The organism is Larkinella bovis, from assembly GCF_042655385.1.
Classification (GTDB): Bacteria; Bacteroidota; Bacteroidia; order Cytophagales; family Spirosomataceae; genus Larkinella; species Larkinella bovis.
Map to the genome: position 1 here is coordinate 57,672 of NZ_JBHSMA010000005.1, position 230,686 is coordinate 288,357.

169 protein-coding genes (2 of these 169 only partly in view) are annotated in these 230,686 nt (G+C 53.3%); 84 read left to right on the forward strand and 85 right to left on the reverse strand.

All coding sequences use genetic code 11. The features are described 5' to 3' along the window. From ACFPMF_RS16820 to ACFPMF_RS16830, 3 genes are all read left to right on the forward strand, one after another. On the forward strand, positions 1-844 hold the end of the coding sequence (locus ACFPMF_RS16820) for an ABC transporter permease (protein WP_379847332.1). Its footprint begins 1,565 nt before the window's first position; 844 of the gene's 2,409 nt are visible here — the last part of the coding sequence; its start codon lies beyond the left edge, outside the window; its stop codon occupies positions 842-844. Between the two features lie 98 nt (positions 845-942). Then, complete coding sequence (locus ACFPMF_RS16825) at positions 943-3,306, forward strand: ABC transporter permease (protein WP_379847335.1); 2,364 nt, start codon at positions 943-945, stop codon at positions 3,304-3,306. An 87-nt stretch (positions 3,307-3,393) separates the two neighbouring features. Then, a complete protein-coding gene (locus tag ACFPMF_RS16830) occupies positions 3,394-4,506 on the forward strand; it encodes a mannonate dehydratase (protein ID WP_379847338.1) in 1,113 nt (370 codons plus the stop codon). 80 nt (positions 4,507-4,586) lie between these two features. On the opposite strand, the gene ACFPMF_RS16835 is transcribed toward ACFPMF_RS16830, so the two are convergent. Together ACFPMF_RS16835 and ACFPMF_RS16840 are read right to left on the reverse strand one after the other, a co-directional pair. Then, complete coding sequence (locus ACFPMF_RS16835; protein ID WP_379847341.1) at positions 4,587-5,066, reverse strand: hypothetical protein; 480 nt, start codon at positions 5,064-5,066, stop codon at positions 4,587-4,589. A 10-nt stretch (positions 5,067-5,076) separates the two neighbouring features. Beyond that, positions 5,077-6,312, reverse strand: coding sequence for an alpha/beta hydrolase family protein (locus tag ACFPMF_RS16840; protein WP_379847343.1), 1,236 nt, complete (start codon positions 6,310-6,312; stop codon positions 5,077-5,079). A gap of 218 nt (positions 6,313-6,530) precedes the next feature. Between ACFPMF_RS16840 and ACFPMF_RS16845 the strand changes: the two genes are divergently transcribed. Together ACFPMF_RS16845 and ACFPMF_RS16850 are read left to right on the forward strand one after the other, a co-directional pair. Beyond that, positions 6,531-6,881, forward strand: coding sequence for a PadR family transcriptional regulator (locus ACFPMF_RS16845; protein ID WP_379847346.1), 351 nt, complete (start codon positions 6,531-6,533; stop codon positions 6,879-6,881). A 63-nt stretch (positions 6,882-6,944) separates the two neighbouring features. Continuing rightward, a complete protein-coding gene (locus ACFPMF_RS16850; RefSeq protein ID WP_379847349.1) occupies positions 6,945-9,548 on the forward strand; it encodes a permease prefix domain 2-containing transporter in 2,604 nt (867 codons plus the stop codon). Between the two features lie 81 nt (positions 9,549-9,629). On the opposite strand, the gene ACFPMF_RS16855 is transcribed toward ACFPMF_RS16850, so the two are convergent. The 4 genes from ACFPMF_RS16855 to ACFPMF_RS16870 all read right to left on the reverse strand — a co-directional run bounded on the left by ACFPMF_RS16855 (position 9,630) and on the right by ACFPMF_RS16870 (position 14,191). Beyond that, entirely contained in the window at positions 9,630-11,528 is a 1,899-nt protein-coding gene (locus ACFPMF_RS16855; RefSeq protein ID WP_379847351.1) for an AAA domain-containing protein, read from the reverse strand. 108 nt (positions 11,529-11,636) lie between these two features. After that, entirely contained in the window at positions 11,637-12,161 is a 525-nt protein-coding gene (locus ACFPMF_RS16860; protein WP_379847353.1) for a dihydrofolate reductase family protein, read from the reverse strand. Between the two features lie 254 nt (positions 12,162-12,415). After that, positions 12,416-13,213, reverse strand: a complete 798-nt coding sequence (locus tag ACFPMF_RS16865) for a helix-turn-helix domain-containing protein (protein ID WP_379847356.1) — start codon at positions 13,211-13,213, stop codon at positions 12,416-12,418. Positions 13,214-13,567: 354 nt separating this feature from the next. After that, positions 13,568-14,191 (reverse strand): RNA polymerase sigma-70 factor, encoded by a 624-nt coding sequence (locus tag ACFPMF_RS16870; protein WP_379847358.1) that lies wholly within the window; start codon positions 14,189-14,191, stop codon positions 13,568-13,570. Positions 14,192-14,374: 183 nt separating this feature from the next. Between ACFPMF_RS16870 and ACFPMF_RS16875 the strand changes: the two genes are divergently transcribed. The 10 genes from ACFPMF_RS16875 (at position 14,375) to ACFPMF_RS16920 (ending at position 34,047) form a co-directional block, all read left to right on the forward strand. Continuing rightward, positions 14,375-15,394 carry a FecR family protein gene (locus ACFPMF_RS16875; RefSeq protein WP_379847360.1) on the forward strand — a complete coding sequence of 340 codons (1,020 nt, stop codon included), beginning with the start codon at positions 14,375-14,377 and terminating at the stop codon, positions 15,392-15,394. Between the two features lie 34 nt (positions 15,395-15,428). After that, a complete protein-coding gene (locus tag ACFPMF_RS16880) occupies positions 15,429-19,073 on the forward strand; it encodes a SusC/RagA family TonB-linked outer membrane protein (RefSeq protein ID WP_379847362.1) in 3,645 nt (1,214 codons plus the stop codon). An 11-nt stretch (positions 19,074-19,084) separates the two neighbouring features. Continuing rightward, the gene (locus ACFPMF_RS16885; protein WP_379847364.1) at positions 19,085-20,503 is read left to right on the forward strand and encodes a SusD/RagB family nutrient-binding outer membrane lipoprotein; all 1,419 of its coding nucleotides are present in this window, start codon (positions 19,085-19,087) and stop codon (positions 20,501-20,503) included. A 31-nt stretch (positions 20,504-20,534) separates the two neighbouring features. Beyond that, positions 20,535-21,737: a M14 family zinc carboxypeptidase gene (locus ACFPMF_RS16890; RefSeq protein WP_379847367.1), complete on the forward strand. Its 1,203-nt coding sequence runs from the start codon at positions 20,535-20,537 to the stop codon at positions 21,735-21,737. A 301-nt stretch (positions 21,738-22,038) separates the two neighbouring features. After that, complete coding sequence (locus ACFPMF_RS16895) at positions 22,039-24,423, forward strand: ABC transporter permease (protein ID WP_379847370.1); 2,385 nt, start codon at positions 22,039-22,041, stop codon at positions 24,421-24,423. An 82-nt stretch (positions 24,424-24,505) separates the two neighbouring features. Further along, positions 24,506-26,899, forward strand: coding sequence for an ABC transporter permease (locus ACFPMF_RS16900; protein WP_379847372.1), 2,394 nt, complete (start codon positions 24,506-24,508; stop codon positions 26,897-26,899). Between the two features lie 85 nt (positions 26,900-26,984). Then, positions 26,985-29,411, forward strand: coding sequence for an ABC transporter permease (locus tag ACFPMF_RS16905; protein ID WP_379847374.1), 2,427 nt, complete (start codon positions 26,985-26,987; stop codon positions 29,409-29,411). A gap of 190 nt (positions 29,412-29,601) precedes the next feature. Next, positions 29,602-30,642, forward strand: coding sequence for a DUF4097 family beta strand repeat-containing protein (locus ACFPMF_RS16910; RefSeq protein ID WP_379847377.1), 1,041 nt, complete (start codon positions 29,602-29,604; stop codon positions 30,640-30,642). 225 nt (positions 30,643-30,867) lie between these two features. Continuing rightward, on the forward strand, positions 30,868-33,252 hold the full coding sequence (locus ACFPMF_RS16915) for an ABC transporter permease (protein WP_379847379.1): 2,385 nt from the start codon (positions 30,868-30,870) through the stop codon (positions 33,250-33,252). Positions 33,253-33,351: 99 nt separating this feature from the next. Beyond that, positions 33,352-34,047, forward strand: coding sequence for an ABC transporter ATP-binding protein (locus ACFPMF_RS16920; protein ID WP_379847382.1), 696 nt, complete (start codon positions 33,352-33,354; stop codon positions 34,045-34,047). On the opposite strand, the gene ACFPMF_RS16925 is transcribed toward ACFPMF_RS16920, so the two are convergent. Continuing rightward, complete coding sequence (locus ACFPMF_RS16925; protein WP_379847385.1) at positions 34,044-34,865, reverse strand: aminotransferase class IV; 822 nt, start codon at positions 34,863-34,865, stop codon at positions 34,044-34,046. The genes ACFPMF_RS16920 and ACFPMF_RS16925 overlap by 4 nt on opposite strands. Positions 34,866-34,932: 67 nt before the next feature. Here ACFPMF_RS16925 and ACFPMF_RS16930 point away from each other — a divergent pair, with 67 nt between their 5' ends. The 3 genes from ACFPMF_RS16930 to ACFPMF_RS16940 all read left to right on the forward strand — a co-directional run bounded on the left by ACFPMF_RS16930 (position 34,933) and on the right by ACFPMF_RS16940 (position 39,196). Next, complete coding sequence (locus tag ACFPMF_RS16930) at positions 34,933-36,447, forward strand: TolC family protein (protein ID WP_379847387.1); 1,515 nt, start codon at positions 34,933-34,935, stop codon at positions 36,445-36,447. Between the two features lie 143 nt (positions 36,448-36,590). Next, positions 36,591-38,012: an efflux RND transporter periplasmic adaptor subunit gene (locus ACFPMF_RS16935; RefSeq protein WP_379847390.1), complete on the forward strand. Its 1,422-nt coding sequence runs from the start codon at positions 36,591-36,593 to the stop codon at positions 38,010-38,012. Positions 38,013-38,197: 185 nt separating this feature from the next. Then, the gene (locus ACFPMF_RS16940; protein WP_379847393.1) at positions 38,198-39,196 is read left to right on the forward strand and encodes an NAD(P)H-dependent glycerol-3-phosphate dehydrogenase; all 999 of its coding nucleotides are present in this window, start codon (positions 38,198-38,200) and stop codon (positions 39,194-39,196) included. A 12-nt stretch (positions 39,197-39,208) separates the two neighbouring features. Here ACFPMF_RS16940 and ACFPMF_RS16945 read toward each other — a convergent pair whose 3' ends face one another. Further along, positions 39,209-39,598 (reverse strand): HIT family protein, encoded by a 390-nt coding sequence (locus ACFPMF_RS16945; RefSeq protein ID WP_379847396.1) that lies wholly within the window; start codon positions 39,596-39,598, stop codon positions 39,209-39,211. 91 nt (positions 39,599-39,689) lie between these two features. Beyond that, positions 39,690-40,163 (reverse strand): transcription elongation factor GreA, encoded by a 474-nt coding sequence (gene greA / locus ACFPMF_RS16950; RefSeq protein WP_379847398.1) that lies wholly within the window; start codon positions 40,161-40,163, stop codon positions 39,690-39,692. Between the two features lie 297 nt (positions 40,164-40,460). Here greA and fmt point away from each other — a divergent pair, with 297 nt between their 5' ends. Continuing rightward, positions 40,461-41,387 carry a methionyl-tRNA formyltransferase gene (gene fmt, locus ACFPMF_RS16955; RefSeq protein ID WP_379847401.1) on the forward strand — a complete coding sequence of 309 codons (927 nt, stop codon included), beginning with the start codon at positions 40,461-40,463 and terminating at the stop codon, positions 41,385-41,387. Positions 41,388-41,391: 4 nt separating this feature from the next. Further along, a complete protein-coding gene (locus ACFPMF_RS16960; RefSeq protein ID WP_379847404.1) occupies positions 41,392-41,901 on the forward strand; it encodes a dihydrofolate reductase in 510 nt (169 codons plus the stop codon). Positions 41,902-41,932: 31 nt separating this feature from the next. Here ACFPMF_RS16960 and ACFPMF_RS16965 read toward each other — a convergent pair whose 3' ends face one another. The 5 genes from ACFPMF_RS16965 to ACFPMF_RS16985 form a co-directional block, all read right to left on the reverse strand. Further along, positions 41,933-44,014 carry a BatA domain-containing protein gene (locus ACFPMF_RS16965; protein WP_379847406.1) on the reverse strand — a complete coding sequence of 694 codons (2,082 nt, stop codon included), beginning with the start codon at positions 44,012-44,014 and terminating at the stop codon, positions 41,933-41,935. A 148-nt stretch (positions 44,015-44,162) separates the two neighbouring features. Beyond that, entirely contained in the window at positions 44,163-44,867 is a 705-nt protein-coding gene (locus tag ACFPMF_RS16970; protein WP_379847409.1) for a metallophosphoesterase, read from the reverse strand. Positions 44,868-44,937: 70 nt separating this feature from the next. Further along, positions 44,938-48,348 (reverse strand): translation initiation factor IF-2, encoded by a 3,411-nt coding sequence (gene infB / locus ACFPMF_RS16975; protein WP_379847412.1) that lies wholly within the window; start codon positions 48,346-48,348, stop codon positions 44,938-44,940. A 101-nt stretch (positions 48,349-48,449) separates the two neighbouring features. Continuing rightward, positions 48,450-49,694 (reverse strand): transcription termination factor NusA, encoded by a 1,245-nt coding sequence (gene nusA / locus ACFPMF_RS16980; RefSeq protein ID WP_379847414.1) that lies wholly within the window; start codon positions 49,692-49,694, stop codon positions 48,450-48,452. A 100-nt stretch (positions 49,695-49,794) separates the two neighbouring features. After that, on the reverse strand, positions 49,795-50,274 hold the full coding sequence (locus tag ACFPMF_RS16985) for a ribosome maturation factor RimP (RefSeq protein WP_379847417.1): 480 nt from the start codon (positions 50,272-50,274) through the stop codon (positions 49,795-49,797). Positions 50,275-50,516: 242 nt separating this feature from the next. Between ACFPMF_RS16985 and ACFPMF_RS16990 the strand changes: the two genes are divergently transcribed. Beyond that, positions 50,517-51,686 carry an endonuclease/exonuclease/phosphatase family protein gene (locus ACFPMF_RS16990; RefSeq protein ID WP_379847420.1) on the forward strand — a complete coding sequence of 390 codons (1,170 nt, stop codon included), beginning with the start codon at positions 50,517-50,519 and terminating at the stop codon, positions 51,684-51,686. A gap of 31 nt (positions 51,687-51,717) precedes the next feature. Here ACFPMF_RS16990 and ACFPMF_RS16995 read toward each other — a convergent pair whose 3' ends face one another. Further along, positions 51,718-52,128 (reverse strand): molybdenum cofactor biosynthesis protein MoaE, encoded by a 411-nt coding sequence (locus tag ACFPMF_RS16995; protein WP_379847423.1) that lies wholly within the window; start codon positions 52,126-52,128, stop codon positions 51,718-51,720. Between the two features lie 95 nt (positions 52,129-52,223). Continuing rightward, a complete protein-coding gene (locus ACFPMF_RS17000) occupies positions 52,224-52,472 on the reverse strand; it encodes a MoaD/ThiS family protein (protein WP_379847425.1) in 249 nt (82 codons plus the stop codon). A gap of 308 nt (positions 52,473-52,780) precedes the next feature. Between ACFPMF_RS17000 and ACFPMF_RS17005 the strand changes: the two genes are divergently transcribed. Both ACFPMF_RS17005 and ACFPMF_RS17010 read left to right on the forward strand, forming a co-directional pair. Beyond that, complete coding sequence (locus ACFPMF_RS17005; protein WP_379847427.1) at positions 52,781-53,959, forward strand: aldose epimerase family protein; 1,179 nt, start codon at positions 52,781-52,783, stop codon at positions 53,957-53,959. Between the two features lie 108 nt (positions 53,960-54,067). Next, the gene (locus ACFPMF_RS17010) at positions 54,068-55,198 is read left to right on the forward strand and encodes an endo-1,4-beta-xylanase (RefSeq protein WP_379847430.1); all 1,131 of its coding nucleotides are present in this window, start codon (positions 54,068-54,070) and stop codon (positions 55,196-55,198) included. A gap of 92 nt (positions 55,199-55,290) precedes the next feature. Here ACFPMF_RS17010 and ACFPMF_RS17015 read toward each other — a convergent pair whose 3' ends face one another. From ACFPMF_RS17015 to ACFPMF_RS17025, 3 genes are all read right to left on the reverse strand, one after another. Then, a complete protein-coding gene (locus ACFPMF_RS17015; RefSeq protein ID WP_379847433.1) occupies positions 55,291-55,620 on the reverse strand; it encodes a hypothetical protein in 330 nt (109 codons plus the stop codon). 124 nt (positions 55,621-55,744) lie between these two features. Next, entirely contained in the window at positions 55,745-56,953 is a 1,209-nt protein-coding gene (locus ACFPMF_RS17020) for an alpha/beta hydrolase family protein (protein ID WP_379847435.1), read from the reverse strand. Positions 56,954-57,057: 104 nt separating this feature from the next. Beyond that, the gene (locus tag ACFPMF_RS17025; protein ID WP_379847438.1) at positions 57,058-59,535 is read right to left on the reverse strand and encodes a S9 family peptidase; all 2,478 of its coding nucleotides are present in this window, start codon (positions 59,533-59,535) and stop codon (positions 57,058-57,060) included. 129 nt (positions 59,536-59,664) lie between these two features. On the opposite strand from ACFPMF_RS17025, the gene ACFPMF_RS17030 reads away from it, so the two are divergent. From ACFPMF_RS17030 to ACFPMF_RS17060, 7 genes are all read left to right on the forward strand, one after another. Next, positions 59,665-59,952, forward strand: a complete 288-nt coding sequence (locus ACFPMF_RS17030) for a YciI family protein (protein WP_379847440.1) — start codon at positions 59,665-59,667, stop codon at positions 59,950-59,952. 85 nt (positions 59,953-60,037) lie between these two features. Next, positions 60,038-60,718, forward strand: a complete 681-nt coding sequence (gene hxpB, locus ACFPMF_RS17035; RefSeq protein WP_379847442.1) for a hexitol phosphatase HxpB — start codon at positions 60,038-60,040, stop codon at positions 60,716-60,718. A 12-nt stretch (positions 60,719-60,730) separates the two neighbouring features. Further along, positions 60,731-61,540: a PhzF family phenazine biosynthesis protein gene (locus ACFPMF_RS17040; RefSeq protein ID WP_379847445.1), complete on the forward strand. Its 810-nt coding sequence runs from the start codon at positions 60,731-60,733 to the stop codon at positions 61,538-61,540. A gap of 403 nt (positions 61,541-61,943) precedes the next feature. After that, the gene (locus ACFPMF_RS17045; protein ID WP_379847447.1) at positions 61,944-62,411 is read left to right on the forward strand and encodes a GNAT family N-acetyltransferase; all 468 of its coding nucleotides are present in this window, start codon (positions 61,944-61,946) and stop codon (positions 62,409-62,411) included. A 46-nt stretch (positions 62,412-62,457) separates the two neighbouring features. Continuing rightward, complete coding sequence (gene hemW, locus ACFPMF_RS17050) at positions 62,458-63,603, forward strand: radical SAM family heme chaperone HemW (protein ID WP_379847450.1); 1,146 nt, start codon at positions 62,458-62,460, stop codon at positions 63,601-63,603. Positions 63,604-64,204: 601 nt separating this feature from the next. Then, positions 64,205-65,005 (forward strand): monofunctional biosynthetic peptidoglycan transglycosylase, encoded by an 801-nt coding sequence (mtgA, locus tag ACFPMF_RS17055; protein ID WP_379847452.1) that lies wholly within the window; start codon positions 64,205-64,207, stop codon positions 65,003-65,005. A 210-nt stretch (positions 65,006-65,215) separates the two neighbouring features. Next, positions 65,216-65,695: a response regulator gene (locus tag ACFPMF_RS17060; protein ID WP_379847455.1), complete on the forward strand. Its 480-nt coding sequence runs from the start codon at positions 65,216-65,218 to the stop codon at positions 65,693-65,695. A 1-nt stretch (position 65,696) separates the two neighbouring features. Here the strand turns inward: ACFPMF_RS17060 and ACFPMF_RS17065 are convergent, their stop codons facing one another. The 5 genes from ACFPMF_RS17065 to ACFPMF_RS17085 all read right to left on the reverse strand — a co-directional run bounded on the left by ACFPMF_RS17065 (position 65,697) and on the right by ACFPMF_RS17085 (position 70,910). After that, a complete protein-coding gene (locus ACFPMF_RS17065) occupies positions 65,697-66,023 on the reverse strand; it encodes an MGMT family protein (protein WP_379847457.1) in 327 nt (108 codons plus the stop codon). Between the two features lie 14 nt (positions 66,024-66,037). Beyond that, the gene (locus ACFPMF_RS17070; RefSeq protein WP_379847460.1) at positions 66,038-66,601 is read right to left on the reverse strand and encodes a DUF3109 family protein; all 564 of its coding nucleotides are present in this window, start codon (positions 66,599-66,601) and stop codon (positions 66,038-66,040) included. Positions 66,602-66,617: 16 nt separating this feature from the next. After that, the gene (locus ACFPMF_RS17075) at positions 66,618-68,846 is read right to left on the reverse strand and encodes a LysM peptidoglycan-binding domain-containing protein (RefSeq protein WP_379847463.1); all 2,229 of its coding nucleotides are present in this window, start codon (positions 68,844-68,846) and stop codon (positions 66,618-66,620) included. A gap of 6 nt (positions 68,847-68,852) precedes the next feature. Further along, on the reverse strand, positions 68,853-69,518 hold the full coding sequence (locus ACFPMF_RS17080; RefSeq protein WP_379847466.1) for an O-methyltransferase: 666 nt from the start codon (positions 69,516-69,518) through the stop codon (positions 68,853-68,855). A gap of 144 nt (positions 69,519-69,662) precedes the next feature. Beyond that, complete coding sequence (locus ACFPMF_RS17085) at positions 69,663-70,910, reverse strand: M16 family metallopeptidase (protein WP_379847469.1); 1,248 nt, start codon at positions 70,908-70,910, stop codon at positions 69,663-69,665. A gap of 133 nt (positions 70,911-71,043) precedes the next feature. Between ACFPMF_RS17085 and ACFPMF_RS17090 the strand changes: the two genes are divergently transcribed. From ACFPMF_RS17090 to ACFPMF_RS17100, 3 genes are read left to right on the forward strand one after another with little or no spacing between them, the layout of a single operon-like run. Continuing rightward, positions 71,044-71,658 carry a hypothetical protein gene (locus ACFPMF_RS17090; protein ID WP_379847471.1) on the forward strand — a complete coding sequence of 205 codons (615 nt, stop codon included), beginning with the start codon at positions 71,044-71,046 and terminating at the stop codon, positions 71,656-71,658. Positions 71,659-71,695: 37 nt separating this feature from the next. Then, on the forward strand, positions 71,696-72,724 hold the full coding sequence (locus ACFPMF_RS17095) for a glycosyltransferase family 9 protein (RefSeq protein WP_379847473.1): 1,029 nt from the start codon (positions 71,696-71,698) through the stop codon (positions 72,722-72,724). Positions 72,725-72,757: 33 nt separating this feature from the next. Next, positions 72,758-73,627 (forward strand): mechanosensitive ion channel family protein, encoded by an 870-nt coding sequence (locus ACFPMF_RS17100; protein ID WP_379847475.1) that lies wholly within the window; start codon positions 72,758-72,760, stop codon positions 73,625-73,627. Positions 73,628-73,630: 3 nt separating this feature from the next. Here ACFPMF_RS17100 and ACFPMF_RS17105 read toward each other — a convergent pair whose 3' ends face one another. The 3 genes from ACFPMF_RS17105 to ACFPMF_RS17115 form a co-directional block, all read right to left on the reverse strand. Beyond that, positions 73,631-74,464 (reverse strand): hypothetical protein, encoded by an 834-nt coding sequence (locus ACFPMF_RS17105; protein WP_379847478.1) that lies wholly within the window; start codon positions 74,462-74,464, stop codon positions 73,631-73,633. A 101-nt stretch (positions 74,465-74,565) separates the two neighbouring features. Beyond that, the gene (locus ACFPMF_RS17110) at positions 74,566-75,969 is read right to left on the reverse strand and encodes a tetratricopeptide repeat protein (protein WP_379847480.1); all 1,404 of its coding nucleotides are present in this window, start codon (positions 75,967-75,969) and stop codon (positions 74,566-74,568) included. Positions 75,970-76,148: 179 nt separating this feature from the next. Further along, positions 76,149-77,177, reverse strand: a complete 1,029-nt coding sequence (locus ACFPMF_RS17115; RefSeq protein ID WP_379847482.1) for an SDR family NAD(P)-dependent oxidoreductase — start codon at positions 77,175-77,177, stop codon at positions 76,149-76,151. 232 nt (positions 77,178-77,409) lie between these two features. On the opposite strand from ACFPMF_RS17115, the gene metG reads away from it, so the two are divergent. Beyond that, entirely contained in the window at positions 77,410-79,506 is a 2,097-nt protein-coding gene (gene metG / locus ACFPMF_RS17120; protein WP_379847484.1) for a methionine--tRNA ligase, read from the forward strand. A 555-nt stretch (positions 79,507-80,061) separates the two neighbouring features. Here the strand turns inward: metG and pth are convergent. Beyond that, positions 80,062-80,622 (reverse strand): aminoacyl-tRNA hydrolase, encoded by a 561-nt coding sequence (gene pth / locus ACFPMF_RS17125; protein ID WP_379847486.1) that lies wholly within the window; start codon positions 80,620-80,622, stop codon positions 80,062-80,064. A gap of 116 nt (positions 80,623-80,738) precedes the next feature. On the opposite strand from pth, the gene pyrR reads away from it, so the two are divergent. Both pyrR and ACFPMF_RS17135 read left to right on the forward strand, forming a co-directional pair. Then, positions 80,739-81,278, forward strand: coding sequence for a bifunctional pyr operon transcriptional regulator/uracil phosphoribosyltransferase PyrR (pyrR, locus tag ACFPMF_RS17130; protein WP_379847488.1), 540 nt, complete (start codon positions 80,739-80,741; stop codon positions 81,276-81,278). A gap of 186 nt (positions 81,279-81,464) precedes the next feature. Then, positions 81,465-82,175: a head GIN domain-containing protein gene (locus ACFPMF_RS17135; RefSeq protein WP_379847490.1), complete on the forward strand. Its 711-nt coding sequence runs from the start codon at positions 81,465-81,467 to the stop codon at positions 82,173-82,175. Between the two features lie 42 nt (positions 82,176-82,217). Here the strand turns inward: ACFPMF_RS17135 and ACFPMF_RS17140 are convergent, their stop codons facing one another. Continuing rightward, a complete protein-coding gene (locus ACFPMF_RS17140) occupies positions 82,218-83,084 on the reverse strand; it encodes a helix-turn-helix domain-containing protein (RefSeq protein WP_379847492.1) in 867 nt (288 codons plus the stop codon). Between the two features lie 89 nt (positions 83,085-83,173). Between ACFPMF_RS17140 and ACFPMF_RS17145 the strand changes: the two genes are divergently transcribed. Beyond that, on the forward strand, positions 83,174-83,605 hold the full coding sequence (locus ACFPMF_RS17145; RefSeq protein WP_379847494.1) for a DoxX family protein: 432 nt from the start codon (positions 83,174-83,176) through the stop codon (positions 83,603-83,605). Positions 83,606-83,697: 92 nt separating this feature from the next. On the opposite strand, the gene ACFPMF_RS17150 is transcribed toward ACFPMF_RS17145, so the two are convergent. The 7 genes from ACFPMF_RS17150 to ACFPMF_RS17180 all read right to left on the reverse strand — a co-directional run bounded on the left by ACFPMF_RS17150 (position 83,698) and on the right by ACFPMF_RS17180 (position 95,032). Beyond that, on the reverse strand, positions 83,698-86,817 hold the full coding sequence (locus tag ACFPMF_RS17150; protein ID WP_379847496.1) for an efflux RND transporter permease subunit: 3,120 nt from the start codon (positions 86,815-86,817) through the stop codon (positions 83,698-83,700). A gap of 10 nt (positions 86,818-86,827) precedes the next feature. After that, on the reverse strand, positions 86,828-87,883 hold the full coding sequence (locus ACFPMF_RS17155) for an efflux RND transporter periplasmic adaptor subunit (protein WP_379847498.1): 1,056 nt from the start codon (positions 87,881-87,883) through the stop codon (positions 86,828-86,830). A gap of 17 nt (positions 87,884-87,900) precedes the next feature. Further along, the gene (locus ACFPMF_RS17160) at positions 87,901-89,232 is read right to left on the reverse strand and encodes a TolC family protein (RefSeq protein WP_379847500.1); all 1,332 of its coding nucleotides are present in this window, start codon (positions 89,230-89,232) and stop codon (positions 87,901-87,903) included. Positions 89,233-89,311: 79 nt separating this feature from the next. Then, the gene (locus ACFPMF_RS17165) at positions 89,312-89,788 is read right to left on the reverse strand and encodes a MarR family winged helix-turn-helix transcriptional regulator (RefSeq protein WP_379847502.1); all 477 of its coding nucleotides are present in this window, start codon (positions 89,786-89,788) and stop codon (positions 89,312-89,314) included. Between the two features lie 241 nt (positions 89,789-90,029). Beyond that, positions 90,030-91,427, reverse strand: coding sequence for an FGGY-family carbohydrate kinase (locus tag ACFPMF_RS17170; protein WP_379847504.1), 1,398 nt, complete (start codon positions 91,425-91,427; stop codon positions 90,030-90,032). 91 nt (positions 91,428-91,518) lie between these two features. Next, complete coding sequence (locus tag ACFPMF_RS17175) at positions 91,519-92,793, reverse strand: sugar isomerase (protein ID WP_379847506.1); 1,275 nt, start codon at positions 92,791-92,793, stop codon at positions 91,519-91,521. Between the two features lie 103 nt (positions 92,794-92,896). Further along, positions 92,897-95,032: a bifunctional aldolase/short-chain dehydrogenase gene (locus ACFPMF_RS17180; RefSeq protein WP_379847508.1), complete on the reverse strand. Its 2,136-nt coding sequence runs from the start codon at positions 95,030-95,032 to the stop codon at positions 92,897-92,899. 257 nt (positions 95,033-95,289) lie between these two features. Here ACFPMF_RS17180 and fdhD point away from each other — a divergent pair, with 257 nt between their 5' ends. From fdhD to ACFPMF_RS17195, 3 genes are all read left to right on the forward strand, one after another. Next, complete coding sequence (gene fdhD, locus ACFPMF_RS17185) at positions 95,290-96,129, forward strand: formate dehydrogenase accessory sulfurtransferase FdhD (protein WP_379847510.1); 840 nt, start codon at positions 95,290-95,292, stop codon at positions 96,127-96,129. Between the two features lie 192 nt (positions 96,130-96,321). Further along, on the forward strand, positions 96,322-98,604 hold the full coding sequence (locus ACFPMF_RS17190; protein WP_379847512.1) for an FdhF/YdeP family oxidoreductase: 2,283 nt from the start codon (positions 96,322-96,324) through the stop codon (positions 98,602-98,604). A gap of 54 nt (positions 98,605-98,658) precedes the next feature. After that, positions 98,659-99,345, forward strand: coding sequence for an SDR family NAD(P)-dependent oxidoreductase (locus ACFPMF_RS17195; protein ID WP_379847514.1), 687 nt, complete (start codon positions 98,659-98,661; stop codon positions 99,343-99,345). 16 nt (positions 99,346-99,361) lie between these two features. Here ACFPMF_RS17195 and ACFPMF_RS17200 read toward each other — a convergent pair whose 3' ends face one another. Then, on the reverse strand, positions 99,362-100,570 hold the full coding sequence (locus tag ACFPMF_RS17200) for an acyltransferase family protein (protein WP_379847516.1): 1,209 nt from the start codon (positions 100,568-100,570) through the stop codon (positions 99,362-99,364). A 459-nt stretch (positions 100,571-101,029) separates the two neighbouring features. Here ACFPMF_RS17200 and ACFPMF_RS17205 point away from each other — a divergent pair, with 459 nt between their 5' ends. Both ACFPMF_RS17205 and ACFPMF_RS17210 read left to right on the forward strand, forming a co-directional pair. Continuing rightward, complete coding sequence (locus ACFPMF_RS17205) at positions 101,030-103,657, forward strand: glycoside hydrolase family 95 protein (protein WP_379847518.1); 2,628 nt, start codon at positions 101,030-101,032, stop codon at positions 103,655-103,657. Between the two features lie 119 nt (positions 103,658-103,776). After that, on the forward strand, positions 103,777-104,211 hold the full coding sequence (locus ACFPMF_RS17210; protein WP_379847520.1) for a nuclear transport factor 2 family protein: 435 nt from the start codon (positions 103,777-103,779) through the stop codon (positions 104,209-104,211). A gap of 111 nt (positions 104,212-104,322) precedes the next feature. Here the strand turns inward: ACFPMF_RS17210 and ACFPMF_RS17215 are convergent, their stop codons facing one another. The 4 genes from ACFPMF_RS17215 to ACFPMF_RS17230 all read right to left on the reverse strand — a co-directional run bounded on the left by ACFPMF_RS17215 (position 104,323) and on the right by ACFPMF_RS17230 (position 109,469). Then, positions 104,323-104,802 (reverse strand): YdeI/OmpD-associated family protein, encoded by a 480-nt coding sequence (locus tag ACFPMF_RS17215; protein WP_379847522.1) that lies wholly within the window; start codon positions 104,800-104,802, stop codon positions 104,323-104,325. 78 nt (positions 104,803-104,880) lie between these two features. Beyond that, entirely contained in the window at positions 104,881-105,627 is a 747-nt protein-coding gene (locus ACFPMF_RS17220) for an SDR family oxidoreductase (protein WP_379847524.1), read from the reverse strand. A gap of 65 nt (positions 105,628-105,692) precedes the next feature. Then, positions 105,693-106,304: a TetR/AcrR family transcriptional regulator gene (locus ACFPMF_RS17225; protein WP_379847526.1), complete on the reverse strand. Its 612-nt coding sequence runs from the start codon at positions 106,302-106,304 to the stop codon at positions 105,693-105,695. 267 nt (positions 106,305-106,571) lie between these two features. Continuing rightward, entirely contained in the window at positions 106,572-109,469 is a 2,898-nt protein-coding gene (locus ACFPMF_RS17230) for a M16 family metallopeptidase (RefSeq protein WP_379847528.1), read from the reverse strand. Between the two features lie 543 nt (positions 109,470-110,012). Between ACFPMF_RS17230 and rhaT the strand changes: the two genes are divergently transcribed. From rhaT to ACFPMF_RS17285, 11 genes are all read left to right on the forward strand, one after another. Then, positions 110,013-111,050 carry an L-rhamnose/proton symporter RhaT gene (rhaT, locus tag ACFPMF_RS17235; protein ID WP_379847530.1) on the forward strand — a complete coding sequence of 346 codons (1,038 nt, stop codon included), beginning with the start codon at positions 110,013-110,015 and terminating at the stop codon, positions 111,048-111,050. Between the two features lie 622 nt (positions 111,051-111,672). Then, positions 111,673-112,218 (forward strand): RNA polymerase sigma-70 factor, encoded by a 546-nt coding sequence (locus ACFPMF_RS17240; RefSeq protein WP_379847532.1) that lies wholly within the window; start codon positions 111,673-111,675, stop codon positions 112,216-112,218. A 34-nt stretch (positions 112,219-112,252) separates the two neighbouring features. Then, entirely contained in the window at positions 112,253-113,332 is a 1,080-nt protein-coding gene (locus tag ACFPMF_RS17245) for a FecR family protein (RefSeq protein ID WP_379847534.1), read from the forward strand. A gap of 140 nt (positions 113,333-113,472) precedes the next feature. Further along, positions 113,473-116,772: a TonB-dependent receptor gene (locus ACFPMF_RS17250; RefSeq protein ID WP_379847537.1), complete on the forward strand. Its 3,300-nt coding sequence runs from the start codon at positions 113,473-113,475 to the stop codon at positions 116,770-116,772. A gap of 27 nt (positions 116,773-116,799) precedes the next feature. Further along, complete coding sequence (locus ACFPMF_RS17255) at positions 116,800-118,671, forward strand: RagB/SusD family nutrient uptake outer membrane protein (RefSeq protein WP_379847539.1); 1,872 nt, start codon at positions 116,800-116,802, stop codon at positions 118,669-118,671. Between the two features lie 90 nt (positions 118,672-118,761). After that, positions 118,762-120,132 carry a 3-keto-disaccharide hydrolase gene (locus ACFPMF_RS17260; RefSeq protein ID WP_379847957.1) on the forward strand — a complete coding sequence of 457 codons (1,371 nt, stop codon included), beginning with the start codon at positions 118,762-118,764 and terminating at the stop codon, positions 120,130-120,132. Positions 120,133-120,207: 75 nt separating this feature from the next. Beyond that, the gene (locus ACFPMF_RS17265) at positions 120,208-122,592 is read left to right on the forward strand and encodes a GH92 family glycosyl hydrolase (RefSeq protein WP_379847541.1); all 2,385 of its coding nucleotides are present in this window, start codon (positions 120,208-120,210) and stop codon (positions 122,590-122,592) included. Between the two features lie 29 nt (positions 122,593-122,621). Beyond that, positions 122,622-124,103 carry an alkaline phosphatase D family protein gene (locus ACFPMF_RS17270; RefSeq protein ID WP_379847543.1) on the forward strand — a complete coding sequence of 494 codons (1,482 nt, stop codon included), beginning with the start codon at positions 122,622-122,624 and terminating at the stop codon, positions 124,101-124,103. A gap of 11 nt (positions 124,104-124,114) precedes the next feature. Next, the gene (locus ACFPMF_RS17275) at positions 124,115-126,115 is read left to right on the forward strand and encodes an NPCBM/NEW2 domain-containing protein (protein ID WP_379847545.1); all 2,001 of its coding nucleotides are present in this window, start codon (positions 124,115-124,117) and stop codon (positions 126,113-126,115) included. 49 nt (positions 126,116-126,164) lie between these two features. Beyond that, positions 126,165-128,171 carry an NPCBM/NEW2 domain-containing protein gene (locus ACFPMF_RS17280; protein WP_379847547.1) on the forward strand — a complete coding sequence of 669 codons (2,007 nt, stop codon included), beginning with the start codon at positions 126,165-126,167 and terminating at the stop codon, positions 128,169-128,171. Positions 128,172-128,296: 125 nt separating this feature from the next. Then, positions 128,297-129,826, forward strand: a complete 1,530-nt coding sequence (locus ACFPMF_RS17285; RefSeq protein ID WP_379847549.1) for a sulfatase family protein — start codon at positions 128,297-128,299, stop codon at positions 129,824-129,826. A gap of 9 nt (positions 129,827-129,835) precedes the next feature. Here the strand turns inward: ACFPMF_RS17285 and ACFPMF_RS17290 are convergent, their stop codons facing one another. Next, entirely contained in the window at positions 129,836-131,341 is a 1,506-nt protein-coding gene (locus tag ACFPMF_RS17290; RefSeq protein WP_379847551.1) for a glycerophosphodiester phosphodiesterase family protein, read from the reverse strand. Positions 131,342-131,569: 228 nt separating this feature from the next. Between ACFPMF_RS17290 and ACFPMF_RS17295 the strand changes: the two genes are divergently transcribed. Beyond that, positions 131,570-132,934, forward strand: a complete 1,365-nt coding sequence (locus tag ACFPMF_RS17295; protein ID WP_379847552.1) for a sensor histidine kinase — start codon at positions 131,570-131,572, stop codon at positions 132,932-132,934. A 97-nt stretch (positions 132,935-133,031) separates the two neighbouring features. Here the strand turns inward: ACFPMF_RS17295 and ACFPMF_RS17300 are convergent, their stop codons facing one another. The 20 genes from ACFPMF_RS17300 to ACFPMF_RS17395 form a co-directional block, all read right to left on the reverse strand. Then, a complete protein-coding gene (locus tag ACFPMF_RS17300; RefSeq protein ID WP_379847553.1) occupies positions 133,032-133,868 on the reverse strand; it encodes a hypothetical protein in 837 nt (278 codons plus the stop codon). A gap of 88 nt (positions 133,869-133,956) precedes the next feature. Further along, complete coding sequence (locus ACFPMF_RS17305; RefSeq protein ID WP_379847959.1) at positions 133,957-136,131, reverse strand: c-type cytochrome domain-containing protein; 2,175 nt, start codon at positions 136,129-136,131, stop codon at positions 133,957-133,959. A gap of 38 nt (positions 136,132-136,169) precedes the next feature. Next, positions 136,170-137,624, reverse strand: coding sequence for a DUF1501 domain-containing protein (locus tag ACFPMF_RS17310; RefSeq protein ID WP_379847554.1), 1,455 nt, complete (start codon positions 137,622-137,624; stop codon positions 136,170-136,172). 114 nt (positions 137,625-137,738) lie between these two features. After that, entirely contained in the window at positions 137,739-140,063 is a 2,325-nt protein-coding gene (locus ACFPMF_RS17315) for a PSD1 and planctomycete cytochrome C domain-containing protein (RefSeq protein WP_379847555.1), read from the reverse strand. Between the two features lie 128 nt (positions 140,064-140,191). Further along, positions 140,192-141,127: a sugar ABC transporter substrate-binding protein gene (locus ACFPMF_RS17320; protein WP_379847556.1), complete on the reverse strand. Its 936-nt coding sequence runs from the start codon at positions 141,125-141,127 to the stop codon at positions 140,192-140,194. 19 nt (positions 141,128-141,146) lie between these two features. Then, on the reverse strand, positions 141,147-142,133 hold the full coding sequence (locus ACFPMF_RS17325; protein ID WP_379847557.1) for an ABC transporter permease: 987 nt from the start codon (positions 142,131-142,133) through the stop codon (positions 141,147-141,149). 19 nt (positions 142,134-142,152) lie between these two features. Then, complete coding sequence (locus ACFPMF_RS17330) at positions 142,153-143,646, reverse strand: sugar ABC transporter ATP-binding protein (protein WP_379847558.1); 1,494 nt, start codon at positions 143,644-143,646, stop codon at positions 142,153-142,155. Between the two features lie 79 nt (positions 143,647-143,725). Further along, the gene (locus ACFPMF_RS17335) at positions 143,726-144,889 is read right to left on the reverse strand and encodes a Gfo/Idh/MocA family protein (protein ID WP_379847559.1); all 1,164 of its coding nucleotides are present in this window, start codon (positions 144,887-144,889) and stop codon (positions 143,726-143,728) included. 156 nt (positions 144,890-145,045) lie between these two features. Beyond that, the gene (locus ACFPMF_RS17340; RefSeq protein ID WP_379847560.1) at positions 145,046-146,077 is read right to left on the reverse strand and encodes a sugar phosphate isomerase/epimerase family protein; all 1,032 of its coding nucleotides are present in this window, start codon (positions 146,075-146,077) and stop codon (positions 145,046-145,048) included. A 148-nt stretch (positions 146,078-146,225) separates the two neighbouring features. Continuing rightward, positions 146,226-147,449, reverse strand: coding sequence for a hypothetical protein (locus tag ACFPMF_RS17345; protein WP_379847561.1), 1,224 nt, complete (start codon positions 147,447-147,449; stop codon positions 146,226-146,228). A gap of 28 nt (positions 147,450-147,477) precedes the next feature. Beyond that, entirely contained in the window at positions 147,478-148,530 is a 1,053-nt protein-coding gene (locus tag ACFPMF_RS17350) for an aldose 1-epimerase family protein (protein WP_379847562.1), read from the reverse strand. 115 nt (positions 148,531-148,645) lie between these two features. Then, positions 148,646-149,437 (reverse strand): 3-keto-disaccharide hydrolase, encoded by a 792-nt coding sequence (locus ACFPMF_RS17355; protein WP_379847563.1) that lies wholly within the window; start codon positions 149,435-149,437, stop codon positions 148,646-148,648. A 90-nt stretch (positions 149,438-149,527) separates the two neighbouring features. Beyond that, positions 149,528-152,215, reverse strand: coding sequence for a c-type cytochrome (locus ACFPMF_RS17360; RefSeq protein WP_379847564.1), 2,688 nt, complete (start codon positions 152,213-152,215; stop codon positions 149,528-149,530). A gap of 332 nt (positions 152,216-152,547) precedes the next feature. Continuing rightward, a complete protein-coding gene (locus ACFPMF_RS17365) occupies positions 152,548-154,056 on the reverse strand; it encodes a RagB/SusD family nutrient uptake outer membrane protein (RefSeq protein ID WP_379847565.1) in 1,509 nt (502 codons plus the stop codon). Between the two features lie 47 nt (positions 154,057-154,103). Continuing rightward, positions 154,104-157,313 carry a SusC/RagA family TonB-linked outer membrane protein gene (locus tag ACFPMF_RS17370; RefSeq protein WP_379847566.1) on the reverse strand — a complete coding sequence of 1,070 codons (3,210 nt, stop codon included), beginning with the start codon at positions 157,311-157,313 and terminating at the stop codon, positions 154,104-154,106. Positions 157,314-157,695: 382 nt separating this feature from the next. Then, a complete protein-coding gene (locus ACFPMF_RS17375; protein WP_379847567.1) occupies positions 157,696-159,129 on the reverse strand; it encodes a DUF1501 domain-containing protein in 1,434 nt (477 codons plus the stop codon). Positions 159,130-159,182: 53 nt separating this feature from the next. Next, entirely contained in the window at positions 159,183-161,543 is a 2,361-nt protein-coding gene (locus tag ACFPMF_RS17380) for a DUF1549 domain-containing protein (RefSeq protein ID WP_379847568.1), read from the reverse strand. A 125-nt stretch (positions 161,544-161,668) separates the two neighbouring features. Continuing rightward, entirely contained in the window at positions 161,669-163,168 is a 1,500-nt protein-coding gene (locus ACFPMF_RS17385) for a RagB/SusD family nutrient uptake outer membrane protein (RefSeq protein ID WP_379847569.1), read from the reverse strand. Between the two features lie 11 nt (positions 163,169-163,179). Further along, positions 163,180-166,233, reverse strand: a complete 3,054-nt coding sequence (locus tag ACFPMF_RS17390) for a SusC/RagA family TonB-linked outer membrane protein (RefSeq protein ID WP_379847961.1) — start codon at positions 166,231-166,233, stop codon at positions 163,180-163,182. A gap of 262 nt (positions 166,234-166,495) precedes the next feature. After that, positions 166,496-166,735, reverse strand: coding sequence for a hypothetical protein (locus tag ACFPMF_RS17395; RefSeq protein WP_379847571.1), 240 nt, complete (start codon positions 166,733-166,735; stop codon positions 166,496-166,498). 387 nt (positions 166,736-167,122) lie between these two features. On the opposite strand from ACFPMF_RS17395, the gene ACFPMF_RS17400 reads away from it, so the two are divergent. After that, positions 167,123-167,680, forward strand: a complete 558-nt coding sequence (locus tag ACFPMF_RS17400) for a sigma-70 family RNA polymerase sigma factor (RefSeq protein ID WP_379847573.1) — start codon at positions 167,123-167,125, stop codon at positions 167,678-167,680. A gap of 21 nt (positions 167,681-167,701) precedes the next feature. Here the strand turns inward: ACFPMF_RS17400 and ACFPMF_RS17405 are convergent, their stop codons facing one another. The 4 genes from ACFPMF_RS17405 to ACFPMF_RS17420 form a co-directional block, all read right to left on the reverse strand. Then, on the reverse strand, positions 167,702-168,271 hold the full coding sequence (locus ACFPMF_RS17405) for a DUF417 family protein (protein WP_379847575.1): 570 nt from the start codon (positions 168,269-168,271) through the stop codon (positions 167,702-167,704). A 93-nt stretch (positions 168,272-168,364) separates the two neighbouring features. Beyond that, positions 168,365-169,222 carry a helix-turn-helix domain-containing protein gene (locus tag ACFPMF_RS17410; RefSeq protein ID WP_379847577.1) on the reverse strand — a complete coding sequence of 286 codons (858 nt, stop codon included), beginning with the start codon at positions 169,220-169,222 and terminating at the stop codon, positions 168,365-168,367. A 368-nt stretch (positions 169,223-169,590) separates the two neighbouring features. After that, positions 169,591-172,209, reverse strand: coding sequence for an ELWxxDGT repeat protein (locus tag ACFPMF_RS17415; protein WP_379847579.1), 2,619 nt, complete (start codon positions 172,207-172,209; stop codon positions 169,591-169,593). A gap of 150 nt (positions 172,210-172,359) precedes the next feature. After that, the gene (locus ACFPMF_RS17420) at positions 172,360-173,376 is read right to left on the reverse strand and encodes a zinc-binding alcohol dehydrogenase family protein (protein ID WP_379847581.1); all 1,017 of its coding nucleotides are present in this window, start codon (positions 173,374-173,376) and stop codon (positions 172,360-172,362) included. 413 nt (positions 173,377-173,789) lie between these two features. Here ACFPMF_RS17420 and ACFPMF_RS17425 point away from each other — a divergent pair, with 413 nt between their 5' ends. The 4 genes from ACFPMF_RS17425 (at position 173,790) to ACFPMF_RS17440 (ending at position 177,135) form a co-directional block, all read left to right on the forward strand. Next, the gene (locus ACFPMF_RS17425) at positions 173,790-175,073 is read left to right on the forward strand and encodes a M20/M25/M40 family metallo-hydrolase (protein WP_379847583.1); all 1,284 of its coding nucleotides are present in this window, start codon (positions 173,790-173,792) and stop codon (positions 175,071-175,073) included. A gap of 42 nt (positions 175,074-175,115) precedes the next feature. After that, on the forward strand, positions 175,116-175,571 hold the full coding sequence (locus ACFPMF_RS17430) for an NAD(P)-binding domain-containing protein (RefSeq protein WP_379847585.1): 456 nt from the start codon (positions 175,116-175,118) through the stop codon (positions 175,569-175,571). A 41-nt stretch (positions 175,572-175,612) separates the two neighbouring features. Continuing rightward, entirely contained in the window at positions 175,613-176,287 is a 675-nt protein-coding gene (locus ACFPMF_RS17435) for an FAD-dependent oxidoreductase (RefSeq protein WP_379847963.1), read from the forward strand. Positions 176,288-176,385: 98 nt separating this feature from the next. Next, complete coding sequence (locus ACFPMF_RS17440; RefSeq protein WP_379847587.1) at positions 176,386-177,135, forward strand: porin family protein; 750 nt, start codon at positions 176,386-176,388, stop codon at positions 177,133-177,135. 86 nt (positions 177,136-177,221) lie between these two features. On the opposite strand, the gene ACFPMF_RS17445 is transcribed toward ACFPMF_RS17440, so the two are convergent. Further along, positions 177,222-178,295 carry a ScyD/ScyE family protein gene (locus tag ACFPMF_RS17445; RefSeq protein WP_379847589.1) on the reverse strand — a complete coding sequence of 358 codons (1,074 nt, stop codon included), beginning with the start codon at positions 178,293-178,295 and terminating at the stop codon, positions 177,222-177,224. Positions 178,296-178,886: 591 nt separating this feature from the next. On the opposite strand from ACFPMF_RS17445, the gene ACFPMF_RS17450 reads away from it, so the two are divergent. The 5 genes from ACFPMF_RS17450 to ACFPMF_RS17470 all read left to right on the forward strand — a co-directional run bounded on the left by ACFPMF_RS17450 (position 178,887) and on the right by ACFPMF_RS17470 (position 183,586). Next, positions 178,887-179,639 (forward strand): sensor histidine kinase, encoded by a 753-nt coding sequence (locus tag ACFPMF_RS17450; protein ID WP_379847591.1) that lies wholly within the window; start codon positions 178,887-178,889, stop codon positions 179,637-179,639. A gap of 93 nt (positions 179,640-179,732) precedes the next feature. Then, entirely contained in the window at positions 179,733-180,380 is a 648-nt protein-coding gene (locus ACFPMF_RS17455; protein ID WP_379847593.1) for a response regulator, read from the forward strand. 127 nt (positions 180,381-180,507) lie between these two features. Beyond that, complete coding sequence (metF, locus tag ACFPMF_RS17460) at positions 180,508-181,467, forward strand: methylenetetrahydrofolate reductase [NAD(P)H] (RefSeq protein ID WP_379847595.1); 960 nt, start codon at positions 180,508-180,510, stop codon at positions 181,465-181,467. Between the two features lie 69 nt (positions 181,468-181,536). Next, positions 181,537-183,042 carry a glycoside hydrolase family 32 protein gene (locus tag ACFPMF_RS17465; protein ID WP_379847597.1) on the forward strand — a complete coding sequence of 502 codons (1,506 nt, stop codon included), beginning with the start codon at positions 181,537-181,539 and terminating at the stop codon, positions 183,040-183,042. 112 nt (positions 183,043-183,154) lie between these two features. Further along, positions 183,155-183,586 (forward strand): nuclear transport factor 2 family protein, encoded by a 432-nt coding sequence (locus ACFPMF_RS17470; protein WP_379847599.1) that lies wholly within the window; start codon positions 183,155-183,157, stop codon positions 183,584-183,586. Positions 183,587-183,795: 209 nt separating this feature from the next. Here the strand turns inward: ACFPMF_RS17470 and ACFPMF_RS17475 are convergent, their stop codons facing one another. Then, positions 183,796-184,122, reverse strand: coding sequence for a HesB/IscA family protein (locus tag ACFPMF_RS17475; protein WP_379847601.1), 327 nt, complete (start codon positions 184,120-184,122; stop codon positions 183,796-183,798). Between the two features lie 183 nt (positions 184,123-184,305). Here ACFPMF_RS17475 and mce point away from each other — a divergent pair, with 183 nt between their 5' ends. Then, on the forward strand, positions 184,306-184,710 hold the full coding sequence (gene mce, locus ACFPMF_RS17480) for a methylmalonyl-CoA epimerase (protein ID WP_379847965.1): 405 nt from the start codon (positions 184,306-184,308) through the stop codon (positions 184,708-184,710). Between the two features lie 128 nt (positions 184,711-184,838). After that, positions 184,839-186,215 (forward strand): cystathionine beta-synthase, encoded by a 1,377-nt coding sequence (locus tag ACFPMF_RS17485; protein WP_379847603.1) that lies wholly within the window; start codon positions 184,839-184,841, stop codon positions 186,213-186,215. Between the two features lie 84 nt (positions 186,216-186,299). On the opposite strand, the gene rsgA is transcribed toward ACFPMF_RS17485, so the two are convergent. The 3 genes from rsgA to ACFPMF_RS17500 are packed head-to-tail and all read right to left on the reverse strand — an operon-like array spanning position 186,300 to position 188,945. Further along, on the reverse strand, positions 186,300-187,226 hold the full coding sequence (gene rsgA / locus ACFPMF_RS17490) for a ribosome small subunit-dependent GTPase A (protein ID WP_379847606.1): 927 nt from the start codon (positions 187,224-187,226) through the stop codon (positions 186,300-186,302). Between the two features lie 53 nt (positions 187,227-187,279). Next, complete coding sequence (locus ACFPMF_RS17495; RefSeq protein ID WP_379847608.1) at positions 187,280-187,666, reverse strand: GxxExxY protein; 387 nt, start codon at positions 187,664-187,666, stop codon at positions 187,280-187,282. Between the two features lie 31 nt (positions 187,667-187,697). Continuing rightward, positions 187,698-188,945: a 3-deoxy-D-manno-octulosonic acid transferase gene (locus ACFPMF_RS17500; RefSeq protein WP_379847610.1), complete on the reverse strand. Its 1,248-nt coding sequence runs from the start codon at positions 188,943-188,945 to the stop codon at positions 187,698-187,700. A 67-nt stretch (positions 188,946-189,012) separates the two neighbouring features. On the opposite strand from ACFPMF_RS17500, the gene ACFPMF_RS17505 reads away from it, so the two are divergent. The 3 genes from ACFPMF_RS17505 to ACFPMF_RS17515 all read left to right on the forward strand — a co-directional run bounded on the left by ACFPMF_RS17505 (position 189,013) and on the right by ACFPMF_RS17515 (position 190,740). Beyond that, the gene (locus ACFPMF_RS17505; RefSeq protein ID WP_379847612.1) at positions 189,013-189,312 is read left to right on the forward strand and encodes a phosphoribosylpyrophosphate synthetase; all 300 of its coding nucleotides are present in this window, start codon (positions 189,013-189,015) and stop codon (positions 189,310-189,312) included. A gap of 65 nt (positions 189,313-189,377) precedes the next feature. Beyond that, a complete protein-coding gene (ytxJ, locus tag ACFPMF_RS17510) occupies positions 189,378-189,716 on the forward strand; it encodes a bacillithiol system redox-active protein YtxJ (protein WP_379847615.1) in 339 nt (112 codons plus the stop codon). A gap of 259 nt (positions 189,717-189,975) precedes the next feature. After that, complete coding sequence (locus tag ACFPMF_RS17515; RefSeq protein ID WP_379847618.1) at positions 189,976-190,740, forward strand: GntR family transcriptional regulator; 765 nt, start codon at positions 189,976-189,978, stop codon at positions 190,738-190,740. Here the strand turns inward: ACFPMF_RS17515 and ACFPMF_RS17520 are convergent. The 11 genes from ACFPMF_RS17520 to ACFPMF_RS17570 all read right to left on the reverse strand — a co-directional run bounded on the left by ACFPMF_RS17520 (position 190,730) and on the right by ACFPMF_RS17570 (position 210,000). Next, positions 190,730-191,443, reverse strand: a complete 714-nt coding sequence (locus ACFPMF_RS17520) for an SGNH/GDSL hydrolase family protein (protein ID WP_379847621.1) — start codon at positions 191,441-191,443, stop codon at positions 190,730-190,732. The two genes, ACFPMF_RS17515 and ACFPMF_RS17520, sit on opposite strands and share 11 nt — an antisense overlap. Further along, the gene (locus ACFPMF_RS17525; RefSeq protein WP_379847624.1) at positions 191,440-194,262 is read right to left on the reverse strand and encodes a glycosyl hydrolase; all 2,823 of its coding nucleotides are present in this window, start codon (positions 194,260-194,262) and stop codon (positions 191,440-191,442) included. The genes ACFPMF_RS17520 and ACFPMF_RS17525 overlap by 4 nt, the downstream gene beginning before the upstream one ends. A gap of 1 nt (position 194,263) precedes the next feature. After that, positions 194,264-197,101 carry a glycosyl hydrolase gene (locus ACFPMF_RS17530; RefSeq protein WP_379847626.1) on the reverse strand — a complete coding sequence of 946 codons (2,838 nt, stop codon included), beginning with the start codon at positions 197,099-197,101 and terminating at the stop codon, positions 194,264-194,266. Between the two features lie 180 nt (positions 197,102-197,281). Then, entirely contained in the window at positions 197,282-199,792 is a 2,511-nt protein-coding gene (locus tag ACFPMF_RS17535) for a hypothetical protein (RefSeq protein ID WP_379847628.1), read from the reverse strand. 106 nt (positions 199,793-199,898) lie between these two features. Beyond that, positions 199,899-201,338 carry a RagB/SusD family nutrient uptake outer membrane protein gene (locus ACFPMF_RS17540; protein WP_379847630.1) on the reverse strand — a complete coding sequence of 480 codons (1,440 nt, stop codon included), beginning with the start codon at positions 201,336-201,338 and terminating at the stop codon, positions 199,899-199,901. Between the two features lie 15 nt (positions 201,339-201,353). Then, positions 201,354-204,548, reverse strand: coding sequence for a SusC/RagA family TonB-linked outer membrane protein (locus ACFPMF_RS17545; RefSeq protein WP_379847633.1), 3,195 nt, complete (start codon positions 204,546-204,548; stop codon positions 201,354-201,356). Between the two features lie 39 nt (positions 204,549-204,587). After that, positions 204,588-206,081 (reverse strand): arabinose isomerase, encoded by a 1,494-nt coding sequence (locus ACFPMF_RS17550; RefSeq protein ID WP_379847636.1) that lies wholly within the window; start codon positions 206,079-206,081, stop codon positions 204,588-204,590. A gap of 200 nt (positions 206,082-206,281) precedes the next feature. Then, positions 206,282-207,547, reverse strand: coding sequence for an MFS transporter (locus ACFPMF_RS17555; RefSeq protein ID WP_379847639.1), 1,266 nt, complete (start codon positions 207,545-207,547; stop codon positions 206,282-206,284). 108 nt (positions 207,548-207,655) lie between these two features. Next, positions 207,656-208,006 carry a dihydroneopterin aldolase gene (folB, locus tag ACFPMF_RS17560; RefSeq protein ID WP_379847642.1) on the reverse strand — a complete coding sequence of 117 codons (351 nt, stop codon included), beginning with the start codon at positions 208,004-208,006 and terminating at the stop codon, positions 207,656-207,658. A gap of 96 nt (positions 208,007-208,102) precedes the next feature. Next, positions 208,103-208,975, reverse strand: coding sequence for a DivIVA domain-containing protein (locus ACFPMF_RS17565; protein WP_379847645.1), 873 nt, complete (start codon positions 208,973-208,975; stop codon positions 208,103-208,105). A 122-nt stretch (positions 208,976-209,097) separates the two neighbouring features. Next, the gene (locus tag ACFPMF_RS17570) at positions 209,098-210,000 is read right to left on the reverse strand and encodes a WD40 repeat domain-containing protein (protein ID WP_379847647.1); all 903 of its coding nucleotides are present in this window, start codon (positions 209,998-210,000) and stop codon (positions 209,098-209,100) included. A 126-nt stretch (positions 210,001-210,126) separates the two neighbouring features. Between ACFPMF_RS17570 and ACFPMF_RS17575 the strand changes: the two genes are divergently transcribed. Further along, entirely contained in the window at positions 210,127-210,756 is a 630-nt protein-coding gene (locus tag ACFPMF_RS17575) for a 4'-phosphopantetheinyl transferase family protein (RefSeq protein WP_379847649.1), read from the forward strand. A 5-nt stretch (positions 210,757-210,761) separates the two neighbouring features. Here the strand turns inward: ACFPMF_RS17575 and ACFPMF_RS17580 are convergent, their stop codons facing one another. Next, entirely contained in the window at positions 210,762-211,634 is an 873-nt protein-coding gene (locus ACFPMF_RS17580) for a transglutaminase-like domain-containing protein (RefSeq protein ID WP_379847967.1), read from the reverse strand. Between the two features lie 296 nt (positions 211,635-211,930). Here ACFPMF_RS17580 and galE point away from each other — a divergent pair, with 296 nt between their 5' ends. The 13 genes from galE to ACFPMF_RS17645 all read left to right on the forward strand — a co-directional run bounded on the left by galE (position 211,931) and on the right by ACFPMF_RS17645 (position 227,435). Continuing rightward, positions 211,931-212,965 carry a UDP-glucose 4-epimerase GalE gene (galE, locus tag ACFPMF_RS17585; protein ID WP_379847651.1) on the forward strand — a complete coding sequence of 345 codons (1,035 nt, stop codon included), beginning with the start codon at positions 211,931-211,933 and terminating at the stop codon, positions 212,963-212,965. Positions 212,966-212,970: 5 nt separating this feature from the next. Then, complete coding sequence (gene rfbB, locus ACFPMF_RS17590) at positions 212,971-214,029, forward strand: dTDP-glucose 4,6-dehydratase (RefSeq protein ID WP_379847654.1); 1,059 nt, start codon at positions 212,971-212,973, stop codon at positions 214,027-214,029. 107 nt (positions 214,030-214,136) lie between these two features. Beyond that, a complete protein-coding gene (gene rfbA, locus ACFPMF_RS17595; protein WP_379847657.1) occupies positions 214,137-214,997 on the forward strand; it encodes a glucose-1-phosphate thymidylyltransferase RfbA in 861 nt (286 codons plus the stop codon). A 412-nt stretch (positions 214,998-215,409) separates the two neighbouring features. Then, a complete protein-coding gene (locus ACFPMF_RS17600) occupies positions 215,410-215,844 on the forward strand; it encodes a hypothetical protein (RefSeq protein ID WP_379847660.1) in 435 nt (144 codons plus the stop codon). A gap of 22 nt (positions 215,845-215,866) precedes the next feature. Continuing rightward, positions 215,867-216,547: a hypothetical protein gene (locus ACFPMF_RS17605; RefSeq protein ID WP_379847662.1), complete on the forward strand. Its 681-nt coding sequence runs from the start codon at positions 215,867-215,869 to the stop codon at positions 216,545-216,547. Positions 216,548-216,721: 174 nt separating this feature from the next. After that, entirely contained in the window at positions 216,722-217,108 is a 387-nt protein-coding gene (locus tag ACFPMF_RS17610; RefSeq protein WP_379847665.1) for a hypothetical protein, read from the forward strand. A 66-nt stretch (positions 217,109-217,174) separates the two neighbouring features. Beyond that, positions 217,175-217,810 carry a hypothetical protein gene (locus ACFPMF_RS17615; protein ID WP_379847667.1) on the forward strand — a complete coding sequence of 212 codons (636 nt, stop codon included), beginning with the start codon at positions 217,175-217,177 and terminating at the stop codon, positions 217,808-217,810. Between the two features lie 111 nt (positions 217,811-217,921). After that, positions 217,922-218,731 carry a sensor histidine kinase gene (locus tag ACFPMF_RS17620; protein WP_379847669.1) on the forward strand — a complete coding sequence of 270 codons (810 nt, stop codon included), beginning with the start codon at positions 217,922-217,924 and terminating at the stop codon, positions 218,729-218,731. A gap of 210 nt (positions 218,732-218,941) precedes the next feature. Continuing rightward, positions 218,942-219,613 (forward strand): response regulator transcription factor, encoded by a 672-nt coding sequence (locus tag ACFPMF_RS17625; protein WP_379847671.1) that lies wholly within the window; start codon positions 218,942-218,944, stop codon positions 219,611-219,613. A 234-nt stretch (positions 219,614-219,847) separates the two neighbouring features. Further along, entirely contained in the window at positions 219,848-222,610 is a 2,763-nt protein-coding gene (locus ACFPMF_RS17630; protein ID WP_379847674.1) for a 2-oxoglutarate dehydrogenase E1 component, read from the forward strand. Between the two features lie 55 nt (positions 222,611-222,665). Next, positions 222,666-224,282, forward strand: coding sequence for a 2-oxoglutarate dehydrogenase complex dihydrolipoyllysine-residue succinyltransferase (gene odhB / locus ACFPMF_RS17635; RefSeq protein WP_379847677.1), 1,617 nt, complete (start codon positions 222,666-222,668; stop codon positions 224,280-224,282). Positions 224,283-224,459: 177 nt separating this feature from the next. Next, complete coding sequence (lpdA, locus tag ACFPMF_RS17640; RefSeq protein WP_379847680.1) at positions 224,460-225,875, forward strand: dihydrolipoyl dehydrogenase; 1,416 nt, start codon at positions 224,460-224,462, stop codon at positions 225,873-225,875. A gap of 198 nt (positions 225,876-226,073) precedes the next feature. Further along, positions 226,074-227,435, forward strand: a complete 1,362-nt coding sequence (locus tag ACFPMF_RS17645) for a M20/M25/M40 family metallo-hydrolase (RefSeq protein WP_379847683.1) — start codon at positions 226,074-226,076, stop codon at positions 227,433-227,435. An 85-nt stretch (positions 227,436-227,520) separates the two neighbouring features. On the opposite strand, the gene ACFPMF_RS17650 is transcribed toward ACFPMF_RS17645, so the two are convergent. Both ACFPMF_RS17650 and ACFPMF_RS17655 read right to left on the reverse strand, forming a co-directional pair. Beyond that, positions 227,521-229,686 (reverse strand): alpha-amylase family protein, encoded by a 2,166-nt coding sequence (locus ACFPMF_RS17650; protein ID WP_379847686.1) that lies wholly within the window; start codon positions 229,684-229,686, stop codon positions 227,521-227,523. 165 nt (positions 229,687-229,851) lie between these two features. Next, the gene (locus ACFPMF_RS17655) at positions 229,852-230,178 is read right to left on the reverse strand and encodes a nucleotide pyrophosphohydrolase (RefSeq protein WP_379847690.1); all 327 of its coding nucleotides are present in this window, start codon (positions 230,176-230,178) and stop codon (positions 229,852-229,854) included. A gap of 217 nt (positions 230,179-230,395) precedes the next feature. Between ACFPMF_RS17655 and ACFPMF_RS17660 the strand changes: the two genes are divergently transcribed. Continuing rightward, on the forward strand, positions 230,396-230,686 hold the start of the coding sequence (locus tag ACFPMF_RS17660) for an RNA polymerase sigma factor (protein WP_379847693.1). Its footprint extends 339 nt past the window's final position; 291 of the gene's 630 nt are visible here — the first part of the coding sequence; its start codon is at positions 230,396-230,398; its stop codon lies beyond the right edge, outside the window.

Here is a 230,686-nt window from a genome sequence, read left to right on the forward strand (position 1 = left end):
AACGTCGCAGGTCATTGTGGACCCGGATTACCTGACCTTGTACAAGATTCCGGTTCTTTATGGGCGGAATTTTTTGAAAGACCGGGAAACCGATAACGGCAAGGCTTACATCATCAATGAAACGCTGGCCAAAGAACTGTTGAAAGAGCAGCCAAAAGCCACGATGCAATCGCTGATCGGGCGGAATTTTGGCTTTGGCGGGCTGGATTCGCTGGGGCGGATTGTCGGGATTGCGAAGGATTTCAATTTCAATTCACTGCACCACAAAATCGAAACGCTCTGCATTTTCAATCAGAAGGATTGGGGCTACAGCGAGATGTCGGTTCGGATCAACGGCAGGAACACCCGGGCGGCTGTGGCCTACATGCAATCAGTCTGGAACAAACTGGCTCCCGATCAGCCATTTGAGTACACCTTCCTGGACGAACACTTCGCGGAACTCTACCGCGCCGATGGTCAGGTGAGCGAAATTGTTGGCATTCTGGCGTCGCTGGCGATTCTGATTTCGTGTCTGGGGTTGTTTGGTCTGGCGTCGTTCTCGGCCGAACGGCGGGTGAAGGAGATTGGTATTCGGAAAGTACTGGGTGCTTCGGTAACGGGCATCATTGCCCTGCTTTCGCGGGATTTCCTGAAGCTGGTGCTGATCGCGATTCTGATTGCCTCGCCGGTGGCCTGGTACGCGATTAACCGGTGGTTGCAGGATTTCGCCTACCGGATTTCCATCGACTGGTGGGTATTTGCGCTGGCGGGTGCGCTGGCTATTCTCATTGCGCTCCTGACGGTTTCGTTCCAGTCCATCAAAGCCGCTTTAATGAACCCGGTTTCCTCCCTGCGGTCGGAATAAAGAATTAAGAGTTAAGAGTGATGAGTTCATGCGTCAGCCAACCGCCGGGCGGCCCCGTCATCACTCTTAACTCATCACTCTTAACTAACTAACAAACAATGCTAACGAACTACTTTAAAATTGCCTGGCGCAACCTGCTGCGCAACAAAATGTTCTCGCTGATCAACATTCTGGGGTTGGCGCTGGGCATGGCCTGTAGCCTGCTTATTCTGTTCTGGGTGCAGGACGAGCTGGCCATGGACAAATTTCACGCGAAGGATGACCGGATTTTTCGGGTGATGGAAAACCAGGCCTGGGCGGGGCAGGATGTGGGCACCACGCCATCGACGCCCGGTATTCTGGCCGAAAACCTGAAGAAAGATTTCCCGGACGTGGAAAAAGCCGCCATGATGACCTGGGAAAATAGCCTCCTGTTGACGGTCGGCAATACCTTTGGCAAAGAAAAAGGGCGGTTTGCGAGTGGTGATTTTCTGAGTATTTTCTCGTTTCCGCTGGTGCAGGGCGACCCGAAAACGGCCCTGACGCGGCCCGAAAGCATTGTCATTTCCGAAAAGCTGGCCCGCAAATATTTTCCGCAGCAGGATGCACTCGGGAAGACGATTCGCGTGGACAATAAGACCGATCTGATGATAACGGGCGTGCTGGCAGAACTGCCGGAAAACAACTCCCTGACATTCGATTACCTGATCGCCTGGGAGCAGTTTGTCAAAAACAACGCCTGGGTGAAGGAGTGGAGCAATAATGGGCCGCGCGCTTTTGTATTGCTCAGCCCCAAAACGGATCCGGAGAAGTTTTCGGCTAAGATCAAGGATTATATCAAGCAGAAAACCAACCAGCAGACGACCAATATTGAATTGTTTCTTCAGAAAAACAGCGAGGCTTATCTGCATTCCAACTTCAAAAACGGTACGCTCGACGGCGGTCGGATTGAATACGTGCGGATGTTTGTCATTGTGGCGGTTTTCATTCTGATTATTGCCTGCATCAACTTCATGAACCTGGCCACGGCGCGCTCGGTCAAACGGGCCAAGGAGGTGGGCGTTCGGAAAGTGGTGGGCGCTGTGCGGCAGTCGCTGATGGCGCAATTTTTGGGCGAATCGCTGCTGATATCGTCTCTGGCGTTATGCGTGGCGGTGTTGGTGGTCATGCTCATGCTGCCCATTTTCAATGAACTAACCGAGAAGAAGCTGGCGTTTCGGTTTACGGATGGCTCGTTATGGGCCTTACTGCTGGGCCTGACGCTGATTACGGGGGTAGTTTCGGGCAGCTATCCGGCCCTGTTTCTGTCGTCGCTCAAACCCGTTGTGGTGTTGAAAGGGGTTCTGAAGTTTAAACCGAGTGCAACGGTTTTTCGGAAAGGGCTGGTGGTGTTTCAGTTTTCGCTGTCTATACTGCTGATCGTTGGCATGATCATCATCTACCGGCAGATTCAGTATATCCAGACTAAAAACCTGGGATTCGACAAGGAGAATCTGGTCTACATGCCGCTGGAAGGGGAATTGAAAAAGAACTACCAGACCTTCCGCAATGAGTTGAAGACGCAGCCGGGGATCAAAGAAATTTCGGCTTCGTGGTCCGATCCGCTGGAAGTGGGCAGTTCCACCATCGGTGTTACCTGGCGCGGCAAGGATACCACGCAACGGATTCTGTTCAACCAGACCGCCGTGCATTACGGTTACCTCAAGGCTATGAACATCCGGCTGAAGGAAGGCCGGGATTTTTCGCCCGCTTACACTACGGACACCACCAATTACATCATCAACGAAGCCGCGGCCCGGAAAATCGGTTACAAAAACCCGGTGGGGCAGGAGTTGACGTTCTGGGGCCGCAAGGGAATCATTGTGGGTGTGGTGAAAGATTATCACATCAATTCATTACACGTTGCCATTGATCCGCTGATTCTGCACATGCAGCGGGAGGAGTTTGACGGCGTGGTGCTGGCCCGGACGGAGCCGGGGCAGACGCAGACTGCTCTGGAGAGTCTGGAAAAAACGTTCCGGAAATTCAATCCACGGTATCCGTTTGAGTACAAGTTTACGGATCAGGAGTTCGGCAATAATTACAAGAGCGAAAAGATCATCAGCCAACTGGCCAACTACTTCGCCTTTCTGGCCATTTTCATTTCCTGTTTGGGCTTGTTTGGATTAGCGACTTTTACGGCCGAACAGCGGACCAAGGAGATTGGTATCCGCAAAGTGCTGGGTGCCAGCGTGACCAACATTGTGCTGATGCTCTCGAAAGATTTTCTGTTGCTGGTGTTGCTGTCGTCGCTGGTGGCATTGCCGGTGGCCTGGTGGGCCATGAGCAGCTGGCTGGAAAAATACGCCAACCGCATCGAGATTGAGTGGTGGATGTTTGCCGTGGCCGTCGTCGCTGCCCTCTTCATCGCGCTTTTTACCATCAGTTTTCAGAGTGTCAAAGCGGCTTTGATGAATCCGGTGAAGAGTTTGAAAACCGAGTAAAACCGTCCTGGACGGGGAGTACGCGGACGAAAGGATTAAGTAAGATTTTTCCCGTTCATCCTTTCATCCGTGTAATCCCGGTTTACGATGAGAGACTCCCGCAGAACGTTCCTCCAGAAAAGCTCCGCCCTGGCCGCCCTGACGGTGGGCGGGGGCAATGTTCCGTCGCTGGCTGATCAAAACCGCCAAACGAACGAACTCGTGCGGGATGCGGGTATGCAACTGTGCGAAGCCTATTTCTGGGGACTGGAAGAGCAGAAAATTGCCCTGACGAAGCAGATGGCCGTTTTTGGGGCCTTGGGCGGGATCAACCCGGCGATGGCGGGCCTGAAGGATGTCAGACCCTGGGAGCTGAAAGCCGTGAAGGCCGTCAAAGAAGCCTGGGACAAGGTCGGATTGAAACTGAGCGTGATTGAAGGACCGCCGTCGCTGGGCGAAAAAACCAAGCTTGGGCTGGAAGGACGCGATGAGGAAATAGCGAATTTTATTACCCTCATGAAAAACCTGGCGACGGTCGAGATCGATACGATTTGCTACAACTGGATGCCGGTGATTGGCTGGTACCGCACGCAGAACGATAAACCCGGGCGGGGTGGGGCGCTGGTGACGGCCTTCGACTACGAAGCCATAAAAAATCTGCCGCCGACCCAGTACGGCGAAGTATCGAAAGAAACCCTGTGGAAAACCCTGGAATACTTCCTGAAAGCCGTGGTGCCGGAAGCGGAGAAAATCGGGATGAAACTGGCGATGCACCCCGACGATCCGCAGGTAGACAGCATCCGCGGCATTGCCCGCATCATGAATACCGTCGATTCCTTCAAGCGCCTGCTGGAAATCTACCCGAGTCCGAGCAACGGCATTACGATGTGTCAGGGCAATTTCGCGCTGATGGGCACCGACATTCCCAAGCTCATTGCGTATTTCGGCAAGCGGAAGAAAATCCACTTTGTCCATTTCCGCAACGTACGGGGCAGTAAGTTTGCGTTCGAAGAAACCTTCCACGATGAGGGCATCATCGACATGTACGCGAGCATGAAGGCGTATTACGACATCGGTTTCAAAGGCCCCATCCGTCCCGACCACGTCCCGACAATGTACGGCGACAGCAACCAGCACCCCGGCTACAGCACCATCGGCACCCTCTACGCCCTGGGTTACATGCGCGGGTTGATGGAAGCAGTGAAAGGAGTTAAGAAGTAAGAGTGAAGAGTGATGACGGGGCCGCCCGGCGGTTGGCTGACGCATGCTATTCCCGCGGAGCTAACCGCCGGGCGGCCCCGTCATAACTCATAACTCATAATTCTAACCGCAATGGCGGTGGCAACGCTGGCGATGAGCAGGCTGAAATGGGTGGCCGACAAACCGGGTAGTTCGTAGGCCAGGAAAAACTCATCGGCGAGGATGAAGGCGGCCCACAAACCGATAAGCATCGTCAGAGCGTTGTAGGTAACGGTCAGGTGATTCGGGGTTTTCCGGATCGTGGCGGCAAACGCTTGCCAGAGCCAGAGGCTACCGACGGTTTGCCAGATGAGCACGCCCGCGTACAGCAAACCGGCCAGCCAGCCCGGTGAATGATAAATGCTGACCACTTTCTGAATCAGGCCGAAATTGCCCGAAACGAAAACCGCATCCGGCGGCAAAATCCCCAGCGCCTTCAGGGCGTCGGCGGTGTTACTGAGCAGCACCAGCGAGAGGTACATTGCCCAGAAAAACAGTAAAACCAGCGGAATGCGCCAGCCCGTCAATCGTTCAGTCTTCATGGTTATGCGTTCATTTGAATACGAAAGAACTGGAAACCGCGACGTTCCGGTGGTCTTTCAGGGCGAAAAAACCGTATTGGAAGCCTTCTTTGGGCAGCGGACTGGTGATGGTCTGAGTTTTCGGATCAATGGTGGCTTTCTGCTTCGACCAGACCCGGTGTTCGTTTGGCGACGTGGTATCGTTGGAGTAATAAAACTCGGCGGTTAGCACCGAAACCGGTGATTGATACGAAAACCGGAGCGTGGAATCCTGCACGGAAACCGGCGACACCTGCACCAGCGGAACGCCCTCATTCAGAACACTTTCGAAGAAATACCGGATTTCGTGCGGCACCCAGCCCGCTTCGTGGCCGTGCGCCATGTCGGGAATCAGGCAGATGGTTCGTTGGCTGGCGGGTACCAGGCTGTAGGTTTTATGGTAGGGCACTACGTTGTAAAACCGGTCGGTATTGCCGTTGACGAACAAAAACCGGGGCTGGGCGTAGGGCAGATACGTCGAAGGATCGAAGAACTTCATCCACTTCCGGGCGCTTCCCGCCGACAGCTTGCTGATCATTTCTTTGAAGACATCGGATTCGTCGTAATACCCGCAACCGTAGACCGGTGCGGCCGCTTTAAACCGGTTATCCAGACTGGCAACCAGGCAGGTTAGGTAGCCACCCCAACTGATGCCCGTTACGGCGGTTTTGGTAACATCAACTTCGGGCCGACTCAGCAACAGCGAATGCGCCAGAATCCCACTGGAAACCGCGTGGTAGGTCCACATATCGTTCAGCGCGGCTTTTTCGAGGTGATAGAACTTTTCGTCTGCTCCCTGATCGGGTCCGGCCTGCGCCAGCCGTTGGCCATCGGGACCTTTTCCGCCAAAATCCATCGCAATGGCCGCGTAGCCGTCGGCGGCCCATTTTTCGACCCACTCTCTGAAGGCTTTACCGCCCCCGCCGTGGAGCAGCACCACGCCCGGAAACTGCCGTTTGCCCGTGGCCTTTCCCCGAATCAGATCCGGATTGGAGTAATACGCGAACACCTGGGTGGGTTTCCCTTGGTAATCGACGCTTCGGTAGAGCAGGGAGTGTACGGTTCCGGTTTGGCTGAGCCATTCGACCGCCGGGGCCTTGCTTAAGGCTTTTAAATCCCAGAGTAACGAATCGACTTTAATGGCTTGGGTTTGAATGACCGGGACGGTTTTCTTTTGGGCAAATGCTACCGTCGAACCGAGCAGGAAAACGAGGAACAGGAATTTCATTTTAGGGAAAGAAGAACGGTTTAGGAATCAGCAACGAAAGTAAGCAATTACGGGCGGTAATGGTAGTTGGCGATCAAAAACCGCCTTGTTCATAAGTGGACAATTATTGTCCGAAATCGTACAACGATTTTTCGCCAATCCGCTCAAAACCGTATTCCGGGCCGGTTTTGCAAGTTGGCAAGGCATTTGATCAGCAAAAATAGAACTAATTGATAGCGATGAAACGCAGCTATTTGGGTGAGTTTGAGGAAATTGTTCTATTGACCGTGGCCGTGATGGAAGGTGGAGCGTACGGGGTGGCAATCACGCACGAAATTACGGAACAAACCGGGCGGACCGTGCGGCTGAATCAGGTTCACGCGGCTCTCGAACGACTGGAAGACAAAGGCATGGTGAAATCGGAAATGGGCGAACCGACGGCCGAACGCGGTGGTCGCCGGAAACGACTCTTCACCGTCACGGCCTACGGACGCCGGACGTTGCAGGAAATTCATGAGGTGCGCGTCAGCTTCTGGAGCCGTCTGCTCAGAAGAGGAAGGAAGAGTTATGAGTTAAAAGTTATGAGTTAAGAGTTAAAACGCATCGGAATGCATTAGAACCCTGGCCTATTTGTAACTCATAACTCTTTACTCATGACCCCGCCCCGCTTTGCCGACCGACTGCTCCGGTTTTTCTGCTCCGCCGATCGGCTGGAAGAAGTGCAGGGCGATTTGCACGAGGAATTTCAGTACCAGTTTCGGCGGATGGGGGCGCGCCGGGCGAAGTGGCGGTATTGGTGGGATGTGCTGGGGTTTGTGCTCTCATTCGCGATCAGACGAAAACAAGATGATTATTCGACAACAAGTCTAACGAACCCGTTTATGTTCCGGAATCACCTGAAAATCGCCTGGCGGAATTTGTTGAAAGACCGCCAGTTTACGCTGCTGAATCTGATCGGTTTATCGACCGGTTTAGCCTGTACGCTGTTGATTTACCTCTGGGTAAATGACGAATTGCAGATTGACAAGTACAACGAAAAAGACGACCAGCTTTTTCAGGTGATGGCCAATCATTTCCACGACGACGACATTAAAACGATCAACCACACGCCCGGTTTGCTGGCGGATGCGCTGGTGGCTGAAATGCCCGAAGTGGAGCACGCGGTGACGGTGGTTCCGGCTTCGTGGTTTTCAAGTAAAGGCGTGATTACGGCGGGCGAAAACCAATTGAAAGCGGGTGGGCAGTTTGTCGGAAAGGATTACTTCAATGTCTTTACCTGTCCGTTTTTGCAGGGCGATAAAAACAGCATTTTCGCGGATAACCATACAGTTGCCCTGTCCGAAGAAATGGCAGTAAAGTTGTTTGGATCAACGAAGGACGTACTCGGTAAAGCCGTCAAATGGAACTATGGCGAATTCAGCGGGACCTACCGCGTGGGCGGTATTTTCGCCAATAGCCCGGCTAATTCGACCGAGCAGTTTGACCTGCTATTCAGTTTTAACGTCTTTTTTGTCAGACGGCCGGGTATGGAAAACTGGGGCAACAGCGACCCGAGTACGTTTCTAATTTTGCGAAAGGGCACCGACTTAGCCCGGTTTAATGCCCAAATCCGGGATTTTTTACAGACAAAAAACAAAACAAAAACGCAGTTATTCGCCCTTAAGTACTCGGATAAATACCTCCACGGACAGTTCGAAAACGGCGTGCAAACCGGCGGTCGGATCGCTTATGTGCGGCTTTTTTCGACCATCGCGTTGTTCATTCTGGTCATTGCCTGCATCAATTTCATGAATTTATCGACGGCAAAGGCGTCGGGCCGGATCAAGGAAGTGGGTGTCAAAAAAGTAATGGGTGCCTTTCGGAGTTCGCTCATCGTTCAATACCTCGGAGAATCCATTCTGATGGCTTTTCTGTCGCTGGTGCTGGCGGTTTTCTGGCTGGTTTTGCTGCTTCCGCAATTCAACGCCATCACGGGCAAACACATCCGTTTGGGCTTTGATGCCACGCTGATCCTGTCCATTCTGGGAATAACGCTGCTGACCGGTTTAATCGCCGGTAGTTATCCGGCCTTGTACCTTTCCGGTTTCAACCCGACGGCGGTGTTGAAAGGCAAGCTTAAAACGTCGGTTGGCGAATTGCTGGTTCGCAAAGGACTGGTGGTGTTTCAATTCACGGTTTCGATCCTTTTTATTGTCTCCGTACTGGTGGTTTACCGGCAAATCGATTACATCCAGACCAAAAACCTGGGGTACAACCGCGATAACATTATTCATTTCGAAATTCCGCTCGACATGGATTCCGTCAAGCTGAAATCTGCCGAGGCTTTTCTGGGGGAAATCAAAGCGATTCCGGGCGTGCTTAACGCGTCGAGCTATTACCATGATCTGATCGGTGGTCACGGCGCCATTTCCGGTTTTGAATGGCCAGGCAAACCGGCGGGCAAAGACATTGAATTTTCGAACCTAGAAGTGGGCTACAATTTCATCGAAACCGTCGGGATGGAGCTGAAAGAAGGGCGGCATTTTACGAATGGTCCGGGTTCGAACAAAGAGATTATTTTCAACGAAGCCGCCATCAAAAGCATGGGACTGAAAGCCCCGATTGGTAAAACCGTTAAGTTCTGGAATCAGGAACGGCAAATCATCGGTGTGGTGAAGAATTTCAATTTCGAATCGCTGTATGAAGACGTAAAACCTTGTTTTTTTCAGGTTTATCCGGTCATGCCCAACATCATGGTGAAGATTCAGGGCGGGACTGAAAAAACGACGATTGCCCAAATTCAGAAAACGTTTGAATCCTACAACCAGGGGCTGGTTTTCGACTATCAGTTTCTGGACGAAAACTACAATGCGCTGTATGCTGCCGAACGACGGATTGGCATTTTGTCGCGGTATTTTGCCGGACTCACCATCCTGATTTCGTGTCTCGGCTTGTTTGGTCTGGCGGCATTTACGGCCCAACGGCGGCAAAAGGAAATTGGCATTCGGAAGGTAGTGGGCGCCACGGTGGGCAACGTTGCCGTCATGCTGTCGATGGACTTCCTGAAATTGCTGCTGATCGCGCTGTTGATCGCTTTCCCGGTTATCGGTTGGGCGTTGAGTCGCTGGCTTCAGGCGTTTGCTTTTCACGTTGATCTGGGCGTGGGCGTATTCATCATCGCCGGTGTTTCCATCACGCTCATCACCCTGTTGACCGTGGGTTATCAGGCCATCAAAGCGGCTTTGGCGAATCCGGTTCGCTCGCTGCGCTCGGAATAATGAATTAAGAATTAAGAGTGATGAGTTAAGAGTTATGTGTTAAATGCGTCAGCCAACTCTTAATTCTTAACTCATAACTCCTTATAGCCACTCCCAGGCGCTTTGGTAGGCGTCGTGTTGTTCGGCGTAGGTGATAAAATCGGCGTAGAAAGGCAGACTCGCCAGGGTGGAACTGTCGCCCACCACGACCAGTTTCTTGCGGGCGCGGGTCATGGCGACGTTCATCCGGCGAATGTCGGCCAGAAAACCGATCTCGCCTTCGGCGTTGCTGCGGGTCATGGAGATGTAAACGATGTCGCGCTCCTGCCCCTGAAAACCGTCGACGGTATTGACCGAAATTTTCGGAAGATACGGCAGCAACTCCGGCGTGTGGATAAGCTGGTCGTTCAGAACGGCCAACTGTTGTTTATACGGTGAAATGATCGCAATCGTCGGGAAGTTTTGTGGGCGATAAAACGGGCCTAACTCCGTCACCAGATGCGTAAGATGCCGGATCAACAGGGCGGCTTCTTCGGGGTTGGTGGAACTCGTGCCGTCGAGTTTTTCCTCAAAACCGCAACCCGCCGTATCGATAAACCGCAGCGACGAATCGCCCGAAAACAGCGCGTGGGTGGCTACCGACGGGTGGGCTTTCAGAAGGTTGTCGTAGAAGACCCTCGACGAATACCCCATGATGTGCTCGTGCATGCGGTATTGCTCCTCCAGCACACTCACGGCCTCCGGGTGCAGCGTTACGCACTTTTCCAGTAACGTGGTGTTCAGTCCCTTGCGGGCGGCTTCGTTCGATTTGATGGTGGGCGGTAGCTGGCAGTGATCCCCGGCCAGAATCACCTTCTGCGCTTTCAGAATCGGAATCCAGCAGGCCGGTTCCAGCGCCTGCCCGGCTTCGTCGATGACCACGGTCTGGAAGCTGAGGTTTCGGATCATGTACTGATTTGAACCCACCAGCGTGGCCGTGATGACCTGCGCTTTGGCAACCAGATCGTCGATGATGTACTGCTCCGAATTACCGACTTCTTTCAGAATCCGGTGGGCCTCGTCGAACAGGGCTTTTCGCTGATCCCGCTCGGCTTTGCCAAAATTGCGCTTGTACTTATGCGCCATGCTCCTGAACTCATTCGCCTGTTTTTTTAGTTTTTTGATTTCTTTCATCAGGCTGTGCTCGGCCATTTTATGGTCCAGCGTGAGGCCCGTCAGGCGCTCCGAGATCCGGGCCGGATTGCCCACCCGGAGCACGTTCAGACCTTGTTCGGAAAGTTTCTCACTGAGCAAATCAACGGCCGTATTGCTGGGAGCTACCACCAGTATTTTCTGGTTTTGATCCTTCCACAAGGCTTTGATGGCCTGCACCAGCGTGGTCGTTTTGCCGGTTCCGGGAGGCCCGTGGACGATGGCCAGTTCATTGGCCGCCCGGATTTTGTCAACCGCCCGTTGCTGGCTGGCATTCAGTTGCGGGATTGGCAGGGCAGGCATATCCGTTTGAAATGTCGGAGCGGTTTGGCCGGTCAGGATGCGGACCAGGCGGTTTTTCGGGTCCTGGCTCAGGGTATTGGCGAGCTTGAGGGCGTCCTGCATCTCGTCGTAGCTCTTGTCGTCAAACAACAACTCCACGCCCAGCTTGCCGTCGCGCGACCAGTCGGGCAATTCGTCGGTCAGCAGGGTGATTTTTAGCCGGTTTCCACTCTGGTGGGATATGGTGCCTTCGACGCGGTCGTTTTTCGGGTCGTGGTTACTAAAGAACAGCGCGGGCATGCCCGCCCGGAGTTGATGCGCAATGTCCTGGTGTGTCGTCCGTTCTACTTCGACCGTCAGGTAATCGCCCCGCCCCAGTTCGGACCCCCGGATGGCGATGGGATACCAGGTCAGTCCGTTGGCCCGGCGCTCGGCTACGGAGGTGGTTTCGGTGAGTTTTCGGTATTGATTGCGGTCTTCTTCCCGTTCAATTTTCAATAATTCGAGAAGCTGTTTGAAATAATCCATTCACAAAGTTATGAGTTATGAGTTAAGAGTGATGACGGGGCCGCCCGGCGGTTGACTCCACAGGAACAGAATGCGTCAGCCAACTCTTAACTCTTAACTCATAATTCATCACGCGCTAACCCGGTATGTCAGTGATACCAGGCCGGTTTCGTAGGGTTTCGATTCCAGCAAGGTCAGGTTGACCCGGTTTTTGAGGTTCGGGGCCAGCGGTTTTCCGGCCCCCAGCAGGATGGGGTGGACGGCTAAAAACAACTCATCGATCAGGCCTTCGTTGAAGAAGGAGGTCGTCAGGTTGGCACCACCGAAGAGCCAGAGGTCTTTACCGGGTTGGTTCTTGAGCGCATTGACCTGCGTTCTGATGTCGCCCCGGATGAGTTCCTCACCCTCTCCAACCTGGGTGAGCGTGTTCGAGAAGATGTACTTTTTATACCCTGAATACGGGTTGTTGCTGGCCGGTTCGTTCGGATTGTTCAGTAAGTCGTAGCTTTTCCGCCCGATCAGCAGACCATCGATTCGCTCCAGAAAAGCCGTCAGGCCATAATCCTGATCCGTAAAACACCAGTCGTACTCGCCGTTGGGGCCTTCAATGTAGCCGTCCAGGCTAATGGCCAATCCTAAAATTACCTTGCGCATGGGAAGAGAGTGATTAGATGGTTGGGATGTACTGGATGTGCTGGATGCTTGCTGGATAGGTTAGATGCTGGATGTTGAATGCTGGATAGGTTAGATATTAGGATACTGAATAAATGGTATAACTGGCTAGTATCCAGTATGTCCGGCATCCAGCATCTAACCTATCCAGCATCCAGCACATCCAGCCTCCAAGCCTCCCAGTATTTCTGCAAAATTGCGAAAGGGGCAGCTGGGGTGATTGTAAAAATCGGACATCAGCAGAGAATGTGGTCGGTTGTGCGTAACTGGCCTGGGGTTAAACCGGTGAAATCCCGGCAGGAATGGATAAAATGGGCCTGATCGTAATAACCACTTTCGTACGCGATTTCAGTCAGGCTCCGGGAAGGGTGTTTTTTTAATTTTTTAAGCGCATTCAGGAAAGCGGTAATCCGGGCAAATTCTTTGGGCGAAAGACCGATGCGCGGGTTAAATCGCCGAATCAACTGCCGGTTGCTGAGGCCGGTTTTTGCCGCCAACATTTCCAGGGAAAGCTGTCCGCCGGCCTGCCGAATCTGGTTGATGCAGAAATCGACGCCCGAATCCGGCGGGCCCGCTTGCCGAAGCCGCGCAAGCAGATACTGCTGAAGAAGCTGCACCCGGTGCGGCATGTCTTTCGCGGTTTCGGTGCGCTCCTGTAGCTCATCGGCCACCGGGCCCCATAGGTCGCGCAGGTCGACGAGCTGGTTGGCCAGCTCGTGCATCGGTACCGGAAAGAACAAGTAGGCCTGACCGGGCGCGAAACAAATGGACACAAAACTCACTTTCCCCGGCGTCCGGACATCCATAAAATGGTTCAGGCGGGTGGTGATGAAACTCCGCCCGCAGGAGGCTATGACACCATCTGTATAGGCGACTTGCTGCGGTGGGCTGAAGTTGATAAAAAGCTCCACGCAGGTATCGGGCAAAACCCGGATGGGAGCCGCCGGAGCCGCCACGATGTCGTCTTCCAGCGCGCAAATGGCTTTTACAAAGGGTCTTAGCCGGGGTTCTATGTCGTATAACTGGTAGGGCATGGGGCAAAGATACACATTTGTTGCGGGGCAAATCGGGATCGGTTGACAGTCAATGCGCCGTGTCCGGTTTACGGACACGGACTGTCCAGAAGCGGACACAGCATTGGGCTTCTCGTTTCGGAAAACCGCGTTTCTGCTCCAGTCTGACCCCTTGGCCAGCATTGGCACTGCCTTTCTTCGGCCTTTTTGGGAGAATTTGAAGCGGTTGTCCTGTTAGCTGTCGCCGTGTTCGACGAAGTCGCGTACGGCGTCACGATCACGCAGGGGATCGGGCAGAAAACCGGCCGGTCGGTTTCTGCCTGGTGCATACGACCGCCAACACCCGTCAACCGAATCCTGAACGTATGCAGAAGGTCAGTAGTCTTTCAGAACCTGCCGCAGGGCGCGAAGGGCCTTGGTCATGTGGGCTTCCACGGTTTTGGGAGAAAGCAGTAATTCCTGCGCAATTTCGTGGTATTTCCGGCCTTCAAAGCGGTTTAGGATAAAAACCCGCTGCACGGCGGGCGAGAGCGACTGAATGACCTGCTCGATCTTGCGATACAACTCATCGTATTCGATACTTTCTTCCGGGGTGGGTAAGATGGAGGGCAACCCTTCTTCAACCTGACTGGACAACTCGGTCTCCCGGTTAAATTCCCGCTGGAGATACTTTAAGGATTCAAACCGTACGGCGGAAAACAGGTAGGCCCGGAACGAACTGCGAATTTGGCGATGAATTTCTTTGTGCAGGAACGTCGAAAAGAGTTCCCCAACCAGATCCTGGGCTAGTTCCTTCGAATAAACAAACCGAACGGCATGGCTGCACAGGACATTGTAGTATTTCCGAAACAGCAACTCAACTCCTTTCTGCGGGTCTGATTCAAAGGCCTGGCGGATAAACCATTCTTTATCATCCGATACCGAAAATACGCCTTCTTCCTTCGCGTGTGGCTGAGGATCGAAGGGGTCGGGCTGAGAGGAAGGTTGTTTTTCAAACAAAACGCCGGGCTGATTGAAAGTTTAGGAATAGGAGGCTCGTACTCGTAAGATCCAGTTTGGAACGAATACCCTAATAAAAAGGCAAATTTTTATCGAAAAAAATTTAATGGGCAGATTCGTAGAATTACCGTTAGGGTAATTCGGCGGTTTTGGATCATACAGAGAGCAACCAGTATGATTCCAATGAGTGTCAATAAGAACCTTTTGTGGCGGTATTTCTCGGGGAACGTAACCCTTCCGGAACGACAGCGAGTGACGGAATGGCTACGCGAGAATTCAAATCTGGAACGTTATTACCAGGCTCTGGAAGAATGGGAGCAGGAAAACCTTCAGTTTGAGACCGATACCGATGCTGCGATTCAACGGTATCTCCATTCTTCTGATAAAAATAACCGCCCACCCGTTCCCGCTCCTCAACGTATAGACCGGCCGTTGGGCCGGTTTTTCAGGAATTCGTACCGCTGGATGGCGGCTGCGGTGGTTGTGCTGCTGTCGATGGCTGCGTATGTATGGCAGGATTTTCTGCTGTACCAAACCCATACAACCGGCTACGGTCAGGTACGCTCCCTGATCCTGGAAGATGGCAGCCGGGTTACCCTCAATGCCAATTCCCGGTTGTCGATCCCCCGCTGGCCGTCGGCCGACCGGGAGGTCTTTTTAAAAGGCGAAGCCGAATTTTCGGTCATTCACACCCACGACCATCGCCGGTTTCTGGTGAAAACCGATGACCAGTTGCAGGTGGAAGTGCTGGGTACCGAGTTTGTCGTTTATTCCCGAAACCGGGGTTCTAAGGTGGCATTGACCAAAGGCAAGGTTCGTTTACGCTCCCTGAAAGATACGCACGCCAAACCCCTGACCATTCTGCCCGGTGATGTCGTTACCGTCAGCGAAAAAGGAACGTTCCAGGTACAAAGCAGGCAGGAACTGGCACCGTATACCGCCTGGAAAAATCACCTCTTTGTTTTCGAAGCCACACCCTTGCAGGACATTACCGCCCAGATCAAAGATATTTTCGGGGTGTCTATCCTGCTTAGTGACGACGAACTGGCGCATCGGACCCTCACCGGTGCGTTTGAAGCCGAAACCGCCGACGAATTAGTGCAGGCGCTCACCAAAGTCATGAACCTGCGACAGGTTCAGCAGGATACGGTTATTCTGCTACAGCCTGCCCCGACCCCTAATCCTGTTCAACTAACCCAATAACTCATTATTCCCCTTAATCTCAACTTTTACCACCATGAATAAATTATGCTACTGGAAATGGAGTATTTTTTTACTCCCGTGGCTACCCGTTCCCACGGATAGTTTTGCCCAGACGCTGGCTTTTCACCAGTCAGCCCAGCAGTCAGCGGTAAAACGGCCGGCTACGCTCAAGCTCCGTGATGCCATCCTGCTCCTGCGTGATCGGTACCGGGTTAACGTTTTATTTGAAGAAAAGCTACTGGATGGCTTCAGTGTCAGCGAAGACGCGATTAACAAAACAAAAAGTATTGACGACAATCTGAATGCGTTGCTGCACGCTCATGGTCTGCAGTTTCAGCGTATCAAGAAAAATACGTACCTGATTTATTCGACTAAAACGTCGGCGATTGGTCTGGAGCGCAAACCTGCTGGGAGTGTCAGCAGCATCTCGCATCCCAACGCAGTGCTGCCCGTTGCGCCGGTTTCCCTGAACCGGGCCGTGGAGCTGCTCCCGAACGAGAAGGGACAGGTCCAGGTCAGCGGGCGGGTCACCGACGAAAACGGTCAGGGGCTGCCGGGCGTTAACGTCATCGAAAAAGGCACCCAGAACGGAACCTCTACCTCGGCCACCGGCGCGTATACCCTGTCGGTTTCGGGCCCGGAAAGTGTCCTGTTGTTTTCGTTTATCGGCTATGTAACCGGTGAAGCGGCAGTAGGGGATAAAAGTGTTGTCAATATTTCGCTGAAACCGGATGAGCAGACCCTGAAAGAAGTGGTGGTGACGGCGATTGGCCTGGAACGCAGTCGCAAGTCGCTGGGTTATTCGGTGCAGAAGGTCGACAGTGAGGAGCTGGTCAACTCCCGCGAAACCAGCGTGGCTTCGGCCCTGAGTGGCAAGGCCGCCGGGGTGCAGGTGACGACTTCATCGGGCGCTGTCGGCAGTGCCGCCCAGATTCGTATCCGGGGCAGTGCTTCGCTGACCGGCAACAACAGCCCGCTGTTTGTGGTCGATGGTGTCCCCATCGACAACGGGCAAAACCGGACGCTGAGTGGGGGCGATGGCAATGCGGGGGTGGTGCATTCCAATCGTTCCATTGACGTTAATCCCGACGATATCGAAACCATGACCGTTCTGAAAGGGCCGGCAGCAACGGCTTTGTACGGGATTCGGGCCGCAGCCGGAGCCATCATCATCACGACGAAACGGGGATCGCGGTCGGCCGTCAAACAGTCCAGAATATCGCTTTCCTCTTCGTATATCGTCAACGAAATCAACCGGTTACCCAAATGGCAGGATAAATACGCCCAGGGAGCCGAAGTGAACGGCGTACCCCAGTACCGCGACCCCAGCACGGGCGTCATTACTTCTTTTGGGCCGGAACACAGTTCGTTAACGTACTCCAGTCAGCCCAGCCGCTTTTCCAATCAGGGCCTCATCGTTCCCCGTACCGACCCATCGTCCAACGGCATACCGGTTCAGGCATTCGATAATTTTGGCAACTTTTTTGTCAAAGGAAGTACGTTCGACAATCACCTCAGTTTTTCGGGTGGGGGCGAAAATTCAAACTATTACTTCTCGCTGGGCAAACTGAAGCAGAAAGGGATCATCCCCACGGAGGAATTTGACCGGCTGACGTTTAAAATGAGCGGAGATCTTTCGCTGACCAAGAAACTGAACGTTTCCGGCTCGGTGACCTATAGCAAAACCGGCGGAACACGCGCCCAGCAGGGCTCCAATTCGTCGGGGGTCATTATGGGCTTAATGCGGGCACCGTTTACGTTTGATAATACCAACGGGTACAGCGACCCGCTGAATGAACCGCTTGCTTATTCGTTACCAGACGGTTCGCAACGGAATAGCGGGGGCAACATCGGTGGGTATGATAACCCCTTCTGGTCGGTTAAGAAAAACCAGTACAAAGACGAAGTGGACCGGGTGATCGGTTTCATGCAGTCGGACTACGAAGTGTTACCCTGGCTGAAGCTGATGGGTCGTCTGGGACTGGATATGTACAACGACAACCGGCTCGAAGCGTTTAGCAAAAACTCCCGGGGGTTGGTCGCGGGCCGGGTTAGCCAGGAAAATTACCTCCAGCGGGCGATCAATTCCGACCTGATTCTAACGGCCAATCGCCGGTTGACCGAAGACCTGGACCTGACGGTTTTGCTGGGCCACAACTATTTCAACCGCACCGAGCGACGGCAAACCACGACCGGTTCCGGCCTGAATATCCCGGATTTCTTTAACCCATCCGGAGCCTCTACGCTGACCGGGGGCACCAATCTGGCCCGCCGGAAGCTGAACGCGGCCTATGGTGATGTGCGGTTAACATACCGGAACTACCTGTTTCTCAACTTTACGGGACGGAACGAGTGGTCGTCAACCCTGCCGAAGGAAAACAGTTCCTTCTTCTATCCGTCCATCAGCGCCAGCTTTGCCTTTACGGATGCTTTTAACATTAAAAGCAACTGGCTGACGGCGGGAAAGCTACGAGCCTCGTACGCCCAGGTAGGGAACGATTCACCGATCTACTCGCTGTACAACACCTACAGCCCGGCTTCGATCAATGCCACCCTGATTACCTCCGGCGGTATTCTGTTTCCGTTCCAGAACCAGCTGGGGCTAACCGTTGGCAACAGTTCCGGCAACCCGCAGCTACGACCGGAAATCCGGGTTTCCAGCGAATTTGGGGGTGAATTCCGGTTTTTGAAAAACCGCCTTGGTGTAGACTTGACCTACTACAACTCAATCAGTAAAGACCTGATCGTTTCCGTACCACTTCCCAACTCGTCCGGATTTACGAGCACCATCCGTAATGTGGGCGAAATTTCCAACAAAGGCTGGGAGGTTGTCGTGGATGCCACTCCGGTAGAGACTGGTAAGTTTACCTGGAATCTGGCACTGAACTGGAGCCGGAATGTTAGTCTGGTGAAGGAAATTGCCGACGGAATCGAAAGCATCGGCGTTACCTCGGTGGGGCCGCTGGGCCAGATCCGGCTGGTGAAAGGACAACCGTTTGCCGTCATCTACGGAAATGATTTTGTGCGGGATGCGCAGGGACGGGTGGTCATCGACGATGCCCGGTACATGGCCGATGGCAAAACGCTCAACGCCAACTACGGTTTTCCGTCCCGCGATCCGAATCCGAAACCCATCGGTAACACGAATCCGAAATGGATTGCCGGTTTGCGGAATACCTTCCAGTACGGTAATTTCAGTTTGACCACGCTGCTGGATGCCCGGTACAAATTTGACATCTACAACGGGACCCTCGGTTCGATGAACCAGTCCGGAACATCGAAAGAATCCGAAGACCGGTACCTCCCGACGGTTTTCGAGGGCGTCAAGAAAAGCGACGGTGGGGTCAACAATATCGAAGTGGTCAAAGGCCAGTATTGGTATACCGGCGTAGGGGGCGGTTTTGGCAGCGGGGTCAATACCCAGTTTGTGGAAGATGGTAGCTGGCTGCGGATGCGCGAACTGAACCTGAGTTACCGGCTACCCGGTAATTGGCTCAAAAAGATCGGCGTGAGCAACGCGAGCTTTACCCTGACAGGCAGGAATATATTCCTGCTGACCAACTACAGCGGTGTTGATCCGGAAACCAACCTGAATGGGGACAACAACTCGGCCGGATACGATTATTTCACCATGCCCAACACCCGTAGTTATGGCGCAGCCCTAACCCTAACCCTGTAGACGATATATTTATGAAACGCTATAAAACCATACTGATCAAAGGGTTGCTCTTGGGGAGTCTTTTCTCCTGCGACTACGGCGACCTAAATCTGAACCCCAATTTGCCGTCAACGGCACCGCTGTCGAGCCTATTGTCCGGCTCCCAGGGGGTGATAGCTTTTTCAAGTGGAGCCGACCTGGCCCAGATCACCAATACCTTTACCCAGCACCTTTCCGGCATTGTGTTACAGGCTGCTGCCTGGGACCGGTATAATGTGGACGCCGAAGCCGGAGGTCCGTTTAATACCTTCTATGCCGGTCCCATGCAGGACCTGAGTACGCTGATCCGGCAGGCGCAGGACACAAAGGCAAATGGCTACGAAGGCATTGGCAAAATTCTGATGGCGTATAGCCTGGGAACGATGACGAGTCTGTACGGGGATATCCCGTATAGCGATGCTTTAAAGGGGGCTGTCAATCCGTATCCGAAGTTCGATAGCCAGGAGAGCATTTATCAGCAGATTCAAACCCTGCTCGACGAGGGGATTACGTTGTTGAAATCGGCTGACGCGACCAATAGCCCGGGCAATGACGACCTGATCTACAAAGGCAACCTGCCCAAATGGATCGCGGCTGCCTATACCTTTAAAGCCCGTTATGCGCTGCACCTGAGCAAAGCGAACCCTGAAGCGGCATCCAAAGCACTGGCTGCCCTGTACGACGGCACCACCTATCGCGGAATCGCGCGGACTGCTGACGACTGTGACTTCAACTTCGGAACCGGGGTCACCGAATCAAACCCCTGGTCGCAACTCGTGCAACAGCGCAACGATTTCCGGTTAGGGAAACAATTTGTGGATTTGTTGAAAGTGACACCCGCCGACCCGCGTTTACCGCTTTTTGCCAAACCGAATGCCGCCAGCTCCTATTCAGGCAGTCCCGCAGGACAGGGCCAGGCCACCGATTCGCAGATTGGCTCTTATTTTACAACCGCCACGACACCGGTTTCTCTGATCACCTACGCCGAAGCAAAATTCATTGAAGCCGAAGCCCGGTTACGGGTAAACGGAACGGATGTGCAGGCCGAAACCGCCTTGAAGGCGGCCATTTCAGCCTCGGTTGAGAAGGTCACCAAAGGGGCGGTTCCAGCCGCCGACCTGACCGCTTTTGTGGCCAATCGCGGCACGTTCACGGGCGATGCGGCCAACCGGCTCCGTCAGGTGATTACCCAGAAATACATTGCGTTATTCACCCAGCCGGAAGTCTGGACCGACTGGCGCCGAACCGGTTATCCGGCCTTGCAACCCGCCTTTGGTGGCACCAACGGCCTGAATCCTGGCGGTGAGATTCCCCGGCGATTGCCTGTGCCGCTGGGCGAACGACTGAATAACCCGAGTGCCCCGAAAGATAACCCGAGTGTTCAGACACCCCGGTTCTATTGGGACAAGTAACCCATTTTCCTAAACCCTTGACCAAAATCTCATGAAGCAATCGTTTGTGTTCGTTATTGGATTCATCAGTACGCTGTTGATGGTTTCCTGCGGGGGCGAGAAGAAAGCACCGGACCTTAAAATTACTGCTGATTTCCCCGGTGGTAACATTACCGTCGATTCCATTCGGGGGAATACGGTTTACCTCCAGCCCGACCTGCGCGATACCGACCATCCCTGGTTTTACTGGTATTATGCCGTAAAAAGTAACCAGAGCGATAGTGTACGGTTTGTATTTGATACCAAAGACTGCCTGACCATCAAAGGCCCCGCCGTAAGCCGGGATGGCGGTAAAACCTGGGCGTGGCTGTTTGACGGAACGGTTTCCGTCAATGAGTTTACCGCCTACCTGAAAGCCGATGAGGAAATTCGGTTTAGCATGGGAATGCCGTATACGCAGGCGAATTTCGACGCCTTTATCGAGCCGTACCGGACGCACGCTTCCGTCCGGCTGGATACGCTCTGTGTGACGCCCAAAGGCCGCGCAACGGAACGAATCATTATCCGTCCGACGACGGCCGCGAAGCAGAAAGTTCTCCTGACGGCCCGGCACCACGCCTGCGAGATGATGGCCAATTACGTCATAGAAGGAATGCTTTCTGCCATTCTCTCCGACGATCCGGTCATGAGCAAGCTCCGCGAATCAACGGAGTTCTGGGTGATTCCTTTTATCGATAAAGACGGGGTAGAAGACGGGGATCAGGGCAAATACCGCGCCCCCCGCGACCATAACCGCGATTATGATGGCAAGAGCCTGTATTGCAGTACCGCTGCGCTTCGGGAGCAGGTGCCCAGCTGGAGTAATAACCAACTGAAAGTTATGATGGATTTGCACTGTCCCTGGATAAAAGGTCCGCTGAATGAAGTGATTTATCTGGTTGGTTCGTCAAAACCGGCGATCGAGAAACAACAGCGGGTTTTTATGGATCAAATTGCGGCTCACAATGAAGGGCCGTTGAAATTTGATAGGGCTCAGGGACTGGTTGCGTACGGAACGGCGTGGAACACGGCAAAAAATACAACCCAGGGCATGTCATCCACGCAGTGGGCGGCCACCGTGCCGGGAATCAAACTCGCCAGTTCATTTGAGATTCCGTATTCCGTTCACAACAAAGAGCCCATGACGGCCGAAAACTCCCGGCTTTTTGGCCGGGATATGGCCTTTGCATTAGCCGGTTACCTGAATCAGCTTTAGGGGCCGCGCGGAGGGGGACATTGTGCGCGACGCTTGTCCGGCTCTCCTTCCAGGGTTCCGTTGGGACAAAAAAGGGACTGATGCCTTCGAAACGGTAAACGATGAATTAAAAGGCGGCCGCCCGTTCATCGTTTACCGGTCCGAAGGCATCAGTTCTCGTGTACACCGGCGGACAATGGAAATGTACGAATTCGGACAGAAGACATTTTTTTGTTATATAATTATCTGTAAATCAATGATTTTCTGGCGCGGCATGAAAGTTGAGCGGGTGTTTTCAGCCTAACCTCTACTGACAGATCCGATGCTGCGTAATTACCTGACCATTGCCTGGCGAAATATCCGGAAGGATAAATTCTACAGCCTGATTAATATTCTGGGCCTGACCATCGGCGTGACCTGTGGCCTGTTGCTGCTGCTCTACGTGACCGATGAACTGAGTTACGACCGTCATCATCAAAAAGCCGATCAGATTTACCGCATTGTCTCGTACATCACCGAGCCGGACAAGATCAACAATTGGGCAAGCACGCAGCCCCCCCTGGCGAAATCGCTGAAACAGGATTATCCCTTCGTGGAAAACTACGTGCGGTTTTTTCCCAATGGCCGGGTAGCCTTTCGGAAGGGGGAGAAGCGGTTTTACGAAGAAGATGTCTACGCGGCCGACTCCACGGTGTTCGACGTATTTACCCATACATTCATCGAGGGCGACCCCAAAACCGCGCTCGCCCGGCCCGGCAGCGTGGTGCTGACTGAGAAAACCGCCCGGAAATTTTTCGGGGAGAGCAGTGCGCTGGGCCAGACGCTGCGAACCAACGACACGACGTCCTATCAGGTGACGGGCGTGATTGAGGACGTGCCCCGGAACTCCCATTTTACGTTCAACGCGCTGTTGTCGCTGAGCCCAAATGAGCGGCAGGCCAACGGCTGGGGCGGTTTTTACATCCTTAGTTACCTGGTTCTGCCGAAAAACTTCGATACGAACATTCTGGAAAGCAAGTTTCCGCAGCTGTACGACAAAAACATGGCGTCGATCTTCAAACGGATGGGGATCAAGATCACGTATCGATTGCAGCCATTGACGAGTATTCACCTGTATTCAAAAATGGACGGGGAAGTGGGGGGCGACATCAGTTATGTATACATTTTCAGTGCGGTGGCTTTCTTTATGTTGCTGTTAGCCAGCATTAATTACATGAACCTCGCCACCGCCCGCTCGGCCAAACGATCCAAGGAAGTGGGCCTGCGGAAAGTGATGGGGTCGCTCCGGAACGCATTGATGGCCCAGTTCCTGACGGAGTCGGTGCTGATGACGGTACTGGCGCTGACGGCCAGTTTTGTGCTGGTGGCCCTGGCCTTGCCGTTTTTCAATACCGTGTCGGGCAAAGAGATTCAGTTTCGGGAATTGCTACAACCCCAGTTTTTACTGATTGCGCTGGTCATTGTGTTGTTTACCGGTTTCATCAGCGGCAGTTATCCCGCCTTTTACCTGTCTTCCTTCGAGCCCGCAACGGTGTTGAAAGGATCGTTCAACGCCAAAGGCGGCAGTTTTTTCCGGAAAACGCTGGTGGTTGTTCAGTTCGCCATTTCGCTGATTATGCTGATCTGTACCTGGATCGTCTATGACCAGTTGAATTACATGCGGGACAAGGATATGGGGTATAACCGGGAGCAGGTGCTAACGATTGATTACCAGGATCGCCAGCCCCGCGATCGCTATGACCTGCTGCGCCACACGCTGTTGTCGAATCCGAACATCCGGCGTGTGGCCACGGCCTCGTCGCCTACCAGCAACATTGGCGGGCGGATTATTTTTGGGGTTGAATCCAATGCAGGTCTGAAAGAAATGGGCTTCAAACCGATGGGCATTGACCACGATTACCTCCAAACGATGGGCATGAAGGTGGTGGCCGGGCGCGATTTTTCGGATAAAATTCCCGCCGATACAAGCAATGGCGTGCTGGTGAACCAGGCCGCCGTTAAACGCATGGGCTGGAAGGAACCGATCGGCAAAAAAGTGCTGCTGGGTGGCTTGCCGCAGGCCGGTCAACCGGCTCCGCCGGAGGCCAGGGTGGTGGGCGTGGTGAAGGACTTCCACCAGCAGTCGCTCTACAGCCCCATCGAACCGATGATCATGCTGTATCGCCCGAACAACGGGGTTATTCACATTAAAATTGACGCGAAAAACGCCGACAAAACCGTTGCGTTTATCGGCCAGAAATGGCGCGAAACGTATCCCGACCGCTTGTTTGAATACCGGTTTCTGGACCAGGATTTTGAATCGGCCTACCGCGCCGACGAACTTCGGGGCCGAATTTTTACGGCGTTCTCGGGACTGACCATCCTGATTGCCTGTCTGGGGCTGTTCGGGCTGGCCACGTTCACGACCGAGCAGCGCGTAAAAGAAATCGGCGTTCGGAAAGTAATGGGGGCTTCGGTGTCGAGCGTGGTCCTGCTGCTTTCGAAAGACTTTACAAAACTGGTGCTATTTTCGTTTCCGATTGCCATTCCGGTAGCCTGGTACGCAATGTATCGCTGGTTGCAGCATTTTCCGTATAAAACCGGCATCGACGTCGGCGTGTTCGTTGCGGCCTGTGTTCTCACGTTGCTGATTTGCTGGATGACCGTCGTGTATCAATCGATTAAAGCCGCCATTGCCAATCCGGTTACTTCGCTACGCTCAGAGTGAGAAGTGAAGAGTTATGAGTTAGCTACCGCAGCGCAACTCTTCACTCATAAAGCACAACTCTTCATTCATAATTAATTCAGTTATGTTCAAAAACTACCTTAAAATTGTCCTGCGGAATCTGGCTAAACACCGGTTTTATTCCGTCATTAAAATTGCCGGGCTTGCCGTGGGGCTGGCGGCTGGCATCCTGATTGCCCTGTTTGTGTACGAAGATTTTTCGTACGACGGTTTTAATGCGAAGAAAGACCGGATTGTGCGTATCCTGACCATCGACCAGGCTGAGGGCGTCAAGAGCAAGCTGGTAGGCGTGAGCTATCCCGGTTTGGCACCGGCCATTACGCGCGATCTGCCCGAAGTGGTCAACAGTGTCCGGATTTCGAACCAGGGGCGGGTGCCACTGAAGGTGGGCGAGACGCTCATCAGCTCCGAAGGGACCTTCCGCACCGAAAGTTCTTTCTTCGAGATTTTCGATTACAAGGTACTCAGTGGACCGTCGAAGGGCATTCTGGATGAACCGCAAACCGTCGTTCTGACGACAACGCTGGCAAAAAAACTGTTTGGGAATACGGATCCCCTGGGAAAAACCATTCAGTCGGGCACGCAGAATTTCAAGGTAAAGGCCGTTATGGCCGACCCGCCGACCAATTCGCACCTGCAGTTCGACATGCTGCGGTCGATGGTGCCCGCGCAGGGCGATTCGAGTTACGCCCAGTTTCTGAATTCCTTCAACGGCATCAGCGTTTACAGCTACCTGCTGCTGGACCGCCCCCGCGACCTGAATACGATCATTCCGAAACTGAAACAGGTGGCGGATAAAAACCAGGGCTACGCGTTTTTTGTCCCGACCCTGCAGTATCTGGAAGACGTTCACCTCCATTCGGGAGAGATTCTGTTCGAACACAATACAAACAAAACCGACGCGGCCAACCTGTACGTGCTGGCAACCATTGCCCTGCTGGTGGTGTTGCTGGCTGCGGTCAACTTCATGAATCTGGTGACGGCACACGCCACCGGGCGGGCCAAGGAAGTCGGTTTGCGGAAGGTTGTCGGCGCCGTTCGGTCACAACTCATCGGGCAGCATTTGCTGGAATCGGTGGTAGTGACCGTCCTTTCGGCAGTGCTGGCACTCGCGCTGGCGGCCGGGGCCTTGCCCATTCTGAACACGATTTATCAACGAAATGCCCGATTGGGAGCCCTGTTCAATCCTTCGGTGATGCTCGGAATAACCGGTTTTGTGCTGATCCTTGGCGTCCTGGCAGGTAGCTATCCGGCGTTTGTGCTGTCGAAGTTCCGACCGGTGACGGTGCTGAAGGGCGCTTTCAAGAATACCGACAGCGGGATCCGGTTGCGGCAGTCACTGGTGATTATTCAGTTCACAATTTCCATTGCGCTGATGGTGGGAACGGGGGTGGTTTTCCGGCAGATGAACTTTATTCAGAACAAAGACCTGGGCTTCAGTCGCGAACAGGTCGTTACGATTCCGTTTAAGGGACAGGCTGCGATTGGCCGCGCCCGGACATTCCAGGCCGAGTTGAAGCAAAATCCGCATATTTTGGGTACCGGTACCACCACAAATCGAATGGGGCAGCAACTGGGTCGTACCAACTTTGTACCGGAAGGAAAACCGACCACCACCAATTATATCGCGAGTGTGATGGCGGTCGATGAATCGTTTGTGCCGACGATGGGGATGAAAATCCGGAAAGGCCGCAACTTCTCCCTCGATTTGCCGGCCGACTCGGCCTCGTCCATGCTGATCAACGAAGAAATGGCGCGGCTGCTCAACTGGAACGATCCGATCGGAAAAATCATCCGGCTGCCGACTGGCCCTAATCCAACGGATGCGACGGCCTATACGGTAGTGGGTTTGATCAAAGACTTTAATTTTGCCACCATCCGGCACAAGGTCGAACCCTTGCTTATGCTTTACAACAAAAACAACAATCAACTGGCCGTCAAAATCAATACCGCCAATGCGCCCGAAACGCTGGCGTTCATCGAAAAAACCTGGAAACGCATCAATCCCGAAACGCCCTACGAATACAGTTTTCTGGATGAGGATTTTGGGAAACTCTACCGGAGTGAACAGGCCTTCGCGACCATGTTCAGTCATTTTACGGTGTTGGCGTTATTCATTGCGGTGTTGGGTCTGTTCGGGTTGGCGGCTTTTACGGCCGAGCAACGCCGGAAAGAAATCGGCATTCGCCGGGTGCTGGGGGCCGAAACCGGGTCGTTGCTGTATCTGCTGTCCCGCGAATTCATCCGGCTGGTGCTGGTTGCCTTCGTCATTGCGTCTCCGTTAGCCTGGTATTTGATGAACCGCTGGCTGGACGGGTTTGCCTACCGTACCGACCAGAGTGCCATTCTCTTTGTGATAGCGGGTGTAGCCGCCGTGCTGGTCACCCTGATTACAGTCAATCTTCAGGTCTTTAAAACCGTCACCACCAATCCCGTGAAATCACTTCGCTCGGAGTGAGGAATGATAAATAAAGAGTGAAAAGTTAATGGGCCAGCCAACCGCCGGGCGGCCCCGTCTTACTGCTCAACTCATAACGCTCAAAATGCTAACCAACTACCTCAAAATCGCCATTCGTACCCTCCGCAAGCAGCGGGGATTCACCTTCATCAACGTCTTTGGACTGGCCTTGGGCCTGGCCTGTTGTCTGCTGATTACGCTGTATGTCGTGGATGAACTGAGCTACGACCGGTTTCACGAAAAAGCCGACCGGATTTACCGGATCAACGCCGACATCAAGTTTGGCGGAAACGACATGCGGATGGCCGTATCGCCCGACCCGATGGGACCGACCCTGTTGAAGGACTACCCGCAGGTCGAGAATTTCGTGCGGTTACACCACCGGGGTGACTGGCTGGTCAAACGCGCGGGGCAGCCGAATAATCTGCGGGAAAAAGACATCATTTTTGCGGATTCGACACTTTTTGATGTGTTTACGTTACCGCTGGTGGCGGGTGATGCGAAACGGGCCCTGACGGAGCCCAATACCGTCGTAATCAGCGAATCGGCCGCCAAACGGCATTTCGGTAATCAGAATCCGGTAGGGCAAACGCTGGTGTTTGATAATCAATTGACCTGCCGGGTAACGGGTGTCATGCGGAACATGCCCACCAATTCCCACTTCCGGACCGATTTTTTCCTCTGTATGCGGAGTGATAATTACGACTGGGGACGGTGGCTGAGTAACAATCATTATACGTACATCCTGCTAAAGGAAGGAGTTGATCCGCAGACGTTCAGCCGTAATTTCGAAACCGTGATTCAGAAATACGTTGGGCCACAGGCGGTGCAGTTCATCGGAACCACCGTCGATCAGTTCCGCAAAGCGGGCAACCGGATGAACTATTGGATGATTCCATTGACGGATATCCATTTACACTCCAGGCAGAACATTGAAATCGCCCCGAACAGTGATATGCAGTATGTGTATGTTTTCTCGGCGGTGGCGGTTTTCATCCTGCTGATTGCCTGCATTAACTTCATGAACCTCTCGACGGCTCGTTCGGCCAATCGGGCGAAGGAGGTGGGCGTGCGGAAAGTGCTGGGATCGGTGCAGCGGCAGTTAATTGGGCAGTTTATGACCGAATCGGTGCTGATGGCCGTGCTGGCGATGGGATTAGCGCTGATTATCGTGACCCTGGTGGTGCCATTCTTCAATGAAATTTCGGCCAAACAACTGACCATCGATAGCGTATTTTCTCCGCAATTTCTGCCGGTTTTGGTGGGGTTGCCTCTGGTGGTTGGTTTGCTGGCGGGCAGTTATCCGGCCTTTTTCCTGTCGTCGTTCCGGCCTATCAGCGTGCTGAAAGGACGCCTTAACCTGGGGCTGAAAAGCGCCGGTTTGCGCAGCGGGCTGGTGGTCTTTCAGTTTATGATGTCGGTCATTCTGATTGTGGGCACGATGGTGGTCTATCGGCAGATCAACTTTATTCAGACCACCAAGCTGGGTTTCAACCGCGATCAGGTGCTGACAATCAACGATGCGTATGCCCTGGAAAACCAGGCGGAAGCTTTTCGGGATGAGGTGCTGAAACTGCCCGGCGTTGCGTCGGGTTCGGTGTCCGGTTATCTGCCGGTACCTTCGAACCGGAGCGATAGTCCCCTGTTTCCGGAGGGCCAGATCGAGCAGAACAAGGCGGTTTCAACTCAGCAGTGGGAAGTCGATTACGACTACATTCCCACGCTCGGAATGGAGGTGAAACAGGGCCGGAATTTTTCGCGGGAGTTCGGGGCCGATTCCACGGCGGTTATTCTGAACGAAACCGCCGTCAAGATTTTCGGTTTTAAAGACCCGATCGGAAAACGGCTGTCGCGGATGATGGACAACGAGGGCAAAGTCATGAAATCCTACACGGTAATCGGGGTGGTAAAAAATTTCCATTTCGAATCGTTGCGGCAGAATATTGGTTCGGTAGCCCTGTTTATGGAGCCGAACCGGGGGGCTATTTCATTCCGGCTTAACGGCCAGGATATTCCGGCGGTGGTCCGCCAGATCGAGGCCAAGTGGCGGCAACTGGCGCCAGGAATGCCCTTTACGTATTCCTTTCTGGAAGACAGTTTCGATGCGATGTACCGCGCCGAGCAGCGCGTGGGCCAGATTGTGCTGACGTTCTCGGTGCTGGCCATTCTGATTGCCTGCCTGGGCCTGTTCGGGCTGGCGGCTTTCATGGCCGAGCAGCGTACCAAGGAAATTGGCGTTCGCAAGGTGCTGGGTGCCAGTACGGTCAGCATTATCGGGCTGTTGTCAAAAGACTTTCTGAAACTGGTGCTGATTGCCATTCTCATCGCTACGCCGATTGCGTGGTACGGCATGAACCAGTGGCTGGAAGATTTTGCCTATAAAATTGATGTCCCCTGGTGGGTGTTTGCCGTAGCGGGCCTTGTCGCCGTCTTGATTGCGTTTGTAACGGTTTCATTCCAATCCATCAAAGCCGCTCTGACAAATCCCGTCAAGAGTTTGCGAGCGGAGTAAACCGGCAGACGGATATCCGCCGTCCGTTCTCGGACAAATTAGGAAAATTGTCTTTGGAGTAATGGATTGATTATTAGTGTTTTAACTTATGTGGTATATTATTTGAGAACCGTATAAAGGAAGCGGTGCAACGGACGGTCCGTCGCGTGCATCCTTGTCACAAACCCCTTAAACATCTCAAACAAATACCATGAAACGCTCATCTTTCCTCTTAACAACCCTTTTCGCCCTGCCCTTCGCCATCCAGAGCCTGGCTCAGGATAAAGACGAAGCTCCTTACGATACTAAAAACTTTTCCGGTAATCTCAGCAACGTTCGGGTAGAAACGTCGGGGGGGAGCATTACCGTCGACGGTAATCAGTCGAGTGGGGTCAAGGTTGAAATGTACGTACGGCCCAACAACTGGCCGAGCAATAAAGTATCAAAGGAAGAAATTGAAGAACGCCTGAAAGAGTACGATATCAAAATGGCGGTCGAAGGGAATACCGTCGTTGCCACCGCTAAACGGAAAGGCCGGAACAACTGGGACTGGAAGCGTTCGTTGAGCATCGCTTTTAAAGTCTACACGCCTAAAAACTTTGCGACCGATCTGCACACCAGCGGGGGCAGCATTCGGATTAGTAATCTGGTGGGGACCCAGAATTTTGCGACCAGCGGGGGGAGTCTGCACCTGAGCAGCATAGAGGGATTGATTAAAGGCCGGACCTCGGGCGGCAGCATTCACCTGGATCGTTGCCGGAAAGACATTGATCTGGCAACCAGCGGGGGCTCCATCCACGCCGAAGATTCCGACGGCAACCTGAATTTACGGACCTCGGGCGGCAGCGTTAACCTCACTAACCTGAGTGGCCGGGTCAATGCCCATACCAGTGGTGGCAGTGTGAAGGGCGAAGGCGTAAAAGGCGAGTTGGTGGCCGGTACCTCGGGCGGTTCCGTCCGGCTGTACAATATTTCGGGGAGTGTTGAAGCCAGCACCAGCGGTGGCGGTATGGATGTCGAAATTACGAAGCTGGGCGAATACGTCCGGCTGTCGGGTGGCCCGGGCAGCGTCAATGTTAGAATGCCGCTGGATCAGGGCATCGACCTGGATCTTTCCGGAAACCGGGTTGACATTCCCCTGAGCAAGTTCGACGGAACGGTTGAGAAAGACCGGGTCCGCGGTCGGCTGAACGGGGGCGGAGTCCCCGTCCGGATTTCGGCCGGCAGTGGCAGCGTACGCGTAAACAGGTAAGAGTTATGAGTGAAGAGTGATGAGTTGGCTGACGCGTGCTTGTGTGCGTCAGCCAACTCATCACTCTTCACTCATAACTCTCTTTCTTGTCCGTTTGTGAACAAAAGAGTGTCCGGTGACGGACACTCTTTTGTTTTTTATAGGGCTATTTTGTTCATTACCAGCATTTTGTTTTTCTGGCATAAGCCTTGAGTCCTGGTAAGCAATTCGTTCATCCGACACTTTATGTTTCGTAATTACGTCGTCATCGCTTTTCGAAATCTCTGGAAACACCGGCTGTTTTCGTTCATTAACATCTTCGGTCTGGCGTCAGGGATGATGGTGTGCCTGCTGGCGTTGATCGACATCAAGGGCGCGTTTGATTACGGCAATTTTCACCCGCATTCGGATCGGACGTACCGGATTTTGACTGATGTTACCAGCAGTGACAACCAGATGGCGGCTTTTGCCTCCACGCCCCTCCCGCTGGCCAACGTCCTGAAACGGGAGTACGGTTTTGTGGAAAAAACCGCCCGGGTTATTCGTGATTACGCCGAATTTACCGTCGATCAAAAAAAACTGGGAGATTATTACTGCGCCGTCGATCCGGATTTTTTTACCGTTCTGGGGTATAAACTGGCCGCCGGGCAACCGGCAACGGAACCCAATACGGCGGTTTTGACCCCCCAGACGGCTGAAAGATTCTTCGGGCTGGCGAATCCGATTGGCAAGGTCATTCACACGAAAGAATACGGTTCCATCGCCATAACCGGTGTATTTCAGACTCTTCCAACCCGTTCGCACCTTCATTTCGGGTTGGTACTTTCAATGCCGACACTTTCGACAGAAAACCGGAAACGGCAACAAACCGACTGGAAACAGTATACGAGCGGTTATACGTATGTTTTGCTGAAAGAAGGGGCGCCGGCTGACCAATTTGAAAAAATATTGCCTACCATTGCCGCACGGGCTACAAAAGACATTCGCTTTGGGTCCGAAAAAGGGTATACGTTCCGGGCGCAGTCTCTGACCTCGCTCTCGCCTTCCCATGAAAGTCTGATGATGGGGACCTGGGAGCAAACCTGGGGTAAACTGGCGACCGAGATGGCGGTCGGATTGGTAACCTTATTGCTGGCGGTTTTCAATTATGTCAATCTGACCCTGGCCCGGTCGCTGAGCCGCGCCCGCGAAGTCGGTATCCGGAAAGTGTCGGGGGCTGTCCGCTGGCAACTGATGGCTCAGTTTATGGCCGAGTCAGTGATGTTGTCGGTGTTCGCGTTGGGTGTTGCTTACCTGCTCCTGATGCTGATCGAACCGATGCCATTTGTGCAGCAATGGCTGATTGGGGGCGTGGAACTGAGTACCAGCCTCTGGGTGGTTTTTGTCGGATTCAGTATGGCGACCGGTTTGCTGGCGGGATTTGTTCCGGCGCGCGTATTGTCCGGTTTTCGCCCGGCGCAGGTGTTGCGGAGCCAGACCGGTTTGAAGGTGTTTAAAGGAATTACTCTTCGGAAATCCTTGATTGTGGCCCAGTTTGCCATTGCCCTGATCGCCATGATTGCGCTGTTGTCGATGGCGCGGCAACAAAATTACATGGCGACGGCGGACTACGGTTTTCGGAGCGAAGGCATTTTAAATATTCCCCTGAACACGGTTCCTTACCAGCGGCTGGCGAATGAACTCAACCGCATACCGGGGGTGGACCGCGTATCGGCAACCTCGGAACTGTTTGGCAGTCACGGCGGAGAATACAGAAAGGTTCGCCGGCAAAAAACCGGGGGCGATTCGACGGCGGTTTTTATTACGGCCATTGATCAGCATTTTGTCGCCAATATGGACCTTACGTTGCTGGCGGGCCAGAATTTGCCGGAGATGACGACCGATACCAGCGGAGAAGGTTCGCCGGGCCGGTTTGTTCTGGTCAATGAAGAAGCGGTCAATGCCTTCCGGATGGGGAATCCACGGGAGGTTGTGGGGCAGACGTTCTGGTTGAACGACAGCACGGAGGTTCAGATCGCCGGTGTCGTAAAAAATTTCCGGTTTACCACCTTCAACTGGGCCATCAAGCCGCTGGTCCTGAGTTATCAGCCGAAGCAGTTCCGGTATGTCAATGTCCGGATTGCCGATGGTGCTCCGGAAGCGACGCTGGCTAACGTACAAAGCGTCTGGAAACGCCTGAATCCGCACCAGCCGTTTGCGGGCGAATGGTACGGGGATTTTCTCTACAAACGGCACAGTCATGAAGACGATGTTAATTTCATGGGACTGCTGACGGCGCTGGCCTTCTCCATCGCCTGTCTGGGTCTGCTCGGAATGGTTACCTACACGACCGAAACCCGCGTCAAGGAGGTCGGCATTCGGAAGGTGATGGGCGCGCAGGTTCGGCAAATCATCTGGCTGTTATCCTGGGATTTTGTTAAATTACTGCTCATTGCGGGCGGGATCGCCCTGCCGCTGGGGTATCTGGCCGGGATGGCTTTTCTGATTAATTTTGCTTACCACGTGTCGATCGGTTTTGAAACGCTGGGCGGTTGCATCGGCCTGTTGCTGGCCCTCGGCGGGCTGACCATCGGTTTTCGCACCTACCGGGCCGCGCTTTCCAATCCGGCGGATAGTTTACGAAGCGAGTAGGGAACGAAGGATGAGTTATGAATGATGAATGAAAGTGCCAGCCCCGCCATCCTTCATCATTCCCAAAATAGAGTTTACGAGTTTCAACTATACCAAATTATGATTTCACTACGGAACGTCTCCAAGTACTACCCCGCCGGTTTCGGCAAGACTTATGTGCTGCGGAACATCACACTCGATATCAACGAGGGAGAGTTTGTCTCCATCATGGGCCCGTCGGGGTCGGGGAAATCCACCCTGCTGCACATCCTGGGGATGCTGGAAGAACCATCGGAAGGGGAGTACCTCTTTTTTGACCAGCCGGTACAGAAACTGTCGGAGAAACGTCGCACCGAATTACACCGGAATTACATCGGTTTTGTGTTCCAGGCCTATCACCTGATCGACGAACTGACGGTGTACGAAAACATCGAAACACCCCTGCTTTACAAGGGGTTATCGTCGTCGGAGCGGAAAAGCCGGGTGGCCGAATTGCTCGACCGGTTTAACATGGTGGCAAAAAAAGACCTGTTCCCGACGCAGCTTTCGGGCGGTCAGCAGCAACTGGTGGGCATTGCCCGCGCCGTGGCTTCGCAGCCCAAGGTGATCTTTGCCGATGAACCCACCGGTAACCTGCACTCCGACCAGGCAAAGGAAATCATGGACCTATTCAAGAAACTGAATAAGGAAGACGGCGTCACCATCGTGCAGGTGACGCACTCGGAAGTCAATGCAGAATACGGCAACCGGATTCTGCGGCTGAAAGACGGCTGGCTCGAATCGTTCCCGGTTTCGGTGGAAGGGCAGGAGCGCTAAAGCGCCCCCCAGAGCGGTTCAAGGCGGGCGGGCGAGGGCGTATTGAATTCGTAGGGACCAACCTGTCGGATCCATTGGATGCCGCTGATGTTAGTGCAGAAAACCGCATCGGCACCGGCTAAGGCATCCGGCCGGAAAAGGCCTTCCTGAACCGTCAACCCGGATTGGGGCGCCAGGCGGAAAAGCTGACGGCGTAAAACGCCGTCGATACAGCCGCTGGCCAGTGCCGGCGTGAAGAGGTGATCCCCCTGAAGCCAGAACAGGTTCGATGCGATGCATTCGGCCAGGTGGCCGTGTGTATCCAGCAGAATCATATCGTCGGCCTGCTGCTGTTGTTTGGCAAGACCGGCCAGCACGTACGGAAGCGCGTTCAGCGTTTTGTAGGCCGAAACCGGCGAGGGCGAAAGCCGGAGGTCTTCGAAAAAACCGGCTTTTGCTTTTTCCGTAAGGGCAAAACCGGGTCCCGACCGGGCGGTGATCAGGTAATCGGCCTGAAAACCGGTCGGGGTGTACAGGCCACCGGGCTGACGCCAGACCTGGAGTTTGATGCGCGAGGTCTGGTTCTCCAGCTGGTTGGCTTGCAGGAGATCAATGATCTGGGTGTGCAGCGAATCCGGGTCGAAGGGGAGGGGAGACTGAAGGGAAAGAGCCGCCATGCCACGGTTGAGCCGGTCGTAGTGATCCGGCCAGAACCGGACTTGACGCCGTTCGTAGCGGAGGGTCTCAAACAATCCGTCACCGTATTGGAAGGCCCGGTCATTTGGCGAGAGGCAAATGGCTTCTTCCGGCAATACATCCCCATTTAAAACCACGTTCATTTGTATTTTCACCGTTTATCTAAAATAATTCATCAGTACGCAAGATACTTTGTAACATTGAACAACCATGAAGCGATTGACTATTTACAACGGCCCGGTGATCCGGTTTAAAATTACGATCCTGGCATCGCTACTGGGACTTGTCGTAAACTCAGCGAACGCCCAGACCACCGTGCAAGCCAGTCAGGCGGCTCCGGTATCCAACCGGTTTTCGCTGCGGCAGTGCATCGATATTGCGTTACAGAACAACCTGCAAATCAAGCAGAGCCAATTGAACGTGCAGGGCAGCGAATTACAGTTGCGACAATCGAAATTGAACCTTCTGCCGACCCTCAACGGGTTTGCCAACCAGTCGTTTAGCTCCGGCCGGAACATCAACCCGGTAACCAACACCTTTGTTGAAACGTCGGTGAATTCCAATAACTACCAGCTTTCGGGGCAGGTAACGGTTTTCAATGGGTTTGCGCTCCAGAAGGCGATCAAGCAAAATGACCTGTTGCTGCAATCGAATCAGCAGAATTTGCAGGCCACGCAAAATAACGTTGCCCTGCTGGTCGTGCAGAATTATCTGAACGTGCTGACGTATGGAGAGCAGCTCGACATTGCCCGCCGTCAGGTGGAAACCACGCAGGGGCAACTGGACCGGACGACCAAGCTGGTCAACGCCGGAACACTGGCCGAAGCCCAGTTGTACGATCTCCGGGCGCAGGTGGCCAATGATGAACTGACGGTGGTCAATGCGCAGAATAACCTGGATCTGGCCAAACTGGCGTTGTTGCAGGCGATGAACCTGCCCGCCGGAAACAGTGGAGCGCCAACCCCCGGGAGTATTGAAATTGAAAAATACCAGCTGGACGATCCGACCCTGGAACCGTATACGGCGACCGCTCAACAGGTATACGAATCGGCTCTCCAGTTTATGCCGGATGTGAAAGCGGCTGAACTTCGGGTACGGAGCGATGCCGCGGGTGTGGAAGTGGCCAAAGCCGGTTTGTATCCAACGCTGACCCTGAGTGGAAGTCTGAGTACCTTGTATTCCAATGTAGGTCTTCAGAAACAGTTTGAAAACGGTACCACACTTGTTCCGATGACCGTTATTATCGGTGGTACCCAGCAAACGATCTCCATTGTTCAGCCTGCTTACCGGAATGAGAAATTTACGTACGGTGAACAACTGAAAAACAACCTGAACCGGGGCGCTTCGCTGAACCTGACGATTCCGATCTTCGGACGGTTTGCAGCCCGAAACCGGATCACAAATGCGACTATTCTGCAAAAGTCCTCCGAAATTACGGCGGACAATACGAGGCTGACGCTGCGTCAGAATATCGAAACGGCGTATACCAGCATGCTGGCGGCTTCCAATCGCTACCGGTCTACCCAGATTCAGGTCGAGTCGCTGGAGAAAGCGTTCCAGGCAGCCGAGAGCCGGTTTAACGCCGGGGCGCTCAATTCGGTCGATTATAACATTGCGAAAAATAACCTGGATCGTTCGCGGGCTAATTTGGTGCAGGCCAAATACGATTACGTTTTTCGGACCAAGATTCTTGATTTTTACCAGAATAAACCATTATCTTTTTAGTGAATAATGAACCGCACGGGCGGCACCGAATGAAAATGAATACGTTGCAGGACTATCCCTAGAAAATCAGGAGCCTGTTTGTTCATTCCGGTAAACCGGTACATTCATTATTCATTATTCATCCGTGTTCATTGTTCATCTTTATGAAACGTAAATCAAACCGTATCTGGTGGATACTGGGAGGGGTCGTTATTCTTTTAGTGGGTGGCCTGGTTGCGGCCAAACAAGCGGGCCTGATTGGCAAGGCGAAACCAACGGAAGTTGATTTCACCGCCGTCAAAAAAGTGGATATCATCGAGCGGGTCAGCGCTTCGGGGCGTGTGCAACCGGAAGTGGAAGTAAAAATCAGCCCGGACGTGTCGGGGGAAATTATTGCGCTCTACATAGCCGAAGGTGACTCGGTCAAACAGGGGCAATTGCTGCTGAAAATCCGGCCCGACAACTACGAATCGTTGCTGGCCCGGGCCCGGGCTACGGTCAACTCCAGCCGGGCTCAGTATGAACAAACCAAAGCATTGGCCGCCCAGGCCCAGGCTCGTCTGATTCGGGCCAAGGCTACGTACGAGCGGAACAAGAAGCTGCTGGCCGACAAAGTCATTTCTACATCTGATTTTGAACAGATCGAAGCCGATTATAACGTGGCCAAACAGGAGATCGAATCCATGCAGGCCAATATCAAAGCCGCCGAGTTTAACGTCGCGGGGGCGGAAGCCGGTTTGAAGGATGCTACGGAGAACCTGCGCAAAACCACGATTTATGCCCCGGTCAACGGTACGGTTTCCAAATTAAATGTCGAATTGGGCGAACGCGTCGTTGGAACCTCGCAGATGGCCGGGACGGAAATGCTCCGGATTGCCAACCTCAATAACATGGAAGTGCGGGTGAACGTCAACGAAAACGACATTGTGCGGGTGAGCCTGGGCGATACGGCAGACATCGACGTCGATTCGTATTCGACAACCGGTCGTAAATTCAAAGGCATTGTAACCGAAATTGCCAACACGGCCAACGGGCTGGCCGCATCCGGTGCTACGAGCGGAGCCTCCTCGAGCCTTTCGACGGATGCCGTTACCGAGTTTGAAGTGCGGATTAAGGTGTTGAACAGCTCGTATAAAGATTTGATGGCCCAACGTGCGAAGCGCAGTTATCCGCTCAAACCGGGAATGACGGCCTCTGTGGAAATTATTACGGATCGTCGCCCGGGGGTTCTGGCGGTCCCCATTGCCGCCGTGACGACGCGCGGGGCGGCCCAGGAAGCGATGAACCGGACTCCGAACGATAATGACAACACTAATAACGGCGAAAAACCGGCCAATCAGAATCCGGCCAAAAAGGAAGAAGTGAAAGAGATTGTGTTTGTTCGCCAGAACGACAAAGTGGTTCAGCGTGCGGTAAAAACCGGGATCAGCGATTTTGATAATATCGAGATAAAATCAGGTCTGAAAGCCGGTGAAGAAGTGGTTTCCGGTCCTTTTATTGCGGTTTCGAAGCGCCTGAAAGACGGCGATCCGGTGGTGAAGCGGGATCCGAATAAGGAGAAAAAACCGGAAAAAACGGATGAGTAACGAATGAAACAATAAGGTTGAGAAAGCGAAAACGCCTGCCCGGTTGAGAGGAGCAGGCGTTTTTTGTAATTTGCACCCTTGAAGTTTCCAGAAAGAAGAAGAAAGCCAGGAAACAAAAGATGTGATCAACAAGTTGCAGAAGCCGCTGGCCTGTATTCCCACTTCTATCGTCCCGGATAAAACCTATGATTCAACCCGCTCGGATTACCGTCGTGGGCGGTGGCAGTTGGGCCACGGCCATCATCAAAATTCTGTCGGAAGGCAATAACCATATTCGCTGGTGGCTCCGCAGCCAGCAGGATGCTGAGTATATTAAAAAGTTTCACCACAACCCCAGCTACCTCAGCGACGTGCAGATCAGTCCGCGAAAGGTGCGGGTTTGTACCAAAATCAAAGAAGCCCTGAGCGTCAGTGACCACGTCATTCTGGCCGTTCCAGCGGCTTTTATCGGGGATGCGCTAGAAGGGGTTAAACCGGAGCAACTGGCCGGGAAAAGCGTTATTTCAGCGATCAAGGGGATGATTCCCGGGAAAAATCAGCTCATCACGGACTGGGCCGAACAGGCATTTTCGGTGCCGGCGGAGCGGATTGCGGTGATCGCCGGACCGTGTCATGCCGAGGAAGTGGCCCTTGAAAAACAATCGTACCTGACGATCGCTTCACAGAACCTGGCGTTTGCCGCCGAAGTGGCCGGCTTGTTGAACGGACGGTTTGTGCAGACGTCGGCGCTTGGCGATATTTACGGCGTGGAATACTGCGCCGTGATGAAAAACATTATTGCACTGGCCTGCGGCATCACCCACGGTCTGGGATACGGCGATAATTTTCAGGCTGTTCTGGTATCCAATGCCATGCAGGAAATCCGGCGGTTTGTCGATACGCTTTTTCCGATGCAGCGCGACCTGAGTGCGTCGGCTTATCTGGGCGATTTGCTGGTAACGGCCTACTCACCCTTCAGCCGGAACCGGACGTTCGGGCATCTGATCGGACGGGGGTATAGCGTGCAATCGGCGCAGATGGAAATGAACATGATTGCGGAAGGGTATTATGCCGTCAAAAGCATCCACGAAATCAACCAGCAGTATGGCGTTCCGATGCCGATCGTCGAAATGGTCTACACGGTTTTGTACGAAAAAACGTCACCGGTTTGGGCGACGAATAAATTGAAAACCGTATTAAAATAGTCCCGTGGTTCGCTAGAGAAAGCTCCGGATTTTAGCCGCGATTTCGGTGAATTCCTCCGGGCTGATTTTCAGCTTGTTGTTGAAATTCATGTCTGCCATGCTGTTCAACGGAATCAGGTGAACGTGCGCGTGTGGCACTTCCAGCCCCACGACGGCCACACCAATCCGCTGGCAGGGAATGGCTTTTTCAATAGCGGGTGCAATCTGTTTGGCGAACCTCATTAACCCCGCATAGAGGTCGTCGTCGAGATCAAACAGGTAATCGATTTCCTGCTTCGGGATCACGAGTGTATGCCCTTTGGCGGTTGGGAACACATCCAGAAACGCCAGAAACTCGTCGGTTTCGGCAATTTTATACGCCGGGATTTCACCGCTGACAATACGGGAAAAGATAGAGGGCATACGCAAAGGATTAAGAAGAAATGGTTAACAATGAATAATGAACGATGACTGACGGATGCAATCCTGTTCATTATTCATTGTTCGTTCATAACTAGCGTCCGATTTCGAGTACTTCGAACTCAAGGGTACCGGCTGGTACCTTAATTTCGGTGGTATCACCCACTTTTTTGCCGAGGAGGCCTTTTCCGATGGGTGAACCAACGGATATTTTGCCCAGTTTGAGGTCCGCTTCTTCTTCCGAAACCAGCGTATACGTCACCGTTGCGCCGTTTTTCCGGTTTTTGATCTTGACCGTCGATAAAACCGATACCTGGGAGGTATCAATGGACGACTCGTCGAGCAACCGGGCGTTCGAAATGATTTCCTCCATCTTCGAAATCTTCATTTCCAGCAACCCCTGCGCATCTTTTGCTGCATCGTATTCAGCATTTTCGCTCAGGTCACCTTTGTCGCGGGCTTCAGCAATTTGGCGGGCAATATCAGTCCGTCCTTTGGTTTTGAGGTCGTTTAGTTCGGCTTTGAGCCTCGCAAGTCCTTCTTCAGTGTAATACGAAATTTTACCCATGTTACATCTACTCTATAATTTCTTTGCCTTTGGTTTCGGTGTTCCCAAGACCCTACTATTTCCATTTGTAGCACATTACCCGGTGGGAACTGGCTACAAAAAAGAAAAGAACGGTTCGCTGACCGTTCTCCGTACAAAATCTTGTTTCTTTGTAGGAAGCGTCAGGAGCCTTTCTGCGGAATCGGTTGTATAGCTGTTCGACTACTCATAGTGGAACTTAGGAAGACAAAAGTAACAATTCCGTGGCATTCTCCCAATGCCTGTAACAGCAATTCGATCAAATAACAATTTACGGTTTTGAGAAGTGATTCTTTTCGCATCGTGTTTATGGGAACACCCGATTTTGCGGTGCCCAGCCTGCATAAACTACTGAATAACGGATACCAGGTTGTGGCGGTTGTGACGGCTCCCGACCGCCCTTCCGGACGTGGTCAGCAGCTGACGGAGTCGCCGGTAAAACGGGCCGCCGTAGCGGCCGGAATTCCGGTTTTACAGCCGGAAAAACTACGTGACCCGGTTTTTCTGGCGCAGCTCCAAAATTATCAGGCTGATTTACAGGTCGTGGTGGCTTTCCGGATGCTGCCCGAAGTGGTGTGGGCCATGCCCCGGGTTGGCACGTTCAACCTGCATTCGTCGTTGTTGCCGCAATACCGCGGAGCCGCTCCGATCAACTGGGCGGTGATCAACGGCGAAAAAGAAACCGGCGTGACCACGTTTTTTATCGAGAAAGAAATCGATACCGGCCAGCTGATTTTTCAGGAAACGGAGCCCATCCATCGCGACGATACCGCCGGAACGCTCCACGATCGTTTGATGGAGAAGGGCGCCGACCTGGTGCTGAAAACCGTCCGGGCGATTGAAACCGGGTCCTATCCGCGTACGACTCAACCGCAGGTGGCGGAACTGAAAATGGCCCCCAAAATTCACCGCGAAACCTGCGAAATCAACTGGTTTCAGCCGGCGGAAACGGTGCGTAATTTTGTGCGGGGGATGTCGCCCTACCCGACGGCCTGGACGAAAATCAACGGCAAGGTGTATAAACTCTACGCGGTTTCTTTGGCCGACCAGTCGCCCTTTGCGGCTGAGCCCGGCGAAGCGTATTCCGATGGCAGGAAAACCCTGCTCATCAAGGCCGCCGATGGCTGGTTGGCCGTGAACGAATTGCAGGCCGAAGGCAAGCGCAAAATGACGGTTGAAGAATACTTTCGCGGGAATAAAATCTGATTCGATGCTGATTAGTTTAATTGCTGCCGTGGCCGAAAACGGCGTTATTGGGCGGGATAATGATCTGGTCTGGCGACTGCCTGATGATTTCAAATACTTTAAACAGACCACCTCGCATCACCCGGTTTTGATGGGTCGCAAAACTTTCGAGTCGTTAGGAAAACCGTTGAAGGACCGGCTGAATGTGGTCATTACCCGGAACCCGGATTACCAGCCTGAAGGCGTTGTCGTGGTCGATTCGCTGCAAAAAGCCCTGGCCGAAGCCCGGAAAACCGGGATCAGCGAAGCATTTGTCATTGGCGGGGCCGAGGTGTATAAGGAGGCCCTTCCGCTGGCCGACCGGCTGTATGTAACGGAAGTGAAAGCATCGGTTGAGGGCGACGCTCATTTTCCCGAATTCGACCGGGTGGAATGGCAGGAACGCAGCCGCCGACACCATGCAGCCGACGAGCGGCATGCTTTCGCGTTTGACTTTGTCGTTTGGGAACGAAAAAAGCAGGAGTCAGCCCGGTAGGCTGAGCTTAAAAACCCGCTACAAACGTCGGTTATCCTTTCATAAACCGGATGACGGCGATTTCCGCGAGCAGGAAAACCAGAGCGGCAATGACAAAGTATTTCCAGAGGTTGGTGCCGAGGTTTTGTTGCCGCAGTTCTTCCACAAAATCGTCGTCCTGAATGCTGTCGAAAATCTGTACGTTGGGCTGGCTGGCAAAAATCCGGCGGAGTTCGTCGGGTTTGTAAAACTCCATTTGCGACTCCCGGTTGCCGTGGTTAAACGCCAGTAACTTTTCAGTTTTGTCGTTCAACTGCAATTCGTAGTAGCCCGACGCCAGCTGTTGCCCGTCGTTCAACTGGTTGCTTTTCGGGAGTTCGAGCAACAACTGGTTCCCGTTGATGCGTTGTACCGGAATGATTTCCAATTTATCGCGTTTCAGCTTGTAAACCGCATTGGGCGATGGATTATTGACCAGCACTTCGATGGTGTTATCGTCGAACGAATACGCTGTTCGCTCGGGCCGGACGCTCAGGGCTGCGATTTTGTACATGATCGGTACAAAAAGAGCGTGCTGGGCAAGATTTCCGAATTCCGTGTTCAACGGACTGGCAAAAATATAGACCTGGCCCTGCTGCCCATTCGACCCGCTCATGCGGGACTGGGTCAGAAAGGGAGTTCCATTGCGCAGCGTCAGCAGCCGTTCACCGACCACCCGCCATTGCCAGACGGGCACGGCATTCGGGACATTTTCGATGCCCTGCTGGTTGGATTGTTCAAAAATATCCCGGAAAAACGGATTTTGCCGAACGGGTGGCGCCAGGGGTTGCGAGGGGGGGAGCGGAGGGGCCTGCGTCTGTAAACCGCCCACGCCCAAACCGCCCAGAAACGACGACCAGACTGCCGCGTCCGGGGTGTTGGGGGGAATAATGACCAGACTGCCGCCCTGCCGGACAAACCGGTCGAGTTCGCTGCGGAGGGTGCCGCCAACTTGCTGGAGCCCTTCCAGAACCACCAGATCGGCCGCTTTCAGCTGACCAACATCCACGTTTTGTGCATTGAAGCTCCGCCGAACAAACAGACTGTCGTTGCCAAACACGTTTTCGATGTAGTTGGCCTCCGTTTTCTGGTCGTACAGATGCAGAACCCGGATGGAAGGTGATGCCTGAATCACGAAATAATATTCGTTATCGAACGTAATGGGGTAATCTTCAAAGGCGATGCGACCACGCCGAAAGCCTTTCTGGGTTACGTTGAAGTTCAGCGTGGCAGTGGCGGTTCCTTTTCCGGGCAATGTCACGGATGCCGTTGAAACCTGCGTCTGATCGATAAACAGTTTGATGGGCAGGTTCCGAACCGACTCGTCGCCACTGTTGCGGACCCGGACGTTAAGCGTATTATTCTGCAATTCCCGAATGAAGGGCGTGCTTAACCAGACGGAATCCACAAAAACGTTCTTGGTCGGCTGCGTCTCGAGCGGTACCAGGAAAAGCCGGTTGGTTGTGTCGATTTTCAGTCGGGAGAGGTCGCCAACGGTGCTTTTCTGAAAATCCGAAAACCAGAACAGCTGGTTCGGGCCACTTGGGTTGTTCGTAGCCAGCAGGTTGAGTTGCCGGCGATAGACGTCGGAAAGCGTCCGGGAAGTATGCGCAAACCGGATCGTGGTAACCCGGTCGCGGAGGGCGTCGGCGGTTCCTACGGTTTGTTCCTGGCTGCTGAAGTCATTGGTGACCAATTGCAGGGAGGTTGCGTTCCGGAACAGCCCCAGCAATTGATCGAGCTTGCTCGTCGCAATGTCCAGATACCGTTTCTCGTTCAGTTCATTCTGCATGCTGTACGAATTGTCGAGATACAGGCTCGTCAGGCCGGATCGTGACAAGCCCAGTCGGCTTTTGCTGGGAATGAACGGTTGAGCGAACGCCAGCACCAGGCAGATGACAAAGAGTGACCGAAACAGTAAGATCAGATAATGCTTGAGCCGTCGAAAAGACTTCGTTTCGGTCTGCACGGTTTTCAGCAGGGCGACGTTGGTAAAAAAGACCCGGCGCGTCCGGCGAAAATTAAATAAATGGATGGCAACGGGGACCGAAACCGCCAGTAGCCCTAGCAGGAAAGAAGGATATAGGAAACTCATTCAGACGGTTTGCTGGAACGATTATTTTCTCTTATAACGGCTAAACAAAACAATGTTGTTCGGATTGAACGAATTTAGCAAGAATAGTATACGGAAACACGGCCCGCCCTGATTTACGCGGATAAATCAGCAGAACACTATTGTAAGGTCAATTCGTAAACAGGGTAAAAAACGCTTCCCGGGTCTGCAACACGTCGGTATAGGTAATGGAACCGGTTTCGTTACCGATGGTCTGAAAATCCGGCACGGGCGTATGCCCAACCACCTGGTGCAAACCGGGAACGTAATCGGTCGAGGTTTCCCGTTTATCGGCCCAGACCGGTCCGCCCGCTTCGTCAAAACCGCCCCGCAGGTAGCTCACGTCGAAGAGGGTCGTCCGCATCTTCCGGTCTTCGTGCATTCGGTTCATCAGGGCCGCCAACTGATCCAGTTCCTGCAAATTTAGTTCCAGTTTCGATCGGAGATCGGCTTTTGGCAAGTGGGCCAGCCAGCGGTTCGACACACCCGCGTGCGTGAACAGATGGGAATTTTCCTGGTGAGCAATCTGAAACAAAGACTGGTTTTGGGTGAATAATTCCGTCAAAACCGGTTGCATACTGGGGCGGAAACCGGAGCAGCGGTGGTGCGGAAAATGCAGATACTGCGCGTCGTGGTTGCCGATCAGCAACACCACTTTATCCAAATACTGCTGTTTGAAACGAATGATTTGTTGCAGGTTCTCCAAGATAACCTCATCGCTGAGATCGTAACTATCGGTATAATCCCCCAAGAAAATCACCTTGTCGAACCGATCGATATTTACCTGAAGCCAACTATCGCGTCCGTGGAGGTCCGGAATGGTAACAATTTTCATACGTTACAATATATTGAAAAAGCCTTTACCGCAACCGCGATAAAGGCTTTTTTGGCAAATGATGGGTGACTTAGAGCGTCCGCTTCACTTCTTTCAGTTCGAAGCTTTCGATGGTATCGCCCACCTGAATATCGTTGAAGTTTTTGATACTCAAACCGCATTCGTAGCCATTGCGTACCTCGTTGACATCGTCCTTGAAGCGTTTCAGGGCGCTGATCTCGCCGGTATGCACCACGATGAAGTCGCGAACGACGCGGACCTTGTTGTTCCGGCGGATAATCCCTTCCGTTACCATACAACCTGCCACCGTTCCTATGCGGCTGATTTTGAATACTTCGCGAACGTCGATGTTCCCCACGATAACCTCTTCGGTGGTCGGAGCCAGCAGCCCTTCCATGGCATCGCGTACTTCGTTGATGGCGTCGTAGATGATGGAGTACAACCGGATTTCGATTTGCTCCTGCTCGGCCAGACGGCGGGCGCTGGCTGAAGGCCGTACCTGGAAGCCGACAATGATCGCATCCGACGCCGACGCCAGCAGAATATCCGATTCGGAAATCTGACCCACGGCTTTGTGGATAATGTTGACCTGTACTTCTTCCGTCGACAGTTGCAGCAACGAGTCGGAAAGGGCTTCCACCGAACCGTCTACGTCCCCTTTCACGATGACGTTCAGTTCCTTGAAGTTACCGATAGCCTTCCGGCGACCAATTTCTTCCAGCGTAATGTGTTTGCGGGTCCGCAGGTTCTGCTCACGCAGCAATTGCTCACGTTTGTTGGCAATCTCGCGGGCTTCACGCTCCGTTTCCATGACATTGAACTTATCCCCCGATTGCGGAGCACCGGGCAGACCCAGAATCTGAACCGGTGTTGACGGCCCTGCTTCTTTCAGGCGCTGGCCTGTGTCACTGGTCATGGCCCGAATGCGGCCAAAGTGAGCCCCTACCAGCACGATATCGCCCTGATGGAGCGTACCGGTTTGTACCAGCATGGTGGTAACATACCCCCGGCCTTTATCAAGCTCGGCTTCAATCACCGTACCACTGGCCCGTTTGTTCGGGTTCGCTTTCAGTTCGAGCAATTCGGCTTCGAGCAATACTTTTTCGAGCAGTTCTGGAATACCCTGACCAGATTTCGATGAGATTTCCTGCGTCTGGTATTTTCCACCCCATTCTTCAACAAGCATGTTCATCTGCGACAGTTCTTCCCGGATTTTTTCCGTATTCGCACCTGGTTTATCAATCTTGCTGAAGGCAAAGACAATCGGACTACCGGCAACCTGCGCGTGATTGATGGCTTCGCGGGTTTGCGGCATGACGCTATCGTCGGCCGCAATCACGATAATAACCACGTCGGTTACTTTCGCACCCCGTGCCCGCATGGCCGTAAAGGCTTCGTGACCCGGTGTATCCAGGAACGTAATCATCCGGTCATCGGTGGTTTTTACGCTGTAAGCACCAATGTGCTGCGTAATTCCCCCGGCTTCACCGGCCGCAACGCGGGTTCGGCGAATGTAGTCGAGCAGGGAGGTTTTACCGTGATCGACGTGACCCATGATGGTAACAATCGGGGCGCGGGTAATCAGATCTTCTTCCGCATCCGGTTCTTCGACCAGACCCGATTCGATTTCTTCCTCGGCTGAGACAAACTGGACTTCGTAACCAAATTCATCGGCAATAACCGTAATGGCTTCGGCATCCAGTCGTTGGTTGATGGAGACAAACATCCCCAGACTCATACAGGTTGCAATAACTTCGTTGACCGAAACATCCATCAGCGAAGCCAGATCGTTAGCCGAGACAAACTCGGTCACTTTCAGTGTTTTTGCTTCCTCGTTTTCCAGATCAAGCCGTTCGCGCTCGCGTTCGGCCCGTTCCTGACGACGATCCCGTCGCCGGTCGGCACCCCGGTTGGGTTTGTTACCCGTCATCCGGGCCTGCGTGGCCTTGATCGAATCTTTTACTTCGCGTTCGGTGGGTTCTTCGCGACGATCGCGGGTATTCCGTCCTCCGGCTTTTGCTTTATTCTGAGCACCTGCCGTCCCTGTTGTTCCGGCCGGTTTATTCCCTTGTCCCTGCTGGTTCCGGTTTGCCGGATTGGCCGTGTTGCCATCCCGGGTCCGGGCGGGCTGACCCGGTTGGGCGGGCGCAGCCCCTGAGGCTGTGGTTCCCCCCACGGGGTCCCGACGAAGGCGTTTCCGCTTCCGTTTTTTATCCCGGTCATCGGTGGAAGCCACCGGACCATTCTGGCGTTTGTTGCGGTCAGACGGCAGTTCGATGGTTCCTAAAACCGTCAGACCACGCAATTGCTCACCGCGTGCCCGGATGGTTTCGATCGGCTCATCGGGTTCAATCGCTTCCTCCTGAACCGGTGGTGGGGGTGGTGTCGGCGTCGGACGCGGCTCGATAGGATGCGGAGCTTGCGGACCCCGGGCATCCTGTGGACGATTCCGGTTCTGCTCCGGGCGGTTTCCCGGCCCCTGCTGCCCTGCCGGGCGGTCAAATCGATTAGGCTGATCGCCCGGACGGTCGGGCCGCCGATCACGGTCACGCGAACCTTCGTTCCGGTTGAAAGGCTGCCCCGGACGGTTGTCGGGCCGGGAGCCATCCGGTCGGGGGGCGTTGCCCCGTTGGCCTTCATTCCGATCCCGGTTTTGCTGATTTCCCCGATTATCGCGGTGATCATTCGACCGTTGCGAAGGCTGCGGAGTAGGCTTGCGTTCCAGATCGATTTTACCCAAAACCGTCAATCCCGGCAAACGCGGGCTGGCAATGTCTGCGTTTACGGGTTCTTTATTTTCCGGTGGTGCCACCTGCGGACGTGGTTCGGCCTTGGGTGGTTCAACGGGTCGCTCGGGCTCAGCCGGTGGGGACACCACCGGAGCCGGTTGCGGTTTATTTTCTACAAGCGGAGCCGCAGCTTCCGGTTTGGGTGCCGGAGCCACTGGTTCACGCGGTTCGACGGGCGCGGTTTGCTGCCGTACTTCGACCGGCGCGGGCTGTGGCTGAGCGACCGGTGCCGGAGCCGGTTCGGGCGTCGGGGCGACTGGAGCTACTTTTTCGGCGACAACGGGTTGCGGTTGCGGCTGGACAACGGGCTCCGGTTTCGGCGCTACCGGTACGTCCGGGGTCGGCGCAGGCTTTGGGGCAACCGGTTGGGGTTGAGCAACGGGTTGCGGAGGTGCCGGTTGCGAGGGCCGGACAGGTTCATTGCGGAAATATTGCGGCAAATCATCGTCATCCCGACGTTTGGGTTCGGGCATGACCGGTTCGGGAGCGGGTCTGCGGGCCACTCCACCATTCAATAATTCTGTGTTTCCGAATTCTTTTGCCAAGATTTCCACTTGTTCATTGGAAATCTTGCCATTAGGGTTACTATCAACCTTAATCCCTTTGGCAGAAAGACGACTCACCACAGTAGACGAACCTACTCCGAGTATTTTTGCCACTTGGCTAAGGCGCATGGATTTATCTTCTGCCATACAAATGGTTTAGAATGAAAAAAGCTTTTTAATGACAGCCTATATATGGAGAACGATGAATAGAGCGACTTAATTCACCATTCTCCATTTATCGTCTTCATTTATTCAAATTCCTGCCGTAAAATCGCCAGGATTTCTTCAATGGTATCTTCTTCCAGATCGGTCATCCGGACCAGCTCATCTTTGGTACGAGCCAGCACGCTCTTGGCGGTGTCCAGACCGACCCGGCGCAGTTCGTCGATCATCCAGGTGTCGATTTCGTCACTGAATTCTGACAAATCAACGTCTTCATCGTCTTCCTGGCCTTCGACATCGCGGAACACATCGATTTCCATGCCCACCAGACGACCGGCCAGTTTGATATTCTGACCGCCCTTTCCGATGGCCAGTGAAACCTGGTCCGGTTTCAGGAAAACCGATACGCGTTTAGCGTCGCGGTCGACCTGCATGGAGCTGATTTTCGCCGGACTCAGTGCCCGACTGATCAGCAGTTCGAAGTTATCGGTATAGTTGATAACGTCGATGTTTTCATTCCCCAACTCCCGAACGATGCTGTGAATCCGGGAGCCTTTCATCCCGACGCAGGCCCCCACGGGGTCGATCCGGTCGTCGTAGGATTCTACGGCAACTTTGGCGCGTTCGCCCGGTTCGCGGACAATCCGGCGGATGGAAATCAGGCCGTCGTAAATCTCCGGAATTTCGTTCTCGAACAACCGCTCCAGAAAAACCGGCGATGTGCGCGACAGTACGATTTTGGGCGTACCGTTGATCATTTCGACGCGGTGAACGACGGCTTTCGTGGTTTCGCCTTTCCGGTACCGGTCTTTCGGAATCTGCTCGCCTTTCGGAAGGCTGATCTCGTTGCCTTCATTGTCGAGCAAAATTACTTCATTTTTGAGTAATTGGTAAACTTCTGCATTAATCAGATCGCCTACCTGGTTTTTATATTTATCGTACAGGATCTCTTTTTCCAGATCCTTCACTTTCTGAATGAGCGTCTGACGGGCGGTTTGCACGACCCGGCGGCCAAAATCCTCAAGCTTCACTTCTTCGGCCACTTCCTCGCCCACTTCGAAGTCAGCCTGAATTTTACGGGCTTCGGCCAACGGAATTTTATCGTAATCCCAGATATCCTCCGAGTTGTCGTCCACAATCTCACGAGTGCGCCACATTTCAAGGTCACCGCTTTCGGCGTTGATGATCACATCAAAGTTTTCGTCGGTGCCGTATTTCTTGCGAATCATCGTCCGGAAGACGTCTTCCAGAATTTTGATCATGGTCGGTCGGTCGATGTTTTTCGACCGTGCAAAGTCTGCAAACGACTCAATGAGTACTCCGCTATCCATATTTCTGTTTTCGGTTTGTCAGTTTACCGTTTCAGCGAGCGGTTTCCAGTCAGGCTCAACAGAAACTACGAACTGAAAACGCAAAGGTGAAACCGGTACTTTATTTGAATGAAACCTGTATTGTGCTTTTTTTTATATCCGTAAACGGGATGGCCGTTGGGTCAAGGGGCGGATCGTTCTTTTTCGGTTTTTTGATCGGTATTTCCGTGATCACAATCTGCTCGTCACCCACACTTTCCAGCTTGCCTTTGCGGATCTGACCATCGTTCAGTAAGACTTCAATCTGCCGGCCTACGTTCTTGAAATACTGCCGTTTCAAAACCAGCGGTTCGTCAATGCCTGGTGAAGATACTTCTAACGTAAATGCTTGCCCATCAAATACTTCCAGTTCCTCCAGCTGGTTGCCCAGCTTGCGGCTGATCACCGCACACTCGTCAATGGTAATTCCGGTATCGCTGTCCAGCAAGACGGTTATTTTAGCACGCGTACGGGAAGGGGATACCTGAATATCAACGACAAAATACTGACCTTCGTTCAGATACGGCTGTAACAGCTCGTTGACTTTTGCCTTTACATCCATAAATTAACAAAAAAGGGAGTTGAAAACTCCCTTGCCATGCATAAATGCTGATAAGTGCAGCAAAGATAAGCATTTTATTAATTATTCAACCAAATAATAAACGGCCCGTAACAATATTTTACGACTGATTGAACGGTCCGTTTTCCGAACAAACGTTCGTACCTTTGTATTCCTGCGCCCTACATCTGTCGTTACTCAAGAAAAGGCGGTCTGCGAGATCCGGACCCATCTGATCCGTTCGTATGAAATTTTCGTTTAGGCTTGGCGTACTGGTATCATCGTTTTTTTTGTCGCTGTTCTGGTCGCTAAACTTACTGTTGTTTCTGTATACGCTTCTGGTTTATTACCTGCTTTACGAAGCCCCGACCGGTCACTGGATGGCCAGTGTCCTGATGATTTCGTTGCCGGTGGCGTGGGGATTCAACCTGATTTATATTGTTTTCTGGCTGCTGGTGAAACCCTGGCGGGCGCTCATGCCGGTTGTAACGATGCTGATCGGCATTCCGTTCTGGCGTCGCACCTTTACGTATAGCCGTCCGGAACTAAATAGCGAAAAACGTCCGACGCTGCAGGTGATGAGTTATAACGTGATGGGGTTTAATAAATACGATCTCGTGGATACCCAGCGCCCCGACGATGCCAATCACATGATTGAATGGGTGCTGAACGAGCCATCGGACGTGAAGTGTTTCCAGGAATTTTACAACGAAAACCGGTCCGTGGTGTTTAGAACCATCCGCCGGCTCGAACGGGCCGGCTATCCGTATTACGCCGTTCTGCGTTCGCCGGAGCGGGATGGACCGGGCACCTTCTTCGGGGTAGCCTTGTTTTCGCGGTATCCGATTGTGAAACGCGGAGACGAAGTTTTCGACAATTTTAACGGGCTGGTTTGGGCGGACGTCAAAGTCGGTACGGATACGTTGCGGGTGGTCAGCGTACACCTGCAGTCGATGGGCATCCGGGTGGGCGGTATGCTGAAAGAGCAAGAAAGCAAGCAAGTGAAAGAACAAACCCAGGGCATTTTGCGGCAACTTCGACAGGGTTTCACGCTGCGCCGGAATCAGATTGCCCGCGTGGAAGAATTTTACCGCAACAGTCCGTATCCGATCATTATTTGCGGGGATTTTAACGACACCCCCTACAGTTATACGTACGGAAAACTACGCCGGGTGCTGCGGAATGCGTTCGAAGATGCCGGACGCGGTTTTGGGTTCAGTTACAACAAAGAACCCGGTTTTCTCCGCATCGACAACCAGTTTTACAACGCCCGGTTTCTGCAACCCCTCAATTTTGTGACGTACCAGGACGTCAAGTTCTCCGACCATTACCCGATCATGGCGCAGTACGCCATCAAACCGCGCGAAATCAGCAAAGACCGGAGGCCCCGAACGCACATTGAATTTGATTTCTAAATCACTAGCCCCGGCAGCGGTTCATTACTACCTACGGATGCGCATCGACCCAGACCTGGCCGTCCTCGAAAATCTCTTTCTTCCAGATCGGAACCTGTTGTTTGAGGGTGTCAATAATGTAGCGACAGGCGTCGAAGGCGTCGGCGCGGTGGGGGGTGGCTACGGCAATCAAAACCGCAATATCGCCAAGGGACAGATTGCCTTTACGGTGAATGAGAGCATACTTTCGAACATCCCACCGCTGGCAGGCCTGGTCGGCAATTTCCTGCATTTTGGCTAACGCCATCCGGTCGTAAGCTTCGTATTCCAGGCGCTCCACGGGGCGGTTTTGCGTGTTGTCGCGTACCGTTCCGAAGAAAAACGTAATCGCTCCGGCGGCCTCCGTCGAAACGTGCCGGTAAGCCGCATTCATATCAATGGGATCTGTCGTAATCGAAACCATAGAGAAGTTAAAAATTAAGAGTTAAAAATTAAAAGTAAAGATCCCCGAGCCATTCAATGGGTCTTATATTATTCACTTTTAATTTTTAACTGATCTTAGCCTCCGCTGACGGGCGGAATGAGGGCAATTTCGTCGTTGGGATGCAGGGGCTGGCTGGCTTCGGCGTATTCGCCGTTGACCGCAACCAGCAGCGAACGCAACCCGTTCAGAGCGGGATATTGCGTTTTCAGCTGGGTCAATAGTTCATTCACCTGGCCAGACGGCGGCAAATCAAGCGTAAGGGCCGATGCGCCGACAATCTCGCGGGTAATGCCAAAAAGCTGAACGGAAACTCGGTTGCTCATGCTCAAAGATACGGATTTAATGATTAAAATAGTCTGGATAGTCTGGATGCTGGATAGTCTGGATGCTGGATACAGGATGTGGATATTGAATAGTAGATAATGGAAGCTGTAGATCTGGCTATCCTGTTCCAGCCATCCAGTATCCAAACTATCCAACATCCAGCATCCAGTATCCAGACTATCCAGCATCTAATCATCTAGAATTGTAGTTTTTGCAAAATAAGTTTGATATTTGACGCCCGGCTTGGGTACCGGATTTTCCGGTTGGAAGTCGGTTTGATAAACCTGGTACCTTCTCATTCTTCATTATGAAAAAAATCATTCTCTCCGCCGTCCTGCTGGGCCTGCTGGTCGGCTGCAATAACACCAACAACAAAGCAGATTCCTCAACCATGTCGGATAGTACAGCAACAGCAGCCGCGGATTCAGCCAGCGGACTGCCCGAACGGTCGCGTTTTCAGAAAGACGTCGACGGTAAGAAAAATGATCTTTATGTTTTGACCAACGCCAACGGAATGACGGTCGCCGTTACGAATTATGGCGGGCGAATTGTCAGCATTCTGGTGCCCGACAAAACCGGAAAACTGGTGGATGTGAACCTGGGCCACGGCAGCATCGATGACTACCTGGCGAATGAGTCCTTCTTCGGAACGCTGGTGGGGCGCTACGGCAACCGGATTGGCAAAGGACAGTTCACCCTTGAGGGCAAAACGTACAAACTGGCGACCAACAACGGCCCCAACTCGCTGCATGGCGGCAAAAAGGGCTTTAACGCCAAAATGTGGGACGCTACTCCGGTTGGGAATAATGTGCTGAAACTGCACTATGTTTCGCCGGATGGTGAAGAAAATTATCCGGGTACGCTGAACGTTGACGTGACCTACACCCTGACCGACGATAACGGCATCCGGATTGAGTACCAGGCGACTACCGATAAGGCAACCGTTGTCAACCTGACCAACCACGCCTATTTCAACCTGAACGGCGAAGGCTCGGGCTCGGTGGCCGATCACCTGATTCAGATCAAGGCCGACCGGTACACGCCGGTCGATGCGACGCTGATTCCGACGGGCGAACTGGCTCCGGTGGACGGGACGCCGTTTGACCTGCGCAACCCGGTGGCCATCGGTGAGCGGCAGGATGCCGACCATCCGCAAATCAAGAACGGGGGTGGTTTTGACCATAATTTTGTCCTGAACGGCGGCCAAACTGCTGAACCGCGCGTCGTGGCAACGGTGACTTCGCCCCAAACCGGTATTTCGATGGATGTGCTCACCACTGAACCCGGCGTGCAGTTTTACGGCGGGAACTTCCTGAACGGCCAGCGCATCGGCAAAGCGGGTAAACCGTACGAAAAGCGTAACGCGTTCTGTCTGGAAACCCAGCATTACCCCGATTCGCCCAACCAGCCGAAGTTCCCGACCACGGTGCTGAAACCGGGTGAAACCTACAAAACGACGACGGAATACCGGTTTTCGGTGAAATGATTACTTGTTGTTACACAGGGCTTATCACAGATGCCTCTGATAAACTCTGTGTAACAACCCCTAAGTCGCCTTTGCGAAATTTCTGTATTTATTTTCTTCTACTTGATTATGAACAAAACCCAATCCGTACGAATGATTGCGTTGGCGGTTTTGCTGGGTGCATTCTCCTTCATGGCTAGTGCCCAGCAGTGGACCCCCAAAAAGGCAAACGACTGGTATAAAACCCAACCCTGGCTGGTAGGCAGTAATTTTCTACCCGCCAGCGCCATCAACCAGTTGGAAATGTGGCAGGCCGAGAGCTTCGATCCGAAACGCATCGACACCGAATTGGGCTATGCCGAGAGCCTGGGCATGAATACGATGCGGGTTTTTCTGCACGACATGGTGTGGCGGCAGGACGCGAAGGGATTCAAAAAACGCATCGATCAGTTTCTGGCCCTTTGTGCCAAACACAAAATCCGGCCCATGCTGGTGCTGTTTGACTCGTGCTGGGACCCGCAGCCGAAGCTGGGCAAACAACACGCGCCGGTTTTAGGACGGCATAATTCGGGTTGGGTCCAGGGCCCCGGCGCTGCGATTCTGAGCGATAAAACCAAGTGGGAGAGTCTGCGGAGTTATGTCAAGGATATTGTGGGAACCTACCGCAATGACAAACGGATTCTGGCCTGGGACATCGTCAACGAGCCCGATAACGAAAATGCCAATAGCTACGGCAAAAACGGCAAGATAAAAACCGAATTGCCGAACAAGGCCCAGCTCGGTGTCGAACTGGTCAAAGCCGGTTTTGGGTGGGCGCGCGAAGCCAAACCGACGCAGCCGATTACGGCGGGCCCCTGGAAAGGCGATTGGTCGTCGCTGGAAAAAATGGATGACATGAACCGGTTTCTGGTGCAGAACTCCGATGTGATTACGTTTCATAACTACGGCCCGCCCGAAGAATTCAAGAAACGCGTTGCCGAACTGAAGAAATTCGGTCGGCCGGTGATCTGTACAGAATACATGGCGCGTCCGGCCGGCAGCACGTTCCAGGGGTCGTTGCCGATCGCCAAAGCCGAAAAAGTGGGAATGATCAACTGGGGATTTGTGTCCGGTAAGTCGAACACCATTTATCCCTGGGATTCGTGGCAGAAACAGTATACCGCCGAACCGCCCGTCTGGTTCCACGATATTTTCCGGGAAAACGGCCAGCCCTATATTCCGGCCGAAACCGCCTTCATCAAAAAAATGACGGGCAAATAGACGAAAAACAGAAGGGAGGAAAGGACAAAAGGGGCATCGTGCCTTACAACACGGCTTCCTTTATCCTCTCCTCCCTTTTTCCTTGCTTCGGTTTAATTATCCTGCATCTTCTCACCGGCTTTTTCTATTTTTTTGCCGGTTTTACGTTTGGCTTCGCGGGCCTTCTGCTTCGTTTCTTTCGTGGTTTCCCGGATTTCATCACCGGCATTGTCAGCGGCTTTATCTATTTTCCGGCCCGCTTTTCTGGCTTTTTGTTTCGCTTCCTGCGTGGTTTCGCGGGTTTCATCAGCAACGTTATCGGCGGTTTTGTTAACGGCCTGACCGGCATGATGGGCACTTTCTTTCACTTCCTCTTTCACCGTCTGCGCCTTGACTGTCAAACTGAATACAGCCAGGAGCGCACCTATCCACAATTTTTTCATGACCTTGGTTGGTATAGTTTGATCTCCGTATTACAACCAGTGAAAACGGGTAAATGTTGGATAAAAAAGAAAAAGATCCTCTTCAGTGGGGATCTTTTTCGGAAATGGATCGCTAAACCGCCGGTTATTGCAGGCTGGCGAAGAACGTAAACGTACGCGTCAGATACTCCAGCACGGCCGTGCTGTGGTCTTTCCCTTCGAGTTTATTCAGGGTTACGTTTGTGGCCCCCCGTTTTTGCATGGCGTCGTAGGCATCCTGCGTGTTGAAATAAAATACCAGGTTGTCAGCCGTGCCAGCAAACAGGTACGTCGGCGTTTTGGGCTTCCAGTCGTAGACATCATTGTCTTTCACCGCGTTCAGAAAACCGGTTTCCGTGCCGTCGTTCACGGCTTTCTTAAAACTGTCGGTGAATATATCGCTGATACTCACGTTGATATTAACGTTTCGGCCGTTCTGGGTAACCTGCGTGGCATACGGTTCTTTCAGGTAGTAATTCATCGGTTTGTTCAGCTTGTACAGCTCATTGTAGGTGAGCAGCGTCCACAAATACAGCCGGTTGTAGCTCGCAATGCCGTGCGTTTTTTCGTTGATGATGTATTTCATGAACGCCGATTTGTGGTAGGCGCCCGATCCCATGCTGGACGCAACCAGGTTGAATTCGGTAGGGAATTCTTCTTCGATTTTCTTTTGCAGAGCCATCGTAGCAAAACCGCCTTCCGAATAACCGGTCAGCAGCAGCCGTTCATCCCACTTGATCGAATTCTTTTTGACGAATTCCCTGGCCGCCCGAATCATGTCGAGCGAAGCCGTAGCCAGCCCTTCGCGGTGCTCGTAGGTGTGCGGAATCGCTTTCGATTCGCCGTAGCCGATGTAATCCGGACATACCAGAATATAACCGATTGAGGCAAAAAACGCGCCCCCAAACGCGGCATCGCTGTTCGGACCAAAATAAGAGGGTGCGTCCGCGTCGCTCGAAATGGTGCCGTGCTGCTGGCTGATCATCGGCACGGCTTTTCCTTGTGTCGTCGGCACAAGGACAGCACCGGAGGCTTTCGTAGCCGTGCCATCGGGTAGTTTGGTGTTGTAGACCAGTTTATACACCTTGACGTCATATTGCAGGAACGCCGTCACCAGCGTCTGAAACTGAGCCGGAAACTGCTGCGCAATCTGAGCCGCCAGCTGGTTTTTGGTTAGCGACTGAATTTCGGAACTACTAACTAAATAAACATCTTCCTCGGGGTCCGGATCGGTGCCGCCGGTTTTGCAACCGGATAGAAAAACCGTGACGGAGAACAGGAGCGAAAGCAAAAACTCCTTGCGGGTAATGGTCATGCGAATGCTGCGGGAAAGAACGTGGAAACCGGATAAAAACAGGCGTTTTTTAGAGAAAACGCCTGTTTTTTTAACAACGTTGCCAGGGGCTTAGTTCGTGTCGGCTAGAGCCGTTCTTCAAATAATTTCAAGATGCGTTTGTATTCATCCATCCAACTGGTGGGTTCAACAAAGGCGTGATCTTCAACCGGATACGAAGCAACTTCCCAGTTTTCTTTGCGCAGTTCGATCAACCGCTGCGTCAGCCGCACCACATCCTGGTAGTGCACATTCACATCGACCATACCATGACAGATCAGCAGGTGCCCTTTCAGGCCGTTGGCGAAGTAAATCGGCGAACTGCGCTGGTAGGCCAGCGTATCGGCATACGGTTCGTTGAGGATATTGGCCGTGTAACCGTGGTTGTAAGCGGCCCAGTCGGTAACGGGGCGCAGGGCCGCACCAGCCGCGAAGACATCGGGCGTGGTGAACATGGCCATGAGCGTGATAAAACCGCCGTACGAACCGCCGTACAAACCGATCCGCTTTGCATCGATGCCCTGCGTTTTGACCAGCCACTGGGCCGCATCGATGTTGTCGGTTAAATCCTTGCCACCCATGTGCCGGTAGATCCCCGTCCGCCAGTCCCGACCGTAGCCGGCGCTGGCCCGGTAGTCGATGTCCAGTACCGTATAGCCTTTGTCGGCCAGCAGGTTATGAAACATATATTCCCGGAAATACTGGCTCCACCATTTGTGGGCATTTTGCAGATAGCCCGCGCCGTGGACGAACAAAACCGCCTTGCCGTTGGGGTTGGCCGGTTTATAAAGACGCCCGTAAATGGTTTGTCCGTCGCGGGCCGGAATGGTGACCAGAGCCGGATCCCGCCAGGGATACGCCTGAAATTCGGGGGTTAATGAGTGGGTCAGTTGAACCGGGGGCGGGGCTGTTTTTCCGCGCCTCTTATGCGTTGTTACCTGGTCATTCGGGGCCGCCCGGAGGTTGAGTAAAAACAATTCCCACGGTTTGTTGCTGTAGGAATACCGAATCGCCAGTTTCGTTTCGTCGGGCGAAAGCGTCACGTCGTTGGCCCCGGTCATCGTCGTGAGTTTGATGCGCTCCCCGCCGGTGACGGCCATCCGGTAAAAATGCTGTTCGCCGGGATGAACTTCGTTGGTGGTCAGATAAAAGAATTTTTTATCGTTCGATAATTGCACCTGCTGCACTTCAAATTTACCCTTTGTCAACTGGGTTTTAGCACCGGTTTCCACATTGACCGTGTACAGGTGGGAATACCCGTCGGCTTCGGAAAGGAAATAAAACGTCCGCTGGTCCGCCAGAAAACCGGACGAATTCGCCGAAGCGCCCAAACTGCTCACCCAGGCTTCGTCGCGCTGGCGATCCAGGAGTTTCAACTGGCGCGTGACCGGGTCGAGACGCATGATCCAGCGGTCTTTGTTGTCGAACGCGCGAATAATAACCACCGCGTACTGGCCGTTTTCCGACCAGATCGGGCCGTTGAGGGTTACGTTCCGCTCTGTCGGTTTTTTCGGTTTGGGGGCCGAATCGGCAACCGGTTCGGCGACCGATGGCCCGCGCCGGTTGCTGCTGTCGGGAACCGGTACCGGCGTCGTGATCGTCCGGGCGTAATCGGGCAGATCCATGATGCCCGGAATCGATTTGGTCGAAACCGCCTGAATGGTATCCCGTTGAATATCATAGACGTAAAACTCCGAACTGGAGAAAGGGGCGCCCACTTTCGTTCGGGCGGTGAGGTCTTCGGTAAAACCGGATTCGGTCACGTAGCTGGGCACAATGGCGGTTTTGGCCCCCTGCGCAGCCTTGACCAGCGAAAACGTGACAAACCGCCCATCCGGACTCAAATGCGGATTCTGAACCGTCCGGCCGTCGGTATAAAACTGCTTCGGCCGTTTCGGCTGACCGGTTTTGCTGATTTTTTCGCCTTCGTCTTTCTTCGCTTTCCGTTCCCGCAACACCTCGAACAACGCCAGCTGGTCGCGTTTCAGCCAGGTTTCCTGCTCGCTGGGTTTCGAAGGTGCTTTTTTCGTACCCGTGTCGAGGTTGGTAACCTGCGTCAGTTCGCCGGTTCCCAGGTGAAGGGTGAACAGGTTATTCGACCGGGTGAAAACCACCTTCTGCTCGTCGCCACTGAAAACCGGGTTGCTTTCGCGTTCCACCGTATTGGTGAGCTGGCGCGGGGCCGATACGCCATTTTTACCCGGTTTGCAATCGAGCAGAAACAGGTCGCCCTCTTTTTCGTACAGTTTCAGCGTGTGTGTACGGTTATAGATGCCGCCCGTTGCCGGGGGGAGTGTGTATCGTTCCGTTGGGCCGACTTTCAGGGGTTTTTGATCACCGGATACGGTGATTTTGTAGAGCGAATCGCCTTTGGCTTTGGTTGGATTCCAGTTGAAGTAGATCGTTTTCGAATCCTCCGACCAGAAAATACCCGATGGCGCCGTCCCGATCCAGACTTTGGGGTCCTGCATTATTTTTTCAACCGTGAGCTGGGTGGGGGGAGGGGTTTGGGCAGATACATTGATGATCAGCAGGCAACCCAGGCCGGTAATTAATTGTTTCATTGATGAAAGTGGGACTTTAACGCTTTTAGGCTATGAAATTAGCGAGAAAATGGGAAAAGGATTAGATTTGGTCAAAAACAAGTACAGCTGCGCGGCTTTGCAACAGCCCGGTCGTATTTTTGAGGCATTATGAAGTATGTTCTGCACGCGTATGATTACACCGACGATCAGGCAATGGACCGCCGTCTGGCAGTTCGCCCGGCCCATTTCGACGGTGCCCGCCAACTGAAAGCCGCCAACCATTTTATTCTCGGTGGCGCCCTGCTCGATCCCGACGGCAAAATGATTGGCTCGATGATGCTTCTGGATTTTGATTCGGAAGAGCAGTTGAACACTTGGCTACAGAACGAAGTATATGTAACGGGAAAGGTCTGGGAACGGATTGACATCAAACCGTTCCGGCAGGCCGAGATTTGAAAAAGGCTTACGGTTTTCGGGCATCGGCGGATTCGTATTGAGCGCGTCAGCACCGTAAACCGTAAACCGGATACTAAAAAAACGAATGATTCAGGCAGCAATATTTGATATGGACGGCCTGCTGGTCGATTCCGAACCGTACTGGCGGGAAGTAGAGATTGAAGTGTTTCGGACGGTGGGGCTGGAAATGGACGATGAAATGTGCAAACGGACGACCGGTTTGCCCACCGACGCCGTGGTGCGGTACTGGTATGAACGGCATCCGTGGCACAACCGGAGCCTGGAAGAAGTAGACGCCGAAATCATTCAGGGAGCCTACGACCGGATTGGCCGGCACGCGGGGCCGATGCCGGGCGTTCCGGCTATTCTGGAGTTATTCCGGCAACAGAACATTCCAATGGCTATCGCATCGGCCTCGCCCATGCACCTGATCGAAGCGGTCATCGACCGGCTGGACATTCGGTCGTATTTCTCCATCTGGCATTCGGCGACGCTGGAAAAACGCAACAAACCGCATCCGGATGTTTATCTGGGAACCGCCCGCAAATTGGGCGTCGATCCGCGCCACTGCCTCGCCTTTGAAGACTCCGGCAACGGATTAAAGTCGGCCCACGCGGCCGAAATGCTGGCGGTAGCGGTTCCGGCGGATTACGAATTCAACGACCCGAAGTTTGACATTGCCACGCTCAAAATACCGTCGCTGGCCGCGTTTCAACGGGAGCAGTTGGCGGAGCTACAAAACCAGTTATCGTTTGCGATCCGCTGAACTAAACTCGCTATGCCTATCCGACTTTATCAACTTGACGCTTTTACCGACCAGCTTTTTGGCGGAAATCCAGCCGCGGTCTGTCCGTTGACGGACTGGTTGCCCGACGAAACCATGCAGGCGATTGCGGCAGAAAATAACCTGGCCGAGACGGCGTTTTACGTGCCGGTCGATCAGGAAAACGGCCTGTATCACATCCGCTGGTTTACGCCCACCGTGGAGGTCGATTTATGCGGTCATGCCACGCTGGCAACGGCTTATGTGGTGTTTTTCCTGGAAAAAACCGGGGAAGGCGAATCGATTTCGTTCGATTCCCGAAGCGGTTTGTTGCGGGTTCGGCGCGAAGCCGACTGGCTAACGCTGGATTTTCCGGTCGATCATACCCACCTGGCGATTCAACCCCCGGCCCTCGAAACGAGCCTGGGTGGGGTAAAACCGGTGGAAGTGCTGAAAGGAAAAACCGACTATCTGATTGTTTTCGAGGAAGAACAGCACGTACGGGAGCTGAAGCCGGATTTCCGGGAACTGGCGACGATTCCGGCGCGGGGCATTATTGTAACCGCTCCCGGCAGTCCCGGGGAGGGTGCCGTTGATTTTGTCTCCCGGTTTTTTGGGCCGCAGTCGGGTATTGACGAAGACCCGGTGACGGGTTCGGCGCATACCACCCTGATTCCTTACTGGGCGGAAAAACTGGGCAAAACGGAACTGACCGCGCGGCAGGTTTCCAAACGGGGCGGTTTTCTGCGCTGCAAATTAGTGGACGATCGGGTAGAAATTGGCGGTCAGGTGAAGCTGTACCTGGTTGGGGAACTTGAATTTTAACGGCCCCGCGAATGGAAGGTCGTGAACCCGGTTTCTTGAACCGGATTGCTTTTTCATAACCATTTTCAGGCACTTGGAGGAAAATCAGTCTATCAGGAGCTAAACAATATTTGTACTTATTCTAAATAAGCAATACCTTTATGGTGCCATGTTGAAAGCGCCATGAACGAAGTACTTGAAAAAACCACTGAATTCTCCTTTTTTGCCGATTCTCCGAAGGATTTTGGGACCAACCCGTTTTTCGGGGAGATGGAATGCGTCTTCAAAAAGTGCTGCAAGAAGTGGAAAAAGAAAGGGAAGCATTGCAAAAAATGCCCCGATAAATAAGCCTTCTCTTTAAAAGCCGGTTTATTTTTTGACCATTCGATAAGTTGCCGAACGGGATTTCTGCCAATTTTGCGGAATGCAAATCCGTTACGAATGTTTTGTTGGTCTTCCGCCGGAGTCGCTGCTTCAGGGTCTGATTCAAGTACACCAGCGGGTTTTTTCCGGCCAGACGTCCGAAGAACTGCGCCAGGAGTTTGAGGAAGTCAGCAACCGGAACCTGTTCACGATTCTTGCCCTCGACGACCAGACAGTGGTGGGTTACAAGATGGGCTACCCGCGCAAACCGGGCCATTTCTACAGCTGGCTGGGGGCCGTCAGCCCGGATTACCGGCGGCAGGGCATTGCGGGCGAGCTGATGCGCCAGCAGCATAACTGGTGCCGAGCCAACGGGTTTCATACCGTCCGGACCCACACCCGCAACCAGTGGCGCGACATGTTAATTCTGAATCTGCGGCACGGTTTTGATATCATTGGCACCATCGCCAACTCCAATCGCCCTACAACACTGATTCTGGAAAAGCAACTGGATTCGGAACAGCCGTAAACCGCTGGCCGGGAACCGGAACGGGATCAGATTTGTAATCTTGCCGATGCACTTGTACATCCATATTCCGTTTTGTAAACAGGCCTGTCATTACTGCGATTTTCATTTCAGTACCAGCCTGCAACAAAAAACCGCTCTGGTCAACGCCCTGTGCCGGGAAATTGAACGTCAAAACGATTACCTGCCCACCCGTCACCTGGAAACCGTTTATTTCGGGGGCGGTACCCCTTCGTTGCTCAGCGAAGGCGAACTGGATCAGATTTTTGAAACGATTCACCGGCAGTATACCCTGGCGCCGGGTGCCGAAATTACGCTCGAGGCCAATCCGGACGATTTGGTTGGCTCTCCTGCCGACCGGCTGCACCCGCTGCGGTTTTTGCGGAAATATGTCAATCGCTTAAGCATTGGTATTCAGTCGTTTCACGAGCCCAATCTGCGGCTGATGAACCGGGCGCATTCGGCAACGGAAGCCGAACAGTGTGTGCGGCTGGCGCAGGAGGCTGGGTTCGAAAACCTGACGATTGACCTGATTTACGGGGTGCCGGCCGAAACGCACGCCATCTGGCAGGCGGATCTGACGAAAGCCGTGGCGCTTCAGGTACCGCATATTTCGGCGTATTGCCTGACCATCGAACCCGGTACGGTTTTTGGAAACTGGCAGAAAAAAGGCCGTTTGCAGGCCGCCGATGATGATTTTGCCGCCGAACAATTTACGAGCCTGGTGCAGACGCTCCGGGCGAACGGCTACGCGCAGTACGAAATCTCCAATTTTGCCCGACCGGGTTGGGAAGCCCGTCACAACAGCAGTTACTGGAAACAACGGCCCTACCTGGGCATCGGGCCGAGCGCCCATTCGTTCGACGGCAAAAACCGCCAGTATAACATCGCCCACAATACCCACTACATCCGCGCCATCGAAAACGGGGAACTACCCGCCACCGTGGAGGAACTGTCGCGGGCCGACCGGGTGAATGACTATTTGCTGACGGGCCTGCGCACCCACTGGGGCTGCGATTTGCGGGAGCTGACGGCGCTGGCCGGAACCGATTTTGAAGTCCTTCGCCACGCCGAACTGCAACAATTGTATCAGCTGGGTTGGCTTTCGAACAAAAACCGGGTATTGCTGCTCACCGAAGCGGGCAAACTTTTCGCCGACCGCGTGGCCGCTGACCTTTTTATACTGGAGAATTAACCATCTATCGTTAAGACGAGTAAAAATCGTTCTATTTTACTTTGTAAATAAAAGTACTTTTATTTATTTGGTATACTTTTTAAATGTCCAATCGCGATGACCATGGAAACGAAAACATTTAGCGTTGTTACGGCCCTATCGATGGGATTAACCCTGACGGTAGCGGTCCTCAGCATAATTGGTATTGCAATCACGGGTCTTTATCCGGGGATTTTTGTGTTATCGGTTGTGGCTCTCATTCCAGTTTTTTCGAAGGTTTATGCTAAAAAAATGGTTAGCCGGTCCACGGGTTTTCAGCGAAACTATTACGCAACGTTCACAATTATCAATTTGCTGTTAATCCTGGTTGTGTTATGGATGACCTTTGTCATTGTGCATGACCGTGTTCTGCAGGACTGTTGTTAATTTTTTCCGGGCGGCACTCTGTCTCGGGACAGTGCTGCCTCAACTGCCTGGACCGGCCCAAGGCCTGGGGTGAATACGGATGATCCGCCGAGTCTAGGGTCAGACTGTCTGCTAAACGTTAAGAAGAAAGAGTTGAGTGAGCTATAGAATAATTCTTATACTCGTAACTCATCACTCTTAACTATTTTTGCGTTTAATGAATACTCCTCGTCCGGTTAATCGTTTGCGCTCGTCTACTTCTCCGTCGATTCCTCCCCGTTCGGGTCGATCCCCGCACGTAGGTCCATCCATCCGCCAGCGTCCGTGGCTGGAATGGGTGGTGCGGCTGGTTACCAAACTGGTTTTGCTGTCGTTTCTGATTTCGTTAGGGTGGGTGATTCTGCTGAAATACCTGCCGGTTTCGGTGACGCCCCTGATGATTTCACGGAAGCTGGAAGCCATTGGGGAGAATCAGAATAGCCAGCTTTATAAGGACTGGACGCCCTACGAAGACATTTCAAAAGAAGCCGCACTGGCGGTGGTGGCATCGGAAGATCAGGCTTTCCCCAAACACTGGGGCTTTGATTTTGACGAAATTCAGGACGCCCTCAAGGAAAACCAACGCCGGAAACGCCCGCGTGGTGCCAGCACGATTTCCCAGCAGGTAGCCAAAAACGTTTTTCTCTGGAACGGACGGAGTTACCTGCGCAAAGGGCTGGAGGTGTACTTTACGTTTCTCATCGAACTGATCTGGGGCAAAGAACGCATTCTGGAAGTGTATCTGAACGTGGCTGAAACCGGGCCGCTAACGTTTGGAGTCGAAGCGGCATCCCGGCGGTATTACGGCCATTCGTCCCGAACCCTCACGCGCACCGAAGCCGCCCGGATTGCGGCCGTATTACCCAATCCGCGTTTATTTTCCATCAAAAAACCGTCGGCCTATACCCAGAAGCGTACCCGCCAGATCAGCCAGCAGATGCGTTACCTGGGCGGGCAGCGTTATCTGGAAAATTTGTAGTTTCGTGGAAATAATAGTAGTTTTAATTTCGAATACTGTCGAAGTAAGCCACTGATAATCTGTACTCTTACTTACGTTTACGTAAGTGGATTATAGGACATACTCGGGTGATTTTATTCCTTTTATTCGGCGAAATACGAACTTATTTTAACCGGCTAAACCATTTTCCTGTAAGGGTGTAGTCCGTAACTTGAACTGATTATCACAGCAATGGCACGGTCGGCCAGATACCTGAATTCACCCTCTTTACAGCGCAAACTCTCCGTCTTTATTGTGGATGACGACGAGGATGACCGCCAGTTTATTCTCCGGGCTTTCCAGAATATTGGCGCCAAATACCAGGTTGTTCAGTTTGAAGACGGGGATCAACTCATGAAAAGCCTGCTCGAAAATGACGATGCCGGTGAAAAAGTGGCGCAGTGCGCGCTGATTATTCTGGATGTTAATATGCACCGCATGAGCGGAACGGAAGTGCTGGAAGCGATCAAAACCAACCCCGCTTTGAAACACATTCCAACCGTCATGTTATCGACTTCCATTGAAGAGGATCTGGTGCAGAAAGCGTATAGCCTGGGTGCCAATGGGTATCTGCAGAAACCCAATTTGATGGACGATTATAACCATCTGGTGATCAGCATGCAGGCCTGTTTTCTGGAAGTTCCCAGTGTGCGCTGGGCGAACTTGCTGTAACTTATTCCAACTCGGTCGTCGGGTCCCACAGGACCTGCGTAAACTGCTGGACGCGATCGTCTTTGACCGCCACTCCTTCGGTCGCCAACAGCTCCTGCATGGCCGTCGGACTTCCGAAAAAATGTTTGCCGGACAACACACCCAGGCGGTTGACAACACGGTGGGCCGGAACATCGCGACCGTGGGCGGCATTCATGGCCCAGCCTACCATGCGGGCACCCGCGCGCAAACCCAGGTAACGGGCAATGGCCCCGTAGGTGGTCACCCGCCCCGGCGGAATCAGCCGGACCACTTCGTAAACATCTTCAAAATAATCACGCTGCTCCATCGAAGGGGACGGATTTACCGGTTTTCGATCTCCTCCACCAGTTCTCCGTACCACTTCTCGCCGTACATCCGGATAAGGGGTTCTTTCAGAAACTTATAGACTTCGACGCCCAACTGCTCGCCAAAACTACAGGCCGGATTGCAAATGGGCCAGCGGTCGTAATTCAGGGCGTGGAAATTCTCGTACTTGGTGATGCGGATGGGATACAGATGGCACGAAATCGGTTTTTTGAAATTCACTTTCCCATCGTTGTAGGCGGCTTCGATGCCGCACTTGAGAATGCCGCGTTTGTCGTAAGTCGCAAACACACACTCGCGTCCGTCGATGGTAGTCGTAACAAAACCGTCGTCGCCGTCGGATTCGTACAAACCGTGTTTTTCAATGGCTTTGACCCCTTCGGGCATCAGATACGGTTTGATGAGCGGATAAATTTCCTCCAATATCGGCAATTCATCGGCTTCCAGCGGAGCGCCCAGGTCGCCTTCCACGCAGCAAGCCCCCTTGCATTTGTCCAGATTACAAACGAAAAACTTCTCGGCTACATCATCGCTGATGCAGGTGTTATCAATTAAGATCATTGTATTTGAATCGGCCTTATTTTTTAATGATTTTCAACCGCTGACCTACAGTAACATTACCACCCGAAAGGTGGTTCCAGTCCTGAATCTGATCGACCGTGACGCCGTACTGCCGCGAGATGCGGAACATGGTTTCGCCTTTCTGCACGGTATGGTACACAATTTCTTCCGAAACCAGGGGATCCGTAGTGGACGATGAACGGGTGGTCGAGACGGTGGTGGTTTTTGGCGCATCCCCGTCGGCTTTCACCAGCAATGTCTGGCCTACCGCCAGTTTGTCGCTCTGATTCAGGTTGTTCCACGCCAGCAGGTCGTTTACGCTGACGTTGTAAAGCCGGGAAATGCTGTAATAGGTTTGCCCGGCTTCCACCCGGTGTGTCAGCGATTTGGCGGAACGGGTGGAGGGAGTCGAACGGTTTACGCTGGATGACGGTTCGGTCGCAGCCTCCGTCGTCGGACGTTTGGCGCTGGCCATCACCGGTGCCGGTTCGGCCGGTTTGCGCTCGGCTGGACGGTTGATGGGCGTGGAGGTGGTCGTCGACCGAACGGGCGCTGACTCCGGGTTTGAATACCCCGTGCCGGAGTTTTCCGGCCGCACAATCACCACCCGCTGCGTAGTACCCGCATTCTGCATGGTCATGTTCGGGGTGCTGCTAGCCGGAGTCGTCACCGGCGATTTGGGGGCTGCCGTCTCAACGGGACTGGGTTCCGGTGCGCTGCTGGGCGTAGTGGCCGGGGCCGGGTTTTCCTTCGGTTCGACTAATTTGGGCGTATATAACTTACGTTCAGAAGCATTGCGCGGAATCGGGTTCGCCGGACGATCGGCGGCCGACGACTGGCTCAGGCGGTTGTCGCCGGGGCTGGTTGCAGGTTCCGATGCCAGGGGTTGGGATTCGGGAGCCGGTGCGGTTGGCATTTTAATAATTTCCACCGGTTTGTTGCCGGGTCGGCGTTCGCGCAACCACATCACTCGACCTACCTGCAGCCGGTCTGAACGGTCGATGCGGTTGTAACGCAGGAGCTTTTTCAGCCGGATTCCGTACATCTGTGAAATGCTTTGCGAGGTTTCACCGGCCTGAACCGTGTGGTAAGGAACCGTGGCCTTCCGCATTTTTTTGGCCAGGTAATACACTTCGTTCTCCGTGACCGGATCGCGGTCGCTCATGTCATTGTAGCGCAGGAAACTAGACACGCTGATACGGGCTTTCCGGGCCAGCGTCGAGGCATTGTCACCCGCCAGGGCCTGGATACCGGGCAAACCGTTGATTTCGTATAAGACCACATCCGGTTTGCCTTTTGAATAATTCACTTTGCGCAGAATGGGGAAACCGGTATCGGTTTTGACATATTTCGCGGCTTTGGTCGCCACCGGCTGGTTCCGATTGATGGCTTGCAACTGGCGCCGAATGGCCGCCACCTGATCGTTCGTCGCCGGTATGGCCAGCACGTACTCCTTGTCGTTCGGGACGTTATCCCCCAGCACCCAGCGGTTGTATTTCCGGATTTCGGTTTCGTCAATGTTCAGTTCGCGCGAAATCTGGGCGATGCTTTTGCCGCTGGCGTACGGGTATTCGACGAGGGCCACGGCATTCGCGCTGCGGTAGGTGGGCAAAACGCTGTCGAGCGCAATCTTGTGGGCGAAAAACCGCAGGATGTAGCGGTCGGTTTTGTTGTCGAGCGTGATTTCCTTGGCGTAGGACCATTCGGGCGGAACCAGTTTGCTAATGCCGGTGGTGCCGAGGTAGTAGGAGAACAGGGAGGAAACCCAGTTGTTATAAACCGTATTGTTGCGTTTGAAATAGCGGGCGGCTCCGCGCGTGGAGGCAACGATGCTTTTGCGTTCGTCCACTTCGTTATCGACGCGCATGCCGTGGTCGGTGGCGGTTTCTTTCTTAAACTGCCAGTAACCGACCGCCGTCGAGGACGAAACCGCATCGGGTGTCAGGGAGCTTTCCTGAACGGCCAGGTATTTCAGATCGACCGGAACCTGTTCGTCCTGCAAAACGGCTTCGATCAGTGGAAAATAGAGCGCCACGCGGTCGAGCTTCGCATCCCAGTATTTTTTATTCGATTGAACCAGCGCCGTGATGTCCTGCTGGATAATGCGCCGGGCGCTTTCGTCGAAGCGAACGTTCAGGTCGGCAAACCGGATGGACCGGGGCACATCGGGAGTAGCCCCGGAAGGAGCGGCAACAAGGAGAAAAGGGAGAAGGAAAAGAAGGAGAGAAAAGGTTCTCTTTTTCATACGCTGTTATCGTTTGTAAATCATCATTAAGCCATCCCGGACGGGCAGTAAAATCTGCTCGACGCGCGGATCATCACTTACTTTGCGGTTAAAATCAAGCACAGCCTGCGTGTCTTTGTCGGCTCGTCGTTCGGCTGCGGTCCGGCCTTCGCCAACTGGCTTCACAACTTTTCCGCTCCATAGCACATTATCAGCTAAAATGATGCCACCGGTTCTGACTTTATCAAAAACCAGGTCATAATACGTTGCATAATTTTCCTTGTCGGCGTCGATAAACACCAGGTCGAATGGCCCCTCGAGCGTCGGGATAATGTCGGACGCAAGCCCCAGCCGCAGGTCGATCAAATGACCCACGGGCGACTGGTCCCAGTAGGACCGCACGAAGGCTTCCAGCTCGTCGTCGCGTTCGATCGTAATCAAGGTTCCGTCGTCAGTCAGTCCTTCGGCCAGGCAGAGCGCCGAGTAGCCGGTAAACGTCCCGATTTCGAGAATCCGGCGGGGCCGAAGCATCCGGGCAATCATCGACAGCAGCCGTCCCTGCAGGTGTCCCGACACCATCCGGGGGTACAACATCCGGGCGTAGGTGTTCCGATTGAGCTGGCGCAATAAGTCACTTTCGGGAGAGGTATGTGCTTCCGAGTACGCAGAAATAGCTGGGGGCAAAAAATCCATGCCGGTTTACGGGGGTGCTTTAGGCAAATAAAAGGAAATCCGGTGGTTTTGTAAAAATACAATTATTCTGTTAACGGGAACATCGCACTCCTATTTTGTTCGGACCCGCTGGATCAGAATTTATACCCGAAAAATGAGCGAACGTTACGCGTCTTCGTCGGGCTCCGGAATAAAGATTAAATGGCTCAACTGACTTTCGTCGAACATTTCGTTGGCCAGATTCTGCAACAGAACCGCGTCGACCTGCCGGATTTCAGCAAAGATTTCCTCCAGTGAATCCAGCTTGCCGGTGTCCAGAATGCTTTTCGCCATTGTCAGCATCAGGCTCTGGTTGCTTTCTTCCGACATCGCCAGCTGGCCCATCAGTTGCTCCTTGGTGTTGTGCAACTGGAGTTTGGTGAGCGGTTTTTCGCGCAGGATTTTCATCTCCCGGCCGATCTGCGCCACGCTGCGGTCGAGGTGTTTCTGGTCCGTTCCGAAATAAATACCCAGAAAACCGGTATCCAGAAACGGGGTGTAACTGGCTTCGATGGAATACACCAGTCCGTATTTTTCGCGCAGGTTCATGTTCAGCCGGGAGTTCATGCCGGGGCCGCCGAGCAGGTTGACCAGCATGAAAAACGGCAACCGGCGGGCATCGGGCAGGGCATAGGCCGGGCGGCCAATAGCGCACTGTGCCTGCGTAATCGGTCGTTCCACCGTAACCCGCTGCGGTTCGTAATCGCCGGGTGCCAGGCGTTTCCGTTCGGAGGTCCGGTGCGGAATGTCGCTGAAGTATTTCGTGGCAATCTTTTTGACCTTGCTGAACGGCCAGTTGCTGACCGAGGCAAAAACCACCCGTTCGGTATCCAGGTTCTCGCTGATAAACTGCTGCAACTGTTCACGCGTGAAGGAACGAACGGTTTCGGGCCGGCCGAGGATGTTGCCGCCCAGCGGGTGATTCTTGAACACCACCTGATCGAAATCATCCTGCAGGGCGTCTTCGGGCGAGTCGTAATACATCGCCATTTCTTCCAGAATCACACTGCGTTCTTTCTCGATCTGCTTTTCCGGAAAAACCGAGTGAAAGGCAATATCGGCCAGGAGTTCGGTCGCTTTTTCAAAATGCAGGCCCAGCACCGACGCGTGGAAACAGACTTTTTCCTTGGTCGTATACGCGTTCAGTTCGCCCCCGACGGTTTCGAGCCGGTTGATGATGTGAAAGGATTTGCGTTTTTTGGTGCCTTTGAAGGCCATGTGCTCCCAGAAGTGGGCCAGGCCTTCCTGCTGCGGTAATTCGTCGCGGCTGCCGATGTCGAGCATGATGCCGCAGTGGGCAATTTGGGTATGCGGTACTTGTTTATGAACAATCCGGATTCCGTTCGGTAAGGTATATAGTTCGTAATCTTCCATTCTTTTTCCAACCCTGTTGGGAAACCCAGAGTCTACTGCCATTCCTGCCGGCTGTGCTTTTACAGCGAGCCCCTTGTGGGTATAGAATTAAGAACTAAATTTAAGCAAAGATAATTTCATCACAATAAAAACGATGAAGACAATCTCTACTCTGTTCACCGGTTTTTTCCTCTTGAGTTACGAATTGATGGCGCAGCGAATGGCTCCGCAGATCGGTCTCAACCTCGTCCCGCTGCTCGCCCGGACGCTTGAACTGAACGCGACCGTGTTGCGCAATGCCGAACGGGAACTGTTTGTGCACGCGGGCTATACATTTCCTCAATCTCATGCCCAATACTGGGAGAGTGGATCCCGTTATTGGGAGGGAGAATCCAGGGGCGCCTATTTGCGGGTGGGTGCCAAAGCGTACTTTAACCCAAACGGACGATTCCGGTTTTTTATCAGCCCCCATCTGACGGCGGGCTATCTCGAACAGGCAGGGAAATCAGCCACCGTGATTTGTTCGATCATCTACTGTTACGCGATGGAAAGCGAAGGAAAAAAGGGGGGATATTCCCTGAGCGCCGGTATTACCGGCGGTTTTCGTGTGAACCTTCTGCCGCAAGTGACCTTGGATATCGGTATACAGGCCAACCGGTTTTTGGGGGATAACCCGGACTTGCAAAATCCGGCGATCTACATTCCGGGTTATGGCCGAAGGCCGGTTCAGGGTGTTGCGTTGGTTCAATATACACTAAAAGGGCGGTAAATTTGTTTCCCTGCCCGTCGTTCCCGAAACTTGCCCAATGAATCAACCGCAACGGTTTCTGATTAGTCAAACGGCTTTCATTGGCGACGTCATTCTGGCTACTTCGCTGGTGGAAAAGCTGCGTTTCCATTTCCCGGACGCTACCATTGATTTTCTGCTGCGGAAAGGCAACGAAGGGTTGCTGAAAAACCACCCGCATATCAACGAAGTTCTGATCTGGGACAAAAAAAATGGCAAATACCGCGATCTGCTCCGCTTGCTCCGCCTGATTCGTCCGCGTCGGTACGACAAGATGATCAACCTGCAACGGTTTGGGGCCACGGGACTGCTGACGGCTTTCTCGGGCGCGTCGGAAACCATCGGGTTCCGTAAAAATCCGTTTTCCCGGTTTTTTACGCACAGCGTCGAACACCATATTGCGCCGGACATTCACGAAATCAACCGTAACACCGAACTGGTCAGCGGATTTACCAGCCGGACGGCGTTTAAACCGCGTCTGTATCCGTCGCTCGCCGATTATGAGCAGGTTAAACCGTACCAGACAGGCCCGTATATTTGCGTGGCGCCCACCTCGGTCTGGTTTACGAAACAATACCCGGAAGAGAAGTGGGTCGATTTTCTGCGGCAGGTGCCCACCCACCTGACCGTCTACCTGCTGGGCGCACCCTCGGACTCGGTGGCTGTGGAACGCATCCGGCAACAGCTCGACAGCGTGCGGGTGGTGAGTCTGGCCGGGAAACTGCCGTTTCTGGCGTCGGCGGCTCTGATGCAGGGCGCTCAGATGAATTTCGTCAACGACTCGGCGCCCTTGCACCTGGCGTCGGCGGTGGATGCACCAACGACAGCCATTTTCTGCTCGACCATCCCGCAGTTTGGGTTTGGCCCTCTGGCCGACGATTCACAGATTGTCGAAATCGAAGAGATCCTCGACTGCCGCCCCTGCGGACTACACGGGCGCAAAACGTGTCCGCTGGGTCATTTTCAGTGCGCATACGGGATTCGGACGGAGCAATTGACCACCCGGCTCGAAGGCCGGCAGGCTGATGACGCCAAGCCGATGGCGTAGCGGTTTTACGGGTAATGACTTTTTTTTGAACGTATGCTGAATCTGGGAGAAGTTGTCCGACTGATTTTTGAACGGCTGGAAGGATGGGGGAAAACCGCCCTGGTGCTGGTGCCGAATCTGGTGGTGGCGCTGGTCGTAGTGCTGCTGTTTAATTTCGTTGCCCGGTATGTCCGGCGGCTGGTCGTCCGGGGTTTCGACCGTTTCAGTGACAACATTTCCCTCGTCAACCTGACCGGAACCGTCGCTCAACTGGTGGTAATGGCCCTTGGCCTGTTCATTGCGCTGGATATTCTGGGGCTGGAAAAAACCGTGGCTTCCCTGCTGGCGGGGGCCGGGGTGCTGGCACTGGCCATCGGTTTTGCGTTTCAGGATCTGACGGCCAACTTCATTTCGGGAACCATTATTGCGCTCCAGCGGCCGATCGAAGTGGGTGATGTAGTCGACACGAACGGTTTTGAAGGACGGGTGGTCAGCGTCAAACTGCGTTCCATTGTGCTCGACAATGGCGGAGGGCAAACCATCGAAATTCCGAGTAAGGACGTTTTTCAGAAACCGATTATCAACTTCTCACGCTCCGGTAGCCGGCGCATCGAAATGGTAGCGGGGGTTTCGCATCTTGATGAGCTGGAAAAAGCCCAGCGCGTCGCGATCAGCGCCGTCAAAGCCCTGCCCTTTATTCGGAAAGACAAACCGGTGGAGATGCACTACAAGGGTCTTACGCTCGAAATGGTTCAGTTTCTGGTTTGGTTCTGGATCGATCCGGCCAAAACCGATGCTGCCAAAGCCCTGAGCGAAGCTATTAAAGCCGTTAAAAAAGCATTTGCGGAAAATGACGTGCTCATGATGTTCCCCGCCCACACTTACGAGCTAAAAAAGCGCGCCCAGGGACCGCCGGAGGCATAAAGATTATAGGGTTTCGTACTCGTACTGCTCCAGAACCGTTGAACTGGCGGCCAGTACCCGTCGCGTCGGCAGGTTGTTGTCGTACACGTACCGGTATTCGTCGACCGACGGTTTGGTCTGATTACCGGCTTCAACCTGGTAAGTGGAGGCCCGGACGCAATTGTTTTTCGACCAGCTCATCTGGTCGAAAACCGGGCAATCGGCCAGCCGGTACGGATTGGGTTTCGTATCGTACTCATACACAATCCGGCGCGTTTGGGTCGAGGCTGCCAGGCTGCGTTGCAACGGAACGGTCGTCATGGTTTCTTCAATCACGTTGCCCCGGGTGTCGTAGCGATATTGGTAGGTGGTCAGCGTGACCGGTGAACTACTGGTTTTTTCGCCCCGAACCGCGTAGGTATACCGCTGACGGCCCACAATCTGGCCGGCGGTATTATAAATCAGTGAATCCGTAAAAAAGAGCGCTTTTTCGGGATTGCCGGTGAGGTCGCCTTTGCGAAGAATATAGCGCTCCCGGGCATTCAGCCGGCCTTCGCGGCTGTAGGTATAGTGTTCTGAATAACCATAATTCCAGGGGGATTCGGGTTGCTGGTATTGCATGGAATACGTTACCAGCTTGCCCGTCGTGCCAAAATTGTGCTGAATCAGACTCAGCGCTTTCTGGTTTCGGGTTACTTCTTCCTTACTCAGTTTACCTTTTGCATCGTAAAAAAACTGCCGAACGCTGCCGTCCGAATAGACAATTCGCTTGAGCCGATTCTGGGCAACGGAAGAAAATGACGTAGCCAGGCCGATCAATAAGCTGAAAAAGAAAACAGAAGGGAGCATTTTTAGCATAGCGTTGAGGATGGGTTGTTTCGACGTGTCGATTGCAAAAACTATGCCCGTAAAAAAAGCCACTCTAAAAAGAGCGGCTTTTTTCGACGAATTTCGTCAAATTAGTTTTTTCGATACTGTTCGATAATCTTATAAAGCGCCTTTTGCTTCTCCAGTTCCGGAAAAAAGTCAAACAACTGAATGTGCAGCTCGTAATTGAGCGTCAGAGCGGCTTCCAGACTGACGAGGGCTTCGCGGTACGATCCGGCGTGAATGAGGTAGATCACCGCCCGGTAATACAGATCGGCTTCCTGCGGCAGTTCTTCGATGCCCATCTCGATGATCTCGTGCGCCCGGGCAAAATCGCCCTGATCGAACAGCACCAGCGACCATTGCAGGTACACATCCAGGTTGGTCGGATCGGCTTCGACGGCCTTCTCAAAGGCTTCGATGCTCGAAATACCGTTGCCTAGTTTGTATTCGGTTTCGGCCAGTGCCAGCCAGTATTCGGCGTTTTTTTCGTTCAGTTTCAGGGCTTTCCGCAGAAACGGAATGGATTCGTGCCACTTGCCCAATTCGCTCAGACAAACACCGATGCCGTAATAGCCTTCATCCCACAGGTTGTCGAGATGAACGGCGTCGCGGTAGCGGGTGATGGCTTCGCCAAAGCGGTTTTGTTTCTCCAGACTGGCACCCAGGTAACAATACGTTTCCGGGGTTGCGTCCTCGTACTTCAGCGTGTTCCGGTACGCTTCCTCGGCCTTGCTATACTTGCCGAGGTTCATGTACGTGTTGCCCAGGTTAAAATACGCCGACGCAAAATCTTCTTTAATAATCGTCGCGTAATCGTAGGCTTGGGCGGCCTCCTTGTAGCGGTTGAGCTTGCTGTAGGCGATTCCGATGTTGTACCAGGCATTGTGCGAATACGGGTCGCGATCGATCAGCTGCTGGTAATAGTCCAGGCTGTTTTCCAGTTCACCCATCAAATCCAGGCAAAACGCCAGTTCGTAGAGCGAATTTTCGTTGTTGATGTTGTAGTGAATCGATTTTTTATACTGCTCGATGGCCTCTTCGTATTTGCCCCAACTCTGGTAGGTCTGCCCGATCTGAAAGTGGATGTCGTCCTTTTCGTCGGCGGTTTCCAGCAAATCACTCAGAATTTCAATGGATTGTTCGTAGTTACCGGCCAGGTTGCTGATGGTGCCCTGCATGTATTGAACATCCGGGTCACTCGGATTGTACAGGGCAGCCCGGTCGAGTAAATTCAGGGCCTGATCAAACTTGCCGTTGGTGGCCAGCAGTTGGGCCTTATCCAGCATCAATTCCAGTGAGTAGGGGAAATTTCCAAGACCGGCTTCACAGGCTTTCATGGCTTTTTCCAGATCGCCTTCTTCCATGTAATGTTCAACTATCTGTTCGTAAACATCCAGGTCGAAGAATTGACTTTCTGTGCCTTCTAACATACTCTCAAACCGCTGTAGAGAGGCCTTTATTTCGCTTTCTCTTTCCTCAAACTCTTGCTCCATATTCACATCGTACAGGGGTTACGTATATACTATACACCACTCTTGAGCGTGGAATTGTAGTAGAAATATACAACTAATAATCTATTTCGCAAGTATTCCGGCAAAAAATGTACCGACCGGTTTTTACCCCATTTTGGGGGACTTGGCGATCAGGATATTACCCGGTTTACCCGGGTTGTCTATCCGTGGGTACGTTTGAAAAACACACAAATCCGCTGAATCGTTTCGTCGATATTCCGGTATTGGAAGGATAGGGTATTTTCGATCTTCCGGCCATCGTACCGGTACGATCCCGAGGCCGAGCGGGCGGTTTCGCGGGTGATCAGCGGAGCCTTGCCCGTGAGCCAGGAGCGGACGGCTTCGAGCGGCCAGAGCAGGCGGGTGAGGGTAGGAGGAACGCGAAACCGGGTGCGTCGCCTGCCGAACGCATCCGCCATTTTGTCCAGAAATTCCTTGTACGGCATACTGGCGGCTGTCAGAATAAACCGCTGGGCCGTTATCTCGCTTTGCATGAGCTGAAAAACCGCGTCGGCCACGTCGCGCACGTCGACCAGGTTGACAATACCGGCCGGGTAGAACGGTTTTTCGTCGTAAGCGTATTTGAACAACTGCGTACTGCTGCGCGTCCAGTCGCCCTCGCCCAGCACCAGCGACGGATTGACCAGCACGGTATCGAGCCCTTCGGCAACGCCCCGCCAGACTTCGAGTTCGGCCCGGTATTTGGTTTGCCCGTAAAAGGAATTCTGGGGCGACTCTTCCCAGCGCTGCTCTTCGTCGATGACGGTCGGGCCGGTTTCGCTCTTGCCTGTCGGCCGACCCACGGCCGCCACCGAACTCACGTAGCCCAGTTTCCGAACTCCCTTTGCCAGACAAACATTAACCACGTTGGCCGTTCCTTCCACATTGACTTTCTCCATGCGGCTGCGGTCTTTGGGCAGGTACGAAACAATGGCAGCCACATGAACCACGTCCACTGTCCCGCCGGTCTGGAGCGTCTGAATGGCGTCCTCCAGCGCCGGAATATCCAGAATGTCGCCTTCGAACCAGATGATCTGGTCGTTGAGGTCGTTGAGCAGACTCAGGTCGCTGCCGGTTCGCCGGAGCGCGGCCACGTTCCGGCCTGCTTCAAGATACCGCCGGACGATATGGCTGCCGATCAGGCCGTTGGCGCCGGTGATGAGGGTTATGTCAGGTAGTGATAAAGTCATTCAGAATAGTTCAACCCAGTTCAGGAAATTATTCGTGCTTTCCATGGTGTTATCCGTGACCGGCGCGGTTGGGAGCACTTGCTCAGCATCCGGTTTGTAAACATAACAACGTTTGCCGCCGATTTGCTAATTTCGCGCCAAAATAAGGTTTGGAAGGTACGATCTGGGGCGAAGGGGAACCTGGAATTGTTTTAACCCTATACCGTATACCGAAAACCGTAAACCAACTGACATGTCACTAGAAAATCCGCAACGCTATACCGTCACGGCGGCCCTGATTTACGCCAATGGTCCGATTCATATCGGGCACATCGCCGGTTGTTACCTGCCCGCCGATATTTACGTGCGGTATCTGCGCGCAACGGGCAAAGACGTGGCCTTCATCAGCGGCACCGACGAACACGGTGTTCCGATTACCATCCGTGCGCAGAAAGAGGGCATTACGCCCCAGGAAGTGGTCGATAAATATTACGGACAGATCAAGCGGTCGTTCGAAGCGTTCGGGATTTCGTTCGATATTTATTCGCGAACCTCCAAACCGATTCACCACGAAACGTCGCGGGAGTTTTTTCTGAATCTGTACGAGAGCGGTAACTTCACGGAAGAAATTACCGAGCAGTATTACGACCAAACCGCGAAGCAGTTCCTGGCCGACCGCTACATTATTGGGGTTTGTCCGGTTTGCGGCAACGAAAATGCCTACGGCGACCAGTGCGAACGCTGCGGCTCGACGCTCAGCCCGACGGAACTGAAAGAACCGCTGCGCTCAATGCTGTCGGGATCAAAGCCGGTTTTGAAAGCGACCAAAAACTGGTACCTGCCGCTCGACCGGATGCAGCCGCGCATTGAAGAATACATTAACAGCCACCCGGAATGGAAAACCAACGTACTGGGCCAGTGCCAGTCGTGGCTGAAGGAAGGACTGCGCCCCCGCGCCATGACCCGCGACCTCGACTGGGGCATTAAAGTGCCGCTGCCCGATACGGAAGGCAAGGTACTGTACGTCTGGTTCGACGCGCCGATTGGATATATCTCCATGACGAAGGAATGGGCCGAACAGCAGGGCCGCGACTGGGAGTTGTACTGGCGCGACAAGGACACGAAGCTGGTGCATTTCATCGGGAAAGATAATATCGTGTTTCATTGCATCATTTTCCCGGCGATGCTGATGCACGAAGGGAGTGGTTCGGGATCCCGCTATATTCTGGCCGATAACGTGCCCGCCAACGAGTTCATGAACCTGGAGGGCGACAAAATTTCGACCTCACGGAACTGGGCGGTCTGGCTGCATGAATACCTGGACGAATTGCCGGGCAAACAGGATGTGCTGCGCTACGTGCTGGCGGCCAATGCGCCCGAAACCAAGGACAGCGAGTTTACGTGGAAAGATTTTCAGACCCGCAACAATAGCGAGTTGGTGGGCGTATTTGGCAATTTTGTTAACCGGGCGGTCGTGCTAACGCAGAAGTTCTGCGAAGGGAAAGTGCCCGTGAAGGACGGGTTGACCGAAACGGATCAGGCGGTTCTGGACGAACTGGCGCAGTTTCCGGACCGCATCGGGCAGGCGATCGAGCAATACCGTTTCCGGGAAGCGCTGGGCTATTTGCTGGATTTGGCGCGGCTGGGGAACAAGTACCTGGCCGAGACCGAACCCTGGAAAGTGGCCAAAACCGATCCCCTGCGTGTCAATACCATTCTGAACATTGCCTTGCAGATTGCTGCCAATCTGAGCATTGTTTGTGAACCGTTCCTGCCCTTTACGGCGGAAAAACTGCGCACGTTGCTGAATACGGCGACGATTACGCCGGAAGATGCAACGGGATCGGCGTTTCACTGGATCAATGCCGGAAAACCGGATTTGCTGCCGGAAGGCCACACGCTGGGCGAAGCGGTTTTGCTGTTCGAAAAAATTGAAGACAACGTGATCAACCAACAAATCCATAAACTGCACGAAGCCAAACGCATGAACGAACTGGCCGTAAAAACCGTACCGGAGGCCAAACCGGTGATTCAGTACGACGATTTTGCCAAAATGGACCTTCGGATCGGTACAATCGTGGAAGCCGAGCGGGTGCCGAAAAGCGATAAATTGCTGAAACTGAAGGTGGATGACGGAACGGGGCAGCGCCAGATTCTGAGCGGAATTGCCAAACACTTTGAGCCGGAAAAACTCATCGGCGTTCAGGTGACGTTCCTGGCCAACCTGGCTCCGCGGAAAATGATGGGCCTTGAATCGCAGGGCATGATTCTGATGGCCGAAGACCGCGACGGTAGCCTGTCGCTGATCAGCCCCGACAAAACCGTCTGGAATGGCGGAACGGTTTCGTAGTTGCCGGAACCGGGATGACGCGGAGTAAAGGATTGCCCAGGATGGCTGTCGCAACGTAGGTTGCCCTATCCTGGGCAATCCTTTCCGTTTCATCCCGGTTCAGAAGGCTTTAAAAAGATAAAGCCTCCCGATCACTGCGAGAGGCTTTATACTGACTATTCCTAAACCCTTAACCTTTTCTTTTCTAAGAACTTATCTTCAATTTTTTCATAGTGTCCGACCTTTTCCGGTGTTAACTGTACTTAAGACGGAGTACCAATTCAGAAGTAACAACTCTCAAATCAGAATTTTATAAACTAACTGATAATTTCCTGATTTTGTTCAATTGTCCTGCCGTTGAAGAACAATGCAAATATCGCAACAAATTTTTAGAGTACAAATTTTATTTTTAAATATTTTTTAGGTACCTGCTTGGTATAGTATTGATTTGTAATAGGTTATACGTCCATCTGTAGGGCTTTTGGACAGGATTTTAAAACAAAATACTACAAATTTCACAATTTTGCCAAAGGAAATTTTTATTTCAAAAATTGAAAAAATCATCAAATAGTTATATTATTGGTTGAAAAAATTCATCGTGTGCTGTAAGCCCGAAGTACAAAAACTAATAACGGCATCGCCGGCGCGGTCGAGATGCTGCGGTAATTGCGCCATTTCGTCCTCCGGAAACTTCCCCAGAACAAAATCAATCTGCCGTCCTTTCTGAAAGGTATTGCCAATTCCGAACCGCAAACGCGCGTATTCCTGCGTTCCCAGTACTTCATCAATATTTCGCAATCCGTTATGTCCACCGGCCGAACCTTTGGGTTTCAGCCGCAATTTGCCAAATGGCAAATCCTTGTCATCCGTAATAACCAATAGATTCTCGGTTGGGATATTGAATTGCTTTAAATACAAGCTAACGGCCCTGCCGCTCAGGTTCATATACGTCGTTGGTTTGATCAAATGGATGATTTTTCCCTTATGACGCCATTCGGCGGTGTAGGCCAGCCGGTTGAGCGAAAAATCAAAACCGTATTGGGCCGCCAGCCGATCGACTACCATAAAACCGGCGTTATGCCGCGTCAGCATGTATTCCGGACCGATATTACCAAGACCGACAATCAGAAATTTCATAAAAACCGCGTTGAAGAATCAATGGATGAGTTGCACCTGCAAAGTTCGCAGAAACAAATCAACAAAAAACACCTGTCGAAAACCGAAAACTGAAAACCGACTACTATCTTTCGTTCATGAATCAGAAACGCCTTATTCTCGCCAGCCCGTTGCTGGAGATTGTGATCAGCCGATTGTGTCAGGAGCTGATTGAGAATCATCAGGATTTTGCCAATACCGTCGTGCTCGGCATGCAGCCACGCGGAATTTATTTTGCCAAACGGATTGTGGCGGAACTGAACCAGACCCTGCAAAAAGAGATTCCACTGGGTTTTTTGGATGCAACGTTTTACCGGGATGATTTCCGTCGGCGCGAGCTGCCGCTGCGGCCCAACAATACGTTTGTTCCGTTTCTGATTGAGGATAAGAAGGTTATTTTAATTGACGACGTGATCTCAACCGGCCGTATGGTTCGGGCGGCTCTGGATGCGATGACGGCATTTGGCCGCCCGCAGTCGGTAGAGCTGCTGGTGCTGATCGACCGGCGGTATAACCGGGATCTGCCCATTAAACCGGATTATACCGGCAAACGGGTCAATACACTCGAATCGCAGAAAGTACTGGTCGAATGGACCGAGCAGGGGGCCGAAACCGACCGAATCTGGCTAATGGAATAGAATCGGTTCTTTTTAACCTGGGGCCTTGCCTTGGCCGGAAAACCGGTGCCGGTTACATTTTTCCAGGTATTTCCGGATTGCCGGTTCATGGGTAAATTTTTTTTCGAGTTCGCGTAGGGGTACGGTTTTCGAAGCGGGTCATAGCGGCATAAAACAACAAATACCGTTCAAACCGCTATAACAGCCATGAAACTTACTTCCCTGCTATCCGCTTTTTTGATGCTCGCGTTGGTGTCATTGATTTCCTGTGACTTCGAACGCATTGGTCCCTACGAAGAAGACGACCGCACCTACGGCCTGACCAATTTCGACCGGCTCGATATGGGCAGCGCTTTTACCATTACCGTTGAACGAGGCAGCCAGTACAGCATCAAAGCCCGGGGTAACCGCCGGGATCTCGATGATCTGGATATTTACACCAGCAACGGCACGCTGCACGCCAAATACCGCAACGGGTCCCGCAACCGCCGGTACGACATGACCATTACGATCACGATGCCCACGCTGCGTTCCGTCGATTTTTCCGGCGCTTCGCGTTCGGACGTGACCGGTTTTCAGGGATTGCGTGAACTGGATATCATCTTATCGGGCGCTTCCCGGGCCCGCTTTGATGGGGGCACCGACCGGACCAACATTGACCTGTCCGGTGCCTCGGACCTCGACCTGAAAGGAGCCAGCGGTCTGCTGTTTGGCGAATTGTCGGGTGCCAGTAAACTGGAAGCGTTTGATTATCCGGTTGACGAAGCCGAACTGGATTTGTCGGGGGCCAGCACGGCCCGCGTCCGGGTTGCTAAACGGCTGGATGTGAACGCCAGCGGGGCCAGCAGCGTTCGGTATCGTGGCACACCCGAACTGAAATCCCGTCTGTCGGGTTCCAGTACGGTTCGTCAGGATTAAATCACCTGGAAGATTTATAGGGCGTACAAAAGCGCCGGATGGCTAGGCTGTCCGGCGCTTTTGCGTGGATGGCTGTTTATTTTTCCGGTAAGAGCTGGGCGTGATCTTTCGGTGTTTGCTGAAGAATTTGGTCAGGTGGGCCGTATCGGTAAACCCCAATTCATCGGCAATTTCCTTGATGCTGAAGGAACTGTGCTGCAGTCGGTTTTCAATCAGCTTCAGGCGGTAATCGGCCACGTAGTCCCGCAAGGAAATACCGGTTTTCTCTTTGAAAAATTCCCCCACGTACGTTGGCGACAGGTTGAAGTGGTCGCCCAGAACGTTAATCTGAATGCGGTCCGGTTCGTAGATGTGCTCGTGGATGTAGTTGAGCAGGCCCGTGATTTTGTCGGGATGCTTCCCGGTATCCGGGCGTTGGGCAATCAGGTGATTTTTGATCAGCGATAAAACGGAATGAAGCAGGAAGAAAATCAGTTCGCTGCCTGGGTCCCGGTTTTTCTGCCATTCCTGCCCAATTAGTCGCATCAGCGTATCCATGGTTTGCCGGTCAAAACAGGGTTCCGTAAGGGCCGGATTCTTCTGGATGGCGTGGGTCAGAAACCCGTCGATGTACCGGTTCCAGGCGGTTTGGACCTGCGCATCGCCCGCGCCTTTGAGGTAAACGTGGATAAATTTGACGATGGTGAATTCCGTTTCGTCTTCGATGTCAAAAAAATGCACATCCGACGGGCGGAGCAGGAATAGGTTGCCCGCTTCGTAGGCTTGCGTGCGCCCGTTCAGCCGATGCTGCCCCCGGCCCCGGTGGATAAAGGTGAGTTCGTAGTGGTTGTGGTTATGTTCAGGCAAGGGCCAGTGGCTGGCGCTGAACATCTCAATCTGAAACAGCTGATGTTGAATGCATTTGATCACCCTCCAAAGGTACAAGCATTCCCGCTGGATTTACAAGCGTTGGGAGTTGGTAGCCCGCTACTTTTGTGACGAACATAAACAACGTGATAATGAACGCTTATTCGTACGCATTTCTGACGGCCCGACTGACGGTTGCGGCCAGTTTTATCGGGCACGGTGTCGTGCGTCTGCCGAAATTGACGGCCTTTAGCGATTGGATGGTGGGCTTGTTTGAGAAAACCATCCTGCCGGATTTTCTGGTTCGTCCCTACAGTATGGCCGTTCCGGTCATTGAACTGGTTTTGGGCGTGACGCTGCTCGTCGGGTTGTTTACCCGAGCCAGTTTGATTGGCGCCACCTTTCTTTTACTGTCGCTAATTTTTGGGTCCAATCTCGTCGAAGAGTGGAACTGGATTACGTCACAGATGATTTATTGCCTGTTTTTTGTATTCATGTTTATGAATATGGAGCATAATCAATGGGCGCTGGATCATATTTTCCGGAAATCAGGTCGTCCGAAACGAGTGGCCGAACTGGTCTGAAGTAGGCCTTGGTAGAAACGTAAAAAGTAGAAAACCGCCCTATTGGAGCGGTTTTCTACTTTTTAGAAGAAGCAGGGAACATTCCTCAGCGCTTACGCGACTTCCAGTTCCTGCGGTTTTTTCGGTTTTACTTTTTTGCCACCGAAGCGGGCCATCAGCCGGTCAACCACCAGATACATCGACGGCACGACCAGCAGCGTGAGCAGCATCGAAGACGTCAGACCGCCGATGATGACCCAGGCCATCCCATTCTTGGTTTCGGCACCGGCACCACTCGCCAGGGCGATCGGCAGCATACCCAGAATCATCGCCAGCGTCGTCATCAGAATCGGGCGCAGACGTTCTTTACCGGCTTCGATCAGCGCATGAATCACATCGTGCCCTTCGGCTTTGAGCTGGTTGGCAAAGTCAACGATCAGGATGGCGTTTTTCGCCACCAGACCGAGCAGCATGATCATCCCGACAATCGAGAATACCGTCAGGCTTTCCATCGTCAGCGCCAGCGCCAGCAGGGCTCCAATCAGCGCCACCGGAATCGAGAACAGAACGACGAACGGATATACCACACTTTCGTACAGCGCCACCATAATGAAATACACCAGCAGGATAGCGATCAGCAGCGCCAGCCCCAGACTTCCGAAGGCTTCGCCCTGTTGCTGCAATTGACCCAGGTACTGGATGGAAACTCCTTCCGGCAATTTAACCTGCTCCATTTTGGCCTGGATGTCGGCTCCTACCGTACCCACCGGACGCCCCACAACCTGCGCGTTGATCGTGACTGACGAAAGGCGGTCAATCCGTTCCAGGACGCTTTCCCCAATCTGCTCCTGCACCTGGGCAAACTGCGAGAGTTCGAAGCTTTTCCCCTGGTTGTTCACAAAGGTCAGGCGGCTGATATCCCCGGCATTCGTGCGGTCGAACTTGTCGAGACTGATCAGGATATCGTACTCATTCCCGTTCTGTTTGAATTTCGACTGATCGTTGCCACGGAAGGCATTTTGCAGCGCCATGCCTACTTCGGAAGCATTGATCCCCAGTTGCGCCATTTTCTCGCGGTCGAGGTTGACGGTTACTTCCGGCTTCGGATCTTTTACCGAATACTTCACGTCCTGCGTACCCGGTATCGATTTCGTTACCTCCATCACCGTGGCAGCCGCTTCCCGGATATCTTTCAGATTGGTTCCTTTTACCGCAATCTGGATCGGGGCCTGCGCATTACCGACTATACCGACCGGGCTAACCGTTACTTTCGTCCCCGGAATCTGACTCACTTCTTTTTTCAGCAACTGCCCAAACTCTTCGGTCGAAATGGTACGATGTTTTTTATCGACCAGCTTGACGTTGATGTCCGCAATATTGCTGTTCGAGGAGGTCGCTAATCCATTACTCGTGTAACCGACATTAGTAAACACATTGGTTACTTCCGGGTGTTTCATAATGATCTCTTCCGCACGCTGGGCGACGGCATTCGTCTGGTAAATCGAAGCCGTTGGCGCCAGTTCGATCGTAACGGCCGTCTCACCCATGTCGCTTTGGGGCATGAACGCGCCCCCGATAAACCCGGCAGGAACCAGGGCAATCGAACCGACCAGCAGGGCAATTGTGCCCAGGAAAACATACCGTTTATGACCCAGCACCCACGCCAGAATACGGCCGTAGGCTTCGGTCAGGCGGGTAATCATGTTTTCAAAGCCCAGGTTCAGACGGCCCCAGAGCGAATTGCGGCTCAGGATTTCAACCTTGCCGAACCGGGATGCCAGCAACGGCGTCAGTGTAAACGACACCAACAAACTCATCAGGGTGGAGAACACGACCACCAGGGCAAATTCCCGGAGAATGTTTCCGATCAGACCGCCGGTCATCGCCAGCGGCACGAACACCACCACGTCGACCAGCGTAATGGCCAGGGCCGTAAAGCCGATCTCACTCCGGCCATCCAGGGCCGCCGTCCGCTTGTCTTTCCCCATTTCGAGGTGACGGTTGATGTTTTCCAGGACCACAATCGAGTCATCGACCAGAATACCTACCACCAGCGAAAGAGCCATCAGCGTCATCAGGTTTAGCGAGAAGCCCATCAGATACATCAGCGCAAACGTCGGAATCATGGACGACGGCAGCGCCACCAGCACGAACATGGCCGACCGGAAGCTGTGCAGGAACAGCAGCATCACCACCGATACGATCACAATGGCCAACCCCATATCGAAAACTACCGCATCGGCCGAAGCCAGGGTGTAAATCGACTGATCGGCGGCAATGTTGAACTTCAGGTTGATGTTACTGTATTGCTTTTCAAGTTGCTTGATCCGCTCCTGCGTCAACTGACTCACCGATACCGCATTGGCGTCCGACTGCTTCTGAATCTGCAAACCGATCGACGGCTGGGCGTTGATATGGTTGATGGCGGTCGGTTTGGTGGTGGCGTCGACCACTTCGGCCACATCTTTCAGCAATACCTGGCTGCCGTTGGGCTTGCGGGCAACGATCAGGTTACGCAATCGGTTGGTGGTTTCAACGGAGGCATCGAAGCGAATCGAGAGCTGGGATTCGCGGGTTTCGAGCTGACCGGCCGGGTAGCTGGTGTTGGCCGCTGCAATGGCCTGCGACACCTGTCCGATGGATAGGCCGTAGGCGCGTAGTTTATCCTGATTGACATTGATCTGGATTTCGCGCTCATTTCCACCGATAACGTTTACCTGACCAACCCCGGTTACGTTCGACAACTGCGGTTTGATGTTGTCATCGATCAGATCGTACAGGGCCGTGGGCGACAGGTTGGCCGTGACCCCCATCCGCAAGACCGGTATTTCGTCGGTCGAGAATTTGTTGATAATCGGGCGATCAGCTTCGTCGGGCAGCAGGTTCAACACCTGTTCTACCTTCCGCTGGGCGTCTTGCTGGGCCAGCGTGGTGCTGACACCGTTTTTCAACTGAACAATCACAATGGAAGCCCCTTCCTGCGAGGTAGAGGTCATGCGGTCCAGTCCTTCGAGCGACGACAGAGCGTCTTCAATCCGCTTCGTTACGTTGGTTTCAACCTCATCGGCCGAAGCACCCCGGTAGGTTGTCGCTACGCTGATGACGTTGGCTTCGAATTTTGGCAATAAGTTGTATGACAACTGCTTGTAGCTCAGGGCACCGAACAGAATCAGCACGGTGAAGACCGTGAGGACCAGCAGAGGGCGTTTGACGGCTATTTCAGATACAGACATAATTTCTTACTTATTTTGTGATTTGTACGGGTTTGCCGTCGCTCAGGTTCAATTGACCCGTAGCCACCACCTGGTCGCCAGCCGACAAGCCTTCCAACACTTCAATGTTATCGCCGAATTCCCGGCCCACTTTAATCTGGCGTTGTTTGGCCACATTGCCTTCTACAACATACACATACGGATTCTTGATGCTTTCCACCAGAGCAATCCGCGGAATTTGCAGGGCTTTCTGGTTGGATTTCTGCGAGAAATCGACATTCACGAACGTACCGGCTTTCAGACCGCCTGCGCTAGCCAGCGTGATTTCGACTGGATAGTTATGTTCTTCGGTTCCCTGCGGAGCAATATAGGTGATTTGCCCGCTGAATGTTTTTCCCGGAAAAACATCGGCGGTGATACGGACCGTCTGGCCTTTGCGCAGTTGATAAACGTCACTTTCGTTGACCAGTACGTTCACTTTCAGGCGGTTTACATCCAGGACCGTACCCAATACCGTACCCGGAGAAATGTACTCGCCCGGTTCGATGTCTTTCTTCACAATCTGGCCGCTGATCGGGGCTTTTACGTTTGCTTCCTGGATCTGTTTCTTGATCTGCTCGGCCTGGTTGATGGCGCTCTCGTAGTTGTATTTGGTTTCGTTCACCTGAATTTCCGTCGTGGCATTACCGGCCAGCAGCGTGCTATACCGGGTTACGTCTTTCTTCAGCTTGTCAATGTTCAGTTCCGTGGCCTCCAGCGACAGTTCTTTCAGCTTGTTATCCAGCTGAACCAGAACCGCCCCCTGACGAACCTGCGAGCCCAGCTCAAAATTGACCTGCGTTACGCGACCGGCCGTGGTGGCCGTAATATTGGCTTCCTTGAACGGAATCAGGTTGCCGGTTTTAACAAGCTGCTGATTAACCTCGCCTTCTTCAACCTGCGTAACCGTTACCGGAATGGACGTATTGGTGTTGGTCGGCAACTGGTTCTTTTCGTCAATCTTCTTTTTGTTGGAAGCCAACCGGAAGCCGATGAGCGACGTAACGGCTAAAATGGCTACTACAACGATAATGGTTGTCTTTTTCATGGGAGTCGGTTGTATTCTCAGAGTTGATTATAAAAACTTAACAACGAGCCCTGCGATTTCTCAAGATCAAGCTGGGCCTGGTAAAAATTGATGAGCGAATTGATATAGTTCGATTGGGCCTGTTGGTAGGAGGTGTCGGCGTTAATCAGGTCCGTCAGGGTCTTGGTTCCCTGTTTGTATTGCAGGGTCGTGACGTTGTAAACCTCCTGAGCCAGTTTCACATTCCGGTCGTCGTTCTGCACGTTGGTCTGAGCCCGCTGAATCTGCGACTGCGCGTTGTTAAACTGAAGGCGGTAGGAGGCCGTATTCAGTCGTTGCTGTTCTTCCTGCGTCAGTACGGTCAGCTTCGCCTGCTGAATTTTGGCGTCGCGCTGAAAACCGTCAAAAATCGGAACGTTCAAGCGTAACCCAATGCTTCCGAAGCCCATGAAGTTGCTGAACGATTTCGTAAAATCATTCGCGAGCACCAGCGAACCGTAGTTGGCTGCGAAGTTCAGCGTCGGCAGGTAGCCTGCTTTGGTGCGTTGCAGTTGCAGGCGTTGCAGGGCCAGACTAGTTTCACTCTGTTGGTATGAAACCAGATTTTTGGCGTCGAACTGCGTTTGTTCCAGCGTCGGAACCTGCTTGATAATCACCGAATCCGAAAGGACAAGAGCCTGTTCCTGCGGTAATCCCATCTGGTATTTCAAGCGGTTGAGCGACAGGTTCAGATCGTTTTCGGCCAGTGACAACTGCGAACGCGTGTTGTTGAGGTTCACTTCCGTCCGGGTGTAATCAACGGGCTGGATCACCCCGTTGTCCCGTTGCAGTTTCAGCACATTCAGAACCTGCTGCGTTCGTTCGATATTATCTTTCAGCAAGGCGATTTGCTGCTGGGCGATAAACACCTGATAATAGTTGCTCGTGATGTTATAAATAATGTCTTCACGGGTTTGGCGGGTATTCAGCTCGGCCAATTGCTGATTCGGTTTGGCGGCTTTCAGACCCAGCAGGAGCGATTTGTCGTAAATCGGTTGAGAAAGCTGCGCATTGACGTTCGTCTGGTATTTCGAACCCAGCGCAACCCGGATAGGCTCGGTGCTGCCGCCCAAACCGGCGGGTAACAACGTCGATTGAAGTTTCAGGTTGTCGGTGAAGTTTCCCGTTCCGGATACCTGTGGCAGGTATGAACTAAGTGCCTCCCGGGCCTGCTGATTGGCGGTTTCTGACTGATACTGCGCAAGACGCACGGTTCCAAAATGCTGTAGACCATAATCAATGCAGCTTTTCAGCGTCCAGTTCGTCTGCGCCCACCCGGGCAGCGAAGCCGCAAGTGAAAACGATACAACAAGAGCAACTAACTTTTTCATAATTGTAATAAACGTAGAAAAACTTTTATTGTGGATATATCAATAGTAGATATATCAACTATTTTGGTAAAATAAAAAATCAACATTCTATGAGACCCGCTACCTTATGCAATAGTTTAAGTAGGGTAGCAACTTCTTCTGGTTCAAGCTGATTTATTACTTCGTCGTCCAATTGTTTCGCTGTTTCCATTACCTTGTTGATGATCATTTTACCCGCCGGGGTCATTTGAATTAAATTCTTCCGCCGGTCAATGCTGTCGGGCGTTACACGGAGGTAGCCATCGCGTTCCAGAGTACGAATGGAGCGTTGAATGCCCGATTTGTCCTTTTGTAAGAGGTTAGCAATATCCTGTTGAGAGAGCGAGCCGTCGGGCGAATAGCTAACGACAAAAAGTACCGGAAGCTGCTCTAATTGGAGAGAGATTCCGGATTTGGCTAAATCACGATTGGTCTTCTTGGCAAATAAGTGTGAAACGTGGGTGATGTTAAACACCACGAACCGACTCATCTGGCCAAAAATCTTTTCTCTTATGACACTTTCTTCTTTCGCAATCATGGTCACAAACTTATAGTAAGTTGATATATCAACCAAGTACTTGTGAAAAAAGTTTTGTGTTTTTTGAGGATATGGCCAATAATCGGGATGAACGGTTCATCCCCACGGATTTCTAGTCCGTGGGGATGATATAGTTTAGGGAGGGAGGGCAGGCACCCGGGCAGGATTCGCGCCTGTGGCGTTATAAAGGACTTTTCTACATCGCGCCGAAAAACCGGCTGCTCTGGCCGATACGGATGCGTCAGACGATCTGTCGGCCGGCGGTTGCGTAATGCTTTAGCTCGATGGTATCACCCGGCAGCGGTTTGGTGTTCCAGTGGTGGTGAATTGCCAGGGCCGAGCCCAGGGCGGTCGCCTGCGCCATCGAAGCGGCAAACACTTCGGTTTGGGGAAAAGCGGCCGCCAGCAGGTTCATGTAAATCGGGTTTTTGCTAAAACCGCCATCGACAAAAATCCGCTTCACCGGCGAGTTGTCCAGCACCAGATTGGTCGAAATCAACTGCTGGGCCACAATGTCCAGCATCAGTTGGTGGTAGGCTTCTTCGTAGTTGCGGAAAACCGCTAAATCCCGGTGCCGGAAGAGGGATTCCTGCAGGGGAGGGGCCTTCACCCCTTCAAACCGGTTGTCGCTATTGGGCCGCGATTCGCGCAGATACTGAATGGTATCCGGGTCATAGGCAACCTGCTTGTAGTAGTTGTCGGGCGTCTGGAAATGGGCCGCCAGCCGTTTGGTTTGCTGCTCGTGCTCATACCCGGCAAACAGGCGCGATGCCTTGATCGGCTGCCCCTGGTAGTGCATGTAGCACAAACAATCATACTGCAACTCTTCCGCCGTCAGCGGAATGGTGTTGAACGGGTTCAGGCTAATCGACCAAGTGCCGGTTGAAATCAGCACGAATGGTTCCTGAAACGACGCCAGATAGGGAATCAAGGCGGCCGAGCTATCGTGCAGCCCGACACCGACTTTGAGCGGGTGATCCAGCCAGATAGCGCTCAACACGCTGTCGGATGTAAAAATAGGCCCAAACAGTTTGTCGAGGTTTTCGGCAACGACCCACTGATGGTACTGATTTTTGCTGAAGTCCCACAACATGGTATGGCAACCGATGCTGGTCACGTCGGTCAGTACCTGGCCGGTAAACAAATAACTCAGGTATTGGGGCAAATGCAGTGAATACCAGATTTTGCGGAATAACTTCGGTTTGTCGTACTTGATCCGGTACAGCATCAGGCCGGAGTTCAGGCTGTCGAGGGCCGGAGAAGCCGTTTCCATAGCCAGCGTCGTTTCGTCGCCGTAGGTGTCGTAAAACTTCTTCCGAATGGCCGCCGGATACGGTTTCAGATAATTATAGAGGTAGCCAATCGGGCGGCTTTCTTCGCTCAGGTGAACAAAACTGGCCCCATACGTCGAGAAGTTCAGGGCTTTGATCTCAAATTCGGGGAGCTCTAAAACCTCCCGTAACAACGTTTGCACCCAGTTTGTCAGCCGGGAAAGATCTTCGCAGGGATCGCCATCATCATCCACCGTATCGGTAAACGGTTCGGATCGTTCCCAAACAATCTCATACCGTTCGTTGAAAAGAAACAGCTTCTTGTTCGTCTTCCCGATGTCAAAAATGGCAATTACTGGCGTTTTCATTGAATAAATGAGTGAATGAGTGAATGAGCGAAAGAGCGAAAGGTTAACGCGGCAGCCACTCTTTCACTCTTTCATTCTTTCGCTCTTTAATTTAAAGTCCTGTTGCAATGGTTTTTAGGCCCCGTTCGCTGATGAGTTGCTGGCGAACATCCAGCTGGCGGAATAAGCTAAGCGGTTGTAGCGCCCCCCCGGCCCGACGACGGGCTTCGGCCACCAGCGGACGCACATCCGTGCGGAAAGCTTCCTGCAAAATCTCCTGTGCCCGCACCACGTCGTTGGCTTCGCGTGCCTCTTCCAACGCCTGACGATCGACCAGTAGGGCCTGCGCGTAGGCCAGTTGAATGGCTTCGACGGATTGCAGCAAATCTTCCAGCGGGTCTTTAACGTTGTGGCTCGCGTCAATCATCCAGCCCAAATCCGTCGCGTGGTTCATCCCTTTGCGGTCCATGCCATCAATTAACTCGTTGAAAATCAGGAAAAGCTGGTAAGGGCGAATGCTGCCAACCGTCAGGTCGTCGTCGCCGTACTTCGAATCGTTGAAGTGAAAACCGCCCAGTTTGCCTTCCATCAGCAGCAACGAAACGATCTGCTCGATGTTGGCATTGGGCAAATGATGGCCCAGATCGACCAGTGTATAGGCTTTGGGGCCAAGCTTATTGGCGAACAACAGGGAAGAACCCCAGTCGCCGACGGTCATGGAATAAAAATTGGGTTCAAAGGCTTTATATTCGACAAAAACCTTCCAGTCGTCGGGCAAAGCCGCGTAGATTTCCTGTAAACTGTCCAGCGTGCGTTCAAACGCTTTCCGGAAGTTCAGCTGGCCCGGGAAACACGAACCGTCGGACAACCAGACCGTCAGCGACTTGGAGCCCAGGGCGACGCCGTGTTTGATGACATCAATATTGTGTTCAATCGCCTGTTGCCGAACCGCCCGATCTACGTGTTGCAGCGAGCCGAATTTGTAGCTCAGGGGCTGGTCGGGTTGATCCTGGAACGTATTGGAGTTCATGGCGTCGAACTGCAAACCGTAGCTGGCCGCCAGGCTTTTGATCGCTTCGCCGTCTTTCGGGATATCCCATGGAATATGGAGCGAAATGGCTCCGCTCGACTTGTTCAGAGCATGCAGCAGGCCAACATCTTCGATTTTTTCCTCCAGTGAACGGGGTTCGCCACCGCCCGGAAACCGGCCAAACCGGGTGCCGCCCGTACCCAGCGCCCAACTCGGAATGGCAATCTGGAAAGCAATCAGTTTCTGGATCACCTCCTCGGCGTTGGCGACCTCCCCGGTCCAGTACGACAGCTTCCGTTGGTGTGTTTCCTGGAGCTTGTTATTATGATCAGCAATCTGATAGGCTTCGAGTTGCATGAAAGGTTAGGGGTTTAAGAGCGTTGTTCCACAGAGTTGATCGGAGTTTTCTCTGATAAACCCTGATAATCTCTGATCAACTCTGTGGAACAACGTAATCAATTTATCGCACAAACGCCATCGCTACTCCGCCGTCCACATTCAGGACGTTCCCGGTGGATTTGCCCAGCAAACCGCCCACAAACGCGAAACACGCATTGGCAATATCGTCTGGCAAAATGATTTCATTCAGTAAGGTCCGTTTCGCGTAGTAAGCGGGCAGTTCTTCCACCGTTACGCCGTAGGCTTTGGCACGGCCCTCCGCCCAGGCACCCGCCCAGATTTTGCTATCGGAAATCACCGCATCCGGATTGACAACGTTGACACGAATGTGGTCTTTGCCGAGTTCGGCCGCGTTCAGGCGGCTCAGGTGCAATTGAGCGGCTTTGGCCGAACCGTAACCCGCATTGTTGGGGCCGGAAACCAGACCGTTTTTGCTGGCAATGTTGATCACATCACCGCCCAGCTTTTGCTTCCGCATGATTTCAACGCCTTTCTGGGTCACCAGGAACTGACCTTTCACCAGTACGTCGTACAACAGATCCCAGTCTTTTTCGGTATGCTCTTCAATCGGTTTCGAGATCGACAGCCCGGCGCAGTTGACCACAATATCAACCCCGCCGAAGGCCAGCGCAGCCGCGTCAAACGCCTTGCTGATGGTGTCGGCGCTGGTTACATCCAGCGTAGCCGCCGTATGGGTGTCCCGACCGTAGCTCTGACGGAATTCGTCATCGGCACCTTTCAGGCGCTCGGGATCGTTATCATTGATAACGACAACGGCTCCTTCGGCCACAAATTTCTTGGCAATGGCTTTTCCGATACCGCCCGCACTGCCGGTAACCAGAGCAATTTTGCCCGATAACGGTTTGGGTTTCGGCATCCGTTGCAGTTTCGCTTCTTCCAGCAGCCAGTATTCGATATCAAATGCTTCCTGACGCGGCAGCGAGGTGTATTCTGAAATGGCTTCGGCGCCCTTCATCACGTTGATGGCGTTCGTATAGAACTCAGCCGCCACCCGCGCGGTTTGCTTGTCTTTGGCAAACGAGAACATTCCCACCCCCGGCCACAGGATAATCACCGGGTTTTTGTCACGAATGGCCGGACTGTTCGGGTGTTTGCAGGTTTCGTAATAGTCAGCATACATCGCCCGGTAGGCTTCGAACGCCGGTGTCAGTTTTTCCTGAATGGCTGCGGTATTCGTTACGTCCTCGTCGGGTGTCAGGTCGAGCACCAGCGGGCTGATCTTGGTCCGCAGGAAGTGGTCGGGGCAGGAAGTGCCCAGCGGAGCCAGCCGTTCCAGGTCATTCGAATTAATAAACTCCAGTACGCGCTCATCGTCCGTAAAGTGACCGATCATCGACGTCCGGTTTGAGCAGAAACCGCGCAGTACCGGCGCCAGGGTGGCCGCTTGTTGCAGACGCGCTTCCTTGTCAATGCTTTGCAAGTTGGCACCGCCAAAAACCGGACGGTTTTTACCGTAGTTTTCTTCCAGGTATTCCGCACACCGTTCGATGACTTCCAGCGTATTAATGTAGCTTTCGTAAGCCGTGTCGCCCCAGGTAAACAAACCATGTGACCCCAGCATGATGCCCCGGATACCCGGATTCTGCTCCAGACACTCGGCCAGTTTCAGGCCCAGGTCAAAACCCGGCCGCTGCCAGTCGACCCAGCCGATGGTGCCGTCGAACAACTCCTGCGTGATTTTTTTGCCGTCTTTGGCTGCCGCAATGGCAATGGCCGCATCCGGGTGCAGGTGGTCAATGTGCGCAAACGGCAGAAAACCGTGCAGGGGTGTGTCGATCGACGGGGCCTTGGAAGACAGATCGAAAATGCAATGGTTAAACAGTTCGACCATTTCATCTTCAAATTCGATCCCCCGGTAGATATTTTTCAGGCTCCGCAGCCGGTCGACGTACAGAGCGGCCAACCCACTGCGCTTCATCGTGCCCAGGTCGCCCCCGGACCCTTTGATCCACATCACTTCGGTTTCGTTACCCGTCAGCGGATCTTTCGCCATGGTTTTGCAGGACGTGTTTCCTCCGCCGTAATTGGTCAGCCGGAGGTCGGCACCTAAAAGGTTGGAACGATAAATGAGGAGGGCTACTTCGTCACCGGCCAGTTCGGCGGCTTTGGCTTCATCCCACAAGTAACTTACATGACGAAACTCGTTCGCCTGCCGTGTGTTGTTCGTACTGAGCATATCGAATTGATGTCGGAACGCCGACGCGATTGAATCTTCAGAGTTATGATCTCTTCTTCCTAAAAAGTAGTTTTCACTGAATTATACCCAAAGATAAGCGCTATTGACAGCCTTACTTTCATGTACTGTCCTATTTTCTATTTAAAAAATCAATATTTGTCCTTCAAAACCTATAATTTTTGGTAGAAAATTGCAATTTCATTCCGCAGGAACTCTTTTCGTCCAAATGAGTTCTTCTAGAAAGCAACCCCAATCCGATGCTATCCGTTGCCCCCATAACTATTCAGAAAATTAGTCAACATTCTGCTAGTGAATACGTTGCTGATTTGCTGGCGGTTGAAGAACCGCTGGAAATCCGGCTGGGCTTCGGTCCTGCGCACGACCGTCAGCAACGAACGGTGGCCGTTACGATGCGGACGCCGGGCCACGACGAAGAATTGGCGCTGGGGTTTTTGTTCACCGAAAATATTCTTTCCAACCCATCGGAGGTGGTTTCTGTCCGCCATTGCGGGTCGGATTCCGACAAAAAAGGCAATGTGCTACGGGTGGAATTGCAGCCGGAGGCCGTTGTTGACTGGCAGCGGCTGGAACGCCATAGTTATACGGCTTCCAGTTGCGGGATTTGCGGAAAAGCATCCATCGAAGCCATCCAGACCATCTGTCAGACGCAAATCGTTTCCGACTTTCAGTTTGATCCGGAAATGATTCATGCTTTACCCGATAAACTGCGGGAAACCCAACGGACCTTTGCGCATACGGGCGGTTTGCACGCTGCGGCTTTGTTTGACGAAACCGGGCGACTGGTGCTGGTGCGCGAAGATATCGGGCGGCATAATGCGCTGGACAAGCTCATCGGCGCGGCTTTCTGGCAGGGGTGGTTGCCCCTGAGCCGGTTTGGCGTCCTGGTCAGTGGGCGGGTTGCGTTCGAACTGGTGCAGAAATCCTGGATGGCTGGCGTTCCGTTGCTAGCGGCAGTCGGTGCTCCCTCGAGCCTGGCCGTTGAGCTGGCAAAAGAAGCCGGCATGACGCTGCTCGGTTTTGTTCGGGATAACCGCTACAACCAGTATACCTTCACGTATGCTTCCCGCACCGTTTGATGCCGATCCGCTGACCTCGAAATCTGCTGCAATAACCGGTTTCAAGGGCTGACCTGGGGCGCCTGATTGCTACGTCGTTGTGTGACATTAAAGGAGTTTTAGTACCTTACACCTGACAATTTCGGACGGGTATGAAGACTGCGTACTGACTCCAAACGTTGATGGTACGTTATTCGCCCGTAGACAGAAGCTATGAAAATCGCCCCCGACGCCTTACTGGGCCTGAAAATTACCAAACCGAAGGAAACCGCTGCCGGCCTGACCGCCGTAACGGTGGCGCTTCAGCACGTTTTCCGCACTACCGACCTGGCCCGGGGCTGGAAAGCGCTGATTGAACTGAACCAGAAGGACGGTTACGACTGTCCGAGCTGCGCCTGGCCCGACCCCGATGACCATCGCTCCCGCGTGGCCGAATATTGCGAAAATGGGGCCAAAGCCGTGGCCGATGAAGTGATGACCAAACACACGGCTTCACCGGTTTTGTTTCAGCGGTATTCGGTGGATGAACTGCGGCAAAAAGATGATTTCTGGCTCGGGCAGCAGGGGCGGCTGACGCAGCCCCTGATCATTCGGAAAGGGCAGACCCATTACGAGCCGATTGGTTGGGAGGAAGCCTTTCAACTCATTGCCGATCACCTCAATGCGCTGGATTCGCCGGACGAAGCGGTTTTTTATACCTCCGGCCGGACCAGCAACGAAGCGGCTTTCCTCTACCAGTTATTCGTGCGGCAATTCGGAACGAACAACCTGCCCGACTGCTCCAACATGTGCCACGAATCAACCTCGGTGGCGCTGGCCGAAACGCTGGGCCTGGGTAAGGCGTCGATCGTTTACGAGGATATCGAGAAGGCCGAGGTCATTATGATCATGGGCCAGAATCCGGGAACCAATGCGCCCCGGATGCTGACTCCGCTGGAGCACGCCAAGCGTAACGGCGCGACTCTTATTGCCGTTAATCCGCTGGTGGAGACGGGGTTGCTGGCGTTCAAGTATCCGCAAAGTCCCCGCGATATCCTGTTGGGGGGACAAAAACTAACCGACCTCTACCTGCAAATCCGGATCAATGCCGACTTGGCGTTCCTGAAAGCGGTGTGCAAACTCCTGCTGGAAGAAGAGAAGAAAACGCCCGGCCGGGTGATCGATGCGGATTTTATCAAAAATTATACGTCCGGCTACGACGATTTTATCCGCAGTCTGGAATCCTATGACGTGGAGGAACTGGTGGCGCAGACGGGCTTGTCGATGGCGCAGGTTCAGCAGGCGGTTGACATCCTTAAGCATAAAAAGAAAATCATTATCTGCTGGGCGATGGGGCTGACGCAGCACCGGAATTCTGTGAAGACCATTAATGAGGTCATTAACCTGCTGTTGCTGAAGGGTAGTATTGGTATTGAGGGGGGAGGAGCGGCCCCCATTCGGGGCCACAGCAATGTGCAGGGCGACCGCACGATGGGCATTTGGGAGCGACCCAAACCCGAATTTCTGGACCGGCTGAAAACCGTCTTTGGCTTTGAACCTCCGCGCCAACACGGTTTTAGTGCCGTGGAAGCCGTACAGGCCATGCACGATGGAAGCGCCAAGGTCTTTTTCGGGATGGGCGGTAACTTTCTGATGGCCGTTTCGGATACGGACTATACCGCCGAAGCCCTCCGGAACTGCAAACTCACGGTACAGGTTTCGACCAAACTCAACCGCAGTCATCTGGTGCACGGCGAAACCGCCCTGATTCTGCCCTGCCTGGCCCGCTCAGACCGCGACACGCAGGCGTCGGGCGACCAGTTTGTGACGACCGAGGCCACCACGGGCGTTGTGCAGCCATCGCACGGTCGGCTGGAGCCGGTTTCGCGGCACCTGAAAAGCGAGCCGGCCATCGTTGCCGGTTTAGCCAAAGCGGTTTTTCGCAACCGGGAAACCGGTATCGACTGGGACAAACTGATTGGCAATTACGACTACATCCGTGATCTGATCGAAAACGTTATTCCCGGTTTTGACCACTACAACGAACGGGTCCGAAAACCGGGCGGTTTTTATTTGCCCAACGGCCCCCGCGAACGAACGTTTAGAACAAACGATGGCAAGGCTCATTTTTCCATCAACGTACCCGAACAGCACGAACTCCAGCCCGATGAATTGCTGCTGATGACCATCCGGAGCCACGACCAGTTCAACACCACGGTATATGGTAACGACGACCGGTACCGGGGCATTCATAACGAACGGCGGGTCGTGTTCATGCACCCGGACGACATCGCCAGCCGGGGCCTGCAATCGCAGCAGATCGTCCGGTTGCAGAGCCGCTACGAGGGCAAAATTCGCACGGCCGAACGGTTTGTGGTGGTGCCCTACAACATTCCACGCGGGTGTGCGGCTGCTTATTTTCCGGAAACGAACGTGCTGCTGCCCATTAACCGGGTTGCCGAAGGAAGTTTGACGCCCACTTCGAAATCAATTATCATTACGGTAAAACCGGTCTGAGCGAACTTTTTTAGCGGGAGGGAAATTCTTCCCGTATTCATAACACACCCGAGAATGTCTACTGTTTTATTGACCGGCGGGGCCGGAGGCCTGGGCCGCAGCATTACGCAAAACCTGTTGAAGAATGGACATACCGTTGTCGCCACCCTCGAACCGGGCGGTCACCGGCTTGATCCACAGCCCAATCTGATTACCCACGAACTCGATCTGACCGACGAAGCCGGTTGCCGGGCGCTGGTTCGGAAGGTGGCGGACGAGCACGGTAGCATCGACGCGGCCATCTTGCTGGTCGGCGGTTTTGCGATGGGTTCAATTGCCGAAACGGATTTTGCGGCCATCGAAAAGATGTTCCGGCTGAATTTCCAGACGACCTATCAGGTCGTCCGTCCGGTTTTTGAACAGATGACCCAACAGGCCGGTGGAGGCCGGTTCGTTATGGTGGGGGCCCGGCCCGCACTGACGCCCTCGGCGGGAAAACACATGGTGGCCTATGCACTGTCTAAATCGCTGGTGATTCAGTTGTCGGAAATGCTCAATGCGGAAGGGAAGGATAAAAATATTGTGTCAACGGCATTGGTCCCGAGCGTCATCGATACGCCCACCAACCGGAAAGCCATGCCGGATGCTGATCCGGCCAGTTGGGTGAAACCCGAAGAGATCGCCGAACTGATTGATTTTGTGACCTTCGGGTCGGGGAAAATGTTGCGGGAGTCGATTCTGAAAGTGTACAACAATGCCTGAAAACCGGTAATGCCGGTCAGGAAGCGGGTTCAATCCCATCCGTCGGAATGCTAAAACCCGGACGCCGGTGGCCATACCGCTGATTGATATAATTCCGGGCCGGTACCTCCACATAACGATAGGTCAGGGCGGACACTCCCAGCGTTAAGGTCACCAGCAACAGGCATAGCGGCAAACCGGGAGGAGTTTTCGCAGCGCCAAGTGCTTCGAAACTGGAGAACATCCTGGGATTTTGCGGCAGAATAAAAAGGACGATGAGTAGAAAGGCAATGGGAATATGGACCATATAGATGGAAAATGACCAATCGCCGAGCCGTTGCAGGGGGCGGGTTTCCAGCGTCTTTTTAATAAAATCGTCGTTGTAGGCGGCCGACAGGATGATGAAGGGGAAAAACGCCAGAATCAGTAATTCATGAATGCCGAAGTGCATGGCGAGGCACACGCCAATGGAAAAGACCAAAAATGCCCAACCCCTTTTGAGCCAGCGAAATGCCCACTGGCTTCGATACAATTCGTAAAATAACATACCGAGCAGGAAGCCCGCCAGGCACCGGACCAGCCCCCAATCGGTCAGCGTATTGATGGTCGGGGGAGACAGGACGCCCGGTTGTGTAAAGGGCGTTGCGCTGTAGTACGGAATGATGTAATACATTAATCCCAGAAACAAACCCACAATGACCACCGCGACCAGCCATTTTCCGAGGCCGGTCAGCCGGAAAAAGGGGTGAACCAGCAGGGGGAAAATCATGTAGACCCACCACTCGGTGCTGAGCGACCAGGAGGGGGTATTAAGTGGGGCCGTGCCGTAGAGATGAAGCGACTGTATCAAGAGCAGACAGGCCGGAATGGTGTCGAGTCCGAAGATGATCTGAAAGAAAGGAGCAAGCCCATCCGCCATTGACCGGATGACCAGAATGACGGCAACGGCGGCCCAGAGCGTTAGAAAATGCAGCGGATACACCCGGGCAAACCGGGCAAGCAGGTATTTCCGGTAATTCGCCCACGAAACTTTTTCCTGAAAATTGGCACCATAGGCGTGGGACAGGACAAATCCGCTCAGCACAAAGAAAAAGTCAACCCATAGCCAGCCGTTCTGAACGAACAGCGTGATGGCGGGATTGATGAACGGAGCTAGCATCAGGTTGGAGTGAAAGATCACGACCAGCAGGGCGGCAATTCCCCGTAAGGGCGTCAGGGTGGTCAGGTACGTAGGTGCTGTTTTCATGGCTGCTGCCGTATTCTGAAAGGATAGAGAATGGTTTTATACGAACTAATAAATAATCAGAATAAAATCATAACTAACTGATTATCTTCTTATTAACCGGTTTTTGAGTATATTTTCAAATGTCCATTCCCGCTATTTAAAAGGCGGTTTTTTTTAGGATAATTACAGTCTGCAATTGACTATTTTACGGCGATCGGTTAGGGGCCTGTACGTCAATGGGGTATAGATCAACGTGTTCTTACATCAGTTGTCGAATGAATAGACATAAACGGGAACCATAAGAGCGTGATTTTTTCGTAGGGTGGTCTGTATCAGGTAGCAAACCGCCAGAATTGCCGGGAAGGGCGCAAAGGGGCCATCAGGGGAAGAGCCGGTTCCTGTAAAGGCTGAAGGCGAAGAAATTATTGAGCGAACGGTAATCGTCAGACGGTGGTTTATTTAGTCCGTTGTGAGGCCGGAATGCGTAAATTTGCCGTAAACTTCGGGCTGGACAGTAATTCTTTTCCGGTTGCCGCTTTTAAAATCATGCACTTCTTTACCCAACAACCTTCTTTTACAAACCGCAAAATTATCTTCCTCGGTTTGTTTGCCCTGATTATTCATTCCGTTTCGGCCCAGAAACCGTCGGCGATCTGGTACCGCCAGCCTGCCCGCAACTGGAACGAAGCCCTTCCGGTGGGCAACGGGCGGTTGGGCGCCATGGTGTTCGGACGACCCGCCGACGAACTGATTCAGTTGAACGAATCCTCGCTCTGGTCGGGCGGACCGGTCAACCGGAACCCGAATCCGGGCGTGGCGAAATACCTGCCCGAAATCCGGGAAGCACTTTTCCGGGAGGATTATGCGGCTGCGGCCAAATTGACGCAAAAAATGCAGGGGTCATATACGGAAGCGTATCAACCCCTGGGTGATTTGCTGTTGAAACAGCGGTTTTCCGGACAGCCGACGGACTATTACCGCGACCTGAATATCGCCAATGCCAGTTCGACCACCCGGTTTCGGGCCGATGGGGTTACGTACACGCGCGAAATCTTTGCTTCGGCACCCGATCAGGTCATTGTCGTGCGGCTGACGGCGGATAAAAAAGGAACGCTCAACGTCACGGCGGCCGTGCAAAGCCCGCACCCGATTACCAAAACCGTGGCTGGTCGGCAAGGACTGGTGGTGCGCGGGAAAGCGCCCGCCCATGCCGATCCGAATTACGTTAATTACAATTCAAAACCGGTTTTTTACGAAGATGCAGCCGGTTGCCGGGGGATGCGTTTCGACTGGCGGGTAAATGTGCGTTCGACGGACGGAACCGTGGTAGCCGATACCGCCGGGATTCGGGTTCAGAACGCGACCGAAGCGGTTTTGCTGCTGACGGCGGCTACCAGTTTCAACGGTTTCGATAAATGCCCCAACCGCGATGGTCGGGACGAAAAACAACTGGCGGACAGCTACCTGAAAAAAGCCCTTGCCAAATCCGTCGATGGGCTTCGCCGGGATCATGTGGTTGATTATCAGCGGTATTTTAACCGGGCTTCGTTTACGCTGGAAACCGCGTCGGTGGTGAATCTACCAATGGATGAGCGGCTGAAACGGTACGCCGAAGGAGCCGCCGACCCCGAACTGGAGACGCTGTATTTTCAGTTTGGTCGGTATTTGCTCATTTCGAGTTCGCGGCCCGGTGGCATTCCGGCTAATTTGCAGGGACTCTGGAATCCGATGGTGCGCCCGCCCTGGAGCAGCAACTACACGACCAATATCAACACCGAAATGAACTACTGGCCGGCGGAAATGGTCAACCTGTCGGAAATGCATTCTCCGTTGCTGACCTGGGTGGGGTATATGGCCGCGACGGGTCGGGAAACCACGAAGAACTTTTATAACGCCCGGGGCTGGACCATTCACCACAATTCGGACCTCTGGGGCACGTCAAACCCGGTAGGGGATAACGGGAAAGGCAGCCCGTCCTGGGCCAACTGGGCGATGGGCGGCCCCTGGCTGTGTCAGCATTTGTACGACCGTTACCTGTTTACGGGCGATAAAAAATACCTGCGCGATTACGCCTATCCGCTGATGAAAGAAGCGGCTTTGTTCTGTCTCGACTGGCTGGTGGAAGACCAACAGGGCCGGTTGGTAACCGCTCCGGCCACCTCGCCCGAAAACGTTTTTATCACCGATCAGGGTGTGAAGGAGTCGGTTTCGGTGGCAACGACGATGGACATGGGGCTCATCTGGGATCTGTTCTCCAACGTGATTCAGGCGTCGTCGCAACTGGGCATCGATGCGGATTTCCGGAATGAACTAACGGCTAAAAAAAACCGGTTGTTTCCGTTGCAGATTGGGAAAACCGGCAATTTGCAGGAATGGTATAAAGACTGGCAGGATGAAGACCCCGAGCACCGCCACGTTTCGCACCTTTATGTGCTGCATCCGGGCCGGGAAGTGTCGCCGTTGACGACGCCGAAGTTTGCCGATGCGGCCAAACGGACACTCGAAATCCGGGGCGATGGCGGCACGGGCTGGAGTAAATCCTGGAAGATCAATTTCTGGGCGCGGCTGCACGATGGCAACCATGCTTACAAACTTCTGCGCGAACTGCTGAAATTGACCGGTATGGAGGGGACGGATTACGCCAAGGGGGGCGGCACCTACCCGAACCTGCTCTGTGCTCATCCGCCGTTCCAGATCGATGGCAACTTTGGGGGCACGTCGGGCATCGGTGAAATGCTGCTGCAAAGCCACGACGGTTTGCTCAACCTGCTACCCGCCCGGCCCGATGCCTGGGCCATGGGTGAGGTAAAAGGGCTGAAAGCCCGGGGCGGTTTTGAGCTGGATATGAGCTGGAAAGAGGGCAGGCTGACACGCGTGGCGGTTCGGTCAGCTTTGGGCGGGAATTGTCGGCTGCGGTTGACGAACACCCTCCGGGGAGACGGGAAAGCCACCCTGAAAACCGCCGAAGGCGCCAACCCGAATCCGTTCTTCCAACTGCCCGAAAACCGTTACCAGACCCAATCACCCGAAACACCCGCCGATGGTGTCTGGATCTATGATCTGGTGACCGAACCCGGAAAAACGTATGTTCTGCTGGGAGCGATTTAATGGATAGAAGTGAGCCAGGAGAGCCAGGATTGTCAGAACCGGTTTCCTCTCTCTTGTCTTATGTCTCTTGTCTTATCTCTTATGTCTCTTTTTCTAATTGTACCATAAACCAGATGCCCATGAAAACCCTGAAATGCCTCATTCTGCTGTTGTTTGTAGCGGGTAACCTGCTGGCGACCGAGCCACCCAAAAACGAAAAACCGGCCCTTGAACAAGCAGTGGAAAAACTACGGAAAGCCATTCTGGATGCCGACAAAACCGCCCTCGACGCCCTGACTACCGAGCAGTTGACCTACGGCCATTCGAACGGCCTGATAGAAGATAAAGCGGTTTTTATCAAGGCGCTGGTGACCGGTGAGTCGGATTTTACCTCCATTGACCTCACCGAACAGACCGTTACGGTGGTCGACAATACCGCCTGGGTACGACACAAACTGGCCGGTAACACCAACAACAAGGGCGTGGCCGGAACGGCTAAACTGGCGGTCCTGATGGTGTGGGTCAAACAGAAAGGCGACTGGAAACTGCTGGCCCGGCAGGCGGTGAAGATTTAAAAGCGGTTTATAGATTATGGTTTTCGGTATACGGTTTTTAGTAGCTGATGCAGGCTACCGTGAACGCGTTGTTTCCCGGGAAACCGCACAACCGTATACCGAAAACCGGCTCTATTTTTCCACAAACTTCTGTCCCCGGAGCAGCCGGTTGATGGTTTCGGCCATGCGGTCGATTTTGCCTTGTTCACTCTTGGCCGCATCGATCCAGTCGATGTAGGCTTTTTGTTCGTCGGCCTTATAGGTTAGGAAAGTCCGGTGGGCAACCGGTTCGTCTTCCAGGCACAATAGCAGGTCTTTGTGCGTATCGACCGGGGCCTGTTCGGGGTAGAGGACAAGGTGCACCCAGTCCCCGGCTTCTTTCCCGATTTTTTTCCGAATCTCGGCTTTGACCGCCATGAAAAGGGTGCCGTTGCCCATCGGCATCAGGCTGAAGTTCTGGAGTTCGTAGCCGTCGATACTACCCCGAACCTTGACCCAGTTAAAGTAGGCTTTTTGGTTGGGCCGGATTTCGGGAATTGTTGCGTAGGTCCAGCCCCCTTTTCCCGGAAACTTTTCCAGCCGATAAGCGCCGTCGACCAGCGGTTTTTCCATACCCATGCAGTGGAGAGAATTAACGGCCAAAGGTACGGATAAACGACTCGCCCGAAAGCGCTTACGGGGAAAGATTCGTTACCGGCGACTGTTCAGGGTCAGCAGAGCATCGGCAGGCGACGACAGAAACAGCTTGTACAGATCAGCCGTATTCCCGACGTGAATTTCGTACGTTTCGGTTTCCAGCGCGTTCAGCAACTCTTCGGCAACCACCGTCGGTGAAATGCCATTGGCTCCCCCGATGGCCTCCGAAAATTCGGTATTGACCAGGGGGGGCATCAGTTCAAAAACCTTGATGGCCGTGTCTTTCGCCAGCGTAAACCGCAACGCCTGCGTATAGGAATGCAAAGCCGCTTTGCTGGCGGCATAGGTGGCCAGGGCGTGGTTGGGCACGAAGGCAACGATGGACGACACGTTGACGAAAGCCGCTTCGGGTTGTTTTTTGAGCAAAGGAAGCAGTTTTTCCGTCAGGCGAATAATGGACAGGTAGTTGGTAGTGATTTCTTCAGCGGCTTTATCGGTCGCCTGAACACCATCTTCCGATAAGGAGTAATAGAACGCCCGTCCGGCGTTATTGACGACCAGATTCAGGCTCGGGAACTCGTTCTGCAACCGTTCCACCAATTGGTCTACATCAGCGGGATTGCTGACATCGGAAACAAGAGCCGTGGTGTTTGTCAATTGGGCGGCTGCCTGTTGCAACCGTTCGGGATTTCGGCCGGTGATGATGACCTGATTACCCTTCCGGACGAACTGTTTGGCGATTTCGAAACCGATGCCGGCGCTACCGCCCGTGATTAAAACCGTGTTGTGCTGCGTTTTCATGATTTTTAGTTGGGTATTGTTTTTTACTATCCATATACCGATCGGTATATGGTGGGTCAAAAAAATTAATGCGGGGGTTTGGCCGCCATTTCATCCACCAGATTCAGAGCGGTTTTTAGAACGGTGTCGAGATAGAGGGGATTTCGGGCCGTCCGGGCCATAAAAATACCGCCCTGAATGATCGCCTGAATTGAGGTTGCCACGCGTTCCGGATCCGTGTCGGGGCGGAATTCGCCGGTGTTGATGCCTGCCCGGATCAGCGTTGCCAGAGCGGTCTGCGTAGCAGCCACCTCGTCCGCCACCCGTTGACGCAGCGGTTCGTGCGTGTCGTCGGCTTCGGTTCCGGTATTCAGCAGCGGACAGCCTCCTTTCGGAAAAACGTGGTTTTCGGCGCTGCTGAACAAGGTGATGAAAGCCAGTAACTTGTCTTTGTTGCTTTCGGCCTGATTTAGCTTGTCCTGAATGATTTTACTCCGCCGGGCGGCATTGTAATTGAAAACCGCCAGGGCGACTTCCTCCTTGTTTTCGAAATTTCCGTAAATACTCCCCTTCGTCAGCCGGGTCGCATCGGTCAAATCCGACAACGAGGTGCCGGCGTAGCCTTTCGTATTGAAAATACCGGCGGTCGTTTCAATAATAAACTGGCGGGTGGCTTCTGAGCGGGGTGTAAATTTCATGTCGCAAATATATACCGATCGGTATATGAATTCCAAATGTTACCTTGTTTTTTTATTAAGAGACTGGTCTAGGGCGCGCATCGGTGCGGCACGGGTGGCCGTTTTCGCCCGCGTCTGGATGTGGCGGGTCTGTTGCTGCTGCGGGTCGGCCGTGTCCTGAAAACCGTGCTAGTGAAAGTGATAAAACCGTACGTTTCTTTTTTCTCTTTCTACGCCAAAAGCCGCTTTCGGGCGGCTTTTGGGTAGGATAAAAGACGGTTTTTAACGTTACTCCTTCGGCTTGGTGGAGGACGCGCCACCCAAAGCCGCCGGGGTAGCGGTGCCTTCCGCAACGGCGGGGTTGCCTTCTTTGTCGAGTTCGACAATTTCGTAACCCAGGCGCTGCAAACCGGGTTTGATGGCGGTTTTATTGCCCACCACCGTAATAATCAGGTTGTTGACCGGCAGCCGCTTTTGGGCAATGGCGTCAATTTCCTTCTTCGTGATGGTTTTCAGAATCTGGCTCTGCTGCTCCACGAAATTGCCCGGCAGATCGTATTCGATAATCTGGTTGAGGAAGAGGGCTTTCTGGAACGAGGTTTCGTAGCGCAACGCATCCCGCTGGCCGACCGAACTTTTCAGGAACGCCAGCTCGTCGTCTGTTATCCCGGCCTTGCCGTAATTCGTAATTTCCTTCACAAATTCGACCACCGAACTATCCGTAGCCGCAGCCTTGACACCCGCTGAGGCCGTAAACGGTCCGGGCGTTTTGGTGCTGCTGAAGGCCGAGCGGGCACCGTAGGTCCAGCCCTTGTCTTCGCGCAGGTTCATGTTGATGCGGCTGTTGAAGGCGCCCCCCAGAATGTAATTGGCGAGTCCGGCGCGGTAATATTCACCCGTTGCATCGAACGGAATGTCGGTCAGGTAGCCAATCCGGATTTCCGACTGGGGTGCTTTGTCCTTGTCGATCAGGTAAATACGGGTTTTGTCAACCTTCTTCGCCAGCGTCGGTTTGGGCAGTTCGACCGGTTTGGCCGCCCATTTTTTCAGGAAATCAAGTTTCGGCAGAAGGGCGGTTTTCTCCACATCGCCTACCACCACGAGGTTCGTAACGGAGGGGGAGAAGTTTTGCTGGTAAAACGTTTTCACGTCGTCCAGCGTAAGGCTTTCGACGGTTTTCGTTGTGCCGCTGGTCGGCACGGCGCGGATGTTGTCGTGGCCGTACAGCAGTTTGTTGTAGGCCTTGTTGGCAATCACCACCGGTTGGGTGCTCTGGTTGGCAATCAGTTCGATCTGCTGCTTTTTCAGGCGCTCGAAATCTTCGGGCGCAAACCGGGGCCGGAACATCTTTTCCTCCACCAGCGCCAAGGTTGCGTCGAGGTTTTTGGTCATCGACGAAACCGACACCTGAATGTCTTCGGTGCTGGCGTAAATCTGGATGCTGCTGCCTAGTTTTTCGAGTTTCGCGTTGATTTCCTCGTTGCTGAAATTCTGCGTCGCTTCGTTCATCAAAGCCGCCGTGAGCTGGGCAATCCCGGCTTTGGAGGGGTCTTTGGCCGAGAGCGTATGACCGCCTTTGACCGAAAACAGCAATGTTACTTCCGGAACTTCGTCATTTTTCGCGCCGATCATTTTCAATCCATTCGGCAGCTTATCCGTCCAGAACGGGGGCACTTTGACGGCCGGATTCGGGCCGGAAGCCGGTTTTTTGCTGCGATCGAACGAGTCCTTCGCCTTTACGTATTTCAAGCCTTCGTAGCCGTAGTCGGGTGCTTTATAGCCGTCGGTCACGATGGTATAATTGTCGGGATGCGCCACGATTTCCTTCTGATCTTTCGGATAAACCGTCAGGATGACGGCGTTTTTGCCTTTGATATACTGGTTGTAGACCCGCATAATATCCGCCTTCGTAACGGCCTGGTACCGTTTGATTTCCTTCGGCAGGTAATTGGGTGATCCCGTAAAAGTCTGAAATGAAGCCAGTTGGGAAACCTTTCCGGACACGCTCGACAGGTAATTGATGATGTCAGCTTCGCGGGTAGCTTTGAACTGGGCCAGATCGTCGTCGGTGACCCCGCGTTTTTCAAATTCCGTCAGTGTACGGCGGATAATGGCTTCGGTGCTGTCCAGCCGCATGGTCGGGTACGGCAAGACAGTAAACGTAAATTCGCCCGCCAGTTCCTGCGCCGGATGCCCGACATTGGCCTGAACGGCTTTTTCGGTTTTGACCAGATTTTTGTAGAACAGGGAGCTTTTGCCACCACCCAGAATCTGGGCCAGGGCGTCGAGGGGCGCTTCGTCGGCGTGGAAACGCGGCACGGTCGGGTACACCATCCGCAGCATCGGAAACCGGACGTTGTCTTCGTACGATACGTAACGGTCTTTGGCCAGCACGGCGGGCGACACCGTGGTCTTGGTGACGGCGGGCCCTTTCGGAATGCTGCCGAAATACTTCTCGGCCAGTTGCACCACCTGCTTCGGGTCGACATCTCCGCCGACGGTCAAAACCGCATTGTTAGGGCCGTACCACCGCAGGAAGAAGTTCTTCAGGTCGTTGACGTTGACCCGGTTCAGGTCTTCGATGTACCCGATGGTCAGCCAGGAATAGGGGTGGCCGTAGGGGTACAGGTTTTTGGCGGTATACTCATAAACCAGTCCGTAGGGCCGGTTATCGTAGCTTTGGCCGCGTTCGTTTTTGACGGTGGCGCGCTGAATTTCAAATTTCTTCTGGGTGACGGCGTCCAGCAGAAAACCCATGCGGTCGGCTTCGAGCCAGAGGGCGCGTTCGAGTTGGTTGCTGGGCAGGGTTTCGAAGTAGTTGGTCCGGTCGGTGTTGGTGGTTCCGTTCAGGGTTCCCCCGGCTTCGGTCACGATTTTAAAATGCTCGTCGTCGGCCACGTGGTCGGAACCCTGGAACATCATGTGTTCGAAGAAGTGCGCAAAACCGGACTTGCCGATTTCCTCCCGTGCCGAACCGACGTGGTAGGTTACATCGACGTGAACAATCGGATCGGAATGATCTTCGTGAACAATCAGGGTCAGGCCGTTGGGCAGGACATATTTCTGGTACGGAATGAGCAGTTCACCGTTTTTGCGGGTTACCGTTTCCACCAGTTTGGCTTGCGAAAAGGCCAGATGGGTGAGTGAAAGGCTAAGAAAGCCCAGGCAAAAGAGGAATTTTTTCATGGTATAGCTGATGAAACCATACAAATTAACTGGAATAAATGCAGCTTAAAAAGGGCAACTGGTGGTAAAGAGATGAAAATAAAAACGAAAAGGCTGCTTTGGGGAAAAAGGCGGTTTTTAACGAGGATGAAACCGGGATCGCCCCCTGGATGCGGTTATTCAAAACCGGGTGGGCGTTGATCGATAACCGGTTTTTGTTCAGCGACGGGCGGCCAGGATGGAAAAGAAGCTGGTAATGGAAAACCGGAAGGAGGCTGGCAAAAACAAAATAAGCCCATTAGAAATCCAGTGGGCTTATCCTACTAACCTATGATGAAATAGTATTCTACGATACAATACTATTAAGGTATTAGGAACTAACTATGCCGGACTCTCCTGCTTCTTCCAAAAATAGTTAGCCGATGGCATCGTTAGACCCGGCGGTTTTTTCGCTTTGGGAGTCAGGAGAGGGCAGGAAGGTCGTTCTCCAAAAACTACACAGATTTGTTGGTAAAGCACTATTTAACGCGCCACGGCTAAAAACCGGGTTTATATTTTGAATCAATGGCTGTATTCTGGGGAGTTGTCCTGCATGCGATCGGAGGGTTTGCGTCCGGCAGTTTTTATTTACCTTATAAAAAAGTAGAGGGCTGGTCGTGGGAAAGTTACTGGCTCGTGGGCGGTATTTTCTCGTGGGTATTTGCTCCGGTAATTTTCGGACTGCTCACCGTTCCGAATCTGTTCGACGTGCTGGCGGCTGCACCCACCGAAACCGTTTGGTGGTCGTATTTCTGGGGCGTTCTCTGGGGGTTCGGCGGTCTGACCTTCGGGCTAACCATGCGGTACCTGGGCATGTCGCTGGGCATGGCCGTGGTGCTGGGTCTTTGTGCGGTTTTTGGGACCATCGTTCCACCGATCTGGCAGGGGCAGTTTAGTGGGCTGGTTCAATCCTTGTCCGGGCAGGTCATTTTGCTGGGGCTGGCCATCTGCGTCCTGGGGATTTCAATTTGTGGTATTGCCGGGATGATGAAGGAAAAGTCGATGCCGGAGGAGAAAAAGAAAGAAGTCATTGCCGAATTTGACCTCAAAAAAGGGATTCTGGTGGCCGTTTTCTCGGGCGTGATGAGTGCCTGCTTTTCGTTTGGGGTCACGGCGGGGCAGCCCATTGCCGAACTGGCGGTGCAGTACGGGGCCGATCCGCTCTACATGAACAACGCTCCGTATGTATTTATTTTGCTGGGCGGTCTGACGACCAATGCGATCTGGTGTATCTACCTCAACATCAGGAATAAAACGTATACGGATTACCGCAATGTCTCGGCACCTGCGGTGCGAAACATCATCTTCTGTGCGCTGGCCGGCGTCACCTGGTACCTGCAATTTTTCTTCTACGGCATGGGCGACAGCAAAATGGGCGAATACCGGTTTTCGGGCTGGACGCTGCACATGGCCTTCATCATTGCCTTCAGCAGCTTCTGGGGGCTGTACCTGCACGAATGGCGCGGAGCCAATCGCCCGACCATGCGGACGATCACCATCGGCATTGCCACCGTCGTTTTTTCAACCGTCGTGGTGGGCATCGGAAATTACCTGGCGGAATAAATCCTGTTATAAACAGCCGCTGTCGGTGGTCGAAAAGGGACCTATTGGCAGACGCCGACCATGTCGGCAGTGGGGTACAACAGCCTGCTGACGGGCACGAAAGCCCGGATTTGTCGTGGGTATACTCCAGGTATACCCACAATATAGACCACAATTCCGGTGATAGTGAACATTTTACCACGCTATTCGGATGATGGGGTGTAGTAACAAGCGCTGCCGGACCTCATTTGCTTCTTTTTTCCCGTTCGCACCTCCTCTTCTCCTTTGTTAGATTCCCCGTTTTTCCCTTGTTGACGAAAGTCAGAAGATTTTTCAGGCTGCCATGTGGGGTAAAATAGTAAAAGTTTGTCCTAGAATTATTACATAGTTTCCGGAGGTCTGGTGGGTTAGACCAGAACCGGAAGGAGCTTGAGGGCAGTAGTCCAAATGAGCGAATCCAGGGTAATACCTTCTATGTAAGGAATGTAACGGTACGACTTTCTAAATGCCCTCAATCGACAGAATGGAATCCGAAGATCGGCAACGAGACGAATATGGAGTCAAGGGCCCAGGGCCCTGGGTCTCGGATACGTTCGGAGAGACAAAACTGATTTCGGATGAATATGTCATTCAGAGCAGTTTTATGGCCTCTCCGAAAAAAGGCTTCGAATTACTGTTTAGAAAATACTACACGAATTTATGCAATCACGCCATCCGGTATGTGTATTCGAAGGAACTGGCGGAAGATATCGTCGCCGAAGTATTTACCAACTTCTGGAATAATAAAGTCTACGAGACGATCGCCATTTCGTATCGTTCCTACTTATATACCGCCGTCAAAAACCGGTCTTATAACTGTATAAAACAGGAATTAAACCGGAATGAGAATATCCTGGATGCTCATCTGGATAGTGCTGGCTGTGAATCGCAGCCGGTGTTACGACCCGATGAAATTCTCCATTTTCACGAGCTGAATAAAAAAATAGAGCAAGCCATTCAGCACCTGCCGCAACAGTCAAGAAAGGCTTTTCAATTAAACCGGCTGGAAGGGAAAAAATACGCTGAAGTAGCCGTTGAAATGAAGCTGACGGTCAGTGCGGTAGAACGATTGATTAGCAGAGCCTTATCAAGAATCAGAAATGATATAAAACAGGGTTATTTTCTTTTGCCTTTGTTCCTGTTTGTCTGACTGTGAAATGTGTGTTTAAAAGCAACTAAGTAGAATGGATTCTATCGTAATTAAGAAAATAATATTCGATTACTTTGATGGAAATTATACTTCTATTCAACGGAAAACCATTGAAGAATGGCTAGGGCAGGCGGGTAATCTTGACGTGTTTCATCAATACCTCGATGAGTGGGAAGCAGCGCATCCTCAATGTACTTTTGATCTGGAAAAAGGCCTGCAGAGAGTCAATGGTCAAATTAATGGGACCGTCTATAAAATTGAGCCGGATCGGGATAACTTTAAAAAACTTGGGTATTCCGGGTTGTTTAAATGGCTGGCGGCAGCCTCGCTTGTCCTTGCGTTTTCCTGGTTAGGCTGGCAGTTTTTAACAAATAGGATTTCATCGTCTCAGGAAGTAGCTCTCCAGACCATTCAGGCTCCTGCCGGGAATATATACGAAAAGGAAAATCTGACGAATAAGCCCATTCTGATCCATTTGCCCGATAATAGCTCGGTTATCTTACAGCCCAAAAGCCGGCTTAGTTATGTCCCCAACGAGTTTAATAAAGAAGTGAGGAAAGTTTTTCTATCGGGTGAAGCTTTTTTTGAAGTGCACAAGGATAAAAAGGTGCCCTTTTATGTGTATGCCAATGGGTTTATTACGAGTGTCTTGGGAACGAGCTTTTTTATAAACACGAATGGGAAGCGTTCCGAAGTGGTGGTTAAAACGGGCCGGGTTACCGTTTTTTTTGAAAGCGATTTACGCGAACATGCTGGTAATCCTGCAAAAGTAAGAGGGTTACAACTGCGGGCTAACGAACGGGTAGATCTCAGTTTAAAAAAATATACAGTTGAAAAGACCTCACTGCTTGAGCCGGAAAAATTAACATTACCCATTCAAAGCACCTCATTTACCTTCGATGAAGCACCCGTTGAAAAAATCTTGAATGACTTGAATAAGGTGTATAATGCTCAGATTGTATACGACGCCGAAGCCATAAAAAGTTGCCGGCTGACCGCCCGGTTATCCGATGAGCCGTTGCTGGAAAAAATCGAATTAATCTGTGCTGCCATTGAAGCCAGTTTTAAACGGGAAGGTGATCAGATTATTATCCAGTCAACGGGTTGTCAATAAGTTCTGAAGAACCTTTTTTTGCTCGTGATCTTGTTTACCCTATAGCCTCCACCCATACGCTGTTTCCAACTTAACTTACTTAACCCTTAAACAAAACCATGGGATTTTATTTACAAAACCGTAACCGAACAATTGCGGCCATGAAGATTACCCTGTACCAGCTGTTTCTTTTAGTGACGCTGGTGGGGGTTTCTTTTGCCTACGATGGGCATTCGCAGGAAATACTCAATCGGCGCATTAGTTTTAAAGCTGAAAACCAGTCCCTCAAAAGCGTACTGGGTGAAATCGAGAAGAGTGCCCGTGTCCGTTTTATTTATAACCCGGACTTACTGAAAAACGCGAAGCGGGTGAATATCTCCATCCAGAATCAAACCGTAGAGGAAGTCCTGACGAACGTGCTGACTCCGCTCAACCTGGGCTACCGGGTGATGGGCAAGCAGATCGTGTTGAACCGGGTTGATCCGAAGGCCGCCGTTGCGCCCGAAACCATTCCGGATGAACCGGTTCTGGCGGTGGCCGAAACCGTTATCCGGGGTTCGGTCAAGGATGAAAAAGGCGATGCGGTGATTGGGGCCAGTGTCATCATCAAAGGCACCACGAAAGGAACGACTACCGATGTTGATGGCCGGTTTTCCCTTTCCGTCGACAACAGCAATGTAACCCTGACCATTAGCTTCATTGGCTACGAAACGCAGGATGTGGTGGTCGGTAACCGGAGCTTGCTGGACGTGGTGCTGAAACCGGATCTGAAGCAACTCGAGGAGATTGTGGTGGTGGGGTACGGCGAAGTAAAAAAGACGGATTTAACGGGCGCGGTTTCGTCGGTTCAATCGAAAGACATCGTTCGGGCGAATCCGGTGATGGCTGCCAAAGCGATTCAGGGACAAATTGCGGGGGCCACTGTCACCAAAACGAGTAACAAACCGGGAGCACCGTACAACATTACGATTCGCGGAGAAAATACGATCAATAATTCAACGGCTCCGCTGGTGGTCATCGATGGGTTGATGGGGGGCGATATCAACAACCTCAACCCGAATGATATTCAATCGATGGACGTACTGAAAGATGCGTCATCGACGGCCATTTACGGCGCGCGCGGGGCTAACGGGGTGATCATCATCACCACCAAGAAAGGGGCCTCCGGAAAACCGCGGGTTAGCTACGACAGCTACGTTGGGGTCAAACTTCCGGCGCACATTCCGCGGCTGATGAACAGCGAGGAGTTTTACAAAGTCACCTATACGGACCGCCTGGCGGAAGGCCTGACGGGAGCCACCTTTACCTCCGCCGAGTTAGCGAATATCAAAGCGGGCAAAACCGCCGACTGGGTTGACCTGATTACGGATCCAGCTTTGCAAATGAGCCAGAACATCAGTGTGTCGGGCGGAAATGAAAACACCACTTACCGGTTTTCGGGCGGCTATCTGAACGAAAACGGAAACGTACTGCATACGGGCTATAAACGCTACAACCTGAACGCCGGTCTGGATAGCAAGTTGGGAAAGTACTTTAAAGCCGGATTTACGTCCTACATCAATTTCAGTACGCAGAATGTCGGCTCCATGGAGTCCCTGCGGAACGCTTACCGGGCTCGTCCGACCGGAACGGTTTATTACAGTGACCTGGCTAACCCGACTGAAAACGGCGATTTTAACATTGATGGCTACGCCTACTGGATGGGGATCAACGACAAGCAGGTGCCGAACCCGCTGGCGGATGTTGATCCCAAAACGTCCAAACTGGAATACCGGAACCTGACGGCGCTCGGTAATGTATACGCAGAAGTAACCCCGTTGAAAGGGCTTAGTTTCCGAACCTCGCTCTCAGCGGCTTACAAAACCGATCGGAACGGGGATTTCCGCGGCCAATGGTCAAAATCGCAGATTGGCAATTTGCCCCGGGCCCAGTACGATCACTATATCAACGGTAATTATACCCTGGATAACATCCTGAACTATACCCTGGAAGTCGGCAAACACCGGATTGCGGTGACCGGTTTGCAGAGTGCCTACTATATGCGGGATGAAGCCTACCGGATTGCGGTGCGAGACCTGCCCTACGATTCGGACTGGTATGCCTTGAACACGGGAACGCCGACCGCAATCACCAGCTCGATGTCGGAACGGACTTTATTGTCGTACATGGGGCGAATTAATTATACCTATAACGACAAGTACCTGTTGACTCTGACGGGCCGTTCGGACGGGGCATCGCAGCTTTCCGAAGGAAACAAATGGGCCTTTTTTCCGTCGGTGGCCGTTGCCTGGCGTTTGGGTGATGAGCAGTTTATTCGTGACCTGAATCTTTTCTCCAACTTAAAAGCGCGCGTGAGCTACGGTCAGGTGGGGAATTCGACCGTGAATCCGTACGGTACGCAGGCCAATCTGCTGAATACCGGGTATGATTTTGATGGAACACCAGCCTGGGGGTTTGCTCCTGCGAACCTGGCGAATAAAAGCCTGAAATGGGAGCGGAGCAAGGAATACAACGTCGGTCTGGATTTTGGTTTTTTACAAAACCGGATCAGTGCCTCCTTCGAATGGTATAACCGGAAAACCGTTGATCTGATTCTGAACCAGAAAATTCCGGCGGCTACCGGCTACACCCAGGTGGTGGGGAATGTGGGGCAGATTGGTAACAAGGGAATCGAGTTAACGCTCAATACCGTCAACATTGCCACGAGCGATTTTAGCTGGAACAGCACGTTTGCCTTTACCCGGAACCGGAATAAATTGCTTTCCCTGTACGGCGATGGACAAACCGTTGACAAAGGAAACAAGCTGTTCGTTGGGCACCCTATCCGGCTCAACTACGATTATAAGTTCGACGGCATCTGGCAAACGGCCGATGCGGAACTGGCGAAGCAGTACAAGCAGGTTCCGGGCTCCGTTCGGGTGGTGGATACCAACAACGACGGTATTATTTCGTCAACGGATGCCATTGACGACCGGGTGATTCTGGGCTCGCAGATGCCCAACTGGATTCTGGGGGTTACCAACCGGTTTAAGTACAAAAACTTTGACCTCTCCTTCTTCATTTATTACCGGGATGGGGTACAGTATTATAACAGCACGCTTTCCGGAACGTTTGGCGAAATCGGGGCCACCCGCTACAACAAACTGGCTTCCCTGGATTACTGGCGGAGCGACAATCCTTCCAATACGTATTTCGGAGTTGTTTCATCGAATCCCTACCGGAACGCCATCAATTACCAGGATGCGTCTTTCCTCCGGATTTCGGACATCACCGTGGGCTATACGCTACCGTCCAAGTTAATGAACGCGCTGAAGCTGAATACCGCCCGCGTCTATGGACAGGTGATGAACCCGCTGATTTATTCGAAGTTCATCGGTTTCGACCCTGAGTTCAACTCGCAGATTTATCAGGACGATGTGCCTTCCATGGCGATTACGCTGGGTGTCAATCTGAGTTTCTAGTTTTTGATTTAAATCGTCTGACTACAAATGAAATCATTATTTAATATACGTACCTCGGCGATCGGGCTGGCCCTGGTAGGACTGATTGCTTCGGGGTGTAAAGAAGACTTCCTGGCCGAAAATCCGAAAACAACCTTAACAACGGATGTTTACTATAAAACCGCCAAGGGCTTCGAGGATCTGGTGAAAGCCTGTTACCCCTTGCTCCGCAATATTCATAAAAGCCGGAGCCTGGTGCTGAATGGAACGGATGAATTTACCGCCTGGAGCTTTCATGATCCGAAGTTTGCCACCTTGCAGGCCAGTCCCCTGGAACATTACGACGACCGGTTAAATGGTACGGTGGCCGATTTAAGTACCCTATGGACTTTTTTATACGCCGAAATTGCGCGGACCAATACCGCCATCAGCCGGGCGGAGGAGGTGAAGGACATGGATGAAACCCTGAAAGGTGTCCGGGTTTCGGAAGCGAAATTTCTGCGCTCGTTGTGCCTCTTTTACCTGGTGCAGCAGTGGGGGGATGTGCCCATGCCGCTGAAGGAAACTACCGCCCCGGATAAAGCCATTACCCGGGTTCCGGCGGCTGAGGTTTACAAACAGATTATTGCCGACTTGCTGGAAGCGGAAGCCAAACTTCCGGTGACAGCTTCGAACTATGGGCGCGCCACCAAGGGAGCAGCTCAGTTTCTGTTGGCTCGCGTCTACCTGACTCGCGGCTGGAATTATAAGAACTCGCTGGGCGGTTCACCCGCGGATTTTGACCAGGCCCTGCAATACGCCGACAAAATCATTGATGCGTATCCGCTGGCGACCAATTACAGCGATCTGTTTCCCAAACGGTCGAAGAACCCGTTAGCGCAGTATACCGGTGCGCAGAATGACAAGCATCCGGAGATTGTTTTCTCGGTCCAGTACAGCTCCGAAGTGCTGACGAATAAAAACGATCCGGCTTTCACCCAGGATAATGAAGGGGGTAATAATCTGCACTCGGTTTTTGGAGGGGGGGGCGAAAGCCTGCCGGGAACCAAAGGCCGGACGAGTGATTATAACCGGTATCAGCCCTTTCACATCACGACACCGGCGCTGTATCGGATGTTTGATCCGGCGCTGGATTCACGGTACGATCACAATTTCGTCGATGTCTGTTATGCCTTGCAGAATGTAGCCAGTTTCAAACCCCTCCCGGTTGTCAATCCTACGTTAACAACATCGTTCAAAGCGGGGGATACCGTCGTCTATTTCCGGCCCTGGAATAACCCGGCCCGGACCCTGGCTGAACGGGGAATTGATTTGGGCGGCAAGAAAAATTACGCCGTGGTCAATCTGGATGAAATCAGTGGCGGTTATGGGTTCATTAACGGAAGCCAAGTCAACGTGAGCGGTTTTTACGCCGACCAGCCGCTGATGTGGAAATTCTGGCAGCCTGGTATTCAGTACGGCGATGGCTACGGAACGTTTAATGAGGTAATTTTCCGGGCGGCCGAAGCCTATCTGATTGCCGCCGAAGCCCTGGTGAAAGGGGCTAAAAACGGTAAGCTGGGGGCTGCGGAAGTGTACTATAATAAAGTCCTGGACCGGGCGCTGGCCAAAAAAGGAGCCGACCCCAAGCGTGCGCAGAAACCGGAAGACCTGAAATCCCTGGAAGCCGTATCATACCGGGCCACAGCGGCTAACATCAGTGTGGACATGATTCTGGACGAACGATCGCGGGAATTGATGGGCGAGTATACGCGCTGGTTTGACCTGAAACGCACGGGAAAACTGGTGGAGCGGGTGAAAAAATACAACCCCTGGGCGGCCAAGAGCGGTACCATCAGCGAAATGCACTATTTGCGCCCCATTCCGCAGAGCGAAATCGATCTGTCGTTTCCTTCCATCAAACAGAACGAAGGATATTAACCGCAGTAATTGGAAACGGAAAGGGCAATCCGCTCTTTCCGTTTTTTACAAACAAATTAACCCTATTTCCGACTTTTTCGGTTCGTTATGATGCTTAGATTGGCTATTCCGATTTGCCTGATCACCTTTTTTTCATTCAATGCGTTGGGTCAAGCCCCCTGGAAAGAACTGTTTAACGGTTCTGATTTGAAAGGGTGGGTAAAACGAAACGGGACCGCAGAATACAAAATCGTCAACAAAACCATCATTGGTGTTTCGCAGCTCAATACGCCCAATACGTTTCTCTGCACCCAGGAGACGTACGGTGATTTTGTGTTGGAGCTGGATGTAAAAGTAGAACCCGGCCTTAACTCGGGTATTCAGATTCGGAGTTTGAGCGACCCAAAAGTGATGGAGGGCCGCGTCCACGGGTATCAGGTCGAAATCGACCCTTCGGCCCGGGCCTGGAGTGGCGGTATCTACGACGAAGCCCGCAACGGCTGGTTGTATCCCTTATCCATTAATCCGGCGGGGCAAAAAGCCTTCAAAAACGGCGAATGGAACCGGTACCATATCGAAGCCATCGGTAACAGCTTGAAAACCTGGATTAACGGTATTCCGTGTGCCAATGTCCTCGATAATCAGACCGCCCGCGGTTTTATCGCCCTGCAGGTACATTCCATCAAAAATCCCGAGCAAAACGGCCTGACCGTCCAGTGGCGGAATATCCGCATTGCCACCGAAAACCTGGCGAGTTGCGTCTGGCCCGACGGCGGCATTCCGGAAGTCAACTACCTGCCCAATCAACTATCCGAAACCGAAAAGCGGAAAGGCTGGCGGCTGCTCTGGGATGGCCAGACCTCCGCGGGCTGGCGGCTGGCCAATGCCGATGCATTTCCGCAGGAGGGCTGGGTGATCCAGGACGGGACGCTGAAAGTGCTGGGGTCGAAAAAAGACACCCAGCGCAAAGGGGGCGATATCGTGACGACGCAGGCATTTTCCAATTTTGAACTGGAACTGGACTACCGCTTAACGCCGGGGGCCAATAGCGGGATCAAATATTTTGTGGTAGAAGACCGGACCAAACGACCCGGCACCGGTCTGGGACCCGAATTCCAGTTGCTTGATGACAAACTGCACCCGGATGCCACGCAAGGGGTGGGCGGAAACCGTACTACAGCCTCCCTTTATGATCTGATTACCGCCGAGAACCTGTCCGAAGGCACGCGCGAAAAACGCATGAATCCACCCGGCAAATGGAACCGCGTGCGGATTGTGGTCAAAGACGGCCACGTCGAACACTGGCTGAATAATATCAAGACCGTCGAGTATAACCGCCATTCGCAGATTTTTCGGAATCTGTTAGCCAAAAGCAAATACAACACGGCCCCTCATTTCGGTCAGGCTCCGTCCGGACACATTCTGTTTCAGGATCACGGCGACGAAGTACATTTCAGAAGCATCAAAATCCGGGAGTTGTAATCACTCACAACCGTTAGTTTTCTGCCCGTTACCCGATAAGTTTGTGCCTTACTAAAAGGTCAATCTATAGTTTCTATGAAGTATTTGTTTCATTATTTTCTGGGGCTGCTGTTCGCGGTTGGGGTAGGTGTGTCGGGGGCCGCATGGGCCCAGGGAGCCAAAAAACAACCCGTTGATCTCGTCTATCCGCTGCTCGATGCGGCCAATTCCCGGTGGTTCTTTTTCAATTCGGCGACCCGGCCGTTCGGGATGGTTAACCTGAGTCCTGATAACGCCATCAATGCCGACTGGAATGCCGGTTACCGGTATAAACTGGACAGTATCAAGGTTTTTAGTCACATCCACGGCTGGCAATTGTCCGGGGTGCCGGTTTTGCCCACCACCGGCGAATTCAAAGGGCATTTGGGGGCCAGTCAGTACGGTTCCCGATACAGCCACGCGAAAGAAGTAATTAAGGCCGGGTATCACAAGGTTGTGCTGGATCGCTACAACATCACCGCCGAACTGACTTCGACCACCCGCGTCGGTTTTCACAAATACACCTATCCGGCTTCGGAACAGAGCCATATTCTGTTCGATTTTTCGACTTTTCTGGGACCTTCCGATACCCAGAAGGGATTTGTCAGAAAGGTTAGCAATCGGGAAATTGAAGGCTATGCCGTGATGGCACCCACCATCCGGCGTCCGAAAACCGTAACGGTCTTTTTTGTGGCGGTTTTCGATAAACCATTCGACTCGTTCAACGGCTGGCGGAACGGGAAGCTCGAAAAGGTGGAAAATATCATCGAAGGCGAGCGGACCGGCGCGTATCTGAGCTTCAAAACCGGGGCGGGTGACGTGCGGAAAATGAAGGTGGCCATCTCCTACGTGAGCGAAGAACAGGCCCGCCTGAATCTGACGACCGAGTTGCCCCACTGGGATTTTGAAAAAACCGTGCAGGGTAGCCGGAATGACTGGAACGAATGGCTGAGCCGGATCGAGATTCAGGGCGGAACCGAAAAACAGCAAAGCCGTTTTTATACCGATTTGTGGCACGCCTTGCAGGGCCGCCGGATTATCTCGGATGTCAACGGAAAATACTGCGACATGACCGGCCCCGAACGCCGGATTGGGCAAATTCCGCTGGATGCCAACGGAAAGCCCAAATTCAATCACCACAACTTCGATTCGATGTGGGGCGCTCAGTGGACTATCAATACATTGTGGCACCTGGTTTACCCCGAAGTCACGGAGTCCTTTGTCAATTCCATGCTGCTGATGTACGACGACGGCGGCCTGATTCCGCGTGGGCCGGCGGGGGGCAATTACACCTACGTGATGACCGGCGCATCTTCGACGCCGTTTATCGTCAGCGCTTACCTGAAAGGAATTCGTGGTTTCGACCACCAGAAGGCGTACGAGGGAATGCGGAAAAACCATTTCCCCGGCGGTATGATGAGCAAGGCTGGGTATGAACACAATACGTTCAAAGGCGGAGGCATTGAATACTACCTGGAACGCGGTTATGTGCCGCATCCCATGACCAAAAAGCGGTACGGTTTTCATCAGGATGGCTCCACCCAGACCCTGGAGTATGCGTATCAGGATTACACGCTGGCCCAAATGGCGCAAAAGCTGGGAAAACAGGACGATTATGCGCTGTTCATGAAGCGGGCGCAGAATTATAAAAATATCTGGAATCCCGAACTGGGCTGGATGTGGAACCGGACGCTGGACGGAAAGTGGGGTGAACCGGTCGATATTTTGCGCTACGACAACGGATGGGAAGAAGGTAATGCGGCCCAATACACCTGGTTTGTTCCCCACGATGTGGAAGGCTTGATTCAACTCATGGGCAGCCGGGAGGCCTTTACAACCAAATTAAATACGTCGTTCGAGAAGGCCCGGGAACACGATTTTGTGTCGGGGAAATCGCACGATAAGGAAACCTTGACTCAGTTCCGCCGGGTGTATATCAATTACGGCAATCAGCCTAGTATTCAAACCGCCTTCCTGTTCAATTACGCGGGGGCGCCCTGGCTGACGCAATACTGGTCGCGGCAGGTCATCGAGAAAGTCTACAGCGACCTCACTCCCGAACTGGGTTATTCCGGCGACGAGGATCAGGGGTTGATGGGGAGTTTGGCGGTTTTGATGAAAACCGGCCTGTTTTCGACCAACGGCGGAACCACGCCCAAACCGTTTTACGAAATTAGCAGCCCGCTTTTCAACAAGATCACGATTAAACTCAATCCCAAATACTATCCGGGAAAACAGTTTGTGATTGAAGCCAAAAACAACTCGCATCAGAATATTTACATCCAATCGGCAAAGCTGAACCAGAAGGCACTCAATCAGCCCTGGGTTGATCACGAAACGATGGTGAACGGCGGAACCTTGCAGTTGATCATGGGGCCTAATCCCAACAAAAGCTGGGGGAGCCAACCGGTGCAGGCCCCGGCGTCGATGTCGACCCGGTAATTGATTGTTAAATCCTAAACCCTTAACCCATGAATAAAGAGCCTGATATGAAGGCCAGTCGTCGTTCTTTTGTGAAACAATCGGCTTCGCTTGCCCTCGTTTCGGCAACGTTTCCGGCCTGGATACCCCAGCCGGAAAAAGTGAAATCGGCGGCCTATCAGGCCATGGGAACCCGGGTGGGCGACGTTACGCCCACCACCGCGATCCTCTGGACCCGGCTAACGGCGTTTGAAAAAAGAAATACCGATGGGGTGGTCATTCCCGGCCGCGCCCAGGATTATAAAGGTAAAAGCCTGCCCGAAGTAACCGTACCGGTAGACCAACTGGAGGGCGCCTGCCCCGGCACGTCCGGCTGGGTCCGGGTTCGGTACGGAACGAATGAAACGTTAAAACGGGCCCAAACCACCGACTGGGTACGGGTTTCTGAGGAAACGGATTGTATTCACCAGTTTCCATTGAAGGGCCTGAAACCGGCGACCCAGTACTACTTCGAAAGTGAGTCGGTGGTCCAAAAAGGCGATGAGCCAACCCGGTTTCGGGGAAGATTTGAAACGGCGCCTACGGAAAATGCGCCCGGTAATTTCCGGTTTTGTGTGATGACGTGTCAGGGTTATCCGGATCGTGGGCACCCGGATGGGCATTGGATTTATCCGTCCATGCTTGCGCTGCGACCCCAATTTGCCTGTTTGACGGGCGATCTGGTCTATTATGACAACGACATGCCCCGGGCGATGAACCAACGCCTGGCCCGCTATCACTGGGAGCGCATGTTTAGTTTACCCCGGCTGGTGGAGTTCAATCGCAACGTGGGTACCTACTGGCTGAAGGACGATCACGATACCCTCGACAATGACTCCGGCCCCGGCGCCCGGATGGGCGAGCTGAGGTTTGTGGAGGGCCAGCAAATTTTTCAACAGCAAGCCCCCCTGATTTCGAATACCACCAGCTATCGAACGTTTCGCTGGGGGCAGGATTTGCAAATCTGGTTCACCGACGGACGGGATTTCCGGTCGCCCAATAACCTGCCGGATGGGCCGGACAAAACCATCTGGGGCGCGGAGCAGAAAGCCTGGTTTAAGAAAACCGTGAAAGAAAGCACGGCCACCTGGAAAGTGCTCGTTAGCCCCACACCGCTCGTCGGTCCGGATCGGGTCCAAAAGAATGACAATCATGTGAACGCCGGATTTCGCCATGAGGGCGATGAGATCCGGAACTGGTTGAAAGAAAATGGGAACGATAATTTTTTCGTGATCTGCGGGGACCGTCATTGGCAATACCATTCGGTTCATCCCGAAACCGGCCTGCACGAATTCAGCATCGGGGCGGCTAGCGACGAACACGCGGGCGGGACACCGGGGGAGAATAAAAAGTACCACCGGTTTCATCTGGAAAAAGGCGGTTTTATGTCGGTGGAATTAAAACGGGAGGACCGAAAAAGCACCATTATGTTTCATCACCACGATGTATTTGGCAAGGTCGTTTACCAGTGGAAAACCGAACGCGTGGTTTGAATTTCAGGAGGATGAACAAGTTTTTTTTGTTTTTTACGGGAGTATGGTGCTTCGTGAACACTGCCTATGGCCAGCCAGCAACCCCCATCTGGCTGGACGACTTAGCCATCAAATCGTTCTCGGAAGGCATTCCGGCGGTGTTGCCCAAAGTCACCGCAGCCGGAGTGCCCATGCGGATGAAAGGCCGGTTGTTCGAGCGGGGAGTAGGGGTGAATGCCACCAGCGTGCTGGCTTTTTTCCTGGCGGGCAATGCCCGGGAGTTTTCGGCCGTCGTGGGCGTCGACGACAGCGGGCAGCGGGACTTGCCGCATACGTTTTACGTCATTGGTGATGAAAAAATCCTGTTCACGAGCGGGGCGATGCGCCTGGGGGATGAACCCAAATCCGTGAAGGTGGATGTCACGGGTATTCAGCGGCTGGGTCTCCTGGTGCTGGTGGATGACATTGGCCGTACCAAACTCTATTCCAACTGGGCCGATGCGCAGCTGCTGATGATTGGTCAGCACCAGCCGCAGCAGATCCCCAATACCGATGAGAAATACATTTTAACGCCGTTACCAGCACCGAAACCGAAAATCAATTCGGCCTCTATCTTCGGGGCCACGCCCGGCAACCCCTTTTTGTATACCATTGCGGCCACCGGCAACCGCCCCATGCAGTTTTCGGCTACGAACTTACCCAAGGGATTAACCATCGACGCAAAAACCGGCATTATCTCCGGGAAAGTAACACAGAGAGGCACGTATGTCGCCACGCTGAAGGCTAAAAATGCGCTTGGGGAGGCCAGCAAAAAGCTCACGATCAAGATTGGCGATACCATTGCGCTCACCCCACCGATCGGCTGGAATGGCTGGAACTCCTGGGCCAAACTCATCGATCGGGAAAAAGTGGTTGCGTCGGCCCGGGCGATGGTAAACATGGGATTGAGTCAGCACGGGTGGACGTATATCAATATCGACGATGCCTGGCAAGGGCCGCGTGGCGGAGCTTACAACGCCATTATGCCCAATGAGAAATTTCCCAACTTCAAGGAGATGGTGGACGAAATACACGGATTGGGACTCAAAGTGGGCGTCTATTCCACCCCCTGGATTACGAGTTACGCCGGTTATCCGGGCGGTTCCTCCTATTTTGAGAATGGGGCTTTCCCCGATTCCATTCGGGCCAACCACCGCGCCCACCGGCTGATCGGAAAATACCGGTTTGAAACCGCCGACGCCCGGCAAATGGCCGACTGGGGCATTGATTTCCTGAAGTACGACTGGCGGCTGGAGGTGCCTTCGGCGGAACGGATGGCGACGGCCCTGCGGCAATCGGGTCGGGATATTGTCTACAGCATTTCCAACTCGGCCCCCTTCGCCCAGGTCAATGATTGGGTGCGGTTGACGAACACCTTCCGGACCGGTCCCGACATTCGGGATAGCTGGACCAGCCTCTACCGATCGGCGTTTACGCTCGATAAGTGGGCGCCCTACGGCGGACCCGGCCACTGGCTTGATCCCGACATGATGATCCTGGGCAATGTGACCACGGGTTCGCAATTGCACCCCACCCGCTTAACGCCCGATGAGCAATACAGCCACGTCAGTATTTTTAGTCTGCTGTCGGCGCCTTTGCTGATTGGCTGCCCCATTGAACAACTTGACGCGTTCACGCTGAATTTGCTGACCAACGACGAGGTGATTGCGATCAATCAGGACCCGCTGGGCAAATCGGCCCGGCTGCTGGTGGAGGAGAATGGCGTCCAGATATGGGTCAAACCGTTGGAAGACGGCTCAGTTGCCGTCGGCTTATTCAACGTGGCTGATTTTGGCAAAACGCCCCAGTCATACTTCCGCTGGGGCAACGAAAAACCCAGGGACTATTCGCTGGATCTGGCTAAAATCGGTTTGACGGGGAAATACAAGTTGCGGGATGTGTGGCGGCAAAAAGACCTCGGCGTGTTTACCGGTTCGTTCCAGACCGCGATTCGCCACCACGGCGTGGTGATGCTCCGGATGAGTCCGCAATGATTTCAAGGAATACCCAACCTGCGCTGAAAAGCCCTAAAGCCTCAATACAATGCAAAAATGGTTCACTGTTCTGCTGTTGCTTCTTAGTACGAGTAGTATAGCCCAGAAGGCCAATACGGTATGGCTGGATGATCTGCTCATTCAGACTTTTTCCGAAGGCATCCGCCCGGTCACGGCCAAAAGGAATTACAGCAGCGATTCCATGCGGATCAACGGCGTTTACTTTAGCCGGGGCGTTGGGGCACAAAGTGTTAGTGTACTGGCGTTTTACCTGAACAAAAATGCCACCCGGTTCAAGGCTGTTATTGGGGCCGACGATATGGGCAATAAAGAAATACCGGTCAAATTTTATGTCATTGGCGACCAGAAAATCCTGTTTGAAAGCAACGAAATCAAGGTGGGCGATGCCCCCCAGCAAGTAGACGTAGATCTGACGGGAATTGAACGGTTGGGGTTATTGATCACCGATCCGGTCGGCGGTTCCAATAACAAACGGACTTACGCCAACTGGGCCAATGCGCACTTGATGATGCTGGGGGATCATTTACCCAAACATATTCCGAATACGGACGAAAAATACATGTTGACGCCGAAACCGGGGGCAAAACCGAAAATAAACTCCGCAAAAGTTGTTGGCGCAACGCCCGGCAATCCCTTTTTATATACCATTGCTGCTACCGGCAAACGCCCAATTCAATTTTCGGTGGCTAACTTACCGGCTGGTCTGGTCCTGGATAAAAAAACCGGAATTATCACCGGAAAAGTGGCCCGGCGCGGCACGTATACCACCACCCTGAAGGCCAGGAATGCGTTCGGTGAAGCCACCCGGCTACTCACGATTAAGATTGGAGATACCATTGCGTTGACGCCCCCCATCGGCTGGAATGGCTGGAATTCATGGGAAACGCATATTGATCGGGAGAAGGTTATCGCATCGGCCGATGCGATGGTAAAAACGGGACTCATTAACCACGGGTGGACGTATATCAACATCGACGATGCCTGGCAGGGTGTCAGGGGCGGGCCCCTAAATGCCTTGCAGCCCAATGAAAAGTTTCCGGATTTCAAAGGCATGGTGGATGACATCCACTCGCTCGGTTTAAAAGCCGGTTTGTACTCGACGCCGTATATTTCCAGTTATGGCGGGTACGTCGGGGCTTCCTCCGCTTTTGAAAAAGGGGGTGAATCGCACGAGACCATCATGGTCAACCGGCGCGCTTTTAACCACATTGCGAAATACCGCTTCGAGAAAAATGATGCCTTGCAAATGGCCGAGTGGGGCATTGATTTCCTGAAGTACGACTGGCGAGTCGATGTTGAATCGACCCGGCGCATGTCGGAAGCCCTGCGGCAATCGGGCCGGGATATTGTGTTGAGTTTATCCAACTCGGCCCCATTTGCCAACGTTACCGATTGGGTGCGGTTATCGAACATGTACCGAACCGGCCCCGACATTCGGGATAGCTGGACCAGCCTCTACCAGTTGTCGTTTACGCTCGATAAATGGGCGCCGTATAACGGTCCGGGCCATTGGAACGATCCCGATATGATGATTGTGGGGAATGTGTCCACCGGCCCCGAACTACATCCCACCCGGTTAACGCCCGATGAGCAATACAGCCACGTTAGTTTATTCAGCCTACTCTCAGCGCCCTTGCTGATTGGCTGTCCGATTGAACAGCTCGATGAATTCACGCTGAATCTGTTGACCAATGACGAAGTGATTGAGATCAATCAGGACCCCTTGGGAAAATCGGCCCGGCTGCTGGTGGAGGAGAATGGCGTCCAGGTGTGGGCCAAACCGCTGGAAGACGGCTCGTTTGCCGTTGGCTTATTCAACGTGGCGGATTTCGGCAAAACGCCCCAGTCCTATTTTCGCTGGGGTAATGAAAAACCGCAATCCTTTAACTTTGATTTTAGTAAAGTTGACCTGAAAGGGAAATATAAACTGCGGGATGTGTGGCGGCAAAAAGACCTCGGCGTGTTTACCAGTTCGTTCCAGACCACAATTCGCCACCACGGCGTGGTGATGCTCAAAATGATTCCTGTTAACTAATTGGATGGTGAAAGAGGTAAAAGTTTCATTTGTTTTGCTTACTCTCCATGTGTTATGGATTCAGGGTTCACCCTTTGTTGTCAGGCATAAATCAAAAAAGAAATCAATCATTTAATTGTAGCAGGATGTTCAGATTGATCAAAGCAGGATTGGCGGTTGGTTTGGTGGGAGGGTTGCTCGTATGCATTGGCATGGGAGTGACAGCAGACCAAAAGCAACCACCGAATATCGTTTATATTCTGGCCGATGATATGGGATACGGGGATGTCTCCGCCAATAACCCGGCCGGACAGATTAAAACCCCGTTTATCGACCAGCTGGCGGCCGAAGGCATGCGGTTCACGGATGCCCACTCGCCCTCGTCGGTCTGTACACCGACTCGCTATAGCCTGCTGACGGGTCGGTATCCCTGGCGAAGCCGCCTGCCGGTGGGCGTGTTGCGGGGCTACAGCCGGACCCTGATCGAACCGGATCGGATGACGGTGGCTTCGCTGCTGAAAAGCAACGGCTACCAAACCGCCGTGGTGGGCAAATGGCATTTAGGAGTAGACTGGCAGGTGACACCCGGGAACGAATCGCTGCTGAACAACCCCAGCTACGGCATCAAGGCCGAAATGAACCCCGACCACATTGATTTTAACAAGCCGCCCCTGGCTGGTCCCAATACCGTCGGATTCGACTATTCGTATATTTTACCGGCATCGCTGGATATGCCGCCGTATTTCTACCTCGAGAATCACCAGATTACGGAGATTCCTACCGCCTATACCAAAGGCAGCAAGCCCGATACAGGCTATACCGGCGCTTTCTGGCGGGAAGGAAAAATGGCTCCTTCGTTTGATTTTAAAGGGGTTCTGCCCACATTTATCACCAAAGCTCAGGCGTTTTTGCAAAAACAAACCGCCAAAAAACCGTTCTTTCTGTACCTGCCACTGGCCGCTCCGCACACGCCCTGGGTTCCTTCCGACCAGTATACGGGCAAATCGAAAGTCGGTGAGTACGGTGATTTCACCGAGCAGGTGGACGCGGCCGTGGGGCAAATTCTGGAAACGCTGAAAACGAACGGTTTGGCCGACAATACGATTGTTATTTTTGCCAGTGACAACGGCCCGTATTGGCGGGAGGATTTCATTGCCCGCTTCAACCATCAATCTGCCGGCGAATTCCGGGGCATGAAAGGGGATGCGTTCGAAGGGGGACACCGGATTCCATTCATTGTGCGCTGGCCCGGAAAAGTGAAAGCCGGATCGGTGAGCGATGCCACCACTACCCTGGCCAACCTGCTGGCCACCTGCAACGATCTGGTCAGTAAAAAGGCCGCTTCCCTGCCGGAAGACAGCTACAGCATTTTGCCGGTTTTATTGGGCAAATCGAAAACCGTGCCCGGCCAACCGGCGGTTGTACACAGTTCGTCCATCGGGTATTACGCCATCCGGAAAGGCGACTGGAAGCTCATCGAAGGACTTGGCTCGGGCGGTTTTACGGTGCCGAAACAGCTAAAGCCGGAAGCCGGTGGACCAACAGGACAGTTGTATAACCTCGCCAGTGATATCGGCGAAACCCGGAACCTGTACCAGCAGAACCCGGAAAAAGTACGCGAACTGACCGAATTGCTCACCCGCATCAAACAGAGCAAAACGAAGCTTACCCAGTAACGACGGGCATCATTTCGCAATTTTTTCGATTTCCACCAGCCGCACCCGGCCCACGTGGCCCTGCCCGGGCAGTCGGACATTACTCCCAATCCACATGTGTGTCCGGGAATAGGGCGCGATACCGAGGGAAGCATCAAAAACTGTCTGGCCTTGGAACTGATACCGGTCATCCGTTCGCAAGGTCACCGGTGGCTTGCCGTAGCATCCCAGCCACCAGGTTCCGTTCGCATACGCGATGGTTTGAATCCCCATTAACGTATAGCCGCTGGCCACCGTATGCCGACGGATAAACCGGAATTTTTCGTCGTATTCGTACAGGTAATTTTCGTTCATGCCGGGCACCAGACCGCCCACGAGCATAAACTTACCATCATGGTATTCCATGCCACCGGCGCCGTGAACCAGTTCCGGCACCGGGTATTCATTCAGTTTCTGGAGCGTAATCCCATCGTACTCGTACACCCAGGATTTGGCGCTGCCCGCCGGTTTGTTAAACGCCCCGAGGTTCACGGCTACATATAGTTTTCCGTTGCGGTAACACAAATCGCCCTGATGGCTGGGAGCCGCTACGCTGGCGAGGATTTTTCCCTGCCTATCGGTTCGCACTACGGCTTTGGTCCAGCTCCAGTAAATGGACGATTTCTGGTCGGTACAAATGCCTTGTAAATGCCCCTCATAGGCGCCTTCACACACTATGGTCTGGTGTACTTTTTTCAGATCAATCAACAGGGCCGGATCGTCCGTATAAATCCGGGCGACGCCCATATCCAGAAACCGAATCAGATCGTCCCGCTCATTCACCGTCCAAACGCCTGGTTCGATGCGGGCGATTTTCAACTGATTGATCTTTTCTTCCGTCAGGCCTTTTCCGTTGATGACCAACGACTCAAAACCGTGTTCTTTGGCAATCCGGATATCTTCCTGGATGTCGCTGTTGGCCGGGCGATCCCAGAAAACCGGGATGTTCGGGGCCAGTTTTTTGACGGTTGCCATGTAGGTAAGATTACCGTCGTTAAACCCCACCATTTTCTCCATCTTCTTTTTGCGGACCAGGGCAATGGCTTCGGCAACGCAGTCGGTTTTGGGTTGAATGGAAACCCGGGTTTTCGATTGCCGGGCAAACACGTTCAGTGCCTCTTCCAGTAACGGAATGCGCTGCGGAGGACATTCCCGGACGGATTTACCGGTTCGCTTCCGAAAGCCGGCAGCAACGTCCACTTTTTTCAACTGCTCGTAGGTTACGTTCGCAACCACCAGATTCTGATCGCCCACCCGCCCGGTTGTGGCATCGTGCAGCACCACCAGCTTGCCGTCTTTGGTTTTATAGACATCCAGTTCCACCCAATCGACACCCAGCGAAAGCGCACTTTGGAAAGCGGGCAAGGTATTTTCCGGAAACTGAGACGAGTTGCCCCGGTGGGCGGTTACACCCGGATGAAGGGATTGCGCCCGGGCCTGAAAAGAAAGAGTAACAAAACAGGAAAGGCAAATAAAAGCGAATGCGGTGCGTAGCATAAAACATGAATAGGGAACTGCCTGAAAAGACGCAAAGCAGGGCTTCTTACTCAGCCAGCCGCAGGGGACCGGTTGGGGTGTAAAAATCGAAAACCGGGCCCGCCATCTGTGTACATATATAAGTCATTGGTCATAAGATGAATAGTTGGCGTTTGTTGGGACATTGAGCGTAGCTTCCGGTTCGGAATTTGTATCTTCGTCCGAACCATTTTTTGCTTTGATTCTCGAATGGCTGGTGAAGCTATCCTGTTCCTGTATGTCGGTGCGGTCGGTGCGATCTTTCTGTTGAACATCTTCCAGTGGTTTTTTTCCCGTGACTGGATCTACGGCGTTTTTACGTTTCAAACCTTCATCTGGTGTCTTTACGCGTTTCTCCAGCGGGTATATCTTTCGGAAACCTCTCTGTCGACCGCCGAATTTCTGGCCATTCACGTGGCCGTTCACGGCCTGGCGCAGATTGCTTACCTGGAACTGGTGGATTGTCTGTTTGATGTAACGAAGCAACAGCCGCGTCTGAAGCGGTGGTTTCGCGGGAGCCAGTTGCTGGCCCTTGGCTATCCGGTGGTGAATATGGGTTTATTGATTCTGATCGGTGAAAGCTGGCCGGCCTCGTCGGCAAACGTGTATCTGGCGACCGTCTACTGGCTGCTGCTGGTCAGCAATTGTGGGATCGGAATCTGGCTGTCGGTCCGACACCGGAGTACCGTGGGCGGGTATTTTCTACTGGGAAGCATTTTGCTGATGCTCCATGAAATCAATTCGCTGGGTAACTATATTGGCCCGTTCTATCCCGCTCCGACCACCGAAGCGGGGATTAGTCTGGCCAAGCAGATTCTGGGGGGTGGGCTTATCCTGGAGTTGATGAGTTTTTCGATCGCCCTGGTGCTGCGGCAACGTCAGCTGGCGGTGGCGCAGGCCGTCGAGCAGACCCGCCTGGAAGCAAAGCTGGTTCAGGAGCGACTGGAGGCTGAACTGGCCGTTCGCTGGCTGGAAAAGGAAAAAACCGATGCGCAGTTACGGGCCATGCAGGCGCAGGTGAATCCGCATTTTCTCTTTAATAGCCTTAATTCGCTGTCGTCGCTGATTGAAGAAGAACCGCAGCGGGCCAGTCAGTTTGTGGATCAGCTGAGTATGGTATACCGGTATTTATTGCGGGCCAACGATCAGCAACTGGCCACCCTCTCAAGTGAGCTCGAGTTTATCCGGTCCTATTTTCATCTGCTCAAAACCCGGCACGGAGACGGATTATCTATCACTATTCGGGTAAACCCGGAGGCTATGCATCAGTTGCTTCCTCCCCTGACGTTGCAGTTACTGGTCGAAAATGCGGTAAAACACAACGTGATTTCGCTCAAAAAACCGCTAACGATTGAAATCCTGGGGGATGAAACCGGGTATCTGACCGTCCGAAATAATTTGCAACGGAAGGTAACGCGCATTCTGTCAAACGGCGTTGGCTTAACCACCATCACGGCCTATTATCAGAAATTCGACCACCCCGCCCCTTTGCTAACGGAAGAAGATGGCTACTTTTCCGTCACCTTACCCCTGATAGCCTCGTCGGCTGATTGGTCGGCAATCGAAGAAAGATAGGGTTCTGTTCGGCAACCTCATCGACCTTACCCGATCGCCCTTTCGCAACGATTCGCCAGCGGGAAAGGTGGCTGGAAATTGACCGGAGGTCTGATCGTTAGCGATACATAACGGTCAGCGTCTGATTATCAGCCTCAATGGACGTGGGCCATCCTTCCGCACTATAGGTGTATTTTTTCGTTTCCTCTTCCTGACGAATGGTATCGGGTAAGTCAGCCGGATCAAAAATGCGTCGGTGGGTATGAACGACATTGTTGGGGCTGAGGTAACGGGGGGCGAACTCCGGCAACTTCAGGGAATAAAAAGGATTGGGTTTATCATCGTATTGATACGTCAGGACCTCCTGCTTAAACCCGTTGGCCGCAAACCGTTCCTGTTGCCGGAGATTGCCCCGGGCATCATACTGAAACGCCAGGGTTTCAAAGAGCGTAAGGGGCCCGGAAAAACCATACCATTGCTCAACCCGCTCGAGTTGCCCTTTCGCGTTGAAATGAAAAAGCGTCTTGCCGACCGTTGCCGGTTGGCTGTTCCGGATTTCCTGGCGGTTGGCCTGGGTAAGAAGGCCATTCTTGTATTCGTAGGTTAAGGTGTAATGACTGGTCGCGGAACTGGATGGGGGCGTTGGGGAGGGGCAAAAACCGCAGATGGTAGCATACCCTTCGTGCTCACTGGCAATGAGTTGGTTCTGGTCGTTGAAGGCATATCGACTACGGGCCAATAAAGGAGGTCGGCCGCTTGCGTCGCTGAGGGCTGATTCATACCGTCGGTTTTCAAGCCAGGTCGCTTCTTTATTCCGTTCAAATTCTTCGTATAAGCGGTTCGCTTTGAATAACTGAATCCGCTCGAAATTAATATTAACGGGTTGAGGGTCCTGCTTCGTGCAGGCCGCCAGGCACACAATGATCAGGCACCAAAGGAACTTCGTAATCTGCATGGGATAGGGTTCTTCTCTACGGGACCCCAAATTCCGGGTTCCGTTGGAATAAAACCACGGTTTTTTAGGGCAGGGATGAGAAGGACCCTCAATTGATAAACATCTCATCGACCAGCACCAGCCCCGGTTTTCCCTTGCCGCCATGCCAGTCCGGGAGGGTACACGGTTTGGCGACGACTTTGATATAGGCCAGCTCCTGCGGTTTGAAGGGGCAGGTTACGTTTTGGAGGGAATGTTCCTCGCCTTTCACGGGCATTTTGGGTTTGACCGTCGCGAGTAATTTCAGGTTGTCGCGGCTGTTACCGCCCCAGACTTCGACGGAACCCGGCGGGAAAATACCGGTTGCTTCCTCGACCATGATCCGCAGGGCAACGGAAGAGGCCGTCACCGGTTTTTTAAACTCCGACATCACCACCATGTCGTTGTTCCGTACGCCCGTCCAGTTGTTGGCCCAGGCCGGGCTGTTGGCGTTGAAGGTGCCCAGTTTCTGGTCGAAGAAGGATTTGGGACCTTCGGCCTGGTGGACCCGGTTGAGCGGCTGTAATAGGTTGATACTGTCGGGTTTATACGCACATTTGAAGAAGTCGAACGTCGCCACGCTGCTGCCGTACCAGCCGTCTTTGTAGGCTCGGGCCTTGATGGTGGTCCGGTCGGTCAGGACGGTTTTGTTGGTGAAAACCGGCGAATGAAGGCTGTCTGGCTCGGTGCCATCGGTGGTGTACCGAATCTGCACGCCTTTGATGGGGTGGTGCAGCAGCAGCGGTAGCGACTGCGTAAAAACCATCGACGGATTTTTTACTTCCGGCGGGTTCAGCGTGAGCGGATTTTTGCCATCGTCCTTAAAACCGGCAAGGAAGGCCATGTTTTGGTTCGCTTTCTGCAACTGCTGAATCTGGGCTACCGTCACGGGCGTTTCCCATAACGAGACGGTCCGCAGGCTTTTAACTTCGCGGATCAGGTTTTGCAGATCGGCAAACGTCACCTTCGTTCCCGACAGCGTCAGGCTTTTGAGGTGTTGCAAGTGGGTCAGGTGAGCCAGTCCTTTGCCGGTGATGTCGGTGAAGTTCAGGTCGAGTTTTTGCAGATTTTCAAATTGGGCGACGGCCTTCAAATCCGCGTCTTTTACCGGTAATTTATTGAGATTCAGTGAGACGACCTGCTTCCGGATCTCGCTCAACTCTTCCAGCTTTTCGGCCGAATACGTGCTGCGGTTGTACAGGTTGACGGCCAGCGCCGGGGATTCTTTCGCCAAAGGAGCAATGGTCCGATAGTCATTGTTCAGTTTCTGTACGGTTTCCTCGTCGGCCGCGGCAAAATCAAACATGTCTTCCCCGCCTTCGGTGGGTTTGAACCGGGCCGACGCCATCCACCGTAACGAATCGGAAGGCGGCAGGTCGATCAGCTTCTTTTTGAAATCCGGCCGGCTTTTCACCCACAACGCCAGTAAAGTAATTTCGTCCGCCGTCAACTGGGTTTTACCTTTCGGCGGCATGTGCTTTTTCTCGTCTTCGGGCAGGTGAATCCGTTCCAGCAGCAGGCTTTGCGCGGGGTGTCCGGCTTTGAATAATTTTCCGGTTTTTCCGCCTTTCAGAATCGCGTCCGCATCCGCCAGACTCAGTTGTCCTTTCAATTTTTCGGGATTGTGGCAACTGATGCACTTTTGCTCAAAAATGGGTTTGATGACGTGATCGAACACCAGCGCCTGATCCAGCGCCACTGGTTCGGCTTCCATCGACCGCTGGATCGGGCCGGAAATGAAGTTGTCGCCGTGGGTTAAAACCGCTCCGTAATGACCCGCGCTAATCAGCACCAGCACGGCCACCAGCGCGCCGGATTTGGCCACTGGTGCCCGGTACCACGCCTGGTCACGGCTCCAGTAAATGAAGGCAGAGAGGTAAAAAAGGCCGACGCCGGTCCATTTGTGCCATTGCAAAACCGTGCCCGAATAGCCTTCTTCTTTCGACAGAAACAGGCCCATGATGACCGTTACGGCGGCCGACAGCACACCCACCAGCAGGAGATTGGCCAAAAAGCCCCGGTAAAACTCGTTCCGGGCATACTGGCTGTTGAACCGGAAAATCTCCATGGCCATCGCCAGCAACAGAATCACAATCGGGAAGTGGAGAATAAGCGGGTGCATCCGCCCGACGGGTTGTAACCAGGTCGGAACGACGACTTTTTCCTCGAAAAGCAACAGAAACAGGATGAAGACGGCCAGAGCAAACAACGCCTGCTCGGCCAGACTTTTGACGCGTTTGGTCATCACAAATTCAGTCCAGCGGGTTTAGGATAGGGGGTATGCTACGCAATCAGGTCACGAACCACTTTGCCGGAAACATCCGTCAGGCGGTAACGACGGCCCAGGTGTTTGAAAATCAGCTTTTCGTGGTTCAGGCCCATCTGGTGCAAAACCGTCGCCTGAAAGTCGTGAACGTGGACCGGATTCTGGGCAATGTTGTAGCCGAGTTCGTCGGTTTCGCCGTAGACGATCCCCGGTTTGATGCCACCGCCGGCCATCCAGATCGTGAAGCAGCGCGGGTGGTGATCGCGGCCGTAGTTGTCGGCGGTCAGCTTGCCCTGGGTGTAGCTGGTCCGGCCAAATTCGCCACCCCAGATCACCAGCGTTTCGTCCAGTAAACCGCGTTGTTTCAGATCGGTCACCAGCGCGGCCGACGCCTGATCGACGTCCTTGGCCTGTTTGGCAATCTCGAACGGCAAATTACCGTGCTGGTCCCAACCCTGGTGGTAAAGCTGCACAAACCGGACGCCATTTTCGGATAATTTGCGGGCCAGCAGGCAGTTGGCGGCATACGTGCCCGGTACGAGACAATCGGGGCCGTACAGTTTGATGATGTCGTCCGACTCTTTCGATAAATCCATCACTTCCGGCACCGCCGTCTGCATCCGGTACGCCATTTCGTACTGCTTCACCTTCGCCGTGATTTCGGGATCGCCGAATTCCTGGTAGGCCATGTCGTTCAGTTCCGCTAGGTTATCGAGCATCGCCCGCCGGGCGTGGCGATCCATGCCTTCGGGGTCGCGCAGGTACAAAACCGGGTCTTCGCCCTTGCTGAACTGCACACCCTGGTGGATGGAATCCAGAAAACCGTTCGACCATAATTTGGAATAAACGCCCTGTCCGTTGCCGATGCCGCGCGACAGCAAAACCGTAAAGTTGGGCAGGTTCTTGTTCTCGTTCCCGAGTCCGTAACTCAGCCATGACCCCATGCTGGGCCGGTTTCCCTGCTGGGAGCCGGTTTGCAGAAAGGTCAGCGCCGGGTCGTGGTTAATGGCTTCGGTATACATCGACTTCACGATGCAGAGGTCGTCCACGATTTTGGCCGTATACGGAAACAGATCGCTCACCCAGGCCCGCGACTGGCCGTACTGCTGGAAATTTACGAACGAGCCCACCAGCGGAAACGACGACTGGTTAGCCGTCATGCCGGTCAGCCGTTGGTTGCCACGCACCGAGGGCGGTATTTCCTGCCCCAGCATCTCGCGCAGTTTCGGCTTGTAATCGAACAGTTCCTGCTGCGACGGAGCGCCATTCTGGAAGAGGTAAATGATCCGTTTCGCTTTCGGGGCAAAGTGCGGAATGCCGGGCGGTAAGCTATCATCCTCGGCGTTGTTACCGCTAAACAGGTCCGGAATCAGGAGAGAACCCAGGGCGGCACTGCCGATGCCCAGACTCAACCGGGATAAAAACCGACGCCGGTTGAAATTATAACCGTGTTCTAAGATTTCTTTTTCCATCTTACATACCTCAGGACCAGGCCGCGTAGGCTTTCATCCGTGCGATTTACTAGTTAAGGATCGTCTTAATCAGGGCAGAATGCCTGCCTGCACGGGCTAAAACCCGTAAGGACGTTAGGTTTTCGTAATGGTTTCTTCCAGATTATAAATGGTGGAAACCACGCGCATTAAAGCCGCCAGCTTCGTTCGGTCGATCGTTTCGGGAACGGGGTATTCTCCCACGGCCAGCGCTTTGTCGGCCACCGGTTTTTTAATTTCCCGGGCTTCTTTTTCGTAGTAGGCCGTCAGCATCTCCACTTCTTTTTCCCGGGGTTTGCGACCCACGATCAGGCGAAATGCCTTGGTGATTTTGTCCCGGGCATCGGTCTTTTCCTGCAACAGTCGGGCGGCCAGCACGCGCGACGCTTCCAAAACCGTCGGGTCGTTCATCATCACCAACGCCTGCAACGGCGTGTTGGTCCGGAGCCGTTTAACTTCGCATAAATCCCGGTTGCTGGCGTCGAAAATCGCCATCGATGGGGGCGGCACCGTCCGTTTGATCAGCGTGTACATGCCCCGGCGGTACAGTTTGGGACCGTGATCCTGCATATAGGTCGAGAGCAGCCCCCGGCCCGATGTGGCCCCTTCCCACAAACCCGCCGGTTGATACGGTTTCACGCTGGGGCCGCCAATGCTCCGGTTGAGCAAACCGCTGCTCGACAAAACGAGGTCTTTGACAAATTCGGCATGAATCCGGTAGCGGGGGCCGCGCGCCAGGTAGATATTATCGGGATCGGCTTTGAGTTTTTCGGGTGAAAGCACCGCCGATTGCCGGTACGTGGCCGAGGTGACCATTTGTTTCACCAGTCGTTTGACGTCCCAGTTGTGGCTCATAAAATCAACGGCCAGCCAGTCGAGCAATTCGGGATTGGTCGGCAAATCCCCCTGCATCCCGAAATCGCCGGACGTTTTGACGATGCCTTTCCCGAAAAACTCCTGCCAGAGCAGGTTGACGTAGACGCGGGCCGTCAGGGGGTTTTTAGGGTCAAACAGCCACTGGGCAAGACCCAGGCGGTTTTTGGGATATTTCGGATTAAAAGGTAAAATGGCTTCGGGCGTGCCAACGGTCACTTCATCCCCCGGCGCGTCGTAGTTGCCCCGTTTCAGAATGTAGGTTTTACGGATCGTATCCGGGTCCATATCGCCCATTACCGAGACGATCAGCCGGTTGGTGTCCGGTTTGTTGACGAACGTCAGAATATTCTTCACATCGTCGTCACTGATTTCCATGAGCGGTTTTTTTGCGTAGGTTTCCGGGCCGCCAATTACCGACTCAATCCCGACCTCCTTGACGTTGTTGAAGAACGCGAACAGCCGGTAATATTCCTTCTGCGAGAACGGGTCGTACTTATGGTCGTGGCAGTGCGCGCATTCCATCGTGACGCCGAGTAGCCCCTTGCCGAACAAATCCGTCCGGTCGGTGACGTACATGATCCGGTATTCTTCCGGAATCACCCCGCCTTCTTCCGTGATTTTGTGGTTGCGGTTAAAACCCGTCGCCAGCAGTTGCTCTTTCGTTGAACCGGGCAGTAAATCGCCCGCCAGCTGCCAGGTGACAAAATCGTTGTAGTGCATGTTTTTATTGAACGCGTGGATCACCCAGTCGCGCCAGGGCCACTGCGTCCGGTAGCCGTCGTCCTGGTAGCCGTGCGAATCGGCGTACCGGGCCAGGTCGAGCCAGTGCAGGGCCATTTTTTCGCCGTACGCCGGGTTTTTCAGCAGTTGATCGACGGCTTTTTCGTAAGCGTTCGGGCTGTTGTCGGCCAGAAACCGGTCCATCATTTCCAGCGTCGGCGGTAGGCCGGTCAGGTCCAGGCTCACCCGCTTCAGCAGCCGTTCTTTGTCGGCTTCCTCGTTGGGCGACAGCCCTCGCTGTTCCTGTTGGTGCAGAATGAAATAATCGATCTCGTTTTTGGGCCAGTCCGTTTTATCAACCTCCGGCAGGGCCGGTTTTTTCGGCGGCACAAACGCCCAGTGTTTTTCGTATTTCGCGCCCTGTTTGATCCACTTCTCGATCAGCCTGATTTCACGCTGCGTGAGTTTGAGATTCGAGGAGGGTGGGGGCATCAGCAGGGAGGTGTCCTGGGTGGTGATGCGCAGAAAAGCCTGCGATAATTCCGGTTTTCCGGCCACCAGCGCGTGGGCCGTCGGGTTTTCTTCCAGGGCTTTGAAGGCGCTTTCGGCTACGTCGAGCCGTAAACCGGCTTCACGTTTGTTGGCGTCCGGGCCGTGACAGGCCAGGCATTTATCGGAAAGAATGGGCCGGATATCAAAGTTGTAACTGACCACATCCGGTAGTTTTGCTTCATCGGCCCCGCTGGTCGAATCCGTGTTGCAGGCCTGGAAGGCATAGAAAATGCCAGCAAGAACGCCCATCAAATAATAGGATCGGTTCAGCATATTTAGTTAGAAATAATTCAGGTTTAGGAAATCGGTAAGGAATAGTGCGCCGGCAATTGCCGCAAAACAGCAGGTAAGTGAATTAAAACAGACGGTCAGGAATCATATGAAATGGCCGGATAGTGATGTTATTTCATAAAATTAGCCAAATTTTCTTTAGTTACCAACTGAAACGGAATCAGGATTTGTTTCTCATAGGGTTGGCCGTTGGCAATTTTGATGGCGGTTTCGATGGCTTGGGCACCCTGCTGCTCGGCATTCTGGAAAACCGTGGCGTCGAGTGTTCCCTTCTGAACAGCCTGCAACGCGTCGGGAATGGCGTCGATGCTGACCACCAAAACCTTATCCTTCAGACCGGCATCGGTCAGGGCCTTCACGGCACCCAGGCCCATCTCGTCGTTCTGGGCAAAAACCGCGTTGATGGTGTTGCCGTACGACTGAATCCAGTTTTCCATCAGCGACATGGCTTTGGCGCGATCCCATTCGGCGGTCTGATGGGCCATCAGTTTCAGGCCCGGATACTGCTTCAGGACTTCGCGGGCGCCCTGCTCGCGTTTGATCTGGGCGGCCTGTCCCATGTATCCGTGCATCATCAGGATATTGCCTTTGCCACCCAGTTTTTCGGCAATGAATTTCATGGCAATCCGCGCCGATTCCACGTCGTCGGAACCGATGAAGGCCGTTGGTTTGGCCGTGGTTTCGGAGTTGACGTTGATGATTGGAATGTTGGCGGCCAGGGCCTTCGTGACGGCGGGCGAGCTGGCTTCGACTTCGCAGGGATTCATGATGATGGCATCAACGCCCTGCGCAATGAAGCTCTCGATCTGCTCGATCTGTTTCAGGGCCGACCGCTCGGCATCGACCGTAATCAGTTCGACGCCCGACTCCTTTGCTTTTTTCTCGATTTCGTCGTTGACGTTGACGATGAATTCGTTCTGCATGCTGAGCATGGAGACGCCCACGGTCAGTTTTTTTTCACCATTTTCCCCCGATGAGGACTGGTTACAACTGATTAAAACACTGGTAACAAGAAAAGGGAGGGAATAAAAAATACTGCGTTTCATACCTGATTATTGGGGTCGGTTATCCGTTCTTTTGTTGATTCATACTATCCAAAACCACCGCGCCGATGATGATAATCCCCATCACGACCTGCTGGTAATACGAGGTGACATTCATCAAATCCAGGCCGTTGCTGATGACACCGATGAGCAGCGCCCCGATCAGGGTGCCGGTCATCGTGCCGGTACCGCCGGACGTGCTGGTGCCTCCGATAATGGCGGCCGCAATGGCGTCGAGTTCGAACCCGGCGCCCGCGTTGGGCTGGCCCGTGGTGATGCGGGAGGTGAGCAAAATGCCGGCCAAAGCCGCCAGTCCTCCGCAGAGCGTGTACACCACCATTTTGACTTTGTTCAACTGAATGCCGGAGGCTTTGGCGGCCTGTTCGTTTCCGCCCACGGCGTACATATAGCGGCCCAATACGGTTTTGCGGAGCAGTACCGAGCAGATGACGAAGAAAACAAGCAGGATGATAATGGGCGTCGGAATGCCCAGAACCTGACCACCGCCAATGAAGTTGAAGGAGTCCGAAAGGTTCGAAATCGGACGGCCTTTGCTCAGAATCAGCGCCAGGCCGCGGCCAATGGTCATCGTGCCCAGCGTAACGATGAACGGCGGCACGTTACTTTTGGTGATCACCAGACCGTTGAAAGCTCCCAATAGTAAGCCTGCCGCGAGTCCCGCCAGCACCGGCACAATAACCGGGTAGGTGTCCGGGTGCGCAAACATGGCTGCTACCACGCCCGTTACGGCCACCGTGGAGCCGATGGACAGATCGATGCCGCCCGTGATGATGACAAACGTAACGCCAAACGCCAGCAGGGCATTAATGGAAACCTGGGTCACGATGATCATCAGGTTGGAAACCGTCAGAAACCGGGGGGTCAGCAGGGAAAGAACGACGCAAATGGCGAAGAAGGCAATTAAAAGACCGTATTGCCCCAAGCCACGCAGGCGGGTTCGGGACGGTTGAGCGGGGGTGGTAGGTTCGGGTGTAAAAACGGTTTTCATTCGGGTCAATCAAACGTAATTAGTGATGCACCGCGTAGTGCATAATCGTTTCCTGCGTGGCCTCTTCCTTGCTCAGCAGGGCGGTTTGCCGGCCCTGCGACAGCACCAGAATCCGGTCGCTGAGGCCCAGGATCTCGGGCAGTTCGGACGAAATCATAATGACGGCGATCCCGTCGGCTACCAACTGGTTAATTAATTTATAAATTTCGGATTTCGCTCCAATGTCAATGCCGCGCGTCGGTTCGTCGAGAATCACCAGGTCCGGCGATGATAGCAAAACTTTCGCGATGACGACTTTCTGCTGGTTGCCACCACTTAAAAACTGGACTTTCTGGTCAGGTCCGGCGGTTTTGATGTGCAGGTCGGTAATCATCCGGGCGGCCGTTGCCGCTTCGCTTTTGTCCTGTATGAATGGCCCTTTGGTATGATCCGACAGACTGCCCAGCGTGATGTTGTGCTTCACCGACAGGGCGGGAATAAACCCCAGGCCTTTACGGTCTTCGCTAACATAACCAATTCCGTGCTGAATGGCATCCTGTGGCGACTTGATCCGCAGCGGTTTTCCTTTTAAATAAATCTCGCCCTCATCGAACGGGTCCAGCCCGAAGATGGCGCGGGCAATTTCGGTGCGCCCGGCCCCCATCAAACCCGCCAGCCCCAGCACCTCACCAGCGTGGACCTCAAAACTGATATCGGCAAACTTGCCGTTTCGGCGCAGGTTGCGGACCGACAGGATTTCTTCGCCTTTTTGCGCGACGGTTTCGGGGAATAAACTATCAATTTCGCGGCCCACCATCATTCGGATGAGCGCAGTATTGTCCAGCTCGGCGGCTGGTTGGGTGGCGATGTACTTGCCATCCCGCAAAACCGTAATGGTATCGGAGATGGTAAATATTTCGTCCATTTTGTGGGAAATATAAATGATGGCGACGCCCTTTTGTTTCAGATCGCGGATAAGGCCGAACAGCGTGGCAACCTCCTTGTCGGAGAGGGCGGAGGTCGGTTCGTCCATGATGATTACCTTGGCGTTGTTCGAAATGGCTTTGGCGATCTCCACCATCTGCATTTCGGCCACACTCAGGTATTTCATGGGGGTCGTGGGCGAAATCAGGACGCCCATTTGGGTCAGCAGCGCACCGGCTTCCTCATTCAGTTTCTTTTCGTCGATCCAGCTAAACAACCCACCCCGGTTTTCGCGACCGAGAAAGATGTTTTGGGCCACCGTCAGCTCCGGCACCACCAGCAATTCCTGATGAATCATGGAGATGCCTCTTTTCAACACCTCGCCGACGGCCTGGCTCTTTAACGCCTGGCCTTCAAAGAAAATCTCGCCCACATCCGGCTGGTACAGGCCGACCAGAATTTTCATGAAGGTCGATTTCCCCGCGCCGTTTTCGCCCATCAGTGCATGAACCTCGCCTTTCCGCAGGTCCAGCTGTACCCCGTCCAGCGCTTTCACGCCCGAAAAGGTTTTGGTCAGCCCGCGAACGGTAAGAATGAAATCCTGATTCATGATCGGTTAAAAAACGAATTTCGGGATAAACAACAGCCCACGGTTAAAACCGTGGGCTGTCCATTGGGATGATGGGATGCTATTTCTCGGTCCACTCGACGCCGGTATCCTGCCAGCTTTTTGATTTGGCAGAGTTGATAACGGCTTCGCAGACTTTCTGGGTTTCCAGGGCATCTTTGAACGTGGGGTTGCAAGGCTCACCGGTTTCCAGGCTTTTCAGGAAATCAGCCACCTGGTGCACAAAACCGTGCTCGTAGCCAATACCCAGACCCGGTACCCACCACTTGTCCATGTACGGCTGATCACCGTCCGTGACGTGGATTGAGCGCCAGCCGCGTACGACCGACTCGTCCCGGTGGTCGAAGTACTCCAGGCGGTTCAGGTCGTGCAGATCCCAGCGAATCGAAGCGTTTTCACCGTTGATCTCCAGCGTGTACAACGCTTTGTGACCCCGGGCGTAGCGGGTCGATTCGAACAGACCCAGTGAACCATTTTCGAAGTGGCAATGGAAAATACAGGCGTCGTCGATGCCCACTGGTTGCACTTTACCCGTAATGGCGTGCATCCGTTCTTTCACAAACGTTTCGGTTACGGCCGATACATCCGTGATCCCGCCGTTGATCCACATGGCCGTATCGATACAGTGAGCCAGCAAGTCGCCCGTTACGCCTGAACCGGCCGCTTCTACGTCCATCCGCCAGGTACCCGTACCACCCTGCGGAACGTCGGCGTTGATGGTCCAGTCCTGCAAAAAGTTGGCGCGGTAGTGGAAAATGCGGCCCAGTTTGCCGGAAGCCACGATTTGCTTCGCCAGCGTCACGGCGGGCAGACGGCGGTAGTTGTACCAAACCGTATTTGCCACCCCTGCTTTTTCAACGGCTTCGACCATTTTCTCGCCTTCGGCCAGATTGCGGGAGAGCGGTTTTTCGCAGAGAATCATTTTGCCGGCGGCAGCCGCGGCCATGGCGATTTCGGCGTGGGTATCGTTCGGGGTACAGATGTCAACGGCATCGATGTCGTCGCGGGCGATCAGGGCTTTCCAGTCGGTTTCAATGGATTCGTAGCCCCATTGGTCGGCAAATGCCTGCACTTTCTCGGCGTTGCGCGAACAAACCGCCTTCAATACCGGCGTATATTCCAGTTCAGGGAAAAAATTAGGTACGCGCTTATATCCATTGGAGTGGGTACGGCCCATAAAACCGGTTCCGATCAGTCCAATTCGTATTTCTTTTTTAGCTGCCATTAGTTCAGTTTATGGTTTAAGGTTCATAGTTTAAGGTTTACGGTAGTCGGTTTATGGTTTACAGTTTACGGTTTTCGGTAGCTGAAGCAGGCAACTCTCTGAATGCGTCAGCTACCGAAAACCGTAAACTGTAAACCATAAACTATAAACCATAAACTACTCTGTCCAACCGTGTTGGTTACGGACTTTGATCATCGCGGCCAGGATGTCGTTCCAGGTCTGTTGTTTATACATGACCTCGTTCGGGAACATACAGCCATCCCAGCAGATGTGTTTGAACGCTTTGGTGAGGTTGCCGTTTTCGTCGCGCAGCCAGAAACCAGCGTCTTTTGTGATATCGAGTTTACCATTCGGATCGGTGGCCAGACAGTGACGACCGGTTTTGTCGTGCGAGCCGGTTCCGTGTACGGTTCCGTCGTTCTGCGCTACGTGGAAGTCGATGGTCCAGGGACGCAGGGCGCTGGTCAGCTTTTTCAGCCCTTCTTCCAGGGTAGCCCGGTCGCTCCACTCGAAATCTTCGGGCAGAATCCGGTCTTCGGGGCTGTTGTAGCCCAGCAAATACAGGAAGGTGTGCGACATATCGGCCTGGAAGCCCATGTTTGGCCGATCTACCGCTTCCAGCGTGTCGATCATCGCCCGCCAGCTGTGCATACCGCCCCAGCAGATTTCGCCTTCAGCCGCCAGCTTCTCGCCGTATTCGGCGGCTACGTCGCAGGCTTCCCGGAAGGTATCGGCGATAATCTTAGTGTTACCCACGGGATCTTTCGCCCAGGTTTCCGGCGAACTGGCCGAGTCGATCCGGATCACGCCGTACGGACGGATACCGATTTCGCGCAGGTACTGGCCGTACTGACAGGATTTGCGAACCATGTCGACAAACACGGCGCGGTCTTCCTTGCTGCCCAGCACCGGTCCACCCCAGATTGGGGCCACCAGCGAACCAATGACGAGGTTATGAGCCGCGACTTTATCAGCCAGTTTTTTGGCTCCTTCCCTGGGGTCATTGATGTCGATGCTGGGATCGAATAAACCAACGTCGACACCATCGAACTTAACGCCGTCGACTTCCGCAGCCGCCGTCAGTTCGAGCATCGTATCAATCGGAATCAGGGGTTCAGAATCAGGTCCTTTTCCCACGACGCCCGGCCAGGTGGCGTTGTGGAGCTTGGGGAAATTATTCGTGCTCATGTTGGAATTTTGGTTTAAGGTTTTAGAAGTGGTGGCGGTATACGGTTTCCAGTTTTCGGTGGGCTGGCGCGTTCCTATCCGGCGTTAGCCAGCGTGCGTCAGTCCCGGCGGAGAACCGCACCGTAAACCGAAAACCGTATACCGGAAACTATAAAACTAAGTCAGGGTTGGCAGGACCGAAGTGTTTCAGAATCACGATCGGGTCCGTTGTCGACGGGTTAACGATGGTAACGCCTTCCACGGCCGCTTTTTCGCTAACGAAAAACTCGTCGTTGGTCAGTTGGCCGTAGCGAATCAGGGCCGGGGTTTCGATGTCCCAAACGCCCAGTTTACCGTGTCCCTGCATCACGATCAGCCCGTACGCTGCACTGTCTTTGATGGTCACGGTCTGGCCCGGGAACACCGTCAGTTCCTTGGCACTGAACGCATCGGACTTGTAGCAAACCCAGACTTCACGGTATCCTTCGGCAGCCATCTCGGCTTCGTCTTTCACCGGTTTCGGCGCCATGAAGCGGTTTTTCATCATTTCCGGATCCACGTTCAGATCCCAGTCGATGGCTTCCATCAGCTGGTCGTAATCGCCAATGCGGTCTTTTGGCGTGCCGTTCCAGAGCAGTTCTTCCGGAATGATGGCTTCGTTCACCAGCGACTGGTACATGGCAAATACATCCGATGCTTTCTGGGGCTCGTAGGTACACAAGCTACCCGGTGCGTGCAGCAGACCCGGCGGCACATCCCAACCCGTTCCCGGTTCGAGACGGTAGGCCATCGAGTAATTGGTGATTTTGTTATCGCCTTTGGTGAAGTTTTGCAGACATTCCTTGATGGTTTCCTTACTGGTACCGGGCGCGATGCCGATGAAGGTATACGGGAAATCACCGCCGTGGTTGTTCAGTTGCGGGGGGAAGTAATAGGCTTCCGGTTTGCCCAGCTGACCGATCAAAGCCGCCTGCTCGTCATTGTGGTGCAGGTGGTGAGGCAGCGGACCCATGTTGTCGAAAAATTTGGAGTACATCGGCCAGCTCTGGTATTCGTTCCACAGCCGATCACCGATCAAGGCCCCTTTCAGTTCGTCAACGGCATCTTTCAACAGCACCCTTGCTTCCTGATCGCCATCCTGAAAAACAATCTGGCTCAGCCCTTCGTTTTCGCCGGTCAGCGGACCGTTTTTGGCGGGGGTGGTGGAGGCTAACCAGCGCTCGTCAATACCACCGCGCTCGCCACCCAGTACATAATAATCGTCGGGGTGTAATTTAATCCGGCGTCCGGGAACGCAAAAGGAGCGCGGAACCCAGGTTGGCGCCAGCCGTACGATTCCTTTTCCTTGTTCTAATGCTTTTTCAGCTACACTTACTTTCTCGGTTGTTTCCATGAAGGGGTCACTTTAAATCGACTTACACTTATTTTCTTAAAAAGGAACGAAGGGTCTCTTCCTTACTCAAAATTTCGATGTCGACGTCATAACGTCGACTTTCGCCCGGTGCCAGGAAGAGCAGGGTATTCTGCTCGCGGGCGGCTGCCTGCCCAATGGGTGGGTGGGTGCCCGGTTCGAGGCCGGTTACGTATTCGCCCTGGCCCCAGTGTTGCCAGTTCGTCAGCCACGGTAACTGGTCTTTCCGAAACCGCAAGGCCAGGGCAAAACCGAGGTTGGCATTGTGCAATCCGGCGGTACAGATACCATGATCATCGGCCTGGGGGTCGATGATGGCCACTTCTTCGCCAAAACCGTTGTGATCGTCCAGCGGAGCCGGACACTTTCGGAAGTCATTGCCTTCCACAAAGATGGTGGCCTGATCCGGGTTCCGGGGTTGCCAGTCGCCCTGCCAGATAAGGTCGGTTCCTTCGTCGACCAGCGGCCAGCCGAAGTTGAAGTGGTACAGCAGCATGTGCGGGGCGGTGGTGTTGGCCCGGTTGGTTACTTCATCCTGAATCCGGATGATGGCCTGGCCGAGCGTACCCGAAATCGTGCGCTTCAACTCCAGGCTGGGGCCAAAAACGCGCGTCTGGCGAATGCGGCCCGTGATGCTGAAGTCGAGTCGGCCCACGGCCGGATCGGGCTGGATGATGGATTCGATTTCGGCCGGGATGTTGCTGATTTCGCCGTGCAGACCGCGTTGCCCGTATTCGTCGGATTCGGGTCCACCCACGTGCGTCAGTCCGCAGGTCGTGAGCATCCCGCCGTTGAACGTCCGGAGCCAGTCGATACCCTGATCGGAAAATGGCTGCGGGGGCGTAATGCCGGAATGGCTCAGCCAGGCAAGCCCGTGCTGGTTGTAAAACGCATCGGCGATGTCCATCGCCCGGTCGATGACCACTTTGTACCGCAGACCAGTACCGGTATTGATCCAGGCGATGCGGGTACCGCGCCCGGAACCGTTATCGAGTACTGCGGTTTCAATGCCACCCCATTGTGCCGGGTGGGAAAGTTTATTATGCCAGGTTGAGGGTGTCAAATCTGTTTTTCGTTTACGATTTACGGATTACGGTTTACGATAAGCGAATGCACTTTATGAATGGCGTGCGTCAGCTCACCGTAAACCGTAAACTGAAAACCGACTACTGTAAACTCTACAACTGCTTGATCATCAGATTGCGGTATTGCACTTTCATCGGCGGACCAACGTGCACCTGAACACCGAGCAACCCTTTAGCGGCTCCGTTGACGGTGTCTTCATCGGTGACCTCGCTCATCAGCACGCCGTTGATGTAGTGCTGTAGCTTGTTGCCTTTGATAATCAGGTGGAACGAATTCCAGTCACCGCTCTTGATCAACGTCTTCAGGGAGTCTGAACTACCCAGCGAACCGGTCACGTTCAGGCCATTCCAGGCATTCCGGCTGACGTTGGAGCGAATGCCTTCCGGTGTTGCGGGACCGGTATACGGTTTAATGGTGGTTTTCTGGCCGCGGTACGCCAGCGTTGTGCGTTTGCGTTCTTCGTAATTCTGGCCGGTGTAGTTGTTTTTGCCGTCGATGTCGGCCTGGTAGCCACGCAGGGCGAAGGGAATGTCGGTGAGCTGTTCGCTGCGGTAGTTGATGCCGGAGTTGCCGGTTTCGGTGATATTGAACTCGCCTTTCAATTCGAAGTCGGCGGGTTGTCCACCTTTCCAGATGATGAAGTTATTCGTTTTCAGGAGCGTCGTTGGGGTGATCTCACCGATCAATACGCCGTTTTCAGCCCGCCAATACGTCGGGTCGGCATCCCAGCCGTCCAGATTTTTGCCGTTGAAGATTGAGACAAACCCTTTATCTTTTTTACTCTTTTTCCCCTGGGCCAGGGTGGTCGTTGCGACACCACTAATGAGCAGGGCGGCCAGTGTCAGCCCGACCGGAAGGAGTTTCAATCTTATTTTTGTCAACATTGTACTTTCGTTTTTTAGCACGTGAACGTTTACGAAAACGAAGAACCGTAATTCCCGGTTGAAACGGGTCATTACGGTTCTTCTCGTTATTTATTTGCCTTTGGCGGCTCCGCCACTCGTTTTATACACTTCGTTATTGGGGTTTCCACCGGCTTTCAGGTACGCCATCAGGTCTTTCAGTTCCTCGGGGTTCAGGGCGTTGATCAAACCCGGCAACATGATCGATTCGCTGGAAAACTTGGTTGACGTTACATCTTTTTTCAGAATCTTGCGGGTTTGATCCGGCGCAAACGGGTTCTGCGAAATGGTGTAACTCGTCTTGTCTTCCGAAAGCTGACGGCCGACCACCGACTGACCATTTTTCAGGATATAAATCGTCGACGCATACTGGTCCGAAACCGCTTTGTTGGGATCGATGATGGCCTCCAGCATGTCTTTGTTCGAGAACCGGGTGCCGAGTTGGGTCAGATCCGGGCCAATGTCACCACCTTCGCCCTGGATCGAATGGCAACGGCTGCAAAGAATGGCACCGTAAATTTTCTTGCCCTGTTCGAAATTCCGGCCCGACAGATCGGTGCCCACGGCGGCCACGGCATCATCCAGTTGCCAGCGCCGACCCGGTCCCTTGGGGGCATACCCCATCGCCAGGTCGTTGCCCGACGTTGTCAGCAGATCCGCTCCTGACATTTTGTTGTATTTTTCAAACTGATCTTTGGGAACGTGAGCCAGGGCCAGTTTGCGGGCACGGTCGATAAAGCCGACGTAACTGCGTCCTCCCTGAAACTTGAATGCGTTGCCAAACCAGGTGAAATACTTATTCCGCAGTTCGGGTGTCCAGCCGGTTTCCTGACGGCTCAGCATGACGGCATAATACGTCTGTTGCAAGGGCGGTACTTTTTCCAGCATCTTAGCGATGTCCAAACCATACTGCGGGTTCCGCAGAATCAGGTCGGAAGAGGCCGTTGCGGGTGTTAAATCCAGCGCATCCATTCCCGGTTCCTCTTTCTTCTCCATCAGCGCCAGCGTTTTGTTAATGACACCCGGCGCTTCCAGGTAGATCAGCACTTTGCTCAGGCCCCGGTTCAGTAAAGCGGTTTTGGCCGGATAATGGGGGTTGAGGTACGCGATAACCTTTGATTTGTCAGCGGCTTCGGGCGCACCCATCCGCAGGAAAATCAACTCAAAAGCACGGAGCACATCAAACTGCTGCGATTCGGAAAGCTGGGGGTAATTGATTTTCAGCAGGGTATTGATGGCGCTGCTTTTCACATCAGCCTTTCCTTGCCGGGCCAGTGCTACAATGGCCTGCGTGGCCCGTTGCGGGTTGGTTTCGGCCAGTGCTTTGGCCTGCCATTGGTCTACGGGCTGGTTTTCAACGGCAATCCGGGCTGCATAGCGAACAAAGCGGTCGGGGTGGTTCAGATGCGGCCAGGCGGCATTTACTGCGGCCGGATCTACCTTGCCGTGGTATTGCTCCAGGCTCGTCCGGAGTTTATGTTCGGGCGTGGTGTTGGCCGCCAGGGGCGTAGTCGAAGTCGATTCCGAACCGTTGTAATACACCCGGTACAGATCGGATTCCAGCCGACGGCCACCCGTCAGGAAGTACATGGCACCATCGGGGCCAATGGTTCCGTCGGTCAGCGGAAGCGGTGAGCCAGAGATAAATTCCTCCCGTTCGCCGGCATACGTGGCACCTTTGGGCTTCAGGTGAATGGAGTAAATGATCCCAAAGCTCCAGTCGAAGGCATACAGGGACTGGCGGTATTTTTGCGGGAATTTGGCATTCGATCCGTAGAACACGTTAGTGGGTGAACCCTGTCCGATATTGACCAGGGCGGGCAGGTTGTCGGGATTGCCCGGCAGCCACTTGCTGTTACCGGTTCGCCAGCCAAATTCGGCTCCGCTCGGGACGTGGCAAATGCGGGTTGGGCGATACCAGGGTGTACCAAAATCCCACTCCATGTCCGAATCGTAGGTGAACATATCCCCATTTTCGTTAAAAGCCACGTCGAACTCATTCCGGAAACCGGCTCCGATCAGTTCCCAGCGCTTGCCTTCGGGGTCCACATTGGCAATCCAGCCGCCGGGAGCCATACGGTCGTTGGCGTGTCCACGCGGGTCTTTAATCAACGGGAAAAGGTTGTCTTCCTTCCAGTTAGACGGTAAGCGGTACATATCCATGGGCGGAACATCCGTGTGGTTCCCAGCCACGACATAAAGCGATTTTTTGTCGGGCGACAACACCACGCTATGCGGGCCGTGTTCGCCTTCTCCTTTCAATTCGCGCAACAGCGTCACCTTATCGAACTGATCATCGCCGTCCGTATCCTGTAAGCGGTACAGCCCACTCGGTTTTGGAAACCGTTGGCTGGGCCGGTTGTTTACCATCACGTACAGGCTGTTGAAGGCGTAGAGTAACCCCTGCGCGTAGCCCATACCCACTGTGTCGGATTTGATGGTCAGTTTTTCAACTTTGGGTTTGCCCCCGGAACCGATGGGGGGTAACACTAAGCGGTAGAGCGAGCCATACTGGTCCGAGGTAATCATGCGGCCTTTGTCGTCGAATGCCATCGAAACCCAGGAACCTAACTTTTCTTCGGAAGGGCTGTAGAGATGCTCCGCCTTGAAACCGGGCAGGAGCTTCAGCTTGTCGATTTTTGAATTGTCGGCGAGGTTCTTATCCGTTCCCGAAACCTGCATGGTAACCCAGGATGCCCCGAGTAGTGCCAGTGCGGAAACCGATAAAAGCAACTTGACCGATCGGTACGTTGAAAACATAAGTTAATCGGGTTTATACAGTAAAAAATGCGGTTTGGCCCGAAAGCCGGGAAAAGTCGTTAACTCTTAAGTGATAAAAAATCAATGAAATGGTAAAATAGTTGATATCCTTTTAAAGGATTGTCCGGCGGTGTACTGACCGGAACAAATTATTTAAATCGATTGGCTAGAGATGGGCAAGAGGTATCGGTTAATTCCGTGTGGGTTAGCTACCGTATGGTTTAAAAGGAAAAAGAAACGTCTTCTTACTGATTGCGTAAATAGAAAGCTGTGGGTGGTGATGAATGGGTAAAAAGCCGGGCGGTTTCGAAAAACCGCCCGGGTACTCACTGTTAAAAATGCGGAGTCAACGCGGCCTCAACGGCCGGAAGCGCGTAGTAGTCGTCCAGAACCGTGAACGCGTTTGGTGGCGGAACGGCCCCTTTCGGGAAATAATAATCCTGCGGATTCGCTTTCACGCGTGCTCCATAGGCGCCAATGATTTCTTTGACCCGTCCTGTCCGGACCAGATCGAACCAGCGTTTGTTTTCAAAGGCCAGTTCGACCCGGCGCTCTTTGAAAATTGCTTCCCGCATGGCCGTCTGGCTGGTGGCGGTGGTAGCCGCCAGACCCGCCCGCGTCCGGATCTGGTTCAGGTAGGGGGCCGCGTCGGCGGTTTTTCCCTGTTCGTTGAGTGCCTCTGCCATAAACAGCAGCACTTCGGCATACCGGTAAATCGGCCAGTTCTGGCCGGTATTGTTGTGAACCGAATGCGTTTTAGCGTATTTTTTAATGTAGGGATACACCTTGTTCTCCCGGGCACTCTGACTTAAGGTCACATAACCGATGGAGATATCCTTCCGTTTGTCGCCGGTTTCGTAAGCCGCGATGATGTCGGGGGTCGGAATGTTATTGTTTTCGCCCGAGATTGCCTGCGGATTCGAGGTGCCCGTTATCGGTGCCAATTCGGCAATTGTAATGGGGGCCGGAATAAAACGGTAAATCTGGTTGCCATTGAAGCCCGCAGCGCCTTCCATGTACTGAACTTCGAAGATCGACTCCGAGTTGTTCTTGTTGGCCGTCGTGGTTGAAACGGTGTTGGCATAATCTGGAACGAGGCTATAGCCCCCGTTCGCAATGATATCCCGTAGCACGGTTTCGGCTTGTGCCCATTTCTTCTGAACCATGTAAAGGTTGGCCAGCACCGTCTTGGCAGCACCCGAAGTGGCCCGTCCGGCCTCCTGAGTGGCCTTGTTGGGCAGAAGGTTCCCCGCTTCTGTCGCATCTTTTTCAACCTGGGCGTAGAGCTGCTCCGTCGTAGCCAGGGGCAGAGCGGCTTCTTCCCGGTTGGTAACGGGCGTCAGGTGCAGCGGCACTTTTCCAAACAGGCGGACCAGTTCAAAATACGCGTAAGACCTCAGAAAAAGGGCTTGTCCTTTCAGATTGCTTTTGGCGGCTGCGTCGAATTCTACGCCATCAATCAGGGACAGAATCTGGTTCGTCCGGGCAACGATCTGAAAATAGAGCCGGTAAATCACCAGAACGTTATCGTTGGCGGTTACGCCATTAGCGGTTGGTATGGCGAAGTCTGCTACGTTCTCCGTGGCATCAACGGCACCAAACAGGATATTTCGGGCGTAATAGGTATTGTCGGAGTGCATTTCTTCCAAAACCCAGGCCCGTTCGTTGTTAATTTGCCGCAACGGCACGTAGGCTGCATTGACGGCCTGTTGAAAATCGGCCTGCGATTTGAAGAAGGTGGCTGAACTCAGGCTTGTTTCGGGTACGACCGACAGAAAATTGTCCTGGCAACCCGTCGATAGTAGCCCCAGAAGACTGCAAAGTATGATTGTTTTTTTCATTCCAGTAGTAAATAAGAATGGTCGAAAGTTGATCTGAATTTTATGGCTTAAAAATTCAGGTTAACACCCAGGGTATAGGTACGCGGAACCGGGTAGTTTGACAGATCGACACCCTGGCTGAGGTTACCGCCATCGCCATTTCCATCCCCCTGTGCACTGGTTTCCGGATTCGGGCCACCCCAGTATTTGGTGAATACATACACCTGCTGAACGGACGCATACAGACGGGCCGATTTGAAAAATTTATTGATCGCGCCGATGTTGTAACCCAGGGTGATGTTTTTGATGGTAAAGAACGAAGCATCGGCCAGGAAGTGGGAGCTGTTCCAGTCCCGTTCGATTCCGGTGAAGTTCCCGCCGTTGTTGGTGGCTCCGAACATTCCGTTTCCTTCCGTGATGACGGTCGTCGCCACACCCTGGCCGGCTGAGTTCGTAACGTTTTTAACGCGGAAACGGTCTTTAACACCCGCCACCATGTTGAACACGCCATCCAGGTTGGCCGTGCTGTAGAGGTGACGAATCCAGAGCTGGTTGCCATAGGAACCGGAGCCAACGATCGACAGATCCCAGTTACCGTAGGTCAGGTTGTTGACGATACCGTAGGTGAATTTCGGGAACGGGTTCCCGATAATGGTCCGGTCGTCGGCATCCCCTCCGTACGTAATGACACCATCGCCATTGACGTCCTTCATTTTGATGGTCCCGATGGCAGAACGTCCCGGAATAATGGGGGATGAATTAACTTCTTCCTGGGTTCTGTAGAAACCTTCCTTCACCAGACCGTAAAACATCCCGAAGGGCTGACCAACCTGTGTGATGTGGAACGTTCCGTAAACCCGGTCGATGCCCGGTGCCAGTTCCAGCACTTTATTGCGGTTGAAGGAAATGTTGGCGTTGGTCGTCCATTTCAGTTTGCCTTCGGTATTGCGGGTATTCAGCGCAAATTCGTGGCCCCAGAACTTAATTTCACCAATGTTATCAAAGAAGTTCCCAAAGCCGGCTTCCTGCGGAATCTGAACGCTGTAAAGCAGATTGGTTGTGTTCTTCTGGTAGAAGTCATACGTAAACTGAATCCGGTCGTTGAACAGCCCCAGGTCCAGCCCTAAATCCAACTGTTTGGTTGTTTCCCAGCCCAGATTCTGGTTGGCCAGTGAGGTCACGACAGCACCGGTAGCCACGGTATTGCCAAATACGGCATTAACCGTGTTATTGACGAGGGCATACTGGGTATAGTTCCCAATGTTATTATTACCAATCACCCCGTAGCTGGCCCGCAGTTTGGCAAAGGATATTTCCGGGGTGCTTTTCAGGAAGTCTTCATCCGAAACAACCCAGCCCGCCGAAACGGATGGGAACGTACCCCAGCGGTTGTTGGATCCAAACCGGGAAGAACCATCGCGCCGGATGGCCGCCGTAAACAGGTATTTCCCTTTGTAATTATAGTTCAAGCGCGAGAGCAGCGAGGTCAGCGTCCATTCGTTGATCCCATTGTTCGTACCACCCCGGTTGATGTTGAGCGCCCCCTGGATGGTCGGCAGCCGGTCATCCGCGTAGGTATCGGCCTGAATCCGCGAAAATTCCTGACGGTAACGTTGGTTCGTAAAACCGCCCAGCAACTCAAAATTGTGATCACCGAAAGTCCGCGAATACGTGGCCGTGTTTTCGTTCAGCCAGCCGACGTTCTCCAGGGATTGACGAATGGAAACCGCCGTGGTCGGGATGGGTACGTTGATGGCGCTGGTGGCCGTCGATGGGTTAAAGAAGAAGAACTTGTTGTTTTCAAACTCGATGTTAATCGTCGATTTGAGGTTCAGGCCTTTGATCGGGCTGTACTGAACGTACGCATTGGACAATAACTTCGTCTGTTTGGTTTCGTTGGTGAGTTCTTCAGCCGCCCGCACCCAGTTCGGGTAGGCATAAATGTTGCCGGTACTGCCTGGGAACTGGTTGTATTTGGTCAGTTCGCCGTTTGCATCCCGAATCGGCATCACCGGCCAGGTGTGCAGCGCGTTGAACAGAATCCCCGTTCCGCGATCACCGTCCGTACGGGGTGTATTATCAAAAACGTACTGTGGAGCGATGTTGAAACCCACCCGGACTTTGTCGGAAATATCGTAATCCGTGTTCATCCGAAGCGAATACCGCAAATACTTGTTGTTCAGAACCACGCCTTCCTGATTGAAAATACCGGCCACAATGGCGGTTCTTGATTTTTCGGTATTGGACGTAATACTCAGGTTGTAACTCTGCATGGGGGCGGTACGCAATACGGCACCATACCAATCGTTGTTTTTCCCTTCGTATTGCGACGGGTTTTGGAATTCAACCGGAACCGGTTGGTTCATGTCTTCGTAGAATTCCTTTTTGAACTGCGCAAATTCAACGGCGTTCAACATTTTGATCCGGCCTCGTTCCGGCACTTGCTGAACCCCCGCAAAGGCATTGAAACTGACGTTGGTTTGACCGGCTTTGCCCCGCTTGGTTGTAATCAGAACGACCCCGTTGGCGGCCCGCGAACCGTACAGTGACGTAGACGAAGCATCTTTCAGAACCGAAATGTCTTCAATCTCGTCCGGGTTCAGAGCACCGATGTTACCCGTGATCGGAAAACCGTCGACGACGTACAGCGGCTCGCTACCCGCCGAAACCGACAATTGCCCCCGGATCCGGACGGACATCCCCTGGCCTGGTTTACCGGTGGCCTGGTTGATTTGTACCCCGGCCAGACGACCCTGGAGTTTCTGGGTAACCTGCGAAACCGGAATGTCTTTCAGTTCTTTCGCCGTCACCGTTTGAACGGCACCCGTTACTTCTTTCTTCAGCTGGCTACCATACCCCACGACGACCACTTCCGACAGCGTCTGATCATCCGGTTTCAACCGGATGCTGAGGGAGGTCTGGCCACCGACGACCACTTCCTGTTTGAGGTAACCAACGGAGCTGAAAACGAGCGTTGCCCGGGTATCTGGAACGGAAATTCTGAATTTCCCGTCGGCGTCAGTGGTCGTTCCCTGCGTAGAACCTTTGACCACTACGTTGACCCCCGGCAGTCCGGCGCCCGATTCATCGGTTACCGTACCGGTGACATCGATGGCCACCTGTGAAGCAATGCTGTTTGATTTTTTCTTTAAGTCAGGCTTGTCAGTACTGGTGTGAGCCCAAACGGAGCTGGTGAGCAAACTGAGCAATACGCACTGGGTTAGTGCGTGCTTTACAATCTGTTGGGGGTTGCCCAACTGAGTAATGCTTTTTTTCATAAACAAAACGAATAAGGGTTAAATGATCACAGAATCCCCGCTCGCAAGGGAATGGTTTCCTGGAGCGGCTGGGATGGGAGCGCCACAATGGTCCGGTATTGTAGACGCCGTTAACGAACTGAATTTTACGCCATAATTAAGATTGGTGTTAAGTGAACATGGTTAAGTTAGACTGGTGGATAGCATGGCTTCAATCGAAGGGGATACCCATACTGTACTGAAATAGGGATATTTACAGTCATAAAACGCAATTAGTAAACTCCAACTAATTATAAAATTAGTTCAATTAAGCAAAATATATTTTTCTGACTATCCTTTACTCTGCTGTTTTAGCCGAAAAAGGATGCTTATTCGATTAAATTGTCTGATTTTGAGAACGGCTTCAGGCTAATAAATCCATGACTGCTTTGCCTTTTCCATCGGGCGTGGTATAGAAAGGACGCTTTTCGATCTCATACTGGGTGTCTTCCGGAATACCGAGCGCGTGGTAAATCGTCTGGTGAACCCCGTCGATCTTGACCGGGTTTTCGATCGTTTTGCAAGGCCGTTCGTCAGCGGTTTTTCCGTAGACGAATCCTTTCTTGATGCCTCCGCCGAACATCAGCATCGAACTGCCGTCGGTAAAATGCCGGTGCATGCCGTAGAATTTCGGGTCAGTCAGAATCTCCGGCTGGTTCACCTGCTCTTTTACTTTCTCGCCCGGACGGCCTTCGACCATCATATCCCGGCTGAATTCACTGGCCAGCACGATCATCGTCCGGTCCAGATGGCCGGTTTTGTCGAGGTCTTTCACCAACTGGGCAATGGGGCCGTCGATCATTTTTTTCATGTCAACCAGGCGCGTATGGCCATTTTCGTGCGTATCCCAGCCTTTGAACGGTTCGTACTCCGTCGTGACGCTGATAAACCGCGCCCCCTGTTCGGTCAGCCGGCGGGCCAGCAGGCAGCCCAGCCCAAACCGCCCGGTATTGTAGATATCGTAGATTTCCTTCGGTTCCTGGCTCAGGTCGAACGCCTTGGCCTCCGGCGAATTCAGCAGCATATAAGCCTGTTCCATCGAGCGCCGGAGCGATTCTTTCTGGTAATCGCTCCCAAATTCGCCGAACGGGCTGTTGCTGATCAGGTCGTTATACAACTGGTTCCGACGCTCAAACCGTTTGGCGTCCATGCCCACCGGCGGACGAACACTTTCGAGGCCCTGGCTCGGGTCCGGAATGAAAAAGGGACCAAATTCATTTCCCAGAAAACCAGCCGTGTGAAACGCCTTGAGTTCCTCGGCTTCGCCCACCGTAAACCGCTGCCCGATATCGATGAAAGCCGGAATAACCGGGTTTTTCGGCCCGAGTTCTTTGGCAATCCAGGAACCGATATGCGGAGCTGCGACGGTTTGGGGCGGTTCATAGCAGGTATGCCAGTGATATTGGTGACGCGAATGGAGAATAAAACCCAGGTCAGCCGACACATACGACCGGATGAGCGTTCCCTTGTCCATCACCTTGCCAATGGATTCGAGTCCTTCCGAAAAATTAATACCGTCCAGCACCGTGGGTACCGGTTTGAACGTACTCAGTACCCGGTTTCCTTCCATGCCCGTCTCGTAAGGCGTGTATTTTTTCGGGTCGAAGGTCTCGGTATGAGCCATGCCCCCGGCCATCCAGAGCAGAATGACCGTGTCGGCGGTTCCGTCCGTCTGGCCGATTTTTTTGGTTTTACAGCCCGACAGAAGGCTCGCCATCGGCGCACTGGCGGCCATCGCTGCCAGGGTCGCTGCGCTGGTGCGCTGCAAAAACTCCCGTCTGTTCCACCGTGGTTTCATCGTATTTTTGGGTTTTAAAACCGGTCGATCAGCCCGGTTTATTGGATTGGCTATTAATTGATTAACTGAAATTCAGGGTGCAGGCTGATGGCCCATACCAAATCCTGAATGCCTTCAATACTCGGTTTCTTTCCGACGATTTTCTCGGCTACGGCCAGTTCCTTGGGTTGCGGGGGCCGGCCCAGCGCTTTCCAGTATAACTCACGCACCAGGTCATCCGCAGCCGGGTATTTGGTTTGCCACGCCAGGGCACCCTGTTTAAGGGCGATATTGAATTTGGCCCCGTTGGTCAGTTCCAGGGCCTGCAACAGATTGGCCTGGGAGGTCCGGCTGGTGCTGACGGTTTCCCGGTTCGGGCGACCCAGTGCCGTCAAAAACCGGTCGTTTTTCACCAGCGAAGCACGCGGGAAGGGAATTTCTTTCTTAATGGTTTCGGGCAAGAGCTTCTCCGCCAGCGACGAGTCGGCATACATCGGGCTGAAGGCCAGGCTGACCGCATCGGCGAACTGTTCCGCTGACATCCGCCGACGAACCATGCCTTCGAACACATACGTTGGCGCCGTCAGCATTTCCGGATCTTTCACGCTGATGGAGGGCAGCTGGTAGGTTTTGGAGGTCAGAATCTGGGTCATCAACCGCTTGATATTGTAGCCGTTGGCTGTGAAGTCGGACGCCAGCCAGTCCAGCAGATCCTGGCTCCACGGTGCGTTATCCATCACATCGACGGGTTCGACCAGGCCGCGCCCCATCAACTGCGCCCAGATCCGGTTGACCAACGTGCGGTACAGCCGTCCGTCTTTGGGTTGTACCATAAACTCCGCCAGTTGCCGGAGCCGTTCCGGTGTGGGCGCTTCCCCGCTGATGGTGCCCAACTCTTTGAACAGAATCCGGCGATCGGCCAGTTTACCCGTCGGTTTGTCGCAGCGGTGGATTTCCAGAGTCGTATCCGAAAACACATTGGCGAAGGCGTAGGCATCGGCCAGTTTCCAGTCGCTGATAAAACTGTCGTGGCAGGACGCGCATTTCAGATTCAGTCCCAGAAAGACCTGTGCCACGTTCTGGGCGGCCTGCATTTCGGTACTCTGGCTTGAGTTGATGGTGCCGCGCCATTTAATTCCTTTGATAAAACCGGATGATTCTTCGGTTGGGTTGAGGAGCTCGCGCACAAACTGGTTGTACGGTTTATTCGTTTTCAGGGAGGTATACAGCCACTTCGTAATGTCGAAGCGCCCTTTCGTAATATAACCCGTTCCGGTATAATCGTTGCGCAGCGCATCGTTCCAGAATGTGAGCCAATGCTGCGCGTAATTTTCGTTTTGATTCAGTAAGTCGGTTACCAGCAACGCCCGTTTATCCGGACGGCTATCCGCCGTGAACGCCTGAATCTGTTCGGGCGTCGGCAGCAGACCGATTACATCCAGATACACCCGACGCAGGTAGGTCCGGTCATCAACGGGCGCTTTCCAGCTGATTTTATGCTGCTGAAAATAGACATTGACAAACCGGTCGATGGGGTTGGTCAGGTCGCCGGTGGCAGCCGGAATGGCGGGCATTCGGGGGGCTAGTTCGGCCACGCGGTAAATGCTTTTTTCGGACCCACTTGGCCAGGGTGCACCCTGTTTGATCCAGAATTCAAGAACGGCAATTTCGTTGGCCGTCAGCCGTTTGCCTTTGGTTGGCATGGCGTCGTCGTGACCGGCGGGCAGTTTGACCCGGCGGATGATGTCACTACTTTCCGGATGACCGGCCTTCAGAATCGGGCCGTTTTCACCCCCTTTGAACAGCAATTCCTTTTTATCGAGCCGCAGCTCACCTTTGGTTTTGGTAGCACTGTGGCAACTGTAGCAATTATGCGCCAGAATCGACCGGACTTCCAGATTCAGGTCTTCAATCTGTTTTTCAGTGAGGGATTGGCTGGTCGTGCTGATAAATGCCAGGTTCGGGCTGGTAGAATTGGCGGGTTCGGCTTCTGGGCCAAACGGCAGTACGCTGGTTAGGTAATCTTCGCCGTGGGTCAGGAGCGCGCCGTAATGACCGGCGATGGTTACGCCAAAAACCGTCAGAAAAAGTAAACTCCGGTACAGGAGGGTCCGGCGGGTCCGCAGGGCAAAAACCGTCAGCAACGCCAGCGCCATAGTGGCCAGTCCCGACCACTGGTGTACCGTAACGGTGTTGCCACCGTATTCTTCCTGATTCACCAGAATCAGGCCAAAAGCCGCGGCCACCACGGAACTGATCGCACCGATCCAGACGAGCGCCTTAATGCCCGCCCGCATTTCATCGGATTTGCGCGACCAGCCAATAATTTCGAGCAAAAGGGCAACACACAGCAGGCCGACCGGAAAGTGGACGATCAGCGGATGCAGACGCCCCAAAAACTGCCAAAGCCAAAACGATTCGGTTAAAACGGTCACTTTGTAAAAAAGATTAGTTGACAAGCCTTATAATAAATGCACCTTAAAGCACGGATCAATCCTAATTTAACATTAATCCGTCCAATAAGGTGCATTTTTTACGATAAACTATCCTGCACTTTCCTTTAGTATCCCGGATTCTGGGTCAGCTTGTTATTAATAAGGATTTGCGGAGCCGGAACGGGCAGAAAATATTCATTTTCCGTATAGACGTAATCCAGCGCATTGAAGGCAATTCCACCTCGGTCAACTGTCGGTTTGGCTTTTTCCTTGGCACCGTAGGCGTTCATGAAAGCCGCCAGTTCGGCGGGAGTTTTAGTCCGGCGTAAATCAAACCAGCGGTGGTTTTCAAAGGCCAGTTCGACGCGCCGTTCTTTCAGGATAGCATCCCGGAGCGCTACTTTGTCCAGGCCCGTTTTAGCCGCCAGACCGGCCCGTTTCCGGATCTGATTCAGGTAGTCGAAGGCTTCGGCCGACGGACCCGTAGCTTCGTTGATCGACTCTGCCAGCATAAGCAGCACATCCGCATAGCGCAGAACCGGCCAGTTGTTATCCGTCCGTCCGGTTAGGGTGTGCGGATACGTGTACTTGGTGACGTAAGGCATCTGAACCACCGTTCCGTTCAGGGTATAGCTGGTTTTCAGCGAGACATCTTTCCGGAGATCGCCGGGTTCATACGCGGCAATCATGTCGTTCGTGGGAATGTTCCGTCCGGAGGGGGCGGTATTGGCAAAGCCTGTAATAGCACCCGCCGACAGCCGGGGAGCAAACAGATACGCAAAGTTGCTCCACTCGCCGAGGTCATTACCGCCCTGATACTGAACTTCAAACAGAGATTCTGGGCCGTTTTTCCGGGCCGGGTTGAAGTTGTCCTGATAATTCCCATTTAGGGAATATCCCAGGGGTAGAATTTGTTTCAGGGTTGAAACGGCATCGGTGTATTTTTTCTGGGTCAGGTACACTTTGCCCAAAATACCGAGGGCAGCTCCTTTGGTAACCCGTCCGACCTGATTTGTCGGGTATGTGGCGGGCAACAGCGTAATGGCTTCTTTCAGATCCTTTTCAATCTGCGCCCAGACTTCGGCCTGGGGAGAACGTACCAGGTCAAAGGCCTGATTGGGATTAGCCAGCGTTGAGGTAACCAGGATCACATCCCCGAAATACTGCACCAGGTGGAAATAGAAATACGCCCGCAGGAACTTCAACTGCCCCTCGATCGGACCTTTAGCCGCTGCATCGAGCGTGCTGGTCGATAGCTTTTCCAGGGTATAGTTGGTGTTGTAAAGCGCAGAGTAATAGAGGTTCCAGAGGTTGGCAATTTCGCCATTTCCCTGATTGACCGTCGAGAATTCGAAGGCTTCCCATCCGGCGGCTCCCCCGCGGTCGAGCGGATTGAAGTCCAGCGTCGTATTATCCGACGGGAATTCCTGGAAGATGTAAGCCGAGTTCGTGATCTGCTGCAACTGGCCGTATACACCATTCAGTGCTTGCAGAAACTGGGTTTCGGTTTTATAAAAGAGATCGGTGCCAATCCGGGTCGGATCGGTGGTGACCAGAAAGTCATCCTTACACGAAAACTGAGTCATGCAAAGAAGAAAGGTCCCTATGACGGTTATTTTTTTCATTTTCGTGACGATTAGAAGTTGAGTTTAATACCTGCTGCCATTGTTCTCGGAACCGGATAGGACTCATCGTCATTATTCAGCTCGTTTCCACCGCGTACGCCCGCATCCGGGTTGTTACCGGGGTATTTGGTAAACATGAAGAGGTTGTTGCCGGTCACAAAAATCCGGGCATTGCTCAGGACGGATTTGAACCGGGGAAAGTTATAGCCGATGGTGATGGTTTTCAGCCAGGTATAGCTGGCGTCGTACACGTAGCGTTCGCTGCTCTCCCGTGACCATTTGAAGTAGCTGGTACCACCCTGCGAATTTTTTGCATTGGGGTTGGAGCCCGGATTTTCGGCCGACCGCCAGCGGTCTTTGGCTTTGTCCAGGACGTTAAATACGCCGTCCATGTTCATTGTTGAGGCTTCGATGTTCCGGTAAACGTCGAAATCGTGAGCCCCCAGGAACATGATGTTAAAGTCGAACCGCTTGTAGTCGGCGGCTACCGTCCAGGCCCAGGTAAAGGCCGGGTTGGGGTTGCCGATTTCAACCATGTCCTGCGTATCGTACGAAATTTCGCCGTCGCCGTTGGCATCCCAGAATTTCATTGCTCCCGGAATGGCACCATCCTGCTTCGGCCAGGCGTCGATTTCGGCCTGGGTGTTGAAGATACCCAGTTTGCGATAGCCGTAAATCATCCCAATCGGGCGCCCCACTTTCTGCACGTTGTACCCTCCATAGAAACTGCCATACCACAACATATCGTTGGCCCCTTTGATAGCCAGGATCTTGTTCCGGTTGAAGGAAATATTCGCGTTTGTCCGCAACGTCAGGTTACCCAGGTTAATGCGGTAATCGGCGCCCAGTTCAATGCCGTGGTTCTCTACTTTACCGATATTATCCAGACTGGTGGTAAAACCGGAAACCGACGGAATCGAGATCGGCAGCAGCATGTCGTTGGTGATTTTTTTGTAGTACTCGAAGTTGAAATTCAACTGGTTGTTGAATAGCGACAGGTCCATACCGATATCCAGCTGGTTCGATTTTTCCCATTTCAGGCCGGAGTTGGCAAATGCGCTGACCACCTTGCCAGCGGCAAAAGCGTTGCCCAGCATGTAGTTGTTGGCGCTGACAAACGCCAGGCTCGGGTAGTTTCCAATATCGTTGTTTCCGGTTACCCCCCAGCTTGCCCGGAGTTTGAGGTCGCTTAGCCAGTCCAGTTTGGGCATGAAAGCTTCTTCTGTCACGCGCCAGCCGATGGAGGCCGCCGGGAAATTACCGTATTTATTCTGGGAGCCAAACCGGGAGCTGCCTTCCCGGCGGTAGGATGCCGAGAACAGATAGCGGTCTTTATACGAGTAGTTGACCCGGCTCAGGAAAGCCAGCATCGTCCAGCCGTATTCGTAGGAATTCGCCGACCGGATTGATGCCGCACCCAGGTACGGTACCATGTCGTCGGGGAACGTATTACCCGAACCGGTAATACCGCGCAGCCGCTCCTTTTGGGCGGTATAACCCACCAAAGCTTCCAGGCTATGGCTGGTGCCGAGCTTGGGCGTGTAGGTGAGCAGTTGATCCAGCGCGTAGTTGGTCAATTCTTCGGTATTGTCCGTTTCCGTGGCAATGCGCGGAGGGGCACCCGCCGTGCCGTTTGCGACCGACAGACCGATGGTTGACGGTACAAACTCCTTATAGGTGTTATTATTGAGCTTGATGTTGGCGGACGTCCGGAATTTGAAATCTTTCAGGAACGATACCTCAATAAAACCGTTGCCCAGCACATCGGCGATGTTTCTTCTCCGGAGTACGTTTTCGAGCACAAACAGGGGGTTCGGAAATCCGAATACGCCATCGACGCCGTTGATGTACGGAATCAGGGAGCCGTCTGGGTTATAAGGGGTTGCGCGCGGGTCCATCAGCAGGGCTCCTCCAGCCAGGGCACTGCGGCCGTTGGTGTTGGCCAGGTTGTTGTTGGTGTACGACCCATTGACGTTCAGGCCGACATTGATGAACTTGTTAACCTGTCCTCCCAGATTGGTACGCACCGAAATCCGGTCGTAATCTGTGTGCTTGATGGTTCCGTTTTCTTTGTAATACCCCACCGACAGCAAGGCTTTCAGGGGCCCTCCGCCGGACGAAATCGTCAGGTTCGCGTCGGAATAGGGGGCATTTTTATTCATGATCAGATCATACCAGTCCGTCGAATACTTGGTCTGCTCCGGAAACCGGTAGCCGATGGGAACTTCTTCAATCGACGGTTCGCGTCCTTGCAGAATCCGGATCTGATCCATGAAGACATCTTTTTTGAACTGGGCGAATTCAGGTCCGTTCAGCATCTTCACGCGTCGTGACATCGGAACGCTCTGAATACCGTAATCGAGGGAGAAATTGATATTGGTCTTGCCCTCTTTAGCGTTTTTGGTTGTAATCAGCACAACCCCGTTTGAGCCCCTGGCTCCGTAAATAGCCGTCGAAGCCGCATCTTTCAGGATGGAAATGCTTTCGATATCGTTCGGGTTCAGGTTTTGCCCGACATCAGTTCCCACCGGAAAACCGTCGATGACGTACAGCGGGTTACTCCCTGCACCCAGGGAACCAATGCCCCGAACCCGTACTTCAAAAGCACCACCCGGCGTTCCGGCTTTCTGCTTGACCACCACGCCCGGCGCCCGGCCCTGAATCAGCTGATTCGTGCTGTTGGCGGGTTGTTCACCAATATCCTTCATGTTAATCGTCGATACCGCCGACGTAATATCCTGCCGGCGTTGCGAACCGTATCCCACTACAACCACTTCGTCGAGCGAACGGTCACCAGTGGCTAATTGTACATCCACCCTGGTGCGGTTACCAACCGTAATTTCCTGCGATTGATACCCGACGAACGAGAAAATCAGCACGGCATTGGCATTCGGCACGTCGAGCCGGTAACTTCCGTCGGACCCACTCGTCGTACCGCGCGTTGTTCCCTTTAGCACGACGCTGACTCCCGGCAGGGCTTCTCCCTTTTCGTCCTTGACGGTTCCGCTAACGGTTTGGTCAAGAAGCGGTTTTCCAGTGGCATACAGGCTGGTAACCACCAGCATGATCAGGCAAAGGGGAATGAGCGAAATCCTCCTTAACAGCCCCGAAATGAATAAAGATTGTACGTGTTTTTTCATTAGTTTTTTTGTTTAACCGTGAAGCAATGGTGACGCAGGGAGCGCATGCAAAAAGTCGTACCCATCGGGGCCGACCCAAAGTCGATTGGCGCGCTTTGGCAAGACGGTGTTGATAAAGAGGGTTAGGGACATAGCGAACGGGTTTAGTGAAAAGTCGGAATAGGTATTCAAAGGGAGTGATCGGTCCTCAACTGTCCTGCTGCCACCATTCCTGCAAGGGCGGATCGGGTTCTGTCTTCGGCCGGATTCGTAACTGGATTTTTGTCCATATCATCTCTTCCTGGGTGGGTTCGGGGGGGCGGTTTTCCATTCGGTCGTCCTCCTGATTCAGCAAGTCATACCAATAATCCATCATCTGTCTCTCCTTGGGTGAACAGGTGCCATCGGTGTAGCGTTGAAGCAGTTCTAAGAAACCCTTTCGATTCATGTGGATTCTCGGTAAAAGCAGGAACCAGCTGTTCCAGGGAGAAGACCAGGTTATATATACAGCTATGTCAATCAGGCGAAAGAAAACCGCAATTTGTTCAGAAAAATAATCGAATAGTTATACTATAAAGCCTTGGAAGGCCGACAATTCCTTATTTTGTCATAGGCGGTCTGGGCTGGCGCCCGCGAGTAGGAGTTGACAGAATCGGAAAAAAACCGGTAAATCGGTTCCGTATTTGTCGGACAGAAACGGCGAAGCAAACGGTTTTACACAGGTAAGTACAGGATAGCGGGTCGGATGAGAATGGGAATATTAGGCTATAAATTTATTCTTTTCGGAGACGGGTCGCCGAAAGTATAACCCGCTCTACCCATTCTACCATCTTCTATGGAATACTCGGTTTTAAGCGATGCCGTGTTGGTAAATTATTTTCAGAATGGAAATGAAGAGGCTTTTCAGGCGATTTACCGCCGATACTGGCACCCGCTTTTTGTCGTAGCCCGCCGGAAACTGGATTCGCAGGAAAATGCCGAAGAATTAATTCAGGACCTTTTTGTCGATTTGTGGGAACGCCGGCGAACGGTGCAGATCGACGAGTTGAAGAAGTATCTGTTCGGGGCGGTTAAGTATAAAATCCTGAACCACATCAAGGCGTTGCTGATCCGGCAGAAATACGAACATTTCAGGAATGCCACGCTCTCCGATTTTGATTGCCATACGGAAGAGTTGCTGGCGTACGAAGATCTGAACAAGGCCATTGAAGTGGGAATTGCTCAGTTGCCATTAAAAACCCGGCAGATCTTTCAGCTCAACCGGCTCGAAAACCAGTCGGTCCGGCAAATTTCCGCGTCGCTGCGCATTCCCGAGCGCACGGTCGAATACCACATCATGCAGTCGCTTCGGACTCTCCGGCTGCACCTGAAAGACTATGTCAGTGTCGTTTGAGGGCGAAAGGAGAACGCTGCTTTAAGACGGTTTGCTGCGGTGGAGGTAAAGCCGGGCAGATTCGCTGAGGGTGACGATCGCTCCGCCTAAAATGACAAGATCTTTGAGGACCAGCCGCCCGCGCGCCGACAGATACGGAAATCCCCAGTGCTGGTCGCCAAGTTGCGGTACCCAGGTTTCCGGGGTGGTCACCAGAAAGGAAAGCGTTCCGAGGGTCATGATAAAAATGAGCAAGCTGCCAATCATACTGGCAGCGGGGGCAACGGGGTGGAGCGCTACCAGCGCGGCCACGGTCACCAGAAAGATGCCTAAACCAATGGAAAAACCGTAGGTGTTGTTGGCGATATGCCACTGGCGGTTTTTCTCAATCAGCTCTCCTTCTTTGTTCATGTGCGATTTATACTCGGCCGGATGCTGGTAAAAGAAGGCCATGAACGGGCTATTGGCGACAAAAGGAACAATCCCGTCGGCTTCATACGGGACGAATTTTAACGCGCCAATCCAGAAAAAAACAACCACCAGTCCAAACCGGATGGCGTTGCGGCCAGCCTGGTCTAAACCGGCCAGGAAATGAATCAAGCTCGTTTTCATGCGTAATGGGTGGTCTTGGGGTGACTGTTCGATCAACTTGACGATACAAAACTAGCTGTGGGGCTTTCGCCTTGACATGGATGGTAGCGGATATTACATGGACAAATCTGCCACGATTGAAATGCCGGTTTGGTCCCGAAAAGCCTGGGGAGAGATGTTGGTGAATTTCTTGAAAACCCGGCTGAAGTAAAATTCGTCCTCAAACTTCAGCGCCCAGGCAATCTCCTTGATACTTTTGCGGGTCAGGTGCAATTGCTTTTTCGCTTCCAGAATGAACCGTTCCTGAATGAGGGCCGAGGGCGATTTTTTAAAGTAACGCCTACAGCGTTTCGTAAGGGTGTTGGGCGACATCGCCAGGAGGGATGCGTACTCATGCGGTTTGCGCAACTCCAGGTAATGCTGCTCCAGCAGTTGTTTGAACTGCTCCATGGACTCATCCCGGGGAATGGCGTGAATCGGATTGTTTAATGATTTGATTTTCAGTTGGCTGGCCTTGGCCAGAAACAATTGTAAATAAGCGCGCAGGACCATTTCGGCGGGTTCCGGCTGGCGGAGTTCGTCGGCGATATCGTCCTGAATCCGTTCAATAATTCCGATTTCCCGATCGGTCAGCACAACGGAAGGTTCCAGGTAAATGTTATTGAAAAGCAGGCCGTTGCAGGCTACCTCTTTCCGGTGGTATTCAATGCAGTAAAAGTCGCCGTGAAACCGCAGGAACCGGATGGGGAAAACGGTTTTCGATTTCATGGAAATCAGTTGGAGAGGAGTGGCAAACAGGAGGGTGGGGCCTTCAAACGGGAAAGCACCAAAATCGGAATAAAAGACGCCTTTGCCGTCGGCTACGTAAAAAACCGCATATTCACGGAAGGTGACCGGCTGGGAAAAAGCCGCGGTTTCGGTGGATTCGAGCCCGATTAGAAAATCGCCGGAGGAGGTGCAAAGTTGCTGCATGGTAGGAATGCGCCATCGGTTGAAAAACAAACCTACAAAAAAGGGGCGTTTAGAATAGCTCGAAAACGGTATTCCGTTTCCCATCGATTCGTAGACTTTTGTTTGGAACGGTCGGGTTCAAGGAGGAGTAAGGTAAACAGGAAGGGTGCTGGGCCGGTACCCGGTTTGCTGGCCGGTGGTCCGAACGGCAGTGCGCCCCGGCAGGAGAAGTGTGAGCGCTACACACCGACCTCCGCCGATGAACGGTTTATCGACGCGCTGGAAATCTGATAGAAAAGGTTGTAAAACCGGTTTTCTCCGGAAAACGGAGGGGCTTGCCAAACCCAAGTGTCTGACAAGCCCCTTTTACAGAAACCGGGTTAGTTTATTTACTTTACTTTCAATAGTTTAATGGTTTGGGCCTGACGGAAATTGGCTACCCGAAGGAACAGCATACCCGGTGCGGTGCCGGAAACGGAAAACCGCAGGAGTTCCCGGTTCGTCGGTTGGTTCAGGTGTCGCTCGGCTACGATCCGGCCCTGTCCGTCGGTTAATAACAGGTGCAAGGGTTGGCCCTCTGCCCCCCGTACCTCAACTTCCAGCTCATCCTGGGGGATCGGGTTGCCCCGTACCACCACCTCCAGCGGTTTTTGAGCCTCGGCCGATTCGGTCGCCATCCGGCTGCTACCGGGGCAGCTCAGGGTTTTTGGGGCCCATTTCAGGGTATAATTGCTGTTGTACACCTTGGCACTGATCGAATAGGTTTGCCCGTTTTTCAGGCTGGCGGGTGTCGGGAAGCTGTAGGCATGAACGCCGTTGCCCTTTCCGGCCTCCTTCAGGTCCTGCCGGAAGATGTTGGCGTCGGCGGTACCGATGCTCTGACCGTTGGCAAAAAACTCCAGTTTCAGGGCGGTAGTGGGTTTGTCTTTGTCCCAGACCCAGCCGCGAATCGTCCCGCATTCGACTTTGTCGAGATATCCCTCGAAGTTGCCGCCCACCGGGCCGGGCGTGTCGTCGCCCGGATCAGGACCGGGCGTTGGATCGGGCTCCGGACTGGAACCGGTACAGACGAGATCTTTAGGGGCCCATTTCAGGGTATAATTGCTGTTGTACACTTTCGCACTGATCGAATAGGTTTGCCCGTTTTTGAGGTTCTCAGGGGTCGGGAAGCTGTAGGCATGAACGCCGTTGCCCTTTCCGGCCTCCTTCAGGTCCTGCCGGAAGATGTTGGCGTCGGTGGTTCCGATGCTTTGACCGTTGGCAAAAAACTCCAGTTTCAGGGCGGTATTGGGTTTGTCTCTGTCCCAGACCCAGCCGCGGAACGTGCCGCATTCGACTTTGTCAAGATAGCCCTCGAAGTTGCCGCCCACCGGGCCGGGCGTGTCGCCCGGATCGGGAGTGCTGATTATGGGTTGCACGATGACCGTCGCACTCGATGCCGGACTCACGCAGCCCGCTACGTTGCAGGTGGCCGTGTAAACGTAGGTGCCGCTGAACGAAGCAGGAACGGTGATGTTGCCACTGCCGGAGGTGTTGTCGGGGCCGGTCCAGTTCAGTGTGCCGGAACAATTGGGGGCCGAAAGCACCACGGCCGGAGCGTTCTGATTGACCGTTACGGTGGTTTGACCGCCGGATGTCAGGTTCGGCGCGGGCGGATTGACGCAGGGATTCAGGCGGAACAGTTGTTTCATTCCGTCGGGACCCGTGGCTGCGAAGTAGAGTACTCCGTTGACCGGCGTGAGGTTGTAAGGGGCGGAATCGGCGGCACCGGGGTTGATATCGGCCACCAGGGTGGTACCGGCTTCGGTGCCGTTACTTTTCCAGAGTTCAACTCCGTGGTCGGCTGTTCGGGCGCTCATGTACAGCACACCCCCGAACTCCGTGAAATTCGACGCATCCGACGACTCCTGACCGGGGTTCATATCTTTAACCAAAACCGTACCGTCCGGGGTGTTATCGGTTTTCCAGAGTTCCCGGCCCTTCCCGAAGGTGTTGGCGGTAAAGAAAATCTGGTTGTTGACCACGGTCATGAAACCGGGAATGCCGTTGGCTTCGCCGGATGCACCCGGCAAAACGTCTTTCAGCAGACTGGTCGCGTAGGGCGAACCATTGGTTTTCCAGAGTTCGGTGCCGTAGGTGTTTTCGTACGCTTTAAAGCAGACGAAACCATTCAGGTACGTATAAAACGACGGTTCGGAGGAAGGCCAGCCGGGGTTCACATCTTTGACCATCACCGTCCCGGCTTCGGTGCCGTCGCTTTTCCAGGGTTCACTGCCGGTATCGCTGAGGGTGGCCGTAAAATACAGCGTACCGTTGGCGTTGGTCAGGTAATTCAGGCTGGAGCCATTGCTGCCGGGGTTAATATCTTTGACCATCACCGTACCCATCGATGTGCCGTCGGTTTTCCAGAGCTCGGCGCCGTAGTAGTAGGTGGTGGCTTTGAAAAACAGGGTGCCGTTGATCGGGGTAAGGTATTGCGGGTCGCTGTGGTCCGGGCCGGAGTTGATGTCTCGTACCATGACCGTCCCAGCCTCGGTGCCGTCGGTTTTCCAGAGTTCCGTTCCGTTGGTGCCGTTATCGGCCCGGAAGAAGAGCGTTCCGTTCATCGGGGTCAACCAGACGGGGGACGAACCGTAGCCACCGGGACGGATGTCTTTGACGAGGGTGGTGCCAGCAGCCGTGCCGTCGGTTTTCCAGAGTTCGACACCCGTTGAGCCGTCGGTAGCGGCAAAAAAGACGGTGTTGCCCACCACGGTCAGGTAGGCTGGTGAGGAACTGGCGGCTCCGGGATTAATGTCTTTCAGCAATACCGTCCCGGCAGCGGTGCCATCGCTTTTCCAGAGTTCCATTCCCGTTGGACCGTCATGGGCGCTGAAGATCAGCGTACCGTTCAGGTTGACGAGGTTGGTAATGCCATCGGAGAAACTTTTAAGGGAGAGGGGTTGAGCCTGCGCCGGGTGACTAAGCCAGCCGACAAGTACCAATAACAGAAGAGAAAATTTCTTCATGGAATTCAAAAGAAAAATGGTGTGGATCGTGACGAATGCCTAAAGATAGGGCACGGAAAAACCGGGATGCGAGTCCGGGTTAATAACCGGAGACTCTCAACCAATAAGTGGTGATAGGAAGGAAATAGCTGGCGGGAGGCAGAAAGGGGCCTACGGCATTGCCACCATGGCTTTGATAACGCCATTGGCCGGATCTAGCCAGCTGGCAAACTGGTCTTTCACCTGCCCGAACCCAACGCGGTGCGTAATGTACGTCAGCGGATCAATCAGGCCTTTTCGCATCGAATTCAGGACGTGTTCAAAATCCTGCCGGGTTGCGTTCCGGCTGCTCATTAAGGTTGCTTCCCGCTTGTGAAATTCGGGGTGACTCAGACTGACCTCGCCCCGTTGCAACCCCACCAGCACATACCGGCCCGCGTGTGACATATACTGGAAGGCGTTGTTAATGGCTTTCTGGTTGCCGGTTGCGTCGATGATCACCGTGGGCATATCGCCGTTCGTGATGGTGCGGAGTTGCTCCGTCACATCTGCCGATCGGGCGTCGATGGTGTAGGGAACCCGTACTTTTTCCCGGCAAAACGCCAGCCGTACTTCGTTGATGTCCATGGCAATCACCTGACCGCCCGCAATCCGGGCAAACTCCATGACCCCCAGACCGATCGGACCCGCGCCGATGACCAGCACAAACTCGCCCGGTTGTACGTCGGCCCGCCGGATGCCGTGCGCCCCGATGGCGAGCGGTTCGGCCAGGGCCAGTTCGTCGAGACTCAGGCCGTCGCCGTGGAGCAGGGAGTACGATGGAACGCTCAGGTATTCGACCATGCCACCGTCCATGTGAACACCCGAAACCCGCAACTGGGCGCAGCAGTTGGTGCGACCGAGTCGGCAGGCCACGCAGGTTCCGCAGTAGAAGTACGGCATGAACGTCAGGATTTCACCTTTTTCAAAACCGGGAGCGCCGTCGGCATCGACCAGTTCACCAGCCAGTTCGTGACCCAGAATCCGCGGGTATTCAAAGAAGGGTTGAGTCCCTTCAAACGCGTGCAGGTCGGTTCCGCAAATACCAATGCGTTTGATTTTGATGATGGCATGATCCGGGGTGAGTTCCGGTTTGACAGCGGATCGGTATTCAAACTGGCCGGGGGTGGTGCAGACTAAGGTTTCCATCTTCTTTGGACGTCACGAAAAGGCAGTGCTGGTTCGGGCGGTACAAAGGAAGGACAAAATCGCCGAAGTTGACAGGCCATCGTCTCAGTTTTTCGGTAGGAACATGGCAAGAATGGCCGAAAACGAAAAACCGCCTAGCTGCACCAGACTGCGAAGCAGGAGTAAACCTGTTGTTTTCATTAGTGAAGTTGTCGTGTGGTGTCGAAAGTGCGCGTTACGCAAAAGTACCGGCTGGTTTTCCGGGCAACGGAAGCCGCCGGATCGGTCGGACAAAAGGGGCGCAGCTGATCCAATAATGGAATGAAAGCGTGAATGATGGAACGGTATGGGCAACCGAAAACCGTTTTTCGGAAACGTGCGTATTTTTCCCCGATCCTTCTTAATTTGAGACGCAACCTGATGATTTTCACAACATGACTAAATTCTTACTCACCGCTTTCACGCTGCTCGGCCTCTTCGTCAAAACCAGAGCTCAATCGCTTGCACCCATTGAAAAAAAGATCATCGCAACCGCCCGGCAGCTTCAGCCCGAAACTGAGCGGTTTCTGGAAAAAACCGTCAACCTCAACAGCGGCACGCTCAATCTGGAAGGCGTTCGGGAAAACGGGAAATTGCTGGCCGCTGAGTTCGAAAAGCTGGGGTTCAAAACCGAGTGGGTGACGTTACCGGATTCCCTGAATCGGGCCGGGCACCTGGTCGCCACCCGCCAGGGCAAGCGCGGCAAAAAGCTGTTTCTGATCGGCCACCTCGATACGGTTTTTGAAAAAAGCCTGCCGTTCGATCCTTTTACGCGGGTCAACGATTCGACGGCAACGGGGCAGGGGGCCAACGACATTAAAGGCGGTAACGTGCTGATGCTGGCGGCTTTGAAAGCCCTGCACACCCACGGTTTGCTGGATGATGTGTCGATTACGGCGTATTTCACCGGCGACGAAGAAAGCAGCGGGGGCCCGGAAAGCCGCCGGGATTTCATCGAACGGGCGAAAAAATGCGATATCGCGCTGGCGTTCGAAGGGGCGCAGGGCCTGAATGTTGTGACCACCGGCCGACGGGGTTCGAGCAGCTGGACGCTTAACGTGGTTTCCCGCACCGGGCATTCGTCGCGGGTGTTCAGCGACCTGGGATACGGGGCCATTTTTGAAACTGCCCGGATTCTGAACGAATTCCGGCGCGTACTGGGGCAGGAGCAGTACCTGACCTTTAACCCCGGTTTGATTGTGGGTGGTTCGGATGTGAAGTATGACGAAAAATCGGCCCGCGCCGAAACATCCGGCAAAACCAATATTGTCGCCCCTTCGGCGCTGGTCAAAGGTGATTTGCGGTTTATTTCCGAAAAGCAGAAAGAAAGCGCCCGCGCCCGGATGCGGGAGATTGTCGAAAAGAGTCTGCCGATTACGAAAGCCACCATTACCTTCCAGGACGGAATTCCGGCGATGGAACCGTCTGAAAAGAACGAAAACCTGCGGGCGGTCGTCGATCAGGTTAGCCGGGATATGGGGCTGGGGCCGGTTCGGTCGGGTGATCCGGGTTCGCGGGGCGCGGGCGATGTGTCGTTCGTGGCCGAATTCCTGCCGTGTCTCGACGGGTTGGGCGCGTCGGGGAGGGGAGCGCACAGTATCGAGGAAGATATTAACCTGAAACAATATCCTTTGCTGATTCAGCGGACGGCGGTATTACTCTATCGTCTGACGCGTTAACGCGGGTTTATCGTTTGCCCGACCAAATCCCTTCTGTTTCCCATGAATCACGCTACCGAAACCCTGATTGTTGGGGCTGGCCCTTTTGGGCTGGGCCTGGCGGCTTATCTTCAAAAACGGCAACACGATTTCCGGATGGTCGGTTATCCAATGGAATTCTGGAAGCGCCATATGCCCGCCGGGATGTTGCTGCGCTCGGGGATCGAATGGCACCTCGATCCCGACAATCAATGGACCATCGAGCGGTTTTTGTCCGAACGCGGAACGTCGCGCGGGTTGGTCGAGCCGCTGTCGCGGGAGTTGTATCTGTCGTATTGCGAGTGGTTTATGCGTCGGGCGGAAATCCCGGTTCAGGAAACGTATGTTACCCAATTGGGCCAAAACGGGAACCATTTTCAGGCTACTCTGGCGGATGGCTCGAGCGTGCGGGCCCGGCAGGTGGTGATTGCCACCGGTTTTTATTCGACGCCCACATTCCGACCGGGTTATCGGAACTGATTCCGCCCGATCGGCTGCGGCACACCCGCGATGCGGTCGAGCTGGCGGCTTATCGGGGCAAACGGGTCCTGCTGGTGGGTGGTCGCCAGAGTGCCTTTGAGTGGGCGGCCTTGTTGCGCGAAGCCGGCGCGGCCCGCATCGACCTTAGTTACCGGCACGATACGCCCCAATTCACCCTTTCCGACTGGTCGTGGGTGGAGGCTTTGGTGGCGGGCATGGTCGATCAGCCCGGCTGGTTCCGGCATTTATCGGCCGGGGAGCAGGAAGTCCAGCGTCTTCGTCTCTGGACGGAGGGCCGGTTAAAACTGGAACCCTGGCTGGCTGACCGGATTTTTCAGCCAAACGTTCACCTGCATCCCCGGACGCAGGTGACGATGGTTTCCGAAAAACCGGGTGGTTTATCCGTGCGGTTGGACTCGGAGGAGGAACTGGAAGTGGATGAGGTCATTGCCGCCACGGGCTACCAGGTCGATATCCGGCGGTTGCCGTTTTTAAGCGAATCCCTGCTGGCCGGATTGCCCCTTGCCAACGGTTATCCGTTTCTGGATGAAGGGTTTCAGAGCCAGGTGCCCGGTTTGTATTTCAGCAGTTTTCCGGCGGGCTGGGCCTTCGGGCCGTTCTTTGGGTTTACGATCGGTGTCCGTGCGGCCTCCCGCATTCTGGGAGCCGTTTTGAGTAGAAGTTCGCCCGGATTGGCTGCCGTTGGAGCGGAATGACAAAAGGTTTCGGCCATTACTCCGCCGAAACCGCCAATCAAAAACCGTAAACCATTTACCCGGTAACGGGTTTATTCGATGTCCACACTCAACATCGTATGAACCGTATTTCTGTTTGCCGGGCGTTTGCACCGGTTTTATTGTTGCTGATGGCGCTGCCGCTGCGCGCCCAGTTAAAGCTCGACCTCGAATCAGGTGCCGTCCTCGGTACAGCGTACAACAACGTCCGGATTCTAAACCAGGGCGGAACGCTGGTCGATTTAGCGGACCAGCTCAGCGCCGACCCGAAAGTGTTTTTTCGGGCTCGGTTGTCGTATACCTTCGCCAATCGTCATACGATTTCGGCCTTGTATGCTCCCTTGACGGTTCGTTACAAGGGTGATTTTAATCAGGATGTCAATTTCAATAACGTGCTTTTCCCGGCGGGTCAGCCAACAACGGCCTATTACAAGTTTAATTCCTACCGGCTGACCTACCGCTACGATTTTGTAACGACGTCCCGCTGGCGGCTGGGCGCCGGGCTCACGGCTAAAATCCGCGATGCCAACATCCGGTACGAGAATGAAGCCCGGCAGGCCAGTTTCGATAATGTGGGCTTTGTGCCGTTGCTGAATTTTTACGCAGCTTATACGCCCGGCAACCGCTGGACGGTTTTGCTGGAAGGCGATGCGCTGGGGGCACGGCAGGGCCGGGCTGAAGATATTTTCCTGGGGGCCGCTTACCGGATCACGCCCGGAATCGGTCTTAAAGTAGGATACCGGGTGGTCGAGGGCGGTGCCGACAGTGATGAAGTGTATAACTTTACCTGGATCAATTATGCCTCGGTGGGCGTGTTGCTAACCTTATGATTCGGGCCAAAACCGGTTCTAAGGGTACTAAAAACGGCACCCCTGATTTGGTCAGGGGTGCCGTCGGGAGATCGTGGCAACAAGGCTTAAAGTGTGGCAATTACTTTTATGACTTTGCCATCTGTGGCACTAGTTAATACGATATAATAGGTATCGGCTGCATTGCTACGCAGAATATCGACGGGATTAGAGCCGGTAAGATCAAGCAGGGTTTCGTTCGGATCGTCACCGCTGGCCACTAGACCCAAAATTGGCGGACCGGCTGCCTGAAACCCAAACTCCGTTACGAGGGGTTTTTTATCGGGTGATAATTCAATGTCCGTCAGCGTCGTAAATCCGGTTTTATAGCTCGAAACCACACCGGTGGCACCACCATAGGTTACGTGGTAGATCGTCGCTATATTAGGATGAAAAGGAGCTCCGGTCAGGGAGGTAACCCAGAATTTTGTGCCGTCAAAAACAATACCGGTGGGCACCACATCGCCCGAGAACGGTTTCGGACTGGTGGTTATGTCCGGAAATGTCGCATAAATCGATAAGGCTTTCGTGTCTTTATTCCGACGGATGATGGCGTTGGCTCCCGCATCAGCAATGTATAGATCCCCATCCGGCCCGAAAATCAGGTTATACGGGTTGGAGTCCGGGTCATCCGGAGCATTGGGATGCTCACCTTTAACGTAGGTGCCAATATCTTCCGAAGCCAGCGCACTCGCCGAAAGAGGAGCCGTTACACCCGGAACAAAAGAAGATACATCGGCAATGTAAAGCCGGTCGGTAACACCGTGCAGGATGTAAAGTTTCCCATCTTTAAGCGCCAGGTGGTTAAGACCTTCCGGGCCACCTTCCGGACTCTGTGCGGAAACAAACCCGGTGATAACGGGAAAGATACTCCCGGACGGCGTAATGACCGAAACCTGACCACTGGCTGGACTAGCGGTACCGCTTCCGGCTTCCGTAATCCACAGATACCCTTTGGTATCTTCGACGATACCAATCGGCGATTTCAAATTGGAAACTACTGTACTTTGCAGTGCCAGTTTTTTGGGGCTGGGGAATGCATGATCCTGAATCGCTTTAAAACAACTGGTAACGCCAAAAATCAAGCCGCTGACAACCAGAAGCGCCAGCATGGATCGGAACGTAGAACGCGCAATCTTCATAAGTGAGAAATGGTTAGAGTGAATATTAAGCGGTATTGGGGAACGGAATCTGATGACTAAGGGTGCGGTTGCAAGTTAGCCCAGCCCGAAAGTCGGACTACCTATTGTTTGTTCTATGGTGACATTTTTTGATGGTAAAACAGTCATTTCGACGGATGAACCGTTTTAGTCGTTGCACCGGTGACTTTTAGTTGCAAATTATTCAAATTCAGTCAGTAGTATTCCCTAACTTATTTTATGGCCTCTCTTTTATCTGTAGAAACTGCAGTGAATCTGTCAGGCCGTCCGGGAGCCGGTTGTGCATGGGACGAGAATTTAAGTTACCACCGTCGCGTGTGAAATACCTTACGGTAACTCTCCATTCCGCGTAACGGGATGCTTTCTCCAACCAGCGTTACCTGTCAATTTATTCTTCGAAATGTGAGTATTTTTTCCTTTTAGTGCAGAAAATTCGTATCCTTACTACCTGTTTCTGCCGCGGTCTTGTAGTGCAGGATTCTTACTCAACGGTATGGCTTGTTAGTGCCCGAAGGAATGGTAGAAGTCTTCCAGGAAACCGTGTTATCGTCAAATTCCGTTTTAGTTATTGTATTGATAGGGCTCATTGCTGTATCACTTGGTTTTATCCTCCTGCGCCGTCAACATCGACGCCAGCAGGCACAACAACGATTTGAGGCATTCCGTGAGCGGGAAGTCCTTCGGTCACAGCTTGAAATTCAGGATCATACCCTCCTCCAGACGCACCTGGAGCTGCAAACCCACCTGCATCCCCGGCTCGCGCAGACGCGGGCTCGCCTGGAAACCCTGGCGGAACAATGGATCGAATCGCCCGAGCGGCCTGCACTAACCGAAGCCGTTGAAATGCTGAAACAGGCGGAGGAAGAGGTTGACCGGTTGGCCCAATCGCTCGACAGGAATAGGGGCGACGAGTGGGGACTACAGAAACGGTTGTCGCTTGAACTGGAACGGGCCCGGCACCTGGGCGGTTTTCTGACCCAGTTTCAGTGCATTGGCCAGCCCTATGCGCTGGGGGAGCCGAACGAAACCCTGCTGTTCCGACTGGCGCAGGAGTTGCTCCACAACGCCATGACGCATTCCGGGGCAACCCAATTGACGGTCCATATCGATTTTGATCCTGAAAATTTGATTCTGATTATTACCGATAATGGCCGCGGCTTTGACCCGGACGCCGTGGCGCAACAGTCGCCCGATTCATTGTCTTCGGGTTTAGAGCGTGTCCGGCAACGGATTCAGCTTGTGCAAGGGGAGTGCATTCTGAACAGCCAGCCGGGCTGGGGAACACGGGCAGAAATTCGATTTCCGCGTCCGGGCAGCGGGATTTGAACGGTGAGTAAAATTACGGATTGAAAACGCGAAATAATACTTGCATAGTATTGGGATTTCGCTTAATTTCAGGCCCTTACTAAGCTCTGCCCCGTGAAAACCTCTATTGCAATTGTTGATGATCACCGCTTGATAGCGCTGGCGCTGGCCGACCTGATTCGGAAATTTGACAATTACGAAGTTACCATTGTTGCCGATAATGGTAATGATCTGATCCGGCACCTCAACCGGGGTGAAAAACCGGATATTGTGTTGCTGGATATTAGTATGCCCGAGATGGATGGCTACGAAACGGCAGCCTACCTGAAAGAACGCTGTCCGACTATTAAGGTCATGGTGCTCTCGATGTTTGACCGTGAGGAGAACATTGTCCGCATGGTTCGCCACGGCGCGCGCGGGTATCTGCTCAAAGGATGCCGGCCCGACGAACTGCGTCAGGCGCTCGATGACCTCCGCCGGAAAGGGTATTACTATTCCGACTTTATGACCGAACGGTTGATCCGTAACCTGACCTCTGCCGAACCCAGTATGCCGACCGCTTATTTCAAGTTCAGCGACCGCGAACATGCGTTTCTGAAAATGGCTTGCAGCGATCTGACCTACGCCGAAATCGCCGACAAAATGTGCGTCAGTGCCCGCACGGTGGACGGCTACCGTGAAGCTATTTTCCAGAAAATGCAGGTTAAAAGCCGGGTCGGAATGGCCCTTGAAGCCGTGCGCTGGGGCCTGGTCCAATTGTAACCCGATTATCTCCGATTTTTCCCGTACTTTTGTGCCCTGTACGGCTGGGTGGTAACTACAGCCGTACAGGGTTTATTTTTCGGCGCTGGAAAACCCGGGCCGGTCAACTGTTCCAATAATACACCACATGGCTAAAGTCGCTGATCACATCCGTCGCGCAAACGGAAAAACGATCTTTTCAATTGAAGTAATTCCCCCCATCAAAGGCGATAACCTCAAAAACCTGTTAGACAACATCGAACCGTTGCTGGAGTTCAAACCGCCGTTTATCGATGTAACCTACCACCGCGAAGAGTATATCGAACGGCCCGAACCCGACGGCACAATCCGGAAAATTATCACCCGAAAACGCCCCGGAACGGTGGGCATCTGTTCGGCCATTCTGCACAAGTTTGGCGTCGATCCGGTGCCGCACGTTTTATGTGGCGGTTTTACGAAGGAAGAAACCGAGGATTTCCTGATTGACCTGCATTATCTGGGCATCGACAATGTGCTGGTGTTGCGGGGGGACCCGGCCAAACCGTTCGACACCTTCAAGCCCAAAAACAACGGTTATTCCTACGCCAGCGAACTGGTGGCGCAGGTTGCCAACATGAACCGGGGCATTTACCTGCACGATAGCGATCACACCATGACGCCCAGTGATTTCTGCATTGGGGTGGCAGCTTATCCCGAAAAACATTTCGAAGCGGTCGACCACGAAACCGACTTTAAGTACCTGAAACTGAAAATCGATAAAGGTGCCGATTATATCGTGACGCAGATGTTTTTCGATAATCAGAAATACTTTGATTTCGTGAAACGCTGCCGGGAGGCCGGTATTACCGTGCCGATCATTCCGGGGCTGAAACCGCTGAGTACCCGCAAACAACTGCAGGTGTTGCCGCGTTTATTTCACCTGGAAATGCCCTCCGACCTGGTCCGGGCGGTCGACGCCTGCGACAACGATGCCCAGGCGCGGCAGGTCGGTGTTGAATGGTGTATTCAACAATGCCGGGAGCTGACCCAGGCGGGCGCGCCGGGGTTGCATTTTTATACGATGGGTAAATCGGATAATATTGTCCAAATTGCGCGGGAAATCTTTTGATAGAAGGCTCGGCTTATCACTGCTGGTAAGCCGGTCCTTTCCAAAACCGCCCCTAAACTCCACATCGCCATGAAGTTTCCGTTTGTTGGTTTGCTTTTCTGTCTGGTTACCAATATGATGTCGAGTTTTGCGCAGGATACGGTTTATAATCAGCCTTACCGCCCGCAGTACCATTTTTCGCCCCGCATCAACTGGACCAATGACCCCAACGGCCTGGTCTACCACGACGGCGAATACCACCTTTTTTACCAGTATAATCCGAAAGGCATTCGCTGGGGACACATGACGTGGGGCCATGCCGTGAGCCCGGACCTCTTTCACTGGAAAGAATTGCCGCCCGCCATTGCCGAAGACGAGAAAGGCATGATCTTCTCGGGGAGTTGCGTAGTCGATACCAAAAATTCGAGCGGTTTTGGCAAAAACGGACAGGTCCCGATGGTGGCCATTTATACCAACCACCGCGAAACCAACCAGAGCCAGCATATCGCCTACAGCCTCGACCGGGGCCGGACCTGGACGAAGTTCGAAGGAAACCCGGTCATTGATCTGAACCAGAAAGATTTTCGCGATCCGAACGTGTTCTGGCACGAACCGTCCAAACGCTGGGTAATGAGCGTTGTGTTACCGACCGAAAAAAAGGCGCTTTTCTATAGTTCGCCCAACCTGAAAACGTGGACCAAAACCGGTGAGTTTGCGTCGGCCGATTCGCCGGGCAACATCTGGGAGTGTCCGGCCCTGCTCGAAATTCCGGTGGCCGGCTCGAAACGGACGAAATGGTTACTGCTCATTTCCATCGGGGCCGGAACGCCCGCCGGTGGTTCGGGGATGCAGTATTACATCGGCGACTTCGACGGCAAAGCATTTCGGAGTGATTTCAAACAGGGCGACGTGCGGTTTGTCGATTACGGCAAGGATTATTACGCGGCCATTACTTACAACAACACGCCCCGCAAAATCAGTCTTGGCTGGCTCAACAACTGGCAGTATGCCAACGACATTCCGACCAATCCGTTCCGGGGCGCCATGACCTTGCCGCGCGACCTGAAAATTGTCCGGGGTAACAATGGCTACGAACTCCGGCAGGAAGTGGTGAAGGAAATCCGCCCGCTGACCTCGGATAGTTTTCAATGGCGGGGGATGGATACCCGCGAATTGAACCGCAGTCTGGATTCGAACCGCATCAAGGGCGATACGTATGTGCTGACGTTTGAGGCCGAGCTGAACACTGCCGAACTCGGTGCGAAAGTGCGGAAAGGCGCGGGAGAAGAAACCGTAATCGGTTATGATCCGGTCAAACAGGAGGTGTACGTTGATCGTACGCGTTCGGGCAAAACCGCCTTCAAGAAAGAATTTCCGGGGCGGTTTTCGGCCCCGTTGAAGCGGGAGGACCTGGCGAATGGCCGAATCAACATGCAGCTTTTCGTGGATCGTTCGTCGGTCGAGGTGTTTGTCAACGACGGTCAGGTGACGCTGACGAACCTGATTTTTCCGAAACCGGATAGCCAGGGTTTCGAGTTTTTCGGCGACGGTTTTCGGGCCGTCACCATCCGGAACATCGAGTCGGTCTGGCCGTAGTAATGCTCTGATAGGATTACGCAGCTGAAAGAATGAAGCAGGATTAGCTACTGCAATCTTATTTTATATCTTAGCTGATCCTTTCATCTGTAGACTCCTCGTTCAGAAAGTTATGAAACCCTTCCTCTTTTTTATCGGCCTATTGATCAGTTCATTCACTTTCGCGCAAAATTCCGCCGACGAAAAAGCCGTGCTGGCTGTCGAAAAACAGCGGTTTGATGCGCAGGTAACGAGAGACTATGCCGTGTTGGAAAAAGTATTGGGCGATGACCTGATTTACACCCATTCGAACGGAAACCAGGATACCAAACAATCGTATATTCAATCGCTCAAAGACGGCAAACAATCCTACGAAGCCATTGGTATTCAGGAGCAAAAAATCAATTTGTACGGAAATACGGCGGTGATTAGTGGCATTTGTCTGGTGAAAGCCACCAACAACGGCCAGTCCATCAATTCCAAACTCCGCTATACCGACGTATACGTCAAAAAAGGGAAACAATGGCAGATGGTGGCCTGGCAATCGCTGAAGTTGCCGAATTGAGGACCATTGCTTTATAAGAATACTACAGAAACCGCAGCATGAAGGCGTTTGTGTTACTGATTGGGTTGTGGGGGTTATCCGGAAAGGTTGCCGGAAAACCGGTGTCGGTTAACTACAACTTACCCGTGTCGTTTCCACGAAGGAAAAAGTAAAAAAGGCACCGCGTGGAAGCCGACGGTGCCTTTAAACAATCCTAATCAAGAAAAATTTTAGACGGAGAAGCTTTCTCCGCAGCCGCAGGTCCGGCTGGCGTTGGGATTCTTAAATTGAAACCCTTTGCCGTTCAGACCGTCGGAAAAATCCAGTTCCGTGCCGGCCAGGTAGAGCAGGCTCTTGCGGTCGACGTAGATTTTAATGCCTTTGTCTTCCACGATATGATCCGTGGGTTGCTGGGCCGTATCGAATTGCAGGTCGTACATCAAACCGGAGCAGCCTCCGCCCTGTACGGCTACGCGAATGGCGTAATTATCATCCAGGCCATCTTTCTGGCGCAATTCAACAATTTTATCTTTCGCTTTTTCCGTTACCGAAACCATGGGAATACGTCGTATTTGAACACTAAAGTAAAAACCGTACAGCGAAAAGAAAAGTTTCTTCAAAAACTCCGCTTAACTCCGCTGTTCTCTGCTTAACTCTGCGAAATAACTCCTTAACTTGGCCGGGAACTAGAACGCTGTTTCGCGGACAGTAGCAGAGGACAGCGGAGTTAAGCGGAGAAAATAATGACGAATGTAGAGCATATTGGCATTGCGGTAAAAAGCCTGACGGTTTCCAATGCCTTGTTTACGAAGTTGTTGGGCGAAAAGCCGTACAAAAGCGAAGCCGTCGAATCGGAAGGGGTGACTACCTCATTCTTCAAAGTCAACCAGACCAAGATCGAACTGCTGGAGGCCACCCACCCCGACAGCCCGATTGCGAAGTTTCTGGAAAAAAAGGGCGAAGGCATCCACCACCTGGCGTTTGAAGTAGGGGACATTTACGCCGAAATCGAGCGCCTGAAAGCGGAAGGGTTTACCCCGCTGAACGAAACCCCCAAACGGGGCGCCGACAACAAGCTGGTGTGTTTTCTGCACCCCAAGGAGACAAACGGCGTGCTGGTGGAGTTGTGTCAGGAGATTGTCTGAACTGGGATTATACGGATGAAAGGATTTGAAAATGCTGAAGCGCTTTTCCATTCCCATAGTCCCGCTCCTTCAACCATTTCCACCAGCAAGTCGTTACTTTTCTAATGAACTACTAAACCACACAAACCATGAAGTATTACAATTCGATCATCGACACCATCGGCAACACCCCCCTGGTGAAGCTGAATAAGGTCACAAAGGGTATTCGGGGGACGGTTTTGGCGAAAGTCGAATACTTCAACCCCGGCAACTCGGTGAAAGATCGTATCGCCATCCGGATGATTGAGGACGCGGAGAAGGCCGGAATCCTGAAACCCGGTGGCACCATCATCGAAGGCACCAGCGGCAATACCGGTTTCGGGCTGGCGCTGGCGGCCATTGCGAAGGGCTACAAGTGCATTTTCACGATGGCCGATAAACAGTCGAAGGAGAAAATCGATATTCTGCGGGCGGTGGGGGCCGATGTGGTGGTGTGTCCGACCAACGTGGAACCCGACGATCCGCGCTCGTATTATTCCGTGGCCAAGCGGCTGAACCGCGAAATTCCGAATTCGTTATATCCCAACCAGTACGATAACCTCTCGAATACGGCGGCCCATTACGACACCACCGGACCGGAAATCTGGCGCGATACCGAAGGGGAAATTACCCACTTTGCCGCGGGCGTCGGCACGGGCGGGACCATCTGCGGTACGGCCAAATTCCTGAAAGAGCATAAACCGGGGGTCGTGACCGTCGGAATCGATACCTACGGGTCGGTGTTCAAAAAGTACAAGGAAACCGGTATTTTCGACGAGCGCGAAATCTACCCGTACCTGACGGAAGGGATCGGAGAGGACATTCTGCCGCAAAACGTCGATTTTAGTCTGATCGACCATTTCGTGAAAGTAACCGACAAGGATGCCGCCATCATGGCCCGGCGGTTATCGAAGGAGGAAGGGCTTTTTGTGGGCTGGTCAACGGGGTCGGCGGTGCACGGCGCGCTGGAATGGGCGCGTGAGCACCTGACCGACGAGGATGTGCTGGTCATTTTGCTGCCCGACCACGGCACGCGCTACCTCGCCAAAATCTACAACGACACCTGGATGAAAGACCACGGTTTTCTGGAGTCGCGCGAATTTTCGACCGCCCGCGACATCGTCCGGAGTAAAAACGGGAAGGGAGCGTTAACAACCGTTGGCAAGGACCTGAAAGTGGGCGACGCGATCCGGCTGCTCAACCAGCACAGCATCTCCCAAATACCGGTTACGGATACGGAGGGCGAAATTGTCGGCAGCCTGACCGACTCGACCATTCTCAGCAAACTGATCGAAGACCCGACCGTGAAAGACCTTCAGGTAGGCGAGGTGATGGACAAACCGTTCAAGTTTGTCGCGCTCGATAATACCGTCGACGTGCTGTCTTCACTCATCGACCGCGACAACAAGGCCCTGCTCGTCCGCGACGAAAACCAGCAGGTTCATATCATCACCCAGGCCGACCTCCTGGCCGCCATTACAAATTAAGAGGGATGAGTGAAGAGTTATGAGTTGGCTCCGCCGTTACCTAACCATATGGCAGCGCCAACTCATAACTCTTAATTCATCACTCTATTTCCGGTTATCTTCGCCCGATACCATGCCGATGTAGCTCCAGTAGCGGCTTTCGGCGATTTCGCCTTCGTTGACGGCTTCTTTGATGGAGCAACCCGGTTCGTTGATATGCAGGCAGTTATGAAACCGGCACTGATTCAGGCGGTCGCGCATTTCGGGAAAATAATGGCTGATTTCTTCTTTTTCCATATCGGCCAGGCCCAGTTCCTTGATACCCGGCGTGTCGATAATGAAGGTGTTAGGGGCTATCTCGAACATCTCGGCGAAGGTCGTCGTATGAACGCCCTTGTTGGCGAAGGTTGACACTTCATTGGTCCGGAGTTGAAGATTCGGGGCTACGGCATTGACCAGCGACGATTTGCCGACCCCCGAGTGACCCGATAACAGACTGATTTTCTGGTCGAGCAGAGCGCGGAAAACGTCGACGTTGGCCCCTTCCGTAGCGGAGGTTTCCAGGCAGTCGTAGCCGATGTGTTCGTAAAGGGCAATAATTTCCTGCTGGTAGTCCAGCGCTTCGTCTTTCAGAATATCGGCTTTGTTGAACACCAGCGTCGTCGGAATGCGGAACGATTCGGCCGTGACCAGAAACCGGTCGATGAAGCCCAGCGAGGTGCGCGGGAACGCCAGCGTGACAATCAGCACGGCCTGGTCGATGTTGGCGGCCAGAATGTGGCCGTGGGCGGTTTTATGGACGGATTTGCGGATGATGTAGTTTTCGCGTGGTTCGATGTCGGTGATGACGACGGTGTTTTCCGTTTCGTCTTCCAGTTCGAACTGCACCCGGTCGCCGACGGCAATCGGGTTGGTGACTTTCAGACCCTGGATCTTGAATTTGCCTTTTAGCCGGGCGCGGTAAATGTGTCCGTCGTTGTTACGAACTTCGTACCAAGAGCCGGTGGAGCGTATGATTAAGCCGGTTTGCAAAGTTGGAGTTATGGGGTTGTTACACAGGGTTAATCAGAGAACATCGGAGTTGATCAGGGTTTAAATGCGGGGTTGACCACTTGACGAACTCCATCTTTTAACAAAGTAACGTGAAAATTGATTAGCAATCCTAGATGAAAATGACCCAATTTCAGGTACGTTAATGTCTGAGCGAGATGCACATCGGTGAGTTGCTCGACGGTTTTCAGTTCGACGACTACTTTTCGTTCCACCAGCAAATCCATCCGATACCCGTGATCCAGTCGAACTTCTTTGTAAATAATAGGCATCGGTTTTTCCCGTTCAACGAATAAACCGTATTCCGACAGTTCATAGTGCAAACATTCCTGGTACGCCGATTCCAGCAAACCCGGTCCCAGCGCCCGATGGACCTCAATCGCCCCCCTAATAATCTGATACGACAACTTACTATCCTCCATATTTACTCTGCTTAACTCTGTTAACCTCCGCTTAACTCTGCGAAACAATTGTGTCCTTCACAATCTCCATCACTTTAGACGTAGCGCCGGTATTCAGAGTAACGTAATCACCAGAAATCGCAGAGGCCTTCGACGGGTCCTCATAAAGCCGCCGAAAAACCGTCTCGAGCGAAGCGGAGTCCGTCACCGGAAAAGCCGCCCCGGCCTTCACCAGGTCAACCGCTTCCTGAAACTTTCCGTAATTGGGCCCAAAAAACAGCGGCATCCGGAACGTGGCCGCTTCCAGGATATTATGCAGCCCTTTCCCAAACGCACCCCCGACGTAGGCAAACTCGCCGTACTGGTAAAGCGACGAGAGCATGCCGACGTTGTCGATGATAAGATGCTGAAACGACGCAAGATCCGTCGGCGTCGTAACTTCCGAAAACCGGATGTTGTGGCCGGGAAGCTGCGTCCGCCAGCGTTCGATTTCGTCATCGTGAATTTCGTGGGGCGCAATGATCACTTTCAGCGCCCGGTCGAAGCGGTTCAGAAACGGAATCAGTACGTCCATATCGGCCTGCCAGGCGCTGCCAACCACCAGCAGTGGTTTTTCGTCCTTGAACGCCCGGGCCACCGGAATGTCTTTCCGCGCGTCGGCCACCTGCTGCACCCGGTCGAAACGCGTGTCGCCCGCCAGCGTTACCCGAGTGATGCCGATGCTGTTCAGCAACTCGACCGACGCCCGGTTCTGCACCAGAATGTGGTCGAAAAACCGCAGAAACGAGCGGTAAAAACCGCCGTACGGCTTGAAGAAAATCTGGTCGGGCCGGAAAATGGCCGAGAACGAAATGATCGGCGTGTGCCGGTTTTTCAGTTCCCGCAGGTAGTGGTACCAGAATTCGTATTTGATAAAAAACGCGATGGCCGGTTGGGTAATCTCCACAAATTGCCGGGCGTTTTCGGGCGTGTCGAAGGGCAGGTAGACAATGAAATCGGCTCCCGCATAGTTTTTCCGAACTTCGTAACCCGATGGAGAAAAGAAGGTGAGCAGAATTTTATAAACGGGATACTGCGCCCGAAAGGCTTCCATCACCGGACGACCCTGCTCAAATTCACCGAGGGAAGCCGCATGAAACCAGGCAATGGGTGCGGTATTATCGGCCAATTTTGCGTTAATTTGCCCCACCCAATCCGTCCGGCCCTGCACCGCCAGCCGGGCTTTGGGGTGAAAGAGCGACGCGACCCGGAGTGCAGCCTGATAGAGTCGGATGGAGGTCGTATACAGTGTAGAAAGCAAGTGATAAGTTGTTGATTCGTGGCCGTAAAACTACAAACTCAATCGGTATCTTTTAACGTATACAGCTATGCAAACCTACGACACCCTCGTTGAAGCCCTCGACGATCTGACTAAAAAAGGCTATACGCTCGATTTTAATCTGGCTACCGATTGCCTGGTTTGCCGCACTCAAGACCTGCAACTCCGCCCCGAACAATTCCACATTGTGGCCGTGTTCCGCTTCGAAGGCATGAGCAATCCCGACGATAATACGGTTTTATACGCCATCGAATCGACAGACGGCCAGAAGGGCACACTCGTCAGCGCCTACGGTCCCTACGCCGATGAGATGTCGGGCGAAATGGTGGAAAAATTAAAAATTGCCTGATCCGGCGCGAAACTTTTTTGGGGTTATCTGGCTTATATGCTCGTAGTTACGTGTGAACAAGCATTATGAACTGGAACAAACTGCAAGACAACGCCCAAGTAGCCCAAATCAAACAGGAGTCGGCCGAACAGCCGGTATTGATTTTCAAACACAGCACCCGCTGTTCCATCAGTTCGACGGCTCTGAGCCGTTTGGAACGCAACTGGAGCGATTCAGTCGGGATTAAACCGTATTACCTGGATCTGATTGCGTATCGCCCGGTGTCGAGCCAGGTGGCCGAAGAGTTTGGCGTCGATCATCAATCGCCCCAGGTTTTGCTGATTCATAACGGTGAATGCATTTACGATGCGTCTCATTTCGACATTTCATTCGATGACCTGAAGCAACAGGCCGTCTCGGTATAATCCAAAAACCGGCTTCGTAATCAGCGCTTGCGTCCTTCCAGGATCGGGCGCTTTTTTGTTGCCATGACCCCGTTATCAGCGCGTCGTTTCACGAACGAAACGAGAACCGCGGTTTGAAAATGACACGCTCCCCGAACAGATAGGTTCCCCGGGGTTTGGCGCTTTGGTCAAGACTGCCGTAATTTAGTTACTGATTTGTCGTCCGGTTATCCAGTTTCGACTCCCGGATGGGGAACGGTTTTATCAGGCACCAGCAACAATGAAATCAAAATTCGTTTCGATCAGCGACAGCATTATCGAAAAGATTAAAACCGGCGAATTGCAGCCGGGCGATCAGATTCCTTCCGAAAATGAATTGATTAAGCATTTCCAGATTAGCAATACGACGGCGCGGAAGGCCCTGCTCGAAATTGAATCGAAAGGCTGGGCCAAGCGCATCAAAGGCAAAGGGACCTACGTGCTGAACCGCACCGAAGATCACCACCTGGTCCGGACGCTGGGGTCCATTTATGCCACCCGGCGCGGGTTTCACGACAGCCTGATTGCCGAAGGGTTTACGCCCAAAAATATCGTGCTGGAAAAAACGATTCTGGAAGAAGGAATTTCGTCGGAAATAAACGGTCGGCATTTTATCATCGATGGGCCAGTCATGAAACTGCATCAACTGCGGTACGCCGACGAATTATTGATCAAAGATGAAGTGAAGTATATTTCGCTGAATCTATGCCCGAAAATCAACCGGATGCCAACCGAAGTGTCCTATTTTAAGGTGTACGAAGACACGTATCACCTGAAAATCGACGAGGTGCAGCAGACACTCGCGGTGACAATCATGCAGCCAAATACCAATAATTTTGAGATTGCGAAACCCACCCCGGCCTTTGTCCTGGATAGTGCGGTAATCTGCACGGGTGAAAAAGTGGTTGAAATAGAACAGTCCTATTACCACGGCGAGAAGTATAAATTTGCCGTGATTGCCAGCCCCGAACACGATCACCGGCCCGTCAGCCCAATTACTTCCTGAACCACTTCAGGAGTTCATCGACAATGAGTTGGTGCCCGGCCCGGTTCGGGTGGTTGACGTGCGACATATACTGAGGAAGTTGCCCCTGAGCCGTCACTTTTTTAAACTGCGCGTACGAATCCACCAGCCCGATCCGGTGCGTTTCGGCCAGTTGGATGATCTGGTTGGTATGCTGTTCGAGCGGATTGCCGGCCGCCAGAATATCGACCCGCTGGTCCGTCGAGGGCGTCAGCAGAATGACTTTGATGTTCTTGGCCAGCGCCGACTGAATCATTTTCTCCCAGGCTTCCCGGGCTTTCTCCAGCCCCGCCCCCCGGTCGTTGAGGGCGTAGTCGATGAACAGCACATCCGGTTTGTGAACGAGCACATCGCGCTCAAATCGCTCCTGACCTTTCAGGGAATTTTCTCCACCGATGGCCGTCACGATCACGTTGATCACCGCGTACGGATACTGTTTCTTTAATTCCGCCAGCAGCAGGTTCGGGTACGATTCCAGCGTGTGGACTTCATGATTATGCCAGTATCCGGCCGGTACCGAATGCCCGTGGAACACCAGGTTGATCGTGCGGTTTTTGGGCCATTGAACGTCAAGTTCCTTTTTGAGATCGGCCAGATACGTTTGGGCCTCGGCGGGACGTTGGGCGTTGACCGTCCCGGCGATGCCTAGCCATACGGCAACCAGAAAGCTACTAATTTTCTTCATTTTACGGACTGTGGTTTAATCGTCTGAATCGTGACCGGTCCCAGCAAACCGGATTCGATGAGCGGAACCTGTTTCCAGGGCGTACCCCGGTACCCAATCGAAATATTGGTTTTGGTGAATTTTTCGCCGGTCAGGGCATCACCCGTCAGCCGGTTCGACCAGGTGTTGGCCACCTCGATTTTCAGGGTGTTCTCCCCGGTTTTGACCCAATTCGTAATGTCAAACCGGTAGGGTTCGGTCCAGGCAATACCCAGGTGCTGACCGTTCAGCCAGACATCCGCAATTTCCGAAATTCGACCCAAATCCAGCCACACCCGGTCGTTGCGCCCGGCATCGACCGGCGTCGAAAACCGGAACGTTTTTTCGTAGGTTCCGATGCCCGAAAAATACCGGATGCCCGGTGTCTCGGATTCGGTCCACGACAGCAGCTTCGGCAGGGTGACCGATGCCGGAGCGCCCCAGTTTTTCGGGAATGTCAGTTGCCAGGGGCCTTCGAGGGCCTGGACGGTTACGGTATTGGTCAGTCGTGTTGCGCTGGTGGTAACGTTGGTCAGCGCCACCGTCCCGGATTCGAGCAACCGGAAGCCGGTGGGCGTGTATTCCAGCCTCGGTAGGTTCGCATTCGTTGCCACCACATCCGTGTAGCGCGCCCGGGACGCTGATTTCTTGAAAACGACAAAATACGCCCCGTAGGGAGGCAGGCTCAGCGGCAGGCTCAACGCCTGTTTGTCCTGCCGGAAAATCGAAACCGGCACGGTTTCGCCCGTCACCGGATTCCACAGCTCCGGGGTTTTGCCCACCTGCCGGAACGAAAACCGGCTCGATAGCCATTGGTTGGTGGTGTTCCGAACGAGGTAAAAATCGGTTCCCAGGTGCTGGTAATGAATAAAATCAAAAGCGGTCGAAACCGGGTCCGAATGACTGAAATCCGGGCCGATGTGGCGGTTTTTCAGCAAGGCTAATGGCGTTTCGGCGGAAAAACCGGGGCCACTGATCACCGCTCCCTGCCGGGCGAGTTGTTTCAGCTTGCCGACCACGGCGGGTGGCAGCTTCTCATTCGGCGGAAGGGCCAGAATGCTGAACGTCGCGCCGTTGGATAACGCCAGTTTTCCGTTCCTGACGCTCAGGTCGTTCAGCAGAATTTCCGTGTTGATGATTTCGTAATCGTAGCCCGGCCCGACCGTAAACCGGCTGTTTTTGGACGGGACGAAATTCGGGACCTGATCGCCATAATACTGCAGCACATCGGCCACGAAAGCCGTGTTTTGCAGCACGTGCGAAATCCGGCCGAGGTAATCCGTGAACGGTTTTACTTTCGGCCACCAGGTTTGCTTCGTGTTGAAATGGGTGCCGGCCCCGTACACAATACCGGGAAAAATGGTGCTGTCGGGGTTGTGGCTGAACCCGTGAATCACCACCCGGTTCATGCCTTCGCAGAACGCCCGGTCGGCAATGGGTTTGAGATCGAACGGCCCCTCCTGCCAGTGGTGAAAACTCGTAAACGATTCTTCTTCCACCATCCGACGCTTGTAGATGTGCGCGGCAGCCGCCACTTCCTTCACCAGCCACATGATATCCACGCTGTCGGCGTCGTAATAGTGATACCGGCTCCAGAACTCCCCGCGCGGCACGTCCAGCGAGCCCAGTGCCTTGAGCGTCTCGACCGGCACGTTATGCAGCGGAGGCCCCGGGCCGCCCGCTTCCGATGCCAGTTGCAGGCCGTACTGGTTGGCAATTTCCCGGCCTTTCCGGTAATGATTCTGAATCATCAGTTCCGACAGGGTTCGCTTGAAATCCTGCTGAAACCGCGCTGCTTGTTCCGGGCTCAGGGCGGTTTTGTCGAACAGCGCCGGCAGGAATTTGGCGATCGAATACCCGTTTAGCTGCTGGAACTTCGCCGGTAACGACGGCGTCCAGACAAAACCGGTGGCTTCGTAACTCGCCAGGTAAAGGGTTTTCAGGGCGGTTTTGGAAAAATCACCGAAGAGCGGTTTCAGCCGGTCGATGAAATACCGGAAATGGGCGCGGGTGGCCGTCGAATCAAAATGATCGATGATCGGCCCGGCAGACTGGGGACTGGGCAGTTTCAGCGGCTCACCCGAATTCGAACAGACGTAGCGGTAAATGTCCCACTGACCGGCCGGGGCTTGCCAGTTCAGTTGTTCGGTTTTGGGATCGAAAAAGGCCGACACATTGATAATCTGGGCCGTATCGAGTCCAGATTGCCGACCGGCGGGCAGGGCCACCACGGCAATTTCCTGGTGGAAAACCGGTTTTCCGTCCGCTCCGAATTCGATCAGCAGGGGTTTTCCTTTGGCATCGGTTTTAGCGATGGTCGGAAAGGGAAGGGGAAGGGGTTTTCCGGTGGCACCGTCGGTGGTGGTTTTGGAGAAATAAATCGATTTGGCCGCGTGCTGGGGCGTTATCCAACTGCCGCCCGCGTTCCAGCTACTGGCCAGGTTCAGCCCTACGTCCATGTTCCGGCGCGTGGCTTCGCGAATGGCAATTCCGATGGCCTTCAACGATTCGGAACTCAGGAAAGGCGGCCCGGCTTTTACCAGGCCATTGGGGTTGTTGGCGGGCGGAACCCCGATATCGAAAATATCGAATCCGCCAATACCGGCCTCGTGCATGGCCCGCAGCTCGTCTTTCAGCCGCAGCGTATCGACATGGCCGTTCAGCCACCACCAGTAGATTTTAGGCCGGGCCTGAGCGGGCGGGTTTTTGAAACCGTCCCGAATGAATTGCTCCGACGGTTGCTGCGCCCGCAGGTGGCCGGCCAGCAGCCAGAAGACCCCAAAGAACAAGCGAAATTTCATGTTATCGAACGATTTTTACGGTCTGAATGGTTACCGGCCCCAGCAAACCGGATTTGATCAGCGGCAATTCGCCCCAGGGTACCAGGTTTTTGTTGGCCTTCGTGATGTTGGTTTTGGTGAATTTTTCGCCGGTCAGGGCGTCGCCCGTCAGCCGGTTCGACCAGGTATTGGCGACTTCGATTTTCAGCGTGTTGTCGCCCGGTTTGACCAGATCCGTGATATCGAAGCGGTACGGTGGCGTCCAGACAACCCCCAACGGCTGGTTATTGAGCCACACTTCACCCACTTTTGAGAGGTTCCCCAGGTCCAGGTAGAGCCGCTGGTTATCAGCGGCTTTAGAGACAGGTTTGTAGTCAAAAGTTTTTTGGTACGTCGCCGTTCCCGAAAAATACCGGATACCCGGCGTGTCGGATTCGGTCCACGACAGCAGCTTCGGAAAGGTTGCCGACGCGGGCGCACCCCAGCCCTGCGGGAACGTAAGTTGCCACGGGCCATCCAGCGGCACGGCGGGCAAATCCGTATGGATCTGTTCGAAACCACTCTCTTTTCTAACCTCAAAATCCCCGGCCTGAAAAAAGGCCAGACCGTGGGGGGTAAATGCCAGAGCCGGCGGATTCGGGCCGTTTCCAACCAGTTCATTCGCGTGAGCGGGGGCGGTTTCTTTCGAGAAAACGACCAGAAACGCAGCGTAAGGTGGCAACGACACCGGCAGGTGAATACGCCCTTCGTCCTGTCTGTAAACCGTGACCGGCACCGTTTCGCCCGAAACCGGGTCCCAGATTTCCGGGGTTTTATCCGATTGCCGGAACGAGCAATTCCGGGAAATCCATTGGCCGGTGGTGTTGCGAATCAGGTAAAAATCCACCTCGCCGGTTCGGTAATGAATGTGATCGAGGGGCGTTTCGCGCTGATCGGCTTTCTGGTCGGCATAACTGAAATCCGGCGGCACGTTCAGCGCCTGCAAGACCGGCAACGCCGGTTTTCGGTCGACGAGCCTGGCGCCCTGCGCGGCCAGCCTGTCCAGTTTTTTCCGCACATCCGGCGGGGTGCGGCCTTCGGTGCCGATGCTCAGAACCTTGTATCGCCCGACGCCCGGCAGCACCCACTCGCCCTTTTCGACGGTCAGATCCCGCAGCAGCACTTCCGTGTTGATGACTTCGTAATCGTAGCCCGGGCCCACGGCAAACCGGGTGTTTTTGGGCGGAACCAGGTTCGGAACGTTGTCGCCGTAATACTGCAGCACATCGGCCACGAAGTCGGTTTTTTGCAGGATGAACGAAATCCGGCTGAGGTAATCGTTGAACGGTTTGATTTTCGGCCACCAGGGGCTGCGGTCGTTGTAATGCGTTCCGGCGAAGTAGGCGATGCCGGGATGCCCCATTTCCGCCGGATTGTGCGGAAAACCGTGAATGACGAGCCGGTTCATACCCTCGCAGAACGCCCGGTCGGCCAGCGGTTTCAGGTCAGACGGCCCTTCCTGCCAGTCCCAGTAACTCGTAAACGACTCTTCCTCCACGATTTTGCGTTTGTAAATGTGCGAAGCGGCCGCGATTTCCTTTACCAGCCAGATCATGTCCACGACACTGTCTTTGTCGTTTTCCAGGAAAAACGTGCGGTTGTACCAGTACTCGCCCCGTGGCACATCCAGCGAGCCCAGCGCCTTTAGGGTTTCGACCGGAATATGGTGCAAGTGCCCCGGTCCGCCCGATTCCGAGATGATTTGTAACCCGTGGGCGTTGCAGATTTCCTTCGATTTGCGGTAGTGGTTGTTGATCATCAGCTCCGACAGGGTTTTGTCGAAATCAAACTGAAAGCTTTCAGCCAGTTCGGGCCGGTACCATTCTTTGTTGAAAATGGCGGGCAGAAACTTGTAAAGGTCGTAACCGTGCAGGTTCCGGAAAGCCGCCGGGAGTGTAGGCGTCCAGGTAAATTCCTTGGCTTCGTAACTGGCCAGGTACAAGCTTTTTAGTGCGCTTTCGCGGAAGTCACCGATCAGCGGTTTTAGCCGGTCGATGAAATACATGATGTGCATCCGCGTGGCCGTCGAATCGAAATGGTCGATGATCGGCCCGACCGATCTGGGCGTCGGCCGGATCAGTTGTTCGCCCGAGTTGGAGCAGATGTAGCGGTAAATGTCCCACTGACCGGCGGGGGCTTGCCAGGTCAATTGGTCGGTTTTGGAATCGAAAAAAGCCGAAACGTTGAGGATTTTCGAGGTGTCGAGCTGCGACTGCGATCCGGCGGGCAAGGCGATCACGGCAATTTCTTCGTAATAAGCCGGTTTTCCGTCAGGTCCGTACGCAATGGGCCGGGGCTGGCCTTTCTTGTCGGGCGTAATCGTCGGGAATGGCAGTTTCACGGATTGATGACCCGTTCCGCCAAGCGTGGTTTTGGAGAAATAAATGGTTTTGGCCGCGTGTTGCGGTTTGACCCAGCTGCCGCCCGCGTTCCAGCTACTGGCTAAATTCAGACCGACTTCCAGCCCCAGTTGGCCAGCTTCCCGAATCGCCAGGTGGATGTTCCGCAGCGATTCGTCGCTCATGAACGCCGGCCCCGCCGGAATGATTCCGTTGGGGTCGCTGGCGGGTGGCAAGCCGATTTCGAACAGATCGACCCCACCCAGTCCCGCGTTTTTGATGGCGAGGAGTTCCTGTTTCAGCCGCAGCGTATCGACATAGCCGTTCAGCCACCACCAGTAGACTTTGGGCCGGACCGTGAGGGGCGGATTTTTGAAGCCCGCTTTGAGGGTGGCATAACTGACGGTTTCAGGTTCGCTGCTACGGCAGGAAAACAGTAAAACGGCTAGTCCGACTCCCAGGAAGAAGGGTAGGAATTTCATGATCCAAGAATGAAAATAGGTTTAGGAATGCTGTTCAGACGTTGAAATCCTGAACTCCGCTATGGCCGACTGGTCATCGGCCGCCGTTCGTTACAGGCGACGCTGGATTTTAAATCCGGGACAGTTGGGTCGGGATTACAAATCCCGACCAGCCTACGCCATTTCCGCCCGGCTCTTACTTCACCAGGCTGCGACCAGATCGCCGGTGACGTTTTCCACCACGTAGTGTTTGCCGTATTTCGGGTCACCGGTTTTAAACGCCGTATGGCCTTTTTTCCACGGATACCCCGAATTAACGTACACATGCAGATCTTTTTCGGTAACATCAGCATCGGCGTAAATCCGCACCGTCGCGTTTTTCAGGCCCGTTACCTGGATGCGCCGTTCGATGCCTTTTTCGCCGGAATGAATTTCCTGACAGGAAATCATCCCGTCGGGTTGATCGACGAAGATGCGGCTTTCGCGGTGCCAGGCTTTGGGCATCGGATACACCGAAAAACCGTTCGCCAGTTCGGTTTCGTAGCCGATCAGCAGGGGAGCACCCTGCGCCAGCCGGAACCGCTGCGTGATGGTGGTGTTGGGCGAATAGCCGGAAAAGAAAAAACCGTTGTCGCTGCGGGCGATGGTCAGAACCGGGTTTTTAACCGAGGGATTTCGTTTGTCGATCCGGTAATCCAGCCCGAATTCCTTCAGTATATACCGCATCAGCAACGGTCCCGTAAATAACTGTTCGGGGTTGTCGGGTGTCAGCAGCTTGCCGCCGGTAAATTTGCTCGAGTTGGTACCGCGCACGTAGGCTACTTTGCCGCCTTTCCACTCCGGTTTTTCGCGCACCCAGACCACATCGCGTTCGTGGCTCCCCTGCGTCATTTTCGCCAGAACCTTCGTGGCCTTTTCCGTTTTGTTTTTCACCACGGAGGTGATGCCACCGCCCGAAAACAGCGCCTGATGCACGATTTTCGTGGGATAGGGTTTGGTTAACTGATCGGCTGTAATTGACGAGCTGACCTGAAATTCTCCTTCCACTGCACTCGTATTCTGTAAATTCAGGAGAGTCAGAAAAGCCGGCCCGGCATGGTTGGCCGGGCCGTACACCAGCAGTTTTCCGCCATTCTGGACGAAATCGATCAGCGATTTTTCGAGTTTCGAACCGGCTTCCGGCACGATGGAAACGAGCGTCGATTCGTTGAAAAAAGCCGGTTTGGTCGCAATAACCGACTGGAACGAGCCCGTCGAAATGATGGTATTCAGCGGAAAACCGTTGTTGATAGCCTGTCGGATGAGCCAGTCGCCGTAGTAAATTTCCGGCAACCGATCCGGCTGTTTATACGCCCAGTCGTGGTATTCGTCGAACGGATAGACCCAGACCAGCGGCCCCGGGGCTGTCGGTGAATCGTAGCGGGCCTTCAGAATGTGGGGCGTTACTTCGTCGGGCACCTGCGTCGGCAGTTCACCGAACGAGTTGTCGATGCTCAGGAAATTCAAGTGCGTCGGGAGCCGGATTTCGCCTTTCGCGTTGATGCGGGCCACCGACATCGGCAGGTAAATGTCGTGCGGTTCGCGGCCGTAGCGGTCCAGCCACGGGCTGTTGACCCACCACGGATCGTGCGTGTAATACCGGAACAGATACCGCTCGTCGGGCAGTTCGGCCATGCGCGACATGTAACCAACCATTTCCAGCCCGAAATCACCGTCGAGGGCGGCCCAGGGCGAGTTCGGCGGGGGCAGCATGTTGTAGCGCCCGTTGTAAATCTGCTTTAGATCGACGCCGTCGCGGGCCAGATCCGCGCCGGTGGAGAGGTTTGTTCCCCGCGTCTGAATCTGAAAATCCGGGCATTCTTTCCGGAACAGCTTCCAGAAATCGGCAATCAGGGCTTTGGTCGTCGCCAGTTTTTCGGGTAAAAACGCCTTGCCCGTAAACGTCGCGCCCGTTGAAGACCAGCCTTCCACCCCGAAGCCAAACCCGTTGCTGAGCCAGATGTAATCGTAGCCCAGATCCTTCAGGAAATGCTGGCTCTGTCGGCCCAGAAACGTCCCGAACGGCGTGTTGGCGGGAATTCCGTTCGGAAAACCGGCGTACGAATCGGTATCGGCGTTCAGCGTCGAATAGCAACTCACCATCGTTTTATGGCCCATGGCATTCCCGCCCAGAATTTCGGGATGCTTTTTGTATTTGAACTCCGACTTGGCAAACTCCGGCCCCGGATCGAAGGTGGCGCCGATGCGGACGGGCTTGCCGGTAATCCGCTGGCCGGTTTCTTTCAGGGTTTGAATGATGAATTTCAGGTCGCCGTACGTAAAGGCGGGCGGGTTTTCGATGTACAGGTACGCGCGTTCGTGCAACGACAACTCCTTGGGGCCGGAACCGACTTCGTGCTGTGTATTCGGATTGCCGATGTACTTTGCCCATTCCAGCGGCTGGTCGAGTTTTCCTTTGTAATCCAGGATTTCGGAGCCGTCCGACGTCCAGAGCATCACCGAAACCGTGTCGGTATGCCGTAGCAGCGCGTGCCACTGCGTAAACATTTCCGTCGCCACCTGCTGAATGTACGCCTTATCGTTTTTCTTGAACGGTTTGAGCGACGTTTCCAGCGTGATGTTCTGGAACGGTTTTCCTTTCAGCGTGGAGTTGTCCAGATTCGGGGTGTCGAAGCTGAACAGGAGCAGGGTTAGGAGGGGGAGTAAGCGCATACGTTTTGAGAAAAGGGCTGTTACACAGGGTAATCAGAGCGTATCGGGGAAAACTCTGATTACCTTTGATGTTCTCTGATTAACCCTGTGTAACAGCCGGTTAAAGTCAATATCCCGGATTTTGCTTTACTATCGCCGGGTTGAGGTCGATTTCGTTTTGCGGTATCGGGAAAATCAGTTCAAAATCATCGACTTTGAACGACAGGTTCAGGCTGGCGTAGTGGGCGTTCAGGACGGCTTGCGCCCGGCCCGTCCGCAGCAGGTCGAACCAGCGCTGGCCTTCGAACAGAAACTCCACCCGGCGTTCTTTCTCGATGGCCAGCCGCAAAGCCGCCTGCGTCAAACCGCTTAGGTCTGGCAGATTGGCCCGCTTCCGCACCTGATTGATGTAAGGCAGTGCGTCGGCGGTTTTACCCTGTTCGTTCAGAACTTCGGCGTACATCAGCAGGACATCGGCATACCGCAACACCGTAAAGGTCACGCTGCCGTCGGATAAATCGATGGCTTTAAAGTCGACGAACTTCAACCCGTAGGGGCTGTAGGATTTTCTGCCGTTGATTAGGGTCACGGAGTCGCTGACCGACACGGCTTTGCGGGCGTCCCCGGCTTCGTACGACCGGATCAAATCCTTCGTCGGAACGATGCGTCCGGAGCCTTGCAGGTTGTTCGGGAAAATCGCCATGCTGGTAATCGCCGGGGTAAACAGCGCCGAATAATTGTTGCCGACGCTCCGCCCGGACACGTACTGGATTTCGAAAAGCGATTCGGCCAGGTTATTGTTGCCGTTGGTGAACAGTGTCTGGTAATTCGGCACCAGGGAATACTGTTTGGCATCGATGACCTCTTTGAGTTTGGTTGCCGCCTGGTCGTAATTTTTCAGCGTCAGGTAAACCTTACCCAAAACGGCTTTGACCGTCGAGCGGGACGCTTTGGTGCGGTCAGTATTGAGGGCCGCGGGCAGCAGGGTTTCGGCTTCGGTGAGGTCTTTTAGAATCATCTCGTAAACCGGCGCACTCGGTTTCAGGGAAAGATCGGCCGCAGCCACTTCCGTCGGGCTACTGAATTCCTGCGTGATGATGGGTACATTTCCAAACAACCGGACGAGGTAGAAATAGCTGTAGGCCCGCAGGAATTTGGCTTCGCCCTTGATCCGGTCTTTGGCTGCCTGATCGAAACTGACGGCGTCGATGCGGTTGATGATGGCGTTGCTGCGCGAAATCGTGTAGAGGCACGTGTTCCAGGCAGCCTGAGTAAGACCGTTCGTCGAATTCACCGCATTCTGGTCCATCTGCATCTCGTTGATCGAGGGCGACGACCACTGGATTTCGGTATTGTCCGTCGTGAGTTCCGTCATGTACAGGACAGTACTGGTGTTGAACAAGCCGCGAAAGGTGCTGTAAACCCCCACCAGGGCGGTTTCAAAATCGTTCTGGTTCTTGTAGAACGTCTGGTCGCTGATCTGGTATTCGGGCGTAAGGGCCAGAAAGTCCTTGCAGGAAGAGACCGTCGTGGCGAGTATCAGGAGAAAAAACAGTTTCTTTTTCATGGCAATGGGTCGGATTTAGAAGGTCGCTCGTAAACCGATGGTGTAGGTGCGTGGGTTCGGGTAGGCGTAGAAGTCAATCCCGCTCCGGGCGATGTTGTCGCCGGTGGTGGTGCCTTCCGGGTCGTAACCGGGATACTTCGTGAACGTGTACAGGTTGGTGGCGTCGAGATACACCGAAATGGCCTGTACCTTCAATTTGCTCACCAGCGGCTGGGGGAGGGAATACGCCAGGTTGACGTTTCGAATCCGGACAAAGGAGCCGTCGAACAGATTCTTGGTTGTTCCGGCGCCGAACCCAAACGCGTAGTCGTTCCGGATGGCGCGGGATATTTTCCCTTCGCCGGGGTCCGCTTCTGATTTCCAGCGGTCTGCCACAAGGCTCAACTGGTTTTGAACCCCGGCTCCGTTCTGGATAATTTCGCCACCCTGATAATAAATTTCGTTCCCCTGCGAACCGTTCAGGCTGATGTTCAGCGCGAACCCTTTGTAGGAAAACCGGTTGCCCAGTCCCCAGGTGAAATCCGGCCAGGGCGTTCCGACAATCGTGCGGTCGGACTGGTTGATAGTACCGTTGCCATCGGCATCTTCGTACTTGTAGTCGCCGGGCCGCACCTGCGGATGTTGTTTCGGGCTGGTATTGACTTCCTCCTGTGTCTGGAAAATCCCCAGAATGTTCAGCAGCCGGAAGCTGGAAATCGGGTAGCCGACCTGCGCCACCTGGTAGTCGGAGGTTTGAAGCCGGGCGGTTTCGGAGTTGAGGGCCAGTACTTTGTTGCGGTTCCAGCTGATGTTGAAATCCGTGTTCCACTGAAAACCGCCCTTGCGGATGTTCTCCGAATTGACGGTCAGCTCCAGGCCTTTATTCTCGATCTCGCCGATGTTCTGGAGCGAACTGCCGAAACCGGACGCTGCGGGCAGAATCACGTTCAGCAACAGGTCCTTTTTGTGGCTGCGGTACGCATCAACCACGAACGACAGCCGGTTATTGAACAGGCTCAGGTCAATGCCCACATTGGTTTGCACGGACTGCTCCCAGGTCAGGACGTTATTGGCCAGACTACTCGGCACGACGCCCGAAAGCACGTTGCCGCTGGAAACATTGCGCGAGATACTCAGCAACCCCTGGCTGGCGTAGTTGGGAATCAGGTTGTTCCCCGAAATTCCGTAACTGGCCCGGATTTTCAGGTCGCTGATGAACGAAACCGGTTTCATGAATTCCTCGTCGGACAGGCGCCAGGCCGCCGAAAACGACGGAAAGGTGCCCCAGCGGTTTTCGCGGCCAAACCGCGAACTACCGTCCTGCCGGATGGTGGCCGTGAAGAGGTATTTGCCGGCCAGGGTGTAATTCACCCGTGCCAGCCACGACAGCATCGACCATTCGCTTTTGTAATTGGTCCCGGACGTAACGGCCCCGGCGGCCAGGTACGGCACGTAGTCCGTCGGAAAGTCGGAGGCTCCGGCCTGCAGGATTTCGTCGGTATTTTTCTGAATCGTGTATCCGATCAGGGCGTCCAGCTCGTGTTTTTCGCCGTACCGGTGGCGGTAGTTTAACGTGTTTTCATTCAGCCAGTTCAGGCTTTTGACTTCCGTGACCCCGGCGGTGGCGGCCCCGGTCCGGCTGGTTGCTAAACCAACTTTCGAGGATTTCCAGAGCCGGGTAATGTTGTTGGAATAATTGACGCCGACGGAGGTTTTAAAGACGAGTCCGTTGGCGATTTCGTATTGTAAGTAATTATTGGTGAAGACGTTGGTGTTGTTGCGTTTGTCCGAAAATTCGGCCGCAATGATCAGCGGATGTTCGACCGGAATCCCCGTGGGGTCAGAGAATTCCGAATAATAGTTGCCGTTGGCGTCGTAAATCGGAATGGTGGGGTCGCTGGCCAGTGCCGCCGAGATCAGTCCCCGGTGTTGCAGGTGCCCTTCGGCCCGCGCAAAATTGCCGTACGAATGCGCCCCCGAAAACGACGCGCCGAGTTTCAGTCGCTGGCTCAGTTGGGCGTCGATATTGGTCCGGAGCGTAAACTTCTTGAAATCCGAACCGATAATAATGCCCTTCTGGTCGTAGAAACCGCCGGAAACGTAATAACCGACATCCCGACTGGTTCCGCTGGCTGAGAGCTGGTAGTTCTGCACCAGGCCGGTTCGAAAGATCAAGTCTTGCCAGTCGGTGCCGCCAGAGATTTGGTCCGGATTGCGGAACGCTGGTTTGACCTGCGTGGCCGTGCTGCGAATGTTGTTGGGATCGGTGGCTTTTCCGCCCGAAAATACCCAGGCGTTGTCCCGGCCATCAGCCACGAACTCGGCGTATTCACGCGGAGAAAGCAGATCCAGTTTTTTCGCCAGTTGCTGAACCCCGGTCGAATGCTCGAAACTGATGGTCGGTTTGCTCTGCTTGCCGCGTTTGGTCGTGATGATGACAACGCCGTTGGCTCCGCGTGACCCATAAATGGCCGTAGCCGACGCATCTTTTAATACCTGAATGGATTCGATGTCGGAGGGGTTGATGGTGCTCAGCGGGTTGATCCGGTTGGTCCCGCTGCTGCTGGCGATGTTACTGGCCGAATAGGAACTGGCCGGAAACGAACTCAGGTCCGAACCGCCCCCACCCGTTCCGATGGCGTAACCGTCGACCACGTACAATGGGGAGTTACCGCCCGTAATCGAGCTGATCCCGCGAATGACCACGTTGACGTTACCACCCGGAGCGCCCGACGTCTGCGTAATCTGCACGCCCGCAACCTTGCCCTGCATCATCTGATCGACGCTCGTGGCCGACGGGACCGGCACCAGGTCCTTGCTGGAGAGATTGACAATCGAGCCAGTCAGGTCCTTTTTGCGTTGGGTTCCGTACCCGACCACCACCACATCCTGCAACTGCTGCTGGTCGGTTTTCAGCGCCACGTTAATGGTAGAGCGGTTTCCGATGGCTACTTCCTGGGGGGCGTACCCAATGAAGCTGATCACGAGGGTGGCATTCGGAGAAACCGTCAGGCGAAATGAACCATCGGCGTCGGAAGCCGTACCATTGCTAGTTCCTTTTTCGGTAACAGTGGCCCCCACCAGGGCTTCACCATCTTCTTCGGCCGTTACTTTGCCGCTAATCGTTACTTTATTGATCGTTTGGGCGGTTACCAGAGCTGGTACAGATAGCACACTCAATAGAGTGGCTATCACCAGCAACCGCAGGCGGTAGAAGAGATAACATTGCATAGGAAAAGGGTTTATAAGGATTGGTTTACGTGGGTTTTGTCAATTGATAATGATGGATTCAATTTTAAGGTACTCGGCAATTTTCTGAATCGTTTTGGCGTGGTGACCAACACCTAAAGCAAAATGGTGCGTCGGCCCTTCCTTAATCCAGCGTTTCAGAAACGTGCGGACATCTGGTTTGAAAAAACCACGGGTATTGGTGTTGCCCGTTGGCGGAATCGGCCCTTCCAGCGATTCGCCTTCGGCGATGACGAATTTCATTTTGCCGTCGAAAGTTGAACTGATACTCAGCATGGTAATTGGTCCCTGCTTGATCTTGAACTCGACGCCCGCGCCGAAACCGGGCTTGCCGTGGTACTTTTTCAGGCTCCGCAGAACCGGCTGCCCATCGGCAATGGCGATGTTGTGCGGGCCATCGTGACCAACCAGCACAAAGTCCTCTTTAAAATCAACGGGGTGAAATTCCGCGAAGCTCCCCCCGATGCCCAGACGCTCCATAATGAGCATGGCAATGCAGGTTTTCAGATCCGATTCGCCACACATCGGGAAACCGGCGCCCTGCAACAGCGAATTACCAACGATCAGGTTCGACATGACGACTCGCGTGTCGCTGTCTTCGGGACCATCGTAGTAGTACGCCAAACCATCCAGGTTTTTCGTTTGGATAAACTTTGCCAAGGCCACGGCGGCCCGGGCTGCAATGTAGAGGTCAGAATCCCGCAGCTTCTCGGAAATGGGGTCAGAAACCGGGTCGGGGGTATCGAAATAAGCCAGAATGCGTTCTTTGACGGCGTCAATTTCCTCTTCCGTTGCTTTTTGATACTGGGAGACAATTTCGTGCGCTTCGCACTGAACAATGTGCGGGCCGAAGTGCGCCGTCAGCATGGTCGAGTCCGAATGCATATCCAGCATGGCTTCGATCGGGTGACCGATATGCCCGATCCGCGAGATCTTCAGGTCGTGCAACACGGCGGCAATCTTGCAATACACTTCAATTTCGGCGTCGGCTGCCGGGTCATCGTGCAGGGTCCCGATGATCATCTCAGGCACTTTTTTACCCATCCGAACGGCCACCCCGGCAAACTCGGGCAACGAGCAGATGTCGTCGTTGTACAACTGCATGTAGGTGGAAGCCCGGCTGTAATCCATCGCTTTGTCGGGCTGGAGAGCAACGAGAACAATCGGAACGTCGATGCTTTTGATGATCACCCCGAACGTGCTGGAGGTTGCGTAGGTGAGCATATCGCAGAAAATCAGATCGAGGTTGGCCGCCTGGAGTTTCGGAACCAACTCGTAAGCTTTGGTCGCATCATCGACCATACCAAAATCGACGATTTCGGCGGCATCAAGCGCTTCAATTTTCTGGATCAAAACCGCCTGCTTTTGCATCATATCGTCGAGCAGACCATCAAATTGACTCCAATATTTGAAATAGCCCACGCCAAAAACCCCGATGCGGGGACGGGTCTTTTTGCGTTTGGTGTATACTGCCCCGTTGGCGGAAGCTACTTCCTGTAATAGGTTGTTTGTCATGGTGATCTATTTGTATATCTTTTGTGTACTTAACGCACTAAGATGATTAGGGTATACTTCCAGTTCACGACGAGTGAAAGAACCCGAATACTCCTTTTAATAACCCCGGTTTTACCCAGGAATAATGTCGAGGACACCGGTATGCCTTAACCGTTTAGCGGTTTTGAAATGGGCTTGGCCGGGTTGATTACTTTCTCCAGTTATAATCGTGGGCTGCTATCGCCCAGTGTTTCGGCCGGAATCAGGCTTGGATTTTCCTCTTCGAATAACGGTTTTATTTTGGGAATTAGCCAGATGAACAGTCCGAAAGCAAACGGATAGAGCAGCCCCGACGCGATCCAGAGGGGTCGGTAGGAGTATTGCTCGATCACGACGCCCATCAGCGGATTGAGCAACAGGCCCGAAACCGCGCCCGCCGTGCCGGACAAACCAACCACTGTCGACGTGGCTTTCTGGCCGAACATATCCGAAATGGCGGTGATGTAATTCGTGATCCAGAAACCGTGGGCGAACATGAAAACCGCCATGAGCGAAATCGCCACCGAAACCGCCGAAACCCATTCAATGGCCGGGGCCGCGAGCGTCAGCAGGGCCGCAAGGCCCATGACCGTTTTCCGGGCTTTATTGATGGAAAAACCGCCCGCGATTAACCGCCCCGAGAACCAGCCACCGAGGATGTTGGAAACGCCCAGCGCCAGAAATGGAATCCAGAAAAGATTGCCAATTTGCTCAAATGGGACATTTCGGACCGAACTGAGGTATTTCGGAATCCAGAACATCATGAAATAAAAAACCGGGTCGAGCAGGAAACGCACCAGAATAAACACCCAGGTCGGCTGCATTTTGAACAGCTCCAGAAACGATACGTTTTCGGGTTGATCCGGCGCGGACGTTTCGGCCAACGCGGTTTTTTTCCAGGGAATCAAGACCCAGATGACGACCCACGCAATGCCAACCAGACCCGGAATCAGAAAACCGCCCCGCCAGCCGTAATGGGCCGACAACCAGATGGTGAGGGGAGGAGCGACCACCGCGCCAATGGCTGAACCGCCAATAGCAATACCGTTGGCAAGCGCCCGTTCTTTCTTGTCGAACCAGCGGTAGACCGTCCAGGCCGCCCCCGGAAAACAGCCCCCTTCTCCCATACCCAGCAAAAACCGATACGTCAATAGTTGGGTAAAGCTGGTCATGACTGCGTGCAAACTGTTGGCCACCGACCACAGGCCGACCGACAGCGCCAGGCCGATTTTGCCCCCCATCCGATCGATCAGCCAGCCGCCGAGCGTAAACATTAGGGCGTAGCTGATCAGAAAACTGGTGTTGACCATGCCGTACTGAACATCCGTGATGTGGAATTCCTCCTGAATTTTCAAAATAGCGATCGACAGCACCTGCCGGTCCAGAAAACTCAGACCGGTTGCTATAAAAAGGAGGAAGACGATGAACCAGCGGATGTTTTTTTGCATACAGCTTAACGCACTAAGTTAGTTAAGCAAAGATAGAAGCACTGTAGTGAGAAAATCAAGGGGTGTAGTACTTTTTTTTAAATAAATTGCAGGAATCCAATTGGCGATTCACCCCCGCAGGGTAATCTTCGCGCGGTGGCAAACGCCCCCGATGGGCGGATTGAATTTCGAAACGCTGACTTCGATAGTTTCAATCCGGGGGTACTGTTTGCGGATTTCGACGATGATGTTGTGGGCAATGTGTTCGAGCAGCCGGGCGGGGTGCTGCATGGCCGCGTGGGTAATGTTGTACAAGTCGCCGTAATTGACCGTCGTACTCAGGCGGTCGAGCCGGGCGGCTTCGGAGAGGTCGGCCGTCACCGTGATATCGACGGAGTATTTGTTCCCGATCTTCTGTTCTTCGTCGTAGAAGCCGTGGTAGGCGAAAAATTCAAGCCCTTCAAGCGAAATGGTTCCCATGGGTGCGAATCGGCGGTGGGGGTTCCGCCTTTTTCAGGCGGGTAAAAGTTTCGCCCAAAAGTAGAATAAAAAAGCGGACTCAGGGTCCGCTTTGGGTTAAATCTGATCGAAGAAGGAGCCGGATTCTTTTTTCTTGCTACCGTCCGGTTCGTCGTGAACGGCCTGTGGTTCGCTGGACTCAGATTCGTCACGTTCCGGTTCCGTAATTGGTAAACCGGCTTCGGCGGCCTCTTCACCCTGCGCTTCCACCGGGTCGATCGCCGTCGCATCCGTTGGGGTAGCTTCCGCTTTTTCGAGCGCTTCGTCCGTGTTTTCGACATGCAGCGTTTCCGGATTGACCAGCGTGGCATCCACGTCGGCAACGGGGGTTTCTTCAATGCCGGGGGCGGTTTCCTTCTCGGCATGCAGCGCCGTTACTTCGTCAATTTTGGCCTGTAGCGACTGCTGGTTGAACTTCTTCTCAAACCGATCGACGTTGTCGATGGCGCTGTTGGCCAGCGTCCGGATCTGTTTGATGAGTCCTTCCTTGTATTTTTCCATCGCCTTGAAGTCGTGTTCCATCGCCTTCAGGTCGTTGAGAATATTTTCCTTGATGTAACGCGCCTGATTTTCAGCGTCCTGCACCATCAGGGTCGAACGCTTACGGGCGTCGGCCAGGATTTCGTCGGCTTTTTGTTTCGATTCGTTGAGGTATTTTTCGGCGGCTTTGTTGGCCTGATCGGTAATCTGCGTGCTGGTATCGTCAGCGGTTTTCAACGTTTTAAACAACGTCATCTCGATGTCCTTGAACTTGCTGAGTTCTTTCTCGGCCAGTTCCAGCTGCATCTTCAACATTTTGCTCTCGCTCGTCACACGTTCCCACTCCTGCGAAAGCGAAGCCAGAAACGCATCTACCTCGTCGGGGCGGTAACCGCCAAATCCTTTCTTTTCAAATGTGTGCTGCCGTATCTCGATGGGCGTTATTTTCATGGGTGAAAGGTTTATGGTGTCATCCCTCTACTTTTCCGCTAAAAGTAAAGCGATCCTGCCGAAAATATCAATTTTTTAGTCTGAATTTTGAAAAAATGCCAAAAAGGGGTTTAAACTTTTAGTTAGCGGACAATTTCCCAGACCGCGATCAGACGGTCGTCGCTGGCCGAAATGAGCTGCTGGTGGTACGAACTCCAGAGCAGTTTGTTGACCGATGTGCCGTGGCCCGCGTGCCGGGCGCGGTCGATGACTTTCAGCAGCCGGAAACTGTCGGCATCCCACACTTTGATGGATTTGTCCATGCTGCACGTAGCAAATAACGCGCCATCCGGGCTGTAGCAAAGATGATTGATTGCAAATAGATGGGCGGCCACGTCGGTATGGGGCGCATACTGATCGGCCACGCTCCAGACCTTGAAGTGGGCATCGCGACCCGCCGACAGCAAAAACCGCCCGTCGGGCGAGTACTGTACCGTAAAAATGGAATTCGCATGGGCCAGAAATACCCGTTTCAGGGCGAAGGTGTCCAGGTCAAAAATGCGAATATGGTTATCGCTATGGCCCACGGCCACTTCCCGGCTAACCGGATTGATGGCGATGCACCGGGCGCTTTTGTCGGCCGCTTTCAGGTGTTTCCGGACTACGAAGTTGGTGCGGTCCATCACCACCACAATACCGTCAGAGAGCGCGATCCAGGCCGAATCGTCAATCAGTTTAATATCGAAAATGGCGGCCGCCGTGATCTGCGCGGAGCGGACTTCCCGTTTCTCAAGCGGATCGATGAGGTGAATACCGTCGTAGTTCTGCCCCACCCATAGTTGCTGCCGGTCTGCATCGAACGCCAGGGCATAGACGGAGGCCGGAATGCGGGCCAGCAGCGTGCCCAAATCCGGTTTGTTGAGCTGCCAGCGAACCACCAGTCCGTCGGCCCCCGCCGAAAAAAAATCGGTGGGCGAAGCTCCGGCGTCGAGCGTATAAACGCAGTCGCGGTGACCGGCAAAGGTGTCAACTTTATGAACGTGCATTGGTTTCGTTTCTGCAATGATAACGGGAAAATGCGAAAGTGTCCGGCCAAGTTCCCATTTCCGGGCCCGAATCGCTTCGGAAAACCGGTTTCCGTTATCTTTACACCCTCAAACCAAAAACCGGCTATGTCCGTTTATCAAACCCACCGACTGGGGGCCGATTGCACGGCGGTCTTGTGGAAAATCGAGGAACGTGAAGACGAACTGCGTCCGCTGCTAACGCTGACCCTCCCGGAACAGATGGAATTGCTGGAGATTACGCATCCGGCCCAGCGGGTCGAATGGCTGGCGTGCCGGGCCGCCGTTCAGGCGCTGGTGCGGCCGTTCGGAACGTATTCGGGCCTGTATAAAGACGAATACGGAAAACCGCATCTGATTGGCCAGAATGCCCATATCTCCATTTCGCATACCGCCGGTTGGGCGGCTGCGGTGTTGCACCATTCCAGGGCGGTCGGAATCGATATTGAGCCGTTTCGGGAGCAGTTTGTGCGGGTGGTACCGCGCGTGCTGTCCGACGAGGAAAACCGGCATGCCAACGGGGATATCCACCGGCTGGCGGTGTACTGGTGCGCCAAAGAAGCCCTTTATAAACTGTACGGCAAACGCCAGCTTACCTTCCGTGAGCATTTGCACGTCGAGCCGTTTGCCGATAATGCCGGTTTACTGACCGGACACGTTCGGCTGCCGGATGACGTGCGGGAGTTGACCATTCACTACTTCGAAACCGGTCCCGGGATGCTGGCCATTGCCTTCTAAGGCCGTCACTTGTTGGTATAGTCCGACAGGGGCGGGGTGGCTCCTTCGTCGTGCAGGGCGTTCAGCAGTTGTTCCACCTCCCTGACGCGCCCGGTATCGCCGATTTTCTCGAACGCCAGCATCAGGTTCCGCAGCACCCGCCGGATGATGTCCTGATTGGTGCAGGGCTGGTAGTAGGTGTCGGCAGGTTTTAAGTTCAACTGACCAATGTAGTGGTCGATGTCCGATTTTGAAAAGACCAGGCCACGGTTGAAAACGTTGATGTAAAACTGCGTATGATCTTTTTTATACGTCAGCACGAACAAACTCGGCAGGTTGACGCCGTAAACCGGCAGATCGAGTTGCTGCGCAATCATCATGTAGATGACGCAGAGTGAAATCGGGTTACCGCGCCGGCTTTCCAGCACGACGTTGATCATCGAATTTGACGGCGAATGAAAGTGCTTGGTGTTAGCGGCAAATTTGAGTTTGTTGAAAAAAACCGTGTTCAGGGTTTTGATCTGGTCGATCGGGTGCATGTCCGACTTCCCTTCCAGCCACACATCCAGATACAGTTGTTTGATTTCGTGGCGCAATTTATCAAGCGATAAATCCGGGTATTGGTAGGTCGCTACAATCCACAACCCCTCCAGCAAATCGAGTCCGCCGGTTTCTTTCCAGATTTTGATGCGTTCCAGCACGGACTGGTATTGCAGATCATGAATTAACTCCTCAATTTTCTTCTGGTGAATTGGATTAAAGCTATCTTCCCATTCACTTTCCAGATACGGAATCAATTGGCCACCCAGTTCGCGAATCTTCTGCTCAACGTGTTCGGTGATTTCCTGGTCATCATCGTCCAAAAGAGAAATCAGCGCTTTTATTTCGTTATCGTTTATCATGCTTCTCCAGTGGGATTGGACCGCCAATCTCAGCGTTCGGCCAACGCGGTGGACCGATCGCTAAGAGGGTCTGACCCGAAGATAAAAACTTATTTTTAGAAACCTACTGAATTTTATACTTTTGCCCGGTAAGAAACGGGCTTCTTCCGATTTTCTAACACGATTTTTTAAAAAATGATTTTCCAACCACATCATTCTAAAAATACAAAATTATCAGACGGTCCGGCAGTTTTTCCGCCGGAATCCGTAGTGAACTCAACGTTAGTATAAACGCCTTTCATACAACCAGTCTCATGAAAATTTTAGTTACTGGCGGAGCCGGATTTATTGGATCCCATACGGTCGTCGAATTAGTGAATGCCGGCTATGAGCCCGTTATCATTGATAATTTTTCCAATTCCAATCGTTCGGCCTTAGACGGTCTGCGCCAGATTATGGGTCGGGACGTTGCTTTTTACGAAGCGGACTGCAACGATGCCGGGGCGCTGAGCGACATCTTTGAAAAAGAGAATTTTCAGGGCGTGATCCATTTTGCTGCCTATAAGGCGGTGGGAGAATCGGTTGCCAAACCGTTGATGTATTACCGCAACAACCTCGACTCGACCCTGCTTCTGCTGGAAACCATGCAACAGCATGGCGTTCCGAATCTGGTTTTTTCGTCGTCCTGTACGGTATATGGCCAGCCCGAGCACCTGCCCGTGACCGAAGAAACTCCCCGGCTACCGGCGCAGTCGCCCTACGGAAACACCAAAGCCATTTGTGAAGATATTATTCGGGATACGGTTTTTGCCAAGGCGCCCATCAAAGCTGTGGCCCTGCGGTATTTCAACCCGATGGGCGCGCATCCGTCCGGGCTGATTGGCGAGTTGCCACTGGGCGTGCCGGGCAATCTGGTGCCGTTCATTACCCAAACCGCTGCGGGCATCCGTGAGAAACTGACGGTTTTCGGCGATGATTACAACACCCCCGACGGAACCTGCATCCGGGATTTCATTCACGTTGTCGATCTGGCGAAAGCGCACGTTCAGGCGTTGCGGCTGCTCGATTCGCAGGAGGAAACCAGTTATTACGACATTTTCAATGTGGGAACCGGGCAGGGAAATACCGTGCTGGAACTGATTCGGACGTTTGAAGAGGCCAACAACCTTAAACTCAACTACACCATTGGGCCACGCCGTCCGGGAGACGTCGAAAAAATTTACGCGCAGGTCGATAAAGTGAACAATGTCATGGGCTGGCGGGCCGAGAAAACACTGGCCGAAGGCTTACAGGATGCCTGGCGCTGGGAGCAGAATTTGCATTTGAAAAAATCAACCGTTTCGGGATAAATTGTATGTCTAAGAAGATTCTGATCACCGGCGGTGCCGGCTTTATTGGTTCGCATGTCGTACGGTTATTTGTGACCAAGTATCCGGATTACCAGATTGTTAACCTGGATAAGTTGACGTACGCCGGTAACCTCGCCAATCTGACAGATATTGAAGATTCGCCTAATTACAGCTTCGTCAAAGGGGATATTACGGATGCGGCTTTTCTGGATCAGTTCTTTGCCCAACAGCAGTTCGACGGGGTGATTCACCTGGCGGCCGAGTCGCACGTGGATCGCTCGATCACCGACCCGATGGCCTTTGTCATGACCAACGTCGTTGGCACGGTCAACCTGCTGAATGCGGCCAAAAATAGCTGGAAAGCCGATTTCGCCGACAAACGGTTTTACCACGTTTCCACCGACGAAGTTTACGGATCGCTGCACAATCCGGAAGATTTCTTTGTCGAAACCACGCCCTACGACCCCCAGTCGCCCTACTCGGCGTCCAAGGCGGCTTCCGACCATTTCGTGCGGGCCTACGGCAATACCTACAAACTGCCCATCGTGCTGTCGAACTGCTCGAACAACTACGGGCCCAACCATTTTCCCGAAAAACTGATTCCGTTGATGATTCATAACATCCAGACCAACAAGCCATTGCCGGTGTACGGAAAGGGTGAAAACGTGCGCGACTGGCTTTTTGTCATCGATCACGCCCGGGCCATCGACACGATTTATCATCACGGTAAAAACGGCGAAACCTACAACATTGGCGGGTTCAACGAGTGGAAAAATATCGATCTGGTGCACCTGCTCTGTAGCATCATGGATCGCAAGCTGGGCCGCCCCGAAGGCACCTCGGCGCAATTGATTACCTACGTCACCGACCGGGCGGGCCACGACCTGCGCTATGCCATCGACGCCCGCAAGCTGATGAACGAACTGGGCTGGCAACCTTCGCTGCAGTTCGAGGAAGGGCTCGAAAAAACCGTCGACTGGTTTCTTTCCAACCAGGAGTGGCTCGAAAACGTCACCTCGGGTTCCTACCAGAAGTATTACGATTCCATGTACGCAAACCGATAAGCATTTTCAAAGAGCGAAAGAGTGAGAGAGTGAAAGAGCGAGTGCTCTGCTCAGCGGATCCTTTCGCTCTCTCTCTCACTCTTTCGCTCTTTCACTCTTTAAAGCTCATGAAAGGTATTATTCTGGCCGGTGGATCCGGTACTCGTCTGCACCCTTTGACGCTGGCCGTCAGCAAGCAACTCATGCCGGTTTATGACAAACCGATGATTTATTATCCCCTGTCGATCCTGCTGCTGGCCGGTATCCGCGAGGTGCTGATCATTTCGACTCCGCACGATTTGCCCAATTTCCGGAAACTGCTGGGCGATGGCTCGCAGGTGGGCTGTTCGTTCAGTTACGCCGAACAACCGCTTCCCAACGGGCTGGCGCAGGCGTTTGTGATTGGGGAAGAATTTATCGGCGACGACAAAGTGGCCCTGATTCTGGGCGATAACATTTTCTACGGGTCGGGCCTCTCGAAACTGCTGCAGGCCAACAACGACCCGGACGGGGGCGTGGTGTTTGCCTACAAAGTGAACGATCCGGAGCGCTACGGGGTGGTGGAGTTCGATGGGGATAAAAAGGCGCTGTCGATCGAAGAAAAACCGGCCCAGCCCAAGTCGAATTATGCAGTGCCCGGTTTGTATTTCTATGATAATGAGGTGGTGAGCATTGCCAAGGGGCTGCAACCCAGTCCACGGGGTGAGTACGAAATCACGGATGTGAACAAGGTCTACCTGGAGCGGGGCAAACTGAAAGTGGGGATTCTGGACCGGGGGACGGCGTGGCTGGACACGGGAACGTTTGCGTCGCTGATGCAGGCGGGTCAGTTTGTGGAGGTGATCGAGGAGCGTCAGGGCCTGAAAATCGGGTCGATCGAAGAGGTGGCGTATCGGATGGGCTACATCGATGCCGCTCAGTTACAGGCCATTGCCCAGCCGCTGGTCAAAAGTGGTTACGGACAGTATTTACTGAATTTGCTGAAATAAAGGTTTGAAAGCAGGAGCGGACGAAAGGCGTTTTTTCTTTTTTCCTTCCTCCTGCGTTTTCTTTTCTCCTTATCAAAAAAAAAGCCCGGACAAAGTCCTGGCCTTTTCCAAACCTAACCTATGAGATGAGAAAATCGGCTCATCCTTTGGAAAGGACTCGCCAACTCTCTGCAAATGTGCAGGGAAGTTAATAAGAAATTTAGAGAAGAACTTCGTAGGTTCTTAAAAAAAGGGTTTTTAAGGGCCAGAGCAAGGGATTCTCCGTATTTAATTGCGTATTTCTACCTGTTTTTAAAGGCCAAGTGTCTGGTTATCAGTACTTTGATTGTCTTCGTCTTCTTCCTCCAGATTGCTATTTCCCCTCCCGGTTTCTATTTTGGATGAGCTAAACACGAAATCATCCAATACAATTATGACAGACAACTCAAAAGATCACTACCGGGGTGATGCGGGCAATTTTATTCGAAACCGGGACGCTGAAAAGTTGACGCGCCGATTCCGCCAGAGCAGGGAAGGGAAAAAAGGGGAGTTCGAAAGCAAATTTACCCGTGCCGAGTTTTTCGGCATCAACCGACTCAACGAGCTATTGGGGTACGACGATTGTGTCGGTATCCGGATTTATTACGGACTGGGGGAAGAAAAAGACGATAACGGAGAACTCAGGCCCAAGCTGGTGCTGGCCGCTGTGAACTCCAAAGGCAAGGATATTTTCTTTGGTAACCTGACCAGCGACGCCGGACTCAAAACACGTTCCACGGAGGAAGGAGACGAAGCGGCCGGTATGAAAGACATGCCTGTCGGCCGAGATGCACTGGCGGATGGGATGCCATGCCCGCACTCTTGCTAAATATTAAGATCTGAAGACGAAAATGTTAGAAAGACTCTTCAATTTATATTTAGAGCATCCATTAGAATTAATTCATGATATAGCAACAATAGCTCCTGTTATCCTGGGTATATTTTATGCTGATACTAAAAAATACGAAGTAAGGTTTCTGATTCTTTTTTTTCTAATTATTTTTTTTAGAAACCTTATTTCTAATATTTATGCAGCCAATAAAATTAATAATATCTTTTTGTATAATTTCATAGGTTTTATAGAAGTAATTACTTTTGGTTTGATTTATTATTTTTCGGTTAATAGGCCGAATTATAAAAAGATAATTGTACTTACTGCAAGTATAGTATTTCTTACAAATATTGTTTTTTGGGAAAAGAATGAGTTTTCGGCTGGAATATTTACCATTACGCGAATCTACAGTTTATTTCTGGCGTTGCTGTATTTTATGGAAATACTGGCAGAAATGCGGGTTAAAAATATTTTGAAACACTCCTTATTCTGGATCAGTAGCGGTATTATTATTCAGGCAACCGGCACGATCCTGATTTTTCTGTTTTCTAAAGTGATCTTATCGACAAAAACAACACCAGAGATTTTTTTTGTGTATTGGAATTTTATATTAGTGACATACATCGCTTTTTGTTTATTTGTTTCGGTCGGTTTTTGGGTTAGTAAGTACGATAAGGATAATTATACGGTAGAAGAGTGATTTAAATAACTGGCGTGGTAATTGCGGTCGTTTTAGGGGAAAACGTGAAATTTAAACGAATTGATGTTGCGTGCTTTCCGTTTACTAAAACGCTGGTCCGAATAATTGCTTTCCAGAACAAGCTTGTGCAATTTTGGGCTGGAATTGCGAACAACTTTAAACCTCTTTTTAACCATGAGTCGAATTACCAGTGGTGCGGGACGCTTTATTTCCCAGCAAGAAGCCGATCAATTCAAAGGTGCTTACCAGGAACGCAAGAAAGCACAACTGATTCCGGAAGAAGATACCATCCGTTCCGAGTTTTTTGGAAGTGATAATTTACAGGAAATTCTGAAGCAACCGGGTTGTGTCGGCATCCGGGTCTATCACGCCAAGCGCCGGGAAAAAGTGAACGGCAAAGAGCATCTGGTACCACGGGTGGTGTTGGTTGGCGTAGACAAAAGTGGGAAGGAAATTCTGGAGTTGAGCGTTCCGGCCGAAACGGGCATGAAAGACATGCCTGCGGGCCGCGACGGACAACTGGCCGATGGACCGCTATGTCCACCGGAATGTAATCCGTGATACCGGAAATCAGGTATGCTTGATCATCCGTACATAACATTAATCCTGAAGTACCCGGATTCATTTTTGCCAGATCTGTTCTTAGTCATTGCCCTAGGAACGGGTCTGGTCAATTACGGTTTTCTGGATAAACCGAGTCGCTGGTTGTTTCGGATGCTGTTGCTGTCGTTCGTCATTAGCCTGGTGCAACTGCACGATGCGGCTTTTCGGCAGAACAATATTTATTTGTATAACCTTAATTCGCTGGTTGAAATGGGCTGTTTTGCGGCAGCCTACTGGATCGAGCTAAAGTCCAAAAAGAACCAGGCGCTGGTGCTGGCCGGTTTTGGCGTTTACCTGCTGGTTTTTCTGTACGATTTTAGCTGGACCAACATTGCCGGCGTGGCCCTGGGCGTTCAGCGGATCATCATGATTATGTACGCGCTGCTTTTTTTTCATTACGTTCTGGCGAAAATGCAGGTACAGAATTTATTGCTCCACGCCATGTTCTGGGTGAGTGCGGGCGCCATCGTCCATGCCGCCGGAACGTTGTTCGTGTTTCTGTTTGTCAAAGTGACCCTCGGCGACTTGAGTTCGAACGGAAGTTACGCGCTTTACATCAAGATCGTCCGGTCGTTTACGACCTTTTTTTACATCGTCCTTACCATTAGTTTCTGGCTTCGCCGGCGCGAATCGCGGCTGGCCGACCAGTTGACCGTTTAATATAAGGCGCTTGCGGAAATGACCGCTGAGTTTTATATTTCGCCAGATGATTCGTAATTATTTCCCAGGTATGGGATCGCACTTCGCTTCTGACTCGCTGTGAACGAGGACATGAAATTATTTATCGCCGTCGGAACGGCTGTTTTGTTGGTGATGGCGATCTTCATCATCGTCTTTGTTGCCTATTACCAGCAAAAACAAATTCGTCAGCAACTCATCCTGAAAGAATGGCAGGAGAAATACCGGAAGGGACTGCTTGCCGCTACCCTTCAGGCGCAGGAACACGAACGCCGGCGCATCGCCCAGGACCTGCACGACGAAATTGGTACGATGTTGTCTGTTACAAAGTTGAGTCTGAATCAGTTAGGCAGAACGGTGGAGCATAATGACCCCGGCTCTACGGTTTTGGTCCAGAAAACCCGCTCGCTCCTGGACGAAACAATCGCCAATGTCCGGCGCATCAGCCGTGATCTGGTACCCACTACGCTCGAACGCTTCGGCCTGGTGTCGGCGCTGGAAGAACTGGCCGAAAAAGCCAGCAATGGCGAAGTTCACGTCGAACTGACGTGTTCGGACAAATTACCGACATTGCTGCCGCAACTGGATCTGACGCTGTTCCGGATTGCCCAGGAGTTGCTCAATAACGCCATCAAACACGCTAACGCCCAAACGATTATCATTGATCTGCATTGTCAGCCGAACGGCGTTCTGTTGTCAGTGATCGACGACGGACGCGGTTTTGATCTGGACGAAATCATGAAGGACAAAAAGCGGGGTCTTGGTTTGCGAAACATCGAGAGCCGCCTGAATGTTATCGACGGACATGTAACGTTTGACGTGGAAGAAGGGCGCGGTTCCCGGATTCATATTCAGGTCCGGAATCTGAAACCGGAGGTTGAGGTGGAAGTAGAACCGGTATAAGTGTCAGTACCTTTCAAAGGCTTCGTATTTTGCGGAACGGAAGCGAATACAATGCCCGCCTTGCCGGGACCTGAGCAGGACAAAAATTAACCGTGAATGAGGGGCTAAAAAGTGAAGGAGGAAACGCTGGGATCGCTTATTTTTGACGCATAAACCGCTTTCTGATTTTAGCCATTCAACTCCCGGACGCAAAACGCTCAACCCTTACCCATGAAAAAGATCAAGATTGCATTAGCCGACGATCATAATTTATTTCGGAAAGGAATGGCTTCGGTATTGAGTCAGGTTCCTGATTTTGAACTGGTTCTGGAAGCCAGCAACGGGCAGGAGCTGATCGATAAACTGACGCGCCGAATGCCGGATGTCGTTTTACTGGACCTCGAAATGCCGGTGATGGATGGCATTGCGACCACGGAATACATCCGGGAAAACCACCCCGACATCAAAATCATCATGCTCACCATGCACGATGAGGACCGGTTTGTCTTGCACCTGCTGGAAAAAGGCGTGAGTGGGTATGTCCTGAAAGACGCGGATTTGGACGAAGTGGAGAAAGCGGTTCACCGGGTGATGGACGACGGGGTCTACCTCAATGACTTTGTTTCGAAGGTCATGCACCGCAAAATGGTTAATAAACCAACCGTGATTAAACAGCCATCGACCGCGACCTCCACCTTATACAATAGCAAAGTGCTGCTATCAGAGCGGGAGAAAGAAGTGCTCAAACTCATTTGTGAGGGTCTGTCGACGGCCGAAATCAGCGAAAAAATCTTCCTCAGCCCTAGGACCGTGGAAGGACACCGCCTGCGGATTCTGGAAAAAACCGGTACGAAAAACACGGCCGGCATGGTGGCCTACGCTTTCAAGAATAATCTGGTATAATTTTAAGGAGATACGAACGAGAGGAGGAAGGAAAGAACAGGAAAATGGAGCACGATTGCTGCTTCTTTTGTCCGTTCTTTCCTTCCTCCTCTCGTCTTTTTTTCAACTTATTTGAAACCGGCATTGTTACCTGAATAAAACCGGAGTCGATTCGTAAAGAATTGAATAAATAGTAGACAATCTTTCTATTTGAATCCTTTAACTTTGCCGATCGAACATGGGTGACCCCGAATTATGGACAGATTCTCGTATATAGCTAACTCTGAAGCAGCTTACATCGACGATTTATACCGATCTTATAAGCAAGATCCGGGCTCGGTGGATGGAAGCTGGCAAAAATTTTTTGAAGGTTTTGAATTCTCTCAGTCGTATGGTGAAAGTGGAAATGGCGCGAATGGTCATTCCGACACGGACCAGACGGCTACAAAGCCCGTAATCGATACCAAACACGCAGAAAAAGAGGTATCCGTCGCCAGTCTGATTAAAGCCTACCGTTCACGGGGCCACCTGCTGGCCAAAACCAACCCCATTCGGAACCGGAAAGACCGGAATCCGCGGATTGGTCTAGAAGATTACGCCCTGAGCGAGGCCGATCTCGACACGGTTTTCGATGCGGGAACCTTGCTGGGTATTGGGCCCAGCTCGTTGCGGAAAATCATGGAGTCGCTGGAAAAAATCTACGCGGGCACCATCGGTTTCGAGTACATGTACATCCGGGAAATCGACGTAAAGAACTGGCTTCGCAACAAAATCGAGAAGGAGGCCCTGGTGTTTGATCCGTCGATTGAAGAAAAAAAACGGATTCTGGAGAAGCTGAACGAGGCAACGGTTTTTGAAAACTTCCTCCATACCAAATATTTAGGCCAGAAGCGGTTTTCCCTCGAAGGGGGCGAAACCACGATTCCGGCGCTGGATGCCATCATCAACTACAGTGGTGAACTGGGCGTCGAAGAAGTGATGATCGGAATGGCCCACCGGGGGCGTCTGAACGTACTGGTGAACATCCTGGGCAAATCGTACGAAGACGTCTTCAGCGGTTTTGAAGGCAATGTTCCCGATCAGGTGTTTGGCGATGGGGACGTAAAATACCACCTGGGCTACTCGAGCCTGATCGAAACCTCGGCGGGGAAGCAGGTCAGTGTGAAACTGGCCCCGAACCCGTCGCACCTCGAAGCGGTTAACCCGATCATCGAGGGCTTCGTGCGGGCGCAGGCCGATGAAGAGTACGGCGGAAATTTTGACAAGATTCTGCCGATCCTGATCCACGGTGATGCAGCCGTAGCCGGACAGGGAATCGTGTATGAAGTAACGCAAATGGCTAAACTGGCCGGTTATCAAACCGGGGGCACACTCCATTTTGTGATCAATAACCAGATCGGTTTTACGACCGATTTTGAAGACGCCCGTTCGTCGATCTATTGTTCGGATGTGGCCAAGATTGTCGATGCGCCGGTTTTTCACGTCAATGGTGATGATCCGGAAGCCGTGATTTTCTGCGCTAAACTGGCGGTCGAATTCCGGGAGAAATTCAATCGGGATGTCTTTATCGACATGGTTTGCTACCGTCGATACGGCCATAACGAGTCGGACGAACCGAAGTTTACCCAGCCAACGCTGTACAATACCATTGAAAGACACGCGAACCCGCGGGAGATTTATAACAAAAGCCTGATTGATCGGGGCGAGGTTGATGCCGAACTGGCGGCTAAAATGGACGCGGAGTTCAAGAAAGAACTCCAGGACCGCCTGGATATGGTAAAGCAGAAAACGCCTATTCCCTATAAACCGTTGCGGCTGGACCGCGAATGGGCCGAACTGCGGGTGAGCCAGCCGGAAGACTTCGATCAGTCGCCCGAAACCGGTGTTCCCATGGAAACGCTGGAGAAAGTCGGGAACGCACTCGTCACGATTCCGAGCGGTTTCAAACCCCTGAAACAGATCGATAAACTGCTGAAAGACCGTCGGCAGATGTTGTTCGAAACCAAACAGGTCAATTGGGGAACCGCCGAATTGCTGGCCTACGGCTCGATTCTGTCCGAAAATAAAGTGGTTCGGCTGAGCGGGCAGGATGTGCAGCGGGGAACCTTCTCCCACCGTCATGCCGTTCTGCACGATTCCGAAACAAACGAATCGTACAGCTCACTGGATCATATTGAAGGCAGCAAGCAGAAAATGCAGATTTATAACTCCTTACTGTCGGAATACGGCGTATTGGGTTTTGAATTCGGGTATTCGATGGCCGCTCCGCACGCGCTGGTGATCTGGGAAGCCCAGTTTGGGGACTTCTCGAACGGTGCTCAGGTCATTATCGATCAGTTTGTCTCTTCCTGCGAATCGAAATGGGGGTTGATGAATGGTCTGGTGATGTTATTGCCCCACGGTTATGAAGGCCAGGGGCCGGAGCACTCCAATGCCCGCCCGGAACGCTACCTGCAATTGTCGGCCGAATACAACATGGTGGTAGCCAATGTAACCACGCCGGCTAACTTCTTCCACCTGCTGCGTCGGCAGTTGACCTGGCCTTTCCGGAAACCGCTGGTGGTTATGTCACCGAAATCTTTATTGCGACATCCACAAGTAGTTTCGCCCCTGGAAGACCTTACGAAAGGTACATTCAAGGAAGTGTTACCGGATAGTTACGCAACGGGCAAGAAAGTAAAACGAATTCTGTTGTGTACGGGTAAAATTTATTACGAATTACTCGAAAAACAACAGGCAGATAAGCGCGAAGACGTAGCTATCATCCGTTTGGAGCAGTTACATCCGTTCCCGCAGAAGCAGCTTGATGCCATTCTGGCCAACTATAGCAAGAGTGCCGAACTGATTTGGGTACAGGAAGAGCCGTCAAACATGGGCGCCTGGACCTACTTGCTGCGCTCGGCTTTGAATCTGAAATTGCGCGGGATCACCCGGAAAAATAGTGCGTCACCCGCCACTGGTTATTCGAAAGTTCACGCCCAGGAACAGGCTGACATTATCCGCCGGGCATTTGAATAAGGTTTTACAGTTATCGAAACCGTACAGATAGCTGACAACTGAAAACTAAGAGAAAATGGCAATAGAAATGAAAGTTCCCCCGGTTGGGGAGTCGATTACGGAAGTAACGGTTGGCGCGTGGCACAAGAAGGAGGGCGATTCGGTGAAGCGGGATGAAGTGCTGTGCGAACTGGAATCCGACAAAGCATCGTTTGAATTTCCGGCTGAAGCCGACGGGGTATTACACATCCTGGCGAAGGAAGGCGATGTATTACCCATCGGTGCGGTTTTGTGTACCATCGAACCGGCGGGTGCGGCCAATAGCGCGGCTCCCCAGACCGATGCTCCGGCTCCGGCCAAACAACCGGCTGCTCCGCAACCGGAAGTTGCCCAACCGGCTCCGCAGCCCACCCCTGAACCGGCACCCGCAGCAGCGGCTCCGGCACCGAAAGTCGTGGAAATGAAAGTGCCGCCGGTTGGGGAATCGATTACCGAAGTGACGATTGCTTCCTGGAATAAAAAAGACGGTGACCGGGTCGAGCAGGATGAAGTCCTGTGCGAACTGGAGTCCGACAAAGCCACTTTTGAATTACCTTCCGAAGCCGCCGGAACACTCCGGATTGTGGCCGAAGCGGGTTCAACGCTGGCAATCGGGGCCGTTATCTGCCGGATTGAAGTAGGGGCCGGGGCTGCGCAATCCGCAGCCCAACCGTCCGCTCCGGCTTCACAACCGGGGGGGCAGCCCGCAGCGGCTCAATCGGCTGAGCATGGCTATGCCGCCAATCATCCGTCGCCGGTAGCGGCCAAAATTCTGGCCGAAAAAGGCATCGATCCCAAAGAAGTAAATGGCACGGGCATTGGGGGCCGTATCACAAAAGAAGATGCGGTAAAAGCAGAAAAACCGGTCGCTCCGGCTCCGCAACCCGCGGCTGCACCCGCTCCCAAACCGGCTCCTGCTGCCGCTCCGGCCCCCGCACCCGCTGCGGGTGGAAACCGGGGGCAACGGCGTGAACGGATGACCTCCCTGCGCAAAACCATCGCCCGGCGTCTGGTGGCCGTGAAGAACGAAACCGCCATGCTGACGACCTTCAACGAGGTTGATATGAAGCCGATCATGGATTTGCGGGCCAAATACAAAGATAAGTTCAAGGAAAAACACGCGGTGGGTCTCGGCTTCATGTCGTTCTTCGCCAAGGCGGTTTGTATTGCCCTGCAGGATTTCCCGAACGTCAATGCGTCGATCGATGGCGATTCGATCGTTTACAATGACTTTTGTGATATATCCATTGCGGTTTCGACGGAGCGCGGCCTGGTTGTGCCCGTTGTTCGCAACGCCGAAGCGATGGATTTCGCCGGTATCGAGAAAGAAATCATCCGGTTGGCGGGTTTGGCGCGTGACAACAAACTGACCATCGAGCAGATGTCCGGGGGGACGTTTACGATCACGAACGGTGGGGTTTTCGGCTCGATGCTATCAACGCCGATCATCAATGCTCCGCAGTCAGCTATCCTGGGGATGCACAACATTGTGGAACGCCCGGTGGTTATCAACGGTGAAATTGTGATTCGCCCGATTATGTACGTGGCGTTGTCGTACGATCACCGGATCATCGACGGCAAGGATTCCGTGAGCTTCCTGGTTCGCGTGAAGCAGTTGCTGGAAGACCCGGCCCGGATTTTACTGGGTGTTTAATCATCCGTAGGACGGATTGTAAAATCGTTTTTATGCGGAGGCAAACTCCTGTCAGCAGAACGGTTTTATAGTTCGTCCTACACCTTTATATGGAAACCGGGTTCAGCATCCCTGGCTCTCCGATTCCAAACCCGAAACAACTAACTACTCACTCTATCTCCAACGATTTACAAGCCTATGCAATACGACGTTATCGTTATCGGTTCCGGACCGGGCGGCTACGTAGCCGCGATTCGCTGCGCCCAGTTGGGCATGAAAACGGCCATCGTGGAAAAATACAAAACGCTGGGCGGAACATGTCTCAACGTCGGCTGTATTCCGTCGAAAGCCCTGCTTGATTCTTCGGAGCATTTTTACAATGCTGCGCACACCTTCGCCGAACACGGGATCAAACTGGCTGATTTGCAGGTTGACCTGCCCCAGATGATCAAGCGGAAAGAAGGCGTTGTGGAAGCGAACGTAACCGGTATTTCGTTTCTGATGAAGAAGAACAAAATCACGGTTCATCAGGGACTCGGGTCGTTTGTCGATGCCAACACGCTGAAGGTAACGAAAGACGACGGCAGCGAAGAACAGATTACGGCAAAGAACTTCATCATTGCGACGGGTTCCAAACCGTCTTCCTTCCCGTCGATGCCCATCGACAAAAAGCGCATCATCACCTCCACCGAAGCCCTGACGCTACAGGAAGTGCCGAAACACCTCATTGTGATTGGTGCGGGCGTGATTGGCGCGGAACTTGGTTCGGTGTATGCCCGCATCGGCTCCAAAGTCTCCTTCGTTGAGTTTGCCGATTCGATGATCCCGACGATGGACAAAACGATGGGCAAAGAACTCCAGAAAGCCGTCAAAAAGCTGGGTGCCGATTTTTATTTCAGCCATAAAGTAACCAGCGTTGAAAATACCGGGGATGGGGTTATCGTAAAAGCGGATACCCCGAAAGGCCGTGGCGACGGACCGGAACAGATTACGCTGGAAGGCGACTATTGCCTGGTGTCGGTGGGTCGGCGGCCCTATACCGACGGCCTGAACCTGGAAGCGGCCGGTTTGGCTACCGACAACCGGGGACGCATCGAGGTCAACGACCACCTGCAAACCAGCGTACCGCATATTTACGCCATCGGTGACGTGATTCGCGGAGCCATGCTGGCCCACAAAGCCGAAGAAGAAGGGGTGTTTGTGGCCGAAACCATGGCCGGACAAAAACCGCATATCAATTACCGGCTGATTCCGGGGGTGGTCTATACCTGGCCGGAAGTTGCCAGTGTGGGCTTCACCGAAGAAGAACTGAAAGCGGAAGGGCGGGCGTACAAAGTGGGCTCGTTTCCGTATAAAGCGCTGGGCCGCGCCCGTGCTTCGATGGACCTCGACGGCCTGGTTAAAGTCCTGGCCGACAAACAAACCGACGAAATCCTGGGAATGCACATCATCGGTGCCCGGGCCGCCGATATGATCGCCGAATGCGTCGTGGCAATGGAATACCGGGCCTCGGCGGAGGATATCGGGCGGATTTCCCACGCGCACCCGACCTACACGGAAGCCATTAAGGAAGCCTGTCTGGCCGCGACCGAAAACCGGGCGCTGCATATGTAAGGACGGTATTCCGTTTACGGTTTTCAGGTAGCGGATTTCAAATCCGTAGCAGCCGGGGTCAGAATTTCAAATTCCGACCAGCGAAACGTCGTTTCCAATAGGAATTAGTGAGTAACCAATAGGACTTATCAGGTGTTTTTAGACCCCGCTTTGGCAATAAAGCGGGGTTTCTGTTTTTTAGTATATCCCCCGTATGCTATGAAAAAACTGCTACTCCTCTTTTGCCTCTTTACGACAGGAGCCTACGCTCAGTCAACCGATTCGGTAACGATTCGCAAGATTTATAACGAGATTCTGACCAACAGCCCGTCGTACGAATGGCTGCGGCAGCTGACCAAGCAGATTGGGCCGCGACTGAGTGGCTCGAGCGGGGCGCAGAAAGCCGTCGACTGGTCGAAGCAGTTGATGGAGAAAGAGGGGTTCGATCGGGTGTTTTTACAGGAGGTGATGGTGCCGCACTGGGTGCGCGGGGCCAGGGAAGTCGCTTACATTCAGAACGGAAAACAAAAAATAACCGTGCCGATTGCCGCGTTGGGCGGTTCAATCGCAACATCTCCGAAAGGAATTGAAGCCCCGGTGATTGAAGTGAAAAATTTTCAGGAACTGCGGGAGTTGGGGGCGGAAAAAGTAAAAGGCAAGATCGTTTTTTACAACCGGCCAATGGACCCCACTAAACTGAACACCTTTGAAGCCTATGCCGGGGCCGTCGATCAGCGGGGGAACGGCGCGACGGAAGCCGCCAAACTCGGTGCCGTGGGGGCCCTTGTTCGTTCGATGACGACCGCGATGGACGATAACCCGCATACCGGCAGCATGCGGTATGCAACCGGAGTGCCCCTGATTCCGATGGCCGCCATCAGCACGAATGGCGCCGAATTGCTTAGCAAATCGTTGAAAGAAACCCCCGGCCTGACGTTTTACTTCAAACAGAATTGCGAAACGCTGCCCGATGCCAAATCCTACAATGTCGTGGGGGAGATTAGAGGATCGGAAAAACCGGATGAGATTATTGTGGTGGGCGGTCATCTCGATTCCTGGGATCTGGCCGAGGGCGCACACGATGACGGTTCGGGTTGCGTGCAGTCCATAGAGGTGTTGCGGGCCTTCAAGGCGTTGGGTATTAAACCGAAGCGCACGATTCGGGCGGTGATGTTCATGAACGAGGAAAACGGCTTGCGCGGAGGCATCGGGTATGCCGATTACGCCAAAAAGAACAACGAAAAGCACCTGGCCGCCGTCGAGTCGGACAATGGCGGTTTTACGCCCCGTGGTTTTGGGATTGTCGGCACACCGGAACAGCGGGCTAACATTATGGCCTGGAAACCACTGCTGGCTCCGTACGGGTTGCACGAAATTGGCGCGGGTTCGGGCGGGGCGGATATTGGCCCACTGGCGCAGCAGGGCGTCGTGCTGCTGGGCTTTAAACCGGATCCACAACGGTATTTCGATTACCACCATACGGGCATCGACCGCTTCGAAACGGTCAACAAGCGCGAACTCGAACTGGGAGCTGCATCAATGGCCGCGCTGATTTACTTGCTGGATAAATATGGGTTGTAAAAGGGTATTACACAGGGTTAATCAGAGTGAACCAGAGTAAATCTCTGATAACCTCTGATGTTCCCTGATTAACCCTGTGTACTAATCAAGCTAAGTCCAGCGCCACAATCTCGTGGTCGAGAATCCGGGGGACCGTTACCGTTACTTTCCCGTTTTTCAATTCATACGTCGGTTTTCCGTCACTCATCAGGAGTTTGACGCCTTTCACGCTGGTACCCGCCGGAACCGGTACGCTTACCTGCGCTTCAACCGGAATCAGTTCCCGAAAAGGGCCTTTCATCATCATCGGATTGGTGAGATTGACCAGATGGACCGTCAGGGAGTTCGCTTGCCGCCAGACCGTTATGTCAATGACGCCGGGGCCGCTGACGGTGGTAACGGGTTCTTCGTCGAGCGCCCACTGAATAACGTTGCCCAAAAGCTGGCAATGGTCCGTATTCATAAGCTGCCAGAACGACCGGTCGAGGTCGCCGGGAATATAGGCAACCCGCCCTTTGCCCACCTGTCGCAGATACAACTCCCGGGTATCGGTTTCGGCCACGCGCGGGTACACGTCTTCCATCGGCAGATCAGGATACGTGGGGATGAGGGTAATCGGGCTGGGAAACGAAGCGGTGGGTTTGACCTGAACTTTGTAAATCGAATTAATAATGCGGGGGGTGCCGTCCAGTTCCTTCAGAATCAGTTGCGACTGGCTGTTTCGGGCATCGTGCCGCAGGTGCAGGTAACTATTTCGCATCGGACCTTCCACCTTCTGATCGTACGAGACGCCAAACAAACCGGCCAGTCCGAAGTCGGGCCGCTGCTGACCTTCTTCGTTGTACAGCGAGGTTTCGAAGGTCGCCACCAGACTACCGCCGTTGTTGACAAACGCCCGCAATTGCTGGCATTGCGTGTCCGACAGGGCGGCAATATTGGGCAGGATCAGCAGCTTGAAGCGCTTCAGATCGTCGGGCGTCAGCAGCCGGTCGTTGACCATATCGAACGGAATACGGTTTTCCACCAGCGCGTGGTACATGCCATCGAGGTGGTCGCCGGTTTTCTGCTGCCAGGGTTTTCCGCCGTAGTTGCGGTCGGTTTGCTCCGAATAAACGACACCAACCCGCGCCATCGGGGCGGTATTTCGCAGGTAGGGTTCATTTTTGTAATACCGTTCGTACAGGCTGGCAACGGCTTCCATCCAGCGTTTGTCGTAGATGTCGGCCCCGAATTTGACGAAACACGGACGCATCCCGTTGGCGGTTCCTTCGGCCACCCAAATCCGGATTTCGGCGTCGCTCTGGACCGAGTCTTTCCAGCGAAACTCTTCCTCAATGCCTACGCTGAAAATCCCGATAAGCGGTTTTAGCCCGAGCGTTGACCGGAGTTCTTTGGCCCCTTTTCCGTTTGCCCAGGGTGGCATCAGCCCGCGCCGGGCCTGCTGATCGGCAAAAAAGAGGTCGGCTTCCCGGCCGGTGATGACTTTGTCCGGGAAACCGTTGGGAATGAAGCGGGCCGTCGGTTTTTGCCGGCGGATTTCAGCATCCCAAACCGCCCAGAGTTCGCGTAGACGTTTCATCCGCCAGTCGGCCCATTTCCGGTACGTGAGGTCCAGTTTATCCGCTTTCCGGGGCAAGTCCAGCCCGGAGGCTGCCCGGAAATTCCGGACGCAGTGTTCGCAGTAGCAAATGTCGTGACCGGCCCAGCGGTTCGAGAAAATGCCCTCCGGCTGGAACTGTTGCATGATTTCGCGGGTCACCTGGGTCATGAACTCAAAGTTATACGGACCCAGGGCGCAGGTGACCCATAAATCGGGATTCGCCCAGTGACGGCGTTTTTGGCCGTCGGCCGTTACCGCAATCCAGTCGGGATGAGCCTCGTAGACGTTCTGCCGGGCCGCGTGCGGATCGGTGCGGAGCATGATTTTCATGTCCAGTTTCTTGCAGCCTTCTACCAGATACCCCAGCGTGTTGGAATTACCCATAAAATCGCTCCGGTGGTGCAGTGGAACCTGGGTTGGATAAAAGGCCACGACGCCCCCCGCACTGAGCAGCGCGCCGGTGGCGTGAATGCGTTTGAAATAATGGAGCCAGAAATCCGGGTCGTAATGGCCGGGGTCGCGTTCCACGAAAGCCAGCTGCGCCCATCGCATCGGACCATCGAGCCAGAACGTTTCGGCGGTTTTTACCGGGCCGGACAGGGCGGCTGGCCCGAAAAGCGTAGAGGCACCGCCCAGCAGGGCCGTGGTTTTGATGAAATCTCTGCGTTCCATACGTCCGCGTCAAGGGTTTAGGCTGATACGGAAATATAGTGCAATTTTTTATTTATTAAGTTGAATAAAGTTAAGTTGTTTCGCGGAGTTAAGCGGAGTAAATCAGCGGTTATCAGAGGCTCCGCTTAACTCTTTTGATCTCCGCTTAACTCCGCGAAATAACGTTCACTTTAATTTCTCATTATCCCGATGCCGTGTCGAGTCGCGGATGTTTTTTTTCTCCATATTTTTCTGGAAAGCCGCCGTCAGATCAATACCGGTCTGGTTGGCCAGGCAGATCAGCACCCAGAGGACATCGGCCATTTCGTCGCCCAGGTCTTTGTGCTTATCGGATTCTTTTTCCGACTGTTCGCCGTACCGCCGGGCGATGATCCGGGCTACTTCGCCGACTTCCTCGGTCAGCATCGCCATGTTGGTCAATTCGTTGAAATACCGGACGCCGACGGTTTTGATCCATCCATCGACCGTATCCTGGGCTTCGCGTAAGGTCATATCAGAGACACCGGCCACAGCCGGAGGCTATGGCTGCGGTTTTTGAGTAGTAGGTGAAAAACCGGTTTTCGCTAGGCGCAAAACTAGGCCATTTGCCGGTTTTGACCAATACCAGCCCCCGGGATTTGCGGCCTGGACGAGTGGCACCCGCATCAAATTAATCGGTAAATAGTACCAGTTTTTGTAGGAATCGGTTAAGTTTGTTGCCAATCTCCGTATGGATGACGTGACTGACCCGCCGATGAACGCCCGACCCGATCCTGCCAACGACATGATGCTCTGGAATGCTTTCCGGGAAGGCAGTGAGACGGCGTTTGCCGCTTTGTATTCGGCGCATTACCGGCATCTGATGAATTACGGTCGGCGGTTTGGGGCCGATACGACGACCGCCGAAGACGCCATTCACGACGTTTTTATCGATCTCTGGAATTACCGCCGGACGCTCATCCAACCGCAATCGGTGCAGTCGTATCTCCTGAAAGCGTTCCGCAACCGGCTGGTGAAGCAA

Excerpts from the sequence above, each read along its gene's own strand:
- ACFPMF_RS16825 (WP_379847335.1), top strand. The coding sequence starts at position 943 with ATGCTAACGAACTACTTTAAAATTGCCTGGCGCAACCTGCTGCGCAAC.
- ACFPMF_RS16830 (WP_379847338.1), top strand. The coding sequence starts at position 3,394 with ATGAGAGACTCCCGCAGAACGTTCCTCCAGAAAAGCTCCGCCCTGGCC.
- ACFPMF_RS16835 (WP_379847341.1), bottom strand. The coding sequence starts at position 5,066 with ATGAAGACTGAACGATTGACGGGCTGGCGCATTCCGCTGGTTTTACTG.
- ACFPMF_RS16840 (WP_379847343.1), bottom strand. The coding sequence starts at position 6,312 with ATGAAATTCCTGTTCCTCGTTTTCCTGCTCGGTTCGACGGTAGCATTT.
- ACFPMF_RS16845 (WP_379847346.1), top strand. The coding sequence starts at position 6,531 with ATGAAACGCAGCTATTTGGGTGAGTTTGAGGAAATTGTTCTATTGACC.
- ACFPMF_RS16850 (WP_379847349.1), top strand. The coding sequence starts at position 6,945 with ATGACCCCGCCCCGCTTTGCCGACCGACTGCTCCGGTTTTTCTGCTCC.
- ACFPMF_RS16855 (WP_379847351.1), bottom strand. The coding sequence starts at position 11,528 with ATGGATTATTTCAAACAGCTTCTCGAATTATTGAAAATTGAACGGGAA.
- ACFPMF_RS16860 (WP_379847353.1), bottom strand. The coding sequence starts at position 12,161 with ATGCGCAAGGTAATTTTAGGATTGGCCATTAGCCTGGACGGCTACATT.
- ACFPMF_RS16865 (WP_379847356.1), bottom strand. The coding sequence starts at position 13,213 with ATGCCCTACCAGTTATACGACATAGAACCCCGGCTAAGACCCTTTGTA.
- ACFPMF_RS16875 (WP_379847360.1), top strand. The coding sequence starts at position 14,375 with ATGAGTGTCAATAAGAACCTTTTGTGGCGGTATTTCTCGGGGAACGTA.
- ACFPMF_RS16880 (WP_379847362.1), top strand. The coding sequence starts at position 15,429 with ATGAATAAATTATGCTACTGGAAATGGAGTATTTTTTTACTCCCGTGG.
- ACFPMF_RS16885 (WP_379847364.1), top strand. The coding sequence starts at position 19,085 with ATGAAACGCTATAAAACCATACTGATCAAAGGGTTGCTCTTGGGGAGT.
- ACFPMF_RS16890 (WP_379847367.1), top strand. The coding sequence starts at position 20,535 with ATGAAGCAATCGTTTGTGTTCGTTATTGGATTCATCAGTACGCTGTTG.
- ACFPMF_RS16895 (WP_379847370.1), top strand. The coding sequence starts at position 22,039 with ATGCTGCGTAATTACCTGACCATTGCCTGGCGAAATATCCGGAAGGAT.
- ACFPMF_RS16900 (WP_379847372.1), top strand. The coding sequence starts at position 24,506 with ATGTTCAAAAACTACCTTAAAATTGTCCTGCGGAATCTGGCTAAACAC.
- ACFPMF_RS16905 (WP_379847374.1), top strand. The coding sequence starts at position 26,985 with ATGCTAACCAACTACCTCAAAATCGCCATTCGTACCCTCCGCAAGCAG.
- ACFPMF_RS16910 (WP_379847377.1), top strand. The coding sequence starts at position 29,602 with ATGAAACGCTCATCTTTCCTCTTAACAACCCTTTTCGCCCTGCCCTTC.
- ACFPMF_RS16915 (WP_379847379.1), top strand. The coding sequence starts at position 30,868 with ATGTTTCGTAATTACGTCGTCATCGCTTTTCGAAATCTCTGGAAACAC.
- ACFPMF_RS16920 (WP_379847382.1), top strand. The coding sequence starts at position 33,352 with ATGATTTCACTACGGAACGTCTCCAAGTACTACCCCGCCGGTTTCGGC.
- ACFPMF_RS16925 (WP_379847385.1), bottom strand. The coding sequence starts at position 34,865 with ATGAACGTGGTTTTAAATGGGGATGTATTGCCGGAAGAAGCCATTTGC.
- ACFPMF_RS16930 (WP_379847387.1), top strand. The coding sequence starts at position 34,933 with ATGAAGCGATTGACTATTTACAACGGCCCGGTGATCCGGTTTAAAATT.
- ACFPMF_RS16935 (WP_379847390.1), top strand. The coding sequence starts at position 36,591 with ATGAAACGTAAATCAAACCGTATCTGGTGGATACTGGGAGGGGTCGTT.
- ACFPMF_RS16940 (WP_379847393.1), top strand. The coding sequence starts at position 38,198 with ATGATTCAACCCGCTCGGATTACCGTCGTGGGCGGTGGCAGTTGGGCC.
- ACFPMF_RS16945 (WP_379847396.1), bottom strand. The coding sequence starts at position 39,598 with ATGCCCTCTATCTTTTCCCGTATTGTCAGCGGTGAAATCCCGGCGTAT.
- greA (WP_379847398.1), bottom strand. The coding sequence starts at position 40,163 with ATGGGTAAAATTTCGTATTACACTGAAGAAGGACTTGCGAGGCTCAAA.
- ACFPMF_RS16960 (WP_379847404.1), top strand. The coding sequence starts at position 41,392 with ATGCTGATTAGTTTAATTGCTGCCGTGGCCGAAAACGGCGTTATTGGG.
- ACFPMF_RS16965 (WP_379847406.1), bottom strand. The coding sequence starts at position 44,014 with ATGAGTTTCCTATATCCTTCTTTCCTGCTAGGGCTACTGGCGGTTTCG.
- ACFPMF_RS16970 (WP_379847409.1), bottom strand. The coding sequence starts at position 44,867 with ATGAAAATTGTTACCATTCCGGACCTCCACGGACGCGATAGTTGGCTT.
- infB (WP_379847412.1), bottom strand. The coding sequence starts at position 48,348 with ATGGCAGAAGATAAATCCATGCGCCTTAGCCAAGTGGCAAAAATACTC.
- nusA (WP_379847414.1), bottom strand. The coding sequence starts at position 49,694 with ATGGATAGCGGAGTACTCATTGAGTCGTTTGCAGACTTTGCACGGTCG.
- ACFPMF_RS16985 (WP_379847417.1), bottom strand. The coding sequence starts at position 50,274 with ATGGATGTAAAGGCAAAAGTCAACGAGCTGTTACAGCCGTATCTGAAC.
- ACFPMF_RS16990 (WP_379847420.1), top strand. The coding sequence starts at position 50,517 with ATGAAATTTTCGTTTAGGCTTGGCGTACTGGTATCATCGTTTTTTTTG.
- ACFPMF_RS16995 (WP_379847423.1), bottom strand. The coding sequence starts at position 52,128 with ATGGTTTCGATTACGACAGATCCCATTGATATGAATGCGGCTTACCGG.
- ACFPMF_RS17000 (WP_379847425.1), bottom strand. The coding sequence starts at position 52,472 with ATGAGCAACCGAGTTTCCGTTCAGCTTTTTGGCATTACCCGCGAGATT.
- ACFPMF_RS17005 (WP_379847427.1), top strand. The coding sequence starts at position 52,781 with ATGAAAAAAATCATTCTCTCCGCCGTCCTGCTGGGCCTGCTGGTCGGC.
- ACFPMF_RS17010 (WP_379847430.1), top strand. The coding sequence starts at position 54,068 with ATGAACAAAACCCAATCCGTACGAATGATTGCGTTGGCGGTTTTGCTG.
- ACFPMF_RS17015 (WP_379847433.1), bottom strand. The coding sequence starts at position 55,620 with ATGAAAAAATTGTGGATAGGTGCGCTCCTGGCTGTATTCAGTTTGACA.
- ACFPMF_RS17020 (WP_379847435.1), bottom strand. The coding sequence starts at position 56,953 with ATGACCATTACCCGCAAGGAGTTTTTGCTTTCGCTCCTGTTCTCCGTC.
- ACFPMF_RS17025 (WP_379847438.1), bottom strand. The coding sequence starts at position 59,535 with ATGAAACAATTAATTACCGGCCTGGGTTGCCTGCTGATCATCAATGTA.
- ACFPMF_RS17030 (WP_379847440.1), top strand. The coding sequence starts at position 59,665 with ATGAAGTATGTTCTGCACGCGTATGATTACACCGACGATCAGGCAATG.
- hxpB (WP_379847442.1), top strand. The coding sequence starts at position 60,038 with ATGATTCAGGCAGCAATATTTGATATGGACGGCCTGCTGGTCGATTCC.
- ACFPMF_RS17040 (WP_379847445.1), top strand. The coding sequence starts at position 60,731 with ATGCCTATCCGACTTTATCAACTTGACGCTTTTACCGACCAGCTTTTT.
- ACFPMF_RS17045 (WP_379847447.1), top strand. The coding sequence starts at position 61,944 with ATGCAAATCCGTTACGAATGTTTTGTTGGTCTTCCGCCGGAGTCGCTG.
- hemW (WP_379847450.1), top strand. The coding sequence starts at position 62,458 with ATGCACTTGTACATCCATATTCCGTTTTGTAAACAGGCCTGTCATTAC.
- mtgA (WP_379847452.1), top strand. The coding sequence starts at position 64,205 with ATGAATACTCCTCGTCCGGTTAATCGTTTGCGCTCGTCTACTTCTCCG.
- ACFPMF_RS17060 (WP_379847455.1), top strand. The coding sequence starts at position 65,216 with ATGGCACGGTCGGCCAGATACCTGAATTCACCCTCTTTACAGCGCAAA.
- ACFPMF_RS17065 (WP_379847457.1), bottom strand. The coding sequence starts at position 66,023 with ATGGAGCAGCGTGATTATTTTGAAGATGTTTACGAAGTGGTCCGGCTG.
- ACFPMF_RS17070 (WP_379847460.1), bottom strand. The coding sequence starts at position 66,601 with ATGATCTTAATTGATAACACCTGCATCAGCGATGATGTAGCCGAGAAG.
- ACFPMF_RS17075 (WP_379847463.1), bottom strand. The coding sequence starts at position 68,846 with ATGAAAAAGAGAACCTTTTCTCTCCTTCTTTTCCTTCTCCCTTTTCTC.
- ACFPMF_RS17080 (WP_379847466.1), bottom strand. The coding sequence starts at position 69,518 with ATGGATTTTTTGCCCCCAGCTATTTCTGCGTACTCGGAAGCACATACC.
- ACFPMF_RS17085 (WP_379847469.1), bottom strand. The coding sequence starts at position 70,910 with ATGGAAGATTACGAACTATATACCTTACCGAACGGAATCCGGATTGTT.
- ACFPMF_RS17090 (WP_379847471.1), top strand. The coding sequence starts at position 71,044 with ATGAAGACAATCTCTACTCTGTTCACCGGTTTTTTCCTCTTGAGTTAC.
- ACFPMF_RS17095 (WP_379847473.1), top strand. The coding sequence starts at position 71,696 with ATGAATCAACCGCAACGGTTTCTGATTAGTCAAACGGCTTTCATTGGC.
- ACFPMF_RS17100 (WP_379847475.1), top strand. The coding sequence starts at position 72,758 with ATGCTGAATCTGGGAGAAGTTGTCCGACTGATTTTTGAACGGCTGGAA.
- ACFPMF_RS17105 (WP_379847478.1), bottom strand. The coding sequence starts at position 74,464 with ATGCTAAAAATGCTCCCTTCTGTTTTCTTTTTCAGCTTATTGATCGGC.
- ACFPMF_RS17110 (WP_379847480.1), bottom strand. The coding sequence starts at position 75,969 with ATGGAGCAAGAGTTTGAGGAAAGAGAAAGCGAAATAAAGGCCTCTCTA.
- ACFPMF_RS17115 (WP_379847482.1), bottom strand. The coding sequence starts at position 77,177 with ATGACTTTATCACTACCTGACATAACCCTCATCACCGGCGCCAACGGC.
- metG (WP_379847484.1), top strand. The coding sequence starts at position 77,410 with ATGTCACTAGAAAATCCGCAACGCTATACCGTCACGGCGGCCCTGATT.
- pth (WP_379847486.1), bottom strand. The coding sequence starts at position 80,622 with ATGAAATTTCTGATTGTCGGTCTTGGTAATATCGGTCCGGAATACATG.
- pyrR (WP_379847488.1), top strand. The coding sequence starts at position 80,739 with ATGAATCAGAAACGCCTTATTCTCGCCAGCCCGTTGCTGGAGATTGTG.
- ACFPMF_RS17135 (WP_379847490.1), top strand. The coding sequence starts at position 81,465 with ATGAAACTTACTTCCCTGCTATCCGCTTTTTTGATGCTCGCGTTGGTG.
- ACFPMF_RS17145 (WP_379847494.1), top strand. The coding sequence starts at position 83,174 with ATGAACGCTTATTCGTACGCATTTCTGACGGCCCGACTGACGGTTGCG.
- ACFPMF_RS17150 (WP_379847496.1), bottom strand. The coding sequence starts at position 86,817 with ATGTCTGTATCTGAAATAGCCGTCAAACGCCCTCTGCTGGTCCTCACG.
- ACFPMF_RS17155 (WP_379847498.1), bottom strand. The coding sequence starts at position 87,883 with ATGAAAAAGACAACCATTATCGTTGTAGTAGCCATTTTAGCCGTTACG.
- ACFPMF_RS17160 (WP_379847500.1), bottom strand. The coding sequence starts at position 89,232 with ATGAAAAAGTTAGTTGCTCTTGTTGTATCGTTTTCACTTGCGGCTTCG.
- ACFPMF_RS17165 (WP_379847502.1), bottom strand. The coding sequence starts at position 89,788 with ATGATTGCGAAAGAAGAAAGTGTCATAAGAGAAAAGATTTTTGGCCAG.
- ACFPMF_RS17170 (WP_379847504.1), bottom strand. The coding sequence starts at position 91,427 with ATGAAAACGCCAGTAATTGCCATTTTTGACATCGGGAAGACGAACAAG.
- ACFPMF_RS17175 (WP_379847506.1), bottom strand. The coding sequence starts at position 92,793 with ATGCAACTCGAAGCCTATCAGATTGCTGATCATAATAACAAGCTCCAG.
- ACFPMF_RS17180 (WP_379847508.1), bottom strand. The coding sequence starts at position 95,032 with ATGCTCAGTACGAACAACACACGGCAGGCGAACGAGTTTCGTCATGTA.
- fdhD (WP_379847510.1), top strand. The coding sequence starts at position 95,290 with ATGCTATCCGTTGCCCCCATAACTATTCAGAAAATTAGTCAACATTCT.
- ACFPMF_RS17190 (WP_379847512.1), top strand. The coding sequence starts at position 96,322 with ATGAAAATCGCCCCCGACGCCTTACTGGGCCTGAAAATTACCAAACCG.
- ACFPMF_RS17195 (WP_379847514.1), top strand. The coding sequence starts at position 98,659 with ATGTCTACTGTTTTATTGACCGGCGGGGCCGGAGGCCTGGGCCGCAGC.
- ACFPMF_RS17200 (WP_379847516.1), bottom strand. The coding sequence starts at position 100,570 with ATGAAAACAGCACCTACGTACCTGACCACCCTGACGCCCTTACGGGGA.
- ACFPMF_RS17205 (WP_379847518.1), top strand. The coding sequence starts at position 101,030 with ATGCGTAAATTTGCCGTAAACTTCGGGCTGGACAGTAATTCTTTTCCG.
- ACFPMF_RS17210 (WP_379847520.1), top strand. The coding sequence starts at position 103,777 with ATGAAAACCCTGAAATGCCTCATTCTGCTGTTGTTTGTAGCGGGTAAC.
- ACFPMF_RS17215 (WP_379847522.1), bottom strand. The coding sequence starts at position 104,802 with ATGGAAAAACCGCTGGTCGACGGCGCTTATCGGCTGGAAAAGTTTCCG.
- ACFPMF_RS17220 (WP_379847524.1), bottom strand. The coding sequence starts at position 105,627 with ATGAAAACGCAGCACAACACGGTTTTAATCACGGGCGGTAGCGCCGGC.
- ACFPMF_RS17225 (WP_379847526.1), bottom strand. The coding sequence starts at position 106,304 with ATGAAATTTACACCCCGCTCAGAAGCCACCCGCCAGTTTATTATTGAA.
- ACFPMF_RS17230 (WP_379847528.1), bottom strand. The coding sequence starts at position 109,469 with ATGAAAAAATTCCTCTTTTGCCTGGGCTTTCTTAGCCTTTCACTCACC.
- rhaT (WP_379847530.1), top strand. The coding sequence starts at position 110,013 with ATGGCTGTATTCTGGGGAGTTGTCCTGCATGCGATCGGAGGGTTTGCG.
- ACFPMF_RS17240 (WP_379847532.1), top strand. The coding sequence starts at position 111,673 with ATGGCCTCTCCGAAAAAAGGCTTCGAATTACTGTTTAGAAAATACTAC.
- ACFPMF_RS17245 (WP_379847534.1), top strand. The coding sequence starts at position 112,253 with ATGGATTCTATCGTAATTAAGAAAATAATATTCGATTACTTTGATGGA.
- ACFPMF_RS17250 (WP_379847537.1), top strand. The coding sequence starts at position 113,473 with ATGAAGATTACCCTGTACCAGCTGTTTCTTTTAGTGACGCTGGTGGGG.
- ACFPMF_RS17255 (WP_379847539.1), top strand. The coding sequence starts at position 116,800 with ATGAAATCATTATTTAATATACGTACCTCGGCGATCGGGCTGGCCCTG.
- ACFPMF_RS17260 (WP_379847957.1), top strand. The coding sequence starts at position 118,762 with ATGCTTAGATTGGCTATTCCGATTTGCCTGATCACCTTTTTTTCATTC.
- ACFPMF_RS17265 (WP_379847541.1), top strand. The coding sequence starts at position 120,208 with ATGAAGTATTTGTTTCATTATTTTCTGGGGCTGCTGTTCGCGGTTGGG.
- ACFPMF_RS17270 (WP_379847543.1), top strand. The coding sequence starts at position 122,622 with ATGAATAAAGAGCCTGATATGAAGGCCAGTCGTCGTTCTTTTGTGAAA.
- ACFPMF_RS17275 (WP_379847545.1), top strand. The coding sequence starts at position 124,115 with ATGAACAAGTTTTTTTTGTTTTTTACGGGAGTATGGTGCTTCGTGAAC.
- ACFPMF_RS17280 (WP_379847547.1), top strand. The coding sequence starts at position 126,165 with ATGCAAAAATGGTTCACTGTTCTGCTGTTGCTTCTTAGTACGAGTAGT.
- ACFPMF_RS17285 (WP_379847549.1), top strand. The coding sequence starts at position 128,297 with ATGTTCAGATTGATCAAAGCAGGATTGGCGGTTGGTTTGGTGGGAGGG.
- ACFPMF_RS17290 (WP_379847551.1), bottom strand. The coding sequence starts at position 131,341 with ATGCTACGCACCGCATTCGCTTTTATTTGCCTTTCCTGTTTTGTTACT.
- ACFPMF_RS17295 (WP_379847552.1), top strand. The coding sequence starts at position 131,570 with ATGGCTGGTGAAGCTATCCTGTTCCTGTATGTCGGTGCGGTCGGTGCG.
- ACFPMF_RS17300 (WP_379847553.1), bottom strand. The coding sequence starts at position 133,868 with ATGCAGATTACGAAGTTCCTTTGGTGCCTGATCATTGTGTGCCTGGCG.
- ACFPMF_RS17305 (WP_379847959.1), bottom strand. The coding sequence starts at position 136,131 with ATGACCAAACGCGTCAAAAGTCTGGCCGAGCAGGCGTTGTTTGCTCTG.
- ACFPMF_RS17310 (WP_379847554.1), bottom strand. The coding sequence starts at position 137,624 with ATGGAAAAAGAAATCTTAGAACACGGTTATAATTTCAACCGGCGTCGG.
- ACFPMF_RS17315 (WP_379847555.1), bottom strand. The coding sequence starts at position 140,063 with ATGCTGAACCGATCCTATTATTTGATGGGCGTTCTTGCTGGCATTTTC.
- ACFPMF_RS17320 (WP_379847556.1), bottom strand. The coding sequence starts at position 141,127 with ATGAAACGCAGTATTTTTTATTCCCTCCCTTTTCTTGTTACCAGTGTT.
- ACFPMF_RS17325 (WP_379847557.1), bottom strand. The coding sequence starts at position 142,133 with ATGAAAACCGTTTTTACACCCGAACCTACCACCCCCGCTCAACCGTCC.
- ACFPMF_RS17330 (WP_379847558.1), bottom strand. The coding sequence starts at position 143,646 with ATGAATCAGGATTTCATTCTTACCGTTCGCGGGCTGACCAAAACCTTT.
- ACFPMF_RS17335 (WP_379847559.1), bottom strand. The coding sequence starts at position 144,889 with ATGGCAGCTAAAAAAGAAATACGAATTGGACTGATCGGAACCGGTTTT.
- ACFPMF_RS17340 (WP_379847560.1), bottom strand. The coding sequence starts at position 146,077 with ATGAGCACGAATAATTTCCCCAAGCTCCACAACGCCACCTGGCCGGGC.
- ACFPMF_RS17345 (WP_379847561.1), bottom strand. The coding sequence starts at position 147,449 with ATGGAAACAACCGAGAAAGTAAGTGTAGCTGAAAAAGCATTAGAACAA.
- ACFPMF_RS17355 (WP_379847563.1), bottom strand. The coding sequence starts at position 149,437 with ATGTTGACAAAAATAAGATTGAAACTCCTTCCGGTCGGGCTGACACTG.
- ACFPMF_RS17360 (WP_379847564.1), bottom strand. The coding sequence starts at position 152,215 with ATGTTTTCAACGTACCGATCGGTCAAGTTGCTTTTATCGGTTTCCGCA.
- ACFPMF_RS17365 (WP_379847565.1), bottom strand. The coding sequence starts at position 154,056 with ATGAAAAAAACAATCATACTTTGCAGTCTTCTGGGGCTACTATCGACG.
- ACFPMF_RS17370 (WP_379847566.1), bottom strand. The coding sequence starts at position 157,313 with ATGAAAAAAAGCATTACTCAGTTGGGCAACCCCCAACAGATTGTAAAG.
- ACFPMF_RS17375 (WP_379847567.1), bottom strand. The coding sequence starts at position 159,129 with ATGAAACCACGGTGGAACAGACGGGAGTTTTTGCAGCGCACCAGCGCA.
- ACFPMF_RS17385 (WP_379847569.1), bottom strand. The coding sequence starts at position 163,168 with ATGAAAAAAATAACCGTCATAGGGACCTTTCTTCTTTGCATGACTCAG.
- ACFPMF_RS17390 (WP_379847961.1), bottom strand. The coding sequence starts at position 166,233 with ATGCTGGTGGTTACCAGCCTGTATGCCACTGGAAAACCGCTTCTTGAC.
- ACFPMF_RS17395 (WP_379847571.1), bottom strand. The coding sequence starts at position 166,735 with ATGAATCGAAAGGGTTTCTTAGAACTGCTTCAACGCTACACCGATGGC.
- ACFPMF_RS17400 (WP_379847573.1), top strand. The coding sequence starts at position 167,123 with ATGGAATACTCGGTTTTAAGCGATGCCGTGTTGGTAAATTATTTTCAG.
- ACFPMF_RS17405 (WP_379847575.1), bottom strand. The coding sequence starts at position 168,271 with ATGAAAACGAGCTTGATTCATTTCCTGGCCGGTTTAGACCAGGCTGGC.
- ACFPMF_RS17410 (WP_379847577.1), bottom strand. The coding sequence starts at position 169,222 with ATGCAGCAACTTTGCACCTCCTCCGGCGATTTTCTAATCGGGCTCGAA.
- ACFPMF_RS17415 (WP_379847579.1), bottom strand. The coding sequence starts at position 172,209 with ATGAAGAAATTTTCTCTTCTGTTATTGGTACTTGTCGGCTGGCTTAGT.
- ACFPMF_RS17420 (WP_379847581.1), bottom strand. The coding sequence starts at position 173,376 with ATGGAAACCTTAGTCTGCACCACCCCCGGCCAGTTTGAATACCGATCC.
- ACFPMF_RS17425 (WP_379847583.1), top strand. The coding sequence starts at position 173,790 with ATGACTAAATTCTTACTCACCGCTTTCACGCTGCTCGGCCTCTTCGTC.
- ACFPMF_RS17430 (WP_379847585.1), top strand. The coding sequence starts at position 175,116 with ATGAATCACGCTACCGAAACCCTGATTGTTGGGGCTGGCCCTTTTGGG.
- ACFPMF_RS17440 (WP_379847587.1), top strand. The coding sequence starts at position 176,386 with ATGAACCGTATTTCTGTTTGCCGGGCGTTTGCACCGGTTTTATTGTTG.
- ACFPMF_RS17445 (WP_379847589.1), bottom strand. The coding sequence starts at position 178,295 with ATGAAGATTGCGCGTTCTACGTTCCGATCCATGCTGGCGCTTCTGGTT.
- metF (WP_379847595.1), top strand. The coding sequence starts at position 180,508 with ATGGCTAAAGTCGCTGATCACATCCGTCGCGCAAACGGAAAAACGATC.
- ACFPMF_RS17465 (WP_379847597.1), top strand. The coding sequence starts at position 181,537 with ATGAAGTTTCCGTTTGTTGGTTTGCTTTTCTGTCTGGTTACCAATATG.
- ACFPMF_RS17470 (WP_379847599.1), top strand. The coding sequence starts at position 183,155 with ATGAAACCCTTCCTCTTTTTTATCGGCCTATTGATCAGTTCATTCACT.
- ACFPMF_RS17475 (WP_379847601.1), bottom strand. The coding sequence starts at position 184,122 with ATGGTTTCGGTAACGGAAAAAGCGAAAGATAAAATTGTTGAATTGCGC.
- ACFPMF_RS17485 (WP_379847603.1), top strand. The coding sequence starts at position 184,839 with ATGAAGTATTACAATTCGATCATCGACACCATCGGCAACACCCCCCTG.
- ACFPMF_RS17495 (WP_379847608.1), bottom strand. The coding sequence starts at position 187,666 with ATGGAGGATAGTAAGTTGTCGTATCAGATTATTAGGGGGGCGATTGAG.
- ACFPMF_RS17505 (WP_379847612.1), top strand. The coding sequence starts at position 189,013 with ATGCAAACCTACGACACCCTCGTTGAAGCCCTCGACGATCTGACTAAA.
- ytxJ (WP_379847615.1), top strand. The coding sequence starts at position 189,378 with ATGAACTGGAACAAACTGCAAGACAACGCCCAAGTAGCCCAAATCAAA.
- ACFPMF_RS17515 (WP_379847618.1), top strand. The coding sequence starts at position 189,976 with ATGAAATCAAAATTCGTTTCGATCAGCGACAGCATTATCGAAAAGATT.
- ACFPMF_RS17520 (WP_379847621.1), bottom strand. The coding sequence starts at position 191,443 with ATGAAGAAAATTAGTAGCTTTCTGGTTGCCGTATGGCTAGGCATCGCC.
- ACFPMF_RS17525 (WP_379847624.1), bottom strand. The coding sequence starts at position 194,262 with ATGAAATTTCGCTTGTTCTTTGGGGTCTTCTGGCTGCTGGCCGGCCAC.
- ACFPMF_RS17530 (WP_379847626.1), bottom strand. The coding sequence starts at position 197,101 with ATGAAATTCCTACCCTTCTTCCTGGGAGTCGGACTAGCCGTTTTACTG.
- ACFPMF_RS17535 (WP_379847628.1), bottom strand. The coding sequence starts at position 199,792 with ATGCGCTTACTCCCCCTCCTAACCCTGCTCCTGTTCAGCTTCGACACC.
- ACFPMF_RS17540 (WP_379847630.1), bottom strand. The coding sequence starts at position 201,338 with ATGAAAAAGAAACTGTTTTTTCTCCTGATACTCGCCACGACGGTCTCT.
- ACFPMF_RS17545 (WP_379847633.1), bottom strand. The coding sequence starts at position 204,548 with ATGCAATGTTATCTCTTCTACCGCCTGCGGTTGCTGGTGATAGCCACT.
- ACFPMF_RS17550 (WP_379847636.1), bottom strand. The coding sequence starts at position 206,081 with ATGACAAACAACCTATTACAGGAAGTAGCTTCCGCCAACGGGGCAGTA.
- ACFPMF_RS17555 (WP_379847639.1), bottom strand. The coding sequence starts at position 207,547 with ATGCAAAAAAACATCCGCTGGTTCATCGTCTTCCTCCTTTTTATAGCA.
- folB (WP_379847642.1), bottom strand. The coding sequence starts at position 208,006 with ATGGGAACCATTTCGCTTGAAGGGCTTGAATTTTTCGCCTACCACGGC.
- ACFPMF_RS17565 (WP_379847645.1), bottom strand. The coding sequence starts at position 208,975 with ATGAAAATAACGCCCATCGAGATACGGCAGCACACATTTGAAAAGAAA.
- ACFPMF_RS17570 (WP_379847647.1), bottom strand. The coding sequence starts at position 210,000 with ATGCACGTTCATAAAGTTGACACCTTTGCCGGTCACCGCGACTGCGTT.
- ACFPMF_RS17575 (WP_379847649.1), top strand. The coding sequence starts at position 210,127 with ATGTCCGTTTATCAAACCCACCGACTGGGGGCCGATTGCACGGCGGTC.
- galE (WP_379847651.1), top strand. The coding sequence starts at position 211,931 with ATGAAAATTTTAGTTACTGGCGGAGCCGGATTTATTGGATCCCATACG.
- rfbB (WP_379847654.1), top strand. The coding sequence starts at position 212,971 with ATGTCTAAGAAGATTCTGATCACCGGCGGTGCCGGCTTTATTGGTTCG.
- rfbA (WP_379847657.1), top strand. The coding sequence starts at position 214,137 with ATGAAAGGTATTATTCTGGCCGGTGGATCCGGTACTCGTCTGCACCCT.
- ACFPMF_RS17600 (WP_379847660.1), top strand. The coding sequence starts at position 215,410 with ATGACAGACAACTCAAAAGATCACTACCGGGGTGATGCGGGCAATTTT.
- ACFPMF_RS17605 (WP_379847662.1), top strand. The coding sequence starts at position 215,867 with ATGTTAGAAAGACTCTTCAATTTATATTTAGAGCATCCATTAGAATTA.
- ACFPMF_RS17610 (WP_379847665.1), top strand. The coding sequence starts at position 216,722 with ATGAGTCGAATTACCAGTGGTGCGGGACGCTTTATTTCCCAGCAAGAA.
- ACFPMF_RS17620 (WP_379847669.1), top strand. The coding sequence starts at position 217,922 with ATGAAATTATTTATCGCCGTCGGAACGGCTGTTTTGTTGGTGATGGCG.
- ACFPMF_RS17625 (WP_379847671.1), top strand. The coding sequence starts at position 218,942 with ATGAAAAAGATCAAGATTGCATTAGCCGACGATCATAATTTATTTCGG.
- ACFPMF_RS17630 (WP_379847674.1), top strand. The coding sequence starts at position 219,848 with ATGGACAGATTCTCGTATATAGCTAACTCTGAAGCAGCTTACATCGAC.
- odhB (WP_379847677.1), top strand. The coding sequence starts at position 222,666 with ATGGCAATAGAAATGAAAGTTCCCCCGGTTGGGGAGTCGATTACGGAA.
- lpdA (WP_379847680.1), top strand. The coding sequence starts at position 224,460 with ATGCAATACGACGTTATCGTTATCGGTTCCGGACCGGGCGGCTACGTA.
- ACFPMF_RS17645 (WP_379847683.1), top strand. The coding sequence starts at position 226,074 with ATGAAAAAACTGCTACTCCTCTTTTGCCTCTTTACGACAGGAGCCTAC.
- ACFPMF_RS17650 (WP_379847686.1), bottom strand. The coding sequence starts at position 229,686 with ATGGAACGCAGAGATTTCATCAAAACCACGGCCCTGCTGGGCGGTGCC.
- ACFPMF_RS17655 (WP_379847690.1), bottom strand. The coding sequence starts at position 230,178 with ATGACCTTACGCGAAGCCCAGGATACGGTCGATGGATGGATCAAAACC.